209 protein-coding genes, 2 tRNA genes and 1 pseudogene (2 of these 212 running past the window's edge) are annotated in these 229399 nt (G+C 72.9%); 71 read left to right on the plus strand and 141 right to left on the minus strand.

Annotation, left to right across the window (positions count from 1 at the left end; all coding sequences use genetic code 11):
• A protein-coding gene (gene mgtA / locus ABUL08_RS19040; RefSeq protein ID WP_350931270.1) for a magnesium-translocating P-type ATPase crosses the window boundary here: on the plus strand, positions 1–1190 show its 3' end. 1414 nt of this gene lie to the left of the window's left edge; only the last 1190 of its 2604 coding nucleotides appear in the window; its start codon lies beyond the left edge, outside the window; the stop codon is at positions 1188–1190.
• Here the strand turns inward: mgtA and ABUL08_RS19045 are convergent, their stop codons facing one another.
• The 4 genes from ABUL08_RS19045 to mfd all read right to left on the minus strand — a co-directional run bounded on the left by ABUL08_RS19045 (position 1191) and on the right by mfd (position 8366).
• Positions 1191–2810 carry a DUF885 domain-containing protein gene (locus ABUL08_RS19045; protein ID WP_350931271.1) on the minus strand — a complete coding sequence of 540 codons (1620 nt, stop codon included), beginning with the start codon at positions 2808–2810 and terminating at the stop codon, positions 1191–1193. It lies immediately after the preceding gene.
• A 116-nt stretch (positions 2811–2926) separates the two neighbouring features.
• Positions 2927–3907: a nucleoside triphosphate pyrophosphohydrolase gene (locus ABUL08_RS19050; RefSeq protein ID WP_350931272.1), complete on the minus strand. Its 981-nt coding sequence runs from the start codon at positions 3905–3907 to the stop codon at positions 2927–2929.
• Between the two features lie 2 nt (positions 3908–3909).
• Positions 3910–4683 carry a hypothetical protein gene (locus ABUL08_RS19055; RefSeq protein ID WP_350931273.1) on the minus strand — a complete coding sequence of 258 codons (774 nt, stop codon included), beginning with the start codon at positions 4681–4683 and terminating at the stop codon, positions 3910–3912.
• 53 nt (positions 4684–4736) lie between these two features.
• Positions 4737–8366 (minus strand): transcription-repair coupling factor, encoded by a 3630-nt coding sequence (gene mfd, locus ABUL08_RS19060; protein ID WP_350931274.1) that lies wholly within the window; start codon positions 8364–8366, stop codon positions 4737–4739.
• Between the two features lie 138 nt (positions 8367–8504).
• Here mfd and ABUL08_RS19065 point away from each other — a divergent pair, with 138 nt between their 5' ends.
• The gene (locus ABUL08_RS19065) at positions 8505–9413 is read left to right on the plus strand and encodes a helix-turn-helix domain-containing protein (protein WP_350931275.1); all 909 of its coding nucleotides are present in this window, start codon (positions 8505–8507) and stop codon (positions 9411–9413) included.
• Positions 9414–9692: 279 nt separating this feature from the next.
• Positions 9693–10607, plus strand: a complete 915-nt coding sequence (locus tag ABUL08_RS19070) for a cyclase family protein (protein ID WP_350931276.1) — start codon at positions 9693–9695, stop codon at positions 10605–10607.
• A gap of 292 nt (positions 10608–10899) precedes the next feature.
• Here the strand turns inward: ABUL08_RS19070 and ABUL08_RS19075 are convergent.
• Positions 10900–11939, minus strand: a pseudogene (locus ABUL08_RS19075) (S66 family peptidase).
• 84 nt (positions 11940–12023) lie between these two features.
• On the opposite strand from ABUL08_RS19075, the gene ABUL08_RS19080 reads away from it, so the two are divergent.
• Together ABUL08_RS19080 and ppc are read left to right on the plus strand one after the other, a co-directional pair.
• A complete protein-coding gene (locus tag ABUL08_RS19080; protein ID WP_350931277.1) occupies positions 12024–13079 on the plus strand; it encodes a hypothetical protein in 1056 nt (351 codons plus the stop codon).
• A 115-nt stretch (positions 13080–13194) separates the two neighbouring features.
• Complete coding sequence (ppc, locus tag ABUL08_RS19085; protein WP_350931278.1) at positions 13195–15981, plus strand: phosphoenolpyruvate carboxylase; 2787 nt, start codon at positions 13195–13197, stop codon at positions 15979–15981.
• A gap of 65 nt (positions 15982–16046) precedes the next feature.
• Here the strand turns inward: ppc and ABUL08_RS19090 are convergent, their stop codons facing one another.
• Entirely contained in the window at positions 16047–16916 is an 870-nt protein-coding gene (locus ABUL08_RS19090; protein WP_350931280.1) for a hypothetical protein, read from the minus strand.
• Between the two features lie 55 nt (positions 16917–16971).
• On the opposite strand from ABUL08_RS19090, the gene rmuC reads away from it, so the two are divergent.
• Complete coding sequence (gene rmuC / locus ABUL08_RS19095; RefSeq protein ID WP_350931281.1) at positions 16972–18162, plus strand: DNA recombination protein RmuC; 1191 nt, start codon at positions 16972–16974, stop codon at positions 18160–18162.
• A gap of 148 nt (positions 18163–18310) precedes the next feature.
• Complete coding sequence (locus ABUL08_RS19100; protein ID WP_350931282.1) at positions 18311–21613, plus strand: S8 family serine peptidase; 3303 nt, start codon at positions 18311–18313, stop codon at positions 21611–21613.
• A 195-nt stretch (positions 21614–21808) separates the two neighbouring features.
• On the opposite strand, the gene ABUL08_RS19105 is transcribed toward ABUL08_RS19100, so the two are convergent.
• Both ABUL08_RS19105 and ABUL08_RS19110 read right to left on the minus strand, forming a co-directional pair.
• Positions 21809–22255, minus strand: a complete 447-nt coding sequence (locus ABUL08_RS19105) for a hypothetical protein (protein ID WP_350931283.1) — start codon at positions 22253–22255, stop codon at positions 21809–21811.
• Between the two features lie 35 nt (positions 22256–22290).
• Entirely contained in the window at positions 22291–23280 is a 990-nt protein-coding gene (locus tag ABUL08_RS19110; protein WP_350931284.1) for a 4-hydroxy-3-methylbut-2-enyl diphosphate reductase, read from the minus strand.
• A gap of 144 nt (positions 23281–23424) precedes the next feature.
• Between ABUL08_RS19110 and xseA the strand changes: the two genes are divergently transcribed.
• Both xseA and ABUL08_RS19120 read left to right on the plus strand, forming a co-directional pair.
• A complete protein-coding gene (gene xseA, locus ABUL08_RS19115) occupies positions 23425–24648 on the plus strand; it encodes an exodeoxyribonuclease VII large subunit (protein ID WP_350931285.1) in 1224 nt (407 codons plus the stop codon).
• A 54-nt stretch (positions 24649–24702) separates the two neighbouring features.
• The gene (locus tag ABUL08_RS19120; protein WP_350938713.1) at positions 24703–24915 is read left to right on the plus strand and encodes an exodeoxyribonuclease VII small subunit; all 213 of its coding nucleotides are present in this window, start codon (positions 24703–24705) and stop codon (positions 24913–24915) included.
• Between the two features lie 67 nt (positions 24916–24982).
• Here the strand turns inward: ABUL08_RS19120 and ABUL08_RS19125 are convergent, their stop codons facing one another.
• Positions 24983–25840: a hypothetical protein gene (locus tag ABUL08_RS19125; protein WP_350931286.1), complete on the minus strand. Its 858-nt coding sequence runs from the start codon at positions 25838–25840 to the stop codon at positions 24983–24985.
• Positions 25841–26022: 182 nt separating this feature from the next.
• The gene (locus tag ABUL08_RS19130; protein WP_350931287.1) at positions 26023–26778 is read right to left on the minus strand and encodes a DUF4245 domain-containing protein; all 756 of its coding nucleotides are present in this window, start codon (positions 26776–26778) and stop codon (positions 26023–26025) included.
• A 313-nt stretch (positions 26779–27091) separates the two neighbouring features.
• Between ABUL08_RS19130 and glpX the strand changes: the two genes are divergently transcribed.
• The gene (gene glpX / locus ABUL08_RS19135; RefSeq protein ID WP_350931289.1) at positions 27092–28123 is read left to right on the plus strand and encodes a class II fructose-bisphosphatase; all 1032 of its coding nucleotides are present in this window, start codon (positions 27092–27094) and stop codon (positions 28121–28123) included.
• Positions 28120–29085: a DMT family transporter gene (locus ABUL08_RS19140; RefSeq protein WP_350931290.1), complete on the plus strand. Its 966-nt coding sequence runs from the start codon at positions 28120–28122 to the stop codon at positions 29083–29085. Before glpX ends, ABUL08_RS19140 begins: the two co-directional genes overlap by 4 nt.
• A gap of 11 nt (positions 29086–29096) precedes the next feature.
• Here the strand turns inward: ABUL08_RS19140 and ABUL08_RS19145 are convergent, their stop codons facing one another.
• Positions 29097–30032 carry an NAD-dependent epimerase/dehydratase family protein gene (locus tag ABUL08_RS19145; RefSeq protein ID WP_350931291.1) on the minus strand — a complete coding sequence of 312 codons (936 nt, stop codon included), beginning with the start codon at positions 30030–30032 and terminating at the stop codon, positions 29097–29099.
• 144 nt (positions 30033–30176) lie between these two features.
• Between ABUL08_RS19145 and ABUL08_RS19150 the strand changes: the two genes are divergently transcribed.
• Positions 30177–30872, plus strand: a complete 696-nt coding sequence (locus ABUL08_RS19150) for a TetR/AcrR family transcriptional regulator (protein WP_350931292.1) — start codon at positions 30177–30179, stop codon at positions 30870–30872.
• A 33-nt stretch (positions 30873–30905) separates the two neighbouring features.
• Here the strand turns inward: ABUL08_RS19150 and ABUL08_RS19155 are convergent, their stop codons facing one another.
• The 6 genes from ABUL08_RS19155 to ABUL08_RS19180 form a co-directional block, all read right to left on the minus strand.
• On the minus strand, positions 30906–31874 hold the full coding sequence (locus ABUL08_RS19155) for an NAD(P)/FAD-dependent oxidoreductase (RefSeq protein WP_350931293.1): 969 nt from the start codon (positions 31872–31874) through the stop codon (positions 30906–30908).
• A 116-nt stretch (positions 31875–31990) separates the two neighbouring features.
• Positions 31991–32647 carry a rhomboid family intramembrane serine protease gene (locus ABUL08_RS19160; RefSeq protein WP_350931294.1) on the minus strand — a complete coding sequence of 219 codons (657 nt, stop codon included), beginning with the start codon at positions 32645–32647 and terminating at the stop codon, positions 31991–31993.
• A 116-nt stretch (positions 32648–32763) separates the two neighbouring features.
• On the minus strand, positions 32764–33459 hold the full coding sequence (locus ABUL08_RS19165; RefSeq protein ID WP_350931296.1) for an aggregation-promoting factor C-terminal-like domain-containing protein: 696 nt from the start codon (positions 33457–33459) through the stop codon (positions 32764–32766).
• 287 nt (positions 33460–33746) lie between these two features.
• A complete protein-coding gene (locus ABUL08_RS19170) occupies positions 33747–35162 on the minus strand; it encodes a PhoH family protein (RefSeq protein ID WP_350931297.1) in 1416 nt (471 codons plus the stop codon).
• A gap of 342 nt (positions 35163–35504) precedes the next feature.
• On the minus strand, positions 35505–35933 hold the full coding sequence (locus tag ABUL08_RS19175) for a hypothetical protein (RefSeq protein ID WP_350931298.1): 429 nt from the start codon (positions 35931–35933) through the stop codon (positions 35505–35507).
• Between the two features lie 37 nt (positions 35934–35970).
• A complete protein-coding gene (locus ABUL08_RS19180; protein ID WP_350931299.1) occupies positions 35971–36315 on the minus strand; it encodes a hypothetical protein in 345 nt (114 codons plus the stop codon).
• 264 nt (positions 36316–36579) lie between these two features.
• On the opposite strand from ABUL08_RS19180, the gene ABUL08_RS19185 reads away from it, so the two are divergent.
• The 3 genes from ABUL08_RS19185 (at position 36580) to otsB (ending at position 38444) form a co-directional block, all read left to right on the plus strand.
• Complete coding sequence (locus ABUL08_RS19185; protein WP_350931300.1) at positions 36580–37020, plus strand: helix-turn-helix domain-containing protein; 441 nt, start codon at positions 36580–36582, stop codon at positions 37018–37020.
• A 176-nt stretch (positions 37021–37196) separates the two neighbouring features.
• Positions 37197–37550, plus strand: coding sequence for a hypothetical protein (locus ABUL08_RS19190; protein ID WP_350931301.1), 354 nt, complete (start codon positions 37197–37199; stop codon positions 37548–37550).
• 69 nt (positions 37551–37619) lie between these two features.
• Positions 37620–38444, plus strand: a complete 825-nt coding sequence (otsB, locus tag ABUL08_RS19195; RefSeq protein ID WP_350931303.1) for a trehalose-phosphatase — start codon at positions 37620–37622, stop codon at positions 38442–38444.
• A gap of 12 nt (positions 38445–38456) precedes the next feature.
• On the opposite strand, the gene ABUL08_RS19200 is transcribed toward otsB, so the two are convergent.
• The 4 genes from ABUL08_RS19200 to ABUL08_RS19215 form a co-directional block, all read right to left on the minus strand.
• On the minus strand, positions 38457–39227 hold the full coding sequence (locus ABUL08_RS19200) for an isoprenyl transferase (RefSeq protein ID WP_350931304.1): 771 nt from the start codon (positions 39225–39227) through the stop codon (positions 38457–38459).
• 31 nt (positions 39228–39258) lie between these two features.
• On the minus strand, positions 39259–40434 hold the full coding sequence (locus ABUL08_RS19205) for a geranylgeranyl reductase family protein (protein WP_350931305.1): 1176 nt from the start codon (positions 40432–40434) through the stop codon (positions 39259–39261).
• A 517-nt stretch (positions 40435–40951) separates the two neighbouring features.
• Positions 40952–41803, minus strand: coding sequence for a hypothetical protein (locus ABUL08_RS19210; protein WP_350931306.1), 852 nt, complete (start codon positions 41801–41803; stop codon positions 40952–40954).
• A gap of 37 nt (positions 41804–41840) precedes the next feature.
• Positions 41841–43685: a phosphoenolpyruvate carboxykinase (GTP) gene (locus ABUL08_RS19215; RefSeq protein ID WP_350931307.1), complete on the minus strand. Its 1845-nt coding sequence runs from the start codon at positions 43683–43685 to the stop codon at positions 41841–41843.
• A gap of 494 nt (positions 43686–44179) precedes the next feature.
• Between ABUL08_RS19215 and ABUL08_RS19225 the strand changes: the two genes are divergently transcribed.
• The gene (locus ABUL08_RS19225) at positions 44180–44716 is read left to right on the plus strand and encodes a GtrA family protein (RefSeq protein ID WP_350938714.1); all 537 of its coding nucleotides are present in this window, start codon (positions 44180–44182) and stop codon (positions 44714–44716) included.
• A 63-nt stretch (positions 44717–44779) separates the two neighbouring features.
• A complete protein-coding gene (locus ABUL08_RS19230) occupies positions 44780–45502 on the plus strand; it encodes a GtrA family protein (RefSeq protein WP_350938716.1) in 723 nt (240 codons plus the stop codon).
• Between the two features lie 34 nt (positions 45503–45536).
• Here ABUL08_RS19230 and ABUL08_RS19235 read toward each other — a convergent pair whose 3' ends face one another.
• Positions 45537–46109 carry a PH domain-containing protein gene (locus ABUL08_RS19235; protein WP_350931308.1) on the minus strand — a complete coding sequence of 191 codons (573 nt, stop codon included), beginning with the start codon at positions 46107–46109 and terminating at the stop codon, positions 45537–45539.
• Positions 46110–46197: 88 nt separating this feature from the next.
• On the minus strand, positions 46198–47073 hold the full coding sequence (locus ABUL08_RS19240; protein WP_350931309.1) for a biotin--[acetyl-CoA-carboxylase] ligase: 876 nt from the start codon (positions 47071–47073) through the stop codon (positions 46198–46200).
• 105 nt (positions 47074–47178) lie between these two features.
• Here ABUL08_RS19240 and ABUL08_RS19245 point away from each other — a divergent pair, with 105 nt between their 5' ends.
• Complete coding sequence (locus tag ABUL08_RS19245; protein WP_350931310.1) at positions 47179–48762, plus strand: acyl-CoA carboxylase subunit beta; 1584 nt, start codon at positions 47179–47181, stop codon at positions 48760–48762.
• Positions 48763–48814: 52 nt separating this feature from the next.
• Here the strand turns inward: ABUL08_RS19245 and ABUL08_RS19250 are convergent, their stop codons facing one another.
• The 4 genes from ABUL08_RS19250 to ABUL08_RS19265 form a co-directional block, all read right to left on the minus strand.
• On the minus strand, positions 48815–49732 hold the full coding sequence (locus ABUL08_RS19250; protein WP_350931311.1) for a hypothetical protein: 918 nt from the start codon (positions 49730–49732) through the stop codon (positions 48815–48817).
• Complete coding sequence (locus ABUL08_RS19255) at positions 49725–50225, minus strand: SigE family RNA polymerase sigma factor (RefSeq protein ID WP_350931312.1); 501 nt, start codon at positions 50223–50225, stop codon at positions 49725–49727. The genes ABUL08_RS19250 and ABUL08_RS19255 overlap by 8 nt, the downstream gene beginning before the upstream one ends.
• Positions 50226–50287: 62 nt before the next feature.
• Complete coding sequence (locus ABUL08_RS19260) at positions 50288–51271, minus strand: ketopantoate reductase family protein (protein WP_350931314.1); 984 nt, start codon at positions 51269–51271, stop codon at positions 50288–50290.
• Positions 51272–51332: 61 nt separating this feature from the next.
• Positions 51333–52076, minus strand: a complete 744-nt coding sequence (locus ABUL08_RS19265; RefSeq protein WP_350931315.1) for a M50 family metallopeptidase — start codon at positions 52074–52076, stop codon at positions 51333–51335.
• A 388-nt stretch (positions 52077–52464) separates the two neighbouring features.
• Here ABUL08_RS19265 and ABUL08_RS19270 point away from each other — a divergent pair, with 388 nt between their 5' ends.
• Positions 52465–53217, plus strand: coding sequence for a GH25 family lysozyme (locus tag ABUL08_RS19270; RefSeq protein ID WP_350931316.1), 753 nt, complete (start codon positions 52465–52467; stop codon positions 53215–53217).
• Positions 53218–53310: 93 nt separating this feature from the next.
• Here the strand turns inward: ABUL08_RS19270 and ABUL08_RS19275 are convergent, their stop codons facing one another.
• Entirely contained in the window at positions 53311–53541 is a 231-nt protein-coding gene (locus ABUL08_RS19275) for a hypothetical protein (RefSeq protein WP_350931317.1), read from the minus strand.
• An 88-nt stretch (positions 53542–53629) separates the two neighbouring features.
• The gene (locus ABUL08_RS19280) at positions 53630–55624 is read right to left on the minus strand and encodes a serine/threonine-protein kinase (RefSeq protein WP_350931318.1); all 1995 of its coding nucleotides are present in this window, start codon (positions 55622–55624) and stop codon (positions 53630–53632) included.
• 91 nt (positions 55625–55715) lie between these two features.
• Here ABUL08_RS19280 and ABUL08_RS19285 point away from each other — a divergent pair, with 91 nt between their 5' ends.
• From ABUL08_RS19285 to ABUL08_RS19305, 5 genes are all read left to right on the plus strand, one after another.
• Positions 55716–55928, plus strand: a complete 213-nt coding sequence (locus tag ABUL08_RS19285; protein ID WP_350931319.1) for an acyl-CoA carboxylase subunit epsilon — start codon at positions 55716–55718, stop codon at positions 55926–55928.
• Positions 55929–56029: 101 nt separating this feature from the next.
• On the plus strand, positions 56030–56479 hold the full coding sequence (locus tag ABUL08_RS19290) for a hypothetical protein (RefSeq protein ID WP_350931320.1): 450 nt from the start codon (positions 56030–56032) through the stop codon (positions 56477–56479).
• Between the two features lie 1501 nt (positions 56480–57980).
• The gene (locus ABUL08_RS19295; RefSeq protein ID WP_350938718.1) at positions 57981–59042 is read left to right on the plus strand and encodes a S8 family serine peptidase; all 1062 of its coding nucleotides are present in this window, start codon (positions 57981–57983) and stop codon (positions 59040–59042) included.
• 10 nt (positions 59043–59052) lie between these two features.
• On the plus strand, positions 59053–59709 hold the full coding sequence (locus ABUL08_RS19300; RefSeq protein ID WP_350931321.1) for a Maf family protein: 657 nt from the start codon (positions 59053–59055) through the stop codon (positions 59707–59709).
• Between the two features lie 9 nt (positions 59710–59718).
• A complete protein-coding gene (locus ABUL08_RS19305; protein ID WP_350931323.1) occupies positions 59719–60372 on the plus strand; it encodes an O-methyltransferase in 654 nt (217 codons plus the stop codon).
• 70 nt (positions 60373–60442) lie between these two features.
• Here the strand turns inward: ABUL08_RS19305 and ABUL08_RS19310 are convergent, their stop codons facing one another.
• The 4 genes from ABUL08_RS19310 to ABUL08_RS19325 form a co-directional block, all read right to left on the minus strand.
• Entirely contained in the window at positions 60443–61723 is a 1281-nt protein-coding gene (locus ABUL08_RS19310; protein WP_350931324.1) for an MFS transporter, read from the minus strand.
• A 70-nt stretch (positions 61724–61793) separates the two neighbouring features.
• The gene (locus ABUL08_RS19315) at positions 61794–62549 is read right to left on the minus strand and encodes an ABC transporter permease (protein ID WP_350931325.1); all 756 of its coding nucleotides are present in this window, start codon (positions 62547–62549) and stop codon (positions 61794–61796) included.
• 17 nt (positions 62550–62566) lie between these two features.
• Positions 62567–63526: an ATP-binding cassette domain-containing protein gene (locus ABUL08_RS19320; RefSeq protein ID WP_350931326.1), complete on the minus strand. Its 960-nt coding sequence runs from the start codon at positions 63524–63526 to the stop codon at positions 62567–62569.
• Positions 63527–63646: 120 nt separating this feature from the next.
• Positions 63647–64273 carry a PadR family transcriptional regulator gene (locus ABUL08_RS19325; RefSeq protein ID WP_350931327.1) on the minus strand — a complete coding sequence of 209 codons (627 nt, stop codon included), beginning with the start codon at positions 64271–64273 and terminating at the stop codon, positions 63647–63649.
• Positions 64274–64404: 131 nt separating this feature from the next.
• On the opposite strand from ABUL08_RS19325, the gene ABUL08_RS19330 reads away from it, so the two are divergent.
• Both ABUL08_RS19330 and ABUL08_RS19335 read left to right on the plus strand, forming a co-directional pair.
• Positions 64405–66156 carry an acetyl/propionyl/methylcrotonyl-CoA carboxylase subunit alpha gene (locus ABUL08_RS19330; RefSeq protein WP_350931328.1) on the plus strand — a complete coding sequence of 584 codons (1752 nt, stop codon included), beginning with the start codon at positions 64405–64407 and terminating at the stop codon, positions 66154–66156.
• A 552-nt stretch (positions 66157–66708) separates the two neighbouring features.
• Positions 66709–68148, plus strand: a complete 1440-nt coding sequence (locus ABUL08_RS19335; protein WP_350931329.1) for a GuaB1 family IMP dehydrogenase-related protein — start codon at positions 66709–66711, stop codon at positions 68146–68148.
• Positions 68149–68189: 41 nt separating this feature from the next.
• Here ABUL08_RS19335 and ABUL08_RS19340 read toward each other — a convergent pair whose 3' ends face one another.
• The gene (locus tag ABUL08_RS19340; protein WP_350931330.1) at positions 68190–68738 is read right to left on the minus strand and encodes a TetR/AcrR family transcriptional regulator; all 549 of its coding nucleotides are present in this window, start codon (positions 68736–68738) and stop codon (positions 68190–68192) included.
• 87 nt (positions 68739–68825) lie between these two features.
• Between ABUL08_RS19340 and ABUL08_RS19345 the strand changes: the two genes are divergently transcribed.
• Positions 68826–69269 carry a DoxX family protein gene (locus ABUL08_RS19345; RefSeq protein WP_350931332.1) on the plus strand — a complete coding sequence of 148 codons (444 nt, stop codon included), beginning with the start codon at positions 68826–68828 and terminating at the stop codon, positions 69267–69269.
• Between the two features lie 45 nt (positions 69270–69314).
• Here ABUL08_RS19345 and ABUL08_RS19350 read toward each other — a convergent pair whose 3' ends face one another.
• Positions 69315–70934, minus strand: coding sequence for an MFS transporter (locus ABUL08_RS19350; RefSeq protein ID WP_350931333.1), 1620 nt, complete (start codon positions 70932–70934; stop codon positions 69315–69317).
• A gap of 58 nt (positions 70935–70992) precedes the next feature.
• Between ABUL08_RS19350 and ABUL08_RS19355 the strand changes: the two genes are divergently transcribed.
• From ABUL08_RS19355 to ABUL08_RS19370, 4 genes are all read left to right on the plus strand, one after another.
• The gene (locus tag ABUL08_RS19355) at positions 70993–71520 is read left to right on the plus strand and encodes a MarR family winged helix-turn-helix transcriptional regulator (RefSeq protein ID WP_350931334.1); all 528 of its coding nucleotides are present in this window, start codon (positions 70993–70995) and stop codon (positions 71518–71520) included.
• Positions 71521–71589: 69 nt separating this feature from the next.
• On the plus strand, positions 71590–72117 hold the full coding sequence (locus ABUL08_RS19360; RefSeq protein WP_350938719.1) for a MarR family winged helix-turn-helix transcriptional regulator: 528 nt from the start codon (positions 71590–71592) through the stop codon (positions 72115–72117).
• Positions 72111–73844, plus strand: a complete 1734-nt coding sequence (locus ABUL08_RS19365; RefSeq protein ID WP_350931335.1) for an ABC transporter ATP-binding protein — start codon at positions 72111–72113, stop codon at positions 73842–73844. The genes ABUL08_RS19360 and ABUL08_RS19365 overlap by 7 nt, the downstream gene beginning before the upstream one ends.
• Before the next feature lie 119 nt (positions 73845–73963).
• On the plus strand, positions 73964–75892 hold the full coding sequence (locus ABUL08_RS19370) for an ABC transporter ATP-binding protein (RefSeq protein ID WP_350938721.1): 1929 nt from the start codon (positions 73964–73966) through the stop codon (positions 75890–75892).
• On the opposite strand, the gene thrS is transcribed toward ABUL08_RS19370, so the two are convergent.
• The gene (gene thrS, locus ABUL08_RS19375) at positions 75847–77127 is read right to left on the minus strand and encodes a threonine--tRNA ligase (RefSeq protein WP_350938723.1); all 1281 of its coding nucleotides are present in this window, start codon (positions 77125–77127) and stop codon (positions 75847–75849) included. The two genes, ABUL08_RS19370 and thrS, sit on opposite strands and share 46 nt — an antisense overlap.
• Before the next feature lie 517 nt (positions 77128–77644).
• Here thrS and ABUL08_RS19380 point away from each other — a divergent pair.
• The gene (locus ABUL08_RS19380) at positions 77645–78253 is read left to right on the plus strand and encodes a DedA family protein (RefSeq protein WP_350931336.1); all 609 of its coding nucleotides are present in this window, start codon (positions 77645–77647) and stop codon (positions 78251–78253) included.
• A gap of 20 nt (positions 78254–78273) precedes the next feature.
• On the opposite strand, the gene ABUL08_RS19385 is transcribed toward ABUL08_RS19380, so the two are convergent.
• A complete protein-coding gene (locus tag ABUL08_RS19385; RefSeq protein ID WP_350931337.1) occupies positions 78274–79677 on the minus strand; it encodes an NAD(P)H-quinone dehydrogenase in 1404 nt (467 codons plus the stop codon).
• Between the two features lie 106 nt (positions 79678–79783).
• Here ABUL08_RS19385 and ABUL08_RS19390 point away from each other — a divergent pair, with 106 nt between their 5' ends.
• A complete protein-coding gene (locus ABUL08_RS19390) occupies positions 79784–80239 on the plus strand; it encodes a gamma-glutamylcyclotransferase (RefSeq protein ID WP_242796743.1) in 456 nt (151 codons plus the stop codon).
• 69 nt (positions 80240–80308) lie between these two features.
• Here the strand turns inward: ABUL08_RS19390 and ABUL08_RS19395 are convergent, their stop codons facing one another.
• The 4 genes from ABUL08_RS19395 to ABUL08_RS19410 form a co-directional block, all read right to left on the minus strand.
• Positions 80309–81274 (minus strand): GNAT family N-acetyltransferase, encoded by a 966-nt coding sequence (locus tag ABUL08_RS19395; RefSeq protein WP_350931338.1) that lies wholly within the window; start codon positions 81272–81274, stop codon positions 80309–80311.
• A gap of 492 nt (positions 81275–81766) precedes the next feature.
• The gene (locus ABUL08_RS19400; protein ID WP_350931339.1) at positions 81767–82519 is read right to left on the minus strand and encodes an SCO6745 family protein; all 753 of its coding nucleotides are present in this window, start codon (positions 82517–82519) and stop codon (positions 81767–81769) included.
• Positions 82520–82581: 62 nt separating this feature from the next.
• On the minus strand, positions 82582–83520 hold the full coding sequence (locus tag ABUL08_RS19405) for a hypothetical protein (protein ID WP_350931340.1): 939 nt from the start codon (positions 83518–83520) through the stop codon (positions 82582–82584).
• A gap of 5 nt (positions 83521–83525) precedes the next feature.
• The gene (locus ABUL08_RS19410; protein ID WP_350931342.1) at positions 83526–84158 is read right to left on the minus strand and encodes an MBL fold metallo-hydrolase; all 633 of its coding nucleotides are present in this window, start codon (positions 84156–84158) and stop codon (positions 83526–83528) included.
• A 118-nt stretch (positions 84159–84276) separates the two neighbouring features.
• On the opposite strand from ABUL08_RS19410, the gene ABUL08_RS19415 reads away from it, so the two are divergent.
• Positions 84277–85257 (plus strand): DUF4349 domain-containing protein, encoded by a 981-nt coding sequence (locus ABUL08_RS19415; protein WP_350931343.1) that lies wholly within the window; start codon positions 84277–84279, stop codon positions 85255–85257.
• Here ABUL08_RS19415 and ABUL08_RS19420 read toward each other — a convergent pair.
• Complete coding sequence (locus ABUL08_RS19420; RefSeq protein ID WP_350931344.1) at positions 85214–86473, minus strand: amidohydrolase; 1260 nt, start codon at positions 86471–86473, stop codon at positions 85214–85216. The two genes, ABUL08_RS19415 and ABUL08_RS19420, sit on opposite strands and share 44 nt — an antisense overlap.
• A gap of 678 nt (positions 86474–87151) precedes the next feature.
• Positions 87152–88735 carry an acyl-CoA mutase large subunit family protein gene (locus ABUL08_RS19425; protein WP_350931345.1) on the minus strand — a complete coding sequence of 528 codons (1584 nt, stop codon included), beginning with the start codon at positions 88733–88735 and terminating at the stop codon, positions 87152–87154.
• Positions 88736–88938: 203 nt separating this feature from the next.
• On the opposite strand from ABUL08_RS19425, the gene ABUL08_RS19430 reads away from it, so the two are divergent.
• Positions 88939–91023: a serine/threonine-protein kinase gene (locus tag ABUL08_RS19430; RefSeq protein ID WP_350931346.1), complete on the plus strand. Its 2085-nt coding sequence runs from the start codon at positions 88939–88941 to the stop codon at positions 91021–91023.
• Positions 91024–91072: 49 nt separating this feature from the next.
• Positions 91073–92740 carry a phospho-sugar mutase gene (locus ABUL08_RS19435; RefSeq protein ID WP_350931347.1) on the plus strand — a complete coding sequence of 556 codons (1668 nt, stop codon included), beginning with the start codon at positions 91073–91075 and terminating at the stop codon, positions 92738–92740.
• Between the two features lie 90 nt (positions 92741–92830).
• On the opposite strand, the gene ABUL08_RS19440 is transcribed toward ABUL08_RS19435, so the two are convergent.
• The gene (locus tag ABUL08_RS19440; protein ID WP_350931348.1) at positions 92831–93508 is read right to left on the minus strand and encodes a GOLPH3/VPS74 family protein; all 678 of its coding nucleotides are present in this window, start codon (positions 93506–93508) and stop codon (positions 92831–92833) included.
• A gap of 172 nt (positions 93509–93680) precedes the next feature.
• The gene (gene upp, locus ABUL08_RS19445; RefSeq protein ID WP_350931349.1) at positions 93681–94313 is read right to left on the minus strand and encodes a uracil phosphoribosyltransferase; all 633 of its coding nucleotides are present in this window, start codon (positions 94311–94313) and stop codon (positions 93681–93683) included.
• Between the two features lie 122 nt (positions 94314–94435).
• Between upp and deoC the strand changes: the two genes are divergently transcribed.
• The 10 genes from deoC to ABUL08_RS19495 all read left to right on the plus strand — a co-directional run bounded on the left by deoC (position 94436) and on the right by ABUL08_RS19495 (position 108160).
• A complete protein-coding gene (gene deoC, locus ABUL08_RS19450) occupies positions 94436–95395 on the plus strand; it encodes a deoxyribose-phosphate aldolase (protein ID WP_350931350.1) in 960 nt (319 codons plus the stop codon).
• A gap of 5 nt (positions 95396–95400) precedes the next feature.
• A complete protein-coding gene (locus ABUL08_RS19455) occupies positions 95401–96831 on the plus strand; it encodes an aldehyde dehydrogenase family protein (protein WP_350938725.1) in 1431 nt (476 codons plus the stop codon).
• A complete protein-coding gene (locus ABUL08_RS19460; protein WP_350931351.1) occupies positions 96824–97648 on the plus strand; it encodes an aldehyde dehydrogenase family protein in 825 nt (274 codons plus the stop codon). The genes ABUL08_RS19455 and ABUL08_RS19460 overlap by 8 nt, the downstream gene beginning before the upstream one ends.
• Positions 97649–97808: 160 nt before the next feature.
• Positions 97809–98264, plus strand: a complete 456-nt coding sequence (locus ABUL08_RS19465) for a BlaI/MecI/CopY family transcriptional regulator (protein WP_350931352.1) — start codon at positions 97809–97811, stop codon at positions 98262–98264.
• A gap of 10 nt (positions 98265–98274) precedes the next feature.
• On the plus strand, positions 98275–99180 hold the full coding sequence (locus ABUL08_RS19470) for a M56 family metallopeptidase (RefSeq protein ID WP_350931353.1): 906 nt from the start codon (positions 98275–98277) through the stop codon (positions 99178–99180).
• 159 nt (positions 99181–99339) lie between these two features.
• A complete protein-coding gene (gene cydD, locus ABUL08_RS19475; RefSeq protein ID WP_350931354.1) occupies positions 99340–101025 on the plus strand; it encodes a thiol reductant ABC exporter subunit CydD in 1686 nt (561 codons plus the stop codon).
• Between the two features lie 125 nt (positions 101026–101150).
• Entirely contained in the window at positions 101151–102941 is a 1791-nt protein-coding gene (gene cydC / locus ABUL08_RS19480) for a thiol reductant ABC exporter subunit CydC (protein WP_350938727.1), read from the plus strand.
• Positions 102942–103137: 196 nt separating this feature from the next.
• Complete coding sequence (locus tag ABUL08_RS19485) at positions 103138–104148, plus strand: DNA primase (protein WP_350931355.1); 1011 nt, start codon at positions 103138–103140, stop codon at positions 104146–104148.
• A gap of 41 nt (positions 104149–104189) precedes the next feature.
• Positions 104190–106802: a transposase gene (locus tag ABUL08_RS19490; protein ID WP_350931356.1), complete on the plus strand. Its 2613-nt coding sequence runs from the start codon at positions 104190–104192 to the stop codon at positions 106800–106802.
• A gap of 134 nt (positions 106803–106936) precedes the next feature.
• The gene (locus ABUL08_RS19495) at positions 106937–108160 is read left to right on the plus strand and encodes an ABC transporter substrate-binding protein (protein ID WP_350931357.1); all 1224 of its coding nucleotides are present in this window, start codon (positions 106937–106939) and stop codon (positions 108158–108160) included.
• A 114-nt stretch (positions 108161–108274) separates the two neighbouring features.
• Here the strand turns inward: ABUL08_RS19495 and ABUL08_RS19500 are convergent, their stop codons facing one another.
• The 4 genes from ABUL08_RS19500 to ABUL08_RS19515 form a co-directional block, all read right to left on the minus strand.
• The gene (locus ABUL08_RS19500; protein WP_091260490.1) at positions 108275–108868 is read right to left on the minus strand and encodes a GTP-binding protein; all 594 of its coding nucleotides are present in this window, start codon (positions 108866–108868) and stop codon (positions 108275–108277) included.
• Position 108869: 1 nt separating this feature from the next.
• Entirely contained in the window at positions 108870–109247 is a 378-nt protein-coding gene (locus ABUL08_RS19505; protein WP_109948040.1) for a DUF742 domain-containing protein, read from the minus strand.
• Between the two features lie 100 nt (positions 109248–109347).
• Entirely contained in the window at positions 109348–109752 is a 405-nt protein-coding gene (locus ABUL08_RS19510) for a roadblock/LC7 domain-containing protein (RefSeq protein WP_013283992.1), read from the minus strand.
• Positions 109749–113417, minus strand: a complete 3669-nt coding sequence (locus ABUL08_RS19515; protein ID WP_350931358.1) for a sensor histidine kinase — start codon at positions 113415–113417, stop codon at positions 109749–109751. Before ABUL08_RS19515 ends, ABUL08_RS19510 begins: the two co-directional genes overlap by 4 nt.
• Positions 113418–113919: 502 nt before the next feature.
• Between ABUL08_RS19515 and ABUL08_RS19520 the strand changes: the two genes are divergently transcribed.
• A complete protein-coding gene (locus ABUL08_RS19520) occupies positions 113920–114216 on the plus strand; it encodes a hypothetical protein (protein WP_350931359.1) in 297 nt (98 codons plus the stop codon).
• On the opposite strand, the gene ABUL08_RS19525 is transcribed toward ABUL08_RS19520, so the two are convergent.
• Positions 114217–115290 (minus strand): adenosine deaminase, encoded by a 1074-nt coding sequence (locus tag ABUL08_RS19525; protein ID WP_350931360.1) that lies wholly within the window; start codon positions 115288–115290, stop codon positions 114217–114219.
• Between the two features lie 96 nt (positions 115291–115386).
• On the opposite strand from ABUL08_RS19525, the gene ABUL08_RS30700 reads away from it, so the two are divergent.
• On the plus strand, positions 115387–116433 hold the full coding sequence (locus ABUL08_RS30700) for a putative RNA methyltransferase (protein WP_377522548.1): 1047 nt from the start codon (positions 115387–115389) through the stop codon (positions 116431–116433).
• 6 nt (positions 116434–116439) lie between these two features.
• Here ABUL08_RS30700 and ABUL08_RS19540 read toward each other — a convergent pair whose 3' ends face one another.
• The 12 genes from ABUL08_RS19540 to ABUL08_RS19595 form a co-directional block, all read right to left on the minus strand.
• The gene (locus ABUL08_RS19540; RefSeq protein ID WP_350931361.1) at positions 116440–117120 is read right to left on the minus strand and encodes a DUF4272 domain-containing protein; all 681 of its coding nucleotides are present in this window, start codon (positions 117118–117120) and stop codon (positions 116440–116442) included.
• A 110-nt stretch (positions 117121–117230) separates the two neighbouring features.
• Entirely contained in the window at positions 117231–118511 is a 1281-nt protein-coding gene (locus ABUL08_RS19545; protein WP_350931363.1) for a thymidine phosphorylase, read from the minus strand.
• A gap of 144 nt (positions 118512–118655) precedes the next feature.
• Positions 118656–119360, minus strand: coding sequence for a cytidine deaminase (locus ABUL08_RS19550; protein WP_350931364.1), 705 nt, complete (start codon positions 119358–119360; stop codon positions 118656–118658).
• 14 nt (positions 119361–119374) lie between these two features.
• Entirely contained in the window at positions 119375–120655 is a 1281-nt protein-coding gene (locus ABUL08_RS19555; protein ID WP_350931365.1) for an ABC transporter permease, read from the minus strand.
• A 4-nt stretch (positions 120656–120659) separates the two neighbouring features.
• A complete protein-coding gene (locus ABUL08_RS19560) occupies positions 120660–121991 on the minus strand; it encodes an ABC transporter permease (RefSeq protein WP_350931366.1) in 1332 nt (443 codons plus the stop codon).
• Positions 121988–123559, minus strand: a complete 1572-nt coding sequence (locus ABUL08_RS19565; RefSeq protein WP_350938729.1) for an ABC transporter ATP-binding protein — start codon at positions 123557–123559, stop codon at positions 121988–121990. Before ABUL08_RS19565 ends, ABUL08_RS19560 begins: the two co-directional genes overlap by 4 nt.
• 204 nt (positions 123560–123763) lie before the next feature.
• On the minus strand, positions 123764–124834 hold the full coding sequence (locus ABUL08_RS19570) for a BMP family lipoprotein (protein ID WP_350938731.1): 1071 nt from the start codon (positions 124832–124834) through the stop codon (positions 123764–123766).
• Positions 124835–125111: 277 nt separating this feature from the next.
• Positions 125112–125453 carry a hypothetical protein gene (locus tag ABUL08_RS19575; RefSeq protein WP_350931367.1) on the minus strand — a complete coding sequence of 114 codons (342 nt, stop codon included), beginning with the start codon at positions 125451–125453 and terminating at the stop codon, positions 125112–125114.
• 148 nt (positions 125454–125601) lie between these two features.
• Entirely contained in the window at positions 125602–127413 is a 1812-nt protein-coding gene (locus ABUL08_RS19580) for a glycoside hydrolase family 13 protein (RefSeq protein WP_350931368.1), read from the minus strand.
• A 190-nt stretch (positions 127414–127603) separates the two neighbouring features.
• The gene (locus ABUL08_RS19585) at positions 127604–128503 is read right to left on the minus strand and encodes a sugar ABC transporter permease (protein WP_350931370.1); all 900 of its coding nucleotides are present in this window, start codon (positions 128501–128503) and stop codon (positions 127604–127606) included.
• On the minus strand, positions 128500–130140 hold the full coding sequence (locus ABUL08_RS19590; protein WP_350931371.1) for an ABC transporter permease subunit: 1641 nt from the start codon (positions 130138–130140) through the stop codon (positions 128500–128502). The genes ABUL08_RS19585 and ABUL08_RS19590 overlap by 4 nt, the downstream gene beginning before the upstream one ends.
• The gene (locus tag ABUL08_RS19595; RefSeq protein ID WP_350931372.1) at positions 130140–131396 is read right to left on the minus strand and encodes a sugar ABC transporter substrate-binding protein; all 1257 of its coding nucleotides are present in this window, start codon (positions 131394–131396) and stop codon (positions 130140–130142) included. Before ABUL08_RS19595 ends, ABUL08_RS19590 begins: the two co-directional genes overlap by 1 nt.
• A gap of 198 nt (positions 131397–131594) precedes the next feature.
• Between ABUL08_RS19595 and ABUL08_RS19600 the strand changes: the two genes are divergently transcribed.
• Both ABUL08_RS19600 and ABUL08_RS19605 read left to right on the plus strand, forming a co-directional pair.
• Complete coding sequence (locus ABUL08_RS19600; protein WP_350931373.1) at positions 131595–132686, plus strand: LacI family DNA-binding transcriptional regulator; 1092 nt, start codon at positions 131595–131597, stop codon at positions 132684–132686.
• Positions 132687–132896: 210 nt separating this feature from the next.
• Positions 132897–134534, plus strand: coding sequence for a glycoside hydrolase family 13 protein (locus ABUL08_RS19605; protein WP_350931374.1), 1638 nt, complete (start codon positions 132897–132899; stop codon positions 134532–134534).
• Positions 134535–134681: 147 nt separating this feature from the next.
• On the opposite strand, the gene ABUL08_RS19610 is transcribed toward ABUL08_RS19605, so the two are convergent.
• The 6 genes from ABUL08_RS19610 to ABUL08_RS19635 all read right to left on the minus strand — a co-directional run bounded on the left by ABUL08_RS19610 (position 134682) and on the right by ABUL08_RS19635 (position 139345).
• The gene (locus ABUL08_RS19610; protein ID WP_350931375.1) at positions 134682–135125 is read right to left on the minus strand and encodes a hypothetical protein; all 444 of its coding nucleotides are present in this window, start codon (positions 135123–135125) and stop codon (positions 134682–134684) included.
• 155 nt (positions 135126–135280) lie between these two features.
• Positions 135281–135649, minus strand: a complete 369-nt coding sequence (locus ABUL08_RS19615) for a GntR family transcriptional regulator (RefSeq protein WP_350931376.1) — start codon at positions 135647–135649, stop codon at positions 135281–135283.
• A 1-nt stretch (position 135650) separates the two neighbouring features.
• Complete coding sequence (locus ABUL08_RS19620) at positions 135651–136595, minus strand: YihY/virulence factor BrkB family protein (RefSeq protein WP_350931377.1); 945 nt, start codon at positions 136593–136595, stop codon at positions 135651–135653.
• Between the two features lie 57 nt (positions 136596–136652).
• Complete coding sequence (locus ABUL08_RS19625) at positions 136653–137237, minus strand: 2'-5' RNA ligase family protein (RefSeq protein WP_350931378.1); 585 nt, start codon at positions 137235–137237, stop codon at positions 136653–136655.
• 23 nt (positions 137238–137260) lie between these two features.
• Positions 137261–138286, minus strand: a complete 1026-nt coding sequence (gene trpS, locus ABUL08_RS19630) for a tryptophan--tRNA ligase (RefSeq protein WP_350931379.1) — start codon at positions 138284–138286, stop codon at positions 137261–137263.
• 33 nt (positions 138287–138319) lie between these two features.
• The gene (locus ABUL08_RS19635; RefSeq protein ID WP_350931380.1) at positions 138320–139345 is read right to left on the minus strand and encodes a hemolysin family protein; all 1026 of its coding nucleotides are present in this window, start codon (positions 139343–139345) and stop codon (positions 138320–138322) included.
• Positions 139346–139512: 167 nt separating this feature from the next.
• Between ABUL08_RS19635 and galE the strand changes: the two genes are divergently transcribed.
• On the plus strand, positions 139513–140496 hold the full coding sequence (galE, locus tag ABUL08_RS19640) for a UDP-glucose 4-epimerase GalE (RefSeq protein ID WP_350931381.1): 984 nt from the start codon (positions 139513–139515) through the stop codon (positions 140494–140496).
• Complete coding sequence (galK, locus tag ABUL08_RS19645; RefSeq protein WP_350931382.1) at positions 140493–141671, plus strand: galactokinase; 1179 nt, start codon at positions 140493–140495, stop codon at positions 141669–141671. Before galE ends, galK begins: the two co-directional genes overlap by 4 nt.
• 99 nt (positions 141672–141770) lie before the next feature.
• Here the strand turns inward: galK and cysN are convergent, their stop codons facing one another.
• The 9 genes from cysN to ABUL08_RS19690 all read right to left on the minus strand — a co-directional run bounded on the left by cysN (position 141771) and on the right by ABUL08_RS19690 (position 150264).
• Positions 141771–143081, minus strand: a complete 1311-nt coding sequence (cysN, locus tag ABUL08_RS19650; protein ID WP_350931383.1) for a sulfate adenylyltransferase subunit CysN — start codon at positions 143079–143081, stop codon at positions 141771–141773.
• Entirely contained in the window at positions 143081–143992 is a 912-nt protein-coding gene (cysD, locus tag ABUL08_RS19655; RefSeq protein WP_242796660.1) for a sulfate adenylyltransferase subunit CysD, read from the minus strand. The genes cysN and cysD overlap by 1 nt, the downstream gene beginning before the upstream one ends.
• Positions 143993–144071: 79 nt before the next feature.
• On the minus strand, positions 144072–144905 hold the full coding sequence (locus ABUL08_RS19660; RefSeq protein ID WP_350931384.1) for an inositol monophosphatase family protein: 834 nt from the start codon (positions 144903–144905) through the stop codon (positions 144072–144074).
• 93 nt (positions 144906–144998) lie between these two features.
• Positions 144999–145589, minus strand: a complete 591-nt coding sequence (gene pth, locus ABUL08_RS19665) for an aminoacyl-tRNA hydrolase (RefSeq protein WP_350931385.1) — start codon at positions 145587–145589, stop codon at positions 144999–145001.
• 101 nt (positions 145590–145690) lie between these two features.
• Entirely contained in the window at positions 145691–146398 is a 708-nt protein-coding gene (locus ABUL08_RS19670; protein ID WP_350931387.1) for a 50S ribosomal protein L25/general stress protein Ctc, read from the minus strand.
• A gap of 275 nt (positions 146399–146673) precedes the next feature.
• Positions 146674–147654: a ribose-phosphate diphosphokinase gene (locus ABUL08_RS19675; protein WP_350931388.1), complete on the minus strand. Its 981-nt coding sequence runs from the start codon at positions 147652–147654 to the stop codon at positions 146674–146676.
• Between the two features lie 53 nt (positions 147655–147707).
• The gene (gene glmU / locus ABUL08_RS19680; RefSeq protein ID WP_350931389.1) at positions 147708–149243 is read right to left on the minus strand and encodes a bifunctional UDP-N-acetylglucosamine diphosphorylase/glucosamine-1-phosphate N-acetyltransferase GlmU; all 1536 of its coding nucleotides are present in this window, start codon (positions 149241–149243) and stop codon (positions 147708–147710) included.
• 102 nt (positions 149244–149345) lie between these two features.
• A tRNA-Gln gene (locus tag ABUL08_RS19685) sits at positions 149346–149417 on the minus strand.
• A gap of 46 nt (positions 149418–149463) precedes the next feature.
• On the minus strand, positions 149464–150264 hold the full coding sequence (locus ABUL08_RS19690; protein ID WP_350931390.1) for a helix-turn-helix domain-containing protein: 801 nt from the start codon (positions 150262–150264) through the stop codon (positions 149464–149466).
• Positions 150265–150563: 299 nt separating this feature from the next.
• Here ABUL08_RS19690 and ABUL08_RS19695 point away from each other — a divergent pair, with 299 nt between their 5' ends.
• Complete coding sequence (locus ABUL08_RS19695) at positions 150564–151247, plus strand: TetR/AcrR family transcriptional regulator (RefSeq protein WP_350931391.1); 684 nt, start codon at positions 150564–150566, stop codon at positions 151245–151247.
• Between the two features lie 6 nt (positions 151248–151253).
• On the opposite strand, the gene ABUL08_RS19700 is transcribed toward ABUL08_RS19695, so the two are convergent.
• The 6 genes from ABUL08_RS19700 to ABUL08_RS19725 form a co-directional block, all read right to left on the minus strand.
• Complete coding sequence (locus ABUL08_RS19700) at positions 151254–151730, minus strand: DUF4383 domain-containing protein (RefSeq protein WP_350931392.1); 477 nt, start codon at positions 151728–151730, stop codon at positions 151254–151256.
• 114 nt (positions 151731–151844) lie between these two features.
• Positions 151845–152300, minus strand: a complete 456-nt coding sequence (locus ABUL08_RS19705) for a DUF4383 domain-containing protein (RefSeq protein ID WP_350931393.1) — start codon at positions 152298–152300, stop codon at positions 151845–151847.
• Between the two features lie 92 nt (positions 152301–152392).
• Positions 152393–154195 (minus strand): ABC-F family ATP-binding cassette domain-containing protein, encoded by a 1803-nt coding sequence (locus ABUL08_RS19710; protein ID WP_350938733.1) that lies wholly within the window; start codon positions 154193–154195, stop codon positions 152393–152395.
• A 225-nt stretch (positions 154196–154420) separates the two neighbouring features.
• Complete coding sequence (locus tag ABUL08_RS19715) at positions 154421–155377, minus strand: 4-(cytidine 5'-diphospho)-2-C-methyl-D-erythritol kinase (RefSeq protein ID WP_350931394.1); 957 nt, start codon at positions 155375–155377, stop codon at positions 154421–154423.
• Between the two features lie 84 nt (positions 155378–155461).
• Complete coding sequence (gene rsmA / locus ABUL08_RS19720) at positions 155462–156331, minus strand: 16S rRNA (adenine(1518)-N(6)/adenine(1519)-N(6))-dimethyltransferase RsmA (RefSeq protein WP_350931395.1); 870 nt, start codon at positions 156329–156331, stop codon at positions 155462–155464.
• Positions 156332–156344: 13 nt separating this feature from the next.
• Entirely contained in the window at positions 156345–157307 is a 963-nt protein-coding gene (locus tag ABUL08_RS19725; RefSeq protein ID WP_350931396.1) for a TatD family hydrolase, read from the minus strand.
• 82 nt (positions 157308–157389) lie between these two features.
• Between ABUL08_RS19725 and ABUL08_RS19730 the strand changes: the two genes are divergently transcribed.
• Both ABUL08_RS19730 and ABUL08_RS19735 read left to right on the plus strand, forming a co-directional pair.
• Positions 157390–158640, plus strand: a complete 1251-nt coding sequence (locus ABUL08_RS19730; RefSeq protein ID WP_350931397.1) for a hypothetical protein — start codon at positions 157390–157392, stop codon at positions 158638–158640.
• 57 nt (positions 158641–158697) lie between these two features.
• Complete coding sequence (locus ABUL08_RS19735) at positions 158698–159549, plus strand: alpha/beta fold hydrolase (RefSeq protein WP_350931398.1); 852 nt, start codon at positions 158698–158700, stop codon at positions 159547–159549.
• A gap of 55 nt (positions 159550–159604) precedes the next feature.
• Here ABUL08_RS19735 and metG read toward each other — a convergent pair whose 3' ends face one another.
• Positions 159605–161407 (minus strand): methionine--tRNA ligase, encoded by a 1803-nt coding sequence (metG, locus tag ABUL08_RS19740; RefSeq protein WP_350931399.1) that lies wholly within the window; start codon positions 161405–161407, stop codon positions 159605–159607.
• Positions 161408–161546: 139 nt separating this feature from the next.
• Between metG and ABUL08_RS19745 the strand changes: the two genes are divergently transcribed.
• Positions 161547–162413 (plus strand): hypothetical protein, encoded by an 867-nt coding sequence (locus ABUL08_RS19745; protein WP_350931400.1) that lies wholly within the window; start codon positions 161547–161549, stop codon positions 162411–162413.
• Positions 162414–162422: 9 nt separating this feature from the next.
• On the opposite strand, the gene rsmI is transcribed toward ABUL08_RS19745, so the two are convergent.
• A complete protein-coding gene (gene rsmI, locus ABUL08_RS19750) occupies positions 162423–163262 on the minus strand; it encodes a 16S rRNA (cytidine(1402)-2'-O)-methyltransferase (RefSeq protein WP_377522550.1) in 840 nt (279 codons plus the stop codon).
• Positions 163263–163354: 92 nt separating this feature from the next.
• Between rsmI and ABUL08_RS19755 the strand changes: the two genes are divergently transcribed.
• The 3 genes from ABUL08_RS19755 (at position 163355) to ABUL08_RS19765 (ending at position 167351) form a co-directional block, all read left to right on the plus strand.
• Complete coding sequence (locus tag ABUL08_RS19755; protein ID WP_377522357.1) at positions 163355–165043, plus strand: dolichyl-phosphate-mannose--protein mannosyltransferase; 1689 nt, start codon at positions 163355–163357, stop codon at positions 165041–165043.
• A 263-nt stretch (positions 165044–165306) separates the two neighbouring features.
• Positions 165307–166590, plus strand: coding sequence for a VWA domain-containing protein (locus ABUL08_RS19760; RefSeq protein ID WP_350931403.1), 1284 nt, complete (start codon positions 165307–165309; stop codon positions 166588–166590).
• 2 nt (positions 166591–166592) lie between these two features.
• Positions 166593–167351: a peptidase gene (locus tag ABUL08_RS19765; protein ID WP_350931404.1), complete on the plus strand. Its 759-nt coding sequence runs from the start codon at positions 166593–166595 to the stop codon at positions 167349–167351.
• 41 nt (positions 167352–167392) lie between these two features.
• On the opposite strand, the gene ABUL08_RS19770 is transcribed toward ABUL08_RS19765, so the two are convergent.
• Entirely contained in the window at positions 167393–167662 is a 270-nt protein-coding gene (locus tag ABUL08_RS19770; RefSeq protein WP_350931405.1) for a hypothetical protein, read from the minus strand.
• Between the two features lie 208 nt (positions 167663–167870).
• Here ABUL08_RS19770 and ABUL08_RS19775 point away from each other — a divergent pair, with 208 nt between their 5' ends.
• Both ABUL08_RS19775 and ABUL08_RS19780 read left to right on the plus strand, forming a co-directional pair.
• Positions 167871–168527: a 4'-phosphopantetheinyl transferase family protein gene (locus tag ABUL08_RS19775; protein ID WP_350931407.1), complete on the plus strand. Its 657-nt coding sequence runs from the start codon at positions 167871–167873 to the stop codon at positions 168525–168527.
• Positions 168528–168690: 163 nt separating this feature from the next.
• A complete protein-coding gene (locus ABUL08_RS19780; RefSeq protein ID WP_350938734.1) occupies positions 168691–169620 on the plus strand; it encodes a DUF4352 domain-containing protein in 930 nt (309 codons plus the stop codon).
• Positions 169621–169733: 113 nt separating this feature from the next.
• On the opposite strand, the gene ABUL08_RS19785 is transcribed toward ABUL08_RS19780, so the two are convergent.
• The 4 genes from ABUL08_RS19785 to ABUL08_RS19800 form a co-directional block, all read right to left on the minus strand.
• Positions 169734–170951, minus strand: a complete 1218-nt coding sequence (locus ABUL08_RS19785; protein ID WP_350931408.1) for an RNA polymerase sigma factor — start codon at positions 170949–170951, stop codon at positions 169734–169736.
• A 3-nt stretch (positions 170952–170954) separates the two neighbouring features.
• Positions 170955–171308 (minus strand): YciI family protein, encoded by a 354-nt coding sequence (locus tag ABUL08_RS19790; RefSeq protein ID WP_350931409.1) that lies wholly within the window; start codon positions 171306–171308, stop codon positions 170955–170957.
• Positions 171309–171313: 5 nt separating this feature from the next.
• Entirely contained in the window at positions 171314–171925 is a 612-nt protein-coding gene (locus ABUL08_RS19795; protein WP_350931410.1) for a dihydrofolate reductase family protein, read from the minus strand.
• 105 nt (positions 171926–172030) lie between these two features.
• Complete coding sequence (locus ABUL08_RS19800; RefSeq protein ID WP_350931411.1) at positions 172031–172867, minus strand: DinB family protein; 837 nt, start codon at positions 172865–172867, stop codon at positions 172031–172033.
• Positions 172868–173090: 223 nt separating this feature from the next.
• On the opposite strand from ABUL08_RS19800, the gene ABUL08_RS19805 reads away from it, so the two are divergent.
• Positions 173091–173573 (plus strand): hypothetical protein, encoded by a 483-nt coding sequence (locus ABUL08_RS19805; RefSeq protein ID WP_350931412.1) that lies wholly within the window; start codon positions 173091–173093, stop codon positions 173571–173573.
• Positions 173574–173676: 103 nt separating this feature from the next.
• Here ABUL08_RS19805 and ABUL08_RS19810 read toward each other — a convergent pair whose 3' ends face one another.
• The 26 genes from ABUL08_RS19810 to ABUL08_RS19935 all read right to left on the minus strand — a co-directional run bounded on the left by ABUL08_RS19810 (position 173677) and on the right by ABUL08_RS19935 (position 198873).
• On the minus strand, positions 173677–174924 hold the full coding sequence (locus ABUL08_RS19810) for a cytochrome P450 family protein (protein ID WP_350931413.1): 1248 nt from the start codon (positions 174922–174924) through the stop codon (positions 173677–173679).
• On the minus strand, positions 174924–176267 hold the full coding sequence (locus ABUL08_RS19815; protein ID WP_350931415.1) for an acetyl-CoA carboxylase biotin carboxylase subunit: 1344 nt from the start codon (positions 176265–176267) through the stop codon (positions 174924–174926). The genes ABUL08_RS19810 and ABUL08_RS19815 overlap by 1 nt, the downstream gene beginning before the upstream one ends.
• Positions 176268–176269: 2 nt before the next feature.
• Positions 176270–176734, minus strand: a complete 465-nt coding sequence (locus tag ABUL08_RS19820) for an acetyl-CoA carboxylase biotin carboxyl carrier protein (RefSeq protein WP_377522359.1) — start codon at positions 176732–176734, stop codon at positions 176270–176272.
• Entirely contained in the window at positions 176731–178398 is a 1668-nt protein-coding gene (locus tag ABUL08_RS19825) for an acetyl-CoA carboxylase carboxyltransferase subunit alpha/beta (protein WP_350931416.1), read from the minus strand. The genes ABUL08_RS19820 and ABUL08_RS19825 overlap by 4 nt, the downstream gene beginning before the upstream one ends.
• Positions 178395–178727 carry an antibiotic biosynthesis monooxygenase family protein gene (locus ABUL08_RS19830; protein WP_350931417.1) on the minus strand — a complete coding sequence of 111 codons (333 nt, stop codon included), beginning with the start codon at positions 178725–178727 and terminating at the stop codon, positions 178395–178397. The genes ABUL08_RS19825 and ABUL08_RS19830 overlap by 4 nt, the downstream gene beginning before the upstream one ends.
• Positions 178724–179050, minus strand: a complete 327-nt coding sequence (locus ABUL08_RS19835; protein WP_350931418.1) for an antibiotic biosynthesis monooxygenase family protein — start codon at positions 179048–179050, stop codon at positions 178724–178726. Before ABUL08_RS19835 ends, ABUL08_RS19830 begins: the two co-directional genes overlap by 4 nt.
• 1 nt (position 179051) lies before the next feature.
• Positions 179052–179801, minus strand: coding sequence for an SDR family NAD(P)-dependent oxidoreductase (locus ABUL08_RS19840; RefSeq protein ID WP_350931419.1), 750 nt, complete (start codon positions 179799–179801; stop codon positions 179052–179054).
• Positions 179802–179816: 15 nt separating this feature from the next.
• A complete protein-coding gene (locus tag ABUL08_RS19845; RefSeq protein ID WP_350931420.1) occupies positions 179817–180572 on the minus strand; it encodes an SDR family NAD(P)-dependent oxidoreductase in 756 nt (251 codons plus the stop codon).
• Positions 180569–181033 carry an SRPBCC family protein gene (locus ABUL08_RS19850; RefSeq protein ID WP_377522361.1) on the minus strand — a complete coding sequence of 155 codons (465 nt, stop codon included), beginning with the start codon at positions 181031–181033 and terminating at the stop codon, positions 180569–180571. Before ABUL08_RS19850 ends, ABUL08_RS19845 begins: the two co-directional genes overlap by 4 nt.
• Complete coding sequence (locus ABUL08_RS19855) at positions 181030–181293, minus strand: acyl carrier protein (protein ID WP_350931421.1); 264 nt, start codon at positions 181291–181293, stop codon at positions 181030–181032. Before ABUL08_RS19855 ends, ABUL08_RS19850 begins: the two co-directional genes overlap by 4 nt.
• A 24-nt stretch (positions 181294–181317) precedes the next feature.
• A complete protein-coding gene (locus tag ABUL08_RS19860) occupies positions 181318–182529 on the minus strand; it encodes a ketosynthase chain-length factor (RefSeq protein ID WP_350931422.1) in 1212 nt (403 codons plus the stop codon).
• A gap of 81 nt (positions 182530–182610) precedes the next feature.
• On the minus strand, positions 182611–183864 hold the full coding sequence (locus tag ABUL08_RS19865; RefSeq protein WP_350931423.1) for a beta-ketoacyl-[acyl-carrier-protein] synthase family protein: 1254 nt from the start codon (positions 183862–183864) through the stop codon (positions 182611–182613).
• Positions 183861–184274: a cupin domain-containing protein gene (locus ABUL08_RS19870; protein ID WP_350931424.1), complete on the minus strand. Its 414-nt coding sequence runs from the start codon at positions 184272–184274 to the stop codon at positions 183861–183863. Before ABUL08_RS19870 ends, ABUL08_RS19865 begins: the two co-directional genes overlap by 4 nt.
• Positions 184274–184636, minus strand: a complete 363-nt coding sequence (locus tag ABUL08_RS19875) for a TcmI family type II polyketide cyclase (RefSeq protein WP_350931426.1) — start codon at positions 184634–184636, stop codon at positions 184274–184276. The genes ABUL08_RS19870 and ABUL08_RS19875 overlap by 1 nt, the downstream gene beginning before the upstream one ends.
• Positions 184637–184782: 146 nt before the next feature.
• Positions 184783–186813: an AfsR/SARP family transcriptional regulator gene (locus tag ABUL08_RS19880; RefSeq protein WP_350931427.1), complete on the minus strand. Its 2031-nt coding sequence runs from the start codon at positions 186811–186813 to the stop codon at positions 184783–184785.
• A 527-nt stretch (positions 186814–187340) separates the two neighbouring features.
• On the minus strand, positions 187341–189185 hold the full coding sequence (asnB, locus tag ABUL08_RS19885) for an asparagine synthase (glutamine-hydrolyzing) (protein ID WP_350931428.1): 1845 nt from the start codon (positions 189183–189185) through the stop codon (positions 187341–187343).
• Positions 189182–189667 (minus strand): hypothetical protein, encoded by a 486-nt coding sequence (locus ABUL08_RS19890; RefSeq protein WP_350931429.1) that lies wholly within the window; start codon positions 189665–189667, stop codon positions 189182–189184. The genes asnB and ABUL08_RS19890 overlap by 4 nt, the downstream gene beginning before the upstream one ends.
• Complete coding sequence (locus tag ABUL08_RS19895) at positions 189664–190128, minus strand: DUF1772 domain-containing protein (protein WP_350931430.1); 465 nt, start codon at positions 190126–190128, stop codon at positions 189664–189666. Before ABUL08_RS19895 ends, ABUL08_RS19890 begins: the two co-directional genes overlap by 4 nt.
• Positions 190129–190282: 154 nt before the next feature.
• Positions 190283–191851, minus strand: a complete 1569-nt coding sequence (locus ABUL08_RS19900; RefSeq protein ID WP_350931431.1) for an FAD-dependent oxidoreductase — start codon at positions 191849–191851, stop codon at positions 190283–190285.
• A complete protein-coding gene (locus ABUL08_RS19905) occupies positions 191848–192858 on the minus strand; it encodes a methyltransferase (RefSeq protein WP_350931432.1) in 1011 nt (336 codons plus the stop codon). The genes ABUL08_RS19900 and ABUL08_RS19905 overlap by 4 nt, the downstream gene beginning before the upstream one ends.
• Before the next feature lie 186 nt (positions 192859–193044).
• Positions 193045–193818, minus strand: a complete 774-nt coding sequence (locus ABUL08_RS19910; protein WP_350931434.1) for an SDR family NAD(P)-dependent oxidoreductase — start codon at positions 193816–193818, stop codon at positions 193045–193047.
• 13 nt (positions 193819–193831) lie between these two features.
• Positions 193832–195397 (minus strand): FAD-dependent monooxygenase, encoded by a 1566-nt coding sequence (locus tag ABUL08_RS19915; protein ID WP_350931435.1) that lies wholly within the window; start codon positions 195395–195397, stop codon positions 193832–193834.
• Positions 195394–196836 carry a peptide MFS transporter gene (locus ABUL08_RS19920; protein ID WP_350931436.1) on the minus strand — a complete coding sequence of 481 codons (1443 nt, stop codon included), beginning with the start codon at positions 196834–196836 and terminating at the stop codon, positions 195394–195396. Before ABUL08_RS19920 ends, ABUL08_RS19915 begins: the two co-directional genes overlap by 4 nt.
• Positions 196833–197033, minus strand: coding sequence for a hypothetical protein (locus tag ABUL08_RS19925; protein ID WP_350931437.1), 201 nt, complete (start codon positions 197031–197033; stop codon positions 196833–196835). The genes ABUL08_RS19920 and ABUL08_RS19925 overlap by 4 nt, the downstream gene beginning before the upstream one ends.
• A complete protein-coding gene (locus ABUL08_RS19930; RefSeq protein ID WP_350931438.1) occupies positions 197030–198436 on the minus strand; it encodes an FAD-binding oxidoreductase in 1407 nt (468 codons plus the stop codon). Before ABUL08_RS19930 ends, ABUL08_RS19925 begins: the two co-directional genes overlap by 4 nt.
• Positions 198437–198456: 20 nt before the next feature.
• The gene (locus tag ABUL08_RS19935) at positions 198457–198873 is read right to left on the minus strand and encodes a hypothetical protein (RefSeq protein WP_350931439.1); all 417 of its coding nucleotides are present in this window, start codon (positions 198871–198873) and stop codon (positions 198457–198459) included.
• Between the two features lie 167 nt (positions 198874–199040).
• Between ABUL08_RS19935 and ABUL08_RS19940 the strand changes: the two genes are divergently transcribed.
• Positions 199041–199526: a MarR family winged helix-turn-helix transcriptional regulator gene (locus ABUL08_RS19940; protein WP_350931441.1), complete on the plus strand. Its 486-nt coding sequence runs from the start codon at positions 199041–199043 to the stop codon at positions 199524–199526.
• Positions 199527–199541: 15 nt separating this feature from the next.
• Here ABUL08_RS19940 and ABUL08_RS19945 read toward each other — a convergent pair whose 3' ends face one another.
• Entirely contained in the window at positions 199542–200357 is an 816-nt protein-coding gene (locus tag ABUL08_RS19945; RefSeq protein WP_350931442.1) for an SAM-dependent methyltransferase, read from the minus strand.
• Positions 200358–200490: 133 nt separating this feature from the next.
• Between ABUL08_RS19945 and ABUL08_RS19950 the strand changes: the two genes are divergently transcribed.
• The gene (locus tag ABUL08_RS19950; protein WP_350931443.1) at positions 200491–202083 is read left to right on the plus strand and encodes an FAD-dependent monooxygenase; all 1593 of its coding nucleotides are present in this window, start codon (positions 200491–200493) and stop codon (positions 202081–202083) included.
• Between the two features lie 45 nt (positions 202084–202128).
• On the opposite strand, the gene ABUL08_RS19955 is transcribed toward ABUL08_RS19950, so the two are convergent.
• From ABUL08_RS19955 to ABUL08_RS19970, 4 genes are all read right to left on the minus strand, one after another.
• On the minus strand, positions 202129–203733 hold the full coding sequence (locus tag ABUL08_RS19955; RefSeq protein ID WP_350931444.1) for an MDR family MFS transporter: 1605 nt from the start codon (positions 203731–203733) through the stop codon (positions 202129–202131).
• A 54-nt stretch (positions 203734–203787) separates the two neighbouring features.
• Complete coding sequence (locus tag ABUL08_RS19960; RefSeq protein ID WP_350931445.1) at positions 203788–204768, minus strand: quinone oxidoreductase family protein; 981 nt, start codon at positions 204766–204768, stop codon at positions 203788–203790.
• A 111-nt stretch (positions 204769–204879) separates the two neighbouring features.
• Positions 204880–206082 carry a cytochrome P450 family protein gene (locus ABUL08_RS19965; protein WP_350931447.1) on the minus strand — a complete coding sequence of 401 codons (1203 nt, stop codon included), beginning with the start codon at positions 206080–206082 and terminating at the stop codon, positions 204880–204882.
• Between the two features lie 72 nt (positions 206083–206154).
• Positions 206155–207669 (minus strand): FAD-dependent monooxygenase, encoded by a 1515-nt coding sequence (locus tag ABUL08_RS19970; RefSeq protein ID WP_350931449.1) that lies wholly within the window; start codon positions 207667–207669, stop codon positions 206155–206157.
• Between the two features lie 94 nt (positions 207670–207763).
• Here ABUL08_RS19970 and ABUL08_RS19975 point away from each other — a divergent pair, with 94 nt between their 5' ends.
• Positions 207764–208333 carry a MarR family winged helix-turn-helix transcriptional regulator gene (locus ABUL08_RS19975; RefSeq protein WP_350931450.1) on the plus strand — a complete coding sequence of 190 codons (570 nt, stop codon included), beginning with the start codon at positions 207764–207766 and terminating at the stop codon, positions 208331–208333.
• Here ABUL08_RS19975 and ABUL08_RS19980 read toward each other — a convergent pair.
• The 9 genes from ABUL08_RS19980 to ABUL08_RS20020 form a co-directional block, all read right to left on the minus strand.
• Positions 208297–209250, minus strand: coding sequence for an ester cyclase family protein (locus ABUL08_RS19980; RefSeq protein WP_350931451.1), 954 nt, complete (start codon positions 209248–209250; stop codon positions 208297–208299). The two genes, ABUL08_RS19975 and ABUL08_RS19980, sit on opposite strands and share 37 nt — an antisense overlap.
• A 33-nt stretch (positions 209251–209283) precedes the next feature.
• Entirely contained in the window at positions 209284–210243 is a 960-nt protein-coding gene (locus ABUL08_RS19985) for a GNAT family N-acetyltransferase (protein WP_350931452.1), read from the minus strand.
• Between the two features lie 80 nt (positions 210244–210323).
• Positions 210324–211199: an ester cyclase family protein gene (locus ABUL08_RS19990; RefSeq protein ID WP_350931453.1), complete on the minus strand. Its 876-nt coding sequence runs from the start codon at positions 211197–211199 to the stop codon at positions 210324–210326.
• A gap of 130 nt (positions 211200–211329) precedes the next feature.
• Positions 211330–211406 (minus strand) — tRNA-Ala (locus tag ABUL08_RS19995).
• A 188-nt stretch (positions 211407–211594) separates the two neighbouring features.
• Positions 211595–212380 (minus strand): divisome protein SepX/GlpR, encoded by a 786-nt coding sequence (gene sepX, locus ABUL08_RS20000; protein WP_350931454.1) that lies wholly within the window; start codon positions 212378–212380, stop codon positions 211595–211597.
• A gap of 178 nt (positions 212381–212558) precedes the next feature.
• Positions 212559–213203 (minus strand): GNAT family N-acetyltransferase, encoded by a 645-nt coding sequence (locus ABUL08_RS20005; RefSeq protein WP_350931455.1) that lies wholly within the window; start codon positions 213201–213203, stop codon positions 212559–212561.
• The gene (locus ABUL08_RS20010) at positions 213200–214513 is read right to left on the minus strand and encodes a molybdopterin molybdotransferase MoeA (RefSeq protein ID WP_350931457.1); all 1314 of its coding nucleotides are present in this window, start codon (positions 214511–214513) and stop codon (positions 213200–213202) included. The genes ABUL08_RS20005 and ABUL08_RS20010 overlap by 4 nt, the downstream gene beginning before the upstream one ends.
• Positions 214510–215463, minus strand: coding sequence for a UTP--glucose-1-phosphate uridylyltransferase (locus ABUL08_RS20015; RefSeq protein WP_350931458.1), 954 nt, complete (start codon positions 215461–215463; stop codon positions 214510–214512). The genes ABUL08_RS20010 and ABUL08_RS20015 overlap by 4 nt, the downstream gene beginning before the upstream one ends.
• A gap of 9 nt (positions 215464–215472) precedes the next feature.
• The gene (locus ABUL08_RS20020) at positions 215473–217677 is read right to left on the minus strand and encodes a sensor domain-containing diguanylate cyclase (RefSeq protein WP_350931459.1); all 2205 of its coding nucleotides are present in this window, start codon (positions 217675–217677) and stop codon (positions 215473–215475) included.
• 84 nt (positions 217678–217761) lie between these two features.
• On the opposite strand from ABUL08_RS20020, the gene ABUL08_RS20025 reads away from it, so the two are divergent.
• The 3 genes from ABUL08_RS20025 (at position 217762) to ABUL08_RS20035 (ending at position 219517) form a co-directional block, all read left to right on the plus strand.
• Positions 217762–218427: a 5-formyltetrahydrofolate cyclo-ligase gene (locus tag ABUL08_RS20025; protein WP_350931461.1), complete on the plus strand. Its 666-nt coding sequence runs from the start codon at positions 217762–217764 to the stop codon at positions 218425–218427.
• Between the two features lie 40 nt (positions 218428–218467).
• Complete coding sequence (locus tag ABUL08_RS20030) at positions 218468–218839, plus strand: FmdB family zinc ribbon protein (protein ID WP_350931462.1); 372 nt, start codon at positions 218468–218470, stop codon at positions 218837–218839.
• Between the two features lie 150 nt (positions 218840–218989).
• Positions 218990–219517, plus strand: coding sequence for a flagellar biosynthesis protein FlgA (locus ABUL08_RS20035; protein ID WP_350931463.1), 528 nt, complete (start codon positions 218990–218992; stop codon positions 219515–219517).
• Positions 219518–219563: 46 nt separating this feature from the next.
• Here ABUL08_RS20035 and ABUL08_RS20040 read toward each other — a convergent pair whose 3' ends face one another.
• Positions 219564–219731, minus strand: coding sequence for a hypothetical protein (locus ABUL08_RS20040; protein WP_350938936.1), 168 nt, complete (start codon positions 219729–219731; stop codon positions 219564–219566).
• 79 nt (positions 219732–219810) lie between these two features.
• On the opposite strand from ABUL08_RS20040, the gene ABUL08_RS20045 reads away from it, so the two are divergent.
• Positions 219811–220158 (plus strand): hypothetical protein, encoded by a 348-nt coding sequence (locus ABUL08_RS20045; RefSeq protein ID WP_350931464.1) that lies wholly within the window; start codon positions 219811–219813, stop codon positions 220156–220158.
• Between the two features lie 19 nt (positions 220159–220177).
• Here ABUL08_RS20045 and ABUL08_RS20050 read toward each other — a convergent pair whose 3' ends face one another.
• Complete coding sequence (locus ABUL08_RS20050) at positions 220178–220660, minus strand: DUF2231 domain-containing protein (protein WP_350931465.1); 483 nt, start codon at positions 220658–220660, stop codon at positions 220178–220180.
• A 194-nt stretch (positions 220661–220854) separates the two neighbouring features.
• On the opposite strand from ABUL08_RS20050, the gene ABUL08_RS20055 reads away from it, so the two are divergent.
• Complete coding sequence (locus ABUL08_RS20055; protein ID WP_350931466.1) at positions 220855–221283, plus strand: Fur family transcriptional regulator; 429 nt, start codon at positions 220855–220857, stop codon at positions 221281–221283.
• Between the two features lie 57 nt (positions 221284–221340).
• Positions 221341–222198: an oxygenase MpaB family protein gene (locus ABUL08_RS20060; RefSeq protein ID WP_350931467.1), complete on the plus strand. Its 858-nt coding sequence runs from the start codon at positions 221341–221343 to the stop codon at positions 222196–222198.
• A 12-nt stretch (positions 222199–222210) separates the two neighbouring features.
• Here the strand turns inward: ABUL08_RS20060 and ABUL08_RS20065 are convergent, their stop codons facing one another.
• From ABUL08_RS20065 to ABUL08_RS20105, 9 genes are all read right to left on the minus strand, one after another.
• Positions 222211–223140: a RecB family exonuclease gene (locus tag ABUL08_RS20065; protein WP_377522370.1), complete on the minus strand. Its 930-nt coding sequence runs from the start codon at positions 223138–223140 to the stop codon at positions 222211–222213.
• A gap of 53 nt (positions 223141–223193) precedes the next feature.
• A complete protein-coding gene (locus ABUL08_RS20070) occupies positions 223194–223808 on the minus strand; it encodes a MarC family protein (RefSeq protein WP_350931468.1) in 615 nt (204 codons plus the stop codon).
• A gap of 31 nt (positions 223809–223839) precedes the next feature.
• Positions 223840–224703 (minus strand): PHP domain-containing protein, encoded by an 864-nt coding sequence (locus ABUL08_RS20075; protein ID WP_350931469.1) that lies wholly within the window; start codon positions 224701–224703, stop codon positions 223840–223842.
• A gap of 65 nt (positions 224704–224768) precedes the next feature.
• Entirely contained in the window at positions 224769–225980 is a 1212-nt protein-coding gene (locus ABUL08_RS20080; RefSeq protein ID WP_350931470.1) for a TolB-like translocation protein, read from the minus strand.
• 44 nt (positions 225981–226024) lie between these two features.
• The gene (locus tag ABUL08_RS20085) at positions 226025–226795 is read right to left on the minus strand and encodes a SigE family RNA polymerase sigma factor (RefSeq protein WP_350931472.1); all 771 of its coding nucleotides are present in this window, start codon (positions 226793–226795) and stop codon (positions 226025–226027) included.
• 103 nt (positions 226796–226898) lie between these two features.
• Entirely contained in the window at positions 226899–227768 is an 870-nt protein-coding gene (locus ABUL08_RS20090; RefSeq protein ID WP_350931473.1) for a PH domain-containing protein, read from the minus strand.
• A 6-nt stretch (positions 227769–227774) separates the two neighbouring features.
• On the minus strand, positions 227775–227933 hold the full coding sequence (locus ABUL08_RS20095) for a hypothetical protein (RefSeq protein WP_007455302.1): 159 nt from the start codon (positions 227931–227933) through the stop codon (positions 227775–227777).
• 118 nt (positions 227934–228051) lie between these two features.
• A complete protein-coding gene (locus tag ABUL08_RS20100) occupies positions 228052–228738 on the minus strand; it encodes a DUF6758 family protein (protein ID WP_350931474.1) in 687 nt (228 codons plus the stop codon).
• A 137-nt stretch (positions 228739–228875) separates the two neighbouring features.
• Positions 228876–229399 carry the 3' portion of a TrmH family RNA methyltransferase gene (locus ABUL08_RS20105; protein WP_350931475.1) on the minus strand. Its footprint extends 100 nt past the window's final position, so 524 of the gene's 624 nt are visible here — the last part of the coding sequence; the start codon falls outside the window, past its right edge; it ends in the stop codon at positions 228876–228878.

Here is a 229399-nt window from a genome sequence, read left to right on the forward strand (position 1 = left end):
CGACCACGCTGGAGCCGGACGACGAACGGGACCTCTCCTTCGGCGGCCTGCTGGTCTTCCTCGACCCACCGAAGGCGGACGCCCGGGCGGCCCTCGACCGGCTCGCCGGCCTCGGCGTCACGGTCAAGGTGATCACCGGCGACCATCCGGCGGTGGCGGTCCGGGTCTGCCAACAGCTCGGCCTTCCGGTGAGCGGGGTGCTGACCGGCGCGGACCTGGCCGGGCTGGACGACGCCGGACTGGCCGCCGCGATCGGCCGGACCAGCGTCTTCGCCCGGGTCTCGCCCGAGGACAAGGCCCGGCTGGTACGCGCCCAGCGCGCCGCCGGGCGGGACGTGGCGTTCCTCGGCGACGGGGTGAACGACGCCCTCGCCCTGCACGCCGCCGACATCGGCATCTCGGTGGACACCGGCACCGACGTGGCCCGGGACGCGGCCGACGTGCTGCTGCTGGAGAAGGACCTCGACGTGCTCGCCGACGGGGTCACCGAGGGACGGCGGATCTTCGCCAACACCATCAAGTACGTGCTGATGGGCACGTCCAGCAACTTCGGCAACATGTTCAGCGCCGCCGGGGCGTCGGCGTTCCTGCCGTTCCTGCCGATGCTGCCGTCGCAGATCCTGCTCAACAACCTGATCTACGACCTCAGTCAGGTCGCCATCCCCACCGACCGGGTCGACGCCGACCAGCTCGCCCGGCCGGCGCACTGGGACCTGCGGGAGATCCGCCGGTTCATGCTGACCTTCGGGCCGCTCTCCTCGCTCTTCGACTTCCTCACCTTCGCGCTGCTGCTCAGCGTGCTGCACGCCGGCCCGGTGGAGTTCCGCACCGGCTGGTTCGTCGAGTCGCTGGCCACCCAGACCCTGGTGGTCTTCGCCATCCGCACCCACACCAGCCCGTTCTGGCGCAGCCGGCCCAGCCGTCCGCTGCTCGTCGCGGCGTTCGCCGCGGTGGCGGTGGCCTGGCTGATCCCCTACCTGCCGGTGGCCGGGCCGCTCGGGTTCCACCCGCTGCCGGTGGGTTTCCTGGCCGTGCTGGTCGGGCTGGTGCTGGCGTACCTGGCGCTGGTGGAGGTCACCAAGCGGGCCCTGTTCGCCTCGTCGGACCTGCTGCGCCCCAGCCGCCGCCCACCGGAGGCGGTGCACCGCCGCCGTACGCACCGGCGGGCCGCCCGCTTCAGCACCCGCTGATCAGACCCCCAGCAGGGTGCGCAGGTGGCGGGGCGGGGGGCAGTCGTGGGCGAGCATCGCGTCGTGCCAGTCGCGTAGCGACACCTCGGCGGGTCGGGCCGCGGCGATGTCGGCCATCTCGCTGTAGCCGACGAAGTAGGTGGAGAGCTGCGTGGAGGTGAGCAGCGCACGCCGCCACTTGCCGGCCGCCTCGCCCTCTTCCTGGAAGCCGCGCTCGGTCATCAGCGCCATCGCCTCGGCCTCGGACATGTCCTCGCAGTGCACGAGCTGGTCGAGCAGCGCGTTGATGGTCATCCGGAGCTGCATCTTGAGCTGCTGCAACCGCACCGGCAGGCCGCCGAAGCCGAGCCCCGCCATCAGCTCCTCGGTGTAGACCGCCCAGCCCTCGATGAACACCCCGGACTCGGTGAGCGCGCGGACCCGGGTGGGGCCCTCGTAGCGGCGGGCGTGGGCGAGCTGGAGGAAGTGACCGGGCATCGCCTCGTGCACGGTCAGGTTGCGGACCATGTGGTCGTTGTACTCGCGGTAGAACGACTCGACCCGCTGCGCGGGCCACTCCGTCGGGGTGGGCGCGATGCAGTAGAACGTGGGCAGGTTCGCCGTCTCCAGCGGGCCGGGCGAGTCGCAGTAGGCGACCGCGACGCCCCGGGCGAACTCCGGCATCTCCTGGATCACGCACGGGTCCTCGACCAGGCTGATCAGGTCGTGCGCCCGGACGAAGTCGCTGGCCTCGTCGAGGGTGACCGAGGCGAGGTCCACGATGGAGTGGTTGTCGGGGTGTTCGGCGGCGAGCATGTCCAGCGCCCGGCGTACCGTCTCGTCGTCGGCCGGGCCGCCGACCAGCTCGACGGCCGCGGCGCGGATCTCGTCGGTGACCCGCTCCAGGTTGGCCCAGGCGCGGCGCTGCACCTCGGCGGCGCCCAGCTCGGTGTCGAGGGTGTGCCAGAGACGCGCCTCCCAGCGCCGCCGGCCCAGCCGGGGGTCGCGCCCCGGCCCGGCGTCGGCCGCCAGCCCCGACCCCAGCCAGGCGACGAACTCCTCCAGCGCGGCGATCGCCGCGACCGCCGCCGGTTCCACCCGGTCGTGCAGCGCGGGCGCCTCGGCCAGCAGCCGGGGCACCTCGTCGCGGATCAGCGCCGCCGCGCCGGTGAACTGCCCGACCGCCGTCTCGGCGTGGATCCGCGGCATGTCGCGCAGCGTCGCGCGCGCGGTCGCCAGCGCATCCGGTACGGCCGACAGCCGCCCGGCGAGGTGGGTGAGCCGCTCCGCGACCGGGGCGTACGGGCGGGCGAGCAGGGCGTGCAGCAGCGGGCCGGGGTTGTGCCGCAGCGGGTCCCACTCGTGCGAGCGGATCTCCGTCGACTCGAACAGCCCCCGGTCCACCAGGGAGCTGAGCAGCGCGTGGTCGACGCGTTCCGCCACGTCGAGCGAGTCCGGGTCGATCTCGGAGAGCGCGTCCGCCGCGTCCCGCAGCATCGCCTGGTCGGCAGCGACCGCGTCGGCGGAGAGATCCGGCAGCCGATCGTCGTACCGGTGGTCACCGACCGAGGTGGCCAGTCCCGGCCGACTCTCCAACACCGCCTCGACGATCCGCTCCGCAAGCGGCACGAACTCTTCCATCCCCCGACCCTACCGACCCCCCACCCCTCCCACCCGCCCGCAACCACCCCGGCTTCGGACCGTTGATCATGAAGTTTGCGTCGGGATCGAGCGGTTTCCCGACGCAAACTTCATGATCAACTCGACGGGGGGTGTTCGGCGGCGCGGAGGGCGGCGGCGTGGGCGAGGGTGGTGCGGCGGAGGGCGGCCTCGGGGTCGAGGCCGGCCTCGCGGGCCGCGGCGACGGTGGCCAGGAGGGTGGCGCCGAGGTGGGCCTCCGGGTCGGCCTCAGGATCGGCGGGCGGCGGCGGGACCGCCAGGCCGATCCGGCCGGACCGGTCGAGGATCTTGGCGGCGAGGGCGAGGGCGGGCTGGCTCAGGGCGATGCCGTCCAGCACCGAGTCGCGGGCCTTCTCGGCGCGCTTGATCCGCTCCCAGTTCGCCTCGATCTCCTCCAGCGAACCGGTCGCCGCGCCTGCGAAGACGTGCGGATTGCGGCGGACCATCTTGTCGACCAGCCCACCGGCCACGTCGTCGACGCTCCACCGCTCACCGTCGGGCAGGTTCTCCGCCAGCCGGGCGTGCAGCAGCACCTGGAGCAGCACGTCACCCAGCTCCTCGCGGAGCGCGTCGGTGTCGTCGGCGCTGATCGCGTCGTACGCCTCGTAGCACTCCTCCAGCAGGAAGCCGGCGAGGCTGCGGTGGGTCTGCGCCAGCTTCCACGGGTCGCCACCGGGGGACGCCAGCCGGTCCATCACCTCGACCGCGTCGAGGAGCCGGGCGCCGGGCGGGTCCCACGAGCCGTACATCAGCTCCAGCTCCGCCAGGCCCGGCTCGCGGGCCAGGCGCAGCCCCAGCTCGCGGGCGAGCGCCTGGTCACCGGCCGGGCCGGCCAGCCAGACCGCCGTGCCGTGCGCGGCCACCGCGTCCAGCAGCGCCTGGGTGGCGCCGCCGTCGAGCACCTCGACCTCGGCGCCCGCCACGCGGACCGCCCGGGTCAGCTCGCTCTCCGCACCGGCGTACACCGGGGCGGAGCGGAGCACGTCCCAGGCGGCGGCGGTCAGCAGACCGGCCGGCAGCCGGGGCGAGGTGACCAGCAGGACGATCCGTGCGGTCATGCTCAGGAGGCGTCCGGTGCGGTCGCCGGGGTGGCCGCCGGCTCCGGGGTGGAGACGTCGGTGACCTGGTCACCGCCCTCGACGTACGGCAGGTCGTACTGGCGGAAGCCGTTCTGGGTCTGCAGCAGCGCCGGGACGGCGAGGGTGTAGCGCGGGTTGACGCTCACGTCGAGCTTCTGCACCTCGTCCTGGAGCGCCACGCTCACCGCCGACACCTGACGGGTGAAGGTCGCCTGCTCGAACTGCTTGCGCTGCTCGTCCACCGACCAGCCGGCCGGGGCGATCTGCGCCTTCACCAGCGCCTGGTAGAGGCTCTCCCGGGAGGCGTCGGTCAGCTCGGCCGGCGGCAGGCCGGCCTCCAGCGCCAGATAGAGGTCGTACCACTCGGCGGCCAGCTTCGCGTACTCGGTGTTCGGCACGCCCAGCTCCTTGCCGAGCTGCTCGGCGGTGAGCTGGTCCTTGACCTGGACCTTCTTCTCCTCGGCGACCCGCTTGCCCAGGTCGATGCCGACGAGCAGGTTGAGGATGTCCTGCCGGTCTACGTTGATCTTGAGCTGCTCCGGCGACGGGGTCGCCCCGGTCTGCGTGGCGGCGGCCTTGACCGACTTCTCGTACGTCGTCTGGGCCTCGGCCTGGATGGCGTTCACCCGGTCGATCGAGTACGTCGTGTCCCCGACGTAGGCGGCCACGTCCGGCGAGGTACGGCCGCAGGCGGCGAGCGAGAGCACAGCGAGGGCCGCGACGCTGGCGGCGGCGATGAGACGGCGAGCACGCATGACGGTCACTCTCTCACGCCCGGTACGCGGCTGTGACGCCGCCCACCCGCCCCTCACCGCGCCCCCGCCAGGGCCGGTTCGCCGAGAACATCCTTGAGGAGCTGGGCGCACCATTCCAGCAACGCCTGGTCGCGCAGCGGCTCGCCGCCGATCCGTCGGGTGCTCGGCCGGGGCACGCTGACCTGGTCGGTGGCCTGCTTGTAGACCGAGTCCGGGTGGTAACGCTTGAGCCGCAGCTGCTTCGAGTCGGGCAGCGGCAGCGGCCCGAACCGCAGGTGCTTGCCCTGCATCGACACGTCGGTGAGGCCGTACCGGCGGGCCAGCAGCCGGAACCGGGCCACCGCGACCAGGTTCTGCACCGGGGCGGGCGGCTCGCCGTACCGGTCGGTCATCTCGGCGACCACCTCACGCAACCGCTCCTCGTCGCGGGCCTCGGCGAGCTTGCGGTACATCTCCAGGCGCAGCCGCTCCACGGCGACGTAGTCGTGCGGCAGGTGCGCGTCGATCGGCAGGTCGATCTTGACGTCGACCTCCTCCTCGGTGCTCTCCCCCTTGAACGCCGACACCGCCTCGCCGACCATCCGGACGTACAGGTCGAAGCCGACGCCCTCGATGTGGCCGGACTGCTCGCCGCCGAGCAGGTTGCCGGCGCCCCGGATCTCCAGGTCCTTCATCGCCACGTACATGCCGGCGCCCAGCTCGGTGTGCTGGGCGATGGTGGCCAGCCGCTCGTGCGCGTGCTCGGTCAGCGGCTTCTCCGGCGGATAGAGGAAGTACGCGTACGCCCGCTCCCGGCCCCGGCCGACCCGGCCGCGGATCTGGTGCAGCTGGGCCAGGCCGAGCAGGTCGGCCCGCTCCACGATGAGGGTGTTGGCGTTGGGGATGTCGATGCCGGACTCCACGATCGTGGTGCAGACCAGGACGTCGAACTCCTTCTCCCAGAAGCCGACCATGACCTTCTCCAGGGCGTCCTCGCCCATCTGCCCGTGTGCCACCGCGACCCGCGCCTCGGGCACCAGCTCGCGGATCCGGCGGGCCGCCTTGTCGATCGACTCGACCCGGTTGTGCAGGTAGAAGACCTGGCCGTCGCGGAGCAGCTCGCGGTGGATGGAGGCGGCCACCTGCCGGTCGTCGTACGCCCCGACGAAGGTCAGCACCGGGTGCCGCTCCTCCGGCGGGGTGGCGATGGTGGACATCTCCCGGATGCCGGTGATCGCCATCTCCAGCGTCCGCGGGATCGGGGTGGCCGACATGCTCAGCACGTCGACCGAGGCGCGCATGGTCTTCAGGTGCTCCTTGTGCTCGACGCCGAAGCGCTGCTCCTCGTCGACGATCACCATGCCCAGCGCCTTGAACCGGGTGGCCGCCTGGAGCAGCCGGTGGGTGCCGATCACGATGTCGGCCGTGCCGTCGGCGGCCATCGCCAGGGTCTGCTCGGCCTCCTTCGGCGTCTGGAAGCGGCTGAGCTGCCGGATCGTCACCGGGAACTGGCTCATCCGCTCGGCGAAGGTGTTGTAGTGCTGCTGCACCAGCAGGGTGGTCGGCACCAGCACGGCGACCTGCTTGCCGTCCTGCACCGCCTTGAACGCGGCCCGGACGGCGATCTCGGTCTTGCCGTACCCGACGTCGCCGCAGATCAGGCGGTCCATCGGGACGGTCTGCTCCATGTCCCGCTTGACCTCCTCGATGGCGGCCAACTGGTCGGGCGTCTCCTGCCAGGGGAAGGCGTCCTCCAGCTCCCGCTGCCACGGGGTGTCCGGGCCGAACGAGTGCCCCTTGGACGCCTTCCGGGCGGCGTAGAGCTGGATCAGCTGGGCGGCGATCTCCTTGACCGCCTTGCGGGCCCGGGCCTTGGACTTCTGCCAGTCGGAGCCACCCATCTTGTGCAGGGTGGGCTGCTCGCCGCCGACGTACCGGGAGAGCTGGTCGAGCTGGTCGGTGGGGACGAAGAGCCGGTCGCCGGGCTGGCCGCGCTTGCTGGCGGCGTACTCGATGACCAGGTATTCGCGGCTCGCGCCGTTGACGGTGCGCTGGACCAGCTCGACGTACCGGCCGATGCCGTGCTGCTCGTGCACCACGAAGTCGCCGGCCTTCAGCTCCAGCGGGTCGATGGTGTTGCGCCGCCGGCTGGGCATCTTGCGCACGTCCCGCATGGAGGTGCCCCGACCGCCGCTGACGTCGTTGCCGGTGAGCAGCACGAACTTCGACGCCTCGTCGACGAAGCCGGCGGTGAGGCAGCCGCAGGAGACCAGCACCTCGCCAGGGGCGGGCGCGGCCGGCACCTGGTCGGTGAGCCGGGCGCCGAGGCCGGCGTCGCGGAGCACCTCGACGGCCCGCTGGGCGGGACCGTGCCCCTCGAAGACCAGCGCGATCGACCAGCCCTCCCCGGCCCAGCGGGTCAGGTCGTCGACCACCCGCGCGGTCTCGCCGTGATAGAGCGGGGCGGGCTGGGCGGCCAGGCTCACCGCGATCGCGTCGTCGGGGGTGACGTCGACCTCGGTCGGCGCGTCCTCCCACGGCTGCCGCGCCGGGGCGGCCTCCGCCTCCACCAGCCCGAACGGGGCCAGCGTCCACCACGGCTGGCGCAGGGCGCGGGCGGTGGCGCGTACCTCGGCCAGGGTCTTGAAGGCGGCGGCGCCGAGGTCGACCGGGGCCTGGCCGCCGACGGCGGCCGCGGCCCAGCTCGCCTGGAGGAACTCCTCGGAGGTACGGACCAGGTCGTGCGCCCGGGTGCGGATCCGCTCCGGGTCGCAGAGCAGGACGTGGGTGCCGGCCGGCATGCAGTCCAGCAGCAGCTCCAGGCTCTCGTCGCCGAGCAGCGCCGGGACCAGCGACTCCATCCCCTCCACCGGGATGCCCTCGGCCAGCTTGTCGAGGATCTCGGCCAGCTCCGGGTGCTCCTGCGCCAGCGCGGCGGCCCGCTTCCGCACGGCCGGCGTGAGCAGCAGCTCCCGGCAGGGCGGCGCCCACAGCATCGGTACGCCTTCGATGGTGCGCTGGTCGGCGACGGCGAAGGTGCGGATCTCCTCCACCTCGTCGCCCCAGAACTCGACCCGGGACGGGTGCTCGTCGGTGGGCGGGAAGACGTCGAGGATGCCGCCCCGGACGGCGAACTCGCCGCGCTTGGTGACCAGGTCCACCCGCGCGTACGCCATGTCGGTGAGCTGGCGGGCGACCTCCTCCAGGTCCGCCTCGTCACCCGCCGCGAGCTGCACCGGCTCCAGGTCGCCAAGCCCCTTGAGCTGCGGTTGCAGCAGCGACCGGACGGGCGCCACGACCACCCGCAGCGGCCCGGTACGGCCGTGCGCGTCGGCGGACTCCGGATGCGCCAGCCGGCGCAGCACCGCCAGCCGCCGGCCGACGGTGTCGGAGCGGGGCGAGAGCCGCTCGTGCGGCAGCGTCTCCCAGGACGGGAAGACCGCCACCTGCTCCGGGGGCAGCAGGCTGCCCAGCGCGGCGGCCAGGTCGTCGGCCTCCCGGCTGGTGGCGGTGACGGCGAGCACCGGCCGCCCGGCGCCGCCACCCGACTCGTCGACCGCGACGGCCGCGACCGCGAACGGGCGCAGCGCCGCCGGGGCGGTCAGGTCGAGGCCGTCGACCTGGGCGGCACCGGAGCGCGCCAGGTCACGGGCCCGGGCCAGACCGGGATCGACCAGGGCGGCGGTGAACAGTCCGGTGAGCATGCGTGATCACTTCCCGCTGGTGGCACACGACGATCACCCCTCGCCCGATCTGGACGGGGGGTCTGCGGATTCGACACTATCTCTTCGGGGGGACGATCGGCCGCCACGCCGGTCGGAGGGACACCTGGGGGGAAGCGAATGCCTGAGGGAAGCGGGAGCGATCCGCGCCGCAAGACCACGCCGGCCCGGTGGCGGGTGCTCGGCGCACCGGACGGGATGCTGGTCTATCAGGTCCGGTGCATCGTCGAGAACCACGGCTGGTCGGAGACCGTGGACGACGGCCGGTACAAGATCGTCCTGGGCCGCTCCGGCGCGTACCACCACCGGCTCAACGGCCGGACGACGGTCATCGACCCCACCTCGGTGCTGATCACCCGGCCCGGTGACGAGCAGGCGGCGGCGCACCCGTACGGCTGCGGCGACTCGTACACCTGCCTGGAGATCGACCGGGACGTGCTGGCCCAGCGGCCGGACGCGGCCGGCTGGCTGGACCGGTCGGGCTGGGACGGCCACTCGGACGCCTCCCTGGACCTGGCGCACCGAATGCTGGTGGCGGAGTGCCGGCGCGGGCTGGACCGGTTCGAGATGGCCGAGCGGCTGCACCGCTTCCTGGGCCGGCTGCTGACGCACAGCGCACTGGCCGCGGACGGCCCCGACGCCGAGATCGAGCGGGCGGTACGGCGGCGCCCGGCGACGATGGCCGCGCACCGGCGCCTCGCCGACCGGGCCCGTGAGGTGCTGGCGACCTCGGACTTCACCCTCGGCCTCGCCGAGGTCGCCCGGGAGGTGGGCGCCTCGCCGCACCACCTCAGCCGGGTCTTCCAGCGGGTCACCGGCAGCAGCCTCACCGCCTACCGGAACCGGCTGCGGGTGCGGGCGGTGCTGGACACCCTCGCCGAGCCGGACGGACCGCCGCTGGGCCGGCTGGCCAGCGACTACGGCTTCACCGATCAGGCGCACCTGACCCGGGTGGTCCGGGACCAGGTCGGTCATCCGCCGGCCCGGCTGCGCAAGCTGCTCGTGCCGACCCAGCCGGCCGGAGACTGACCGCGGATCCGCGCACATTTTTACAAGAGCGCGAGCCGACCCGAAGGCGAGAATTGATCGCGTCAGCCCGGAACGGGCCGCCGGAGAGGCGGCCGGACGGGGGGTACGCGGGCCTGTTCGGGGAGGTCCGACACCCCCCTGCCGGGCCCCCCGGGTCGCCCACCTCGTGGCAACCCTGGAGGTGCCGTGCAGCCCCCCTGCACGGCACCTTCGCCATTTCCGCCCGCCGGCCGCCGGGCTGATCTTGACGGGGTACGGCGGGCGTGGTGCGGTGGAGCCATGACGGGGCAGCAGTACCGGGCGCAGTTCGACGCCGAGATCAGCTTCGCCAACGGCGGCGGCCTGCGGACCGAGGGATTCCGACTGGACATCCCCGGGTCGGACATCACCGACGACGAGTTGGCCGCGCTCCTGGTCCGGCACCTGGGGCTGCTGATGGTGGCCGAGGTGCGGGTCAGCGGAAAGACGATCATCGAGGAGCCGCACAAGGGCGGGCGGGGCGTGACCGCCGCCGCTCCCGGCCCACGGCGGCTGGTCGAGCTGAGCCACGTGGTCAGCGACGGGATGGTCACCCTGCCCGGCTGGCCGGCGCCCCGGATCACCGACTGGCTGACCCGGGAGGCGTCCCGGGCGAACTACGCCCCGGGCGTCGAGTTCCACGTCGCCCGGATCGACATGATCGCCAACACCGGCACCTACCTGGACACCCCCGCCCACCGCTGGGCCGACGGGGCCGACCTCGCCGGGATGCCGGTGGACCGCCTCGCCGACCTGCCCGGAGTGCTGGTCCGGGTGCCGGCCGGCACCCGCGCGGTGGACCCGCTGCTGCTGGCCCCGTACGAGGTGGCCGGGCGGGCGGTGCTGCTGCACACCGGCTGGGACGCCCACTTCGGCACCGACCGGTACGCGGCCCCCGACGCGCCCTACCTGACCGGGGAGGGCGCCCGGTGGCTGGTCGAGGCGGGCGCCGCCCTGGTCGGCATCGACTCGATCAACATCGACGACATGAGCCCGGCCGCCGCCGGTGAACGGCCGGCGCACAGCGCGCTGCTGGCGGCGGGCGTCCCGATCGTGGAGCACCTGACCGGCCTGGACGCGCTGCCCCCGACCGGCTTCCGGTTCACCGCCGCCCCGCCCCGGGTGGCGGGCATGGGCACCTTCCCGGTCCGCGCCTTCGCCACGATCGGCACCTGAGGGGTCGCCGCCGACCGGGGTGGTCACGCTCCGCACCGATGGCCCCGAGGGTCGTCGCAACCCTCGACGCCCTTTGCTCTGCCGCAGCCCACGCAACAGCAACGGTCAGTCACGGTCTCGGCGCGGCCGGTCCGGCCCGCCGCTGGCTAGACCGCAGCTCAACGGGGTGTTGCGTGGAGTGCAGCAGAGCAAAGGCGACGGCACCCTTCGAGCGACACCGGTAGAAGGTCACGATGCGTCACTCATCTCACGCGGTGACCGAGAGCGACGTGTTCGTGCGGAAGCGCAGGGGTCAGTAGCGGACGGCGATCCGGCGCTCGACCGCGTCGACCCGGACCTCGCCGCCGTACGGGACGATCAGCTGCGGGTCGGTGTGGCCCAGGTCGACGTCGAAGACCACCACCGGGTCGTCGGCGTACTCCGCCAGCGCCCGGGTGACCGCCGCCCGCTGGTCGTCGGCCCACGTCCGCCGCTCGGGCACCGTGTGCGGCCGGTCGAAGTCCCACGCCTTGGCCCGGCCGACCAGCACCGCCGGGAAGCCGGCGAGCAGGCCCCGCTCACCCATGTTCCGCAGGATCCGGTACACCTCCCGGGCGGAGGGCAGCTCGTTGGAGGTCTCGAAGACCAGCACCGAGCCGGCCAGCTCGGCCGCCGTCGGCACCCGGTCGGTGGCCATCAGCCAGTGCAGGATCTCCAGGCAGCCGCCCCAGGTCCGGCCCTGCACCACCCTCGACGGCCCCTGCCAGCGCCAGCCCTCGCCGGGGAGCATCTCCGGCTCGTCCGCCAGGGTCTCCGGCCGGTCCCACGGATTCGGTCGGTCGCCCCACTCGGGGGCGGGGGTCAGCTCGTACCAGCCGGTGCTGAAGAGGGCGGCGCGCAGCGAGTCGAAGGTCAGCGGGTGCGGCCTCCCCGGCCGGCCGAGGTGCACCAGCACCGACCCGCCGTGGTAGGCGACCTGACCCAGCCGGTACAGGTGGTTGAGGACGTTGGTGTTGTCCGAGTAGCCGAAGTAGGGCTTCGGGTTGGCGCGCAGCACCGCGTCGTCCAGGTGCGGGGTGACGGTGATCAGGTCGTCCCCGCCCACGGTGGCGAGCACGGCGGTGATCGTCGGGTCGGCGAAGGCGGCGGTGAGGTCGCGGGCCCGGTCCCGGGGGTCGGCGCCATCACCCGGGTGGTCGGGTACTCCACCGGCTCGAGGCCGAACGCCTCGCGCAGCCGGCGCAGTCCCAGCTCGTGCACGTGGGGGAAGAGGCCGGGCAGCCCGCGCGAGGGCGACACGACGGCGACCCGGTCACCGGGGCGGGGCTTCGGCGGATAGCGCGGCAGGTCCATGTCCGGACGCTATCGGGGCGGGCCAGCGAATTCCGCCCGGCGAAACCGCAGAGTCCGGGCATACCCGCACAATAGGCTGGGCCCGTGGACGAGGAGGAGCAGGAGCTTTCCGTACGCGACTGGCTGCCGCGCACCGCGGCGCTGCTGGTCGGCACGCTGGCCCTGGCCACCGCGTTCATCGCGGCCTACGTGGGGGCGCTGCACCAGCCCACGCCGCGTGACGTGCCGGTCGGGGTGGTCCTCGGCGACCAGCGCGCCCAGGCGGTGATGGCCGCCGTGCGCGGCCAGACCGACAAGATCAAACCTGTCGGGTACGACAACCCCGGCGCCGCCGCCGACGGCCTCACCGCCCGTGAGGTGTACGGGGTGCTCACCAGCGGGCCCGACAACGGGTTGCGCCTCACCACCGCCAGCGCCTCCGCCCCCGCCGCCGCCGAACTGGTGACCCAGGTGCTCACCCAGGCGGCCCGCCAGGCCAACCTGCCGCTCCAGGTCACCGACGAGGTGCCGGTGGAGCGGAGCGACCCGCGCGGCCTCGTCCCGTTCTATCTGGCCGTCGGCCTGGTGCTCGGCGGCTATCTCGCCTCCACCGCCCTGGGCCTGAAGACCGGCACCAGCCCGGTCAGCCTGCCCCGGGCCGGGCTGCGGGTGGCCGCGCTCGCCGTCTACTCGGTGGTGCTCGGCATCATCGGCGCGACCATCGTCGGCCCGATCCTCGACGTCTGGCACCACGACGTACCCGCCGTCGCGGCGGTCGGCGCGCTGGCGGTCTTCGCCGCCGCGATGGTCGCCGCCGCCGTACAGGCCTGGCTCGGGCTGCTCGGCACCGGCCTGGTGATCCTGCTGCTGGTGGTGCTCGGCAACCCCGGCTCCGGCGGGATCTACGCCCCGGAGTTCCTGCCGACGTGGATGCGCGGCATGCACCGGTGGAACGTCCCCGGACTGGCCACCGACCTGATCAAGTCGGCGGTCTACTTCGACCGCAGGTCGATGGGCTGGACCCTGTCCGGGCTGGTCATCTGGACGCTGCTCGGCGCGCTCGGCCTGCTCACCGCCACGATCTTCCACGCTCGTCGGCGCGCTGTCCGCGCCGCCCGGACCAGCACCGGAGCGCCGCCACCGATGGCTGAGCCGTCCTGATCCGTCCCAGAGTGCAGATCATCACGGAATCCGGCTGCTCCCATCCGCCCCGGCGCGGATACGATCCAGGGAGTCGGACAGCGCTGTCCTTCGTACTCACGTAAGGAGCGCACCCGTGACCGACCAGCACGACCACGACGGCCCGGACGCCGCGCTGCGGGCCGACATCCGCCGCCTCGGAACGCTTCTCGGGCAGACCCTCGCCCGCCAGGAGGGCCGCCCGCTGCTCGACCTGGTCGAGGAGATCCGCGCCGAGGTCCGCTCCGACGCCCCCGCCGCCGCCCAGCGGCTCGGCGGCCTCGACGTCAGCACCGGCACCAAGCTGGCCCGGGCCTTCTCCACCTACTTCCACCTCGCCAACATCACCGAGCAGGTGCACCGGGCCCGGGACCTGCGCCGCCGCCGGGCCACCCACGGCGGCTGGCTGGACCAGGCCGCCAAGATGATCGCCGAGCGCGGGGTGCCGGCCGAGGAGATCGCCGCCGCCGCCCGCCGCCTGGCGGTACGCCCGGTCTTCACCGCGCACCCGACCGAGGCGGCCCGCCGCTCGATCCTGTCCAAGCTGCGCGCGATCGCCGACGAGCTGGACACCGAGACGGCCAACGCGATCCTCTACGGCGCCAGCGACGAGGGCCCGGCCAACCGGCGGCTGGCCGAGCTGCTGGACCTGATGTGGCAGACCGACGAGCTGCGGCTGGACCGGCCGGACCCGACGGACGAGGCCCGCAACGCCATCTACTACCTGCGCGACCTGTACGCCGAGGCCGCCCCGCAGGTCCTCGACGACCTCGCCGACACGCTGCGCACCCTCGGCGTGGAGACCTCACCGACCGCCCGCCCGCTGACCTTCGGCACCTGGATCGGCGGCGACCGGGACGGCAATCCCTTCGTCACCCCGGCGGTCACCCGCGAGGTGCTGCGCATCCAGCACGAGCACGGCATCGCGGCCACCGAGAAGGCGATGGACCAGCTCATCAACGAGGTATCGGTGTCCCGCCGGCTGCGCGCGGTGTCGCTGGACCTCTCCGCCAGCCTCGCCGCCGACCTCGACGCACTGCCCGAGGTGGCGCCCCGGTTCCGCCGGGTCAACGCCGAGGAGCCGTACCGGCTCAAGGCGCGCTGCGTGAAGGCGAAGCTGGCCAACACCCGCGAGCGGCTGCGCACCGGCACCGCGCACGCCCCCGGGCGGGACTACCGGGGCTCGGCCGAGCTGATCGCCGACCTGGAGCTGCTGCGTGCCTCCCTCGCCCGCAACTCCGGGCAGCTCACCGCCGTCGGCCGGCTCGCCTCCACCATCCGTACGGTCTCCGCGTTCGGCCTGCACCTGGCGACGATGGACGTCCGGGAGCACGCCGAGAAGCACCACGAGGTGCTCGCCCAGCTCTACGAGGCGGTCGGCGAGGTGCCGGACTACCCGTCGCTGACCCGGCTGGAGCGGACCAAGCTCCTCGCCGACGAGCTGACCGGCCGCCGGCCGCTCTCCACCCTGGACACCCCGCTGACCGAGTCGGCGCGCAAGACGTTCGACGTCTTCGCCACCATCCGCGAGGCGCAGGACCGGTTCGGCGCCGAGGTGATCGAGTCGTACATCATCTCGATGACCCTGGGCGTCGACGACGTGCTCGCCGCGGTGCTGCTGGCCCGCGAGGCCGGCCTGCTGGACGTGCACTCCGGTCGGGCCCGGATCGGCATCGTGCCGCTGCTGGAGACCCCGGCCGAGCTGAACGCCGGCGGTGAGCTGCTCGACGAGCTGCTCTCCCTGCCGGCCTACCGGGCGCTCGTCGCGGCCCGGGGCGACGTGCAGGAGGTGATGCTGGGCTACTCCGACTCCAACAAGGAGGCGGGCATCACCACCAGCCAGTGGTCCATCCACCGGGCCCAGCGCGCGCTGCGCGACGTGGCCGCCCGGCACGGCGTACACCTGCGGCTCTTCCACGGTCGGGGCGGCACGGTCGGTCGGGGTGGCGGCCCCACCCACGACGCGATCCTGGCCCAGCCGTACGGCACGCTGGACGGCGCGATCAAGGTGACCGAGCAGGGCGAGGTCATCTCCGACAAGTACACGCTGCCCGCGCTGGCCCGGGAGAACCTGGAGCTGACGGTGGCCGCGGTGCTCCAGGCGACGCTGCTGCACACCGCCCCCCGGCAGCCGGCCGAGCAGCTGGAACGCTGGGACGCGGCGATGGACGTGGTCTCCGACTCGGCCTTCCGGTGCTACCGGTCGCTGGTCGAGGACCCGGACCTGCCGGCGTACTTCTGGGCGTCCACCCCGACCGAGCTGCTCGGCGCGCTGAACATCGGCTCCCGGCCGGCGAAGCGGCCGAACACCGGGGCCGGCCTGAGCGGCCTGCGGGCCATCCCGTGGGTGTTCGGCTGGACGCAGACCCGGCAGATCGTGCCGGGCTGGTTCGGGGTCGGCTCCGGGTTGGCCGCCGCGCGGGCGGCCGGGCTGGAGGACGTGCTCGCCGAGATGAACCGGAACTGGCACTTCTTCCGCACGTTCCTGTCGAACGTCGAGATGATGCTGACCAAGACCGACCTCAGCATCGCCCGCCGGTACGTGGAGACGCTGGTCCCGAAGAAGCTGCACCCGATCTTCGACAAGATCGAGCAGGAGTACGAGCTGACCAAGCAGGAGGTGCTGGCGATCACCGGTTCGCCGGCCCTGCTGGAGAACTCGCCGGTGCTCCAGCGCACCCTGGCCGTCCGGGACACCTACCTGGAGCCGCTGCACCACCTCCAGGTGGCGCTGCTGCGGCAGTACCGGGACTCGGGCGCCGCCGGCCGGGCCGTCGCCACGGCACCGGGCGGCCGCCGGGCCCCGAGCGACGGCACCGCCCTGGAGCGGGCACTGCTGACCACGGTCAACGGCATCGCCGCCGGCATGCGCAACACCGGCTGACCCACGCGAAAGGGCCCCCTGCCCGGCAGGGGGCCCTTTTCACGCCCGTACGCGCGGGCGGCGCGTCACCAGTCGCCGCCGCCGAAGTCCCCACCGCCGAAGTCCCCGCCACCGAAGTCGCCACCGCCGAAACCGCCGAAGTCGCCCCCGCCGCTGGCGTAGTCGCCGCCGCCGGAGAAGTCGCCGGCGTAGTCGCCGCCGCCCTGGTCGCCGGCGAACTGGTCCCCGCCACCCTGGTCGCCGTAGTCGCCGCCGCCGTCGTTGTTGTCGCCGTAGTCGGCGCCGTCCTGGAAGCCCTCCTGGTAGCCCTCGTCGTAGCCGTAGCCCGGGTCGGCGAAGGCCGGCGAGAAGAGCGCGTCGGCGATCAGCATGCCGCCGAGCACGCCCGCGCCGGTGCCCAGCGCCGTCTTCCACCACGGCGTCGAGTACCAGCCGGCCGGCACCGACCGACCCTGGTAGCGCCCGCCCGGGTAGTAGTAGGGCGTCCCCTGGCCCGGCTGCGGGCCGGCCCGGAAGGTCTGCCCCTGCACGTTGACCTCACGCTCCCGGGTGAGCTGGCCCGAACCCCGGGCGGCGGCCAGCGGCGGCAGCTCGGGACCGGGGTCGATACCCATCGCGGTCCGGGCCGCCCGGATGTACGCCAGCCCCTCCAGCGCCGTCTCCCGGGCCAGCGCGAGCTGGTGCGGGGTCCGCGCCTGCTCCAGCTGGGAGCCGGCCGCGTTGTACCGCTCACCCGCGTCGGCCAGCGCCTGGCGTACCGCCGGGGCGTCGCCGTGCAGGTTCATCAACTGCCCGCCCAGCCGCTCGTACCACCGCTGCGCCTCGGCGCGCGCGTCGGCCAGCTCGGTCGCCCGCCGGGACCTGCTCCCCCACCGCCAGAACACGAACGCACCTCCGAGCATCAGCACCAGGATCACCCACAGGGCACCTTCCATGACCTCGAACGTACCCAGCGGGCGCTCGTCGTACCCGTTTGGCAAGCTCTCTGCCATGAGCTTCTCGACGCTGGCCGTGGTGGTGCTCTGCCTCGCCGCGGGCGGCGCGGTCGGCTGGCTGGCCGCCCGGTCCCGCGCGGCGGCCGACATCGCCCGGCTGGAGGCGACCCTGGAGGCCACCCGGGCGGGCGAGGGGCGGCTGGAGCAGTCGATGCGGGCGCTGAGCTACGAGGCGACCGCGCAGTCGCAGGAGGCGGTCGCCCGGGCGGTGGCGCCGCTGCACGACACGCTGCGCCGCTACGAGGCGCGGGTGGCCGAGCTGGAGCACGACCGGGTCGACGCGTACGCCGAGCTGCGCGAGCAGGTGCGGGCGATGGGCGCGGTCTCCGGCGAGCTGCGCACCGAGACCAAGCAGCTGGTGGCCGCGCTGCGCGCGCCGCAGGTGCGCGGCCGGTGGGGTGAGCACCAGCTCCGCCGGATCGTCGAGGCCGCCGGCATGCTGGAGCACTGCGACTTCAGCGAGCAGGTCACCGCCGCGACCGACCACCAGGGGGTACGCCCCGACCTGGTGGTCCGGCTGCACGGCGGCCGGACGGTGGTGGTCGACGCCAAGGCGCCCTTCGACGCCTACCTGACGGCGATGGAGGCGCGCGACGAGCGGGGCCGCGACACCCACCTGGACGCGCACGCCCGGCACCTGCGGGCGCATGTGGACGCCCTGGCCGCCAAGTCCTACTGGGCGGCGTTCGACTCGACACCCGAGTTCGTGGTGCTCTTCGTGCCGGCCGACCCGTTCCTCGACGTGGCGTTGCAGCGCGACCCGACGCTGCTGGAGCACGCGTTCGCCCGCAACGTGGTGCTGGCGACGCCGGCCACGCTGGTGGCGCTGCTGCGCACGGTGGCCTACTCGTGGCGGCAGGAGGTGCTGGCCCGCAACGCGGTGGCGGTCCACTCCCTGGCCCGCGAGCTGTACGGCCGACTCTCCACGTTGGGCGAACACGTCGGCAAGCTCGGCTCGTCGCTCGGCGGTGCGGTCACGGCGTACAACCGGGCGGTCGGGTCGCTGGAGGCGCGGGTGCTGGTGAGCGCCCGCAAGCTGGCCGAGCTGGGCGTCTCCGACCAGGAGCTGGTCACCCCGGCGCAGGTCGAGCTGGCACCCCGCCAGCCGCAGGCCCCGGAGCTGCTGGAAGGCGGCCTGAGCAGCCCGTCCACATCGGCCGAACGGCCAGCGAACATCGACGTTTAACACGACCGACGTGACGATGAAGGCCGATCGGTGTCACGGACCGGTCACAACCTACTCCGGAGTAGTGACACCAGTTCGGACACCACGACAGGATCACGCTCACGCGTGCCCTGTTTCTGAAGGGCCCTGTTCTCTGGAGGAAGAGAACGTGAGTCAACCCCGCAACCGGAGCCGGCGTACCTCTGCCGCGCTCTTCGCCTCGGTCCTGGCGGCCGGCGCCATGACCGTCGGGGGAGGCGCCGCCACCGCGAGCGCAGCCCCCGCCACCACCCCCGACGCCTCACAGCCGACCGCCGTCGAGGCGCTGGGCGCGCACGACGCCAAGCTCCTCGACGAGGCGGAGGCCAAGCACGCCCCGACCGTCACGCTGATCATCGCCGCCCGGAAGGGTTCGGCCAAGAAGGTCGCGGACGGGCTCAAGGGCCTCGGCGCCTCGGTCAGCCAGCGCTACGACCAGGTCGGCTACCTGCTGGCCAAGGTCCCCACGGCCAAGGTCCTCAAGGCCGCCATGCTGCCCGGCGTCTCGGCGGTCGACCTCGACGAGACGATCAAGCTCCCCGACCCGGCCCCGGAGGCCGCGCCGGCCGGCGCGAAGACCGCCGAGCAGGGCGAGACCCTGGCCGGTCCGGGTACGGACACCGGTGCGGTCAACCCGTACATGCCGACCAACGAGACGGGCGCGGAGTCCTTCAAGGCCGCCCACCCGGAGTGGGACGGCCGCGGCGTCACCATCGGCATCATGGACTCGGGCATCGACCTGGACCAGCCGGCGCTGCAGACCACCACCACCGGTGAGCGCAAGATCGTCGACTGGGTCACCGCCACCGACCCGCTCGAGGACGCCACCTGGCGCGCGATGATCACCCAGGTCACCGGCCCGTCCTTCACGGTCGGTACGACCACCTGGACCGCGCCGGCCGGCACCTACCGGTTCAACACCTTCCGCGAGTCGATCACCGCCGGCAGCGACCCGGCCGGTGACGTCAACCGCGACGGCGACACCACTGACTCCTGGGGCATCCTCTACGACCCGGTGACGCACGACATCAGGGTCGACGTGAACCAGAACCGCGACTTCACCGACGACGCGGTGATGCGGCCGTACAAGGAGAAGTTCCAGGTCGGCCACTTCGGCACGGACAACCCCGACACGGCGGTGCGCGAGCAGATGCCGTTCGTCGTGGAATACCGCGAGAAGGTCGACACCACCCCGGTCGGCGGCCCCGGCCTGGTCGACTACGTGAACATCGGCATCATCGAGGCGACCCACGGCACGCACGTCGCCGGCATCACCGCCGCCAACGGCATGCTCGGCAACAGCGCCTTCAACGGCGCGGCCCCCGGCGCCAAGCTGGTCTCCGCCCGGGCCTGCTCCTGGGGTGGCGGCTGCACCGCCGCGGCGCTCACCACCGGCATGGTCGACCTGGTGGTCAACCGCAAGGTCGACGTGGTCAACATGTCGATCGGTGGCCTCCCGGCGCTGAACGACGGTGCGAACGCCCGCGCCAACCTCTACAACACGCTGATCAACACGTACGGCGTGCAGATGTTCATCTCCGCCGGCAACTCCGGCCCGGGCCTGAACACCGTCGGCGACCCCTCCGTCGCCACCGACGTGGTCAGCGTCGCCGCGAGCGTCAGCAAGGACACCTGGCTGGCCAACTACGGCTCGGTGGTCCGCAAGGACAACGCCCTGTTCAACTTCTCCTCGCGCGGCCCGCGTGAGGACGGCGGCTTCAAGCCGAGCATCACCGCCCCCGGCTCGGCGATCTCCACCGCGCCGACCTGGCAGCCGGGCGGCCCGGTCGCCGAGGCCGGCTACCCGCTGCCTCCGGGCTACCAGATGCTGAACGGCACCTCGATGGCCTCCCCGCAGGCCACCGGTGCCGCCGCGCTGCTGCTCTCGGCCGGCAAGGCCAAGGGCCAGGCCGTCACCCCGGCCGCGCTGCGCCGGGCCATCTACACCGCCGCGAAGCCGATCGCGGGCGTTCCGACGTATGCCCAGGGCTACGGCATGTTCGACGTGAACGGCGCGTGGAACCTGCTGGACGCGGGCGTGCAGACCCGGACCTACACCTCCGAGGCGCCGGTCTGCACCGAGCTGTCGCAGAACCTGACGAAGTACAACCCGGCCTCGGGTGCCTTCGAGCCGAACCCGAACGTGGGCACCGGCATCTACAACCGCTGCGCCGCCGACCGGGGTGGACAGAAGGTCAAGGAGAGCCGCTACTACGAGGTCAAGCTGACCCGTACCAGCGGCCCGAACAAGGGCATCGCGCACAACGTGGCCTTCCGGGGCAACGACGGCACCTACAGCGCCCCGGCCGTCGTCTGGCTGCCGCTGAACAAGACCGTCACCGTCAAGGTCAAGGCCAAGCCGCTGACCACCGGCGCGCACGGCGCGATCATGACCGTCGACGACCCGGCCACCTCGACGGTCGACTTCGAGGTCGCCACCGTCGTGGTCGCCTCCAACCCGGTCACCGCCCCGGACTTCGCCTTCTCCGCCGAGGGCTCGGTCGACCGGAACAGCTTCACCTCGTACTTCGTCACCGTGCCGCAGGGCGCGGGCGCGCTCCAGGTGAACCTGTCGGGGATCGCCACCGGTTCGCAGACCCGGTTCATCGCCTTCAACCCGTACGGCGTCCCGGTGGAGAGCACCGCGAGCACCGGCTGCTACACCAACTTCTCCGACGCCGCCGTCTGCAAGCCGCAGGAGCGGGACTACCAGAACCCGATCCCGGGTGTCTGGGAGATCGAGGTCGAGTCCCGCCGGACCTCGCCGACGCTGGACAACCCGTTCCAGCTCCAGGCGCGGGTGCAGGGCGTCACGGTCGAGCCGGCCGTGGTCGAGCTGCCGTCGGTGACCGCCGGTACGCCCAGCGAGGTGAGCTGGGGCCTGACCAACACCTTCGGCCCGGTCCAGGTGACCGGCGTCGGCGGCCCGCTGGCCAGCGTGCGCACCGAGCGGCCGACCATCGCCGAGGGCGCGAGCCAGGAATACCTGGTGGACGTTCCGGCGGGGGCGACCTCGTTCACCGCGCGGATCGGTAACACCGCCGACCTGGGCGCCGACCTGGACCTGTTCGTCTTCCTCGGCACCACCGAGGTCGGGCGTTCGGCCGACGGCGACTCGGAGGAGGCGGTCACCCTGAAGAACCCGGCCGCCGGCACCTACCGGGTGCGGATCGACGGCTACGCCGTCAACGGTCCGGGCACCAGCACCGCGTACGACTACCGGGACTCGTTCTCGGCGGCGGCGCTGGGCTCGCTCTCCGCGCCGGCCACCCCGCTGGCCCTGGCCAACGGTGCCACCGCCACCCTCACCGGTACGGTGACCGCCCTGTCGGCGCCGGCCGCCGGCCGGGAGCTCTACGGCGACCTGGCCGTCACCACCGTCGAGGGCGCGGTCGTCGGCCGCGGCTCCGTCGCGATCGGCGCGGTCAACTGAGCTGACCCACCACCACCCGGAGCCCCGCCCCCACCCAGTGGGGGCGGGGCTCCCCCTTTCCCACCCTCTCTCCCCCTGACCCCGCCCCACTCGCCCACCTCGCCTGGTTGATCATGAAGTTCTGGTCGCGACACGCCTACCTGCGTGACGCAAACCTCATGATCAACCGACTGGAGGGGCGGGGTGGGAGGGGGGTCAGGCGGGGTGGGCGGATTCGACGACGAAGGGGGTGCCCTGCTGGCAGGTGGTCATCATGTCCGGCTGGGGACGGCCGGTGACGGTGACCTTGGCGCCGGGCTTGAGCAGGTCGCGGGGGCCGCCGATCAGCAGGTTGCCGTCGAGCAGCAGGCAGTTGGGCTCGACGCCGCCCTGGACGGTGCCGGTGAGCGTGGTGCCACCGGGGCCGGGCGGCTTCGAGGGACCGCCCTTCGACGGCACGATCGGCGCCGAGGGGGCCGGCGCACCCGGGGCGCTCGGGGTGCCGGGTGCGCTCGGGCTGGCGCTGGGCTCGGGGCTGGCGGAGCTGGTCACCGGGGCGGCTCCCGTCGTACCGGGGCTGGCGGGGCCGTCACCCTGGCCGCCGCAGGCGCTCAGCGCCGCGCACACGACCAGGGCGGCGAGCGCCGTCCGAGGAGTCTTCATGACGGGTTGGACGTACCCGATCGGGGTGCGGTTCCTCAGCCGCGCGCGGACGCGGCGGCCTTCATGTCCCGCTTGAGTTCCTGCGGCAGCGAGAAGGTGAGCCGCTCGTTGGCGGTGGTGATCTCCTCGACGCCGGTGAAGCCCCGCTCGGCGAGGTGGGCGAGCACGTCCTGGACCAGCTCGTCGGGGACGCTGGCGCCGGAGGTGACGCCCACCGTGTCAGCGCCGGTCAGCCACTCGTCCTGGATCTCGTGGGCGAAGTCGACCAGGTGCCCGGCGCGGGCCCCCGCGTCGAGGGCCACCTCGACCAGCCGGACCGAGTTGGAGGAGTTCCGGGAGCCGACGACGATCACCACGTCGCACTCCGGGGCGATCTCCTTGACCACGTGCTGCCGGTTGGAGGTGGCATAGCAGATGTCATCGCTGGGCGGCGACTGGAGCAGCGGCAGCCGCGTCTTGAGCCGGGCCACCGTCTCCAGCGTCTCGTCGACCGACAGGGTGGTCTGGGAGAGCCAGACGACCTTGTTCGGGTCGCGCACGGTGACCTTGTCGACGCCGTCGGGCCCGTCGACCAGCTGGATGTGCGCGGGGGCCTCACCGGCGGTGCCGATGACCTCCTCGTGCCCCTCGTGGCCGATCAGCAGGATGTCGTAGTCCTCGGCGGCGAACCGCTTGGCCTCCTGGTGCACCTTGGTGACCAGCGGACAGGTGGCGTCGATCGCCCGGAGCGAGCGCTCCCTGGCCTGCTCGTAGACCTCGGGGGCGACGCCGTGCGCGGAGAAGATGACGGTGGCGCCCTCGGGCACCTCCTCGTTCTCCTCCACGAAGATCGCGCCCTTGGCCTCCAGGGTCTGCACGACGTGCTTGTTGTGCACGATCTGCTTGCGGACGTAGATCGGGGCACCGTAGAGCTTCAACGCCTCCTCGACGGTCTGCACCGCCCGGTCCACGCCCGCGCAGTAGCCGCGGGGCTTGGCCAGGAGCACGCGCTTGCCGGTCCGGGGAGTCGCCTGAGCCTCAGTCACGCACCCCATCCTACGTCCCCCCTCTTCCCCCACTCCCGAGCGCCGACCTCGGTGATCATGGGGTCGGCGGCGGTTCCCGAGATCGACACCGCCGCCGACCTCATGGTCACGGGGGTCGCCGGGGGTGGGCCGTAGGGTGGGCGGGTGAGTGAGGCGGGGCAGGGCGGGCGGAGCACGTCGGAAGAGCCGTGGCCGGTGCGGGTGGTCAGCCAGAAGGTGGGGGCCTGGATCGCGCGGCTGGGCTGGGTGTGGGTCGACGGGCAGGTGGCGCAGATCAGCCGGCGGCCCGGTGCCAGCACCGTCTTCCTCACCCTGCGCGACCCGTCGGCCGACCTGAGCCTCACCGTCACCACCAACCGGGACGTGCTCGACGCCGGCGCGCCGGAGCTGCGCGAGGGTGCCCGCGTGGTGCTGCACGCCAAGCCCGAGTTCTATGCGGCCCGGGGCACGCTGAGCCTGCGCGCCGACGAGATCCGCCAGGTCGGCCTCGGTGAGCTGCTCGCCCGGTTGGAGAAGCTCAAGAAGCTGCTCGCCGCCGAGGGACTCTTCGACCGGTCCCGCAAGCGTCGCCCACCCTTCCTGCCGGGCCGGGTCGGGCTGATCACCGGCCGCGCCTCGGCCGCCGAGCGGGACGTGCTGACCAACGCCCGGCGACGCTGGCCGGCGGTGGAGTTCCGGACGGTCAACGTCGCGGTGCAGGGGCCGAGCGCCGTACCGCAGATCGTCGACGCGCTGAAGGTGCTCGACGCGGACCCGACCATCGACGTGATCGTCCTGGCCCGGGGCGGCGGGAGCATCGAGGACCTGCTGCCCTTCTCCGACGAGGCGCTCTGCCGGACGGTCTTCGCCTGTCGTACGCCGGTGGTCAGCGCGATCGGTCACGAGACGGACGCGCCGCTGGTCGACTACGTCGCCGACGTACGCGCCTCCACCCCGACCGACGCGGCGAAGCGGATCGTCCCCGACCTCACCGAGGAGGTCCGCCTGATCGGTCAGGCCCGGTCCCGGCTGGAGCGGGCCGTCCGCAACCTGGTCGACCGGGAGTCGCACCGTCTCGACCTGCTCCGCTCCCGGCCGGTGCTGGCCCGCCCGCAGGTGATGGTCGACCAGCGGGCCGCGGAGGTGACCGCGCTGCGCGACCGGGCCGGCCGCTGCCTCGACCACCGGCTCGGCGCCGCGGCCGACGACCTGCGGCACACGCTGGCCCGGCTGCGGGCCCTCTCCCCCGCCGCCACCCTCGACCGGGGCTACGCGATCGTCCAGCGCGCCGACGGTCACGTGGTCCGCGCGGCGTCCGAGGTCACCGGCGGCGACCCGCTGCGGGTACGCCTCGCCGAGGGTGAGCTCTCCGCCACCGTCGACGGCTGACCGGCCGGTGAGGGCGGGCGGGCGACGTCGCAGGAGTGTGGTGGGATGGCAGCGATGACTGACGAGAAGAAGGACGAACGGCTCAGCTACGAGCAGGCCCGCGCCGAGCTGGCCTCGGTGGTGGAGCGGCTGGAGGCCGGCGGCACGTCGCTGGAGGAGTCGCTGGCGCTCTGGGAGCGCGGCGAGCAGCTGGCGGCGATCTGCCAGCGTTGGCTCGACGGCGCCCGGGCCCGGATCGACGCCGCCCGCCAGCGCGCCGAGGAGTGACCGCCGCGGGCAGCGGCGGGAACGCGGGCGGGGCGGCCGGAGCCGCCCCGCGTCTGCGCGTACCGCCTCAGTTGAACAGGTTGTAGAGCTCCGGCGGCGCCTCGACGACCTGGTCGGCCGGGGGCTTCTGGGCCGCGGTGGCGGCGCCGTAGTCGGAGTACGTCATCTTGATCTCCTGGGCCGCGTTCTGGCCGGCGGCCGGGACCTGGAGCACCAGCTCGCTCAGCCGGCCCTGCGGGTCCACCTTGGCGGTGAACGGGACCGTCTGGGCCTGCGCCCCGAGGGCGGTGATCAGGGTGGGGTCGACGGAGCCGGCCTGGGCCGCCTTCGACACGTCGACGGTGCCGGCGTACGTGCCGTCGCCGGTCTTCCGGACCTCGGTGATGCCCTGGGTGATGACCGCGCTGCCGGACGGGTCGAAGGTGTCGAAGTCGAAGCCGAGCGCCCGGTTGCCCTTGATCCGGGTCTGGTCGAGGTGCTGGTACTTGCCGGTGTTGATCTTCTGAATCGCCGGCACGCTGCTGGCCGTCTTGCCGCCCACCTCCAGCTTCACCCAGCTGTCCGGCTTGAAGTGGATCACGTCCAGCTTCAGCATCAGGTCCGAGGACTGGTCGCCGATGGTCATCTTCATCTCGGCGCTCTGACTGGGCTCGTGCACCTGCCCCTCGGCGCTGGACCCCACGCCGGACATGGTGAACCGGAAGTTGCCGTTCTTGATCTCGTTCGTCGAGTCGAGCAGGGCCTGCTTGGCGGCGGGGTCACCGGCGCCGGGGGTCGCGCCGCTCGGGGCGATGCTGCCGGAGACGGCCGGGGACGCGGAGGTCGTCCCCGCCGCGCCGGTGCCGGTGCCGGTGCTGTTGCAGGCGGCCAGACCGGGAGTGAGCAACGCTGCGGCGAAGGCCGCCGCGCTGAAGCGTCGAATCATCACGTGAACCTCTCCAGGTGGTCGTCCGGCCCACGGAAGGCGCCGGAGGCGTCGCGCCGCAGCCCTGACGCCGGCTCCGGCGCACGACCCGCCCGATCGAGGTGTCCGGCGGACGAGGTCGTACGCCTTCTGTTCCCTGAAGCGGTCTTCGGCAATCCCTGTCCGGTCCGGTGTCCGACCGCTCAGCGCAGTGAGCCGGCGAGCCGACGCAGCTCGGCCTCCCCCGCGTCGCCGATCACGATCACCGTGCGGTTCGGTTCGAGGAGCACGAGGGCCTGCTCGTTGCCGCGGGCGGTGTACCGCTGCCAGCTCCCCCCGGGCAGGGCGGCCGGGCCCTGCGGCTGCCCGCCGCTCAGCTCGGTCTTCAGCAGCCGGTCGGCGGGCACGTTGCTCTGCACGAGCTGGGCACCGCGCCCCTCGGGCGTCACGTAGCCGATCCGCAGCGTCGCGCCGCCGTCGGCGGTCTGGTAGCGGGCGCTGACGGTGCGCCAGTCGGAGCCGAGGCCGTCGGGCTGGCTGACCGGGAAGGCGTTGGCCGACCGGGCCTCGGCGACCGCCGGCGCCGGGTCGACGGTGGTGGGTTCGTCACCGCCGAGGAAGCCCCGGTAGAAGGCGAGCAGCAGCGCGATCGGGACCAGCAGGACCAGCAGCGACAGCGCCATGTCCTTGGGTGACCGCTCGGCGCGCCCCTTCTCCCGCCGGGCGGGCGGCGCGGGCTGGTCGCCGGAGACGGCCGGGTGGGTGCTGGCCCCACCCCGGGCCGGGCCGTCGACGGGTTCGACGAGCGCCGGGTCCCCGGCGTCGGCGAGGCGCGCGGGGGTCGGCTCGACCAGGGCCGGTTCGCCGGGGTCCGGCCCGGCGGTCGGCGGGACCGGCGGCTGGCCGTCCGGCGGGGTCGCGTCCGCGGGTACGCGGTCGGCTGGCTGTGCGGGTTCCACCCGCCCATTCTCGCAGCCGCCGGATCGGTGTCCCCCGGCCACCGTCGCCGAGCCGCCCGCCACGGCGAACGGCCGGCCCGGCGCAGCGCCGCGACCACGGCGAGCGAACTTTCTCACAGCCCGTCCGCGCCGCGCCCCGGCCGGCTGCCGATCGGCCAGGTCAGGTGCCGTTGTGCCGGTTGAGCGGAAGCGGGTCCGGCGCGACCCGCCCCGGCGTTACGTTGGCCACCGTGTGAGGATCAGCGACAAACCGGCAGCGGCGACGGCCGCATCCTGCCGGTCCACCCCGCAACGTCGCGAGGAGGAAGCCGTCATGACGAACACCAGGACGCGGATCCCCCAGGATCTCGACCGCAACCTTGCCCTCGATCTGGTCCGGGTCACCGAGGCCGCGGCGATGGCCGCCGGCCGGTGGGTCGGCCGGGGCGACAAGGAGGGCGGCGACGGGGCAGCCGTCGACGCCATGCGCAAGCTGATCAACTCGATCCCGATGCGGGGCGTCGTGGTGATCGGCGAGGGCGAGAAGGACAACGCCCCGATGCTCTTCAACGGGGAGGAGGTCGGTGACGGCACCGGTCCCGAGGTGGACGTGGCGGTGGACCCGGTCGACGGCACGACCCTGATGAGCAAGGGCATGCCGAACGCCCTCGCGGTGCTCGCGGTCTCCGAGCGGGGCGCGATGTTCGACCCGAGCGCGGTCTTCTACATGGAGAAGCTCGCCGTCGGCCCGATGTACGCCGACGTGGTCGACATCAACGCGGGCGTGACCGAGAACATCCGGCGGATCGCCAAGGTGAAGGGGACCGACGTCTCGGAGGTCACCGTCTGCGTGCTGGACCGGTCCCGCCACGACGACCTGGTCAAGGAGGTCCGGCGTACGGGGGCGGGCATCCGGTTCATCTCCGACGGCGACATCGCCGGCTCGATCGCCGCCGCCCGGGGTGAGTCCGACGTCGACGTGCTGATGGGCATCGGCGGCACGCCCGAGGGGATCATCTCCGCGTGCGCGCTCAAGTGCATGGGCGGGGCGATGCAGGCCAAGCTTTGGCCGCGGGACGCGCAGGAGCGGGAGAAGGCGCTCGCCGCCGGGCACGACCTGGACCGGGTGCTGCTCACCGACGACCTGGTCACCGGGGACAACTGCTTCTTCGTGGCGACCGGGGTGACCTCCGGCGACCTGCTGCGCGGGGTGCGGTACCGGGCCGGTGGGGCGTACACCCAGTCGATCGTGATGCGCTCCAAGAGCGGCACGATCCGGGTGATCGACTCGTACCACCGGTTGGAGAAGCTGGCGCTCTATTCGGCGGTCGACTTCGACGGCCGTCCCCTGGCCGAGCAGGAGTGACCGCGACCGGGACGACGGCTCCCCCCACGCTGTCGACCTCGCGGCGGATCGCCGGCGTCGGGCTGGCCACCGCCTCCGGGGTCGCGGTGGCCGTGCAGTCCCGGATCAACGGCGAACTGGGCGTACGACTGGCCGACGGGATCGCCGCCGCGGTGGTCTCGTTCGGGCTGGGCCTGCTGGTGCTACTGGTGCTGGTGCCCGCCACCCCGGGTGGCCGGCGGGGGCTGGCCACGCTGCGGACCGCCCTGCGCGCGGGGTCGCTGCGCCCGTGGCAGTGCCTGGGCGGGGTGTGCGGCGCCTTCCTGGTGGCCACCCAGGGGCTGACCATCGGCACGCTGGGCGTGGCCGTCTTCACGGTGGCGGTGGTGGCCGGGCAGTCCGGCAGCAGCCTGCTCGTCGACCGGGCCGGCGTGGGCCCGCTGGGTCGGCAGCCGGTCACCCCGGCCCGGCTGACCGGCGCGGTGCTGACCGTGCTGGCGGTGCTGCTGGCGGTCGGTGACCGGCTCGGTGACCCGGGTGCCCTGGCGCTGGCCGTGCTGCCGTTGCTGGCGGGGGTGGGCATCGCCTGGCAGCAGGCGGTGAACGGGCGGGTCCGGGGGGCCGCCGGTAGCGCGCTCACCGCCACGCTGGTCAACTTCGCCGTCGGCACCCTGGCGCTGCTGGTCACCTTCGCGGTCGATTTGGCGGTGCGTGGCCGCCCGGCCGGCGCGTTCCCGTCCGAACCGTGGCTCTATCTGGGCGGTCCCATCGGCATCGCCTTCATCGCGCTGGCCGCCGCCATCGTCCGTTTCACCGGGGTGTTGCTGCTCGGCCTGGCCACCATCGCCGGTCAGGTCGTCGGTGCCGTGCTGCTGGATCTGGTGCTGCCGACGGCGGCCTCCCACCCCGGTCCGGCGACCCTGGCCGGGGCGGCGCTGACCATGGTCGCGGTGCTCGTCGCCGCCCTCGGCTCCCGTCGGTAGCAGCGGCCCGGTCAGCGTCCGGCCGCGACCGGCGTCCGCAGGCCGGCGATCACCTCGGTCAGGGCGTCGTCGAGCGGGGTGGGCGCGACGCCGAAGGTGGCGGTGAAGGCGGTCGAGTCCAGCAGGAAGGGCCGGTCGAACTGGTAGGCGGTCTCCCGCAGTTCGCGCGCCATCGGGTTGACCAGCCCGGCGAGCCAGACCGCGGCGTAGGGCAGCCGGCTCAGCTTCGGCGCGGGCGCGCCGGCCAGGGCCGCCGTCCGCGCCGCCAGCTCCCGCACGGAGACGGCCGGCGCGCTGGGCACGTGCCAGGCCCGTCCCCAGGCCCGCTCGTCCGTGGCGGCCGTGACGAGGGTACGGGCGACGTCCGGCACGTACGTGAAGCTGTGCGGCGCGGCCAGGTCGACCGGTACGACCGCCCGCCGCCCGGCGAGCACCCGGGGGATGATCATGCTGGTCAGCGAGTTGGCCCCGGTGCCGAGGTAGTCGGAGCCGCGCACCTCGGTGACCCGGGCCCGACCGGCCCGGTGGGCGGCCAGCGCGTCGGTCCACATCCGGTTGCGCACCTGCCCCTTGGTGCCGGTGGAGGCGAGCGGGGTGGCCTCGGTCATCGGGCCGTCGACCGGGCCGTACCCGTAGAGGTTGCCGACGGTGGCGAGCACGGCGCCGGTCCGCTCGGCGGCGGTGAGCAGCGCGGCGGCGAGCGGCGGCCAGTCGGTCGGCCAGCGGTGGTACGCCGGGTTCGCGCAGTTGTACAGCGCCGCCGCGCCCTCGGTCAGCGTGGCGAGCCGGTCGGCGTCCGCGGCGTCGGCGGCGACCCGCTCGACGCCGGGGTGGGCGAGGCCGGTGCCGCGCCGGGTGACCACCCGGACCCGGTCGCCCCGGTCGGCGAGCAGGCGGGCGGTGGCGGTGCCGACGGGGCCGGCGCCGACGATCACGTGCAGCGACATCAGGGGTCACCTTTCGAAGCAGGGATCCGATCGGAGAGCACTGCTCTCTCGACGGCGACACCAGCATGGCGTGCCGACAGCCCTCCCGTCAAGAGCACTGCTCTCGGTTTTGATGGCTGCTCTCATCCGTGGCAGAGTGGGGGCATGGTCGCCCACACGATCCGCGCCCGCGTCCGCGCCGGAATGATGGACGAGATCAAGGCCGTCGCCCGCCGCCACCTGGCCACCGACGGCGCCAACCTCTCCCTGCGGGCGGTCGCCCGGGACATGGGCATGGTCTCCTCGGCCATCTACCGCTACTTCCCCAGCCGGGATGACCTGCTCACCGCGCTGATCCTCGAGGCGTACGCGGCGTTGGGTGACGCGGTGGAGACGGCCGACACCGGTGTCGACCGCGCCGACCTGCGCGGACGCTGGCACGCGGTGTGCGGCGCGGCCCGGCGCTGGGCGCTCGACCACCCGGCGGAGTACGCCCTGATCTACGGCAGCCCGGTCCCCGGCTACGCCGCCCCCGACGACACCGTCGCGCCGGCCCAACGCCCCCCGGAGGTGCTGATCGGCATCCTCCGCGACGGCCTCGCCACCGGCCGGCTCACCCCGCCCGACGAGGAACTGCCCGAGCCGGTCCGCGCCGACCTGGCCGAGATCGCCGACGGCCTCTTCCCCGGCCTGGCCGAGTCGCTGCTGGCCCGGGGCATGGCCGGCTGGACCCAGCTCTTCGGGCTGATCAGCTTCGAGCTGTTCGGCCGGCTGAACCGGGCCGTCCCGCACCGCGACGAGTACTTCGACCACCAGACCGGCCTGATGGCCGACCTGATCGGCCTCCCCCGGGACGCCTGAGCGGCCTTCCGGGACGCCTGACCCCGGCCGCCGTCAGGTGCCGTCGGAGGAGTGCCCGGGGAAGAGGTGCGCGGCCGGGTCGATCGCCACCGCCGCGTTGTTCACCGCCGTCGCGGCCTCGCCGAAGCCGGTGGCGATCAGCCGCACCTTGCCCGGATATTCGGTGATGTCACCGGCGGCGAAGACCCGGGGCAGGTTGGTGGCCATCGCGCTGTCCACCACGATGTGCCGGCGGTCCAGCCGCAGCCCCCACTCGGCGAGCGGGCCCAGGTCGGCGGTGAAGCCGAGCGCGGCCACCACGGTGTCCACCGGCAGCTCCTCCGGCGCCGCGCCGCGTGCGGTGATCTCCGCACCGGTCACCCGCTCCTCGCCGAAGAGCCGGGTGACCTCGGCGTTCACGATCACGCGGATCGGCAGGCCCAGTGCCCGGGCGACGGTCGCGGCGTGGGCGCGGAACTTCTCCCGGCGGTGGACCAGGGTCACCGACCGCGCGAGGGGCTGGAGCGTCACCGCCCAGTCGAAGGCCGAGTCGCCCCCACCGACGATGAGCACGTCCCGGCCGGCCAGCTCGGTCGGCTGCGGCACGAAATAGACGATCCCCGACCCGACGAAGCTCTCCGCCACCGGCAACGGCCGGGGGGTGAAGCTGCCCAGCCCGCCCGTGACGATCACCGCCCCGCAGCGCAGCTGCTCGCCGCCGGCGAGACCGAGCACCGGCCGCCCGTCGGGGTGGGAGAGCTTCTCGGCCCGGACGCCGAGCAGATAGTCCGGGCGGAAGGGCGCGGCCTGCGCGACCAGGTTCGCCACCAGGTCCCGCCCCTTGATCGCGGGAAAGCCGGCGACGTCGAGGATCAGCTTCTCCGGATAGAGCGCGGTCACCTGGCCACCCGGCTCCGGCAGCGCGTCGACGACCGCGACGGAGAGCCCCCGGAACCCGGCGTAGTACGCGGCGAAGAGCCCGGTCGGGCCGGCCCCGATCACGGCGACATCGACCTCGCGCATCGGCGTACCGTCACTTTCGCCTCACGGATCAACGCGTGCTGCTGCCGACGGTAGGTGGACGGGCACCCCCGGGCAAGCACGTCCCAGGACCGTGTCCCGGCGGTGGCGTCGGCCGGTCAGGGGAGGGTGAGCGGTGGCTCCGAGGGCAGCGGCGGGTGCAGCTCGGCGCGACGGCGACGGAACAGGACCGCCGCGACGATCCCGCCGAGCAGCCCGAACAGGTGCCCCTGCCAGGAGATCCGCTCGTCGGTCGGGAGGATGCCGAGCAGCTGCCACCCGTAGAGCAGGCCGACCAGCAGGACCACCGCGAAGTTCCACCAGCTCCGCTCGACGATGCCGCGGGTGAGCAGGATGCCGAGATAGCCGAAGATGACCCCGCTGGCACCCACCACGACCGAGTTCGGCGAGCCGGTGAACCAGACCCCGAGCCCGCTGACCAGGATGATCACCAGGGTCGACCAGAGGAACCGGCGGGTGCCGGCGGCGAGCACGAAGGTGCCGAGCAGGATCAGCGGCACGCTGTTGCTGTAGAGGTGGTTGAAGTTGGCGTGCAGGAACGGCGAGAAGAAGACGCCGTCCAGCCCCTGGATGCGGTGCGGGATGATCCCGGCGGCGACGTCCAGATTGGCGTGCAGCCCGACGTCGAGCGCCTCGATGAGGAAGAGCACCGGCACCACCGCGCACATGGCGACGAAGGCCCGGCCGAGCGAGGCGTAGAACGCCTCGGTGCCGAACCGGTGGGGATCGCCGCCCGCGGGGCCTCGCCAGCTCACGCACCAAGAGCTACCAGCAATCGCCCCGGACCGCCACCGGAGGGGCCCGCCACGCCGGAACACGACGACGGCGGGGTGTGCGAGTCACCGCACGCCCCGCCGTCGTCGACGTCGGATCAGTACCAGCCGCTGCTCTCCGAGTGCGCCCAGGCGCCGCACGGGTCGTCGTACCGGCCCTCGATGTAGCCGAGGCCCCACTTGATCTGGGTGGCCGGGTTGGTCTTCCAGTCGTCGGCGACCGAGCCCATCTTGCTGCCGGGGAGCGCCTGCGGAATCCCGTACGCGCCGGAGCCGGCGTTGTACGCCTTGTGGTTCCAGCCGCTCTCCCGGGTCCAGAGCTTGTCCAGGCACGGGAACTGGTCGATGCCGAAGCCCTCCTGGAGCATCAACGCGCAGCCGATCGCCCGGTTGCCGCTGTACTCCGAGCAGGAGGCCGGGATCGGGCCGGCGTACGGCTTGGCGGTCGCCTCGGCCTTGGCCTTCGCCTCCGCCGCGGTCCGCTCCTTCTTCCGCGACGCCGCCGCGGCCTCGGCCTCCCGGGCCCGCTCGGCCGCCTCCTGCGCCGCCGCGGCGGCCCGCAGCCGGGCCTGGTACTCGGCGGCCCGCTGCTTGGCGGAGGCGATCCGGTGGTCGGCCTGCCGGTCGCGCTGGTACGCGTACTCCGCCTGGTCGACCTCGAGGCCGACCTGCGCGGTCAGGCCCTGTTGCTGGGTCTGTCGGTCTTCGCCCAGATAGAAGCCACCGGCGACGCCCACGGAGAGCAGTGCGACAGCAGCCGTACGGGCGCCGAACCGGCTCCACAGCCGACTCACGAAGTGGTCCCTTCGTCGGGGGCAATGACACGGCGACGGCCGGCCCTCGATGGCCTGCTGCCCCGCCGTGAGCGCCCCGACCTCGCGGGTCGCAGCCGACGCCTCCGATGTCCGTCGGGCTCCGTCACGGGCGTGACGAATGATGCTCGACGATCTTTCCGGGGCGTGGGCGCTCGTTGGACACCATCGCGCACAGTGAGACGGTTGGGAAACCAAGGAGGACAAATGTGATCTGCGCCACTTTCAGAAGGTGCAGAAAATGGCGCAGATCGGACGGCCGACACGGCTCAGAGCGGAACATCCTCCAACAGATCCGTGACCATCGCGGCGATCGGAGAACGCTCCGAACGGCTGAGGGTGACGTGCGCGAAGAGCGGATGCCCCTTCAGCGCCTCGATGACCGCGGTCACCCCGTCGTGCCGTCCCACCCGCAGGTTGTCCCGCTGGGCGACGTCGTGGGTGAGCACCACCCGCGACCCCTGGCCGATCCGGGACAGCACGGTCAGCAGCACGCCGCGCTCCAGGGACTGGGCCTCGTCGACGATCACGAAGGCGTCGTGCAGGCTCCGGCCACGGATGTGGGTCAGCGGCAGCACCTCGAGGATCCCCCGCGAGGTGACCTCCTCCAGCACGTTCTCGTGCACCACCGCGCCGAGCGTGTCGAAGACCGCCTGGGCCCAGGGCGACATCTTCTCCGACTCCGAGCCGGGCAGGTAGCCCAGCTCCTGGCCGCCGACGGCGTAGAGCGGACGGAACACGATCACCTTCTTGTGCCGGCGCCGCTCCATCACCGCCTCCAACCCCGCGCAGAGCGCGAGGGCGGACTTGCCGGTGCCGGCCCGGCCACCGAGCGAGACGATGCCGATCGACTCGTCCAGCAGCAGGTCGAGGGCCACCCGCTGCTCCGCCGAGCGGCCGTGCACGCCGAACGCCTCCCGGTCGCCACGGACCAGCCGGACGGTCTTGTCGGGCAGCACCCGGCCGAGCGCCGAGCCCCGGCCGGAGTGCAGCACCAGCCCGGTGTGGCAGGGCAGCCCGGCCGCCTCGTCCAGGTCGAGCGTCTCGCCCGCATAGAGCTGCCCGATCTGCTCCTCGGTCAGCTCCAGCTCCGCCATGCCCGTCCAGGTCGGGTCGCTGGCCTGGCCGTGCCGGTACTCGTCGGCCCGCAGCCCCACCGAGGCGGCCTTCACCCGCAGCGGCATGTCCTTGCTGACCAGGGTGACGTCACGCCCCTCGGCGGCCAGGTTGAGCGCCACCGAGAGGATCCGGGCGTCGTTCGACTCGTTCCGGAAGCCGGGCGGCAGCACCCCGTCGTCGGTGTGGTTGAGCTCGACCCGGAGCGTCCCGCCCTGGTCGTTCGCGGGCACCGGCCGGTCGAGCCGGCCGTGCGCGACGCGCAACTCGTCCAGCATGCGCAGCGACTGCCGGGCGAACCAGCCCAGCTCGGGGTGGTGGCGCTTCCCCTCCAGCTCGGAGATCACCACCAGCGGCAGCACCACCTCGTGCTCGGCGAAGCGGTGGAACGCCGCAGGATCGGAGAGAAGGACCGAGGTGTCCAGGACGAAGGCCTGGCCGGCTGGTCGGGGCTCCTCTGCGCCGGCCGGCGGCGCGGCCGGCGCACGGCGGCTCCGGGTGGCCCGGCGGGTCGTGGCAGTCGCGGCCGGGGTCTGGTCGGCACCGGCGGGGGTACGGCGAGTCGTCACAGGCCTGCTCCGCGGATGGGCACCCGGCCACCCGTGTTCCGCCTCGTCCGGTGCCCGGTGGACACGGGGTCGGATGCGGGCCCCGTGCGCGAGGTCGCAGGTCCGGGCTGGCCGGCTGGCCCGGGAGAACCCCGTGCCATGACTAGACGCTAGCCGCGCGGACGCGCCTCGGCTAGTGGTCGCCGCCGGATCCCCTCCCATCGGGGGCGGGCCGGCACGCGGCGGAACCGGCCGGGATGCATGCCCCCTGCGCGCATCCCGGCCGGCGGGGCCAGGTCACCGGTCTGACCTGGCCCGACGGTGCGTGTCCGCCGCGGACGACGCACCGTGTCGAGGCGGATCTCAGCCCTGCCGGCGGAGCAGCATCCCGGTGGAATGCGGCCCGGTGGCCGTACCGGCCGCGGCGAAGGAGGATCCGGTGTAGGTGGTGCCCTGTCGGGTGGCGACCGTGCCGAACGAAGCGCCCGCGCCACCGCTGGCCAGCACGCCGGCGGTGGCCCGACCGACGAGCGGCACGGCCCCCGACGTCGTCGCCCCGCTGACCGGCGTGGCGGCCGGAGGGACGGAGACCGGGCGGCTCAGGGCGGAGGCGATGGCCGCCTGGGCGTCCCGGCGTCGCCGGTGCCAGGCGCCCCGGTCCCCGTCGAAGTAGCCCTGGCGGTAGCCGAAGCGGTAGCCGATCCGATAGCTGAGCTGGCCGTGCAACCGGCCCGCCGCATAGCTGGTGGAGCCGAGCACGAGGACGAGGACGACGGCGAGGAACGGGCTCATCCGGCGGCTCCCGTCGGCGTACCGGTGCGGGGCCGGGTCATCGCTCCTCCGGCTCGGTCGAGCTGGGGTCGGCGAGCAGCAGCCGTTCCAGGTCGGCGGTGCTGACCTCCTCGACCAGTTCCACGCTGATCCGGCAGCCGTCCAAAATGACCTCGGCCACCGAGGACCGGCGGATCTCGCCGCCGGCGTCGTAGACCCGGACGCTCAGCTCGGGGCAGCCGAGGTGGGTACGCCAGCCGTCCCACTCGTCCCGGTCCCCGACGCTCAGGGACAGGTAGCGGCAGCCCCGGGCGAGATAGAGGCGCCACGGGGCGCTCAGCCCGGCGGCCACCCCCTCCGCGATCAGACCGAAGGCCTGGGCGCGGGTCGCGAGCTCGGTCACGAGACCCCCTCGGCACCCGCGGAGTGACGCATGTGAGCACTAGTCGTCTCATGCACGTGACACACCGTAAGTTGTCTCATGCGCGTGACAGTATCAGCTTTTCGTCCGTACACCGCCGTACCGGCGGTCATCTATTCTGCCCGGGTGACACCCCTCAAGAGCACCACTGAATCGTTGAACACAAATCCGAACCAGCCGTCACGTTCGCGTGACAGCAGCGTGCCGGGCGTCCCCGGCGCGGCCGACTGGTCGTACCGTCACGGGGTGACCGAGACGACCAACGCCCGGAAGATCGCCTTCGCCACCTTCGTCCGCCGGGCCCTCGACGACGCCCGCGCCATGCGGGCCTGGAGCGGCACCGAGGTCTCCCGGCGCACCGGCGTCTCCCGCCAGACCATCAACCGGTGGGTCCGGGGCGACTGGGCCAGCGACCCGGAGGTCGAGCGGGTGGTCGCCTTCTGCGAAGGGCTCGGGCTCAACCCGACCACCGCCTTCGCCGCCCTCGGCTGGGACCGGGCCGCCCCGCAGCCCGCCAACCCGACCCCGCCGCCGATGGACCCCGACGTCGAGGCCCTGCTGCGCCGCCTGGTCGACCCGAACGTGTCGGACGCGGAGAAGTTCCACATCCGGGAGACGATCCGCTACCTCGCCTACCGCCCCACGATGCCGGTTGACGTGGGAAAACGAGACAGACAGGCCGGCTGACCCCAGACCCGGCGGTTTGCTCAGATGGCGAAAGAACGGTCGGCCGGACCCGATCGTTTCCCCACCGGGCGGAAACGAGCACGCTAGCGTCCACTCGTACTGCTTGGGCTCGTCATCGGCGGGGGGACGGGACAAGGCCGAACCCAGCCCTGCGGGACAGAAGGAGGGGTCTGTCCATGACCCTGAAATGGTTGGCAGTCGTGGTCGCGGTGGTCTCGGTGACATCGTGCGTGACCGGCAACGTGGTGGTCGGCGTCATCAACGGCGGTCAGCTTCCCCTGGTCGTCAATCTCTTCACGCTCACCACCGCCGGCACCGCGGTCGTCCTGGCCGTCGTCGCCGAGTTGCACGACCGGCTCAACGACCGGGTCAGCGCGCTCACCGAGTTCCTGGTGGCGCGGCTCAACGAGATCGAGGCGCACACCGGCGACCGGAACACCGGGTTCGTGGAGGGCTACCTGCTCAGCCACGGCCAGGAGGCGGAGGTCGTGCCGTTCGGACGGCGCGGACGGGGAGCCGCCGAACGCTGACCTTCCCGCTTGCCGAACGTCACATCACGGCCACGAATGAGCGCCCCCGCGCGGGGTACGCTGTCGCGCGTGCCGCCGTTGAATCTGGGCAACCAGCAGCCGAAGACCCCGTTGGACGCCGCACACGCGTGGCGCCGGACCGCCGAGCGGGCGGGCGACACCGTGCTCTTCTTCGACTTCGACGGGACACTGGCGCCGGTCGACGACGACCCGACCGCGGTCCAGCCCGCGCCGAAGGTGCTCGCCGCCCTGACCGCGCTCGCCCCGGTCGTACGCCGGATCGCCATCGTCTCCGCGCGCCCGGTGGAGTTCCTCCGCGACCACCTCGGTGGCCTCGCCGGTGTCGACCTCTACGGGCTCTACGGCCTGGAGCACAGTCACTCCGGCGGCGAGACGGTCACCGAGCCGGCCGCCCTGCCGTGGGTGCCGACCATGGCCGAGCTGGCCGACCAGGCCCGGGCCGAGCTGCCGCCGGGCGCCCTGGTCGAGTTCAAGCGGCTCTCCGTCGCCCTGCACTGGCGCACCGCGCCCCAGCTCGGCGAGATCGTGCAGGAGTGGGGCCGGGTCCGGGCCGAGCAGCTCGGGCTGCGCTGCCAGGCCGGCCGGATGGTGCTGGAGCTGAAGCCCCCGGTCGACCGGGACAAGGGCCTGGTCATCGGCGAGATCGTCCGGGACGCCGGGGGTGCCTGGTATTTCGGCGACGACGTCTCCGACATCAAGGCCTTCGCCGCGCTGCGCGCCCGCGCCGCCGCCGATCCGGACTTCGTCGGCGTCTGCGTGGCGGTGGCGAACCCGGAGACGGGTCACGAGGTGGCCGACGCCGCCGACCTCACCCTCGACTCCCCCGCCGCCCTCGGCGACTTCCTCACCGAGGCCCTCCCCCACCTCACCTGAGGTGGGGCCGGGTCAGCTGCCGAAGCGGCGCTGGCGAGTGGCGTAGGAGCGCAGGGCGCGGAGGAAGTCGACGCGGCGGAAGTCCGGCCAGTTGAGTTCGCAGAAATAGAACTCGGAGTGCGCGCTCTGCCAGAGCATGAAGCCGGACAGCCGCTGCTCGCCGCTGGTCCGGATGATCAGATCCGGGTCCGGCAGGCCCTTGGTGTAGAGGTGCTCGGAGATGTGGTCGACGTCGATCGAGTTGGCCAGCTCCTCGACGGTGCCGCCGTTCGCCGCGTGCTCCAGCAGCAGTGAGCGGACGGCGTCGGCGATCTCGCGCCGGCCGCCGTACCCGACCGCGATGTTGACCTGGGCGCCGCCGCTGCGGTCGCGGGTGCGCTCCTCGGCGGCCTTGAGCGCGGCGGCGTGCTGCGCGGGCAACACGTCCAGCGCGCCCACCATCCGCAGCCGCCAGGGGTTGCCCTCCTCGGCCAGCTCGGTGGTGAGGTCCTCGATGATCTGGAGCAGCGGGTCCAGCTCGGCCGCCGGCCGGGACAGGTTGTCGGTGGAGAGCAGCCAGAGCGTCACGTGGCCCACGCCGGCGGCGTCGCACCAGCGCAGCAGCTCCTTGATCCGCTCGGCGCCCATCCGGTGGCCGTCGTTCGGGTCGACGAAGCCCATCTCCCGGGCCCACCTGCGGTTGCCGTCGCACATCACACCGACGTGCCGGGGCACCGGCTTACCCGCGAGCCTGGCCGTCAGCCGGCGCTCGTAGACGGAGTAGAGGAGGTTCCGCAGAGTCATCACCTTGCAGGGTAGCGACCCGGATGGAAGATCAGTGCCGCGGTGGGTGATCCCCGGCCGGGAGACCGATGCCGATCATGGCAAGGGTACGCGCGTCGAGCCGTCCGTCGCCCAACCCCAGCTCCACGACCGTCCGGTAGACCCGGTCGTCCCGCCGGGCAGCCCGGACGGCCGCGTCGACCACCCGTCGGTGCCGGGCCAGCCAGGCGGCGACCGAGCTGTGCCGCAGGTGCGTGCCGAGCCGTCGGCGCAGCGCGTCGGCGTACCGGTGGGCGGCCCGCTCGGGGGACGTCGCCGCCGCCGCGCCCGCGAGGGCCCCGGAGCGCAGCGCGTAGAAGATCCCCTCCCCGGTGAACGGGTTGATCAACGAGAGCGCGTCGCCGGCCAGCAGCACCCGGTCCCGCCCCGGCGCCGGCCGGTGGGTGGAGAGCGGCAGGTGGTGGGCGCGCAGCCCGGTCACCGTGGCGGGGTCGGTGACCGGCAGCAGCGCGGCGAGCCGGTCCAGCAGGTGCGCCCGGGTCAGCGGCTCACCGCGCAGCACCTCCCCGTACCCGACGTTCGCCCGACCGTCGCCGATCGGGAAGGACCAGGCGTACGCCGGCCAGCGGGCCGCCGAGGTGACGATGAGCTGCTCCGGCGGGCCGGGCAGGGCGGGCGCGTAGCCCCGGATGGCCAGCGCCAGGTGGCGGTCCGGGTTCACCGGGTGGCCGAGCGCCCGGCGGAGCACCGAACCGGCCCCGTCCGCCCCGACCACCGCCCGCCCGGACAGCTTCCCGTCCAGCACCACCCGGTCGGCGCGCAGCTCCACCCGGCGTACGGTGTGCCGGCGCAGCTCCGCCCCGGCCGCGACCGCCGCCGCCACGAGCCGGGCGTCGAACACCTCCCGGGGCACCGTGTACGCGGGCCGGGGCAGCGCCCGGGCCACCGCCCCGCCGCCGGGGGCGACCAGCCGCAGGGCGGGCAGCGGCGCGTACCCGTCGACCGCCCCGGTGACCCCCAGTTCGGCGAGGACGTCCAACGCGTGCGCGGCGATCCCGTCCCCGCACGCCTTGTCCCGGGGGAAGTCGGACCGGTCCAGCAGCAGCACCCGCGCCCCCGCCCGGGTGGCGCCCAACGCGGCAGCCGCCCCCGCGGGCCCCGCCCCCACCACCACCACATCGAACTCGTCCCCCACCCCGCCTCCTCCTCTACCTCTCCGCACCCCCATCCTCATCGCCCCCGCCCACCACAGGAAGCGCCCACGCCACACCCACCGCGACCGGCCCAAGGACGCGCCGCCACAGGGCCCCCAGCCGCCCAACCCGCGCCCGCTCCACCGTGCTGGCCGTCAGCGTCCAGCCCGGTTGCCCGGCACCTCTACATCCCTTTCCGCGATATGCCTCAGAGGCATGAATATGACTCTCAGGCATATCGCGACAAGGGCACCAGTCTCCGGGCCCCACCCGCCCCCACCCGCTCCGCCCCGACCCCGGTCCGACCCCGGTCCGACCTGACCAGGTCGATCAAGAAGTTTGCGTCAGAGACTCGGGCCAGGGTGACCGAAACCTCTTGATCAACCAGCCGAGCGCGGGCCGAGGTGAGCGCGGGCCGTTGAGCGGGCGCGGGGTGTGGAGCGGGCGCGGGGCCGTGGAGCGGGCGCGGGGCCGTGGAGCGGGCGCGGGGCGGGGCGGCGCGGGGGGCGGGTAGGCAGGTGGCCGGGCGGAAGGGGGCAGGAGCAAGAGGGGTCAGGTGGGGTCGGGGCGGGTGGCGCGGTGGAGGGCGTAGAGGGCGAGGAGGGCGGCGGTGAGGAGGGGGCCGCCGTCGCGGATCAGGCCGTCGAGGCCGAGGAGCCACCAGCAGAGCGGGAGGTCGACGGCGAGCACGCCGAGGGTGATCATCACCAGCAGTCGGCGGGCCCAGGGGCGGCCACGCATCAGAAAGGCGGTGCAGAAGAGGACCAGGTAGCTGACCGCGATGCCGGCGACGAACCAGAAGAGCACTGCCGGCACCGCGCTGAGCTGCCCGTCCAGGATGGAACCGCCGGCGATCAGGGCGGGCACCAGCATCAGCGGGCTGTAGGTGAACGCGGCGACCCGGCTGGTCAGCAGCCAGCCGGTGACCGGCGGACGCTTCGGCGCGACCTCCCGCCAGGAGATCGTTCCGCCCTCGACGACCAGTGACTTGCGGTGCCGGACCAGATGCCCGCCGACCGCCTCGGAGCGGTAGAGCAGCGTGACCACGGCGACGCAGAGCGCGGTGAGCAGCCCGAACCCGAGCAGGCCGGGCAGCGCCGGCACCCCTTCCCGGGGCACGACCAGCCGACCGACCGCGAAGACGGTGGTCACCGCGAGGATCAGCCCGAACGGCTTCGCCACGGTACGACCGCGGTTCACGTGCCCGATCAGCACCAGGAAGCCCAGCGACCGGAGCATCGCCCAGCCGGTGCGTACGGCGAGACCGAACTCCTGCTCCGGGGCGTACCAGTAGTTGAGCAGCTCGACCACGACGGTGGCCGCCGCCGTGACGGCGAGCAGCGTGGTCAGGGCCCGGACGGCGGACGGCCGCCGGACCTCGGTGGTCTCGGCGGCCGTCCTCATGGCATGCGATGTTGCCCGGTACGGGCGACGCTCACACCTACCGCTGCGGCTGCTCCGCGTCGAGCCGGGCGCGCAGCGCGTCCAGCTCGGCCCAGAGGACGCCGGGGAGCTTGTCCCCGAACTTCTCGAACCACTCGGTGACCAGCGGGAGCTCCTTGCGCCACTCCTCCGGGTCGACCTTGAGCGCGATCCGCACGTCCTCCGGGGTCATGTCCAGGCCCTCGACGTCCAGCGCGTCCTGGGCGGGGACCATGCCGATCGGGGTCTCCACCGCGTCGGCGGTGCCCTCGATCCGCTCGATGACCCACTTCAGCACCCGCGAGTTCTCGCCGAAGCCCGGCCAGAGGAAGCTGCCCTCGGCGTCCTTGCGGAACCAGTTCACGTAGTAGATCTTGGGCAGCTTGGCCGCGTCGCCGTCGGCGCCCTTGCCCATCTCGATCCAGTGCCGGAAGTAGTCACCGGCGTTGTAGCCGATGAACGGCAGCATGGCCATCGGGTCGCGGCGGACCACGCCGACGGCGCCGGAGGCGGCGGCGGTGGTCTCCGAGGAGAGGGTCGCGCCCATGTAGACGCCGTGCACCCAGTCCCGGGCCTCGGTGACCAGCGGGATGGTGTCCCGACGACGACCGCCGAAGAGGATGGCGTCGATCGGCACGCCGTTCGGGTCGTAGTAGTCCTCGGCGAGGATCGGGCACTGGGTGATCGGGGTGCAGAACCGGCTGTTCGCGTGCGAGGAGAGCTGGTCGCTCTCCGGCGTCCAGTCGTTGCCCTTCCAGTCGATCAGGTGCGCCGGCGGCTCACCCATGCCCTCCCACCAGATGTCGCCGTCGTCGGTGAGCGCGACGTTGGTGAAGATGGAGTTGCCGCGGTCGAGCGTCCGCATGGCGTTGGCGTTGGTCTTCCAGTCGGTGCCCGGCGCGACGCCGAAGAGGCCGTACTCCGGGTTGACCGCGTAGAGGCGACCGTCCTGGCCGAAGCGCATCCAGGCGATGTCGTCGCCGATGGTCTCGACCTTCCAGCCCGGGATGGTCGGCTCCAGCATGGCGAGGTTGGTCTTGCCGCAGGCCGACGGGAAGGCGCCGGCGACGTGGTAGACCTTGCCCTCCGGCGAGGTGATCTTGAGGATCAGCATGTGCTCGGCGAGCCAGCCCTCGTCGCGCCCCATCACGCTGGCGATCCGCAGCGAGTAGCACTTCTTGCCGAGCAGCGAGTTGCCGCCGTAGCCGGAGCCGTACGACCAGATCTCCCGGCTCTCCGGGAAGTGCGAGATGTACTTCGTCTCGTTGCACGGCCACGCCACGTCCTGCTGGCCGGGCGCCAGCGGGGCGCCGATGGAGTGCAGCGCGTGCACGAAGTCCGCGTCGTCGCCCATGGCCTCCAGGACCTTGGCGCCCATCCGCGTCATGATCCGCATCGAGGCGACCACGTACGGGCTGTCGGTGATCTCGACGCCGAACATGGGGCTCTCGGCCTCGACCGGGCCCATGCAGAACGGGATGACGTACATGGTGCGTCCGCGCATCGAACCGCGGTACAGCTCCGTCATCGTCCGCTTCATCTCGGCCGGCGCCATCCAGTTGTTGGTGGGGCCGGCGTCCGCCTCGTCGACGGAGCAGATGAAGGTGCGCTCCTCGACCCGGGCGACGTCCGTCGGGTCGGTCCGCGCGTAGAAGGAGTTCGGCTTCTTCTCGGGATTCAGCCGGATCAGGGTGCCGTTGTCGACTAGCTCGTCGGTGAGGCGGCGCCACTCCTCATCGGACCCGTCCACCCAGACCACCCGCTCGGGGGTGGTCAGTTCGGCGACCTCACGGACCCAGGCGAGCAGCTTGGGGTGGGACGTCGGGGCCTGATCGATACCCCGAACAGTAGCCGGAGCAACCATGTCACATCTCCTTGTGGTCGACGCTGACCGATCTATGGGATGCACGAGTTCTGGCGAGCGAGGCGTCGCCTTCGTGGAAACCTGGGATTGGGCTCAGCGTAAACCGGGCTGCCTCGCGAGTCAGTGGGACTGGTTGTGAAGAACTGCACAAGGTACGGCCACGCTGCGGCATCGCGAGCTAATACCCGCTTTCGCGCGCAGTTTCACGCAAATCCTGCGGTGAACCTTCGCCGGCCACCGCCCCGACGGGCCACCCCGCAGTACGCGATGAGTGGAAGTACGCGCCGGGACCGGGCGAGACGATTCGGCGATCCGATCCGCAATTCCGCCGTATCCGGTTACGCTGCGTTCATCGGGCGCACCGGGCCCGCCGTGGCGCGCCGTCACGGCCCGGCGACCCTGCGGCACCCGGGCGTCGACCCGGCGTCGGCGGGTCGTCGTTGCTACCCGTCGCGCGCGCGGATACCCGGTAGGCTCGGCGGGTGGCCGCGACGATGACCGGTGACCCACCGGGCACTCCACAGACCCGGCCGGGTCTGGTCCGCTCCCTGGTGGAGCGTTTCGGCCATCTGGTGCGGGAACTCAGCAAGTTCGCCACGGTGGGCGGGCTCGCCTTCCTCGTCGACTTCGCGCTCTTCAACTACCTCGCCAGCGGGCGGGGCATGCCGCCGGTCGCCGCGAAGACCATCTCCACGGTGATCGCCGCGACCCTGGCGTTCCTGGGCAACCGGTTCTGGACCTGGCGGCACCGCCAGCGCTCCCACCCCGCCCGTGAGTACGCACTGTTCTTCTTCTTCAACGGCGTCGGCCTCGGCATCGCGGTGGGCTGCCTCGCAGTCAGCCGCTACGGGCTGGGGGCCGTCTGGCCGTCGGTCTTCCAGACGCCGCTGGCCGACAACATCGCCAGTTTCATCGTCGGCACCGGCCTGGGGACGCTGTTCCGATTCTGGTCGTACCGACGGTTCGTCTTCGTGGAAGCGGGAACTCCCGCCGTTCCGGCACCGGGCCACGACCCCGGGTCCGGGGCGTGACCCACCGCCCACCCCGTCCAGCCGGGCCGAGCCGGCCCTGCCCACTGCCCTAAGGTGTTCCGCATGCGTCTTGTCCGTCTGCTACCCGAGCGCTGGCAGAAGTTCATCCACGAGGCGCTCAAATTCGGCATCGTCGGGGGCATCAACACCGCGATCAATTACGCGGTGTTCAATGCGCTGGCACTGACGGTTTTCGAGGACGGTCAGCTCAAGGCGACCGTGATCGCGACCATTGTGGCCACGATCACGTCGTATCTGATGAATCGGCACTGGACGTACCGGGATCGCCCGAAATCCGCCATGCGGCGAGAGTACGTCCTTTTCTTTGTCTTCAACGCCACCGGTCTGGTCATCGAACTCGGTGTCCTCGCCGCGGCGAAGTACGGCCTCGGCGTCAACAGCCTGCTCGCGCTGAACGTGGCGAAGACCGGCGGCGTGCTGCTGGCGACGATGTTCCGCTTCTGGTCCTACCGGACCTTCGTCTTCCAGCCGGTGCCCCAGCACGCGGCCGAGACGTGGCACACCATCCCGCGCGACGAGTGGGACACCATGGCCGAGATGGACCCGGTCGCCGAACTGGCCGAGTCCGTCAGCGAGCTGGAGGAGACCGAGCCGCGCCCCGGCGACCAGCCCGAACGCGGCAGGGCCGAGGCGTCGTACGGCACCCCGGCCCAGGCCCGGCCCGCTGCGGCGGACGCCGCGCTCGGCCGTACCCTCGATGCCGATCTGGACGCGGAGCTGGCCGCCGAGTTCCACGCCGGCACCCGGCGCTCCCCGCGCCGCTGACCCACCGCGTTCCGGTGGGGCAGCGGCGGACGGGTCAGGCCGACGGGTCGCGCAGCGGCTTGCCGTCCTGCATGTCCGCCATGATCTCGCGCATCTCGCCGTCACCGAGGCTGTGCTTGTCGTGCTGCGCCTCGACCAGCTCGTAGAGCGTGGTCTGCACCCGGTCGACCCGGGGCACGTCGCGCAGCACCGACTGGCCGCGCTCGCCCGCCGACTCGATGGTCAGGGTGCCGCAGCCGAGCAGCCGCTCCAGGAACTTCTGGTGCATCGAGTGGTCGTTGATCCGGGTCAGCGGCAGGTCCCGCCGGTTACGGGAGAAGATGCCCTCCTGGAGCAGCACCCGCTCGTTGGTGAAGAGGTAGTGCGTGGTGCGCCAGACCAGGAACGGCCGCAGACCCAGCCAGACCACCAGCACCAGACCGACCACGGCGATCGCGTAGAGCGCGATCGTGCCGCCGTCGCCCTCGGGCAGCAGGACCCAACCGGCCACCACCGCCGCGACGGTGAGCACCAGCGCCAGGATCGGCGCGATCAGGGCCTTCCAGTGCGGGTGCAGGTGCAGCACGACGTGCTCGTCCTCGGTGAGCACGTCTTCGGGAAACGCCACAGGAACCTCCTCGCAGAACGGACGCGCTGACCGTAACCGGTCTGCGCTCCCCCGGGGATCGGCCGCGCGGCGGGAAACCCGGTCGCGTTCAGCGCAGGTGCAGGACGTCGCCGGCGGCCAGCGAGAGGCGGCCGGTGGGGGTGTCGACCTGGAGCTGGCCGTCGGGGTCCACGCCGGTGGCGGTGCCCCGGACGTCCCGACCGTCGGGCAGCAGCACCCGGACCTGGCGGCCGACGGTGCCGCAGCCGGCCAGGTAGGCGTCGCGCAGGCCGCTGGCCACCGCGTCGCCGCCGGCCGCGCGCCAGCGGTCGTACCAGTCGGCGAGGGAGCGGAGCAGGGCGCGCAGCAGCGGATCCCGGTCGGTCGCCACCGCGCCGGCCAGTTGCAGCGAGGTGGCCGGCAGGCCGGTCGGATTCTCCGGCAGCTCGTCGGCGCGGAGCGTGACGTTGAGACCGATGCCGACCACGATCGCCGGCGGCTGGCCGGGGTGCTCGCCGGGCACCGCCTCGGCGAGCACCCCGGCGACCTTCGCGCCGTCGATCAGCAGGTCGTTGGGCCACTTGAGGGCGGCGTCCAGCTCGGCCAGCCGGGCCACCGCCTCGACCAGCGCCACCCCGGCCAGCAGCGGCAGCCAGCCGTACCCGGCCGGCGGGACCGGCGACCAGTCGCGCTCCGGGACGGCCTCGCCGGGGCGCAGCAGCACGCTCGCCGCGATGCCGGCGCGCGGCGGCGACTGCCAGACCCGGCCGCGCCGGCCCCGGCCGGCGGTCTGCCGCTCGGCGACCACGACGAGCCCTTCCGGCTCGCCGTCCCGGGCGGCGGCGACCACGTCCGCGTTGGTGGAGCCGGTCTCCGCGCGCAGCTCCAACCGGCGCCACGGGCCGTGCGGGGCGAGCAACGCACGCCGCAGCCGGACCGCCGACAGCGGCGGTCGATCCAGATCGGTGTACGGCGAGCCGGGCATCCCGCCAGCCTACGGCCCCGGCCACCGGCGCGACCGCACCCCGGCGCACCGTACTGAGGCGCACTGCACAGCGGCACCCGCCTGAACCATCGTTATATTCCCTGGGTGACTACCGAGACCGGGATCAACATCCACAGCACCGCGGGCAAGCTGGCGGACCTGGACCGTCGGGTCGACGAGGCGGTGCACGCCGGGTCGGCGCGCGCGGTCGAGAAGCAGCACGCGCGGGGCAAGAAGACCGCGCGGGAACGCATCGAGATGCTGCTCGACGAGGGTTCCTTCGTCGAGCTGGACGAACTGGCCCGGCACCGGTCGACGGCCTTCGGGCTGGAGCGCAACCGCCCGTACGGCGACGGCGTGGTGACCGGCTACGGCACCGTGGACGGTCGGCAGGTCTGCGTCTTCGCGCAGGACTTCACGGTCTTCGGCGGCTCCCTCGGCGAGGTCTTCGGCGAGAAGATCGTCAAGGTGATGGACCTGGCCATGAAGATCGGCTGCCCGGTGATCGGCATCAACGACTCCGGTGGCGCCCGGATCCAGGAGGGCGTCGCCTCGCTGGGCCTCTACGGCGAGATCTTCTTCCGCAACGTCCGGGCCAGCGGTGTCATCCCGCAGATCTCGCTGATCATGGGTCCGTGCGCGGGCGGGGCGGTCTACTCCCCGGCGGTCACCGACTTCACCGTGATGGTCGACCAGACCTCGCACATGTTCATCACCGGCCCCGACGTGATCAAGACGGTCACCGGTGAGGACGTCGGGATGGAGGAGCTGGGCGGCGCGCGCACCCACAACGCGCGCAGCGGCAACGCGCACTACCTCGGCAGCGACGAGGAGGACGCCGTCGAGTACGTCAAGGCGCTGCTGTCGTACCTGCCGTCGAACAACCTGGACGAGCCGGTCGTCTACTCCGCTGATGTGGATCTTGAGATCAGCGACGAGGACCGGGAGCTGGACACGCTGATCCCGGACTCGGCGAACCAGCCGTACGACATCCACCGGGTCATCGAGCACGTCGTCGACGACGGCGAGTTCCTGGAGGTCCAGCCCCTCTATGCGCAGAACATCGTGATCGGCTTCGGCCGGGTCGAGGGCCGCCCGGTCGGCGTGGTGGCCAACCAGCCGATGCACTTCGCCGGCACGCTGGACATCGCCGCCTCGGAGAAGGCCGCCCGCTTCGTGCGTACCTGCGACGCGTTCAACATCCCGGTGCTGACCTTCGTGGACGTCCCCGGCTTCCTCCCCGGCACCGGGCAGGAGTGGGACGGCATCATCCGCCGTGGCGCGAAGCTCATCTACGCGTACGCCGAGGCGACCGTCCCGAAGGTCACCGTGATCACCCGCAAGGCCTACGGCGGCGCGTACGACGTGATGGGCTCCAAGCACCTCGGCGCGGACCTCAACTTCGCCTGGCCGACCGCGCAGATCGCGGTGATGGGCGCGCAGGGCGCGGTGAACATCCTCTACCGCTCGGAGCTGGCGAACGCCGACGACCCGGCCGCCGTCCGGGCCGAGAAGATCGCCGAGTACGAGGACACCCTCGCCAACCCGTACATCGCGGCGGAGCGGGGCTACGTCGACTCGGTGATCCCGCCGCACGAGACGCGTACCCAGGTCGTGCGGGCGCTGCGGGTGCTGCGCACCAAGCGCGAGACCCTGCCCCCGAAGAAGCACGGCAACATCCCGCTGTAGCGGGTTGTCGCCGAGGGCCCCCGCCGGACGTCCGGCGGGGGCCCTCGGCGGGTCAGCAGCCGGGGTTGGCGGCCGGGCAGAGGCTGGCGGCGGCCCGTCGGCCGATCGCCTCCAGGTCGGGATAGCCGAGCCCCGGGCCGGTGCCGTCGACCCGGTCGGCGATCATCCCCGGCCCCGGCACGAGCACGGTCACCAGGTCGCCGACCCGGATCACCAGCGTCACGTCGACGGACGCGGCCGGGCCGGCCGGCCCGTCGCCGGCCAGGTCGGCTGGCTCGCCCACCGCGTGCCGCAGCAGCACCGACTGGTCACCGGCGAAGTCGGTCATCGCCGTCTCCCAGCGGTCCACCAGCTGTCCGGACCCGGCGCGGCCGGTCAGCGAGCGGGCCGCGGTGGTCCGCCACTCCGGGCAGGCCTGCACCATCCGGTCGATGTCCCCGAAGAGCCCGAGACCCCACGGCGGGTCGACCCGGTAGACGTCCTGGCTGAGCGCCGGGACACCGCCCGGCGATCGCAGCACCGTGCGGGAACGGGAGTAGCGGGAGACCGTCGGCTTCAGGTAGATCTGCCGCTCGCGGGCGCAGGTCTCCAGCCGGGCGTCGACGCGTACCGGCTCACCGAGGCCGCTGTCGCCGAGGCGTCCGGCTGTCTTGACGGGCAGGTCGCCCGCTTCCAGCAGCGCCGAGTCGGGGATCTCGGCCCGACCCGACGGCGTCGGCGTCGGCGTGGCCGGAGCGGCCACGGTGCCCGTCGGGCCGCCGGCCGCGACCGGGCCGACCGGACCACCGGCGCGGTCGGCCGCGACCGCGGTGGCGGCCGACGCGACGAGCAGCACGGCGACCGCCGCCACCAGCGTCGTGCGTCGGGTACGCCGGCGGGCCCGGGCCCGCAGCTCGGCCGGCTCCGCCCAGCGGACGCTCCGCAGCTCCTGCTGCACCAGTCCGACGAAGGTGAGGTCGTCGTCACGCATCGGTGGCCTCCTCCAGGTCCACGACGGTGAGCAGCCCGGCGAGCGCGGTCCGCCCCCGGGACAGTCGTGCCTTGACGGTGCCGACCGGGGCCGCGGTCTCCCGGGCCACCTCGGCGACCGGCATGCCGACCAGGTAGTGGAGCGCGAGGGCGATCCGCTGCTCCTCCGGCAGTTGACGCAGCGCCGCCACCACCTCGACGGTGTCGGTGCCCGGGCCCGGGATGCTCTCCTGCGCCCCGTGCCGCAGATAGGCCCGGGCCCGGCTGCGCAGGCTGCGCCAGCGGCTCACCGCGATCCGGCTGGCCACCACCCGCACCCATGCCTCCGGGTCGTCGTAGTCGCGCACCGTCGACCAGCGTTGCCACGCCCGGATGTACGCCTCCTGCACCGCGTCCTGGGCCTCGGCCCGGTTGCCGGTCAGGACGTAGACGAAGCCGAGCAGCCGTTGTCGGCTCCCCCGGTAGAACTCGTCGAACCCGTCGACGTCCGGCACCTGCTACCTCCCCCGTGGCGGTCGCAGGGGACACGCCTGGCGTGGCGCCGCCGGTTGCCGGTTCAGCCGATCATTTTCTCCAGCTCCGCGACCGGGAAGCCGCCCGCCGGGATCCGCTCCCGCACCGCCCGCCGGACGGCGCCCTGCACCGCGGCGTTCACCGGCGTCGGTACGCCGTGCAGCCGGCCGAGCAGCACGATCTCCCCGTTGAGGTGGTCGGCCTCGGCGGAGCCGGCGCCCCGGGCCAGGCTCTGCCAGGTGGAGCCGCCGGCCCGCTCCTCACCGTCGACCGGTCGGTGCCGCACCCGGTCGCCGCGTGCGGCCGCCTCCTCCTCGGGCGAGGTGTGGGCGATTCCGGCGGCGGCGAGCGCCGCGACACCCTCGGCCCGGACCCGCTCGGCGAGGCCGTCGGGGATGTCCCGCCCGAGCAGCGCCTGGAGGCCGTTGCCGAGGTTGCTCAGCAGCTTGCCGTACTTCCATCGCAGCACGTCGTCGTGGACCGGCGCGACGAACCCGGCCGAGGTCAGGTCGGCGGCGACCGCCCGGGCGGTGTCGTCCGATCCGGACGGGTAGCGGCCGAGGTGCAGCATCCCCGAGTGCGGGTGGCCGTTGGCGACCACCACGCCGGGCTCCAGGTGGGTGGCGGGCAGCCAGACGCAGACCGGGTGCACCCGGGCGAAGAACCGCAGCGCCGTCCGCTCGTTGGCCACCCCGTTCTGCGCGGTGAACAGCGGCAGCCGCTCGCCGGCCGTGCCGCCGCCCGCCACCGGGGCGTCCACCCAGGCGGCCAGCGCGGCGGCGGTGTCCTGGGACTTGACGGTGAGTACCAGCGCGGTGTCGGCCGCCAGCGGCCGGTCGTCGGGCCCGGCCGTGGCGGGCAGCCGGAGGGTCGCCGTTCCGTCGGGCGTACGCAGGGTCAGTCCCCGGTCCCGCAGGGCATTCAGGTGTGCGCCCCGGGCGACCAGGGTCACCTCGTGGCCGGCCTGCGCGAGCCGTCCGCCGATGGTGCCGCCGACCGCGCCCGCGCCGATGATGACGTATCGCATCCTGCCGATTCTCCTCCCGCACCGCTGCCTGTCCACGGTCCGGTGGCCCGAGCGGGTGGCGTCAGAGCGTGAGGCCGGCGTCGGTGAGGAGCTGGCCGGCGAGCAGCAGCCCGCCGACGCCCAGTGCGGCGAGGCTGACCAGGGCGAAGACGGTCACCCAGAACAGCGCCGGGAACGGGGTGAGCCGGGCGAGCTGGTCCGCGTCGGACTCCGGCATCCGACCCCGGCTGCGCTGCCGTTGCAGCTCCACCACCGGGCGTACGCCGCCGAGGAGCAGGAACCAGACCGAGGTCCAGGCGAACGCGGCCTGCACCTGCGGCGACGCGTACCAGGAGACGGCCAGCACGACGCCGCCGGTGACCAGCAGCGACAGCACCCCGAACACGTTGCGGATCATGACCAGCATGGCCAGCAGCAGCGCCACGGCCACCCAGAGCAGCAGGGTGATCCGGTTGCCGGCGAGCAGCCAGGCACCGGCGAGGCCGACCAGCGACGGGGCGACGTACCCGGCCAGCAGGGTGAGGATCATCCCCGGTCCGGTGGGACGGCCGGCGGAGAGCGTGAGCCCGGAGGTGTCCGAGTGCAGCCGGATACCGCGCAGTTTCCGGCCGGTCAGCAGGGCCGTCAGGGCGTGCCCGCCCTCGTGCGCGATGGTGACGGCGTTCCGGGCGATCCGCCACGGTGTCCGGATCGCCACGACCAGCAACGCCACGACAGCGGTGAGCAGCACCAGCAGCGGCGGCGGGTCGGGCTGCGCGCTGAGCAGCGTGTCCCAGATGGTGGTGAGGCCGTCGATCAGGGGCATGGGCGGGGAGCCTACCGCCACCACCTGTGTCGTGCCGTCGGTGCCGACTCGTATCGGGTGAGACCCAGCAGGTGACGGCGGCAGCGGGAGGTGAGGGCCGATGAGTGCCGAGCCACTGGAATCACACGTCGGCCTCTGGACCGAGGCCGGCCGTACCGGTCGGACGGGGCGCACTACGTCGAGGATCGGGTGGCGAAGGCCGGCGAGACGTTGACGATCATCGAGCCGTTCCGCTGGGTGCTCGACCCCACTACGCTCCGCTGACCAACACCGATCAGCCAGCACGCCGTCGACCGACGTCTATGAAGAATTCTTTAGTTTCCCTTGCGCTGGTGGGCATTTACCTCCAAAGATTGTCGTCAATCGATTGGCGTCCCTGGAGGCATCAATGACCCGTACCCGATTCTCGCTGCGCCGGCTGCTGGCCGCCGGCCTCACCGTCGCCGCCACCGCCGCGGCGGCCCTGGTCGCCACCGCCGGACCGGCGGCCGCGGCCACCACGCCCGGCATCGACGTCTCGCGCTACCAGGGCACCATCAACTGGACCAGCGTGCACAACGCCGGCATCCAGTTCGCCTTCATCAAGGCCACCGAGGGCACCAGCTACAAGGACTCGAACTTCAACACGAACTACACCAACTCGTACTACGCGGGCGTCATCCGCGGGGCGTACCACTTCGCCCGGCCGAACCTCTCCGGCGGCGCGACGCAGGCCGACTACCTGGCCAGCAACGGCGGCGCCTGGTCGGCCGACAGCCGTACGCTCCCCGCCGCGCTGGACATCGAGGCCAACCCCTACAGCGGTGGCTACTGCTACGGCAAGACCACCTCGGGCATGCGCACCTGGATCAGCGACTTCCTGAGCCGCTACAAGTCCCGCACCGGCCGGTACGCGGTCATCTACACCACCACCAGCTGGTGGAACCAGTGCACGGGCAGCTGGACGGCGCCGTGGGCCAACCACCCGCTCTGGCTGGCCCGCTGGTCGAGCACCCCGGGCAGCCTGCCGGCCGGCGCGCCGGTCTGGAGCTTCTGGCAGTACACCTCCAGCGGCAGCGTCTCCGGGATCAGCGGCAACGTGGACCGCAACTACTGGAACGGTGACCGGACCCGCCTGGTGGCGCTGGCCAACAACACCTGATCGTCCGCAGACAGGTCGGCGGCAGCGGGATCGACTGTCACCCCTCGGGGTGCCCAGTTGGTCCGGCTGCCGCCACCGTCGTACGTACCCGGGTCAGGCCCTCCGCCTCGCGGCGACCGGTACGGGCAGCGCGCCCCGCCCGGCCACGGTGGCCCGGCGGCTCAGCCGCCAACCCTCCACCGCCGCGACGGTGAGGGCCACGACACCGATCACCGCGGCCGGCGCGGAGACGCCCGCACTCACCAGCAGCAGGACGATGTCCCCCAGCGCGACCAGCATCCACAGCGCCAGCCGGGGCGTGGTGTCCTTGCGTCGGTAACCCATGTCGCACCTCCTTCCGTCGTCGCGGATCAAGTACCCCGTTCGACGGAAAGCCATGCGAGCAAGTTTCGCAGTGGCGGGATTCCCCGGATCAGTTCACCCGGTCCGGCTTGAAGCCCTTGGTGATGGCCTCCCAGTTGGGCAGGTTGGCGGCCCACTGCGCGTCGGCCACCTCCCACCGCAGCGCGTAGCCCCGGTTGCTGGCGGTGGCCACCCCGCGATTCCGCACGTGTGTCTTGACCCCGTTCGAGGTCTGGTACCAGTCCCAGTCCGCGCAGGTGCGGTAGTAGTCGCAGGGCTTGATCCCGATGAGCTGGTAGTTGTTCACGTAGTCACGGCGGTTGGGCTCCTGCTCCCGCCAGTCCGCGTAGGCGTCCTTCTTCGGGCTGTCGGTCCACTGCATGTAGAGCCGTCGCCCGCCGGCAGGGTCCGTGAAGGTCACCGAGTTCCTGCCGTTGCTGCTGCGCCAGCCGTCCGGCAGCGGGACCTGGAAGCCGTTCGGACCCTTGTAGTAGCGCCAACCGGTGGGCAGCGTGAAGCCAGCGGCCGACGGCGTCGCCGAGGGGCTCGCCGACGGGGTCGGGCTGGCGGCGGCGTTGGTGGGCGGCGGTGCCGCGGGCTGCGAGGTGGGCCCGGCGGCCGACGACTGAGTCGGGGCGGCGGTGGTGGCGCCACCGGCCTGCTGGCCGCCGTCGCCCTTCGAGTCGCCGCCACCCCGGTTCAACAACGGCACGATCACCACGACGCCGAGCAGCAGCAGCGCGACCAGCACGCCGATCAGCACGTTGCGTCGCTTGTGGTCCGGCTTCGTGCCGGGCACCACGACCGCCCGGCCCGTCGACTGCGCCGGGCTGACCGGGGCCGGCATGACCGACGTCGGATTCGTCGGCCGGGCCGGCGGCGGCGCGTCGACCGAGGTGTCGTCGGCGGCGACCGGCGAGCCGTCGAGTCGGGTGTCGTCGAGGGCGGCCTCCGGCACGTCGACCGTGGCCGACGTGGGAAGTCCGAGCTTGGCGGTGGGGCCCGCGTCCGCGCCGGCCGGCACCTTGGCGGTGGCGTCGTCGGCGGCCATGGCACCGGCCGCGGCGGCACCGGCGACAGCGGCGGAGGCACTCACCTCGGGCTGGCGCGGCGCCGGGGCGACGGACTGCTGGTCAGAGCGGTCGTCGGCCGGCCGCGGCGCCGGCACCAGCGGCGGGCGCGGCTCGCGCGGACCGTTCGGCCCCGGCCGGCGTACGCCGTCCAGCAGCGAGATGCTCTTGGCCCGCTTGCCGCCGGCCTTACGCAGCAGGCGTTCCGCCACGTCGGCGGTGATCCGCTCGGCCGGGTCCTTGCGGAGCAGGCCGTTGAGGACCGGCTTGAGCGGCCCGGCGTTCTTCGGCGGCGGCATCGGCTCGGTGGCCAGCGCCGCCAGGGTGGCGATCGCCGACGGCCGGGCGTACGGCGACTTGCCCTCCACCGCCGCGTAGAGGGTCGCGCCGAGCGACCAGAGGTCGGCCTCCGGCCCGGCCGTGCCGTCCTTGGCCCGCTCGGGGGCGATGTACGCCGGGGAGCCCAGCACCATGCCGGTCCGGGTCACGTTCGGGTCGCCGGGAATGGTCGCCAGACCGAAATCGGTCAGCACCACCCGACCGTCGTCGCCGAGCAGCACGTTGCCCGGCTTGACGTCACGGTGCATCACGCCGGCCTTGTGGGCGGCCTTCAGCGCACCCAGCACACCGAGCCCGATCTCCACCGCCTTGGCGGGCGACACCGGCCCGTCCTCGGCGAGGGTGTCCTGCAACGACTTTGACGGGACGTACTCCATGACGATCCACGGGTCGCCGTCGGTACGCAGCACGTCGAAGATGCGGACCACGTTGATGTTGTTCAGCCGGGCGATGGCCCGCGCCTCGCGCAGCGAGCGTTCCCGCATCTCGCGGCGCTCCTCCGGGGTGAGGCTGGGCGGCGGGACGAGCTCCTTGATGGCGACGTCCCGGTGCAGCACCTCGTCGCGCGCCTTCCACACCCGGCCCATGCCGCCCTGGCCGAGCGGCGAAATGAGCCGGTATCGGTCAGCGACGAGTTGGGGAAGCGCGTTCGACATCGGCAAGACGGTACCCGGCGGGCACGACCCTCACACCGTCGGCACGCCACTGTGCGGGAAAGGTCAAGTTCTGGACGCGTACCCTGTCGTCATGTCTGCCGAAGAGCCGCTGTTCCGGGTCGTGCGCGGCGTGCCCACCGCCGAGGAACTGGCCGCCCTGGTGGGCGCCATCATGGTCCGGACCCGACCCGCCGCCGCGCCCGCGCCGACCCCCCGGTCGCACTGGACACGCAGCGCCCGACCCGCCGCCGCGACGCTCGCCGCCGGTCACGGCGCGTGGCGCGCCTCGGGCCTGCCCCGCTGACCCCGTCCCACCGGTACGCCTGATCCTTGGGGCTGCCGGTATCGGCGCGCAGCCATTAACCTCACTCAGGGAAACGGCTCCGTGACGGGTAGGGAGGATCGATGATCCCCGAGGAGGACCGCCCAGCTTCCTGGCTGCGCGACTACGCCGGCATCGAGGCCGACATCCGCCAGATGCGCGAGTTCGCCGACCGGCTCCAGGCCGAGGTCGAACGGAACTACACGCCGCACCTGTCCTACATCGCGGACGACATGAAGGCCCCGGTCCCCAACCCCGCCGACGCGTTCGTGGAGCTGGTCCAGTTCCTCCACGCGCACAACGAGACCCAGCAGGCCACCGTCAACATGGTGTGGGACGTCGCCCGGGCCACCGGCTTCCTGGCCGGCGCGGCCGGGAAGATCGCCAGCAGCCACGCCCACACCGACGCGTTCGTCTCCGCCCGCGTCACCGACGTCGAGAACGCCCTCGCCCAGGCCCACGGCACCTCCCGGCCCCTGCCCGCGCTCCCCGATCCGACAGCACCCGAGGAGGCCCGGGTGATCCTGCCGTGATCAAACGCGACGGCGGCCGCACCTCCGGCCTCACCGACTGGCAGCTCATGGACGTGCTCAGCATGTGGGCCTGCCTCCAGGACCAGGAGACCACCGGCCACTGGAAGCAGGTCGCCGGCTGGCGCAAGGTCTGCGACCTCGCCCAGACCCACCTCGGCCGCCTCCGCGAATACCGTCGCGGGCTCGCCGAGGCGTGGCCCCCGGAGACGAACGCCGCCGCGCGGACGTACATCGCCGAGTTGGACCAGCTCGTCGACAAGGTGCAACGCACCCACGACGCCGCCGCTGCGAACCACGACGCGCTGTCGGCCGCCGCCCGCGCCCTCGGCAGCGCCCGCGCCAGCCTGGAGCCGATCTACCAGGAGTACGCCACCAAGCTCCAGCAGAAGCAGGCGTACGAGGCTACGGTCGCCGATCCGAAGGCGCTGGCGGGCAGCCGGCTGCCGGACAAGCCGGTGACGACGGCGGACCTGGAGCGGCTCAACGTGCAGGCGCGGAGCGTGATGACCGGCCTCAGCGGAGAACTCCAACAAGCCCAAGCAATGCTCCAGAAGCCGCCTCCGGCAGGGAGGCTAGGACCGAGGGTTGATGAAAAGTCGGTCGACCCCTACAAAAACACTGGCGGCTCGGCACCGATTATCCCGCCAGTAGTTGCAGTGCCAATCAGCTCCTCGCCCGCAACACCGAACCGTCCCACAACGGCAGATAAAGCCCGCCTCCCCAGCATCACTGGCCCGAGCGTCGGGCCGGTTCTAGGAAGCGGTCCGGTCCTCGGCGGAGCAGGCACGGGAATAGCTCATCCACCAGCCTCCCCCGGCCTGTCCAGCCCATCCCCCACTCCCGCTTCACCAGGGAATTCGATGGGGCTCACGCCGGGCCTGCCAGTGGCTCCTAGCGCTGGCAGAGGAAGCCCATTGGATGGATTTCGCCGGAGCGGATCGGGTCCGACAGGCCGCTCAATCTCTAGCCCAGAGGGCCCACACCATACGCCTCCTCGATCAATGGCTCCGGGCGGCATAATCGGCAGTTCCCCTGGCGCGGGAATCGGGCAGGGATTTAATTCACCGCGTCGAGTTAACCCTATCGGAGGAGTGATTGGCGGCGGAGGCGCGGGAACCGCACCTACAGGCTCCGCCGGGTCCCGTCCTGGAAGCGGTCGCATGCCACAGTTCGGCACCCAGGGTACCGCCCCGCTTGGAGGCGCACCGGGCATGCATGGGCCATCCGGGATGAGTGGTGCGCGTGGCCGGCTTGGGCAGACCGAGGAGAAGGATGGCCAGCAGCGACGCTGGGACCCTGACAATCCTTGGGAAGTCGACTCCGGGGTAGACCCCATCGTTCGCCCTCCTGAGGACGAAGGGCCCATAAACCCCGGTCCTGCCATCGGCTTTGATCGGTGAAGTGGTCGGGCTTGTGGCTCCGCTTCGTCATCTACGCCACGTCAACTGCCCTAGCGTCCAGCCTTAACATATCGCCTGTGACCGCCCCCGCGTTTGCGGCCATGCTGAACAATCCCTCCAACCGGATCCGAGCCGATCAGTGGCACCTTCAGTATTTGAAGACGAGCGAAGCGCAGGCCATTAGTCAAGGCGAGGGAGTCACGGTCGCAGTGCCAGACACTGGAGTTGCTCCACATCCGGACCTGCAGCGTAACCTACTTGCGGGTGTGGACATCATTCCGGGAGGGAGCGGCGACGGCCGGCAAGATAACAACAGCCACGGCACTGGGATGGCCGGGCTTATTGCCGCTCACGGCCAAGGCAACGGCAGAGGAGCACTCGGCATTGCCCCTAAAGCGAAGATTTTACCCCTGTTCGACACTCCTGCGGATGGACTTGGAGACCCAGACGACCTCGCGAAAAGCATAGAAATTGCAATATCCCGTAGGGTTGAAGTAATTAGCATCTCAGCGGCTAGTTCACCCACTCCCCGCCTTCAACACGCAATACGTGAGGCCATCGGCGCCAATATTGTTGTTGTGGCAGCGGTCGGGAATGCGCCCCGCGAGACTGAAGCCGCTTACCCTGCCTCCGAGAAGGGGGTGATTGCAGTTGGTGGCATTGATCGCTCGGGCAAGCGGGCGAGAGCTTCCGTCACCGACCCACAGGTCGACGTAGTGGCGCCGGCCGTAGACATTTACAGCACGGGCCTCAGGGGAAGCTACCGCAGGAGCACGGGCACCTCGGATGCCACCGCCATCGTTGCTGGGGCGGCTGCGCTGATCCGGTCGAAGTATCCCGACCTGCCTGCTCAGGAGGTGGCGCACCGCTTGACCGCCACCGCCATCGACAAGGGCCCACCCGGCCGGGACGACGAGTACGGCTACGGCGTCATCGACCTTGTCGCTGCGCTGACGGCAGACGTACCCCCGCTGGGTTTTGAGTCGTCGGCGGTGACCGCGCCGGCCACCCCGACCGTCGCGGAGCCGGCGTCGGACGGCGACGACGACGGCGCGACGGCGCGTGGGCTGGCGACGTTGGGGGTGCTGGTGGCGGCCGGGGGCGGCTACCTGCTGTGGCGTCGTCGTCGTGCCGGCGACCCGCCGCCGCGGATCAGCCGGTAGCGTCGGCGGGGTGTCGAATCCGGTACCGCTGCGCCTCGTGCTCGCCTCCCAGAGTCCCGCCCGCCGCAAGCTGCTCCACGCTGCGGGGATCGAACCCGACGTGCTGGTCAGCGGGGTGGACGAGTCGCAGGTGGTCAGCGACCGGGCCGAGGAGCTGTGCCTGGAGCTGGCGCGGTTGAAGGCGCAGGCGGTGGCCGGTCGGCTGCGGGCCACGCCGGACGAGCGGACGCTGGTGCTGGGCTGCGATTCAGTGCTCGGGTTCGACGGCGAGATCTTCGGCAAGCCGACCGATGCGGCGGACGCCACCCGGCGGTGGGAGCGGATGCGGGGGCGCAGCGGGGTGCTGCACACCGGGCACTGCCTGATCGACGTGACGCACGAGGCGCGGGCGGAGGCGGTCGCGTCGACGACCGTGCACTTCGCGGACGTCAGTGACGAGGAGATCGCCGCGTACGTGGCGACGGGTGAGCCGTTGGCGGTGGCCGGGGCGTTCACCATCGACGGGCTGGGTGGGGCGTTCCTGACCGGCATCGAGGGCGACCCGGGGACGGTGGTCGGGTTGAGCCTGCCGCTGCTGCGGTCGCTGCTCACCGAGTTGGAGCTGAGCGTCACCGATCTGTGGACGAAGGTCGCGCCGGGGGGCCAGGAGGTGGAGCATCTCGGTTAGCGTCCGGTCATGAGTTCGAAGCCGCTGCCCCTGACGCCGGAACTGCACGCCTATCTCGTCGCGCACGGGTCCGCTCCCGACGAGGTCGTCCGTGAGCTGGAGGAGGAGACCCGGGCGGTGCTGCCGGATCGGGCGGTCATGCAGGTCGCCCCGGAGCAGGCCGCGTTCCTGACGTTCCTCACCCGGCTGCTCGACGTGCGGCAGGCGGTGGAGGTGGGCACCTTCACCGGCCTGTCGTCGCTGGCGATCGCCCGGGGTCTGGCCGACGGCGGCCGGTTGACCTGCTTCGACATCTCCGAGGAGTACACGGACATCGCCCGTCGGTACTGGGCCCGGGCCGGCGTCGCGGACCGGATCGAGCTGCGGATCGGGCCGGCCGCGGAGACGCTGCGGGCGCTGCCCCGGGAGCGCTACCTGGACCTCGCGTTCATCGACGCGGACAAGGTCGGCTACCCGGTCTACTGGGACGAGCTGGTGCCGCGGATGCGGCCGGGCGGCCTGGTCGCGGTGGACAACACGCTGCGCGCCGGTCGCGTCCTCGCGCCGGAGAACGCCGACGATCGGGCGGTCGCCGCGTTCAACGACCAGATCATGGCCGACGTCCGGGTCGACGTGGTGATGCTCCCCCTCGCCGACGGGGTCACCCTCGCGCGGGTCCGCTAGGCCCGACTCGACGGCGCCGACGTGGCGGTGTCCAGAGCCCGGCACCGCGACGTCGGCGCCGTGGAGTCGATCAGAAGGCGGTGACCGGCTCGGGGTCGCGGGTCGGCTCGGCGGCGCGTAGCGCGCGGCCGAGCCGCACGGCGAGCAGCACCGCCGCCGCGATGAAGCCGGGCAGCAGCAGGAAGGCCAGGTGCGGCCCCACCCCGTCGGCCACCCACCCCAGCACCACCGGCGCGATCCCGAAACCCACCCCCATCGAGTACGACGACCAGCCGGCCGCCTTGTCGGCGGCCGGTCCGGCGACGGCCAACGCGATGGAGATCACCAGGGGGTAGTGCAGCGCGTTGCCCAGGCCGAGCACGACCAGCCCGGCGACGGCGAGCCAACCGGTCGACGCGACCCAGAAGAGCGTGAACCCGGCCAGTGACACGGTCAGCGCTCCCAGCAGCAGCGGCACCGGCGGCCAGCGCAGCGCGAACCGGCCACCGACGAGGCGGCCGACGAACATGCCGCAGACGATCGCGGCCACCGCGGCGGACGCCCCGCCGGCGCTGAGCCCGGCGTGGGTGCGCAGCACGTCGGCGGTCCAGAGCGACAGGCACACCTCGATCGAGCCGGTCACCGCCATCAGCACCCAGGCGATCCAGTACGAGCGGGGCAGCCGGTCGGACCGGTCGACGGGAGCGGGAGCGGGGCGGACGGCGACACGGGTCGGCTGGACGGCGGGTTCCGCCGCGGCGGCGGTCACCCCGACGGGGTCGGCGGGAGCCGCGACAGCGGGGGCGGTGGCCGGCAGGCGTACCCGGAAGGTCAGGGCGGCGAGGGCGACCAGCGTGATCAGCCCGACCTCGACGGCCATCACCGGCCGCCAGCCGAGGCCCGCGTCCACGGATCCACCGATCACCAGCGGGGCGAGGATGCCCATGCCGGCGCAGGCGGCGTTGGCCTCGGTGACCGCGGCGGGCGCCGCCGGACCGTGCCGGTCGGTGAGCACCACGGACACCCCGCTGATCACCATCATGCCGAAGGTGGCGATGACGGCGACCGCGGTGATGGTGGCGGGCAGCGGACGCAGCAGCCCCAGCGCGGCGGCACCGACGGCCACCCCGGCGAGGCCGAGCCAGGTGGCGGGGCCGCGACCGAAGCGGCGGGCGGTCGGCGCGAAGAGCGCGCCGCCGAGCATCGCGCCGACCGCGATGCCGGTGCTGTGCAGGCCGGCGACGGCGGCGCTGGTGCCCTGTTCGTCGCGGAGCAGGGGTACGACGGGACCGAAGCCGTAGAGGAAGAAGCCCCAGAGCCCCAGCTGGGCGTAGGTCAGCCAGGTGAGCTTGTCACGGGTGAGGCGGGGCACCGGCCTTACGCTACAAGCGTCCGACCGGTGCCCCGCCCCCGATGAGAGGCAGCTCTCCCGCCCCTCCCGCTCACCGGACGCTGCGGGCGAACTGGCGGGCGGCCCAGACGACGGCGGCGACGGCGAGGACGGCGATGATGGTCAGGCCCTGCCAGACCTTGTCGTTGCTCAGGTCGCCGGCGAAGAGCGCGCGGGTGCCGTCGACCGCCCAGGAGAACGGGTTCCACTTCGCGACGCCCTGGAGCCAGCCGGGCGCGAAGGTCAGCGGCAGCAGGATGCCGGAGAGCAGCAGCACCGGCTGGGCGACGGTGTTCATCAGCGGGGCGAGCGCGTCCTCGCTCTTCACCTTGAGCGCGACACCGTACGAGACCGCCGAGGTCATCAGCGCGATCAACGCCAGCATCAGGTACGCCAGCAGCAGGTGGCCGAGGGTGACGCGCAGGTCGAACAGGAGCGCCAGCAGGGTGATGATGACCGCCTGCACGATCAGCGAGACGACGTCCCGCAGGGCGCGGCCGAGCAGCAGGGCGAGCCGGCTGACCGGGGTGACCCGGGAGCGTTCGATGACTCCGGCGCGCAGCTCGGCGATGAGGCCGAAGCCCTGGAAGAGGCCGCCGAAGATGGCGAGCAGCACCAGCAGGCCCGGTACGAAGATCTTGTAGGCCGCCGCCTGGCTGGGCGCGTTCAGGGCGGGCTTGAGCAGGGGGGCGAAGAGCAGCAGGTACATCACCGGCTGGAAGACGCCGACGAAGACCCAGACCGGGTTGCGCAGCAGCAGCAGGATCTGGCGCTGAAAGACCAGCCAGGTGTCACGGAGGAGTTTCATGATGGGGTCTCCGGTTCTCAGGACTCGCGCAGCGAGCGGCCGGTCTTGGTGAGGAAGACGTCGTCGAGGCTGGGTCGGTGCAGCTCGATGGAGCGCAGGTCCAGCCCGGCGTGGTCGAGGCGGCGCAGCACCTGCGGGATGGCGGTGGCGCCCTCGTCGACATAGAGGCGCAGACCGCCCTCGTCGGCGGTCTCCAGCTTGGTGACGTACTCCTCGGTGTCGAGCAGTTCCGCCGCGCGGGGGGTGGTGGCCCGGTCGAGGCCGACGAGCACCACCTCGCCGGAGATCTCGCGCTTCAGCTCGGTCGGGGTGCCCTCGGCGACGATCTCGCCGTTGTCCATGATCGCGATGCGGTCGCAGAGCGCGTCCGCCTCGTCCAGGTAGTGCGTGGTGATGAAGACGGTCATCCCGTCGGCGCGCAGCCGGCGGATCTCGTCCCACATGTGCGCGCGGCTCTGCGGGTCGAGGCCGGTGGTGGGCTCGTCCAGGAAGACGATCCGCGGGGCGTGGATGATGCCGAGGGCGATCTCGACGCGGCGGCGCTGGCCGCCGGAGTAGGTCTTGCACTTGCGGTCGGCGTACTCGGTGAGCTGGAAGGCGGCCAGGGCGGTGGTGGCCCGGCGTTCCGCGTCGGCCTTGCCGATGCCGTACATCCGGGCCTGGAGGACCAGCTCCTCGCGGGCGGTGGACTCGTCCCAGGTGCTGCCGCCCTGGGCGACGTAGCCGATCCGGCGGCGCACCTCGGCGGGGTCCTTGCGCAGGTCGGCGCCGGCGATGGTGGCCTCACCGCCGTCGGGCTCGATGAGGGTGGCGAGCATCCGCAGGGTGGTGGTCTTGCCGGCGCCGTTGGGGCCGAGGAAGCCGAAGATCTCCCCCTCGGCGACGTCGAGGTCGACGCCGCGGACCGCGTCGACGGTCTTCGTCTCGCGACCCGCCCGGGAGCGGAAGGACTTCCGCAACCCCCTGGTCTCGATCATGTCTGCTCCTGGTCGTCCGGGCCGGAGGGGACCGGCCGCCGATCGTCCGCGACGGAGACACACGACTCCCTCACGTTCGGGTCGAGGCTAACGCGATATAGCTCTTGTGGTCAACGTTGATTATTTCGCGTCAGCCGTCCGGCCCGGCTCCCCGTCGGACCAGCCGGGCCACCCCTCGCCCCGCGCCGGCCCCGCCGGCAGGTACGACACGCCGGAGTCGATCCGGTCGGCGACCCGTTCGCACCATGCCATCTCGGCCTCCGCCCGGGCGGACCACAGCTCGAACATCCACCCGACGTGCACCGGCTTGCTGGTGCGGATCCAGTCGGACTCCAGCGAGGCGCGCATCGACTCGATCCCGGCGCGCAGCAGGTTGGCCCGGTTCCGCAGGGCGGCCGCCGCCTCGTCACGGGGCAGCGCGGGCAGGAACGAGAACGCGGCGGTGAACGGGTCGGGCCGCTCCTGGACCTGCCACCACTGCGCCCGCAGCAGGCCCTCGAACTCGTCCTCGCCCTTCGGCGTCACCTCGTACGTGGTCCGCGCCGGCCGGGCGCCCACCTGCTCGGTGGAGACCGCCCGCAGCAGTCCCTCCTCGGTGAGCTTGCGCAGCGCGTGGTAGATCGAGCCGGGCTGCACGTTGGCCCACCGGTCGGCACCCCAACTGAGCAGTTCGCGCCGCACGTCGTAGCCGTGCACCGGCTGCATCCACTTCACCAGGCCGAGAATCATCATCCGGGTAGCCGACATCGGACAAGCGTAATAGACAAGTTTGACTAGGGGTTGGGCCGACAGTGCGGCATCCCACACTGAGCGATCGTTAGGGCGACGAGGACGGCCGATACACTCCCGGCAACGACCTCCCGGGAGGAGCCACCAAGGTGCGCAAGGTACTCATCGCCAACCGCGGCGAGATCGCCGTCCGCGTCATCCGCGCCTGCCGCGACGCCGGTCTGGGCAGCGTCGCCGTCTATGCGGACTCGGACCGGGACGCCCTGCACGCCACCCTGGCAGACGAGGCGTACGCCCTCGGCGGCGACACCGCGGCCGAGAGCTACCTGCGGATCGACAAGCTGATCGACGTGGCCCGCAAGGCCGACGCCGACGCCGTCCACCCCGGCTACGGCTTCCTCTCCGAGAACGCCGACTTCGCCCAGGCCGTCATCGACGCCGGGCTCACCTGGATCGGCCCGACCCCGCAGGCGATCCGCGACCTCGGCGACAAGGTGACCGCCCGGCACATCGCCCAGCGCGCCGGCGCGCCCCTGGTGCCCGGCACCCCCGACCCGGTCAACAACGCCGACGAGGTGATGGCCTTCGCCGTCGACCACGGCCTGCCGGTCGCCATCAAGGCAGCCTTCGGTGGCGGCGGTCGCGGCCTCAAGGTGGCCCGCACCATGGAGGAGATCCCCCAGCTGTTCGAGTCGGCCACCCGCGAGGCGGTCGCCGCGTTCGGCCGGGGCGAGTGCTTCGTCGAGCGCTACCTCGACAAGCCCCGCCACGTCGAGGCGCAGGTGCTGGCCGACCAGCACGGCAACGTGATCGTGGTGGGCACCCGGGACTGCTCGCTCCAGCGGCGGCACCAGAAGCTGGTCGAGGAGGCCCCCGCGCCGTTCCTCACCGACGCCCAGCGGGCGCAGATCCACGACAGCGCGAAGGCGATCTGCCGGGAGGCCGGCTACCACGGCGCCGGCACGGTCGAATACCTGGTCGGGGTCGACGGGACCATCTCCTTCCTGGAGGTGAACACCCGCCTGCAGGTGGAGCACCCGGTCACCGAGGAGACCGCCGGCATCGACCTGGTCCGCGAGCAGTTCCGCATCGCCGACGGCGAGAAGCTGCGCCTCACCGAGGACCCGACCCCGCGCGGGCACGCCATCGAGTTCCGGATCAACGGCGAGGACCCGGGCCGCAGCTTCCTGCCCGCCCCGGGCACCGTCACCGCGCTGCGGCTGCCCAGCGGCCCGGGCGTCCGGGTCGACACCGGCATCTCGGCCGGCGACGTGATCGGCGGCAACTTCGACTCGCTGCTGGCCAAGGTGATCATCGTCGGCGAGACGCGTACCGAGGCCATCGAGCGGGCCCGCCGGGCGCTGGACGAGATGGTCGTCGACGGGATGGCCACCGCGCTGCCGTTCCACCGGCTGGTCGTCCGCGACGAGGCGTTCACCGCCGAGCCGTTCACCGTGCACACCCGGTGGATCGAGACCGAGTTCGACAACACCGTGCCGCCCTTCACCGCCGCCGCCGGGCCCGCCGAGGCGCCGGCCGAGCGCGAGACCGTCGTGGTCGAGGTGAGCGGCAAGCGGCTGGAGGTCGTCCTCCCCGCCGGCCTCGGCGGGGGTACGGCAGCCGCCGCGCCCGCCGCGAAGAAGCCGGCCCGCCGGGGTGGCGGGGCCAAGGCCGGCGCCACGGTCAGCGGCGACGCGCTCGCCTCCCCCATGCAGGGCACCATCGTCAAGATCGCCGTCGCGGACGGTGACACCGTCGCCGAGGGCGACCTGGTCGTCGTCCTCGAGGCGATGAAGATGGAGCAGCCGCTGCACGCCCACAAGGCCGGCACGATCAGCGGCCTCTCCGCCGAGGTCGGCGCGGTGATCACCGCCGGCGCCGCGATCTGCACCATCGCCTGATCCTGCGCTTCGTACCCGCCGGGCTCGGTCCACACCGGCCCGGCGGGGCCCGGGCCTGGCCCGGCGTACCAGTCTGAGCCGGCGTGCCCGACCTGGCCCGGCATGCCGGTGTGGGCTGGCGTGCCCGTCCTGGTCCGGCGTGCCGGTGTGGGCTGGCGTGCCCGGTCTGGCCCTCCGCCCTGGCTGCGGCGGCACCCCCGACCGCCGCCCTCCGCCCGCCGTGTCGTGGCGAACCGGCACCTGCCTGTTGAGCGATATGCCTCAGCGGCATAAATATGACTGAGCGGCATATCGCGGAAATCCCAGTCGTCCCCTCCAGCCGTCGGGCAGGTCGAGACCGGCCTGTCACGCCGGGCAGTCGGGCCAGGCCGGGCAGTCGGGCCAAGCCGGGCATTCGGGCCAGGCCGGGCAGTCCAGGGAACGGCGCAGGTCGAGCCGATCGACCCCGGACCGGCACCCGGGCGGCCGGCAGGCGCGGTTCCGGGACGGGCGGGCGGGTGGTTTCGGCCACCGGCGGCGGCGGTACCGGGCGGCACCGGGGATGATGGCCGGGTGCGGTTCCTTCATGGCGCGGTCCCCGCGCACGACCTGACCTACAACGACGTCTTCATGGCGCCGGCCCGCTCCGAGGTGGGCTCGCGGCTCGACGTCGACCTCGCCACCAACGACGGCACCGGCACCACCATCCCGCTGGTGGTGGCGAACATGACGGCGGTCGCCGGCCGACGGATGGCCGAGACGGTGGCCCGGCGCGGCGCGATCGCGGTCATCCCGCAGGACATCCCGATCGAGGTGGTGGCCAACGTCGTCGCCTGGGTCAAGCAGCGGCACCTGGTGCACGACACCGCCATCACGCTGGGCCCGACCGACACCGTCGGCGACGCGATCCACCTGCTGCCGAAGCGGTCGCACGGCGCGGTGATCGTGGTCGACGAACAGAGCCGCCCGCTGGGTGTGGTCACCGAGGCGGACACCGTGGGCGTGGACCGCTTCGCGCAGCTGCGGCACGTGATGTCGACGGAGCTGCACACCGTGCCGGCTGACGCGGATCCGCGTACCGGCTTCGACCGGCTCTCGGCCGGGCGACGGCGGCTCGCCCCGGTGGTGGACGGCGAGGGACGGCTGGTCGGGGTGCTGACCCGGCAGGGCGCGCTGCGCGCCACCCTCTACACGCCGGCAGTGGACGACCGGAACCGGCTGCGCGTCGCCGCCGCCGTGGGCATCAACGGCGACGTCACCGGCAAGACCGCCGCGCTGCTGGAGGCCGGGGTGGACACCCTGGTGGTGGACACCGCGCACGGCCACCAGGAGCGGATGATCTCCGCGCTGCGGGCGGTCCGCAAGCTCGACCCGGCGGTGCCGGTGGCGGCCGGCAACGTGGTCACCGCCGACGGCGTACGCGACCTGGTCGAGGCGGGTGCCGACATCGTGAAGGTGGGCGTCGGCCCGGGTGCGATGTGCACCACCCGGATGATGACCGGCGTCGGCCGGCCGCAGTTCTCCGCGGTGCTCGACTGCGCGGCGGCGGCCCGGCAGCTGGGCCGGCACGTCTGGGCCGACGGCGGCGTACGCCACCCGCGGGACGTGGCGCTGGCGCTGGCCGCGGGCGCGTCGAACGTGATGATCGGCTCCTGGTTCGCCGGCACCTACGAGTCCCCCGGTGACCTCTACACCGACGCGGACGGCCGGCGGTACAAGGAGAGCTTCGGGATGGCGTCGGCCCGGGCGGTCAGCGCGCGGACGGCCGAGGACAGCGCCTTCGACCGGGCCCGGAAGGCGATCTTCGAGGAGGGCATCTCCACCGCGCGGATGTACCTCGACCCGGCCCGCCCGGGGGTGGAGGACCTGATCGACGAGATCATCTCCGGGGTGCGCAGCTCCTTCACGTACGCCGGTGCCCGCAGCCTGGACGAGTTCCACGAGCAGGCGCTGGTCGGCGTGCAGAGCGCCGCCGGTTACACCGAGGGCATGCCGCTGCCGACGAGCTGGTGACCCCGGACGGGGCCCCCGCTTCACGGCGAGGGCCCCGACGGTCAGGGGAACAACCGGCCGACGACCGTACGGGCGGCCGTCTCCGGATCGGGGCCGACCCGGTCCGGCAGGGCGCCGGCGAGCCAGAGCGTGGCGAAGCCGTGCACGATCGACCAGGCCGCGAGCGCGTCGACGTCGGGGCCCCGACCGGTGTGCCGGGCCACCCCGAGGCGCAGCAGCTCCCCGGCCCGCTCGCGGGCCGCCGTCAGCCCCGGATCGTCCGCCCGGTGCAGGTCGGGGCGGAACATCACCTCGAAGTGCGCCCGGTGTCGGACGGCGAAGCACACGTACGCGACCCCGCTCTCCCGGAAGTCGTCGCCGGCCCGCCGCAGCGCCTCGGCCAGCAGCTCGAAGCCCTGCGTGGCGAGGGCGGTGAGCAGCCCCGCCTTGTCCCCGAAGTGGTGCGCGGGGGCCGCGTGCGAGACGCCGGCGCGACGGGCCAGGTCGCGCAGGCTCAGCGCGGCCGGCCCGGACTCGGCCATCGCCTCCGCCGCCGCCGCGAGCAGGGCGCGACGTAGGTCTCCGTGGTGGTACGACTGCGACGAGGTCATGCCCGCAACTCTAACTTGTCATTGACAAGATGACGCCCACCGGGGCAATCTTGTCGGCGACAAGATTGCCCTTCGGAGGGATGACGCATGGCACCCCTGATCGCCCTTCTCGCCGGCACCGCCCTGGCCCGGATCGCCGGCCTGCTCGGCGTCGACGCCCTCGACGGATGGCACCCCGCCCTGCGGATCGGCCTGGCGTCGATGTTCGTGCTGACCGGCCTGGCCCACTTCCGGTCCCGGCGCCGGGACCTGATCGCCATGGTCCCGCCCGCCCTGCCCCGGCCGGACCTGCTGGTCACCCTCACCGGCGTGCTGGAACTCGGCGGTGCGCTCGCCCTGCTGGCGCCGGCCACGGCACGGTGGGCGGCAGCCGGCCTGGCGCTGCTCATGCTGGCGATGTTCCCGGCCAACGTCTCGGCCGCACGACGCCGGCTGACCCTCGCCGGCCGGCCGGTGACCCCGTTGGGCGTCCGGACGGTGCTCCAGATCGTCTTCGTGGCCGCCGCGGTCGCGGTCGCTCTCGGCGGCTGATCCACGGGGAGAGCCCCGGCCACTCCGGCCGGGGCTCTCCTCCTGTCAGACCTGGGCCGGTTCGGCGTCGGCCGGTGGCGCGACGGTGGCTTCGGGGCGTACCCGGGGCAGGCGCAGGCAGGCGATCAGGCCGAGCAGCAGGAACCCGGCGGCGGAGAAGGCCGCGTACCGGGTGGCGTCGGAGAAGGCGACCTTCGCCGCGTCGGCGATCGGCGCGGTACGCGGGTCCGCGGCCAGTCCGGTGATCGCCGCGCCGGCGCTCTCCTTCACCGCGGTCACCAACTGCTCGCGCTGGGCGGGAGCCACCCCGGGCTGGTCGGCGAGGCGGTCGGTGAGGATGCCGCCGAGGCTGGCGAAGAGCACGGTGCCGAGCACCGCGATGCCGAGCGCGGAGCCGACCTGACGGGCGGTGCTCTGCAGGCCGGAGCCCTGGCCGCTGCGCTGCACCGGCACCTCGGAGAGGGAGACGCCGGTGAGCTGCGCGGTGGCCAGGCCGACGCCCACGCCGTACGCGAAGAGGAAGCCCACCGGGGCCCACCAGGCGGTGTCGGGCGCGACGACGAAGCCGAGGCCGGCCACGCCGACCAGCTCGGCGGCGACGCCGAGCTGGACCACCCGGGCCGGTCCCCAGCGCTGGGTGAGCGGCGCGCCGAGCCCGCTGGCCAGGAAGCTACCGACGGCCAGCGGCAGCAGCGCCAGGCCGGTACGGAAGGCGCTGTAGCCGAGCACGTTCTGGAACCACAGCGGCAGGGCGAAGAGCAGGCCGAACTCGCCGAGGCTGACGATCGCGGCGGCCAGGATGCCGTTGCGGAAGGAGCCGATGCCGAAGAGCGACACGTCGAGCAGGGCGGGGCGGCCGGCCCGGTTGCGACGCAGCTGCTGGGCGAGGAAGACGCCGAGGGCGGCGAGGCCGAGCAGACCGGCGACCGGCACCGGGGAGATCGCGGCGGTCCAGTCGATCCCGAAGAGGCTGAACGGCTTCTCCCGCTGCCACCAGCCGTAGGTGCGCCCCTCGATGAGGGCGAAGACGACGCCGGTCATGCCGACCACGGAGAGCAGCGCGCCGAGCAGGTCGACCCCGCGTTCGGCCCGGTCGTCCCGGGACTCGGCGACCAGCAGGAGGGTGGCGGCGACGACGGCGATCCCGACCGGGATGTTGATGCCGAACGCCCAGCGCCACGAGTACGTGGTGGTGAGCCAGCCGCCGAGCAGCGGGCCGAGGGCGGCGGCCCCGCCGATGGTGGAGCCCCAGATGGCGAAGGCGATGCCCTTCTCCCGGCCGGTGAAGTTGGCGTTGAGCAGGGAGAGCGAGGTGGGCAGCATCATCGCGCCGCCGATGCCCTGGAGCACCCGGGAGGCGATCAGCGTCTCGCCGGAGCCGGCGAGCGCCGCCAGCACGCTGGCCAGCACGAAGACGGTCACCCCGGCGACGAACATCCGCCGGCGTCCGGACCGGTCGGCGAAGCGCCCGGCGACCAGCAGCAACGCCGCGAAGACCAGGGTGTACGCCTCCTGCACCCACTGCGCGTCGGTGGAGGTGATCTTCAGGTCGCGGATGATCTGCGGTACGGCGACGTTCACGATCGTGGCGTCCACGATGATCATCGCCACGCCGAGGCTGATGGCGAGCAGCCCCCACCAGCGTCCGCGTCCGTCGCTGCGCATCACGGCCTCCTCATCGTTAGCTAGATTTTCTAGCTACCCGGCCTGCTAGCTTTTACCCATGGAGGGGGTTTCGTCAACCGCAGGATCGGCACCGGCCGGTGGACCACCGACGACCAGCGAAGCGGCCCGGGCGCTGCGCGAAGTGCTCCGCGTCGCCGGGGACACCCGGTCGGCACTGGCCCGGCGGCTCGGCATCGGCGCGACCGACGCCGCCGCCATCGACCACCTCATCTCCAGCGCCGAGCCGCTCGGGCCGGTGGAGCTGGGCAACCGGCTCGGGATCCGCTCCGCCTCGGCCACCACGCTGGTCGACCGCCTGGTGCAGGCCGGCCACGTCGAGCGGGCACCGCACCCGAGCGACCGACGTCGCCTCTCGCTCCAGGTCACCGAGCACGCCTTCACCGAGGTGCTGGCGGCGCTGCGGCCGATGCTGGCCGGGGTCGAACAGGCGGTCGCCCGGCTCACCCCCGAGCAGGCGGAGGCGACCACGGCGTTCCTGCGGGAGGTCGCCGACGTGATGCGCGACTACGTCGCCACCGCCCCGGACGACGCCGCCACCCCGCGCCGCCCGGCACCCCGCGACTGACCCGGGCCACCCCTCCGGGAAATTAGTTTGGGGCCTTACGGTCCGGGAGCTAATCTGACGGGCGTGAAGATGGAACCACTCGTCCGCTTCCCCGACATCCTGCATCAGGCGCCGATCGGACGACTCCTCTCGATCGCCGGCCACGTGGTCGAGCAGGGCTGGGGGCGCTACCTGGCCGAGCACCACGGGCTCACCCCGGCCGGCATGCGGGTGCTGCTGATCCTCGGCCGGGTCGGCGACAGCACCCACCGGGAGATGGCCGAACGCTGCTTCGTCCGTCCCGCCACCCTCACCGGGATCGTCGACACCCTGGAACGTGACGGCTTCGTCGAGCGCCGCCGGGACAGCGCCGACCGGCGCACCGTGCAGCTCACCCTCACCGACAAGGGGCGCGAGCACACCCGCACCCTCATCGACCTGATCCACAGCGACCGCCCGCTCACCTCCGTCGACGCCGACCCGGCGAAGAAGGAGGTGATCCGGGAGTTCCTGATCGAACTGATCACGACCATGTCCGACGGGGACCTCGTCAGGTTGAACAGGGACAGCGACCGGGATTCCACCACCGACTCCACACCGGGGGGCTGTCCATGCTGATCCGCCTGCTCCGCGCCCGGCTACGCCCGTACCGGCGGGCGCTGGCGGGGGTGATGTTGCTCCAGTTCGTCGGCACGATCGCCTCGCTCTACCTGCCGACCCTCAACGCCGACATCATCGACCGGGGCATCGCCCGCGGCGACACCGACTACATCGTGCGTACGGGCGGGTGGATGCTGCTGGTCAGCCTGCTCCAGATCGCCTGCTCCGTGGCCGCGGTCTACCTCGGCGCGAAGACCGCCATGGGCTTCGGGCGGGACGTCCGCGCCGCCGTCTTCGGGCACGTCAACCGGTTCTCCGCCCGCGAGGTCAACCGCTTCGGCGCGCCCTCGCTGATCACCCGGAACACCAACGACGTCCAGCAGGTGCAGATGCTGGTCCTGCTGACCTGCACCATGCTGGTCGCCGCGCCGATCATGAGCGTCGGCGGGGTGGTGATGGCACTCCGCACCGACCTCGGGCTCTCCCGGCTGATGCTGGTCAGCGTGCCGGTCCTGGCGATCGCGCTGGGCCTGGTGATCCGGCGGATGATGCCGGGCTTCCGGCTCATGCAGACCCGGATCGACACCGTCAACCGGGTGCTGCGCGAGCAGATCAGCGGCATCCGGGTGGTCCGCGCCTTCGTCCGCGAGCCGTACGAGACGCGACGCTTCGGTGCCGCGAACGCCGACCTGACCGCGACCGCCCTGCGGATCGGTCGCCTCCAGGCGCTGATCTTCCCGATCGTGATGCTGGTGCTCAACGCCTCCAGCGTCGCGGTGCTCTGGTTCGGGGCGGCCCGGGTGGACGCCGGTCAGATCCAGGTCGGCGCGCTCACCGCGTTCCTGCAGTATCTGATGCAGATCCTGATGGCGGTCATGATGGCCACCTTCATGCTGATGATGGTGCCCCGCGCGGCGGTCTGCGCCGAACGCATCGTCGAGGTGCTGGAGACCGAGTCGTCGGTGGTGCCGGCGGCCGAGCCGATGATGGTGGTGACCCGGCGCGCCGAGCTGGAGCTGCGCCGCGTCACCTTCCAGTACCCGGGGGCGAGCGCGCCGGTGCTGCACGACATCTCGTTCCGGACCGGTCCCGGCCGCACCACCGCGATCATCGGCTCCACCGGTGCGGGAAAGACCACCCTGCTCACGCTGATCCCCCGACTGGTCGACCCGACCGCCGGCGCGGTGCTGGTCGACGGGGTGGACGTCCGGCTGCTGGAACCGGACGAGGTGTGGCGCCGGATCGGGTTGGTGCCGCAACGGCCGTACCTGTTCAGCGGCACGGTCGCCAGCAACCTCCGGTACGGCGACCCGGACGCGACCGACGAGCAGCTCTGGCGGGCGTTGGAGATCGCCCAGGCGCGGGACTTCGTGAGCCAGTTGCCCGGCGGGCTGGCGGCCCCGATCGCGCAGGGCGGCACGAACGTCTCCGGCGGCCAGCGGCAGCGGCTCGCCATCGCCCGGGCGCTGGTCCGGCAGCCGGAGATCTATCTCTTCGACGACTCGTTCTCGGCGCTCGACCTGAGCACCGACGCCCGGCTGCGCGCGGCGTTGCGGCCGGTCACCGCGGACGCGGCGGTGGTGATCGTGGCCCAACGGGTCTCCACGATCGTGGACGCCGACCAGATCATCGTGCTGGAGGACGGAAGCGTGGTCGGCATCGGTCGACACGCCGAGCTGCTGGAGAGCTGCCCGACGTACGCCGAGATCGTGGCGTCCCAGCAGACGGCGGAGGTGCCGGCATGAGCGGCGCGACGGGACGGCCCGGGCCGTGGGACGGCGTACCGGGGCAGAAGCAGGGCGCGGAGGCGGCGACGCCGAAGCGGCTGCCGCCGGCCGGGCGGCGGACCGGTGGGCCGCCGTGGATGGGTGCCGCGATGCCCGCCGAGAAGTCGATGAACTTCGGGCCGTCGGCCCGCCGGCTGCTCGGCCGGCTGCGGCCGCACCGGTTCCAGCTCGCCGCCGTGGTCGCGCTGGCGGTGCTGAGCGTCGGGCTCAGCGTCGCCGGGCCGAAGCTCCTCGGTAAGGCCACCGACCTGATCTTCAGTGGGGTGATCGGCCGGCAACTGCCCGCCGGGACGACCACGGAGCAGGCCGCGGCGGCGGCCCGGGCGGCCGGCAACGACAACTTCGCCGACCTGCTGACCCGGATGGACGTGGTGCCCGGCGCCGGGATCGACTTCGCCGCGCTCGGCCGGGTGCTGGCCCTGGCCCTCGCGCTCTACGCGGCGGCCAGCCTGCTGATGTTCTGGCAGGGCTGGCTGCTCAACGGGGTGGTGCAGCGGACCGTGCTGCGGCTGCGCGCAGAGGTGCAGGAGAAGCTCAACCGGCTGCCGCTGCCCTACTTCGACCGCCAGCCGCGCGGCGAACTGCTCAGCCGGGTCACCAACGACATCGACAACATCTCGCAGACCCTCTCGCAGACCCTCAGCCAGCTGCTCACCTCGCTGCTGACCCTGGTCGGCGTACTGGCGATGATGTTCTGGATCTCGCCGCTGCTGGCCCTGGTCGCGCTGGTCGCGGTGCCGCTGTCGATGCTCGTCACCCAGCTCATCGCCAAGCGGTCGCAGCGCCGGTTCATCGCCCAGTGGCGGCACACCGGCGAGCTGAACGGCCAGATCGAGGAGGCCTACACCGGCCACGAACTCGTCAAGGTCTTCGGTCGGCAGCGCGAGGTGGAGGCCGCCTTCGCGGCCAAGAACGAGGAATTGTTCCAGGCCAGCTTCAGCGCCCAGTTCATCTCCGGGATGATCATGCCGACGATGATGTTCATCGGGAACCTGAGCTATGTCGCGATCGCCGTCGTCGGCGGTCTGCGGGTGGCCTCCGGATCGATGACCCTCGGCGACGTGCAGGCCTTCATCCAGTATTCCCGGCAGTTCACCCAGCCGCTCACCCAGGTCGCCTCGATGGCGAACCTGCTCCAGTCGGGGGTGGCCTCCGCCGAGCGGGTCTTCGCGGTGCTCGACGCCGACGAGCAGGCCCCCGACCGGGCGGCACCGGCCCGGGTCACCGGCCGGGTGGAGTTCGACCACGTCCACTTCCGGTACGACCCGGACACCCCGCTGATCGAGGACCTGTCGCTGGTGGCCGAGCCCGGGCACACCGTCGCCATCGTCGGTCCGACCGGCGCCGGCAAGACCACCCTGGTCAACCTGGTCATGCGCTTCTATGAGCTGGACGCCGGCCGGATCACCCTGGACGGGGTGGACATCACCTCGATGCCCCGGGACGAGCTGCGCAGCCGGATCGGCATGGTGCTCCAGGACACCTGGCTCTTCCACGGCACCATCCGGGACAACATCGCCTACGGGCGACCGGACGCCGGTGAGGAGGAGATCCTCGCCGCCGCCCGGGCCACCTACGTGGACCGCTTCGTGCGCAGCCTCCCCGACGGGTACGACACCGTCATCGACGAGGAGGGCAGCAACGTCAGCGCCGGCGAGAAGCAGCTCATCACGATCGCCCGGGCCTTCCTGGCGGAGCCGTCACTGCTCATCCTCGACGAGGCGACCAGCTCGGTGGACACCCGGACGGAGGTGCTGCTGCAACGGGCGATGGCGGCGCTGCGCTCCGACCGGACCAGTTTCGTCATCGCGCACCGGCTCTCCACCATCCGCGACGCCGACCTGATCCTGATGATGGAGCACGGCCGGATCGTCGAACAGGGCACGCACGAGGAACTGCTCGCCGCCGCCGGAGCCTACGCTCGCCTCTACCGGTCGCAGTTCACCGCCGCCGACACCGATCAGACGGCCGACCCGCTGCCCCGGCAGACGACGGTGGGGAGCTGAGCATGGTCGGTCGGCAGCAGGTCGGGCGAGCGGGCGGCGACGACCGCGCCGATCAACCCGAGGGCGGCCGCGACCGGCATCGGGTCCAGCCCGCGACCGTCGCGCAACCGCAGCGAGACCGACCCGTCGGCCGCCTCCCGGGCACCCACCACCCCGGCGTACGGGGTCCGGCGGCGGGCCGCGTCGCGGATCCGGGCGCCCAGCGAGCCGGCGAGGTCGACCTCGACCCGCAGCCCGGCCGCCTCGGCCCGGCGGGCCAGCTCGTACGCGGCGTCGGCCTGCCCGTCGTCGACCGGGAGGAGCACCAGCTGCACCGGGGCGTACCAGGCCGGGAAGGCACCGGCGTGCACCTCGATCAGGTACGCGAAGAGCCGCTCCATGCTGCCGACCAGGCTCCGGTGCACCATCACCGGTCGACGCCGCGCCCCGGACGGGTCGGTGTACGACAGGTCGAACCGCTCCGGCTTGTCGAAGTCGAGCTGGACGGTGGAGAGGGTCGACTCGCGGCCGGCGGCGTCCACGATCTGGACGTCGATCTTCGGCCCGTAGAAGGCCGCCTCGCCGGGGGCCTCGGTGTAGTCCATCCCGTCGAGCGCGGCGCGGAGCAGCTCCTCGGCCCGCGCCCACTGGGCGTCGTCGCCGACGTACTTCTCCCCCGGCCCGCGCAGCGACAGCCGGAACCCCGCCGGTCGTACGCCGAGCGCGGCGTGCGCCTCGCGGATCAGCCGCAGGATCTCGCGGACCTCGTCGCCGACCTGCTCCAGGGCACAGAAGTTGTGCGCGTCGTTGAGCGAGATGGCACGCACCCGGGACAGCCCGCCGAGGACGCCGGAGCGCTCCGCCCGGTACATGCCGCCCAGCTCGGCGACGCGCAGCGGCAGCTCCCGGTAGGAGCGGCCCCGCGCGGCGAAGACCAGCGCGTGGTGCGGGCAGAGCGCCGGCCGGAGCAGGAACTCGTCGTCGGCGCTCAGCCGCATCGGCGGGAACATGTCGTCGGCGAAGTAGCCGAGGTGGCCGGAGCGCTCGAACAGCTCCCGTCTGCCCAGCGGCGGGGAGTAGACGTGCCGGTAGCCGTTGCGCCGCTCCAGCTCCCGGACGTACTCCTCGACGGCGTGCCGGGCGGCGGCGCCGGCGGGCAGCCAGATCGGCAGCCCGGCGCCCGCGAGCGGGTCGGAGGCGAACAGCTCCAGGTCCCGGCCGAGCCTGCGGTGGTCGATCATGTCGCTCTCCTTGATCGGGTACGACCCGGAGGCGAGCTGGCCCGGAACACCACGAGGCCCCGGAGCGGTTCGCCCCGGGGCCTCGTCGACGGTTACGTCAGTGCGGCGCGCCGGGGATTCCCGGCGTCGTGGTCACCATCGCGCTGCACATACGACGACGGTACGGCCGCGCCCACGGTGCGCGCATCCCGGTTTCGTCGGGGCGCCGCCGAGGTGGGTGAGCGGAGAGAGGGGGCGGGTCGCCGGCACGGGACCTGCCGGCGACCCGCGGCGGCCCGGTCGTCAGGAACGGGGGACCCGACGTCCGAGGGGCCGCGCGCCGACAACGGTACGCCGACCGATGCCGTTCCGCCGTCCGCAACCGTGCCCGGCGGCACACCGAAATTCCGTCACATTCGGTGCCGTCGTGTCGTTGTGCCTCCAGGGCCTCGCCGTGTGCGCGGTCACGACGGGGCGGGCCCGCCGGTGGTGACGCCGGACACGGGTCCAGGCTCAGTGCAGGTAAGCGGGGGAATTCGTCGAGGTGGCGGTCGTGGCCCAGTTTCTCACTGACATCGTGTCCCCGACGTGGGCGTACCTGGCGCTGCTCGGGCTGCTGGTCGCGGACGCCTTCGTACCGGTCATCCCCACCCAGGCGGTCATGATCACCAGCGGCGCGCTCACCGTCTACGGCGTGCTCAGCCTGCCGCTGACCATCGCCGTCGGGGCGGCCGGCGTCTTCGCCGGGGACCTGGCCTGCTATCTGCTCGGCCGGGGAGCCCCCGACCGTCGGGCACCCCGGCACGCCGTGGCCGGGCGGGCCCGCCGGGTCGCCGGGCGGGTCACCCGAGGGCTGCGCGAGCCCGGGCCACTGGTGATCCTGCTCTGCCGCTTCGTGCCCGGCGGCCGGATGGCGGCCTGCTTCTCGGCCGGCCGCAGCCGCTACCCGTACCGCCTCTTCCTGCTCTACGAGGGCGCGGCGGCGACCGGCTGGGCAGCGTACGGGACCCTGGTCGGGCACCTGGGCGGGACGGCGCTGACCGAGTCGGCGTGGCGGCTGGCGGTGATCGGTGGAGCCGCGGCGGCCGGGTTCGCGGGCGCCGGGTGGGCGATGACCGCCCTCGCCGCCCGCAACACCCGCCCCGAGGTCCCCGTCGACTGACCCCGGTCGGCCCGGTCAGCTCACTCCAGTTCGTGGAGCATGAGCTGGCGGGCGGCCTCGGTGATGGAGCCGGAGAGCGACGGATAGATCGTGATGGTCTGCGCCAGCTCGTTGACGGTGAGGTTGTTCTCCACCGCCATCGTGATCGGCAGGATCAGCTCGCTGGCCTTGGGGGCGACCACCACACCACCGACGACCTGACCGCTGGCCGGGCGGCAGAAGAGCTTGACGAAGCCGTCGGCCAGGTCGTCCATCTTCGCCCGGGCGTTGCCCGACAGCGGCAGCATCACCTGGCGGGCCGGGACCTTGCCGGCGTCGACCTCGTCCTGGGAGACGCCGACGGTGGCCAGCTCCGGGTCGGTGAAGACGTTCGCCGCGACGGTACGCAGCCGCAGCGGTCGGACCGCCTCGCCGAGCGCGTGCCACATCGCGATCCGGCCCTGCATGGCGGCGACGCTGGCCAGCGGCAGCACCCCGGTGCAGTCACCGGCGGCGTAGATCCCGGGGACGTTGGTCCGGGACACCCGGTCGACGGTGACGTAGCCGCCCCGGGCCAGCTCGACGCCGTACTCGGCGAGGCCCAGGTTGGCGGTGTTGGGGATCGAGCCGACCGCGATCAGCGCGTGCGAGCCGACCACCACCCGGCCGTCGGCGAGCACCACCTCGACCCCGTCCCCGATCCGGCGGACGGCGTCGGCGCGGGAGTTGTTGAGGATGTTCATGCCCCGGTTGCGGAAGACCCGCTCGATGGCCATCGCCGCGTCGGCGTCCTCGTGCGGCATCACCCGGTCGCGGCTGGAGACGAGGGTGACCGGGACGCCCATCGCCAGGTAGGCGCTGGCGAACTCGGCGCCGGTCACGCCGGAACCGACCACGATCAGGTGCTCGGGAAGCTCCGGCAGGTCGTACACCTGGCGCCAGGTGAGGATGCGCTCGCCGTCGGGGAGCGCGGTGGGGAGCTGGCGGGGCGTCGCGCCGGTGGCGACCAGGACGGTCGAGGCGGCGATCGAGTACTCCTCGCCGCCGTCGACCGGGGTGACGAGCACGCTGTGGGTGTGACCGAGGGCGTCCTCGCCGAGGCGGGCGGTGCCGGCGACGAACTCCACGCCGGCCTTGACCAGCTTGCCGTGGATGTCGGCGGACTGGGCCAGCGCGAGTCGCTTCACCCGTTCGTGCACGGTCCGGGCGTCGACGGTGACCGCCTCCAGCCCGTCGGAGTGCACCCCGAACTCCTCGGTGTCCCGATAGCCGGTGACCACCTGGGAGCTGGCGATGAACGTCTTGGACGGAACGCAGTCGGAGAGCACGCAGGCGCCGCCGGCCCCCTCGGCCTCCACCACGGTGACATCGGCGTCGAGCTGGGCGGCGACCAGCGCCGCCTCGTACCCGGCCGGTCCGCCGCCGATGATCACGATCTGGCTCACAGCGCTCGCCCCTCGTCAGTGCTCACAGTGACTTTCTTCTCCCGAACGCGTTCGACACGCACCGTCGTATTCTCCCCCACCCGTCCGCCGGGCTATCGTCATCGCCGTGCGTCATTACGCCGCCTACGGCTCAAACCTCGACCCCGCCCGGATGCGCGCCTACTGCCCGCACTCGCCGATGGTGGGCACCGGCTGGCTGGAGGGCTGGCGACTCACCTTCGCGGGTGAGGACGTCATCGGCTGGGAGGGCTCGGTCAGCACCGTGGTCGAGTCCCCGGGCGACCGGGTCTTCGTGGCGCTCTACGACATCCACCCGTACGACGCCGCGCAGCTCGACGAGATCGAGGGCGTCACCGCCGGGACCTACCGCAAGATCACCGTACGCGTCTCGACCCTCGACGGGGACGTGACCGCCTGGGTCTACGTCTTCGACGGGTACGAGGGCGGACTGCCGACGTCCTGGTATCTGTCGGAGATCGCGAACGCGGCGGAGAAGGCGGGCGCGCCGGACGACTACGTCACCGAGCTGCGGTCCCGCCCCACCGGCACCGCGTCGGCGTAGCGCGTATCGCACCCTGCCAGTCTGCTCCCGTCGCCGCCCGGGCCGGGCGGCGACCCCGGAGCGGGTCGCCTAGCGCACACCGGCCGCGGGGACGATCCGCTCGTACATGTCGGTCCAGCGCACCTCGCGCAGCCCGACGGAGCGGTAGAGGGTGACCGGGGCGGTCGGGTTGGCCAGGTCGACACCCAGCCCGGCGGCGCTCCGGCCCTTGCCGGCATAGACCGCAAAGGCGCGGCGGAGCAGGGCCGCCCCGACTCCGCGCCGCCGGTGCTCCGGCAGCACCGAGAGCGTCTTCACCCATCCGGTGTTCTGGTCCAGCGCCTGGTCGGAGGATTGGAGCGCGCCCGCCGGCACCCCGTCGACCTCGGCGACGAACCACTCGTCCCAGGTCGTGCCGGACTGCCCGAGCCGCTGCCGCCACAGGTCGAAGCCGAGCGGCTCGTAGTCCGGGGTGTCCCGGAACGCCGCGTCGTAGATCCGGTGGAAGGCCCGCAGGTCCGCCTCGTCGCCGGGGCGCAGCGCCCGGACGGTCAGCCCGGGCGGGAGCGGCGGTTCGGCCGGCAGGTCGGCCAGCGGGCGGGTCATCCGTACGTAGCGCTTGAGCCGGGTGAAGCCCGCCTCGGTCAGTTCCGCCGCCCAGCGGGTCTCCGGGGCGAAGACGCCGGTGCGCACGGTGAGCGCCGGCAGACCGCGTTCGGCCGCCCGTTCGGCGACCCGGTCGAGCTGCCGGGCGAGCAGCGGGGCCCGCAGCGCCGCTCCGCGCTCCGGGTCGACGTAGATCTCCACCCACTCACGGCCGACCCCGGTCGGATTGTCCAGGAGCGCCCAGCCCACGACTGCCCCGTCCGGGTCGGTGACCAGCCACGAGTCGCGCGCCGGGTCGAAGAACGGAGCGGTCAGCGCGGCCGTCACGTCCTCCGCGTCGAAGTCCGGGTATCCGACCGCGAAGGTGTCGGCCGCGTGCACCACCGTCAGGATCGCCGGTACGTCGTCCAGGGTGGGGCGGCGGGCGGTCCAGCCGGCGGGAAGCGTCACGCCGCAGATCCTGACAGGCACCCCGCCGCTCACGCCGCCGATTTATCGCCCGGAGCGCATTCGGCCGCCACCGCCCCCTCCCGCCTGCCGCCGCCTGGACCGCATCCACCAACTCTCGTCACGGAGCGTCACATCGGCCCACGTGTCACCGAGGGTGAGGACCACCTGGGACGCGTGACGCACCAGACGCCGCCTTTGCTCTGCCGCCACCCACGCAACACCCAGCCGAGCTGCTATTTCTCATCGATCTTCGGGCGACAACGCTGCCGCAGCGCACACGCAGAGCAACTGTTGCGTATGAGGCTGCAGAGCAAAGGCGACGAGCAGCACTCCGGCGACACCTCACATCGTGACCACGCGTAAGTAGCGATGACCATCCGGAGTTGGCCGGCCGCGCGTCGGGTCGCCTTCCACCCGGGAGCAACGCCCGAGCGACGACCGGGCGAAGTCCGGCGACGCTCGTTCCATCCGCGCGGGCAAAGGGGCGGTAGGTCAGGTCGGTGGGCCGGGGCGGCGCAGGTGCAGCCGGGTGGCGGTGAGCAGGTCGACCAGCTCCGCACCCTCACCGGGGGCGAGCGTGCGGAACGCGGCCGAGGCGAGCCGGTCGGTCACCGCCTCCGCCCAGAGCCGACGCCGCACCAGCGGACCGACCGGGGGGTACGGGGGCGGCCAGCCGCAGGCCGCCGCACCCGTCTCGCCCTCCGGCCCGGCCAGCACCGCCTCCAGCGGAGTCATCCCACCGGCCCGTACGGCCAGCAGGTGCGCCCCGGCGAAGTGCTCGCGGAGCAGGTGCAGCCCGACGGCGGCCCGGGCACCGGGCGTGTCCAGCGGCACCGGCATGGCCCGCCAGGCGGCGAAGAGCGGCATCCCGCTGGCGTCGGCCGCCTCCACCGCCCGCCCCAGCAGCCCGACCAGTCGCGGCAACCCGGGCGCGTCGGCCAGGTGCTGGGCACCCCAGCGGCAGCACTCGGCCAGGTTCGCCGCGGCCACCTCCAGCGGCCGGAGCGTACGCGCGGCGGCGTCCCAGCCGTCGGCGACGGCCTCCGGGGCGATGAAGCCGAGCGCCGCCGCCGCCGTCTCGGCCCGGACGTCACCGAGTGCGCCGGCGCGGCCGGTGATGTAGAAGGCCCAGCCGGAGATGCCGAGCAGCCGGGCCCGGCGCAGCGTGGCCGGGCAGCGGCTGAACGCCTCTCCCAGCTCCAGCACCAGGGGCTTGCCGGCGGCGGCGACCTGCTCCGGGGTCATGGGCCGGACACCGCGGCCAGGGGTCCGGACGACGTCCGTCCAACGTGGTCAACCATCGTCGATCAGTCTGCCCGCTCACCGCCCCCGGCGGCAGCCCCCTCTTCGGCCTCCAGCGCCTCCACCGCGCCCTCCACCTCGCCGGTACGCCGCCGGGCCACGCTCACCGACCGCTCGGCGGCCCGCCGGGCCAGCCGGGCCCGGCTGAGTTCCTGCTCGGCGACGGCCCGGCGGCGTTCCAGCTCGGCGAGTTCCGTCTCGATCCGGTCCAGGGCCGTCGCGCCGTCCTCCGCGGAGCGGACCGCCGCCGCCAACTCGGCCTCGGCCCGCTCCTGGTCACCCCGGGCCTTTGCCAGCTCCCGGTCCAGCGCCCGACGCCGCTTGGCCCGTTCGGCACGGGCGGCCCGCTCGGCCGCCCGCTCGTCACGCGCCCGCCGGGTCTCGGCCCGGTCCGCCCCCCGGTCCGGCGTGGGCGGCTCCTCCGTGTCGCCGGTGACCAGCCGCAGCTGGGGTCGGGGCACCTCCCCGAACCCGGCGTAGTGGGTGGCCCGCAGCAGTCGGCCCGCGCGGACCTGCTCGGCGACCTCGGCGTCGGAGAGCGCCGCGTTGAGGGTGGCCTCCACCTCGGCCAGCGGAAGCTTCCCGGTGGGCGGGGCGTCGGGCTCGGCGGCGGCCAGCCTGCGTACCTCGGCCACCAGCGCGCCCACCACGGCCCGGCGCTGCGCGGAGAGCTCGCGCAGCTTGGCGCCGCGCAGTTCGCGCTGGGCGGCCCGCAGCGACTCGGCGAGCTGCACCAGGTCGGCGACCAGGTCCGGCCGGCGGATGGCCAGCAGGTTGACCAGCCAGGCCGCCACGGTGGGGCGGCGCAGCCGGGCGAGCTGCCGGGCGGTGGCCGGGTCGCCGGCCCGGCGGGCCTCGGCGACCGCGGCGTCCCGGGCGGCGACGAACCGGTCCGGCGGCGTGGCGTAGAGCTGCCGGACCTGCTCGGGGGACGGGTCGGGCATCCGGGTCAGGCGTCGATGCGGGTGCCGGGCTCCAGGCGCCGGTACTCGGTGCCGGAGAGCGCGGTGTACTGCCGGTCGAGCACCCCGAGGCCGTTGGTGTTGAGCAGCGCGTCGTGCAGGGCGAAGGCGCGACGCGGGGCCGCCGCCCGGATGAAGTCGACCACCTCGGAGAACTTCGACCAGGGTGCGTGGATCGGCGCGAAGAGCGTGTCGACCTGCACGTCGTCGGGCACGACCAGCGAGTCCCCCGGGTGGTAGACCGTCTCGTTGAGCAGGTAGCCGACGTTGTCGACCACCGGGATGTCGGGGTGGATGACGGCGTGCCGACCGCCGTAGGTGCGCACCGGCACGCCGGCCGCGGTGAACGACTCCCCCGGCCCGACGACCGTCAACGTCTCGACGGCGTCACCCAGCAGCGCGGTCAGCGAGGCGGGACCGTGCACGGTGACCGGTCGCCGGGCCACCGCCCGCGTCAGCGCCTCGACGTCGACGTGGTCCGGGTGCTCGTGCGTGATCAGCACCGCGTCCGCCCCGTCCAGCGCCGTCGCCGGATCGCTGAAGACGCCGGGATCGACGACGAGCACTCCCCCGTCGTGCTCCACCCGGAGGCAGGAGTGGGCGTACTTGGTGACCTGCATCGTGACTCCTCGATTATCGAATCGTGACGTCCTCAGCGCAGTCTGCCGGAACCGACGCGGTGTCGCGTCGCGTCCGACGTATCGGCCCCGGCTCGGGGCGAAGAGGATCGGAGCGGGGATGAGCGTACGACGTGGACGCCGGCGGACCATGGCGTGGACGGCGGTGGGACTGTCGGCGGTGCTGGTCGCGGGCGGCTGTGGTGCGGACGGCGGGGAGCGGGACAGCTCCGCTCCGGCGGCGAAGGCACCGGTCGTGAGCGACGCCGACCGTGCCGGTGGACAGGATGCTGCGGGTGCCCCGGCGCAGGGCGGGGCGGGCGCGCCGGACCTGCGGGTCGACCAGCGGGCGATCATCTACACCGGAACGATGCGGGTGCAGGTCGAGGACGTGGAGGCCGCCGCCCGCGCGGCGATCGTCACGGTCACCGTGGCCGGCGGCTTCGTCGGCGGGGACCAGCGGCGCAGCGACGAGAGCAGTTCCCGGGCGGAGCTGCAGCTGCGGGTGCCGGCGGCGAAGTTCACCACGGTGGTCGACGATCTCGCCAGGCTGGGCCGGCAGCAGCAGCGGGAGGTGCACACCGAGGACGTCACCGAGGAGACCGTCGACCTGGACGCCCGGATCATCAGCCAGCGCGCGCGGGTGGAGAGCGCCCGCAAGCTGCTGGCCCGGGCCGGCTCGACGAGTGAATTGGTCTCGCTGGAGAACGAGCTGGGCCGGCGGGAGGCCGACCTGGCGTCGCTGGAGGCGAAGAAGCGCCGGCTGGCCGACCTGACCGCGCTCTCCACCATCACGGTGACCTTCGTCGGGAAGGACGCCCCGGCCGAGGACACGCCGGACGAGACCGGCTTCCTGGTGGGGCTGCGCGGCGGCTGGAAGGCGTTCGTGGCATCGCTGACGGTGGCGCTCACCGTCCTCGGCGCACTGCTGCCCTGGCTGGTGCTGCTGGGGCTGCCGCTGACGGCGTTGATCGTCGTGCTGCGCCGACGCGGCGCGCGGCGTCGGCCCACCCCGCCGGCCGGGCCGCAGCCGACCGGACCGGCGGGTGGTCCGCTGCCTAGCGCGCCGCCGCCAGTGCCCGCAACGCGGTCTGCACCATGAGGCGTACGCCCGCGGGAATGGCGCGCTCGTCCACGTCGAACGAGGCCCGGTGCAGGTCGACGTTGGGTCCGGCCCGGCCGACGCCGAGCCGGGCGAGCGCGCCGGGCACGTGCTCCAGGTACCAGGAGAAGTCCTCGCCGCCCATGCTCTGCGGAGTCTCCGCGATGCCCTCCGGGCCGAGCGCGGCGGCGGTGGCGGCGGTGAGCACGCCGATCGCCCGGGCGTCGTTGCTGACCGGCGGCCGGCCGCGCAGGTATTCCAGGTCGACCGTCGCACCGGTGGGCGCGATGACGTCCCGGACCACCTGAGCGACGATCTTGGGCGCCTGCTCCCAGGTGTCGCGGTCCATCACCCGCAGGGTGCCGGCGGCGCACGCCTCGGAGGGGATGACGTTGTAGCGGGTGCCGGCCGAGGCGTGGCCGAACACCAGCAGCAGTCCGCTGTTGGCCGGCACCCGGCGGCTGACCAGGGTCGGCACCTCGGTGACCAGCCGGCCCAGCGCGTCGACCAGGTCCACGGTGAGGTGCGGGCGGGCGGTGTGTCCACCCGGGCCGGTGAGCCGGACGGTGACGTTGTCGGCCGCCGCGGTGATCGGGCCGACCCGCAGGCCGACCTTGCCCACCGGCAGGTTGGGGTCGCAGTGCACGGCGAAGATCTGCACCACGTCGTCGAGGCCGCCGGCCTCGATGACCTCCAGCGAACCGCAGGGCAGGATCTCCTCGGCCGGCTGGAAGATGAGCCGGACCCGGCCGTCGAGCCGGCCCAGGTCGGCGAGCTGGGCCAGCAGCATGCCGACCCCGAGCATCACCGTGGTGTGCACGTCGTGGCCGCAGGCGTGGCAGACGCCCTCCACCGTGGACCGGTACGGCACGTCCTTCGGGTCGGTCAGCGGAAGCGCGTCGATGTCGGCCCGCAGGGCGATGACCGGGCCGTCCGGGCGCCCGTCGATGTCGCAGATGACCCCGTTGCCCTTGGGCAGCATCCGGGGGTTGAGCCCGGCCAGGGAGAGTTCCCGGGCGATCAGCGCGGCCGTCTCGAACTCCTCGCCGGAGAGTTCCGGGTGGGAGTGGATGTGACGGCGGGTGGCGATCAGGCCCGGTACCCGGAGGGCGAGCAGATGGTCGAGCTCGAACGGCAGCGGCTGGGACCCGGATGGCGCCTCCGGCCAGGACGACGCCAATTGGCCGCCCACGGGCAGCGTCAACGCACTCGTCACGTCGTTTTCTCGATCACTAGAGATGGATGGATCATCGGGCAGAACAGCAGACAGCCTAGACCTCCGACGGTGACGCTGCGCAACGTCTTTCGCGTAGCGATCGGACCGCACAGCGTCACGAATGCCCTCGTGAATGCCCTGGTGGGACGGCTCGAATATCTGCGGGACAGCAGGTAGATCGCGGTCGAACGCCGTCATCTGCCCCACACCTCCTACAACGCGTAACCGATTCAACGGCTACCGGATAATCCCTCGACTTCGGGACGTCGTTCCGAATTGTCGCATTAGTCGCTGCAATTAACTGCCGGTCCGACAATTGCCCGACAACGCACGGCAGCCGGACGACTCCCGACGGTGACATGACAGCCCGGCACGCGACCGCACACACTGTCCGTCCCGTTCACCCGAACGGGTTACCCGCATTCCCGAATGGCACACGCACCGCGCGACAGGACCGCGCCGCCCGGAGGCCGGCGGGCCGGCCGGGCGACGTCGCCCGGGGGGCCGCACCGGGCCGGCTCCGCGGAAGCCGGCGTGCGGGGAGAACTCGACTGTAACGCCGCCGAACGGCCCCTGGCGAGAGGAAATCCGCAGGTCAGCAACGCAGAAGGCGGCTCCGGGCCGGGTCCCGTGGGCACCGACGGAGCCGCCTTCGACCGCGTCGTCGCGGGGCCGACCTCAGAACCGGTCGGTGGGACGGTAGATCCCCCACACCTCGCGCAACGTCCCGCAGACCTCGCCGACCGTGGCCCGGGCCCGCAGCGCCTCCTTCATCGGAGGGAGCACGTTCGCCGACCCGGAGGCGGCCTCCCGCAGCTCGGCGAGACCCCGCTCGACGGCGCCGTTGTCCCGCTCCGCGCGCAGCTTGGCCAGCCGCTCCGCCTGGGCCGCCTCGATCGTCGGGTCGACCCGCAGCGGCTCGTACGGCTCCTCCTCGTCGACCGCGAACCGGTTCAGGCCCACCACCACCCGCTCGGCGGCGTCGATCTCCTGGGCGATCCGGTACGCGGACTGCTCGATCTCCCGCTTCTGGAAGCCGGCCTCGATGGCGTCCACCGCCGACCCGTGGTCGAAGACCCGGTGCATCAGCTCGTCGGTCGCCGCCTCGATCTCGGCCGTCATCGCCTCCACCACGTACGACCCGGCGAACGGGTCCACGGTGGCGGTCAGGTCCGTCTCGTACGCCAGCACCTGCTGGGTCCGCAGCGCCAGCCGGGCGGCCTTCTCGGTGGGCAGCGCGATGGCCTCGTCGAAGCTGTTGGTGTGCAGCGACTGGGTGCCGCCGAGCACCGCGCCGAGCCCCTGGATCGCCACCCGGACCAGGTTGACCTCCGGCTGCTGGGCGGTGAGCTGCACGCCCGCGGTCTGGGTGTGGAACCGCAGCATCATCGACTTGGGATCCTTGGCGCCGAACTCGTCGCGCATCAGCCGGGCCCAGATCCGGCGCGCGGCGCGGAACTTGGCGACCTCCTCCAGCAGGGTGGTCCGGGCGACGAAGAAGAACGACAGCCGGGGCGCGAAGTCGTCCACGGCCAGCCCGGCCGCCAGCGCGGCCCGGACGTACTCCACGCCGTTGGCCAGGGTGAACGCGATCTCCTGCGCGGGCGTCGCGCCGGCCTCCGCCATGTGGTAGCCGGAGATGGAGATGGTGTTCCACTTCGGCACCTCCCTGCGGCAGTACGCGAAGGTGTCCGCGACCAGCCGCAGCGAGGGCTTGGGCGGGAAGATGTACGTCCCCCGGGCGATGTACTCCTTGAGGATGTCGTTCTGGATGGTGCCGTTGAGCGCGCTCCCGGCGACGCCGTTCTCCTCGGCGACGAGCTGGTAGAGCAGGAGCAGCACCGAGCCGGGCGCGTTGATGGTCATCGAGGTGGAGACCTTGTCCAGCGGGATGCCGTCGAAGAGCAGCCGCATGTCCTCGATGGAGTCGATGGCGACACCGACCTTGCCGACCTCGCCGTGCGCGATCGGGTCGTCGGAGTCGTACCCCATCTGGGTGGGCAGGTCGAAGGCCACGGAGAGGCCCATGGTGCCGGCCCGCAACAACTGGTGGTAGCGCGCGTTGGACTCGGTGGCGGTGCCGAAGCCGGCGTACTGCCGCATGGTCCAGGGGCGGGAGGTGTACATGGTGGGGTAGACCCCACGGGTGTACGGGAACTCGCCCGGAGCGCCCAGCCGGTGGTCCAGCTCCTCCGGGAGGTCGTCCGCCGTGTAGACGGCCTTGATCGGGAAACCGGACTCGCTTGACCGCCGTTCGCTCATCACCGGATGGTAGGACGGGAGTCGACATCGATGGGTGAGGGATACCGCACACCTGTCGACCAGGTCGACCGGAGGTGAACAGCTCGCCACATACCGTTCGGTAGCCAAACGTCGGCCGCGTCGGGTTTCGCATCGGCCGTCGGAACCAGCAAGATAGGGGGGTTGTGTCCCAGCCCCCCTCGATATCCCCCGGTGGCTTTTCTGTGACTCAGATCCCGACGTGGAGCGGCGGACCAGTCAACACTCCCTCCAACGGTCGCGCGGCGCCCGGCACCACCATCGGTGGTCGCTACTCGCTGCGGTCGCCGGTGGGCAACGGAGGCATGGGCACGGTCTGGCGTGCCACAGACACGCTGCTGCGCCGCGACGTGGCGGTCAAGGAGGTCGTCCTCCCGCCGGGGCTCGCCCCCAGCGACCGCGACGCGATGTACGAGCGCACCCTCCGCGAGGCCCGCGCCGCCGCCGCGATCCAGCACCCGGCCGTGGTCCAGGTGTACGACGTGGTCACCGAGGGTGGCCGGCCGTGGATCGTGATGGAGCTGCTGGACGCCCGCAGCCTCGCCGACATGGTGATCGAGGACGGCCCGGTCGTGCCCCGCGCGGTCGCCAAGATCGGCATCGCGCTGCTCGGCGCGCTGGAGGTGGCGCACGCGATCGGCGTACTGCACCGCGACGTCAAGCCCGCCAACGTGCTGATCTGCACCGACGGCCGCTGCGTGCTCACCGACTTCGGGGTCGCCCGGATGCCGACCGACGTGCAGCTCACCACCCCGGGCATGGTGCTCGGCTCGCCGCACTTCATCTCGCCGGAACGGGCGATGGGGCAGGAGTTCGGCCCGCCCAGCGACCTCTTCTCGCTCGGCGTGACGCTCTACACGGCGGTGGAGGGGCGGCCCCCGTTCGACAAGGGCGACCCGATCGAGACCATGCACGCGGTGGTCGAGGACCCGCCGGCCACCCCACAGCGCAGCGGCCCGCTGACCGGTGTGCTGATGGGCCTGCTGGAGAAGGACCCGGCCCGTCGGCTCGACGTGCACGACGCCCGCCGGATGCTGCGCGAGCTGCTCGCCGGCCCGCTGACCAGCACCGCCACCGCGGTCAACTCGGTCACCGACCCGTACGCCGTGGTGCCGGTGCAGCGGCCCGCCGCGCCCCCGCCGCCCGCCGCGAAGCCGGAGCCGAAGCCCTCGGGGCAGATCGGCGGCCGGGCGATGATCGGCCCGGGCGAGTCGCTGACCGACCGGCTGGCCGCGTTGCGCCGTGGCGAACGCCCGACCGCGGCGAAGGCCGGCAGCGCCGCCGCCCTCGACGACACCAGCGCCGACGCGCTGGCCGGCCCGCTGCACACGCCGACCGGCGCGATGTCGGCCGGCGGGGTCTACGGCGGCGCGCCGGAGGCGACCCAGCGGATCGGCGGCCAGGCCGACGCGACCCAGCGGATCGGCGGCGGCCAGGCCGACGCCACCCAGCGGATCGGCGGCGGGCACCCGGACGCCACCCAGCAGGTCCCGTTCCGGGCGCCGGAGGCGACGCAGCGGATCGGCGGCGGCTATGCCGGCAACCAGTGGTCGGTGCCGGGCACCGGCCAGTCCTGGACGTCGCCGGCCACGGCCCCCACCGCCACCGGTGGCGGCGCGGTCGGCAGGGCCAAGGGGGTCGCCGGCCAGCTCGTCGGCACCGTCAAGGGCTGGCCCCGCAAGCTCCAGCTCGCGGTGGCCGGCGGCGTGGCGGTGCTGCTGCTGATCGGCGCGGTCGTCCTCTTCGGCGGTGACGACGAGCCGACCCGGCCGATCGTCACGGCGCCGCCGACCGCGACCGCCCCGGCCGGTCCCGGCGTGGAGATGCAGGAGCACACGGCGAAGGGCATCACGGTCCAGGTGCCGAAGGGCTGGGACCGGCAGACCGGCGGCCTCTACGTCGACTTCGTCGACCCGGCGGACAGCGGCCGTAAGGTGCGCATCATCGCGGAGAAGTGGGGCGGCACCTCGGTCAGCTGGGCCGAGTTCGCCTCGCGGAACCTCAAGGCGAAGAGCGGCACGAGCAAGACCTGTCCGGAGCCGTACCGGGAGGTGTCGGTGACCGAGCAGAAGCTGGCGGGCGAGCCGGCGGCCGAGCTGGAATACACCTGCGGCGAGGGCGACGCCATGCGGCACGGGGTGTGGCGGGGCGTGGTGAAGGACGGCAAGGTCTACTCGTTCTACCTCTCCTCGACCGACGCCAAGTTCGCCGAGAGCCGGCCGATCTTCGACGCGATGGCCGGCTCGTTCCAGCTCACCGGGGCCAACTGAGTCGAGGCCGACGGTCGGTGGTGATCCGTCGCCGTGCTATCAAGAGGCAATGGCGGCGGAAACCACTGACCTTGACGACGTTCGCGAGCAGGCCCGACGGTGGCTCGACGACGACCCTGACCCGACGACCCGGGACGAGCTGCGTGAGGTGCTCGACCGGCTCCCGGCCAGCGCGCCGGAGCTGGCCGACCGGTTCGCCGGGCCGCTGACCTTCGGCACCGCCGGGCTGCGCGGGCCGCTGCGGGCCGGCCCCAACGGGATGAACCTCGCGGTGGTCACCCAGGCCGCCGCCGGGCTGGTCGGGTGGCTCGCCGCCCAGGGCGGCACCGGTCCGCTGGTCATCGGGTACGACGCCCGGCACGGCTCGCGGGCCTTCGCCGAGCGCACCGCCCAGGTGGCCACCGGTGCGGGCCGGCCGGCGCTGCTGCTGCCCCGCCCGCTGCCCACCCCGGTGCTGGCGTACGCGGTGCGGCACCTCGACGCGGTGGCCGGCGTGATGGTCACGGCCAGCCACAACCCGCCGCAGGACAACGGCTACAAGGTCTATCTGGGCGCCCGGCTCGGTGGTGAGCTGGGGGCCGGCGCGCAGATCGTGCCGCCCGCCGACGCCGGCATCGAGGCGGCCATCCGGTCGGTCGGCGTGCTCGCCGAGGTGCCGCTCGGCCCGGCCGGCGAGGTGCTCGGCGACGACCTGGTCGCGTCGTACGTGGAGCGGGCCGCCGCCGTGATCGAGCCGAACGGGCCCCGGGACCTGCGGGTGGCGTACACACCGCTGCACGGGGTGGGGGCGGCGGTGCTGACCGCCGCGTTCGCCCGGGCCGGGTTCCCGGTGCCGGGGGTGGTGCCAGAGCAGGCCGAGCCGGACCCGGAGTTCCCGACCGTCAGCTTCCCCAACCCGGAGGAGCCGGGCGCGGTGGACCGGCTGGTGGCGCTCGCCGAGGGGACCGGGGCGGACCTGGCGCTCGCCAACGACCCGGACGCCGACCGGTGCGCGGTGGCCGTCCGCGGCGGGGGCACGGGCTGGCGGATGCTGCGCGGTGACGAGGTGGGCGCGCTGCTCGCCGACCACCTGATGCGGCGCGGGGTGCGGGGCCTCTACGCCACCACCATCGTGTCGTCGTCGCTGCTTCGGGCCATGTGCGCCGCCCGGGGCCTGCCGTACGACGAGACGCTGACCGGGTTCAAGTGGATCGTCCGGGCCGGGGGCGGGGCGCAGCCGCTGGTCTTCGGCTACGAGGAGGCGCTGGGCTACTGCGTGGCCCCGGAGCACGTCCGCGACAAGGACGGCATCACCGCCGCGCTGACCGTCGCCGAGCTGGCCGCCGGGCTGAAGGCGCAGGGCCGTACGCTCACCGACCGGCTGGACGAGCTGGCCGCCGAGTTCGGCGTGCACCACACCGACCAGCTCTCCGTACGCGTCGACGACCTGCGGGAGATCGCGCAGATGATGGCCCGGCTCCGCGCCGCCGTCCCGGGCAGCCTGCTCGGGCAGCCGGTCACCGAGGCGACCGACCTGCTCCCCGAGTCGGACGTGGTGATCCTGCGCACCGCCGCCGCCCGGGTGGTGATCCGCCCGTCCGGCACCGAGCCGAAGCTCAAGGCGTACCTGGAGGTCGTGGAGCCGGTCACGGACGGCGACGTCCCCACGGCCCGTACCCGCGCCCAGTCAGCGATCACGGCGCTCCGCACCGAGATCGCCCAGACCCTCGGCCTCTGACGCCGGTGATCATGAAGTTGGCGGCGCGGAGAGCGATCTCCGACGCCGCCATCTTCATGATCGACACGGTCGGGGCGGGGTGGGGTGGGGTCAGGGGCGCTTGCCGAGGGCCTGGTCCACGGCCTGGCCGAGGGCGGCGACCACCAGGCCGACGGAGGGGCGGACGACCGAGTCGTCGAGGCTGACGTTGCCGGAGAAGCCGGCGCCGCTGGCGATCTCCTCCAGCCGGCGGCGGGCGTCGTCCGCCGCCGCGCCGCTCAGGCCGAGCGCCGGTTCCATCCGCAGCACGGCCACCAGGGTCGCGAGCGCGGCGGTCCGCTCGTCGGGGAGCTGGCCACTGGTCAGCGCGGCGGCGAGCCGGTCCCGGGTGTCCTTCTCCACCGTGGCGTCCACCACCGGATAGCGGTGCACGGTGATGAAGCCCAGCTCGGTCTCCTCGACGTCGCGCACCACGCCCCGGGCCACCAGGTCGCCGAGGATCCGGTCGCGCAGGCCGTGCCGGAGCCGCTGCACCCACGACGACGGGGTGTGCGGGGTGTCCGCGGCGACGCGCGCCAGCACCTCGTCGATGATCGGCTCACCGACCGGAGCCGGATCGGTCACCGCCAGGTTTCCCTCGGCGTACGCGATCCGCCCGGCCAGCGCCAACTCGATCAACACCGCCGCGGCCATGCCGAGGTCGAGGCTGATCCGCGGCATGGTCGCCTTGCCGGTTTCGTCGTCATACGCGAGGAGCAGCAGCTCTTCGGCGAGCGCAACACCAGTCATGGCCCGAGAGGCTATCCCCTCCCGCCCACCCCGCGCACGGACACACCCACCCACCACCCCTCCCGCCGTCCCACCGCGCTGATTCACGGAAAGAGGGCCCATCCGAGGCGGAATGGGCCCTCTTTCCGTGAATTCGGCCGCCCCCGTCGCAGGGGGGTGCGGTGGGGTGGGGTCAGAAGCGGGGCATGCCGCCGAATTGGCGGTCGCCGGCGTCGCCGAGGCCGGGGACGATGAACATCTGGTCGTTGAGGCCCTCGTCGATCGAGGCGGTGACCAGGCGCAGCGGGAGACCCGACTGCTTCAGGCGCTCGATGCCGACGGGGGCGGCCAGCACGCAGAGGACGGTGATGTCGGTGCAGCCGCGGTCGGCGAGCAGCCGGCAGCAGTGCTCCAGGGAGCCGCCGGTGGCCAGCATCGGGTCGAGGACCAGCACCGGCAGGCCGGACAGGTCACGCGGCAGCGACTCCATGTAGGCGCGCGGCTCGTACGTCTCCTCGTCGCGGGCCAGGCCGACGAAGCCCATCGAAGACTCGGGCAGCAGCCCGAGCGCGGCGTCGGCCATGCCGAGACCGGCCCGCAGCACCGGGACCAGCAGCGGCGGGTTGGCCAGCCGGGTGCCCTCGGTGCCGGTGACCGGGGTCTGCACCGGGTACTTCTCGACGGGGAAGGTGCGCGCGGCCTCGTACACCAGCATGGTGGTGAGTTCGTGCAGCGCGGCCCGGAACGTCGACGAGTCGGTCCGGGCGTCCCGCATGGCGGTCAGCCGCGACTGGGCGAGCGGGTGGTCAATGACGTGTACGTCCACGATCGCTCAACCTACCCGGCCGGTCGCGGGCGCACGCCGGGTGCGGCCGGACCAGCGACGCCGCTCACCCGGCCGGTCCGTGACCAAGATCACTCGGCGCGCCGGTGCGTAGTATTCGGGGCATGACGGCGACAGCGACGTCGGCCCGGTCGGACCTCTCCGAGCTGGGACGATCCGAGACCGCTCTGCGGACCTTCCTGCACGGCCTGCCCGGCGTGGACCAGGTCGGCGCGGAGCAGCGGGCGGCACAGCTCGGCACCCGCTCCATCAAGACCACCGCCAAGGCCCAGGCGATCGACCTGGCGATCCGGATGGTCGACCTGACCACCCTCGAAGGTGCGGACACCCCCGGCAAGGTGCGGGCGCTCGCCGCGAAGGCGCTGCGCCCCGACCCGGCCGACCCGTCCTGCCCGCACGTCGGCGCGGTCTGCGTCTATCCGGCGATGGTCCCGTACGTGGCCGAGGTGCTGCGCGGGTCCGCCGTGCACCTGGCCAGCGTGGCGACCTCCTTCCCGTCCGGCCAGGCCCCGCTGGAGATCAAGCTGGCCGACGTCCGGGCAGCCGTCGAGGCCGGCGCCGACGAGATCGACATGGTGATCAACCGGGGCGCGTTCCTGGCCGGGCGCTACCAGGAGGTCTACGACGAGATCGTGGCCACCAAGGATGCCTGCGGGGACGCCCACCTGAAGGTGATCCTGGAGACCGGCGAGCTGGCCACCTACGACAACGTGCGGCGGGCCTCCTGGCTGGCCATGCTGGCCGGCGGCGACTTCATCAAGACCTCCACCGGCAAGGTGCCGGTCGCGGCCACCCTGCCGGTGACCCTGGTGATGCTGGAGGCGGTCCGCGACTTCCGCGCCGCCACCGGTCGGCAGGTCGGCGTGAAGCCGGCCGGCGGGATCAAGACCACCAAGGACGCGATCAAGTACCTGGTCATGGTCAACGAGACCGTCGGCCCGGACTGGCTGGACCCGGACTGGTTCCGGTTCGGCGCGTCCAGCCTGCTGAACGACCTGCTCATGCAGCGCACCAAGCTGACGACCGGCGTCTACTCCGGTCCCGACTACTTCACCCTGGACTGAGCGTGATGTTCGAATACGCACCCGCCCCCGAGTCCCGCTCGGTGGTGGACCTGAAAGCCTCGTACGGGCTCTTCATCGACGGTGAGTTCGTCGACCCGACCGGCGGCGCCAGCTTCAAGTCGATCAACCCGGCCTCCGAGGAGGTCCTCGCCGAGGTCGCCGAGGCCGGCACCGAGGACACCGACCGCGCGGTGCGGGCCGCCCGGACGGCGTACGAGAAGGTCTGGGGTCCGATGCCGGGCCGCGACCGGGCCAAGTACCTGTTCCGGATCGCCCGGATCATCCAGGAGCGCTCCCGCGAGCTGGCCGTGCTGGAGTCGCTGGACAACGGCAAGCCGATCAAGGAGTCCCGCGACGTCGACCTCCCCCTGGTCGCCGCGCACTTCTTCTACTACGCCGGCTGGGCCGACAAGCTGGAGCACGCCGGCTTCGGCGCGAACCCGCGCCCGCTCGGTGTCGCCGCGCAGGTCATCCCGTGGAACTTCCCGCTGCTCATGCTGGCCTGGAAGATCGCCCCGGCGCTCGCCGCCGGCAACACGGTGGTGCTCAAGCCGGCCGAGACCACCCCGCTGACCGCGCTGCTCTTCGCCGAGATCTGCCAGCAGGCCGACCTGCCGGCCGGCGTGGTCAACATCGTCACCGGCGCCGGTGACACCGGCCGCGCGCTGGTCGAGCACGCGGGCGTCGACAAGGTGGCCTTCACCGGCTCCACCGAGGTCGGCCGGGCCATCGCCCGGTCCGTCGCCGGCACGCGCAAGAAGCTCACCCTGGAGCTGGGCGGCAAGGCCGCCAACATCGTCTTCGACGACGCCCCGGTCGACCAGGCCGTCGAGGGGATCGTCAACGGCATCTTCTTCAACCAGGGGCACGTCTGCTGCGCCGGCTCCCGGCTGCTGATCCAGGAGAACGTCGCCGAGCAGGTGCTGGAGTCGCTGAAGCGGCGGATGGCCCAGCTGCGGGTCGGTGACCCGCTGGACAAGAACACCGACATCGGCGCGATCAACTCGGCCGCCCAGCTCGACCGGATCCGGGAACTCTCCGACGCCGGCTCCGCCGAGGGCGCCGAGCGCTGGTCGCCCGCCTGCGAGCTGCCCGAGCGGGGCTTCTGGTTCGCGCCGACGATCTTCACCGGGGTCACCCAGGCGCACCGGATCGCCCGCGAGGAGATCTTCGGGCCGGTGCTGTCGGTGCTCACGTTCCGCACGCCCGCCGAGGCCGTCGAGAAGGCCAACAACACGCCGTACGGGCTGTCGGCCGGGATCTGGACCGACAAGGGTTCCCGGATCCTCTGGATGGCCGACCGGCTCCGCGCCGGCGTGGTCTGGGCCAACACGTTCAACAAGTTCGACCCCACCTCGCCGTTCGGCGGCTACAAGGAGTCGGGCTACGGTCGCGAGGGCGGCCGGCACGGGCTGGAGGGCTACCTCAATGTCTGAGCGGGTCGCGGTACGCAAGACGTACAAGCTCTTCATCGGGGGCAAGTTCCCCCGCAGTGAGTCGGGACGGTCGTATCTCGTGCAGGACTCCAACGTGTCGCTGGCATCGCGTAAGGACGCGCGGGACGCCGTCGTCGCCGCCCGGGCCGCCGTGAAGGGCTGGGCCGGGGCGACCGCGTACAACCGGGGTCAGATCCTCTACCGGGTCGCCGAGATGCTGGAGGGCCGCCGCGAGCAGTTCGTCGCGCTCGGCGTGCCGGCCGACGAGGTCGACGCCGCGATCGACCGCTGGGTCTGGTACGCCGGCTGGGCCGACAAGCTCGCCCAGGTGTACGGCGGCGCGAACCCGGTCGCCGGGCCGTACTTCAACCTCTCCGCACCCGAGCCGACCGGGGTGGTGGCCGTGGTGGCCCCCGAGGCCCCGGCGCTGCTCGGCCTGGTCAGTGTGATCGCCCCGGCGATCGTCACCGGCAACACGGTGGTGGTGGCGGCCTCCCCGGCGGCGCCGCTGGCGGCGGTGACCCTGGCCGAGGTGCTGGCCACCTCCGACCTGCCCGGCGGCGTGGTGAACATCCTCACCGGCCGGATCGGCGAGACGGTGCCCACGCTGGCCGCGCACATGGACGTCAACGCCCTCGACCTGACCGGGGTGACCGACGCCGAGCTGGCCGCCGACCTGGAGGTGAAGGCCGCGGAGAACCTCAAGCGGGTCCTCCGCCCGGCCCCCGCCGACCACGACTGGACCACCGACCCCGGCATCACCCGGATGACCACCCTCCTGGAGACGAAGACCGTCTGGCACCCCAAGGGGGTGTGAGCGGGTCCCCGCTCAAGATCTGCACTGATTCACGGAAAGAGTGGCTTCCGCGTCGGCGGAGGCCACTCTTTCCGTGTTCGAGGCCCCTCACGCCGGAGGCGGCGGTGGCGGTGGGGCCAGGCAGGGTCGGGCGGTCTACTACGGGGGGTAGGATTGGGGGGTGACGCGGCTGGGGGATCTTGAGCGGGCGGTGATGGACGTGCTGTGGGACGTGGTCCCGGGCACGTCGGACGGGGTCACCGTGCGGGAGGTCGCGGACGCGCTGGACGGGCGCGAGCTGGCGTACACGACGGTGATGACCGTGCTCGACCGGCTCGCCGGCAAGGGCATGGTGCAGCGCGAACGGGAGGGGCGGGCCTGGCGTTACCGGCCGGCCGCCAGCCGGGAGGCGCACATCGCCCAGCTCATGCTCGACGCCCTCGACCTCGGCGGCAGCCGGGACGCCGCGCTGGTGCGCTTCGCCCGCTCGGTCACCGGCACCGAGGCCGAGGTGCTCCGCGCCGCCCTGGGTAACGAGGCCGGGCTGACCGGGCCGGCCGACCCCGGGCTGACCGATCGGGTCGGGGATCCCCGGGCCGGGCGGGCGCGGCGCGTCGACGAGGCGACGGACCGGTAGGGCGGCGACCGTGGCGTACTCCCTGCACTTCGCCGCGTCGATGCTGGCCTGCTATCTCACCGCGCAGGTCCTGTCCCACTCCACCTGGCCGTGGGCCGCTCCCCGGGTGGCCATCGTCTGCTGGCAGGCGGTCGGGCTGGCGCTCGGCCTCTCCGCGATGGGCGTGCCGATGGCGCTCGGCCTGGCCGCGTACGACCGGCCGACCGGCGGCGCGCTGCTGGCGCTCGCCACCGACCTGCTGCACGGCACCCTCCCGGCCGGGCTGAGCGCCGTGCACCTGGGGCTGGTCGGGGTCGGCTTCGGCATCGGCGCGGTGCTGGTCACCACCACCGTGCGCAGCGTGCACGCGAGCATCCGCGCCCAGCGGCGGCACCGTGACCTGCTCACCCTGGTCGCCCGCCGGGACCCCACCGTGCCCGGCGCGCTGGTGCTGGACCACCCGAGTGCGGCGGCGTACTGCCTGCCGGGGAGGAAGCCGCGGGTGGTGGTCAGCGCCGGGACGCTGAGCCTGCTCGACCGGGCCGAGCTGGCGGCGGTGCTCACCCACGAGCGGGCCCACGCGCAGGAGCGGCACGACCTGGTGCTGCTGCCGTTCACCGCGCTCTGCCGGGCGCTGCCGTGGTTCGGCTGGGTCCGGGACGCGTACGAGCGGGTCGCGCTGCTGGTCGAGATGCGCGCCGACGACAAGGCCCGTGAGCTGCACGCGGAGGCGCCGCTGGCCGGTGCGCTGCGCCGCTTCGCCGCCTGCGGGAACCGGGTCACCCCGGCCGGGGCGCTCGGCCTGGGCGACCGTGACCTCGACGTACGGGTGCGGCGGCTGATGGTGGCGGACCGGCCGCCCCGGCTGATCGGCGCGACCGCGCTGGCGGTGGCGGCCACCCTGGTCGCCCTGCCCATCTCGATCTTCCTGAGCTGACCCCTTGGACCCTTTCCTCCCCGTTCGGGGTGCGACGATCCCCACCCGGTGGCTGCGAGGCCGGCTCACGCTGCCGCTCCTGGCGGCCCTACTAGGCTTTCAGGCGATGTGCTGGTGGGTGTTGCGGGGACGGACCGACGGTAGGGCACCGGTGTACCGGTGAGCCGCCGCCCGTTCGACCCGCGTCTGCTGCGCCGGGTCCCCGCGGCCCGGCGCGACCTCGCCGTGCTCGCGATCCTCGGCGGGCTCACCGCGCTGCTGGTGGTCGCCCAGGCCACCGCACTGGCGACGGTGCTGGCGAACGCGGTCGACGGCCGGCTGCACCGGTCGGCGCTGGCCGGCTTCGTCGCGGCGGTGGGCGCCCGCGCGCTGGTCGGCTGGGCGCAGGGCACCGTCGCGGCCCGGGCGGCGGCGACGGTGAAGGCGGCGCTGCGGGCGGACCTGCTCGGCGCGGTCGGTCGGCACGGTCCCGGCTGGGTCGCCGGCCAGCGGGCCGGACAGCTCGCCACCCTGGCCGGGCGCGGCCTGGACGCGCTGGACGCCTACTTCACCGGCTATCTCCCCCAGCTCGTGCTGAGCGTGACCGTGCCGCTCGCCGTGCTCGCCCGGATCGTCCTCGCGGACTGGAGTTCGGCGTTGATCATCGCGCTGACCATTCCGCTCATCCCGGTCTTCGGGGCACTGCTCGGCTGGCAGGCACAGGCCGCCACGGAACGGCAGTGGCGGCGGCTCGCCCTGCTCGGCGGGCACTTCCTGGACATGGTCGCCGGGCTGCCCACCCTGCGCGCGTTCGGCCGGCACCGGGCGCAGACCGAGGTGGTCCGCCGGATGGCCGACGGGCACCGCCAGGCCACCATGCGGACGCTGCGGATCGCCTTCCTCTCCGCCCTGGTGCTGGAGCTGATCGCCACCCTCTCGGTGGCGCTGGTCGCCGTGCCGGTCGGCATCCGGCTGCTCGGCGGCGGGATCACCCTCTCCACCGCGCTGCTGGTGCTGCTGCTCACCCCGGAGGCGTACCTGCCGCTGCGGGCCGCCGGCAGCCGGTTCCACGCCAGCATGGAGGGGCTGACCGCGCTCGACGAGGCGCTCACCGTCTCCGCCGTCCCGGCCGCCGCCGAGGGCCGGGCCGCCGGCCGCACCGGGCCCGCGCCCGACGGTCGCGGCGAGATCCGCTTCGAGTCGGTGACCGTCGAGTACGAGCGGACCACCGCGCTGCGGGACGTCACGCTGACCATCCGGCCCGGCGAGCGGATCGCCGTGATCGGGCCCAGCGGCGCCGGCAAGAGCACCCTGCTCGGCCTGCTGCTCGGCTTCGTCACCCCGACCGCCGGCCGGGTCACCGTGGACGGCGTCGACCTCGCCGACGTCGACCTCGACGAGTGGCGCCGGCAGGTCGCCTGGGTGCCGCAGCGGGCGCACCTCTTCGCCGCCACGCTGGCCGACAACATCCGCCTCGGCGCGCCGGACACCTCCGACACCGCGCTGACCGGCGCGGTCACCGACGCCGCGCTGGACGAGGTCGTCGCCGCCCTGCCCGACGGGCTCGGCACCGTGCTCGGCGAACGTGGGCACGGCCTCTCCAGCGGGCAGCGGCAACGGGTGGCGCTGGCCCGCGCGTTCCTCCGGGACGCCCCGGTGGTGCTGCTCGACGAGCCGACCGCGCGGCTGGACAGCGCCAGCGAGGCCGTCGTACTGGCCGCCACCCGGCGGCTCGTGGCGGGGCGTACCGCGCTGCTGGTCGCGCACCGGCCGGCGCTGCTGGAGGACGCCGACCGGATCCTCCGCGTGGCCGACGGTCGGGTCACCGAGCTGACCCCGGTACCGGCCGGGGAGGCGACCCGGTGAACACCGTGCCCGAACACCCCGACCAGCCCGTACGGGCCGTGCCGGGTGGGGTCGCGCCCGACGGCGTGACGCCGGCCGCCCGGGACCGGGGCGCGCCGACGCCGGCCGAGACCGTCCCACCGGAGCTGGTCACCCCCGCAACGACCGGGCCGGAACGGAACGGCGGCCGGGCGGAGCGGACGGTGCTGCGGCTGGCCCGGCCCTACCTGGGGCGGCTGGTCGGGGCGGGGCTGCTCGCCGCCGCCACCGAGTTCGCCGGGCTCGCCCTGATGGCCACCGCCACCTGGCTGCTGATGAGCGCCGCCGGCCGCCCCCCGCTGGACCGGCTGACCGTGGCGATCGTCGCGGTACGGGCGCTGGCCATCAGCCGGGGCGTGTTCCGCTACACCGAACGGCTCGCCGGCCACGACGCCGTCCTACGCATGATCACCGACGTCCGGGCCCGGGTCTTCGCCACCCTGGCCGGCCGTCGGGACACCGGTCAGCGTTCCGGCGACGCGCTGAGCCGCCTCGTCTCCGACGTGGAGGCCGTTCAGGACCTGCTGCTGCGGGTGCTCGTGCCCGGGGCGGCCGCCGCGCTGGTCAGCCTGCTCGCCGTCGGCGTCGCCGCACTGATCTCACCGCCGGCGGCCGGGGTGCTGGCGGTCGGACTGCTGGTCGCCGGGGTGGCGCTGCCCGCCCTGGCCACCGGGCTCACCCGCCGGGCCGCCGACGAGGTGGCCCCGCTGCGCGGGGCGCTCGCCGTGGACGCCGTCGACCTCACCCACGGCGCCGCCGACCTGGCCGCCTTCGGCGCCACCGGCACGGCGCTGGCGACCGCCGAGGGACGGGCCCGACGGCTGGCGCGGCTGGAGCGCCGGCTCGCCGCCGCCGGCTTCGCGGTCGACGCGACCGGGGTGCTCGTCTCCGGGCTCACCGCCGCCGCCGTGGTGCTCGTCGCGCTCCGCGCCGGGGTCGGCGGGGTGCTGGTCGGCGTGCTGGCCGTCGGCACCCTCGCCGCCGCCGAGGCGGCCCTCGCGCTGGTCGGGGCGGCCCGCCAGCACACCCAGCTCCGGGCCGGCCTGGGCCGGGTCGCCGACCTGCTCACCGGGCCCGCCCCGGTCCCCGGTGCCGACATCCCGAGGGCGGCGGCGCCCAGCGGGGCGGTCGGCGGCGGGCACCACGTGCGGTTCGACGAGGTGAGCGTCCGGTACCGGGCCGGGGCCGCGCCGGCCCTGGACCGGGTGAGCCTCGACCTGCCCGCCGGGCGGCGGATCGCCGTGGTCGGGCCCAGCGGGGCCGGCAAGAGCACCCTGGCCGGTGTGCTGACCGGCGCGGTCCGGCCCGACGCCGGGCGGATCACCCTGGACGGGGTCGAACTCTCCGCGTACCCCGCCGAGGAGCTGCCCCGGGCGATCGGCGGCCTCTTCGCCGAGGCGTACGTCTTCCACGCCTCGGTGCGGGAGAACCTGCTGCTCGGCCGCCCCGAGGCGGACGAGGAGGCGCTGGCCGACGCCGCCCGGGCGGCCGGTCTGCTGGACTGGGTACGCGCCCAGCCGGCCGGTTGGGACACCGTGGTCGGCGAGGAGGGCGCCCAGCTCTCCGGCGGCCAGCGGCAGCGCCTCGCCCTGGCCCGGGCGCTGCTCGCCGCGCCGGGGCTGCTGGTGCTGGACGAGCCCACCGAGGGCCTCGACCCGGCCGCCGCCGACGCGGTGCTCGCCTCGACCCTGGCCGCCAACCCGGCCGGGCACTCGGTGCTGCTGATCAGTCACCGGCTCAGCGGCCTCGCCGGGCTGGACGAGATCGTCGTGCTGGACGCCGGCCGGGTGGTGCAGCGGGGCCGGCACGACGACCTGGTGGCGCAGCCCGGCTGGTACCGGGACCAGTGGCGGCTCCAGGCGGCGGCGGAACGCGGCTATCTGGCCCTGCACCCCTGACCGAGGCGCGGCGCTGACGCCACGGGCACGGCACGACGGGTGCCGGCCCATGATCGTTTGCAGCTTCCGGTGTGATTCGTCGGCGTGTCGTGGCCGGGAGGTGCAGACGATCTTCGGGCCGGTACGTCCCGGCGTTTCCGACTGTTGGCGCGCCACCGGGGTGCGGTCCCGGGGGCGCCGGGGCGACCACTAGGGTATGTGCCCAGAGTCACTCGGCGGCGGAGCTGTCGCCGGGTGGGCAATCCGACAGCACACGGAGGTCAGCGTGGCCCGCCAGTCGCCCCACCGGCCCGACGCCGACGAGCCCGAGCTCGACGACACCACCGCGTCGGCCACAGAAGACGAGGTCGACGTCGACCGCCCGGCCGCCGACCGCGCGCTCTGGGACGAGCTGCGGATCGACCCGGTGGAGATCGCCCTGCCCGCCGGCAGCGGCTTCACCCTGCGGGCGTACCGGCCGGCGCGGGAGCTGACCCCGACCGACGTCGCCGAGCGCGACGAGGACGACCCGTTCCTGGCCCGTCGCCAGGTCGTCGAGGCCGAGGACGACGAGGAGGTGGTGATCCTCGACGAGGAGTTCGCCGCCCTCTCCGCCGAGGAGGACGAGCAGCCCGAGGGCCGCCGCCGCAAGGCCGACGCCGACGAGGACGAGGACGCCTCCGACGACGAGACCGCGGACGACGAGGACGACGAGGACGAGGTCGACGACGAGGCGGGCGACGAGGAGGTGCCGGTCTTCCTCAGCCACCGCGGCAAGCTGCTGCTGTTCAAGACGCCCGAGTCGTTGGTCAGTTTCATCCGATCCGGTGCGCCCAACGACCTCTCCCAACTGGACAGCTGGCATGAACTGTCCGAACGGGTGGAACCGGCCGACATCGCGCCGCTCGACGAGGACACCTACGAGCTCGACCTGGTGGTGGAGAACCTCCGCGGCGGGCACGACACGTGGGATCCCGCGCTCCTGATCGAGGCCGGCGAGGTCGCCCGTGACCTGGCGTACGCGCTGCGCCTACCCGCCGTGCTCGACATGCTCTCCGCCGGTTCCAGCCTGGACGACCTGGACGAGGCGCTGCGGGCGACTGTCAACGGCGGAATCGGTGGATTCATGGGCCGCCGACGGCTCAAGAAAATCGGGGCACAAACCGCAAGTTTGGGTTGGCGCACCATTGTCGGCAAGATCTCTGCCGTCGTGGACTGGCGCGACTGACCCACAGCGGGGAGCATCAGTCTCTGGCAGAAGATAGCCCTGTGTCCCGGGAGGAGGACGACGCCGTGGCGCTCGTGCGCGTGTACTGCGGTCTGGCCTCGGCGGATCCGGCCGACCGACCGGCCTCGGCCGGATCGACGCTGACGTCCGCTGTGGTCGACGACGCAGGCCGTCTGCTGCATGTCTGCGAGATCGGCGACGACCCGGCTGGCTATGCCCAGTTGGTCGCGCTGCTCGTGGAGCGGTCGGGCGGGCCGAGCGGAGCGGCGATCGCGGCCGACAGCGACGACCACACGGTCACCTCGCTGCTCAGCGCCGCGGGTCGTCCACTGGCGATCGCCGACGACGACTCGGTCGACGACTTCGCCGAGCGCTTCGCGGACGACGACTCGCTGGAGGAGATGCAGTCCCCGGAGGCCGAGCGCCGCGCGGTCGGCCTGGCCCGGGCACTCCAGGCCGGCGCGCTCTCCGCCGTCACCCTTCCCGCCCCCCGCGACCTCGCCGGCTACAAGCAGGTCCTGTCCGCGCACGCCGCGCTCGCCAGCGGCCGGCACTCGGCCGCCGTGGCGCTGCGCGAGGTGCTGCGCGAGCTCTACCCGGCCGCCCTCCGGGCCTACCCGGACCCGGCCGAGCCGGTCTCCCTCGCCGTCCTCGACGCACTGCCCGAGCCCGGCATGCTCGCCGGCACGGCCGCCCGGGGTCGGGAGGTCCCGGTCGCGGTGGACGCCGTCGCGGCGCACCTCGTCGCCGACGGGGTGGCCGACGAGGCCGCGATCGACGAGGCGGTCACCGCACTGCGGGTCGCCATCTCCGAGACGCCCCGACGGGCCGCCGTCAGCCGCGCGCTCACCTCGGCGGTGGCCGAGACCGTCCGGCAGGCCGTCGCCGCGGTACGCGCCTGCGACGCCGGCTGCGACGCACTGGTCGGCGCGCTCACCGCCCGGCTCACCACCCCGGCTCCGGCTGCCGCTCCGGCACCCGGCCGGCGGGCCGCCGCCCGACGCGGCGAGCAGGTGACCGACCTCTCCGCCGCCCTGAACAACACCGGCACCGGCCTGCGGGCGGTCCGGTCGGGCGAGCCCGAGCCGGTGGGGCGGCGCAGCCGCCCCGAGCCGGTCTCCGGCGGGTCCCTGCCGACCACTCCCCGGCCGCTCGGCCCGCCGCCGGTCGCCCCGGCCCCGGTCACGCCGCCGCCCGTGGCGCCGGCCCCGGTCACCCCGGCCGCCGCCAGCGGTACGCCGATCTCCGCACCGCCCTCGCGGCCCGAGCCGGGACGGCCGCTGCCGCACCGGCTGGACGCCCCGACCAACCGGCCGGTCTCCGCACCGCCCCCGCCGCCGCCCGGGATCACCCCGATCGCGCCGATGCAGCGGGGCAACGTCCCACCGGCCGAGGCGGGCGAGCCGTTCCGGCCGACCCTGACCACCGCCGCGATCAACAGCGCGCGGGCCGAACGGCAGCGGACGATCATCCCGCCGCGGCCGAAGACCAACCCGGACCAGGCGCCGCCGACCGGTGGCTTCAGCGCCACCGACCTCAGCGTGCCGGTGCCGACGCCGCGTCCCGGCCAGGAGCCACCGGCCGCGCCGCCCGGCTCGCGGGCCAACTGGCCCCTGGTCAACACGAACGACGAGCTGGCGGACGCACCGGCTGACCCACCGTCCTTCGGGTACGGCGACCGCGCCGGGCGCAAGGTGGACTCCCCCACCGATCCGGGCAAGGGTCGGGTCACCCCGCCCTGGCTCGCCGACGATCTGCCCCAGGAGCCGCCGATGTTGCGGCTCGTCGAGCCGCCGCCGCTGGCCGACCGCGCCCTGCGTGACGGGCTGAACCCGCCGACCGACCCGGGGCTGGAGACTCCCCCGCTGCGACTGGTGGACCACGAGGCGGCCCGCGCCGACCGTCCGGCTTCCCGCACCGACCTGCCCAGCCGTGGCGAGCTGCCCAGCCGGACCGACCTACCCAACCGCAGTGAGCTGTCCAGCCGCAGTGAGCTGCCCGGCCGTGCGGACCTGTCAGGCCGTGGCGACCTGTCGGGCCGTGGTGACCTGTCGGGCCGTGGGGAACTGTCGGGCCGTGGTGAACTGCCCGGCCGCGGTGAGCTGTCGGCCCGTGGAGACCTGTCCGGCCGCCCCGAGTTCCCGGGTCGGAGCGAGCTGCGCGGCCCGGCGGAACGGCGGCCCGCGCCGAAGGAGCACCGGCCCCCGCCGGTCTCCGACGAGGGCGACGGCGACCTGCTCATCTTCGCCGCGGCCAAGTCCGCCTGGTTCGTCGGGCACGACGCCGAGGAGTCCGAGCTGGACTGGTCCACCACGGCCGACACCGGTTGGCAGGCCGCCGAGCAGGCGGCCCGGCCGGCGGTGGGCGAGGAGACCACGGCGGGCCTGCCCAAGCGGGTTCCCCAGGCCAACCTGGTGCCCGGCTCCCCGCTGCGCGAGGAGCGTCCACTGCGGATCGTCCGGAACGCGGCCAGCTTGGCCGAGAACACCACCGGCTACTTCCGCGGCTGGCGCCGTGGGCAGGAGATCGGCGGGTTCGCGGTGGGCGGCCGACCGGGCCGGGAAGCCGCCGGCGGCTGGGACTTCAGCCGCGACACCGGCGACCGGGACGACGACCGGGAATACGAGTACCGCTCCGCCGGCTACCGGTCCTGATCGGTCAGACACCGCCTTCCACCTGCGTGTTCCTACCCACACCCGGATAATTTGACGCCGAGTCGCGGGGGCCGGGAGCATACCCGGCGGAACAGCCGGCGGGCACGTCGCCGGGGTGGGAAGGCGACTGGACAATGGCGACACCGGCAACCGGCTCCTCGACGCTGACCCGACGGGGCGTCCTCACCGCGGCGGCGGGCAGCCTGCTGCTCAGCGCCTGCGCTCCGGCCGGCAGCTCGGCCGAGGGCGGCGGCAGCCCCACCGCAGCGAGCGGGCAGGAGCTGGTGATCGGGGTCAGCCTGGAGCTGACCGGTCACGGCGCCGCCCTGGGCGTGCTCCAGGAGCGCGCCCTGGCGATCACCGTGGAGTCGCTCAACGCCAACGGGTTCCCGGTCGGCAACCTGCGCCGCACCGTACGGCTGGACGTGCGGGACAACCGCAGCGACCCACGGCTCGCGGCCCGCCAGGCGACCGAGCTGACCCGCCAGGCGAAGGTGCACGCCCTGCTCGGCGGCACCCTGGCCGAGACCTCGACGGCGATCATCGCGGTGGCCCAGCGCCTCCAGGTCCCCTTCCTGTCGCTCGCCTCCGCCGACAACATCGTGCTGCCGCTCACGGAGCGGACCTACATCTACAAGCTCACCCCGGACGCCGCCGACGTGGCCCGCCGGCTGGCCCAGCTGATCGGATCGCAGCAGGTCCGTCGGGTGGCCCTGCTCGCCGCTGACGGGTTGCACGGCGACGCCGGGGTCCAGGCGATGACCGGCGCGCTCCGGGCCGCCGACGTGAAGCTGGGGCGGACCGTACGCCTGCCGCGTACCGGGGCGGACTTCACGGACGCCGTCCAGCGGGCCGTGGCCGACGAGCCGGACGGCGTGGTGGTCTGGGGCACCGCCCCGGACAGCGGCAGCGCCGCGCGGAAGCTGCGCCGGGCCGGCCACCGCGGCCCGATCTTCTTCGACGCGGGGGCGGTCGCCGAGGAGACCCTCGCCGGCAGCAACGCCGCCGCCGTGGAGGGCGCGTACGCCGTCCACCCGACCTGTCTCAGCGGCTACGCCCTCACCAACGCCAGCACCGCCGCGCTGGCCCGACGGGACTTCATCTACCGGTACCTGCAGCGGCACGGCAGCTTCGGCGGGTTCGCCCCGTACGCCTCGGACGGGGTGCAGCTGCTCGTCACGGCGGCGCGGCTGGCCAGCAGCGTCGACCGGGGTCGACTGCGGGCGTACCTGCAGACGCAGGTGACCGAGGGCATCGCCGGCGGGTACGCGTTCGCCCCCATCCGGCACGGCGGCATGGATCCCGACTCGCTCGGCGTGTACGTGGTCGACCAGGGCTCCTGGGTCCCGTACGCCTGATCCGGCCCCGCCCGGGCCCCACGCCGGACGGCCCGGCGTGGGGTTCGTGGTGTCGTGGACAGCAGGAAGCGCCCGGCGACGGCCGAAGCGGTCACCGGGCGCTCAGCACGCCGGTCAGGCGGGCGCGACCGCCCGCGAGCGACGCATGGTCAGCACGTACTCGACCAGCGAGATCAGCACGTGCTTGGTCGACTCCCGGTTCCGGGCGTCGCACGCCACCACCGGCACGTCGCTGGAGATGGCCAGCGCGTCCCGGACGTCCTGCGGGTCGTGGTACTGCATCCCGTCGAAGCAGTTGATGGCCACCAGGTACGGCAGCCGCCGGTGCTCGAAGAAGTCGATGGCGGCGAAGCAGTCGGCCAGTCGACGGGTGTCGACCAGCACCACGGCGCCGATCGCGCCACGGACCAGTTCGTCCCACATGAACCAGAACCGCGTCTGACCCGGCGTACCGAACAGGTACAGGATCAGGTCCCGGTCGATCGAGATACGACCGAAGTCCATCGCCACCGTGGTGGTCGTCTTGCCCGGCACCTGCCGGGTGTCGTCGACGCCCACGCCGGCGGAGGTCATGATCGCCTCGGTGGTCAGCGGCGTGATCTCCGAGACCGAGCCGACCAACGTCGTCTTGCCGACGCCGAATCCACCGGCGATAACGATCTTCGCCGACGTCACGCGCCCGCTCGGGGCCGGCGGCCGGTGCGACATGTCAGAGCCTGCGAAGTCCACTCAGCACCCTCTCCAGCAGTTCAGTGCCCACCGCGTCGTCGGAGTCGTCCAAAATGGTCGGCTCGTGGACCGCGACCAGGCCGTCCGTCGCCATGTCGGCGATGAGCACCCGGGCCACGCCGAGCGGAAGTTGCATCCGCGCCGCGATCTCCGCGAGCGATTGCACGCGTCCGTCACACAGCGCGGCGATGTACTGGTGCTCCCGGCCGCCGCCGCCAGATCCACTGGCAGCGGCCCGACCGCGCACCGTCGTCTCGACGAGCGCCTCCAGCGCGATGTCGAGCCGGGGACGGGTACGACCTCGGGTGACGGCGTATGGACGGACCAACGCCCCGGTCGGTTCGTCACGATCGGCCATGTCGCCGCTCACCTCCTTCGTACCCGGCACCGGCTCGCGTCGGTGGAACCCGTCGTTGTCGTGTTTGTTGCTGCCCCTGACCCACCGGTCGGCGCGTGGATCAGCCCATCATCCCGACAGCCGTACGCGGCTGCGGGGTCAGCGCGTCACCCACCCGGTCGACGAGCAGGGCCATCTCGTAGCCGACCTGCCCGACGTCGCAGCTACGCGCCGCGAGCACCGCGAAGGACGAGCCGTCCGAGATGGACATCAGGAACAGGAAGCCGTTGTCCATCTCGACGACGGTCTGCAGCACCGCCCCGCCCTCGAAGCAGCGCGCCGCGCCCTGGGTCAGGCTGACCAGGCCGGAGGCGATGGCGGCCAGCTGGTCGGCCCGGTCCCGCGGAAGGTCCCGGGACGACGCGAGGAGCAGGCCGTCCGCCGAGACGGCGACCGCGTGCGCGACACCGGGCACCCGGTCGGCGAAGTTGGCGAGCAGCCAACCGAGATCCTGCGTAGTTGTCATCCTTGTTGCTCCTTCTGCCCGCTCCCGGCCACCGGGCCTGAGCCAGACTGCGAGGACTGCTGCCCACCCGGAGTCGCCTCCGGGCCGGTCGAGTTGCTGTCGGTGGGGGTGGTACGCCCGCGCTGCACACCCCGATGGTAGGCGGAGAGCAGGCCCCGGACCCCTTCCGGCGTCCGCTTCTGCACCGAGGTGCTCGGCTTCTCCACGCCGCCGGGGACGAGCTGCGCCATCGGGGTCCGCTTGGGCAGGCCCTTCGGCGTGGTCGCCTCGACCGGCACCTCGGTGGCCGCCGAGGCGGCCTTCCAGCCGTCGTCGGCCGCCGTCTGCCAGCCCCCGACCGGCGGCTGGGGCCGCCGGTTGGGCAGGGCCTCGGCGAACCCGGGGCGGCTGCCCCCGTTCGTCGTCGGGCCGTTGTCGCGCGGTGCGCCGCCGGCCGTCGGGGTCTGTGCCATCGGCGTGTTACCTGTCGTCCCGGATGGTGGCTGCTGGACGGCCCGGCCGGTGGCGTCGACCCTGGCGAACTGCTGCGTCGCGGCCGCACCACCGGGCTGGGGGGCGGCCGGCTGCGCGGCGGCGGGCTGCGGAGCGGTGGTCTGCCCGGCGGCGGCTGCCTCCTCCGGCCCCGGCCGACGGGTACGGAACCAGGCCGACTCGAGCTCCCGGAAGATCGGCAGCTCCATCGTCTCGTCCGCGTACCGCTGCCGGTTGGGGGCCTGCTGCGGCGTGCTCGGCGGCCGGTTCGCGACCGGCGGCCGGTTGGCGGCCTGCTGCGGGGCGGGCTGCGGAGCGGCCTGCTGCGGCGTGACAGCCGGGCTGTCGGTGCCGCGCGGGACCCGGGGCAGCTCGGTGGTCATGTCCAGGGCGGCGGAGAGCCGCTCGGGCACCGGCGGGGTCGCCGGGTCCGGGGCGGCGACCGGCGGCCAGGCCGGCGGCGCCGCGGCGCTCGACGCGGGTGCCGGCGGTGCCGGACGCGGCGGGAGCTGACCGAAGGAGGGCGGCGCGGAGACCGGCTGGCCCGGGGCGGGCGCGGCGGAGACCGGCTGCCCGGCGGGCGCGGCCGACACGGGGTGACCGGAGACCGGCGCGGCCGAGACCGGCTGCCCCGAGACCGGCTGCCCGGACACCGGGTGCCCGGAGACCGGCGCGGCGGAGACCGGGACACCGGAGACCGGCGGCAGCGGCGGCGCGGAGACCGGCGGGACCGTCGGCGGGTAGGGCCGCGCCTCCGGGCTGCTGGGCAGCTGCCGCGGGATCACCGGCTGCTGACCGGTGGTCGCCGGGTCGTCGCCGGGGTTGCGCCGCTGCGGCAGCGGGTCGATCGACTGGCCGTTGGTGGGCCGCGGCGTGAACGGGTCGGCGCCGTTGAGGGCGCTGGCACCGGTCAGGTCCGACCAGGCCGGCATCGAGCGCGAGCCGCCGGAGGCCGGCGTACCGGAGCCGTTGCGCGGGGCCGGGTCGAACGGGCGACCGCCGAGGGTGACCTGGTTGCCGGACTCACCCGGACGCGGCGCCGGCGGGGTGCCCGGGCCGTGACCGAGGGCCGCCAGGGCGCCGAAGGCGGGCGTCGGAGCGCCCGGCTGCGCGCCGCCGAAGGCGGGTGCCGCGCCGCCGAAGGTCGGCGCCGGGCCGCTGGCCGCGGGGAGCGCCGGGGCGCCCTGCCCCCGACCGGCGAGGGCGCGGGGCACCAGGACCGAGGTGGGCAGCGTGACGTCGGCGACGGTGCCCCGGTCGACACCCGGGCGCAGCTCGACCTTCACGCCGTGCCGGGAGGCCAGCCGGGCGACCACGACGAGGCCCATCATCCGGGAGACCGCCACGTCCACCTGCGGCGGCGTGGCGAGCCGCTCGTTGAGGTCGTGAAGCTGGTCGGGGCTGATGCCGATGCCGCGGTCCTCGACATAGAGCGAGGCACGGTCGCCGACCCGGCGGGCCTCGACCATGACGGCCGAGTCCGGCGGGGAGAAGGCGGTGGCGTTGTCGAAGAGCTCGGCGACCAGGTGCACCAGGTCGTTGACCGCGTGCGCGGAGACCTCGATGTCCCGGTCGATGACGCCGAACTCGATCCGCGTGTAGTGCTCGACCTCGGACTGGGCGGCCCGGAGCACGTCGATCAGGGCGGCCGGCTCCCGCTGCACGCGGGTGGAGTCGGCGCCCGCGAGGACGAGCAGGTTCTCGTCGTTACGGCGCATCCGGGTGGCCAGGTGGTCGAGCTGGAAGAGCTCGGCCAGCCGGTCCGGGTCCTCCTCGCCGCGCTCCAGCCGGTCCAGGTGACCGATCAGGCGGTCGACCAGGATCTGCGAACGACGGGCCAGGTTGACGAACATGGTCGCGACGGAGGCCCGCAGGGCGGCCTGCTCGGCGGCGGTCCGGACGGCCTCCAGGTGGACGGCGTTGAACGCCTCGGTCACCTGGCCGAACTCGTCCTTGCTCCGTACCGGCAGCGGCTCGGCGATCTGGTTGGCGAGCTGGACCGGGGAGAGCTGCCCCGTCACCTGTGGGTCGCGCAGCCGGGCGACGGCCTGCGGGAGGCCGTACTGGGCCACGGAGAGGGCGCCCTGACGCAGGTCGCGCAACGACCGCGCCATCGAGCGGGCGACCAGGTACGCGAAGAGGATGGCCAGCAGCAGCATGCTGAGCAGCAGGCCGGTCTCCAGGAACACCTGGCGCTGCACGTCCGAGCGGAGCTGGTCGGCCTGCCGCACCACGTTGGCGTCGAGCTGCGCCTCGACCGTACGGACCAGCTTGGCGTTGGCCACCATGGCGGCGTCCCACTGGTCGGCACCGAACTTCAGCCCACTCAGGTCACCGTTGATGCTCTGGCTGATCTTGTCGCTGTAGAGCTGCGACTCACGCAGGTCGGAGCCGGCGACCGTCTGCTGGTAGAACTCCTGGTCGCTCTGGGTGGCGACGGCCTGGAAGCTCTGTTTGGCCTGGGCCTGGCCGGTGCCGGTGGCGATGAAGGCGTCCCGCAGGACCGGGGTGAGCTCCTTCGTGCCGAGGGCGCGGTGGCCGACCACCCGCCGCTGGGAGAGGTATTCCTTCTCCCGGGCGACGGCGGCGACGGCGCGCATGTGGTCGCTCAGGTCGTTGTCGCCGGCGAGCTGGGTGGCCGAGTCGCGGACCGAGATCAGCTCCTCGATCAGGCCCTCGTAGGCCCCGATCGCGTCGGTCTGCTTGAACTTGCCGTTGAAGACCTGGCTGCGGGTGCCGGGCAGGTTGGTCAGGTCACTGTCGATCTGGTTGAGCAGTGCCTCGAAGTTCCGCGGCAGGCCGTCGATCTCCACGCGCTGCTGGAGGTAGGGCCGGGTGCTCTGGTCGACCCGCGAGCCGGCCCGGTTGTAGGCCTCCTGGTACTGGGCCTTGGCCTGCACGTTCCTCGGGTCGTTGGCACCGAGGAAGAGGACCGCCGCGGTCCGCTCGTCCTGGAGGGTGTCGACCAGGTCACCGGAGTAGCCGATGAGGTTGGCCAGATCCCCGGTCCGGTTGGCACTGTTGAGTGTCTCCAGGTGGTCGACCAGACCAGTGGTGCCGACCACGACCGTGGCGATGGTCGGCACGATCATGATCAGACCGAGCTTGGACCAGATCGGCATGTCGCGGAGTCGGCCGGCGGGCCGACTCAGTCGCGACAGGAAGGAGCCCGCCGTCTTTGGCCGTTTGCTCACGTCACCGCCCTCGCATCACAGCGTCCGCACGTTGCCCTGGGCAACGCCGAGCGACCGACCCCGGCGGGTCGGACCTCCGAGATTCCATCACGCCGCCCCGCAAAGAGAAAGCCCAGGTTGTCCCTCGCCGGAGGTGTGATGAGATGTTGATGCAATTTGATCGCAATCCGTCTGGCCGGAGTCACTGAAGGTAATGGAACACCCGCACCGCGTCGTCCTGCTCGCCGGTCCCTCCGGCTCCGGAAAGTCGTACGTAGCACAACGAACCGGACTTCCTGTCCTCTGCTTGGACGACTTCTACAAGGACGGCGATGACCCTACGTTGCCGCGTAGGAACGGACAGGTGGACTGGGAATCGCCACTGTCGTGGGACTCGGACGCGGCGGTGGAAACAATTGCCCGACTGGCCCGCCACGGCAAGGCCGATGTGCCGGTTTATGCGATCGGCGCGGACCGACGGGTGGCCACCCGGCCATTCGACGTGGCCGGATCGCCACTTTTCGTGGCCGAAGGGATTTTCGCGGCCGACATCGTCGAAGAGTGCCGTCGACGGGGCCTGCTCGCCGGGGCGTACGCGCTGCGCCGCCCGCGCGGGGCGACCTTCCTCCGCCGGCTCGCCCGCGACCTCGCGGAGCAGCGCAAGGCTCCCCGGGTGCTGCTGACCCGGGGCGTGGCGCTGCTGCGTGCGGAGCCCGCCGTGCTGCGCCGGCAGACCGGGCTGGGCGCGGAGGCGGCCCGGGCCCGGGAGGTGCTGCACCGGGTGGCCGCGCTGCTGGCCGGCCACCCGCCACGGCACTGATCAGCCGATCAGCTTCGCGTACGCCGGCTTGATCACTTCGTCGATGATCTTCAGCCGCTCGTCGAACGGGATGAAGGCGCTCTTCATCGCGTTGATGGTGAACCACTGGAGTTCCTTCCAGCCATAGCCGAAGGCCTCCACCAGCAGCGCCATCTCGCGCGACATCGAGGTGCCGCTCATCAGCCGGTTGTCGGTGTTCACCGTCGCCCGGAAACGCAGGTCACGCAGCAGGCCGATGGGGTGTTCCGCGATCGAGGCGGCGGCCCCGGTCTGCACGTTCGACGACGGGCAGAGCTCCAGCGGGATGCGCTTGTCCCGCACGTACGCGGCCAGCCGGCCGAGCACCGGCTCCGGGCCGGGGGTGATGTCGTCGACGATCCGGACGCCGTGACCGAGCCGGTCCGCGCCGCACCACTGGATCGCCTGCCAGATCGACGGCAGCCCGAACGCCTCACCGGCGTGGATGGTGAAGTGGAAGTTCTCCCGCTGGAGGTATTCGAAGGCGTCCAGGTGCCGGGTGGGCGGGAAGCCCGCCTCCGCGCCGGCGATGTCGAAGCCGACCACCCCGGCGTCCCGGTGCCGCACCGCCAGCTCGGCGATCTCCTGCGAGCGGGCGGCGTGCCGCATCGCGGTGAGCAGGGTGCCGACCCGGATCCGGTGGCCCGCCGCCGCGGCCTCCGCGCTGCCCTCGACGAAGCCGGCGACGACCGCCTCGACCACCTCGTCCAGGGTCAGGTTCTGTTCGAGGTGCTGCTCCGGGGCGAACCGGACCTCGGCGTAGACGACCCCGTCGGCGGCCAGGTCCAGCGCGCACTCCCGGGCCACCCGGCGCAGCGCGGACGCGGTCTGCATGACCGCCACCGTGTGCGCGAAGGTCTCCAGGTAGCGCTCCAGCGAACCCGAGCTGGCCGCGTCGACGAACCAGCGGCCCAGGGCCGCCGGATCGGTGGCGGGCAGCTCGTGGCCGATCTCCGCGGCCAGCTCGACGATCGTCGCGGGCCGCAGCCCTCCGTCGAGGTGATCGTGCAGTAGCGCCTTCGGGACCTTGACGATGTCCTCGTACGAGATTGCCATGCTCAGACCCTAGTCACCGCCCGGCCCGCCCCGGCAGCCGACCGCCCCGGGCCGGACCGGGAGAATGGGCGGATGAGCAGGCGCGAGACCGGTGAGCTGGACCCCCGGGTGGTGCACCGGCTGCGCTGCCCGGTCTGTGCCGAGCCGTTGACCGAGACCACCGCGGGCACCGCGCGGGCGCTGCGCTGCCCGCGCCGGCACAGCTTCGACGTCGCCCGCCAGGGGTACGTGAACCTGCTCGCCGGCCGCGCCCCGCACAGCGGGGACAGCGCCGAGATGGTCGCCGCCCGCGCCGACTTCCTCGCCGCCGGCCACTACGACGCGATCGCCGCGGCTCTCGCCGCCACCGCACGGCAGATCCGGTACGCCGCGCCGCCGCCCGACCGTCACGCTGCCCCGCACACCCTTTGCTCTGCAGCCACCCACGCAGCAGCACCCGACGGCGAGACATGCTGCGCCGATGGCTGCAGAGCAAAGGCGGCGAACCAGCGGGTCGGACCCCAGGCACCCTCGACACCGGGCGCACCCTCGACACCGGGCGCCACCGAACAACTGAGGGACGGCGACGCGTACCCGCTGGTGGTGGATGCCGGCGCCGGGACCGGGTGGTACCTCGCGGCGGTGCTGGCGGCGCTGCCGGACGCCGTGGGTCTCGCCCTGGACGTCTCCAAGCCGGCGCTGCGCCGCGCGGCCCGCGCCCACCCCCGGGCCGCCGCGGCGCTCGCCGACACCTGGCAGCGGCTGCCGCTGGCCGACGCCTCGGCCGCCCTGCTGCTCAACGTCTTCGCCCCGCGCAACGGCGCCGAGTTCCACCGGGTGCTCGACCCGGCCGGCGCGCTGCTGGTGGTCACCCCCGCCGAGGACCACCTCGCCGAGCTGGTCGACGCGCTCGACCTGCTGCGGGTCGACCCGGCCAAGGCCGACCGGGTGGCGGGGAGCCTCGCCGGGCACTTCACCGAGGAGTCGGTCACCGTGCACCGGACCCGGCTCGCGCTCAGCCGGCCGGCGGTGGCGACCCTGGTCGGCATGGGGCCGAGCGCCTGGCACACCGACCCGGACCGGCTCGCCGCCCGGATCGCCGCGCTGCCCGAACCGGTCGGGGTGACCCTCGCCGTGCGGCTCGGCGTGCACCGGCCGCGCTGACCGGACTCAGGTGGAGAGGTCGACCTCTTCCCACCCCGGCGGCTCGTCGTGGTACGGCCCGCGCAGCACCACCGCCCACTCCAGCGCCCACCGGCGCTGACCGATGGCGTTCGCGTCGACCAGCCCGGGCGGTCGCCGCCCCGCCTTCTCCGTCTCCAGGTAGGCCCAGTCCAGGCAGTAGTGCAGGTCCAGCAGGGCCGCCGCGTCCGCCGGGTGCTGCGGGGCGGCCAGGATCCGGGACCGCCACTGCGCGAAGGTCTCCCCTGCCGGGATGTGCGGCATCCGCTCCACCAGCCGCTCGTCCACCGGCACCGTCGGGTCCAGCTCCTTGGTGAGCCCGAGCACCCAGGAGAGCGAGAAGAGCGCGTCGTGGTGCAGCACGAACGACCGGTGGTCGCCCTTGCCGCCCATCACGAACTGCCACTCCGGCGGCGTCACCATGTCGACCAGGTGCGACCCGAGCAGCCAGGTCATGGCCGCCTGCGGGGGCATCCCGAAGCAGCGCGCCAGGATCAGGTGCAGGACGGCGATCCGGGCCTCGATCTCCACGATCGGACGCAGCTCGATCTCGTCGCCCGGCTCCCACACCAGCGGGAACTGCGGCGGCGGCAGCGGCAGCCCCAACCGGTCCAACTCGTCGAGGCTCGCCTCGCGGACTGCCCGAGGATCGGGGGCGGATACACGCACGGCTCAGGTCCCTGTCTGCTCGCATCGGCTCATCGCCGGTCGGTCCCCCTGGCCAGGGAGGATAGCGGTTACGGGTGGCTGGCACCACGGCACCGCGAGACCGGAATCGATCAGCCGATCCGCTCGATGACCAACGGGGTCGCCGCAGGGGCGTCCGGCGCGATCCGGACCGCCCGCTCCGCCTCGGCGAGCGCCGCCGGGATCCGGGCCGCGTGCTCGGCCCGCAGCTCGTACAGGGTCTCGCCGACCCGGACCCGGTCGCCGGGGCGCTTGTGCAGCACGATCCCCGCCGGGATGCTCACCGGGTCCTCCTTGCGCGCCCGGCCCGCGCCGAGCCGCCAGGCGGCCACCCCGATCGCGTACGCGTCGACCTCGGCGACGAAGCCGTCCTCGGTCGCGCACACCACCTCGACCTCGTTGGCCGTCGGCATCGGGGCGTCCGGGTCACCGCCCTGCGCGCGGATCATCCGCCGCCAGGCGTCCATCGCCCGGCCGTCGCGCAGCGCGGCCGCCGGGTCCGCGTCCGGCAGCCCGGCCGCGTCGAGCATCTCCCGGGCCAGCGCCACGGTCAGCTCCACCACGTCGGCGGGGCCGCCACCGGCCAGCACCTCGACCGACTCGGTCACCTCGACGGCGTTGCCGATCGCCAGGCCGAGCGGGGTCGACATGTCGGTCAGCAGGGCGACCGTCCGCACGCCGTGCGCACCACCCAGCTCGACCATGGTCCGGGCCAGCTCGCGGGCGTCGTCGACGGACTTCATGAACGCGCCGGAGCCGACCTTCACGTCGAGCACCAGCGCACCCGTGCCCTCGGCGATCTTCTTGCTCATGATCGAGCTGGCGATCAGCGGGATCGCCTCGACGGTGCCGGTGACGTCGCGCAGCGCGTACAGCTTGCGGTCGGCCGGGGCCAGTCCCTCGCCGGCCGCGCAGATCACCGCGCCCACGTCCCGGAGCTGAGCGATGAACTCGTCGTTGCTCAGCGCCGCCCGCCAGCCGGGGATCGACTCCAGCTTGTCCAGCGTGCCGCCGGTGTGACCGAGTCCGCGCCCACTCAGCTGCGGCACCGCGCCGCCGCACGCGGCGACCAGCGGGGTGAGCGGCAGGGTGATCTTGTCACCGACCCCGCCGGTGGAGTGCTTGTCCACGGTGGGCCGGGCCACGGACGACAGGTCCAGTCGCTCCCCGCTGGCGATCATCGCGGCGGTCCACCGGGCGATCTCCGGGCCGGTCATGCCGCGCAGCAGGATCGCCATGGCCAGCGCCGACATCTGCTCGTCGGCCACCAGCCCCTTCGTGTACGCGTCGACCACCCAGTCGATCTGGCCGTCGGAGAGCACCCCGCCGTCCCGCTTCGCCCGAATGACATCAACCGCCGTGAAAGCACTCACCTTTGAGTTCCCATCCATAATCGCGTCGATCGCCGGCATGCCTCACCGCGACCGTGCCCACCGAGGGATCGGGCCGACCGTCCCCGGCGGAGGGATCAAGCCTGACCGCCCGGAGCCGGGGACGGTCGGCCCGATCCCCCAAGCTCAACCACCCCAACGAGCAGGGATCTCCAGCGGCGGCTCACCCTCACCGGCCCAGAAGATCGTGCCCGACGCGTCGACCACCACCACCCGGGGCGTACGGGCCAGTCCCCAGGTGATCGCCGCGGCCGGGTCGCCCCAGGTGGGGCCCTCCTCCAGGACACCGGTCTCGGCGTCCTCGGTGTCCCCGGCCGACCGCTCCCAGTACGCCGTCCAGACCTGCTGCCCGGCGGCCAGGTCGGGGTGGACGAAGACGCTGCCCCGGCCACGCCAGGCGGCCAGCCGGTCCGGCACCACCGGCACCGGGGTCTCGCCGACCACCGCCTCCAGGTCGGCGACGTCGAACGCGTGCGGCAGCAGCTCCGCCATCCGCAGCGGTCCGCCCTTCGCCTCGACCAGGCACTCCGGGCCGCCGTTCTCCCAGAGCAGCTGCCGGCAGCGACCGCACGGCATGAGCGGCTCACCGGTGGCGTCGACGCAGGACATGGCGACCAGCCGACCGCCCCCGGTGGCGTGCAGCGAGGAGACCACCCCGCACTCGGCGCAGAGGGTGACGCCGTAGCCGGCGTTCTCCACGTTGCAGCCGACCACGATCCGGCCGTCGTCGACCAGGGCGGCCGCCCCGACGGGGAACTTCGAGTACGGCACGTACGCGTGCCGCATCACCTCGGTGGCGGCGGCCCGCAGCCGCTCCCAGTCGATCTCCATGTCGCTCACCCCCGTCAGCCCTTGATGTACGGCTTGCCGTCCGCGGCCGGCGCCCGGACCCGGCCGACCAGACCGGCCACCGCCAGGATCGTCGCCAGGTAGGGCAGCATCGCCAGGAACTGGCTGGGGATGCCGCTGCCGATCGCGCCGAGGTACGTGGCGAGCTGGTCGGCGAAGCCGAAGAAGAGCGCCGCGAGCAGGGCGCCCGTCGGGCTCCACCGGCCGAAGATCAGCGCGGCCAGGGCGATGAAGCCCTTACCGCCGATCATGTTCTTGGTGAACGAGTAGAGCGCCAGGGTGTACGACGCGCCGCCGATGCCGGCGACCACGCCCGCCATCAGCACGTTCCGGTAGCGCAGCCGGAGCACCTTGACGCCGAGCGTGTCGGCGGCGGTCGGGTGCTCGCCGACCGAGCGGGTCCGCAGGCCCCACCGGGTGCGGAACAGCGCGATGTGGATGACCAGCACCAGCAGCAGGCCGAGATAGAGGAAGATGTTGCCCCGGAACAGCGCCGGCCCGATCAGCGGGATGTCCTTCAGCAGCGGGATCTCCCAGTTGGAGAAGCGCGGTGCGCTGTTGTACTTCGTCGCGTCGGTCTGCATCAACCGCTCGTAGAGGAAGCCGGTGACACCGACCGCCAGCAGGTTCAGCACGATGCCCATGACCACCTGGTCGACCAGGTAGCGGATGGCGAAGACGGCCAGCAGCAGCGAGATGAACGCGCCGCCGATCGCCGCGGCGACCAGGCCGACCCAGACGTTGCCGGAGAGGCTGCCGAAGAGCGCGCCGCTGAAGGCGCCCATCAGCAGCTGTCCCTCGATGGCCACGTTCACCACGCCGGAGCGTTCGCAGAGCACGCCGGCCAGCGCACCGAAGATCAACGGCAGGGCCAGGACGAAGGTGCCCCGGATGATGTTGACCAGGGGCATGAAGTTACGCCCGGCGGGGGCGGCGGAGACCTGCCAGCACAGGAAGCTCAGCACGAAGGCGACCAGCCCGACGCCGAGCAGCACGGTGAACCAGCGCTTCGGCACCCCGGCGAGCAGGGCCGCACCGGCGACGGCGGCGATGATGCCGAAGCCGATCGCGCCGATCGTGCCGTTGATCTCCAGTGCCGCGCCGCCCTCGGTCTCGCTGAGGGTGAAGCGGGCCGCCTGGCCGGTGGCGAGCGCCCCGAAGAGCACGGCGGCGAGCACGCCCAGCGCCAGCAGGACCGCCCCGACCTTGCGGGTACGCGTCCAGAAGCCCTCGTCGACCGTCGCGACGGCGACGTCGGGGACAGCGGTGGTGGACATCGCCTTACCAGCCCTTCGCCAGGCTCGTCTGCAACCGGGCGGCGCGGGCGGCCCGGAGCTGGAAGATCGCCTTCACCAGGGCCGGTGCGGCGATGAAGATGACGATCAGCGCCTGGAGCACGGTGACCAGCTCCAGCGAGATCCCCGAGTACGACTGCATCCGGTTGCCGCCGGCCTGGAGCGCGCCGAAGAGCAGCGCCGCGAGCAGCACGCCCCACGGCTTCACCCGGCCGAGCAGCGCCACCAGGATGCCGTCGAAGCCGATCTGCGCGACGACCTGCGGGGTCAGCGCGTCGGCGGTCGAGCCGAGCACCATGTTCGAGCCGCCGAGGCCGGCCAGCAGGCCCGCGATCACCATGATCAGGACGTACGTCCGGGTGACGCTGATGCCCGCGGTCCGCGCGGCGTCCGGGTTGGCGCCGACCGCCCGCAGCTCGAAGCCGAGCGTGGAACGGTTGAGCAGCCAGGCGACGAACCAGGTGGCCAGCACCGCGAGCAGGATGCCGGCGTGTACCCGCAGGTCGGACCCGAGGATCCGGGGCAGCTGGGCGGAGGACTCGACCGGCTTGCTGATCGCGTCGGCGCGGTTCGGGTTCTGCACCCCGTTCTGGACGATGATCCAGGACAGGAAGTAGACCGCCACGTAGTTGAGCATGATCGTGTTGATCACCTCGTGGGCACCGGTGCGCGCCTTGAGGATGCCCGGGATGAAGCCCCAGATCGCACCGCCGACCGCGCCGGCGAGCAGCGCGACGAGCAGGTGCAGCCCCGGGGGCAGCGGGAACGCGAAGCCGGCGACCGCGGCCAGGATGACGCCGATGGTGGCCTGACCCTGGGCGCCGATGTTGAACAGGCCGCCGCGGAAGGCCAGCGCCACCGACAGACCGGTGAAGACCAGCGGCGCGGCGTAGGTGAGGGTCTCCGAGATCGGGCTCAGCGCCGCGCTGAACCCGGACGCCTCCGGGTCGAAGATGGCGCCCTTGAAGAGGTTCGCGTACGCCTCGCTGACCACCGTCCAGCTGGAGTTCAGCGCGTCCGCCGGGCGGGCGGTGATGTAGCTGTAGGTGGCCAGCACCTCCGGGTCCGACACGATGATCAGCACCGCGCCGATCACCATCGCCAGCACCAGCGCGAGCAGCGTGACGGTGACCGTGTTGGCGGCCCAGAGGTTGTCCACGAAGAGCCGGCCCAGCGAGGGGCGGGGCTGCTCGTCGGGGCGCTTCGGGGCGGTCATCGTCGCGGCGCGGTCGGTGCCGCCACCCGCGCTCTCCGCCACCTGCGCCTCGGTCGCCGGCTCCTTGTCCGGCGAGCCGGACACCGGGTTGGGGTTGCTCATGCCTGGTCCTCTTCGACAGGGGCCTCGGGGGCGACCGCGTCCGGCGTACCGGCGGGGGCGGTGTCCGGGGTGATGCCGGCCATCAGCAGGCCGATCTCCTCGCGCGCGGTGTCCGGGCCGACGATGCCGATGATCCGGCCGCGGTACATCACCGCGATCCGGTCGGCGAGGCCGATCACCTCGTCCAGCTCGCTGGAGACGACCATGACGGCGGTGCCGACGTCCCGCTCGCGGATGACCCGACTGTGGATGAACTCGATCGAGCCCACGTCCACGCCCCGGGTCGGCTGGGCGGCGATGAAGAGCTTCAGCGGCCGGGACAGCTCCCGGGCGACGATCACCTTCTGCTGGTTACCGCCGGAGAGGGTGCCCACCGACGCGTCGGCCGAGGAGGTACGGATGTCGAACTGCTCGATCCGCTCCCCCGCCGACTTCTCGATCGCGTCCGGCTTCAGCGAGATGCCCTTGCCGAAGGGCGGCTGGTCGTAGATGTCCAGCACCAGGTTCTCCGCGACGGAGAACTCCTTGACCAGCCCGTCGACGCTGCGGTCCTCGGGGACGTAGCCGACCCCGGCGCGGAGCACCTTCTTGGTCGGCCAGCCGTGCACGGGCTGCCCGTCGAGGGTGATCGTGCCGGCGAGCGCGGGCCGCAGGCCCATGATCGCCTCGATCAGCTCGGTCTGGCCGTTGCCCTGCACGCCCGCGACGCCGAGCACCTCACCGGCGTGCACCGTCAGGTCGACGCCGTCGACCGCCCGGATCCGCCGGTCGTCGTCGACCACCAGGCCGGCGACCTCCAGGATCGGCTTGCCGGGGGTGGCCGGCTGCTTGTCCACGGTGAGCCGGACGTTGCGCCCCACCATCAGGGCGGCCAGCTCGTCGCGGCTCGCCTCGGGGGAGGCGGTGCCGACGGTCTTCCCGCGCCGGATCACGGTGATCCGGTCGGCGATCGCCTTGACCTCGCCGAGCTTGTGGGTGATGAAGACGATCGACTTGCCGGCGGCCTTGAGCGACCGCATGACCGCCAGCAGTTCCTCGGTCTCCTGCGGGGTGAGCACGGCGGTCGGCTCGTCGAGGATCAGCAGGTCGACGTCGCGGGTGAGCGCCTTGACGATCTCCACCCGCTGCTGGATGCCGACCGGCAGGTCCTCGACCACGGCGTCCGGGTCGACCCGCAGGTTGTACCGCTCGGAGACCTCGGCGACCTCGCGCCGGGCCCGCCGCCGGTCCAGGAAGCCGGCGATGCCGCCCCGGACCTGCTCGGCGCCGAGCATGATGTTCTCGGCCACGGTGAAGACCGGCACCAGCATGAAGTGCTGGTGCACCATGCCGATCCCGGCCGTGATCGCGTCGGACGGGCCCTTCAGCTTCAGCGGCTGGCCGTCCACCAGGATCTCGCCCTCGTCGGGCTGGTAGAGCCCGTAGAGGACGTTCATCAGGGTGGACTTGCCGGCACCGTTCTCGCCGAGCAGGGCGTGAATCTCTCCAGGCTCCACCGTCAGGTCGATGTGGTCGTTGGCGACCAGATCACCGAACCGCTTGGTGATGCCGCGCAGTTCGAGTCTCAGCGCAACCTCCTGGAGTGCGAGCGAGGGTGTGCAGCGTAGCCGCTGCCTGGCCGGCCTCCCGGGGCGGGCCGGCCGAGGGGTGGAGCGGATCGGCCGCCCCGGCGGTCGCGGGTCTCCCCACGTACGCCGGAGCGGCCGATCGTCATGCCTGGTGCCCGCCGGCCCCCGCTGCCGATGTTTCCACCGCGAGGGCCGGACGGAGGGTCACTTGGACGGCTGGGCCTTCGAGGTGACCGTGATGGTGCCGGCGGAGATGTCCGCCTTCAGCTTCTCGACCTCGGCCTTGAGGTCCGCGGGGACCTTGCTGTCGAAGTCGTGGTACGGGGCGATCGAGACACCGTTGTTCGCCAGGGTGCCGACGAAGCCGGGCTTCGCCTGGAGCTTCTCGCCACCGGCGGCCTTGAGCACGGCCTCCTTGACGGCGTCCTGGATGTTCTTGACGACCGTGGTCAGCAGCGCCGGGCAGTTCGGGGTGCTCTTGCAGCCGTCGGTGTCGACCCAGACCACCGAGTACTTGCCACCCGAGGCCTGCGCGGCGGCGGTGGTGCCGAGCCCGGCGCCACCGGCGACCGGCATGATGATGTCCGCGCCCTGGGCGACCAGGGTGTCGGAGACCTTCTTGCCCTCGTCCTGCTTGGCGAAGTCGTTGGTGAAGGAACCCTTCTGGGTCGCCTTGTCCCAACCGAGCACCTGGACGTTCTTGCTCTTGGCCTTGTTGTAGTACGCCACGCCGTCGGCGAAGCCGTCCATGAAGATGGTCACCGGCGGGATCGGCAGACCGCCGTAGGTGCCCACCTTGCCGGTCTTGCTCATCCCGGCGGCCAGGTAGCCGGCCTGGAAGGCGGCCTGCGCGGTGTCGAACTGCATCGGGTAGATGTTGTCCACACCCGGGTTGGCGTCGACGATGCCGAACTGCTGGTCCGGCTTCGCGGCGGCGGCCTTCTTGGTGGCGTCCTGCATCAGGCCACCGACGGCCAGGATGAAGTCGCACTTCTGGTTGACGAACCCGGTCAGGTTGACCTCGTAGTCCGCCTCGGCCTTCGACGCGACGTACTTGATGTCGATGTTGTCGTTCTGCTTCTTCGCCTCCTGGAGACCAGCCCAGGCGGAGGTGTTGAACGACTTGTCGTCGATGCCGCCGACGTCGGTCACCATGCAGGCGCTGTACTTCTTGCCGCCGTTGCCACCGGCGTTCTTGTCGTCCTTGGGGGCCTCACCACACGCGGCGGCGCCCAGCACGAGCCCACCCGCCACGAAGGCGGAGGCGATCCGCATCCCACGCACAGAGCGCAAGACGTCTCCTTCCCATTGCACACCGCGTTCACCGCGGTGGCAGCCCTTGAGCCGGCCTGCCCTGCGCCGCCGGCGTCCCACGTTACGGACGGGAGCGTACGCCCGCGCCCACCCACCGGCCGCCAATCGTGCACGACTGTTGAGTGCCTGTTACCCCTACGTAACCCTTGGGTGGGGCAGATCACTTTTCGTGTCGCACTCGTTGCGCCGAGGGTGTCGCGAACGTCCGTTTCCCGCCGCCTTTCCCCTGGTCGGAAGGCTAGCGCCAGAAGACCGCCACGGCCGCGTTGACCAGGGTCAACCCGATGATGGCGAGGAAGTGGCCGCGGGCGACGGACTCCCGCTTACGCGAGAAGAAGACCATGACAAAGATGAGCAGGGCGAGCACCAACTTGGTAACAAGTTTGGCGGGCGCCGGCTCGTCGCCGTCCCGCAGCGGCGCGGCGAGGCCCAGGCCGGTCAGCAGACCGATCACCGAGCCCCAGAGCATGGCCGCGTTGATCCGCAGCCGACCGCTGACGTACTGGGCGATCGAGCCGCCGAGCAGCAGCGCGAACCCGATCAGATGGACATAGAGAAGTACCAGCCGGAGAGCTTCCACGCCGGCCATCCTCCCCCATCAACGACGGGGTGTAGTAGCCGGCCCGCGGAGTGAGCCCATACCGTGACCGGCGGCGAACCCGGAACTGGTGGCCTCCCTAGCGACAGGAGGCCACCGGCTCACGGTTCGCGCGCGATCTGGCGGGCGGTCAGCCCAGGCGCCAGACCTGGAAGGTGGGGCCGTCGGCGGGCAGCGCGACCGTGCCGTCGGCGTCGGGACGCAGGGCGGGCGCGCCGCCGTACACGTTCTCCCCCGCCGGGAGGCCGGCCAGCCGGACCGGGCTGCCGGCCGCCCGGCGGGCCAGCACCAGCACCGTGCCGGTCGGCGCCTCACGCAGGAAGACCAGGGTGTCCGCGTCGGCGTGCACCCAGCGCAGGCCACCGTGCCGCAGCGGCGGCTCGCCGCGCCGCAGCGCCAGCAGCGACCGGTACGCGTCGAACGTGCGCCGGTCCCAGCTCTCCGGCCGGTGCCACGGCATCGGGGTACGCGAGCCCTCCCCGTTGGTGCCGGTCAGCCCCAGCTCGTCACCGGCGAAGACGACCGGGGTGCCCGGCATGGTGGCGAGCAGTCCGGCGGCCACCTCCTGCCGGGCGGCGTCGCCGACCACGGTCCGGATCCGGGCCGAGTCGTGCGAGCCGAGCAGCTGCCACGAGTGCACGTACGACCGCCAGGAGATCAGCGAACGGTAGGTGTTCATGGTGGCCAGCACCGCACCGGCGTCCCGCCGCCGGACCCCGCCCGGGGTGCCGAGGAAGTTCGGCACCGGGTCGTCGCCGTGCCGCAGCCAGGACCAGACCGGGTCGGTGAAGCCGACGTAGTTCATGGTGCCGTGCCAGCCGTCCCGGTCCAGGTCACCGGTGTGGTCGTGGCCGTGCTCGGCGAGCAGCAGCCCGTCGGCCCGGGTCTCGGCGACCACCTCGCGCAGCAGCCGCGCCACCTCGTGGGTGTACGCGTCCGCGCCCCGCCGGCCGGTCATGTTGGCCACGTCCACCCGCCAGCCGTCCAGCCCGTACGGGGGGCGCAGCCAGCGGCGCAGCAGCGAGTCCTCGGCGGTGGCGAAGCGCCGGCGCAGCTCGGCGCTGCCCCAGTTCAGCTTCGGCAGCGACTTGACACCGTTCCACGATTCGTAGTCCCCGCCGGCCAGGTCGAAGTAGTACAGCTCCCGCTCGGGGGCGTGCACGTCGGAGACCGCGGTGGTGAACCACTCGTGCGCGTCGCCGGTGTGGTTGCTGGTGATGTCGCCGAGCAGCCGCCAGCCCCGGGCCCGGACCGCGTCGGCGAGCCGGGCGAGGGCGGCGTCCCCGCCGAGCAGCGGGTCGACGGTGTCGAAGCTGGCCGCGTCGTACCGGTGGTTGGAGCGGGCCGGGAAGATCGGGGTGAGATAGACGGTGTTCACGCCGAGCCGGTCCAGGTGGTCCAGCTTCGCCGTGATGCCGTCCAGGTCACCGCCGTAGAACTGGTACGGGGTCTCCGGGCCACGCCCGATGACGGGGGTGTCCCAGTCGCAGGGGATGGCCCAGTCCGGCGCGGTCCGGCCGTCGGCGGCCGCGGAGCGGGCGAACCGGTCCGGGAAGATCTGGTAGATCACCGCGTCCCGGGCCCAGGCCGGCGGCGGGGCGTGGCTGACCAGCTTGAAGTCGCCGTTGTCGGGCACGTCGTGGTCGACCAGGCCGGCGGCGTTGAGCCAGCGGTAGCCCTTCGCGCCGCTGAGCATGAAGCGGTAGTTGCTGACCGGGTTGCGGACCTCGACGTCGGCCCGCCACCACACGTCGCCGCCCTCGGTGCGGTCGACGGTGGCCTCGGCGAAGTGCGGCTCGCCGTCGCCGGTGGTCCGGACGTGCACCTGGCGGACGTCGGCGCCGGCCGGCACCCGGACGAAGACCGGGACGGTCAGGCCGAGCCGGGGTTCCTGCTCGGGGACGTAGGTGGCGGATCCGTCGTGGTGCGGCTGGAGGGACATGGCGATGCCTTTCGCGTCGGTCGGACGGGGAGAGGAAGGGGACCGACCGTCGCGACCGGTCTCCCGGCCGCGACGGCCCAACCCGAAACTGCTCCGGTGTACGTCGTCCGACGCCCTTGCCGCAGCGTGCTCTTCCGGCGGAGTGGCACCACTCACCTCGCGTTGCGCGGGCGGTGGCCACCCCTCCGATTCATCCCTTCACTGCTCCGGCGGTGAGGCCGGAGACGATGTAGCGCTGGAGGATCTGGAACACCAGCACCGTGGGGATGGCGGTGAGCAGGGTGCCCGCCGCGAACATCCCGAAGTTGTTGTTGCGTTCGCCGGCCACCAGGCCGAACATGCCGACCGCGAGGGTCTTCGAGTTCGGTTCGGTCAGGAAGACGTTGGCGATGATGAACTCGTTGATCGAGCCGATGAAGGCGAGCAGCCCGGTCACCGCCAGGATCGGCGCCACCAGCGGCAGCATGATCCGGAAGAAGACCTGGACGTGCGAGGCCCCGTCCATCGTCGCCGACTCGTCCAGCTCCTTCGGCAGGGTGTCGAAGAAGCCCTTCATCAGCCAGGTGTTCGCGCCCAGCGCGCCACCCATGTAGAGCAGGAAGAGGCCCCACGGGGTGTTGAAGCCGATCGCCGGGTACAGGTCGGTGATCGTCGTGAAGATCAGGAAGATCGCCACGATGGCCAGGAACTGCGGGAACATCTGGATCAGCAGCAGCGTGAGCAGCCCGACCCGGCGGCCGGCGAAGCGCATCCGGGAGAACGCGTACGCCGCGAGCGAGGACAGGAAGATCGACGCGAAGCTGGCCACCCCCGCCAGGAGCAGCGAGTTGAGGAACCAGTGACCGAAGGCCGTCTTGTGGAAGAGGTTCGTGAAGTTCTCCACCGACGCCCCGGTCGGCAGCAGCTCCGTCGAGGAGAGCGTGCCGAGCGGGTTGAGCGCCGCGGAGATCACGAACAGGATCGGGAAGATGCTGAACGCCACCGCCACGATCCCGACGAGGTGCCGCCAGCCCACCTGGGCGAACCAGCGGTTCTTCGACTTCCCGGTCGCGTTGCGGTTGGCGGTCGGGGCGTCCGCGTAGGTGGTCACGAGTAGACCTCCTCCTGCTTGCGGGTCCGGGCGAAGCTGACCGCCGACACCGTGGCCACGATCGCGAAGATGAAGATCGAGACGGCGGCCGCCAACCCGAACTCGGCGCCCTGGGCGCCGAAGGCGAGCCGGTAGGTGTAGGTGATCAGCAGGTCGGTGGCGCCGTTGGCCGGGTTGTCCGGCGCGAACGGGCCACCCTCGGTGGTCAGCAGGATCGCGTTGACGTTGTTGAAGTTGTACGCGAACGACGCGATCAGCAGCGGCGAGAGCGCGACCAGCAGCAGCGGCAGGGTGACCGCCCGGAACGACTGCCACGGCGTCGCGCCGTCGACCGACGTGGCCTCGGTCAGCTCCCGCGGGATGGCCTGGAGCGCACCGGTGGCCACCAGGAACATGTACGGGTAGCCCAGCCAGAGCTGCACCAGCAGCACCGCGATCCGGGCCGACCAGCTGCCGCCGAACCAGTCGACACCGACCCCGAAGAGGTTGTTGATCAGGCCGAAGTCGGTGTTGAACATGTCCCGCCAGACCAGCAGCATCGCGAACGACGGCATGGCGTACGGCAGGATCAGCAGCACCCGGTAGAAGTTGGTGCCCTTCATCCGGGGCGAGTGCAGGGCGAGCGCGATGGCCATGCCGAGCAGGAAGGTGAAGCCGGTGGAGCCCAGCGCGAAGGCGAAGTTCCAGGCCAGCGTGCCGAAGAACGGCCCGGAGATGCCGGGGTCGGTGAGCACCCGGCTGAAGTTCTTCAGCCCGACGTTGACCTTCCAGCCCTGGGTCAGCCGTTCGCCGTCGGCGGCGACGAAGGAGCCGGCACCCTCGTCGGCGGTCCAGGTCTTGCCGCTCTCGCTGTCCTTGATGCAGTCGCACCCGGCGTCGTACGCCCGGATGGCCTTGCCCTCGTAGGCGCGGGACAGGCCGGAGGAGCGCAGCGCACCACCGGCGGTGGGGACCACCAGGTCGGTGATCTCCTTGCTGCGGGCGCTGGCCTGGCCGAAGTTGAGCACGGTGTAGCCGTCGGCGGCGGTGACCTTGCCGGTCGGGGTGACCGTGACCTGGCCGGGGTCGAGCTTGCGCAGCCCACCGGCGTCACCGGCGGAGACCTCGCGGGTCTTCGGGTCGGTGACCAGGAAGACCAGCGGGCCGGTGGCCGGGTCGCCCTTGGTGGCGATGGAGAGCGCGTACTCGGCGGAGCCGGGGACCTGCTTCACCGAGGAGCTCTGGATGGCGACGATCGCGTCGTCCTTGGTGCCGCGGTGGCCGTCGCCGAAGTTCGTGAAGGCGGTGCTGGCGGTGTAGAGCACCGGGAAGATCTGGAAGGCGATCAGGAAGAGCGTGCCGGGGACCAGGTACTTCGCCGGGATGTGCCGCCGGGTGAGGTAGAGGTAGAACAGGACGGCGGTGGTGGCCACCAGGATGGCCAGGCCGGTCCACATCTTGGCCTCGATGAGCGGGAAGGCCGCCCAGAGCGCGATCCCGGCCACCAGGCCGAGCAGGACCACCTTGACGATGAGGCCGGTCACGGTGATCGGCGCGTGGTTCCGCGCGGTACGGGACTTGCGCGGGAGCCCGGAGCGAACGGGCCCCCGGCCCGGGGTCTGCGTGGCAGACCCCGGGCCGGACAGCGACGTGCTCATTACTTGATCTGACCCTGGATGGTCTTGCCAGCGGCCGTGATCGTCTTGGCCGGGTCGGCGCCACCGATGATGGCGGCCTCCGCCTTGCCGAACGGGTCCCAGATCGCGGCCATGGCCGGGATCGCCGGGAGCACCTGGCCGTTCTTACCGGCCTCCGAGAACTTCGCCAGGTCCGGGTCCTCGCCCTTGACCTGGTCGAACGCGGCGGTCAGCGCCGGCGGGCGCGGCTCGGCCTTGTAGAGCGCGACGGCCAGCTCGGGCTTGGTCACGTAGTTGCTGACGAACTCCTGGGCCAGGGCCTTGTTCTTGCCCTTGGCGGCGACGTAGAACGCCTGGACGCCCACGAACGGCTGGGCCTCCTTGCCGCCGGCGAAGCCGGGGACCGGGGAGATGTCGTACTTGATGCCGGCCTTCTTGGCGTCGGCGATCGCCCACGGGCCGGAGACCAGGTAGGCGCACTTCTTGCCGGTGAAGGTGGCGATCGAGTTGTCGCCGGTGATGGAGCGCTTCAGCGCACCGTCGCCCTTCTCACCGAGCTTGGCGATCTTCTGGAAGGCCGCGATCGACTCCGGCTTGCCCACGCCCAGGTCCTTCGGGTCGTAGTCGCCGTTGGCGCCGGTGCCGAAGAGGTAGCCGCCACCCGAGGTGTACAGCGGGTAGATGTGGTACGCGTCGCCGTTCTGGCCGGACTGGAGGCAGAGGATCTCGCTGGCCTTCTTCTGGGCCTTGAGCTGCTTGCCGGTGGCGACCAGTTCCTCGATCGTCTTCGGGGCGTTGGGGGCCAGCTCGGTGTTGCGGATCAGCGCGATGTTCTCGGTCGCGTAGGGCACGCCGTAGAGCTGACCGTTGAAGGTCACCGCCTTGATGGCGGTCTCGTTGAACGCGCTCTTCTGCTCGGCGGCGAGCTGGACCGGGTCGATGGCGCCGTTCTGGACCAGGTTGCCGATCCAGTCGTGCGCGCCGACCACGACGTCCGGGCCGCTGCCCTGCTGCGAGGCGGTCACGAAGTTGGTCTGCAGGTCCTTGGAGACGGCCTGCACCTCGACGGTGACCCCGTTCTCCTTGCCGAACTGCTCGGCGAACGGCTTGAGGGCGGCGGTCCGCTTGTCGTCGGCCCAGATGACCAGCTTGCCGCTCGCGGCCGCCGGCTTGGCGGACTCCTTGGCGGCCGGCTTGTCGCTGTCGCTACCGCCGCAGCCGGAGGCGGCGAGCGCCAGGCCGAGGACGGCGACCACACCCGCGGTACGGATGCGCATCGGTACTCCTGTCGTCATGGCGGCCCGCCGGGGGAAGGGCGGCCCGCCAGTGGAAACCTCTGAAAGTTCTTGCTGACCGGCGCCGGGGTGCTGCGCCGCTGCTCTCGCATGTTGCGGGGACGTTAGCAAGAGGTTGCAGAGAATGGAAGGGCTTGCAGAAGTGTACGCAAGAACTTGCCCTTGAGCTAAAGTGCCGCCATGCGCGCTCGACTGTCCGACATCGCCCAACAGGCCGAAGTCAGCGAGGCCACGGTGTCGCGGGTGCTCAACGACCGCCCCGGAGTGGCCCCCGAGACCCGGCAAGCCGTCCTGACCGCCCTCGATGTGCTCGGCTACGAGCGCCCCGCCCGGCTGCGCAAGCGCAGCGCGGGTCTGGTCGGCCTGGTGGTGCCGGAACTCGACAACCCGATCTTCCCGGCGTTCGCCCAGGTCATCGAGTCGACCCTGGCGCAGAGCGGCTTCACGCCGGTGCTGTGCACCCAGACCCCCGGCGGGGTCACCGAGGACGAGTACGTCGAGATGCTGCTGGACCGGCAGGTCTCCGGCATCGTCTTCGTCTCCGGGCTGCACGCCGACACCGCGGCCAACCACGACCGCTACCGGGCGCTGATCGCCCGCCCGCTGCCCGTGGTCATGATCAACGGGTACGCCCCCGGCATCCCCGCCCCCTTCGTCTCCTGCGACGACCGGGAGGCCACCGAGCTGGCCGTCGCCCACCTGGTCGCGCTCGGGCACCGGCGGATCGGCCTGATCACCGGCCCGGACCGGTTCGTGCCGGTGCAGCGCCGGGTGGCGGGCTTCCGGGCCGCCGTACCGCGGCTGGCCGGCGTGCCGGAGAGCGAGCTGGACGACCTGGCCGAGCTCTCCCTCTTCGGCGTCGAGGGCGGCGAGGCCGCCGCCGGCCGGCTGATCGAGCGCGGCGTGACCGGCATCGTCTGCGGCTCCGACCTGATGGCCCTCGGCGCGATCCGGGCGGCCCGGCAGCGCGGGCTCGCCGTACCGGCGGACATCTCCGTGGTCGGTTACGACGACTCCCCGCTGATGGCCTTCACCGACCCGCCGCTGACCACCATGCGCCAGCCGGTCACGGCGATGGCGGTGGCCGCCGTCCGGGCGCTGGTCGACGAGATCAACGGGCACGCCGCCCCGCACTCGGAGTACCTGTTCCGTCCGGAGCTGGTGGTGCGCGGCTCGACCGCCGTCATCCGGCAGCCGGACGCCCCGGCGGCGCCCGCCACCGGCCCGGCCCGGCAGCGCCCGGCCACTCCCACCCTCGCCGTACCGGCCTGAGTCGTCCCCGCCCGCAGCGCGCGTCCTGACCAGTGGGACAGCGCGGCGGGTGACGACGCGCTGGCCGGCGGGTGATTGCCGTCATTTCTTGCGCAAGGAATGCTTGACTCTTGCAGCGCTCGGGCGGCATCCTGCTCTGACACCCGCGCCCACCACCCACCCCCGCGCGGCGTGCCGCCGTCCCGCGCCAGAGAACGGGGTTCGACACCGATGACCTCCGCCACCACCCCCGCCCCGCTGACCTCCGACGACGACTGGTGGCGCTCCGCGGTCGTCTACCAGGTCTATGTCCGCAGCTTCGCCGACGCCAACGGCGACGGTGTCGGTGACATCCCGGGCATCCGGGAGCGGCTGCCGTACCTGCGGGAACTCGGGGTGGACGCGCTCTGGTTGACCCCCTTCTACACCTCGCCGCAGGTCGACGCCGGCTACGACGTCTCCGACTACCGCGACGTCGACCCGCTCTTCGGCACGCTCACCGACTTCGACGCGATGATCACCGACGCGCACGCCCTGGGCCTGCGGATCATCGTCGACCTGGTGCCCAACCACACCTCCAGCGCGCACCCCTGGTTCACCGCCGCCCTCGCCGCCGCGCCCGGCTCCCCGGAACGCGAGCGCTACCTCTTCGCCGACGGCAAGGGCGAGCAGGGCGAGCTGCCCCCGAACGACTGGGAGAGCATCTTCGGCGGCCCCGCCTGGACCCGGGTGCCGGACGGCCAGTGGTACCTGCACCTGTTCGACCCGGCCCAGCCGGACCTGAACTGGCGGCACCCCGAGGTCCGCGCCGAGTTCGAGGACGTGCTGCGCTTCTGGCTCGACCGGGGCGTGGACGGATTCCGGATCGACGTGGCCCACGGCATGATCAAGGCCGAGGGGCTGCCGGACGTCGGCTTCAACTCGATGACCACCGGCCAGCGCCAGTCCGAGCTGCTGGGCAAGGGCCGGCTGCCGTACTTCGACCAGGACGAGGTGCACGACATCTACCGCGCCTGGCGGCCCATCCTGGACAGCTACCCGGGTGGCCGGATGGCGGTCGCCGAGGCGTGGGCGGAGACCCCGCAGCGACTCGCCCGCTACATCGGCCCGGACGAGCTGCACCAGGCGTTCAGCTTCGACTTCCTCGACGCCACCTGGTCGGCCGACTCGTTCCGCAAGGTGATCGACACCGCGCTGGCCGAGTCGACCATCGTCGGCGCCCCGACCACCTGGGTGCTCTCCAACCACGACCGGCAGCGTCACGTCACCCGCTACGGCGACGGCGAGGTCGGCCTGCGCCGGGCCCGGGCCGCCGCCCTGCTGATGCTCTCCCTGCCCGGCTGCGCCTACGTCTACCAGGGCGAGGAGCTGGGCCTGCCCGAGGTGCTGGACATCCCCGACGAGCTGCGCCAGGACCCGGCCTTCCTGCGGACCGGCGAGAGCCGGGACGGCTGCCGGGTGCCGATCCCGTGGAGCGGTGAGCTGGCCCCGTACGGCTTCGGTCCGGCCGGCAGCGAGCTGAGCTGGCTGCCTGCCCCCGCGACCTGGCGGGCCCTCTCGGTGGCCGCCCAGACCGGCGTGCCCGGCTCGACGCTGGAGCTCTACCGGGCGGCCCTGCGGATCCGGCACGAGCACCCCGCGCTGGCCGGCACCGCCGGTGGCGTGGTCTGGCTGGAGACCGAGCCCGGCGTGCTGGCCTTCAGCCGCGCGGCCGGCCCGGCCGTGCTGACCTGCGTGGTCAACCTCAGCGGCGCGGAGGTGACGATCGACGGCTACGGCCAGCCGGTCGTGGCCAGCGCCGACCTCACCGAGCGGGGCGACGGACACGTCCTGCCGGTGGACGCAGCTGCGTGGTTCGAACGGCGCTGAGCCGGGTAACCCGCCATTGACCTGGTCGTCCGTTGTGCCCCGCGCCGACGGGCGACTGGGCTACCGACCCCTTGTGGTGGGGGGTGAGGTGGCGCCGGCGCCTCGGGGAGTCCGCTTCCCGGGGCGCCGGCGTCCATCTGGGGCCGGTCAGTCGCCCCGGCTGGTCAGCAGCTTGGCGATCCGGGTGAAGCCGGCCCGCAGCTCCGTCTCGCTCGGCGCGGTCAACGGCTCGGGGGCCGGCTCCCGCTCGGCGGCCAGCTCCAGCTCCTCGTCGATCACGTCCTCGAAGTCGCCGTAGAGGTCCGCCTCGTCGGTCCGGGCGGCCTCGTCCTCGGCGGCGATCTGCGCGGCGGCGATCTCGCCCCGGATCTCCTCGGCCGACAGCGCCGGCAGCAGCGGCTCGACCACCGCCATCAACTGCTCCTCGGCCACCACCGCCTCGGCCAGGGCGAGCGCGTGCGGTCGCTCGTACGGCCCGCAGACCACCGGTTCCCACTCGTCGGCGTCACCGAGCGGCCCGAAGGTGATGATCCACGGCAGGCCGAGCATCGGCGAGTCGTCCGGCAGGTCCAGCGTCACGAGTGCCCCCATCGGCCCATCATCGCCGCCCCCGGCGTTGACGTGGGGCGCACCCGCCAAGATCCGCACCAGTTCAGGGAAAGAGTGGCCTCGGCACGCCGGAAAGCCCCTCTTTCCGGGAAAGTGCGCGGCCGCGGAGGGGGCGCGGCCCGAGGTGGGGCGGGGTGTCAGGCGGGGTGGGTGGCGTCGAGGGCGGCGCGGACGAGGGCCAGCGCGCGGTCCCGGGGTACCCCCAGCCGGACCGCCTCGGCGGCGTACTCCGCCGCCGCCCGCTGCAACCGGTCCGTCGCGTCGTCGCGGCCGGGAGCCACCACGGTCCCGTGCCGGCCCCGGGTCTCCACCAGCCCGGCCGTTTCCAGCTCCCGGTACGCGCGGGCCACCGTGTTCACCGCCAGCCCGAGGTCGCCGGCGAGCTGCCGGACGGCGGGCAGCCGGGTGCCGACCGGCAGCCGACCGTCCCCGATCATGCCGGCGAGCTGCCCCCGCACCTGCTCGTACGGCGGCACCGGGGAGGACTGGTCGATCCGGATCCGCACCTCAGCCCGCCCCTCCCGGCGCACCCGGATCGGTCTCCGGGTCGATCTCGTCGGCCTCCACGTCCACCTCCGCCGCCGCGCCCCCCTCGGCCAGGTCCACCACCCGACCGGCCCGGCTGGTGGCCGCCAGGGCGGCGCCGAAGAGCACCAGCTGGTTGAGCAGATAGAGATAGAGCAGCAGCCCCACCGCGGTCGCCACCACGGTGTACGCGGGGTTCCGCTCGGTGCGTACCACGTAGTAGCGGCCGACCGTGTTCAACAGGGTGATCCCGACGGCGACCAGCAGCACCACCGGCCGCAGCCGTCGGCGGCTCATCCGCAGCCGGGGCACCGCCACCAGCAGCGCGGTCGCCAGCACCGCGTTGACCAGGACACTGAGCACCGCGCTGATCGTGGTCAGCCCGACCGATCCGGTGCTCTTCAGCAGGTAGCGCAGCACCGACTCCAGCGCGTCGACGGCCGCCACCGAGATGCCGAGCATCACGAAGACCGCCACCAGCACGCCCAGGTCGACCAGGCGGCGGATGATCAGGTTGCCGGGCTGCTGGTTGAGCCCGTACATCAGGCGCTGCGAGGAGCGGATCGCCTCCACCCAGCCGATCCCGGTGAAGACCAGGATGACCAGGCCGATCACCCCGACGGTGTTGCTGCTCTGGGCGATCTGCTGCGGGTCGAGGAACGGCAGGTTCTCCTCGAGGAAGTTGGCGGCGGCGGCGCTGACCTCGTCGTTGTCCTGCAGGATCGCCCCGAAGATCCAGTACGCGACCAGGGCGAGCGCGAAGACCGCGAAGAAGCCGTAGTAGGCGATGGCCGCGGCGAGCCGGCCGGCCAGCACGTCGGTGTAGAGCGTGCCGGCCCGCCACACGTGGTCGAAGGCCGCCGAGCGGTCCCGTACCGCGTCGATCCGACGCCCCAGCCCGGCCTCGATCCGGCCGATCACGTTCACCACGTCATCCTCGCCGATCCGTCGGCGGCGCGCGGGCAGCCCGGCCGGGTGCTCAGCTCAGCCGCCGAGGCGGAAGTCGCGGCGCGGCTGCCACCGGGCCTGCCCGCTGTGCGAGAAGAGGGTGAACGCCTCGACCTCGAAGAGCGCCGAGAAGTCGGCCAGGTCCTCGTACGCCCGGTCCAGCGCCTCCGGCGCGACGTCCTGGGCCACCGTCACGTGCGGGTGGTAGGGGAAGCGGGTCTCCCGGTGCAGTTCGGGCGCGGCCCGGATCGCGCCGGCCAGCAGCTCGCACTCGCTGATCCCGGCCGCGACGGTCACGAAGACCACCTGGGTCACCGGCCGGAAGGTGCCGGTGCCCCGCAGGTGCAGGGTGAACGGCAGGTGCGTGGCGGCCACCGCGGCGAGGTGCGTCTCGACGGCCGGCAGCGCCGCCACCGGGATCTCGGTGGGCCCGAGCAGGGTGACGTGGGCCGGGACCACCTGCGGGTCGCCGGCCTCGACCCGGCGGCGGGTGAGGATGCCGCCCCACGGCTCGGGGATGTCCACCGCGATCCCGATCTGGATGGTGTCGCCGGCCGCCGGCTCCCCGTCCCTGTGATCCACGCTCCGCGCCACCCCTCCGGCCACCGACTGCGTCCCCACCCGTACCCGTCGCGCCCGGTCCGCTACTCGGCGCGGACCGGCGGGAAGAACCCGACCCGCTCGTACGCCGTCCGGAGCGTCTCCGCCGCGACCGCGCGAGCCTTCTCCGCACCGTGCGCGAGCAGCTTGTCCAGCTGGGCCGGGTCGTCCAGATAGCCGCGGGTGCGTTCCTGGATCGGGGTGACGAAGTCCCGCACCACCTCGGCGAGGTCCTTCTTCAGGTCGCCGTAGCCCTTGCCCGCGTAGGCGGCCACCAGGTCGTCGATGCTCCGCCCGGAGAGCGCGGAATAGATGGTGAGCAGGTTGGAGACGCCCGGCTTGCCCTCGGCGTCGAAGAGGATGTCGCGGCCGGTGTCGGTGACCGCCGAGCGGATCTTCTTGGCCGAGCGGGCCGGGTCCTCCAGCAGGTCGATGATGCCGGCCGGCGAGGAGGACGACTTCGACATCTTGGCCGTCGGGTCCTGCAGATCGGTGATCTTCGCGGTGTCCTTGACGATGTGCGGCGACGGGACCGTGAAGGTGGGCCCGAAGAGCGAGTTGAACCGCTGCGCCAGGTCGCGGGAGAGCTCCAGGTGCTGCCGCTGGTCCTCACCGACCGGGACCGCGTGCGCCTGGTAGAGCAGGATGTCCGCGGCCTGCAGGATCGGGTACGTGAAGAGGCCGACGCTGGCCCGCTCGCTGCCCTGCTTCTGCGACTTGTCCTTGAACTGGGTCATCCGGCTGGCCTCGCCGAAGCCGGTGATGCAACCGAGCACCCAGGCCAGCTGCGGGTGCTCCGGCACCTGCGACTGGACGAAGAGCGTGCTGCGCTCCGGGTCGAGGCCGACCGCGAAGAGCTGGGCCGCGGCGACCCGGGTCCGCTGCCTGAGCACCTTCGGGTCGTGTCCCGCGGTGATCGCGTGCAGGTCCACCACGCAGTAGAACGCGTCGTGGGTGTCCTGCAGGGCCACCCAGTGTCGTACCGCGCCGAGGTAGTTGCCGAGGTGGAACGAGTCGGCCGTCGGCTGGATGCCGGAGAAGACGCGGGGGCGGGCGGGTACGTCGGACATGCCGGCAATTCTGTCAGCAAGGCACGGCGTACGTCATGACGGGCCGGCGCGTCGGGTCTCCGCCGGCACCGCCGGGGCGGTGACCTCGCGCCGCTGTTCCGGCAGGCGTGCCGCGGAGACCGCGAGCCGGGACACCCGCCGGCCGTCCAGCGCCAGCACCCGCAGCAGCCAGCCGCCGGGCGGGTCCGCCGGGTCGGGTCCGCGCGCGTCTTCCGGGCCGGGGGTCACCGGCACCTCGTCACCGGCGACGGGGAGCCGGCCCAGGGCGGCCATCACGAACCCGCCGACCGTCTCGTACGGTCCGGCGGGCAGCGGTACGCCGGTGCGTTCGGCGAAGTCGGCGAGGTTGAGCCGGCCGTCGACGACGGCGGGCAGGCCGGTGTGGGCCGGCTCGGCCGTCGGGTCGTACTCGTCGTGGATCTCCCCGACCAGTTCCTCGATCAGGTCCTCGCAGGTGACGATGCCGGCGGTGCCGCCGTACTCGTCGACCACCACGGCGAGGTGGTGCCCCTCGCGGCGCATCTCGGTGAGCGCGGCGAGCACCCGCTTGCTGCCCGGCAGCTGCTTGACCTCGCGGGTCAGCTCCCCGACGGTGGTGCACGGGTCGCGGTCGGGACGCAGCAGCATGTCCCGCAGGTGGACGAAGCCGACCACGTCGTCGTGGGTGCCGTCGACCACCGGGTAGCGGGTGTGCGTCTCGGCCCGGACGAGGCGTTCCGCCTCGGCGATGGTGAGCCGGGCGGAGAGGAAGACGACCTCGGTGCGCGGCATCATCACCTCGCGGACCAGGCTCGCGCCGGCCACCAGCACCTCGTCGATGATCCGCCGCTCGTCCGGGTCGAGGACGGTGTTCGCGGCGACCAGGTCCCGCAGCTCGGCCTCACTGATCTGCTCCCGGCCGGCGGTGGGGCTGGCCCCGAGCAGGTCGGTGACGAGTCTGGTGGCCCCGTCCGCCGCGCGGACCACGAGCCGGGCGACGGTCCGGGCGACCGGGCCGGGTTCGCGTCGCGGCCGTCCCGGCGGTCGTCGTCGCGGTCCGGAAGCGCCTGCTTCCCGCATGACAAGGATGGTAGACAGCCTCGGCCCCACCACCCCGCCGATGTTCAGATCTGTTCAATCGTGGCGGATCGTGGTGGAATACCAGCGGAGAGCGTGCGCACCGGTCCCCGCCGTAGGGTGATCACGAGCGGCTGCGACGGGACGCGGCCAGGCAGGAGGAACCCGACGTGAAACTGCTCGTCACCGGCGGCGCCGGCTACATCGGCAGCGTGGTGACCCGGATGCTGCTCGACAACGGCCACGACGTGACGGTCCTGGACGACCTGCGGACCGGGCACCGCGAGGCCCTCGCCCCCGAGGCGACCCACGTCGACCTGCCGATCCACGAGGCCGCCCGGGTGCTCACCCCGGACGCCGGCTTCGAGGGCGTGCTGCACTTCGCCGCGCTGATCGCCGCCGGCGAGTCGATGGTCAAGCCGGAGCTGTACTGGCACACCAACACCATCGGCTCGCTCGCCCTGATCGACGCGGTCCGCGCCGCCCGGGTGCCCCGGTTGGTCTTCTCCTCCACCGCCGCCGTCTACGGCAACCCCGTCGAGCTGCCCATCCCGGAGACCGCCGTCAAGGCCCCCACCAGCACCTACGGGGCCACCAAGCTGGCCGTCGACATGGCGCTCACCTCCGAGGCGATCGCCCACGACCTGGCCGCCGTCTCGCTGCGCTACTTCAACGTCGCCGGGGCGTACCAGCACGGCGGCCACGCCATCGGCGAGCGGCACGACCCGGAGACGCACCTGATCCCGATCGCCCTCCAGGTGGCAGCCGGCAAGCGGGAGAAGCTCCAGCTCTTCGGCGACGACTACCCCACCGTCGACGGCACCTGCGTCCGCGACTACATCCACGTCGAGGACCTGGCGAGGGCCCACCTGCTGGCGCTGACCGCCGCGGTGCCCGGTCGACACCGGATCTACAACCTCGGCAACGGCAACGGCTTCACCAACCGTCAGGTGGTCGAGGCGGTCCGCGAGGTCACCGGCCACCCGGTGCCGGTCGAGGTGGCCCCCCGCCGCGAGGGCGACCCGGCCGAACTGGTCGCCTCCTCCGCACTGGCCCGCGAGGAGCTGGGCTGGGTGCCGGCGAAGCCGACCCTCCAGGACATGATCGGCGACGCCTGGGCGTTCTACCGCGCGCACGTGCTGGAGCAGCGGTGACCGAGCCCGGCACGCCGCTGGAGGCCGTCGCGGCCCGCGCCACCGCCGGCTTCCGGCAGCGGTACGGGGCGGAGCCGGCGGGCCGCTGGGCGGCTCCCGGCCGGGCCAACCTGATCGGCGAGCACACCGACTACAACGACGGTTTCGTGCTCCCCTTCGCGCTCCCACTCGGCACGGTGGTGGCCGCCGCGCCGCAGGACGGCGAGCGGTGGACCGTCTGGTCGGAGCTCTCCGAGGAGCCGATCGAGTTCGGCGCCGCCGAGGCCGACGAGCCGGGCCGGGTCACCGGCTGGGTGGCGTACGTGGCCGGGGTGGTCTGGGCGCTGCGCGCCGCCGGGCACGCCGTGCCGGGCGCCCGGCTCGCCATCGCCTCCGACGTGCCGGTCGGCTCGGGGCTCTCCTCCTCGGCGGCCATCGAGGCGGCGGTGCTCGCCGCGCTGGTCGACCTGGGCGGCCTGGACCTGCCCACCGACCGGTGGCCCCGGCTCGCCCAGCGCGCCGAGAACGACTACGTCGGCGCGCCCACCGGGATCATGGACCAGTCGGCGGTGATCCGTTGCCGGGACGGGCACGCACTCTTCCTGGACTGCCGCAGCGAGGAGGTCGACCACATCCCGTTCGACCTGGCCGCCGCCGGGCTGGCCGTGCTGGTGATCGACAGCCGCGCACCGCACCGGCACGCCGACGGCGAGTACGCCTCCCGCCGGAAGTCCTGCGAGCGGGCCGCCGAGCAGCTCGGGGTGCCCGCCCTGCGGGACGTCCCCACCGACGGCCTGGACGCCGCGCTGGCCCGGCTCGACGACGACGAGACCCGCCGCCGGGTCCGGCACGTGGTCACCGAGGACCAGCGGGTGCTCGACACCGTCGCGCTGCTGCGCGCCGGCCGGGTACGCGACATCGGGCCACTGCTGACCGCCTCGCACGCCTCCATGCGGGACGACTTCGAGATCACCGTGCCCGAGATCGACACCGCCGTCGAGGCGGCCCTGACCGCCGGGGCGTACGGGGCCCGGATGACCGGGGGCGGCTTCGGCGGCTGCGTCCTCGCCCTGGTCGACGCGTCCACCGCCGACGCCGTGGCGCAGGCCGTCACCGCCGCGTACGCCGCCCGCAACTTCACCACCCCCCGCACCACCACGGTCACCCCCGCCCCCGGCGCCCACCGCCTCGACTGAGCGACCTCCGGCACCCCTGTTACACGGAAAGAGTGGCCATCCGAGCCGGGATGGCCACTCTTTCCGTGAATTCGCGTGCTGCGGTGGAGAAGGATGCGGTCAGTCGGCTTCGACGATCATGCCGGCGGCCACCGTGCGGTTGGTGGTCTCGTCGATGATGACGAAACCGCCGGTGGTGCGGTTGCGGCGGTACTCGTCCGCGAGCAGGGGCACCGTGGTGCGCAGGCGGACGCGGCCGATCTCGTTGAGCTTCAGCTCGGCCGCCGACTCGTCCCGGTGCAGCGAGTTGACGTCCAGCCGGTAGTGCAGGCCGCGCACGATCGCCCGCGCCGACCGGGTGGTGTGCTTGATCGCGTACCGGCCGCCGACCTGGAGCGGACGGGTCTCGTCCATCCAGCAGACCATCGCCTCGATGTCCTGCGCCACCGACGGGGCGTTGTTCGGCCGGCAGATCATGTCGCCGCGCGAGATGTCGATCTCGTCGGTCAGCCGGACCGTCACCGACATCGGCGGGAACGCCTCGTCGACCGGGCCGTCGGCGGTCTCCACCGAGGCGATCCGGCTGGTGAAGCCGGACGGCAGCACCATCACCTCGTCCCCGGCCTTCAGCACGCCGGAGGCCACCTGACCGGCGTAACCCCGGTAGTCGGTGACGGTGGTGGACTGCGGCCGGATCACGTACTGCACCGGGAAGCGGACGTCGACCAGGTTGCGGTCGGACGCGATGTGCACCCGCTCCAGGTGGTGCAGCAGCGACGGGCCCTCGTACCAGGGCATGTTCTCCGAACGGGTGACGATGTTGTCGCCCTGCAGCGCGGAGATCGGCACCACGGTCAGGTCCGGCACGTCGAGCTTGGCGGCGAACGCCGTGAACTCGTCCGCGATCCGCTCGAACACCTCCTGCGACCAGTCGACCAGGTCCATCTTGTTGACGCAGAGGACCAGGTGCGGCACCCGCAGCAGCGAGCAGAGGAACGCGTGCCGGCGGGACTGCTCCACCAGGCCCTTGCGGGCGTCCACCAGGATCAGCGCCAGGTCGGCGGTCGACGCGCCGGTGACCATGTTCCGGGTGTACTGGGTGTGCCCGGGGGTGTCGGCGATGATGAACTTCCGCCGCGGCGTGGCGAAGTAGCGGTACGCCACGTCGATGGTGATGCCCTGCTCCCGCTCGGCGCGCAGGCCGTCGGTGAGCAGCGCCAGGTTGGTGTACTCGTCGCCCCGGGCCGCGCTGACCGCCTCGACGGCGGCGAGCTGGTCGGTGAAGAGCGACTTGGTGTCGTACAGCAGCCGGCCGATCAGGGTCGACTTGCCGTCGTCCACGCTTCCCGCGGTGGCGAACCGCAGCAGGTCCATCGGCCGCCCCTCGGGCAGCCCGGAGTCGGCGGCCGGCGCCTCGATGTCGACACTCATCAGAAGTAGCCCTCCCGCTTGCGGTCCTCCATGGCGGCCTCGCTGACCCGGTCGTCACCGCGGGTCGCGCCGCGCTCGGTGATCCGCGTCGCGGCCACCTCCTCGATCACCTTCTCCACCGTGTCGGCGTCCGAGCGGACCGCCGCGGTGCAGGAGGCGTCACCCACGGTGCGGTACCGCACCTGGGCCTTGAACCGCTCCTCGCCCGCCCGGGGGCGGAAGAACTCGTTCACCGCGTAGAACATGCCGTCCCGCTCGATCACCTCACGCTCGTGCGCGTAGTAGATCGAGGGCAGCGGGATGCGCTCCCGCGCGATGTAGTGCCAGACGTCCAGCTCGGTCCAGTTGGAGAGCGGGAAGACCCGGATCGACTCGCCCGGGTGGTGCCGCCCGTTGTAGAGCGACCACAGCTCCGGGCGCTGGTTCTTCGGGTCCCACTGGCCGAACTCGTCGCGGAAGCTGAACACCCGCTCCTTGGCCCGGGCCTTCTCCTCGTCGCGGCGGGCGCCACCGAAGAGCGCGTCGAAGCGGTGCTTCTCCACCGCCTCGAGCAGCACCGGCGTCTGGATCCGGTTCCGGGTGCCGTCGGCGGCCTCGCGGACCATCCCCTTCGCCAACGCCTCCGGCACGCTCGCCACGATCAGCTGGAGCCCCAGCTCGGCCACCCGCTGGTCCCGGTACTCCAGGACCTCGGGGAAGTTGTGGCCGGTGTCCACGTGCATCACCGGGAAGGGGATGTTGGCCGGCGCGAAGGCCTTCTGCGCCAGGCGCAACATCACGATCGAGTCCTTGCCGCCGGAGAAGAGCAGCACGGGCCGCTCCATCTCGGCGACCACCTCGCGCATCACGAAGATGCTCTCCGCCTCGAGCGCGTCGAGGTGGGACACCTGGTATGCGGCGGACGCGGTCATGACACGGGCTCGATTCGCTCGGATCCGCTCATGGGATTCCAGACCTTTCCGGTCGGACTCGTGAAGAAGACTGCTCAGGTTACCCGTTGTGCCGCTGCAACGCTGCAAGCAACCGACTGGCGAGATCCTTGCGGCAGACCAGCAGATCCGGCAGTCGAGGGTCGGCCTCGTTGTATTTCAGCGCAGAACCGTCGATCCGGGAAGCGTGCAGTCCGGTGGCCGTCGCCACAGCGACCGGAGCGGCGGAATCCCACTCGTACTGACCGCCGGCGTGGATGTACGCGTCGACCTCACCGGTGACCACAGCGGCGATCTTCGCGCCCGCCGAGCCCATCGGCACCAGATGAGCGCCGACATCCTGCGCCAGATCGGTCAGGAAAACCGGCGGACGGCTACGACTGGCCGCCAACCGGATGGTTCGCGTACCGGCCGACGTGGCCGCCTCCACCGTCATCGGCGGGTACGCCGGTGGGTAGTCGGTGCCCAGCACCCGGTGCTGCGCCGGCAGCCCCACCGCGCCCGCGGTCAGACCGTGCGGCGTCGGCGCGGTACGCGACCAGAGCGCCACGTGCACCGCCCAGTCCGAGCGCCCCTCCTCGGCGAACTCCCGGGTGCCGTCCAACGGGTCGATGATCCACACCCGGTCGGCGCCCAGCCGCGGCACCGCCTCGGCCGTCACCTCCGCCGTCCAGGCCAGCCGGGAGCCCTCGTCCTCCTCGGAGAGCACCGCGTCCGCCGGCCGCCACTTCGCCAGCTCCGTACGGATCAGGTCGTGCGAGACCTTGTCACCGGCCGACCTCAGCGCCCCCGGGTCGGCGAAGCCCATCTCCGCACGCAGGCTCATCAGCGCCTGACCGGCCCGCGCCGCCAGCCAGCGGGCGAACGCGCCGTCGATCATCGGAGGACTGCCCATGTTCTTCCGCTCCCGTCGCTCGCCGTCGCCGGCCCGGTCAGAGAGGCGCAGACTACCGGCCGGGAAGCCCGGTTTCCGGACGCCCCGCCCGGCTCACCCGCCGTGGTAGAGGTTCTGGGTCGGCTCCACCCCACGGGTGACCACCGACTCGACCACGTCCGCCGCGCGGTCGACCAGGAAGTCCAACTCCTTGCGTTCCGCGGCGGAGAAGTCCGACAGCACGTAGTCCGCCGGGTCCTGCCGCCCCGGCGGCCGGCCGATGCCGAACCGCACCCGGACGTAGTCCTTCGTGCCCAACGACTTCGACATCGACCGCAGGCCGTTGTGTCCGCCCTCGCCGCCGTCGCGCTTGCAGCGCACCTGCCCGTACGGGATGTCCAGCTCGTCGTGGACCGCGATCACCCGCTCCGGCGGGATCTTGTGGAACTGCGCCAGTCCGGCGACCGGCCCACCGGAGAGGTTCATGTACGTCAGCGGCTTCACCAGCACCAGCTTCGGGCCACCGAAGCCGAGCCGCCCCTCGGCGACCTCCGCCACGGCCCGCTTGTGCCGGCCGAACCTGCCGCCCACCCGATCGGCGAGCAGCTCCGCCACCATGAAACCGACGTTGTGCCGGTTACCGGCGTACTCCCGACCCGGGTTGCCCAGGCCGACCACCAGCCACGGCCCCGCCTCGTCCGTCACGCCTCGCCCCTCCCGCGCCGCCGCCACCCGGCGGCCGTCCCGATACGCCGACAGGCGCCCCCGGAAACCGGGAGCGCCTGTCGCACAGCTTGCGGAGGCGATCAGGCCTCGGTCTTGGCCTCGGCGCTCTCCTCGCCACCGGCGGTGGCGGGCTCGCCGGCCTCGGCACCCTCGGCGCCCTCGGCGGTCTCCTCGCCGACACCGGCCTCGGCCTCCTCGTCGGCCGTCTCGACCTCGGGGAGGGTGGCCTCGAGCTGCTCGGCGGTCGGCGCGGCGGTGACCGACGCGACCGCGAGCTCCGGGTCGGCGGCCAGCTCGACGCCGGACGGCAGCTCCACGTCGGCGGCGGTGACCTGGGTGCCGGCCTCCATGCCCTCGATCGACGCCTCCAGGTGGTCCGGCACCTTGGTGGCGTCGGCGGTCACCGAGAGGGTGTCGTGGTCGTGCACGATCAGGGTGTCCTTGGCGGCGTCACCGGTCAGCTGCACCGGCACCTCGACCGTGACCTTCTCGCCACGGCGGACCAGCAGCAGGTCGACGTGCTCGAAGCTGTCCTTGATCGGGTCACGCTGGATCGCCTTCGGCAGCGCCAGCACCTGGGTGCCGTCGCTCACCTCGATCGCGAAGAGCTGGTTGGCGCCACCCTTACGGATGGCGGCGGCGAACTCCCGCGCCGGGAGCGCGATGTGCTTCGGCTTCTCGCCGTGGCCGTACAGCACGGCGGGCACCTTGCCGGCCCGGCGGGTACGACGGGCACCACCCTTGCCGAACTCGGTACGGGGCTCGGCGCTGATCTTTACCTCGGACACGGGGAAACTCCTGATGCTTTTCGCTGCGGCGGCTTGTCGACTGGCGGTGCTGGGGCGAGGGGCTCGCTGGGGCTCAAGCGTCATGAACGACTGCCCGGAGCACCGCGTCGATCACGGTGCCCCGTGCGGTGCTTTTCAGCGGCCCGCCGGGCACCCTCGCCGTGGCAACCGCACCAGTCTACCCGAGGGAATTCCGAGCTTTCCGGCAGTCCCCTTATCACCGTCCCCGCCGGCCCGCAGGCCGACGGGGACGGTGCCGCGCACGGCGCGGAAGGTCAGCTCAGGCCACCGAAGAGCGTGGTCACCGACCCGTCGTCGAAGACCTCGCGGATGGCCCGGGCGAGCAGCGGCGCGATCGACAGCACGGTGAGCTTGTCGAGCTGCTTCTCGGGCGGCAGCGGCAGCGTGTTGGTCACCACGACCTCGCTGATCGGGCTGTTCTTCAACCGCTCGGTCGCCGGGTCCGACAGCAGCGCGTGGGTCGACGCCACCACGATCTCCGCCGCGCCCGACTCCTTGAGGATGTCGGCGGCCTTGGTGATCGTGCCACCGGTGTCGATCATGTCGTCGACGATCAGGCAGACCCGACCCTCGACCTCACCCACCACGCGGTTCGCCACCACCTGGTTCGGCTTCATCGGGTCCCGGGTCTTGTGGATGAACGCCAGCGGGCAGCCACCCATCCGGTCCGTCCACCGCTCCGCCACCCGCACTCGGCCCGAGTCCGGCGCGACCACGGTCATCGGCCGGCCCGCGTACCGGCGCTCCACGTACTCGGCCAGCACGTCCATCGCGAAGAGGTGGTCCACCGGGCCGTCGAAGAAGCCCTGGATCTGCGCGGTGTGCAGGTCCACCGTGAGGATCCGGTTCGCGCCCGCGGTCTTCAGCAGGTCGGCCACCAGCCGGGCCGAGATCGGCTCCCGGCCGCGGTGCTTCTTGTCCTGCCGGGCGTACGGGTAGAACGGCAGCACCACGGTGATCCGCTTGGCGGAACCCCGCTTCAGCGCGTCGATCATGATCAGGGTCTCCATGACCCAGGTGTTGACCCCGTGCGTCACGGACTGCACCACGAAGGCGTCCGAACCACGCACCGAATCCTTGAACCGTACGAAGATCTCGCCGTTGGCGAACTCGTACGCGTCGGCCGGCGTCGGTGCCACGCCGAGCACCTCACCGATCTCCTTGGCCAGCTCCGGAAAGCCACGTCCGGAGAAGAGCATCAGGCTCTTGCGGTTTTCGGCGACGATGCTGCCCATGGGCCCGTCTGCTCCCGTTGGTCGGTGGTTCCCGGCGGCGGTGGAGCCGGGGACTATTCGGTTGCAGTATCCCCCGCGCCCGACGGTCCACCCACGCTCCGGCCACCCTCGTGGATTCGCTCACCTTCCCTTGCGGCGGCGGCCCCGCCCGACGCATCCTCCGCCGCCTGCCGGGCCCGCTCGGCGGCGGCCGCGGAAACCGTCCCCGGACGCTTACGCGCCACCCAGCCGTCGATGTTGCGCTGCGGCGCCCGGGTCACCCCCAGCGCGCCCGGCGGCACGTCCTGCGCGATCGCGCTGCCCGCCGCGACGTAGGCACCGTCGCCCACCTCGACCGGTGCGATGAGGCTGGTGTCGCAGCCGACGAACGCCCCCTCACCGACCACGGTGCGGTGCTTGTTCACCCCGTCGTAGTTCACGAAGATCGTCGCCGCGCCGATGTTCGCCTTCGCCCCGATCGTCGCGTCACCCACGTACGTCAGGTGCGGCACCTTCGCGCCCGCACCCAGCTCCGAGTTCTTCACCTCGACGAACGTGCCGACCTTCGACTTCTCGGCCAGCCGCGCCGCCGGCCGCAGGTACGCGTACGGGCCGACGCTGGCGCCCGCGCCCACCTCGGCGCTCACCGCGTGGCTGCGCAGCACCGTCGCGCCCGCGCCCACCGTCGTGTCGATCAACGTCACGTCCGGCCCGACCACCGCGCCGGCCCCGACCACGCTCGCACCCCGCAGCTGGGTGTTCTGGTCGACCACCGCATCCCGCTCGACGGTCACCGTCACGTCGATCCAGGTGGTGTGCGGGTCGAGGATGCTCACCCCGCTGCGCATCCAACCGGCGTTGACCCGGTCGCGCAGCAGCCCGCGCAGCGCCGCCAGCTCGACCCGGTCGTTGCAGCCCAGCGTCTCGACGTGGTCCGCGGCGACGTGCACGGCCACCGGCTCGCCGGCGTCGCGGAGCAGGCCGAAGACGTCGGTGAGGTATTCCTCGCCCTGGTCGTTGTCGGTGGAGAGCTTGCCCAGCCCGTCGCGCAGCCGCGCCACGTCGAACGCGTAGATGCCCGCGTTGATCTCCCGCAGCGCCCGCTGCTCCGGCGTCGCGTCCCGCTCCTCGACGATCTGCGCCAGCCGACCGTCGGCGTCCCGCACGATCCGGCCCAGGCCGGTCGGGTCCGGCACCTCGGCGGCCAGCACGGTGGCCGCAGCGCCCGCGCCCTCGTGCGCCTCGACCAGCGCGGCGACGGTCTCCGCACGCAGCAGCGGCACATCCCCGTTGATCACGACGACGGTGCCGGTGGCGTCCGGCACGGCCTCCAACGCGATCCGGACCGCGTGCCCGGTGCCGAGCTGCTGGGCCTGGAGCACCGGCGTCGCCTCCGGGGCGACCTCGGCCAGGTGGGCCCGGACCTGGTCGGCACCGTGCCCGACGACGACCACGGTGCGGTCCGCACGCAGCGGCGCGGCGGCGGCCAGCACGTGACCGACGAGGGTACGACCGAGCAGCGGGTGCAGCACCTTGGGCAGGGCCGACTTCATCCGCTTGCCCTCACCGGCGGCGAGCACGACAACGGTGCGGAGGTGGGGCTGGGGCACGACGTGGCTCCCGTCGGTACGGCGACAGTCTCGCGGCCATGCTAACCAGCTCAACAGGCAGGCCGCTGAATACCCCGACATGGACGCCCGCACCGGAAACTGCTCGGCCGCCAGGGTTCGAACCTGAAACACGGGTACCAAAGACCCGGGTGTTGCCAATTACACCACGGCCGACTGCAACGCCCGCCAGCTTAGCGCCTGTCGAAGCCTGCCACGAGATTCACTCCGGGACGCCCGTCGCCTTGCTCAGGCCGTCCATCACCCCCTCGATCCACAGATACAGCGCTCGGGCCCTGGGAACCCGTACCACCAGGCATCCCCGGTAGTCGTCCCCGGTGTTGAGTCGCGTCGTCCGCGGATTGTGTCGCTTGAGCGTCGGGCTCTGCAGGGTCTCCACGCCGATCCCCAACTGCTCCGCCCACCATCGCCCGGCCGCCTCGGCGTCGGCGTTCTCGTGGATGCTCACCCGGTACCGGAGCTCCTGCCGGGAACGCCCGTTCGCCTCGACGAACCGGACGAACAGCTCCACCAACCGGATGTCGCTGTTGGTGAAGACGAGGTCGTACCGCCGGTTCTCCGGCTTGCTCTTGGTGCCCTCGCACCAGTAGAGCGCCGCACCGATCAGGAGGATCTCGCGCGGGCCGGCGCAGCCAGCCCAGACGGCGGCTCGCCGACGCGCCTCCGACTCCGCCGACAGACGCTGTTCCCGCCGTTCGTCGACCTTGATCCTGCGCAGCGCGGCCGCCTCGGCCCGGCGTTTCCGCACCCGTTCCGATGCCGGATCGAGCGGCAGGTGCTTCACCCACTGGTAGGCCGTCGATCTGCTCACGCCCAGCCGCTCCGCGATGTCGGTGACCGACCAACCTTCGGCGCGGAGTGCCACCGCCTCGGCACGTGACCCGTCCTTGGCGTTGGGGCGACGGGTCCACTCCGGCGCCGGAACCCCTTTCAGCAGACCCTGGAGGCGATTTCGCCCGAGGCCGGTCCGAGCCTGGATGTCGCGGACGGAGAGCTGCTCCACGACGCGCAGGCGGCGCACCTCGGCGGCGAGGGGATCGGTCATGCCCGCACATTAGGACACGTGTACGACAACCGGCCGGCCCGAGCCGGAGGGGTTCGCGGCCGGACCGGTGAGGCCGGTCGTCCGGCGGTAAAGCGGTCGGTGGGTGCGGCGGCGGCCTGGCAGGATGGCCGGGTGATCCAGCTTCAGCGGCGCCGGCCGGCCGGTCGCCCGGGGCGTGGCCCCGCCGCCGGCAGGGCCGCGACGTGAGCACCCCCATTCCACGGCAGGGCGTCACCGCGCGCCGGCGAGGTGACGAGATGACCGAGGTTCCCCGCAACGACGCCAGCGCCCGCAGGCGGGCGGTCCCGGCGGCGAAGCCCTCCTCCCGGGTACGCATGTCCGCGGCGCAGCGACGTGAGCAGCTCATCTCGATCGCCCGGCAGATCTTCGCCGAACGTGGCTTCGACGCCACCTCGATAGAGGAGGTGGCGTCGCGGGCGAAGGTCTCCAAGCCGGTGGTCTACGAGCACTTCGGCGGCAAGGAGGGCCTGTACGCGGTGGTGGTGGACCGGGAGGTCCGTTCGCTGCTGGACCGGATCACCACCGCGTTGACCGCCGGGCATCCCCGGGAGCTGCTGGAGCAGGCGGCGATGACCCTGCTGACGTACATCGAGGAGGAGACCAGCGGGTTCCGGGTGCTGGTCCGGGAGTCGCCGCTGATGTCGGCGACGGGGAACTTCAGCAGCGTGATGAACGACGTCGCGCACCAGGTCGAACACATCCTGGGTGCGGAGTTCTCCAGCCGGGGCTACGACCCGAAGCTGGCGGAGCTCTATTCGCAGGCGCTGGTGGGCATGGTGGCGTTGACCGGCCGCTGGTGGCTGGAGGTACGCAAGCCGCGCAAGGAGACGGTCGCCGCGCACCTGGTGAACCTGGCCTGGAACGGGTTGTCGCACCTGGAGGCCAAGCCGGGGCTGATCACCGGCCGCAAGTCGGGCTGACCGGGCTCAGTGGCTGGGCACCCCGGAGACAGGGTGCTCGCGCCGGCGGCGTTCCTCGGCGGCGTGCTCGTCGGTGCCGACCTTGTCGTACAGGCCGGTGGCCAGCAGGATCAGCCCGAACGCCAGGGAGACGAGCACGGTCGACATGGAGAAGTTGAGGAAGTTCGCCGGGGTCTGCAGGACGGCCATCATCAGGATCCCGGTGACCAGGAAGACCACTCCGGCGGTCAGGTTCATGTAGTGGCCGAGGTTGCCGCGCCGGGACGCGCCGACCATCAGCACGATGCCGAAGACCACGGACACCAGCGAGAAGGCCAGGTTGGTGCGGAGCCCGAGGGCCCAGTTGCTCCCCCGGTCGAAGAGCCCGTCGCCCCAGGTCTCGAAGACCCCGTAGACCCCGAAGATCAGGATGTAGAGGCCGACGAGCCCGGCGAGGACCCGGTAGAGCGGCCGCGCGGGGTGGTTCACCGGAAAGTGCGGCATGAGTTCCTCCAGCCGAGTGACCGATTTCGCCACATTGTCACTTGGCTGCGCGGACCCTGTCCCGGAAAACGCCGAAGGCCCGGCACCAGGCCGGGCCCCTGCGACGGAACGGAGTCAGAGCACCAGGCGGGCCTTCTGCCAGGCCTCCTTCTCCTCCTCGCTGCCGACCTTGCCGTACATGCCGACCATCAGCAGGACGAGGGCGAGCACCAGCACCACGATCACGGTGATGATGGAGAAGTTGAAGATGTTGGCGTCGGTGCGGATGAAGGCCAGCTCGGCGAGGCCGAGGACGATCAGCGCGTACGCCAGCCACTGGTTGATGGCCACGTCGAGGTTACGGCCGATGACGGTGCCGGCGAGGATCGCCGCCCCGAGCACGATGGTCAGGAGCGAGAATCCGAGGTTGGTGCCCTGGCCGAGGACCTTGGTGCCGTCCTGGGCGAGCACGTCGTCGCCGGCGCTGGCGATGATGCCGAGCACGCCGAAGACCACGAAGTACAGACCAACGAGCCCGCCGATCGCCCGGTAGATCGGCCGCGCGGGGTGGTTGACGGGGGTGTGGGCCATGTCTGTGTCTCCAAGACCGTTCGGGTGAGGGGTCGACAGCGATTGTCCCGCACGCCGGGCTGTGACGCCGCACACCCCCCACCCGTGGCGGGTCAGTCGCCCGGCAGTTCCTCCGCGAGGGCCAGCCAGGTCTCCTCGGTCCGCTCCCGTTCGGCGCGCAGCTCCTTGAGCTGGGTGTCCAGCTCGGCGACCTTGGCGTAGTCGGTGGCGTGCGTGGCGAGTTGGTCGAGGAGGGTGACCTCCTTCTGCTCCAGCTTGCCGATCTGCCGTTCCAGCTTGCCGAGTTCCTTGCGGGCGACGCGGACCTCGGCGGCGGACATGCCACTGGTGGCCCCGGCCGTCGGGGCCGGCGTGGTGAGGGCGGGGGCGGCACCGGATCGGGCGGCCGAGGCGCGGGCCAGGTACTCGTCGACACCACCGGGCAGGTGCACGAGCCGGCCGTCACCGAACATCCCGTACGCGACCTCGGTGACCCGCTCGATCAGGTACCGGTCGTGGCTGGCCACGATGATCGTGCCCGGCCAGGAGTCGAGCAGGTCCTCCAGCGCGGCGAGGGTGTCGGTGTCCAGGTCGTTGGTGGGCTCGTCGAAGAGCAGCACGTTGGGTTCCCCGGCGAGCAGCCGGAGCATCTGCAACCGGCGGCGTTCCCCACCGGAGAGGTCGCTGACGGGCGTCCAGAGCCGCCGGTCGTCGAAGCCGAACACCTCGGCGAGCTGGGCGGCGGAGATCTCCCGGTCGCCGAGCTGCACCCGGCGGGCGACCTCCTCGACGGCCTCCAGGACCCGCAGGTGCCCGGGGAGTTCGGCCAGCTCCTGGGAGAGGAACGCCGGTTTCACGGTCGAGCCGGTGACGAACCGGCCGCCGTCGGGGCGGGTCACTCCGGCGAGCATCCGCAGCAGGGTGGTCTTGCCGGCGCCGTTGCGGCCGAGGATGGCGATCCGGTCGCCGGGGCCGACCTGCCAGGTGGTGTCGTGCAGGATCTCCTTCGGCCCGGCGTGCAGCCGGACGTGCTCCAGGTCGTACACCTGCTTGCCGAGCCGGGCGGTGGCCATCCGCTGCAGGGACATGGTGTCGCGCGGCGGCGGCACGTCGTCGATGAGCGCGTTGGCCGCGTCGATCCGGAACTTCGGCTTGGAGGTGCGGGCGGGCGGGCCGCGGCGCAGCCAGGCGATCTCCTTGCGGAGCAGGTTCTGCCGGCGGGCCTCGGTGGCGGCGGCGACCCGTTCGCGCTCGACGCGGGCGAGGGTCCAGGCGGCGAAGCCGCCCTCGTACGCCCGGACGGTCTGGTCGGCGACCTCCCAGGTGGTGGTGCAGACCGCGTCGAGGAACCACCGGTCGTGGGTGACCACGACGAGCGCGCCCTTGCGGGTGACCAGGTACCTCGCGAGCCAGTCGACGCCGCCGACGTCGAGGTGGTTGGTGGGCTCGTCGAGGATGAGCAGGTCGGATTCGCGGACCAGCAGGGCGGCCAGCGCCACCCGCCGGCGCTCGCCGCCGGACATCGGGCCGACCGGCTGGTCGAGGCCGAGGTGGGGCATGCCCAGCCCGTCGAGGATGGCCCGGACGCCCGCGTCGCCGGCCCACTCGTGCTCGGCGCCCATGCTCTCGCCGAGCCAGGCGGTGCCGAGCACCACGTCCCGGACGGTGGCCTCGGGGGTCAGGGTGAGGCTCTGCGGCAGCCAGAGGACGCGCAGGTCGCGGCGGTGGGTGACCCGGCCGTCGTCGGGCCCCTCCTGCTTGGTGAGCAGCCGCAGCAGGGTGGACTTGCCGGCGCCGTTGAGGCCGACCACGCCGATCCGGTCGGCGTCGTCGAGGCCGAGCGAGACGTCGGTGAGCAGCGGCCCGGCGGCGCCGTACCCCTTGGACACCCGGTCCAGGTTGACGATGTTGGCCACGACCTCACCCACCTCCATGATCAAGGCGTCCCGCGGGTGCCGGCCGGCACGTGGGACGCCTGCCCCAAGGGTACGCGGAGCCCTCGCCCCCTCCCCGCCGCGCTTCCCGACCCCCGCTTGATCGACTCCACATCGCCGACATGGGCTGGTCCCGGCGACCCGAACCCCGCCACGTCGGCGACACGGGGTCGAGCCGGCCGGCTCGCGCCGGGCGGCGGCCGTGGGTCAGATGATGCGGGCGCCGGCCACCGGGCCGTGGGCCACGCGGGCCTCGCGGCAGACGTCGGCGGATTCCAGGTCGGCGGCGATGCGGGTGGCGTGCGACTCGTCGGTGGCGAGGAAGACGCAGGTCGGGCCGGAGCCGGAGACCAGACCGGCGAGCGCGCCGGCCGCCTCGCCGGCCTTCAGGGTCGCCGCCAGCGACGGGCGCATGGCCAGCGCGGCGGCCTGGAGGTCGTTGCCGAGCGCGGCGGCGAGCACCTGCGGGTCGCGTTGGCGCAGCGCGGCGAGCAGCGCGTCGGTGCTGCCCAGCGGCTCACCGGCGGTGCCGGCGTCGCGCAGCCGGTCGAGTTCGCGGTAGGCGGCGGGGGTGGAGAGACCGCCGTCGGCGACCGCCACCACCCAGTGCCAGGAGGTCGGGCGGGCCAGCACCGGGCTGACCGCCTCGCCCCGGCCGGTGCCCAGCGCGGTGCCGCCGTGGATCAGGAACGGCACGTCGGAGCCGAGGTCGGCGGCGATGCCGGCCAGCTCGTCGCGGGACAGCCCGGTGCCCCAGAGGGCGTCGCAGGCGACCAGGGCGGCGGCCGCGTCGGCGCTGCCCCCGGCCAGCCCACCGGCGAGCGGGATCTGCTTGCGCAGGTGGAGCCGGGCGTGCGGCAGGACGCCCGCGTACCCGGCGAGGGCGTGGGCGGCCCGGATCACCAGGTTGGTGTCGTCCAGGGCCAGCTCGCCGGCACCCTCCCCCTCCATGGTCAGGGTGAGGGTGTCGCCCCGCCGCGCGGTCAGCTCGTCGTGGATCGAGATCGCGTGGTAGACGGTGTTCAGCTCGTGGTAGCCGTCACGGCGCAGCGGGCCCACCCCGAGGTGCAGGTTGACCTTGGCGGGCACCCGTACCCGGACCGGCCCGCTGGCACCTCGCCGCCGCTGCTCGTCCTCGTCGTCCGGTCGCCAGGCCTCGGTCACGGGGCGAGGTCCCGCCGGCGCAGGCGGATGTCGAACGGCTTCTCCACGGTCAGCTCCTCGGCGGCGTCGGACAACGGCGCCAGCCTACTGGGCGGTCGGCGCGGCGGTCGGGGCCGACGCGGCGATGGCGGCGAACTGCTCGACGGTGAGCGACTCGCCGCGGGCGCCGGGGTCGACACCGGCGGCGGTGAGCGCGGCGGCGGCCCGGTCGGCGCCACCGGCCCAGCCGGCCAGCGCCGCGCGCAGGGTCTTGCGACGCTGCGCGAAGGCCGCGTCCACCACCGCGAAGACCCGCTCCCGGGGTACGTCGGCGACGGGCGGCTCGCGGCGGGTGAAGGCGACCAGGCCGGAGTCGACGTTCGGCACGGGCCAGAACACGTTCGGCGGGACCTTGCCGGCGGCCCGGGCGCGGGCGTACCAGGCGAGCTTCACCGACGGGATGCCGTACACCTTGGAGCCGGGACCGGCGACGAGCCGGTCGGCGACCTCCTTCTGCACCATCACCAGGCCGTGCCGCAGGGTGGGCAGCTCGGCGAGCAGGTGCAGCACCACCGGCACGGCGACGTTGTAGGGCAGGTTGGCCACCAGCGCGGTCGGCGCGGGGTCGGCCAGGTCGGCGGCGGTGACCCGCAGCGCGTCGGCCCGGTGCACCCGGAGCCGGGCGGCGTCCGGGCCGGCGAAGCGGGCGGCGGTCTCCGGCAGCGCGCCGGCCAGCGTCGGGTCGATCTCCACGGCGTGCACGTGCGCGGCGACCGGCAGCAGGCCCAGGGTGAGCGAGCCGAGGCCGGGGCCGACCTCCAGCGCCACGTCGTCCGGCGTCAGGCCGGCGGCGGTGACGATCCGGCGGACCGTGTTCGGGTCGTGCACGAAGTTCTGGCCGAGCTTCTTGGTCGGCGCGACGCCGAGGCGCGCGGCGAGTTCCCGGATCTCCGCCGGGCCGAGGAGACCGGTCACGCCGGGCATCCTTTCACCACGGCCCGAAGACGCGGTCGCCGGTGGCGGAGATCGCGGCGCAGAGCTCGTCCAGGTCGGTGCCGGTGGTCGCGGCGAGCGCCCGGACCGTCAGCGGGATCAGGTACGACGCGTTCGGCCGTCCCCGGTGCGGCATCGGGGTCAGGTACGGCGCGTCGGTCTCCACCAGCAGCTGGTCGATCGGAGTGAGCGCGGCGGCCTCGCGCAGCGCGGCGGCGCTGCCGAAGGTGACCGTGCCGGCGAAGCTGAGCAGGTAGCCCCGGCGGACGCACTCGGCGGCGAAGTCGGCGTCGCCGGAGAAACAGTGCAGCACCACCGTCTCCGGGGCGCCCTCGTCGTCGAGCACGCGCAGCACGTCGGCGTGCGCGTCCCGGTCGTGGATGACCAGCGCCTTGCCGTACCGCTTGGCGATGGCGATGTGCGCCCGGAAGCTCTCCTCCTGCGCGGCCCGCCCCTCGTCCCCGGTACGGAAGAAGTCCATCCCGGTCTCGCCGACGCCCCGGACCCGGTCCCGGGCGGCGAGCGCCTCGATCTCGCGCAGTGCCTCGTCCAGGTCGGCCAGCCGGGGCGCCTCGTTGGGGTGCAGCGCCACGGTGGCCAGCACCGCCGGGTGGCGCTCGGCCACGTCGGCGCCCCAACGGGACGAGGCGACGTCCACGCCGACCTGGACCAGCCGGTCCACCCCGACCGCGACGGCCACCTCGATCGCCACGGCGATCGGGTCGTCGGCCGCCCCACCGCTCGAGCCGCCGTTCGCTCCCGACTGCGGGGCTCGCGACCCCGGCTCACTCCTCGCGCTTCGCGGGGGCACGCCCGCCTCGCTGACGGTGATGTCCAGGTGGGTGTGGCTGTCCAGGACGGGACGGGGCAGCGCCTCGGGTGCGGGCGGGAACTCCCCGGCCCGGCGGGCGGCCCGTTGCTTGCGGGATTCGTTCTGCTCGGTCATCGCGGCCAGCATCACACACCCCCGGCGGCCGACGTTCCCGGACCGCCATCGACTGTTCACACGAGGAACATCTGTGCCGCTTAGCGTGCCGAGCGTGACCGTCGCCCCCCGCACCAGCGGTGCCGCCCCCGAGCGGACCGGGCTGCACGTGACGTACGACGGCCGCGTCCACCCGGCGGAGGAGATCGCCCGGGGCGCGGCGTACGAGCTGTTCAGCGCCGAGGAGGCGCCCGGCTTCGAGTTCGTGCCCCGCCCCGGCGTGGCGTACCCGTGGCGACGGTTCGTGCACGTCACCGAGGTGAGCGCGGTGCACGGGGCGGTGGAGCCGACCGAGGAGTCCGACGCGCCGCTGCTGATGCCGGTGCACCGGGAGCGCGGCTGGGCGCAGCTGCACCAGCTCAGCCAGTCGCCCGCCGCGGCCGGGGACCCGGTGCTCGCGGCGGTCCGCGCCTCGGCGGTGGTCCGGCCGGGCACCCGGATGGTCAAGGTGCTCTCCGCCCGGCAGCTCGCCGGTCACGTACGCGGCTGGTTGCCGCACGGCTTCTGCTACCGCGAGCACGACGTGGCGCACCTGCGTACGCCGGCCGCCCTGTCGGTGCTGCGGGGCGACTCCGAGGGCGGCCGGGACGGCACCGACGTGGCGTACGCGCTGCGCTGGCGGGCCGCCGACCCGGCGGATTACGACGTGCCGGTCGGTGCCGCGCACCGGGGGTTGACCGCGTTGGCGCCCCGGGACCGGCTCGGGCCGCCGGTGCTGGGCACCGGGTTCGTGCCGAGCAACGCCCAGCTCGTCCCCGAGTTCGTCACCCGGGACTTCGCCGACCTGCCGATGCCGGCGAACGCCACCCTGCTCGCCTATCCGGCGCAGGGGGTGGAGGTGGTGCTCTACAGCTATCAGGCGGAGCAGCGCGGCTGGCTGCGGATGGTGGGCCCGCAGTGGCGGCACCTGCTGGCCGCGGTGCCGGGCGTCTCCCCCGACCAGGAGTACGTCCCGACCGGCGACGCGCCCCGCTCCACCCAGCTCGTCGGCGGCTACGCGGGCGGCGAGTACGAGGCGGTGGCCGACCTGCCGGGCGGGTTCCGGGTGCTGGCGATGACCCGGGCGGCCCGCTACCCGGTGGAGTCGGCCGCCCGCCGGCTGCGCCGGGCCGACTGGCGGGGCGTGCCCTGTCTGGTGCTGCGGGAGGAGTCGGGCTGGCTGCGGCTGCGGCTGTGCCGGCCGGACCCGGACGCGGTGGCGGTCACCGGGGCACAGTGCCACGAGCGGGGCGTCTACGAGACCTGGGCGCCGGGTGCCGAGGTGACCGACGACCGGATCGTGGACCTGCCGTACGGGCTGGCATAACGGCAGGCGCGACGGGAATGCGCGGGCGTCCGAGACGTACGCACCGGGGAGACGCCCATGCCGTTCATCACCGTGGGGACGGAGAACTCCGCCCCCATCGACCTGTACTACGAGGACCACGGTTCCGGTCAACCGATCGTGCTGATCCACGGGTTCCCGTTCAACGGCGCGACCTGGGAGAAGGTCAGCGGGCCGCTGCAGGCCGCCGGCTACCGGGTGATCACGTACGACCGGCGTGGCTTCGGGGCCTCCGCCCAACCGGCGATGGGGTACGACTACGACACCTTCGCCGCCGACCTCGACGTGCTGATGACCGAGCTGGACCTGCGCAACGCGATCCTGGTCGGGCACTCGATGGGCACCGGTGAGGTGACCCGCTACCTCGGCGCGTACGGCTCGGACCGGGTGGACCGGGCGGTGCTGATGGCCCCGTTGGCGCCGTTCCTGCTGAAGACGCCGGACAATCCGGAAGGTGTCGAGAAGAGCCTCTTCGACGGGTTCCAGCAGGCCATCGTCGCCGACCGGTTCGCCTACCTGACCCAGTTCTGCGACGCGTTCTTCAACTACAGCGAGAACAAGGGCAGGTGGGTGAGCGAGGAGGCGTACCGGGCGCACTGGAACATCGGCGCGCAGGCGTCGGCGAAGGGCACCCACGACTCGGTGGACGCCTGGCAGACCGACTTCCGGGGCGACCTGCCGAACATCACCATCCCGGTGCTGATCATCCAGGGCGACAAGGACAACGTGCTGCCCTACCCGAAGACCGGTCAGCGCCTGCAGAACATGCTCTCCGACGCCCGGCTGGTCACCCTCCAGGGCGCGCCGCACGGCACCCCGTGGACGCACCCGACCGAGGTGAACCGGGCGATCATGGAGTTCATCGGCGCGCCGAAGATGGCCCGGGCCTGATCCGCCGACGACCGCGGCCCCGGGGGATCCCCCGGGGCCGCGTCGACGTGCCGGCTCAGCCGGCCAGCCGGGCCAGTTCCTCGTCGACGATGGACGGGTCGAGCTTGCGGAACACCGGCTTCGGCGCCGCGAGCGGCCGACCCACCTCCAGGGGTACGGACTCCCAACGCGCGCCGACCGTGTAGTCCCCGGTCAGCACCGGGTACGCCGGCCCGCCGTCGAGGTCCTCGACCTCCTCGATCACCGGCATGGGGGCGTGCACCCCGGTGCCGCCGAGCAGCTCGTGGATCTGCTGCGCGGAGTGCGGCAAAAACGGCGTGAGCAGCGTGTTGGCGTCGCTGACCACCTGGAGGGCGACGTGCAGGATGGTGCCCATCCGTGGCTTGTCGTCCTCGCCCTTGAGCTTCCAGGGCGCCTGGTCCGAGAGGTACCTGTTGGCCTCGGCGACGACCCGCATCGCCTCGCCGATGGCCTGCTTCTGCCGGTGCTTGGCGATCAGGTCACCCACGGTGGTGAAGCCGGCGCGGGCCACCGCGAGCAGCGCCTCGTCGGCCTCGGTGAGCCCGGCCGGGTCGACCGGCGGGATCGCGCCGAAGTTCTTCGCCGCCATGGAGACGGAACGGTTGACCAGGTTGCCCCAGCCGGCGACCAGCTCGTCGTTGTTGCGGCGGAGGAACTCGGCCCAGGTGAAGTCGGTGTCGTTGCTCTCCGGGCCGGCGACGGCGATGAAGTAGCGCAGCGCGTCGGCGTCGTAGCGTTCCAGGAAGTCCCGGACGTAGATGACGACCTTGCGGGACGAGGAGAACTTCCGCCCCTCCATGGTCAGGTATTCGCTGGAGACCACCTCGGTGGGCAGGTTGAGCCGGCCCAGTTCGCCGGGCTGACCGTCCCGCGCGCCCTCGCCGGAGTAGCCGCCGAGCAGCGCCGGCCAGATCACCGAGTGGAAGACGATGTTGTCCTTGCCCATGAAGTAGTAGCTGGGCGAGTCCTTCCCCTCGCCGTCGGTCGACCACCACTTGCGCCACGCCTCGGGGTCGCCGGTGCGGCGGGCCCACTCGATGGACGCGGAGAGATAGCCGATGACGGCGTCGAACCAGACGTAGATCCGCTTGTCGTTCCGGTCCTGCCAGCCCTCCAGGGGGATCGGCACGCCCCACTCCAGGTCGCGGGTGATGGCCCGGGGCTGGAGGTCGTCGAGGAGGTTGCGCGAGAACCGCAGCACGTTGGGGCGCCAGCCCTCCCGGGTGTCCAGCCACTGCCGCAGCGCGTCGGCCAGGGCGGGCAGGTCCAGGAAGAAGTGCTCGGTCTCGACGAACTCCGGCGTCTCGCCGTTGATCTTGGACTTGGGGTTGATCAGGTCGATCGGGTCGAGCTGGTTGCCGCAGTTGTCGCACTGGTCGCCGCGGGCGCTGTCGTAGCCGCAGATCGGGCAGGTGCCCTCGATGTAGCGGTCGGGCAGGGTCCGGCCGGTGGACGGGGAGATCGCCCCGGTGGTGACCTTGGGGACGATGTAGCCGTTGCGGTGCAGCCCGGTGAACAGCTCCTGCACCACCGCGTAGTGGTTGCGGGTGGTGGTGCGGGTGAACAGGTCGTACGACAGGCCCAGCGCCCGCAGGTCCTCGGCGATCACCCGGTTGTACCGGTCGGCCAGTTCGCGCGGGGTGACCCCCTCGGCGTCGGCCTGCACCTGGATCGGGGTGCCGTGCTCGTCGGTGCCGGAGACCATGAGCACGTCGTGACCGGCCATCCGCATGTACCGGGCGAAGACGTCGGAGGGAACGCCGAATCCGGAAACGTGGCCGATGTGGCGCGGGCCGTTGGCGTAGGGCCAGGCGACCGCGGCGAGAACGTGACTCATGACCAGCAAGCCTAGTGACCGCTGCACGGCGGGCGCGAACCAACAGGCCGTCCGGGGCGCTCGATCCGCCGACGACTCGCCCGATTTGTCGCCGACACGCGGCGTGAGCTGCGCGGGGACGTACCCGTGCCGGTGTGGAATGAACGCCGTGACCAGCAGACCAGCGGCCCCGGAGCAGGACGGCCCGGCGGACGGAGACCACCGCCGGCTCCCGACGGCGACCGCCCGGGGCGGGCCGGTCGCGCCGCATCCCCGGCCCGAACGCACCCCCGCCCCGCCGGTCGAGGTCGAGCCGACCACCGGTGCGCCGGTGGACGCCGTCCCCCGGCGGGTGCCCGTCCGGCAGCCGCGCTGGCACCGCCGGTGGCCCGCCCCCGGTGAGCCGGACGAGCCGGCCCTCTGGGCACCGATCGAGGAGGTGCACTGGGACGGCACCCCGCTGCGGGCGGAGCCGCGTCGGCCGGGCCGGTTCGCCGGTCGGATCCGCCGGGCGCGGGTCCGGCGTCCGCGCCACCCACCGGACCCGGTCCACGGCCTCGCCGCGCTGCTCGCGTTGAGCCTGCTGGCCGCCTTCTTCGCCTGGGTCAGCGCGGGCCCGCTCTGGCTGGCGGTGGGCCACGCCACGCCGGGAACCGTGGTGGTCAGCGGCTGCACCGGCGCGGGACTGACCCAGCGCTGCCGGGGCATCTTCCTCGCCGACGACGAGCGCTTCGTCGCCCACGGGGTACGGGTCAGCGGGGTGCCGGCGGAGAGCACCGCGGCCGGCTCGGCGCTGCCGGCGCAGATGACCGGCCCCGCGGGGGGCACCGCGTACGCCGACGCCGGGGTGGGTCGGCACCTGCGCTGGCTGCTCGGCCTGCTGCTGGTGCTGGCCTGCGCGCTCGGGATCGCCCGGTGGACCGGCGCGACCCGGCTGCCCGACCCGCGACACCGCCGCTGGGCGGTGGGAATCGCGCTGGCCGGCCCGGCACTGATCACCGTCGGCTTCCTCCTCGCCGCCTGGTGACCCGCCCGCTCAGCTGTGCACGACGGTGTAGACGTCGCGGCGGCGCAGGCCGTACCCGGTGGCGACCTCGGTGATCGCGTCCCGGCGCGACATGCCGGTGGCCTCCCGCTCGGCGACCGCGGCGCGCAGCGTGTCGTCGTCGGGCCGGACCGCCTCCGCCGGCGGCGCCCCGGCCACCACCAGGGTGATCTCGCCCCGGGGCTCGCCCTCGGCGGCCCACTCGGCCAGCTCGCCGAGGGGCCGGCGGACGACCTCCTCGTAGGTCTTGGTCAGCTCACGGCAGAGCGCGGCGGGCCGGTCGGGGCCGAAGGCGGCGGCCAGGTCGGCCAGCGCGGCGGTGATCCGGTGCGGCGCCTCGAAGAGCACCAGGGTGCGCTCCTCGGCGGCGAGCGCCCGTAGCCGGGACCGGCGGGCGCCCGGGGTGCGGGGCAGGAAACCCTCGAAGCAGAACCGGTCGCAGGGCAGCCCGGAGAGCGCCAGGGCGGTGGTCACCGCGCTCGGCCCGGGTGCGGCGGTGACCGGCACGCCGGCGTCGAGCGCGGCCCGGACCAGCCGGTAGCCGGGGTCCGAGACGCTGGGCATGCCACCGTCGGTGACCAGCGCCATCGTGTATCCGGCGGTGAGCGCCTCGACCAGTTCCGGGGTGCGCCGCTCCTCGTTCCCCTCGAAGTAGGAGATGATCCGGCCGGGGACGGTGACGTCCAGGTCACGGGCGAGCCGGGTGAGCCGGCGGGTGTCCTCGGCGGCGACCACGTCGGCGGTGCCGAGCACCTCCCGGAAGCGGGCCGAGGCGTCTGCGGGGTTGCCCAGCGGCGCGCCGAGCAGAATCAGGCGCCCGACCTCGGACATTTCACCCACGAATGCTGCTCCTTCATCGACGGCGGTACCAATCTCGGAGACGACGGGCGCCACCGGGCACCTTCGCAGCCTACGATCGCCGGGTGACGAGTGCGTCGACAGCGCAGAGCGCGGGCCCGGCCGAGTCGGCCCGGACGACCGACGGTGGCGCCACCGCCGACCAGGCCACCCCGACCGGCGGGGGCGGGGTGCCGGCCGTCGTCCGGCGCCGGCTGGCAGGCGTCGACGCGCGGCTCGACGGACACGCCTGGCTGGCCACCACGGTCGTGGTGGCGATCGCGGCGATCCTCCGGTTCGTCGGGCTCAGCGGCCCCAACGGCAAGATCTTCGACGAGATCTACTACGCCCGCGACGCGTACGGGCTGATCGACCGGGGCGTCGAGTGGAACTACAAGGACAACGGCCCGTCGTACGTGGTGCACCCGCCGCTGGGCAAGTGGCTGATCGGGCTCGGTGAGTGGGCCTTCGGCTATCAGGACGCCGAGACGAAGATCTCCGTACCGGGGCACCTGATGACCACCGCCCCCGAGTTCGGCTGGCGCTTCGCGGCGGCGGTCGCCGGCACCCTCTCGGTGCTGCTGCTGGTCCGGATCGGCCGGCGGATGTTCCGCTCCACCACGCTCGGCTGCGCGGCCGGCCTGCTGCTCGCCCTGGACGGCTTCCAGCTGGTGCTCTCCCGCACCGCGCTGCTCGACATCTTCCTGCTGCTCTTCGTGCTCGCCGCGTTCGGCGCGCTGGTGCTGGACCGGGACGCCCGGCGACGCCGCTGGGCGCGGGCGCTGGACGCCGGGCTCGACGTCTCCCGCCCCGGCCGGGCCGGCCGGCCGCCGTCGACCTGGCGGGACTGGCCCTGGTGGCGGCTGCTCGCCGGGGTGCTGCTCGGCTGCGCCTGCGCGGTGAAGTGGAGCGGGCTCTACTTCGTGCCGGCCTTCGGCCTGCTGGTGATCTTCTGGGAGGTGGGTGTCCGCCGCTCCGCGGGCGTACGCCGCCCGTGGCGGGACACCCTCCTGGACGAGCTGCCCTGGCTGCTGCTGGCCGGCGTGCTGATGGTCGGCACGTACGTGGCGACCTGGTCCGGCTGGCTGCTCAGCGACGACGGCTACTACCGGCTGGCCAGCCGCTACCCGCAGGCCCCGCTCAGTGACACCCCGGTGTTCGGCGCGCTGATCAACCTGTGGGAATACCACAAGGCCGCGTACGGCTTCCACACCCAGCTCGACGACCCGCACAAGTACCAGTCCTGGCCCTGGCAGTGGCTGCTGCTCGGCCGGCCGGTCGCCTTCTACTGGTCCGGCGAGGGCTCGTGCGGCGCGCCGACCTGCGCCTCGGAGATCCTGCTGCTCGGCACGCCGCTGCTCTGGTGGTCGTTCCTGCCCGCGCTGGGCGCGCTGGCCTGGCTGGGTGCGGCCCGACGGGACTGGCGGGCCGGGGCGATCCTGCTGAGCGTCGCCGCCGGGCTGCTGCCGTGGTTCTGGTTCGCCCTGGACGGGCGGACGATGTTCTCCTTCTACGCCGCGCCGGCCGTGCCGTTCCTGGTGCTGGCGGTGGTCTACGTGCTCGGCGCGATCATCTCGCCCGCCGGGGCGCCGGCCGCGAAGGCGGCGTCGGAGGAGGACGTCTCCGACCGACGGATGGTGGGCGGGATCATCGCCGGGGCGTACGTGCTGCTGGTGGCGCTCTGCTTCGGCTACTTCTACCCGATCTTCGTGGGGAAGCTGCTGCCGTACGCCGAGTGGTCCGCCCGGATGTGGCTGGACGGTCGCTGGATCTGACCCGGGGCGGGACACCGGGGAAATAGGAGCGCGCCCCGATCGCCTGCCACGGGGGAAGCGGGCGATTGGGGCGCGCAAGAAGAGCTTAACCACACTGAACCAGTGACACAACGGGTGAGGTTGCGTCAGATTTCCGACCGTTGCGCCACCCGCCAAATGGTTTACATCCGACAGCTAACGGTCGGTCACACCCCCGGGACAGGACGGTTCTTCCACCGCCCACCCGGATGATCATCCAAAGTGGATCTCACTACACTCGCCCGGTGATCAACAAGAGACGATCGACGGCCGTCCTGCTGGGGCTGCTGACGGCGACCGCGCTGATCGGCCCCCTGCCCGCCGCCGCCGACGACGACACCCCCGAGACACCCACCGAGCCGCCCAAGGTCGAGCTGGTACTCGACGTCAGCGGCTCGATGCGGGCCCGGGACATCGACGGGCGCAGCCGGATCGCGGTCGCCCAGCAGGCGTTCAACGAGGTGGTCGACGCGCTGCCCGACGAGACCCAGCTCGGCATCCGGGTGCTCGGCGCGACCTACCGCGGCAAGGACAAGAAGCAGGGCTGCCTCGACACCCAGCAGATCGTGCCGGTCGGCCCGGTGGACCGCACCCAGGCCAAGGCGGCCGTGGCGACGCTGCGCCCGACCGGCTTCACTCCGGTCGGACTGGCGCTGCGCTCCGCCGCGCAGGACCTCGGCACCGGCACCACCGCCCGCCGGATCGTGCTGATCACCGACGGCGAGGACACCTGCGCCCCGCCCGACCCGTGCGAGGTCGCCCGGGAACTCGCCGCCCAGGGCACCCGCCTCGTCGTCGACACCCTCGGCCTGGCCCCCGACGAGAAGGTCCGCCGGCAGCTGCTCTGCATCGCCGGCGCGACCGGCGGCACCTACACGGCCGCGCAGAGCGCCGACGAACTCACCGGGCGGATCAAGCAGCTGGTGGACCGGGCCCGGGACACCTACACCGCCACCCCCACCACCGTCGGCGGATCGACGCAGTGCGGGAACGCGCCGCTGCTCGGGCCCGGCGTCTACACCGACCGGGAGGCGTTCGCCGAGCACCGCTGGTACCGGGTGCCCGTCCGGGCCGGGCAGGAGCTGCGCGCCTCGGTCAGCGTCGGGCTGGACCGGCCGGTCAACCCCGACTACGGGGTGCTGCTGCGGGCCGTCGCGCCGGACGGCCGGGAACTCGTCCGCGGCGTCGACGCCGGCAGCGGTCGTACCGACGTGGTCTCCGCGGGGCTGCGCTGGTCGGCGGCGGAGGAGGCGGCCACCCCGACCCCGGAGCCGACCGGTACGCAGGCCGCACAGACCGTCTGCCTGGTGGTCAGCAACGCCTTCGCGCCCCGCCCCGGCACCGGCACCACCCCCGGCATGCCGGTCGAGCTGACCGTCGACGTGGTCGCCTCGTCCCCCGCCCCGGACGGGCCGGACCTTGGCCGCGGCTGGGCGCTGCTGCTCCTGCTCACCCTGGCCGGTCTGCTCACCGGGCTGGTCGCCGGGCTGCTCACCCGCTGGTGGGTCGCCACCTGGAGGGAGAACTGAGGATGCGTACCCTGCTCTGGTCCGCCGCGGCGCTGGCCGCCGGCGGGCTGACCCTCGCCCCGGCGCCCACCCCTTCACCGGGTGCCGCCACCGTCACCAAGGCGGGCACCTCGTTCCTGACCGCCACCGCGATCACCGCCGGGCAGCCGGTCCGGGTCGGTGCCTCGACCGGTGACCACCTCTACTGGTCGTTCCCGGCCGAGGCCGGCCAGACCCACCAGATCGCCGCCACGGTGACCTTCCCCAAGGCCCGCGGCGGCCCCTCGACCTGGACGGTCGAGGTCTTCGACGGGCTGCGCCGCCGGCAGGCCTGCACGGCCGGCGCGCAGACCCCGACCGTGGACGCTGCGGCCACCAGCGTCACCCTCGGCTGCACGCTGCGCCGGGTGCGACCCTGGGCCGAGCCGTGGTCCGGTGACCCGCTGCCCGGCACCTACTACGTCCGCCTCTCGGTGGTGGACGTGCCGGAGCCGGACCTGGGCCAGCCGGTCGACGTGGACCTGCTGGTCGCCGCCGACGGCGAGGGCGGCGCCTCCGGTGACGACGGCGAGCTGGCGGCGCCCCTGGTGCCGAACAACCGGGCCGGGACCGTGCTCGACGCGGAACCGACCGCCGGGCCGGTCGAGGAGGAGCAGAGCAGCCTCACCGGCTGGCTGCCCCAGCCCGGCTCGCGCTGGATCTGGACCACCGCCGGCGGGATCCTCGCCGCGGTGGCCGGCGTCGTCGGTTTCGCCCTCACCCGGCGCCCCCGCCGACCCTGACCGCGACCGGTGGCCGTCCCCGGCGGGGCGGCCACCGGTGGTCAGAACTGGCGCGGACTGCGCGGCAGCCAGCCGATGAACCGGTCCTGGAGGGCCGACACCGGGGCGGTACGCAGGTCCTGGCTGGCGGACGCGAGGCAGGAGCCGAGATAGACGCTCAGCGAGGCGAGGTCCACCTGGTACTCGACCAGCAGCCGGGCCCGCTTGGCGGAACAGGGCCAGGCGTCACCACAGGTGCCGCAGCTCCACTCCGGAGTGACCGGAGCGTGTTCGTCGGCCGCCGGCCCCGTCGCTCCGCCCGCAGCTGTCATCGCCCGTCCTCCTCACCGGCGACCGGCCACGCGACGCCGTCGACTGTGGATTTCCCATCGGTGACGCCCCAACAGCGTCCCGGGACGCTCCGGCGTTACCCGGTTGCGGTACGTTCACCCACCATGCCCCGGGTGGCCGGCGCCTGCAACGCTCGTACCCGGAGAGTCGGCGCCGACCCGGCGGTGCCCGTACCGGAAGGAGACGGCGATGCGTGACCTGCTGCCGGCGGCGGTGACGGTGGCCGTGGCCGGGCCCGACGACTGGCACGGCGAACTGCTCCCGGCGGAGCTGGCCTGCCTCAGCGAGCGGGCGGTGGAGAGCCGGCGGCGTGACTTCACCGCCGGGCGCGTCTGCGCCCGGCGGGCCCTGGTCGGGCTCGGCCTGCCGGCCGACGCGGTCCCGTCCGCGCCCGACCGCTCCCCGGTCTGGCCGACCGACGTGGTCGGCACCATCACCCACACCCACGGCTACTGCGCCGCGGCCGTCGCCCGCCGCGCCGAGATCCGCTCGGTCGGCATGGACGCCGAGCGGCACAAGGAACTCGACCCGGGGGTACGCCGACTGATCTGCCTGCCCGAGGAGGAGGCCGGCTTCCGCCGGCTGCCCGGCGGCGTCTCCTGGCCGGCCGTGGTGTTCAGCGCCAAGGAGACGGTCTACAAGATCTGGCACCCGATCGTCGGGACCTGGCTCGACTTCCACGACGCCCACGTCGAACTCGACCCGGATGCCGGGACGTTCACCGCCCGGATCTCGCCGGCCCGGGTCGACGCCGCCCCGGTCGCCGACCCGCCGCCGCTGGTCACCGGCCGGTTCGTGGTCGACGCCGGCCTGGTCCGCACCGCCGCCGTGCTGCTGCCGCGCTGACGCGTCGCGGGCCGGCTTGCCACCGCCCGGTACGGTCTGTGCGACTGAAGACCTTTCGAAGGTGCCAAGGAGTACGGTGAGCCACCCTCAGCCTCCGTTCGGACCGCACGACCCGAACCAGCCGCCCCAGGAACCGCCGACGCAGCCGTTCCCGACCGCCCCGATGCCGCCCGTGTCCGGGGCGCCCCAGCCTCCGGCCGGCAGCTACCCGCCGCCCGGTGGGGCCTACCCGCCGCCGCAGCCCCCGGTCTCGGGCTCGCCGTACGCCCCGCAGCCGCCGGTCTCGGGCTCGCCGTACGCCCCGCAGCCTCCCGTCTCGGGCTCGCCGTACGCCCCGCAGCCCCCGGTCTCCGGCTCGCCGTACCCGCCGCCGCCCGGCGGTGCCTACCCGCCGCCGCCCGGTACGCCGTACCAGCCGGTCGCGGGGCAGCCGTTCGGGCCGCCGCCCGGTGCGCCCAACTCGAAGAAGAAGACCTGGCTGATCATCGGCCTCGTGGCGGCCGTGCTCCTGCTGCTCTGCTGCGGTGGCGGGATCTTCACGCTCTACAAGGGAGCGCAGAAGGCCGAGGACGTCGCCAAGAGCCTGCCCAGCACCGCGCCGATCGACCCGGTACCCACCGACCCGGCGCCCACCGACCCGGCATCGACCGACCCGGCGTCGACGTCCACCCCGGACGCGGGCGTCACCGACGGCAACACGACCAACATGAAGCCCGGCGACACCCTCATCATCAACGACGACGAGGGCACCATCCGGATCACCGTGGGGAACTTCCGCACCAGCACCACCGCGTGCAAGAAGTACTTCCCCGCCCCGGACGAGGGCATGTACCTGATCGCCGACGTGACCGCCGAGGTCACCAAGGGCACCGGGTCGATCAACCCGTTCTACTTCAAGTGGATCGCCAGCGACGGCACCGAGGCCAACGGGATCGGCGGGGCCTTCTCCGGCTGCGGCAAGCTCCTCCCCTCCGGCAACGACCTGCCGACCGGCAGCAAGCGCGCCGGCCAGCTCGTCTTCGACGTCAAGGACAACAACGGCACCCTGGAGTACGAGCACAAGCTCAAGACCGCGGGTTCCTGGAAGCCCTGACCACGGTCACACCCGATCGACGGGGGCCGGTCCCGACGGGGACCGGCCCCCGTCGGCGTATCGACGTGCCGGCCGGGACACTGTCGACCGAAACGGCGTCGCGTGGCGACCCGTCAGTCGGCCGGGGCGGCGCGGCGGCGGATGAGGTGCTCGCGTTCCACGTCACTCGTGGTGAGCCCGAGGGCCATGTCGTACGCGGCGACCGCCTCGGTGGTGCGTCCCGCCCGGGCCAGCAGCTCCGCCCGCACCACGTGGAACGGCTGGTACGCCGGCAGGTCCAGCCGGTCGAGGAGGTCGAGCGCGGCCTGCGGGCCGGAGAGTTCGGCGACGGCGACCGCCCGGTTCAGGGCGACTACGGGGGTGGGTTGCAGCGTGAGCAGGTGGTCGTAGAGGGCCAGGATCTGCCCCCAGTCGGTCTGGTCGGCGGTGGCGGCGTCGCTGTGCACCGCGTTGATCGCCGCCTGGATCTGGTAGGGCCCGGGGGCGCCCCGGCGCAGGCAGGCGCGGACCAGCGCGCGCCCCTCCGCGAGCAGCGCCGGGTCCCAGCGGCTGCGGTCCTGGTCGGGCAGGAGCACCAGCGTGCCGTCGGCGGCGGTCCGGGCCGGCTGCCGGGCCTGGAGCAGGAGCAGCAGCGCGAGCAGTCCCCGGGGTTCCGGCTCGTCGGGCATGAGTTCGACGAGGAGCCGGGCCAGCCGGATCGCCTCGCCGCAGAGGCCGGCGTCGACGAGGGTGCCGCCCTCGGCGATCCAGCCGGCGTTGAAGACGAGATAGACGACGGCCATCACCGGTCGGAGCCGGTCCGGCAGTTCGGCGTCGGTGGGCACCCGGTAAGGGATCCGGGCGTCGCGGATCTTGCGCTTGGCCCGGACCAGCCGCTGCGCCAGGGTGGCCTCGGGCACCAGGAAGGCCCGGGCGATGGTGGGGGTGTCCAGGCCACCGAGCAGCCGCAGGGTGAGCGCCACCTGGGCCGGTTGGGCGAGCGCCGGGTGGCAGCAGGTGAACATCAGTCGGAGGCGGTCGTCCGGCACGGCGGTGTCCTCCTCCGGCTGGTCGGTGAGGCGTTCCGCCAGGCGTACGGCGGTCACCTGCCGCTCCTCGCGCATGGCGTCGCGGCGCAGCCGGTCGATGGCGCGGCGGCGGGCGGTGGTGACGAGCCAGCCACCCGGGTTGGGGGGCAGCCCGTCGCGGGGCCACCGGTCGGCGGCCACCAGGAAGGCGTCCTGGACCGCCTCCTCGGCGCGGTCGATGTCGCCGAGGAGGCGGACCAGGGTGGCCACCACCCGCCCGTGTTCCGCGCGGAAGACGGCGGTGATGGTGTCGCCGACGGTCACCGGTCAGGTGTCGGACTGGAAGGGGCGTACCTCGACCGGGTTCTCGCAGGCGATGCTGGCCTGGCGGGACCATTCCAGGGCCTCGTCGAGGTCGGCGGCCTCGATGATCCAGAAGCCGCCGAGGTGCTCGCGGCTCTCCGCGAAGGGCCCGTCGGTGGTCATCACCTGGCCGTCCGACACCCGCACCACGGTGGCGGTGTCGGGCGGGCAGAGCCCACCGCCGAACAGCCAGGCGCCCTTCTCCTGGAGCTGCGTGTTGAACGCGTCCACCTGGGCGTAGGCGCGCTGCATGTCCTCCGCCGACGGCACGGGTGCGCCCTCGACGCCGTGCACGGACAGCATGTACTTGGTGGTCATCGTCCTCAGCCCTCCACCGAACCGAACACCGGAGCGCCGGTGTTCTCGTAGGTCGTCATGGTCACGCCGGTGCCGGAGGTCCGGCTGTCGGTCAGTCGCAGCCCGGTGGGCGGCACGCCGTCGGCGAAGAGTCGCTCGCCGCGCCCCAGGACCACCGGGAAGATCAACAAATGGTACGTGTCGATCAGACCCTCCCGCATCAGCGAGCGGGCGAGCCGTCCGCTGCCGTGCACCTGGAGTTCCCGGCCCGGCTGCTCCTTCAACGCGGTGACCGCCTTCGCCAGGTCGTCGTCCAGGCGTTCCGCGCCCGACCAGGTGAGCGCGTCGGTGCGGGTGGTGGCGACGTACTTGGGCAGGCGGTTGAGCTTCGTGCCGATCGGGTCCGCCTCGTCGGTGACGTTCGGCCACCAGGCGGCGAAGATGTCGTACGTGCGGCGGCCGAGCAGGAACGCGTCGGCCCGCTCGAAGATCCCGGTCATGTGCTCGCCGACCGACTCGTCGAAGTGCGGCGGCACCCAGCCGCCCAGGTCGAACCCGGCGCTGCGGTCCTCGTCGGGCGCGCCCGGTCCCTGCACGACGCCGTCCAGGGTCAGGAACGTGGTGAGCGTGAGTCGCACGGTGATGCCTCCTTCGGTCGCCGGCCTCGCGCCGGCCTTCACCATCTCCACGGCTGGCGCGACAGTGGAATCGACACGTCGACATCCGACTTCATGTGACCTGGATCACACCTTTTCCCGAGGATGCGCTTCGAGCAGCGCCAGGTCGCGCTCCGCGTACCGCCGGTGCGCGCAGTGCTCCACCAGGATCACCCGCAGGCACTCACCCACCGACTCCGACTCCTCGCCCCACACCGGCGTCGGCACCGCCGTACGCGGCTCCGCCAGCTCGGCGTCGGTCACGGTCGCCACCAGCCGGCGTACCCGCGCCCGGCGGTCCGCGTGCAGCGCCAGCGCCTCCGCGTACGACGGCCGGGCGTCCGGATCGACGCCCAGCTCCGGCAGGGCGGCCGGCGGATAGTCGGTGGGCGGCAGGCTGACCCGTGGGTACGGCCCGACCTCGCCGAGGATCATCCGACCGAGCCAGACGTCCACGGCGAAGACGAGGTGGCGCAGCGTCTCCACGAAGGACCACTCGCCGTCCACCCGCTCATGGCGTACGGCCTCCGGCAGCCGCTCGGCCCGCGCGACGGTCTCCGACCAGAGCCGTTCGACGGTGTCCCACATCGCGCGGACGTCGTCGGCCGTCCGCACCGCCCGCAACTGGACCCGCTCCGGGTGCCGCCGGTCCAGCTCGGTCGCCACGAAGTCGGTGACGTCCACGTCGTCGACCACCACCCGGCTGCCACCGTCGTCGTGGGCGGAGACCCGCAGGTCGGCGACGAGTGACGCGACGATCCGGACCCCGCTCAGGTCGCTGTCGCGGAAGGTCGCACCGGTCAGGTCGACGTTACGGAAACTCGCCCCGCGCAGGTCGACGGTGTGGAAGCTGGCCCCGGCCAGGTCGGCGGTGCGGAAGGCCGCCCCGCGGAACGCGCCGGTGTTGCTGTACTCCTCCGCCATCGCGCCATCATCCCGGACCGGTCCGACACCGGCCGCCCCGCCCACCGCACCGGCCCGCCCGGTTCGGCGGCCTCCACCTCGGCCACCCCGATCACGGACAGCTTGACGGACGTCCTCGGCGGCGTCGGCACCTTCACCGGCGCCCAGCTCGGACGATGTAACAAGTAACGGGTACACCGCGCCAGCAGCGAAGTGAGATAACACCTAGCTGAAGGGCACGACTGTGTCTGATTTTTCCGCGATCACGCGCCAGCGGGCAGCGCTGACGACCATCGCCGACGCGATCGTGGCGGCATCGGTCGGCCGCGACCTCCAGGTGATCATGGACTGCCCGAACACGCACCTCGCTCTCGTCGATCGCCTGGCGCAGGCGTTGCACGCCCGGGGCCGGGCCTGCCACTGCCTGCCGACTCAGTCTCCGCAGGAGGACGCGGGTGACCTGGCGGCGACGCGGCAGGAGCACGACTCGACGGTCGTCGTGATCACGAGCGGGTCGGTCACGGAGTCGCACCACCCTGTGCAGCGCGTCAGCATCAGCGTGACCGCCGCTGCCACCGGGACACCCGACGACACGGTCGACCAGGAAGGACGCGACAATCGTGCCGGGGAGAGCGCACAACCGGACATCGTCCTCGACTACCGCGATCCCGACGGGCCCCGCATCCGCCACCTGGCCCCGCGTCTGACGGCAGACGACCGGCCCTGACCCCTCGGCGCACCTTGCCACCCGGTGTGAGCTGGGGTGACACCACCGAACCGGACACGGGCGACCCGGTCCGAGGTCCACGACGCCCCGTGGACACCTGCGCCTAGCGGAGCCGCACCGGCAGCTCCCGCAGACCGCGCATCATCAGGCTGAGCCGCCACGGCAGCTCCTCGGCCGGGACTGCCAGGCGCAGCCGGGGGAACCGGTCGAAAAGCGCGTGCAGCGCCACCTCGGCCTCCAGGCGGGCGAGCGGCGCGCCCAGGCAATGGTGGATACCGTGCCCGAAGGCAAGACCTCCGGCCCGGTCCCGGGTGATGTCCAGGACATCCGGCTCCTCGTACCGGTCCGGGTCCCGGCCGGCCGCGCCGAGGCAGATCGTCACGAACTCGCCCGCCGGGATCGTCGTTCCCCCCACGATGATCGCCTCGGTGGTGAACCGCCAGGTGGCGTTGCTGACCGGGCCGTCGTACCGGAGGAACTCCTCGATCGCGGCCGGCCAGCGGTCGGGATCCGCCTCAAGCAGCGCACGCTGGCCAGGATGGGTCAGCAGTGCCAGCGTCCCGTTGCCGATCAGGTTGACCGTGGTCTCGTGCCCGGCCACCAGCAGCAGGAACGCCATCGCGATCAGCTCGTCGCCGGTGAGCCGGTCACCCTCGTCGGAGACCCGGACCAGGTCGGCGAACAGGTCCCGGTCGCCCCCGGCCCGCTTGCCGCCGATCAGCGCGCGCAGGTAGTCCACCATCGCCTCGCTGGCGTCCAGCACCTCGTCGCCGCCGGCCCCCGAAACCAGCAGATTCGACCAGGTGCGGAACCTCGCCTGGTCGCCGGCCGGGACGCCGAGCAGCCAGCAGATCACCGTGAACGGCAGCGGGAACGCGAGCGCGGCCATCAGGTCGACCGGTTCATCAGACGTTGCGGCCTCGTCGAGCAGCCGGGTCACCAGCTGCTCGATGCGCGGTCGCAGCGCGGCGATCGCCCGGGCCGTGAACACCCGCCCGACCAGGCGTCGCAGCCGGGTGTGATCCGGTGGGTCGCTGTCCAGCATGTGCCGGCCCAGCTCGGCGGGGAACTGCCGCCGGGTGCCCGTCTCCTGCAGGAACGCGGCGCGTTTCACGGGGTCGGCGAAGGCATCCGCCAGGAAGCGATGCCCGACCGTCATGTCCTTGCTCAGCCGCGGATCGACGAGCAGCTCGCGGGCGTCGGCGTAGCGGACCACGAGCCAGGTCCGCAGCCCGTTGGGGGTCTCGATCGGGTGCACCGCCGCCCGCTTGCGCAGCTCGGCCAGCACCGGGTACGGGTCCCGGACGAACGCGTCATCGAACAGTGGCCGGGTGGGTGTCGGGGTGGGCATCATTTCTCCATCCGGGACAGCAGGTCGGTTCCGTGGATGCCGGCGATGAAGTCCGGCTCGTCGAGCACCCTGCCGAGCGCCGGGATGGTGGTGCGCATCCCACGGCCGGCCACCCGGAACTCGGCCAGCGCACGGCGCATCCGCGCGATGGCGTGCGGCCGGTCCGGTGCCCAGACCACCACCTTGGCCAGCAGGGAGTCATAGTCGGAGGTCACCCGCCAGCCGGCGTAGCCATGCGTGTCCACCCTGGTGAACGGGCCGCCCGGCGGGACGAACTCGTCGAGCGTCCCGGGGGCCGGCGCGAAGTCGCGCGCCGGGTCCTCGGCGTTGACCCGGCATTCCAGGGCGACGCCGCGGGGCAGTACGTCGTGCTGGCCGGTCTCCAGCGGCAGGCCGGCGGCGATCCGGATCTGCTCGCGGACCAGATCGAGTCCGGTCACCATCTCGGTGACCGGGTGCTCGACCTGGATCCGGCAGTTGATCTCCATGAAGTGGAAACCGTCGTCGGCCACCAGGAACTCGAAGGTGCCGGCGCCCACGTACCCGGCCGCCCGGGCACCGGCGACCGCGGCGGCCGCCATCTCGGCGCGCAGCGACTCGGGCAGGTTCGGGGCGGGCGCTTCCTCCACCAGCTTCTGGTGCCGGCGCTGCACCGAGCAGTCCCGCTCGCCCAGGTGCAGCACCGTGCCGTGCCGGTCGGCGAGCACCTGCACCTCGACGTGCCGGGCCTGCTCGCAGAACCGTTCCAGATAGACCCGGCCGTCACCGAAGACCGCCTGCGCCGACGCCCGGGTGGCCCGGTAGGCGCGGGCGAGGTCGCGGGCGGAGTGGACGACGCTCATCCCGCGCCCGCCGCCGCCGGCGGCCGCCTTGATGATCACCGGGTAGCCGATCCGGTCGACCACCTCGGACGCCTCGGCCAGCGAGTTGACCGTGCCGGCGCTGCCGGGCAGCACCGGCAGACCGTACGACGCCATCTCGCGCCGGGCCGCCGCCTTGTCCCCGAGGCGGCCCATCACCTCCGGCGGCGGTCCGACGAAGACCAGGTCATTGGCGGCGCACACCTCGGCGAAGTCGGCATCCTCGGACAGGAAGCCGTATCCGGGGTGCACCGCCTGGGCGCCGCACACCCGGGCCGCCTCGATGACCGCCGGAATCGAGAGGTAGCTGCGCTTCGGCGTGGGCGGCCCGATCTGGATCGCCCCATCGGCGGCGCGCACCGCCGCCGAGTCGCGGTCCGCGGTCGAGTGTGCGACGACGGTACGGATGCCCATCTCGCGGCAGGTGCGCACCACCCGCAGCGCGATCTCGCCGCGGTTGGCGACCAGGACGGTGTGGAACATGCTCAGGTCCCCTCCCCGGCCGGCTCCAGCAGGACGAGCGGCTGCTCGTACTCCACCGAGGTGCCGTCCCCGGCGACGATCCGGGCCACCCGTCCGGCTCGCTCGGCCAGCACCGGGTTCATCAGCTTCATCGCCTCGACGATGCCGACCTGCTGCCCCGGCTCGACGAGGTCGCCGACGGCCACGAACGGCGCCGCTCCGGGCTGCGGTGCCCGGTAGAACGTGCCGACCAGCGGCGCCACCACCGCCGCCCCGGGCGTCTCGGGCGTCTCAGGCACGTCGCCGGCGACCGGGGCCAGGGCGGCAGCCGGTCGGACGGCCGGCACGGCCCACTCCACCTCGAGGCGGACCGGCCCGGCGGCCATCGTGACCCGGCTGGCCGGGGCGCCGCCCGCGGCGAGCAGCCCGCCCAGGTGCCGGCACATCTCCTGCAGGATCGCCGAGGACTCCGGCGGAACTCCGGTCATCGCTGCCTCCCGATCCGCCGGAACCGTGCCGCCCGGTCCCGCAGCCGGATCCGGGGATCCGCCTGGAGCTGCCCGGCGAGCACGCCGATCACCGCGTCCATCAGCATCTCCGAGGCGGCCTGCGGATCCCGGTGGGCGCCGCCCTCCGGCTCGGGCACGACGCCGTCGACGATCCCGGCCCGCAGCAGCGCGGCCGGGTGGACACCGAGCGCCTCGGCGGCCTGCGGGGCGGCGGCCGCGTCGCGCCACAGGATCGCCGCGCACCCCTCCGGGCTGATCACCGAGTACGTGCCGTTGGCGCTGATCAACACCTCGTCGGCGACCGCCAGTGCGAGGGCGCCGCCGCTGCCGCCCTCACCGGTCACCACCGTCACCACCGGGACGTCCAGGCCGCTCATCAGCCGCAGGTTGTCGGCGATGGCTGCGGCTTGTCCGGTCTCCTCCGCGTGCGCCCCGGGGTGGGCCCCGGGCGTGTCGATGAGGGTGAGCACCGGCAGGCCGAGCTTGCCGGCGAGTCGGAAGAGCCGGGCGGCCTTGCGGAAGCCGGCCGGCGACGCCATCCCGAAGTTGTGCGCCACCAGCTCCTGAGTGGTGTGGCCCTTGTGGTGCCCGGCCAGGGCGACCGGCAGACCGTCGAGCAGACCGATTCCGGTGAGCACCGCCGGGCAGTCGGTACCGGCCCGGTCGCCGCGCAGCTCCACGAAGCCGTCCAGCAGGTGCGCCACGTGGTCGGCGACGGTCGGTCGGCCGGTCTCCCGGGCCAGTTGGACGCCCTGCCACGCGGCTTGCCCCGGCAGCCGCCGCGGGTCGCGTTCCACGGTGTCGCGCCGGCCGGCGGTCCAGCCGTCCGGGGTACCGCCGGTGACCGCGAGCAGCCGGGTCAGGTAGGAGCGCAGATTCGCCCGCGGCTGCACGTCGTCGACCATGCCGTGGGCCAGCAGGTGCTCGGCGGTCTGGAAGTCCGCCGGCAGCTGTTCCCGGATGGTCTGCTCGATGACCCGGCGGCCGGCGAACCCCATCCGCGCGCCCGGCTCGGCCACCACGACGTCGCCGAGCGAGGCGAACGAGGCCGCCACCCCGCCGTACGTCGGGTCGGTGACCACCGTGACGGTGAGGATCCCGGCACGGTCCAGTGCGCCGTACGCGGTGCTGGTGGTGGCCATCTGCATCAGGGCGAACGCACCCTCCTGCATGCGCGCCCCGCCGGACGCGGTGACCACGATCAGCGGCCGCCGCTCGGCCAGCGCGATCTCGGCGGCCACCACGATCGCCTCGCCCTCGGCCACTCCGAGGCTCCCGCCGAGGAACCGGAAGTCCATCACTGCGAGCACCACCGGATACCCGCCGATGGTGCCGCGGCTGGCCTGCACACCGCGGCTCATCCCGGTGGCCGTGCGGGCCTGCCGCGCCCGCTCCCGATAGGGCTTCCGGTCGGCGAAGCCCAGCGGGTCGTCGGCCGTCTCGGGGACCGGCACCGGCGAGGCGGTGTCCTCGTCGAGGAGCTGGCTTGTCCGCTCGGCCGCGGTGAGCGGACTGTGCCAGCCGCAGCCGGGACACACCCCGAGATCGCGGATGAACCGCTTCCGGTAGGTCAGTTCGCCGCACCCGCCGCACCGGAGCCAGTCGTCGAGCGTGGTCGGCGGCCGTTGCAGAGCCGTGGTCACGAGCGGTCACCTCCCGGGAAGGGGTCGCCGTAGCGGGCGGCCACCCGGAACACCTCGAACGGCCGGGTCCGGCTGTGGTCCCGGAACGGCCGCAGCGGGGCGGTCTGCTCCTGATGTCCCGGGCTGCTCTCCCAGGTGGCGAAGTCGTCCCAGCCGCTCCACCGGCTGACCACGGCGAAACTACGTCGGTCCGCGACGCCCTGTTGCAGCTCGTTGCCGAGCAGGCCCGGCGTGCCCGCCATCCGGCGGCTGGACTCCTGGTAGGCCACCAGCACCTGGTCGTAGTCGTCCGCCTGGTGGTAGACCATCACCTGCACCTGGTCGCTCATCGGGACGCTCCGGTCCCGGCCGGCAGGTGGGCGACCACGTGCATGGTGGTCATCGAGCCGCCGCTGCGATAGGGATGCAGCTTGGTGCGGTGCTCGAGGTGCCGGTCGCTGGTCTCGAACTCGCGGAACAGCGGCTCGTTCACCCAGTCGCTGACGATGTAGTAGATGCCCTCCTCGTCCAAGCTGCGCGACAGCCACTGGCCGAGGTTGGCCGGGTGAGTGGTCACCGAGTCGCCGACCTCCCGCCAGACCCGCTCGAACTCGGTCTCCAGACCGGACTTTATCTGCATCCGGAGCATCACCCGGAAGCGCTCGCCGGCCATCTCAGATCCCTCCGTCGACGTTCAGGGTCTCCCCGGTGATGTACGAGCTGAGATCACTGAGCAGGAACAGCGCCACCGCGGCGACCTCCGGGACGGTGCCCAGCCGGGCCAGCGCGGTCTTGCCCGAGTACATGTCGCGCAGCCCTTGGGCGCGCTCCGGCGGCATCGCGTCCATCGCCTCGGTCTCGATCACGCCCGGGGCGAGCACGTTGATCCGCAGGCCGCGGGCACCGTACTCCTTGGCCAGCGAGCGGCTGAGCCCGATCATCGCGGACTTCGCGGCGGTGTAGTGGGCGCGCAGCGGGATACCGGCGGCCGCCCCCCGGGAGCCGATGTTCACGATCGAGCCGCGCTCACCGAGCAGCGGCAGGCACTGCTGCACGACTCGGAACGCCGCGGTGAGGTTGGTGTCGAGCACCCGGTGCCACTCCTCGACGGCCAGGTCGGCGTACGGGATGTGGCTGATCACCCCGGCGTTGTTGACCACCCCGTCGAGCCGACCGAAACGCTCCCGGGCCTCGTCGGCGAGCCGGTCGACCTCGGTGACCTCGGCCAGGTCGGCCCGGACCACGTGGTGGTCGCCACCAGTCTCCTTGAGCGCGGCGACCAGGCTGTCCACCGCAGGCCCGTCACTCCGGTGGCAGGTGAGCACGTCGGCGCCGGCCTCGGCGGCGGCCAGGACGATGCCCCGGCCGATCCCCCGGGTGCCGCCGGTGACCAGTATCTTGCGGCCCTGCAGACCAAAGTCCATGCTGTTCTCCCTCTGTTAGACGCAACCGTCGACGTGGATGTTCTGACCGGTGACATAAGCGGAAGCGGGGCTGGCCAGAAAGACCGCCACCGCAGCCACCTCGGCGACGGAGCCGAGCCGGCCCAGGGCGTTGAACCGGGCGAAGATCGCCCGCTGCCGGGCGGCCTCCTCGGGGCCGAGCGCGTCCAGTGCCTCGGTGTCGATCCGGCCGGGTGAGATGACGTTGACCCGGATCGCCTCGCGCCCGAGTTCGCGGGCCAGCGAGCGGGTGTAGCCGACGATCGCCGCCTTGGCGGCGGTGTAGTGCACACCGCCCGCCATCCCGACGAAGGTGACCGTCGAGCCGAAGTTGATGATCGAGGAGCCAGGCGGCATCAGACGCAGCGCGCCCTGGCTCAGCTGGTGCGTCGCGGTCAGGTTGCCGGCAATGGTGCCCGCCCACTCGTCTGATTCCAGGTCGGCGTACGGCCGGGGGCGGAAGGCGCCGGCGTTGTTCACCAGCACCTCCAGCCCGCCGAGCGTGGACGCGCACTCGTCGAGCAGGCGCCGCGCCTCCGCTGGCTGGCTGACGTCGGCGCGCACCACGTGGTGCCTGCCTGGCAGCTCGGCCAGCTCGGCGCGCAGCGAGACGGCGCTGTCGTCGTCGGCGCGATGACAGGTGACCACGTCGGCGCCGGCCCGGGCCATCGCCAGCACGATGCCCCGACCGATGCCCTTGGTGCCGCCGCTGACCAGTGCTCGCCGCCCGGCGAGCGCGCCCGCTGCGGTCACCGGGCTGCTCCGGCCCGGGCGGCGGCCTCCACCTTGTCCTTGATGAGGCGCATCTGCACGACCGTGTTGCGGTTGAGCCGCTCGGTCATCGCGGCGTCGTCGATCGGCGCGTCCGGTTTCATATGGAAGTCCTGCACCCAACGCATGCGCACGCCGGCATCGGTCTGCTGATACGTCCAGTTGATATGCATGAACTCGAAGACGCCGGTCTCGATCCGGTGCGCGTGGACCTCCAGGGTCCGGCGGTCCGCCGTCCGCTCCGACACCCAGCTCCACGACCGGCCCTGCTCGTCCGGGTGCAGGGTGAGCCGGAACCGGACCGTGGGGCCGTTCCGGGTGAGGATCTCCGCGGACGCGTACTCACTGAACAGGTGCGGCCAGTTCGCCACGTCGTTGGTCATCTCCCAGACCAGGTCGAGCGGGGCATCGATCACGATCGCGTTGTCGGTGTGCCCGTTCATGCCGCGGTCACCTCGGTGAGGCGGCAGTTGATGTAGTCGATGGTGGCGCGGGGGGTGGTCATCTCGATCACGCAGTCGTCCGGCATCCGTACGCCGTACTCGCGCTGCACCACCGCGGCGAGCTCCAGCATGGCGAGGGAGTCGTAGCCGAGCTCGGTCAGCGGCGCGTCCAGGTTCTCCGGCCCGAATGCCGGGTTGCCACCCAGTCCCTCGCTGGTGGTGAAGAGGTGACGTAGGTCGTCCAGGGTGAAGGTCGTCATCCGAATCTCTCCTTTCGGTGGTGGTCAGACGGTCAGGACCAGTGCTGCGGTGAAACCGCCGTAGCCGCGGGCGAGCACCAGCGCGCTGCGCGGCTCGCTGCGGCGGGTCTCGCAGACCAGGTCGAGGGCGGGGCCGACGGCTGGTCGGGTGACCGGCCCGGTCGGTGGGATCACGCCGGCGCGCAAGGCGAGCAGGGCGGTGGCGACGTCGAGCGCGGCGCCGGCGGCGTACATCCGGCCGGTCAGCGCCTTCGGCGCGGTCACCGGCACGCCGCCGGGTGTGAAGATCTCGGCCAGCGCCTCGGCCTCGAGCTGGTCGGCCGACGGGATCCCGGCGGCGTCGGCGAAGACCATGTCGACCGCGCCAGGCTCGAGCTGCGCCTCGGTGAGTGCGGCGCGGATGGTGCGGGCCAGCACGGGTGGACGCGGCGAGCCGGGCGGCGGGTCGAAGCCGGCGGCGTACCCGGCGATCCGGCCGTAGACGGCGGCGCCGCGCTCGACGGCCGCCGCCGCATCCTCGATGACCAGCATCGCGGCACCTTCGCCGGGCACGTGTCCGGACGCGTCGGCGTCGAACGGCAGGTACGCCCGGGCAGGGTCGGGTTCCGCCGACAGCCCGCCGTTGCTCAGCTGCGCGACCAAGCCGTACGGGCAGAGCGAGGCGTCGGCTCCGCCACTGAGCACCAGCTGGGACCCGCTGGCGAGCAGCCGCCGGGACTGGCCCAGCACGTCGAGCCCGCCGGCCTGCTCGGTGCAGATCACTCCGCAGGGCCCGCGCATCCCGTGCCGGATCGACACCTGGCCGGTGGTGGCGGCGTAGAACCAGGCGATCGACTGGTAGGCACCGACCCAGTGCGGTCCCTTGGTGTAGAGGCGTTCCATCTCGTGCTGGCCGAACTCGGTGCCGCCGGACGAGGCCGCGGTGACCACGGCCATCTCGTACTCGGGCAGCTCTGCCGGGTTGACGCCGGCGTCGGTCAGGGCGTCCGCGGCGGCGACCAGCCCGAAGTGGGTACCGCGGTCGGTCTGCGGCACCAACCGGGCGGGAACCTGCTCGGCTGCCCGGAAGCCGGGCACCTGACCGGCCACCCGGACGGGGTAGCCGCCGGCGTCGAAGCGGGTGATCCGGCCGATCCCGCTCTTGCCCGCCAGCACGGATGCCCAGTGTTCCTCGGTGGTGACCCCGGTTGGCGCGACGACGCCGATCCCGGTCACCACGGCGCTGGATGACTTCACGGATGTCCCCCGATTCCTGCGGAACGGTCTCGTTGCACCATGCCGCTCACTTCTGGATTCGCTCTCGAGAGCCACTCGACGTCACCACCGGCTCAGCACCATGGCGCTCTGGAATCCGCCGAACCCGCTGCCGACGCTGAGCACCACGTCCATCCGGTGGGCACGCGCGTCGCCGGGCACGTAGTCGAGATCGCACTCCGGGTCGGCGACCGTGAGGTTGGCCGTCGGCGGCACCACCTGGTGGTGCAGGGCCAGCGCCGACGCGGCGACCTCCAGCGAGCCGATCGCACCCAGTGAGTGCCCGATCATCGATTTGATCGAGCTGACCGGCACGTCGTAGGCATGCGCCCCGAGGGTCCGTTTGAACGCCGCGGTCTCGTGGCGGTCGTTCTGCTTGGTGCCGGAACCGTGCGCGTTGACGTAGTCCACCGCGGACGGGTCAAGCCGGGCCCGGTCCAGTGCCACCCGGATGGCCTCGGCCATCTCCCGGCCGTCCGGCTTGAGCCCGGTCATGTGGTGCGCGTTGCTGCGGCTCGCGAACCCGGACACCTCGGCGTAGACCCGGGCCCCGCGCCGCCGGGCCGCCTCGGCCTCCTCTATCACCATGATCGCCGAGCCCTCGCCGAGGACGAATCCGTTGCGGCGCCCGTCGAACGGCCGGGAGGCGTGCTCCGGGTCGTCGTTGTCCGGCGAGGTGGCCCGGATCGCGTCGAAGCAGGCCGAGGTGATCGGCGCCAGCGGCGCGTCGGTGGCGCCGGCCACCGCCAGGTCGGCACCGCCCTCCTCGATCACCTGCACGGCGTGCCCGACCGCGTCCAGCCCGGACGTGCAGCCGGTGGAGATCAGCGCCACCGGCCCCTCCGCGCCGGCCTGCCAGGCCACCTCGACGGCCAGCGTGCTGGGCACCATGTAGCCGTACAGGTGCGGGACGCCGTACCGGTGGTCGACCAGCCACTGCCGACCGGCGTCGGAGAGCACCGCGTACTCCTGCTCGAGCCCCATCGTGCAGCCGACCGCACTGCCCACGCTGACCGTGATCCGGGCCGGGTCGTGGTCGGCCAGGTCGATGCCGCTGTCGGCGATCGCCTCCCGGGCCGAAACCACGGCGAACTGGGCGGCCCGGTCCATCCGGCGGATCTCCTGCGGGCTCAGGCCGGCGGCGACCGGGTCGAAGTCGCACTCGGCGGCGATCCGGGAGCGGAAGTTCGACGCGTCGAACAGCGAGATGGTCCGGGTGGCGGTGCGGCCGGCGGTCAGCAGGTCCCACATCGGTTCCCGGCCGATGCCGCCGGGCGCGACCGCGCCGATTCCGGTGATCACCGCGCGGCGGGTCACGATCCGCCCCCGACGTCCGGGTTGGCGCCCGGTCCGGTCTCCTCCAGATCGACGTGACCCAGCTCCGGACGTGGGGCCAGCGGGGACAGGTGGAAGACCGCGCGGGCCTCCTCCGATCCCACGTTCACCAGGCGGTGCCGTACGCCGATCGGCACCAGCAGGGAGTCACCGGGCTGCAGGCGCACCGGGACGCCGTCCACCGACATCTCCAGCGAGCCTGCGATGACGTGCAGGAACTCCTCAGAGTGCGGATGCAGGTGCTCAGCGACCCGGTCGCCGGGCGCCAGGGTGAGCACCCCGCCGAAGCCGGACGTGCAGCCGACCGTCTTCGGGCTGAGCGTGACCCGGATGTCGCCGCCGCGCCGGGTGTTCGCCGCCACCTCGGCGACCGCCACCTTCTGGGCCCCCATCAGGCGCTCCCCCGCTCGGCGTCGGCAGCGAAGACCGGGCCGTCCTCGGGCGTCCAGACGTAGAACGGTTCGGCCATCGCATCCTTGGGCTCACGCCAGTTCGGGTCGTAGGGGGAGATGAAGTCGCCGAGCCGGGTATTGATCTGGCCGTACAGCGGGTGGCTGCGCGCCCGGTAGAGGTTCGGCGTGATGTCCTCCGGCGCCTCCACCAGGTGGAAGTAGAGGTCGTGAAAGCGGAACAGAGTCCGGCGGGTGACCCCGATCATCCGCGGCAGGTCGGTCCGGTCCGAGTCGGCGAAGACGCCGGCCACGGCCCCCGCATCGCCGGGCTTCATCCTGGCCACGATCAGACTTCGGTGCACATTCCCTCCAGGGGTTCTCGGGTCCTGTCCTCACCCTGGTGGACCGCTCTGGAAAGGTGATGGAACCTGTCTGGAGGCCGCGTCGAGGCATGAGAACGGCGATGCGCCCTGCCCGTCAGGGCAGGGCGCATCGCCGTCGGGGGAGGTCAGGCCGGGTGAACCGCGCTCAGCGAGAACGGGGACCAGTGGAACTGGGGGGCGCTGGGCAGCGGCACGGCTGCGGAGTACAGGCCGGACTCCTCGGCCCGGATGATCGAGCGGAGCGCGAGCGCGATGAGCCGGGGCAACCGGTAGCGGTACTGGGGCAGCGAGGTGAGCGGGCGGTGGCTGGGCTGGTTGGCGGCGGGCATCTCCACCGCCAGGTTCATGTCGACCAGGTGTTCCAGAATGATCTCGGCGGCCTCCGGTGTCTCGCCGATCTCGTCGGCCACCCCCCGCGGTGTCCGGCCGGCCGGCAGGGCGGTGGCCATCATTTGCAGCACCCGGCGGTGCGCGTCGGGCAGATTGCGGTAGCTCAGGGCGATGCTGCCGACCAGGTTGACCGGGCCGGCCGCGAGATCCAGGAACATCGACTCGTCGACCCGCAGGCGGTCGCGCAGCCGCCCGGCGCTCCAGCCGGGACGGGTCGACAGTCGGCTGGCGACACCGCGGACCACCAGCGGCAGCAGTTCGCACATGGTGAGCAACTCCTCGACCACCTCGCCCTCGTCCTCGATCCGCCAGGAGCCGGCGATCCCGGCGAACAGGCGCAGCCCCTCGTCCATGGTCGGGGTCGGCAGGGTGACACGGTACGCCCCGGGCAGACCCTCGTGGCGGTACCGGTTGGTGCAGACGACCGCGCACCCCGAGGAGCCCGGCAGCAACGGTTTGAGCAGCTCGGCGCTGAGCACGTCGTCGATGACCAGCAGCACCCGACGGTCGCCGGTCCAACTGCGCAGCGTCCGGCTCAGGTCGGCGACGCTCTCCGGCAGCGTCTCCCGGGGCAGTCCGCACGAGCGCAGCGTGGCGGTCAGCACGTCGGCCATCCGTACGTCGCCCGAGGTGAGCCCGGAGGCGTCGACGAAGAGCTGACCGTCCGGGAAGTGCTCGCGTACGCGATGGGCCGCCCGCACCGCGAACGTGGTCTTGCCGATCCCGAACGGCCCGTGCACCTCGACGATCCGGGCCCCGTAGTCGCTCGGCCGGCTGGCCGTGAGCACCCGCTCCACCTGCGACAGCTCCTGCTCACGCCCGACGAAGTCAGGGATACCGGCCGGCAGCTGTGCCGGCGCGGTCATCGACCGGGTCGTCGCAGCGACCGGGGCCGGGCGCGGCCGGACGACCGCAGGCGCATGTTCGGTGCCGGTCCCGTGCGGCAAAGCGTAAAGTTTCGGGTCGTCGGTGAGGATGCCCTGGTGCAGCCGGTGCAGCGCGGCGGACGGCTCCACCCCCAGCTCCTCGACCAGCCGGCCTCGCAGCTTGCGGAAGACGTCCAGCCCCTCGGCCCGGCGGCCGCTGCGGTGTAACGCGAGCATCAGCTGCCGGGCGAAGCCTTCGTGGGTCGGGAACGTCGCGACCACGCCAGCCAGCTCATCCACGATCGCGTGGTGCCGGCCCATCTGCAACAGGGCGCCGAACCGTCGCTCCATCGTGGTCTTGCGGCGCTCCTCCAGCTCGGTCACCCAGACCGAGAGCTGCCGGCCGACCGTGATGTCGACCAGCGCCGGGCCGCGCCAGAGCGCCAGTCCCGCGCCCAGGGTCTCCACCGCCTCCTCGAGCCGGCCGCTGTCGAGCTGGGCCCGGCCCCGGCTGACCGCCCGGTCAAATTCGTGCACGTCGACCCATGCACTGTCGCCGAGCCGCAGCTCGTAACCACCGACCCGAGTCAGCAGGACCGGGGCGGCCGAGGCGTCGGCCGCGTCGAGATGCGCCGGCCGGCTCTGTTCCTCGGCGAGCCCGAGCCGGCGACGGAGTTGATAGATGTAGGTCTGCATGGTGGTCTGCGCGCTGGCGGGCGGGCTGTTCTCCCAGAGCTCCTCGGCGAGCTGCTCGACGCTGACCATCAAGTTTGCGTTCAGCACCAGGGCGGCCAGCACCCGGCGCAGCTTCGGCGCCGACGGTGTCAGGTCTCGTTTCCGCCACACCCGCAGCGAACCCAATAACTCTATCTTGATCACTTCGCCCCCGTCCTGGCCCACGCCTTGACTCATTGGCGTCCTTCACAGAGGTTTCCCGTCAGGCCGTCACTCACACTAGCCAGGCGACATTGGGCTAACAAGGGCTCGAAGATTGCTCGAGGGCTGCTGAAAGGACTGGTTAAATGCATTGCGACCTTGTAAGGGGCAACGAAACCGCAGGTCACGCTCGATGCACCAAGAGGGGAGCGACCTTCGACACACCGCCCTGTGTCACATCGCGTTACTCTGCAATTCAATTCAGCCGGCCTTTACCGAGGCGCCCAGAAATGGGATCTCGACCATTTTCCGCGAACAACTTCCCCTTGAATGAGAGCGATTTCGAAACGCTCGGCGCTTTCAGCGAGCTGTCAGCAACAGCCGCCAGCAGGGCGAAGCGCGGCGGCCGGGGGGCCGACCAGGGGGCGGCGCGGCGATGTCCGCCCCCTGGGACAACGGAGAAGCCGGATCAAGTTGCAACCGTCATATGCGTGATTACATTAATATTAATTGCCGCAGCCCGCCCTGGCTGGTTACTTTCCGTGAGATGATCACACCCTCAATACGACCGCGTAGTCGGTGAGCCAGGCGTCCAGTTGCAGGACCATCTCCATGCTGGCCCGCTCCACCCAGGCGAACGCGCCTTTCGGCGCCTCGGCCGCGGCCAGCGCAGCAGTGGTCGCCGCCGGGTCGAGCAACGGGGCGACCGCCGCCCCGGGATCACTGGCCACCTCGGCGAACCGGCGCCGCACCGCATCGCCGTAGGCGGCCTCCTGGATGGTCGGGTAGGCGCTCTTACGGCGCTGCAGCACCGGCGCCGGCAGCAGGTCACCGACCGCCTCGCGGAGCAAGCCCTTCTCCCGCCCGCCGGCCCGCTTCAGCTCGGCCGGCACGTTGTAGACGTACTCGATCAGCCGGTGATCGCAGAACGGCGGCCGCAACTGGACGCCCGCGGCCATGCTCAACCGATCCGCCCGGTCCAGGTGCGTCGGCGCCCATCGGGTGAGCGCCAGGTAGGTCACCTCCCGCGCTCGGCGCTCCTGGGCCGTCGCACCCGGCAGGTGTGACACCTCGGTCAGCGCGTCCCGGTAGTGGCTGTCGGCGTACCCGAGGAAGTCGAGCCCTTTACGCAGGGACCGGTCGATCAGGGAACAGCCCAGGCCGCCGGCGGCCGCGTCGTGGCCGCGCTCGAACGAGACCCACGGGAAAGTCGTCGAGTTGCTGTGCTGCGGGTCGTACGCCCAGAAGTAGCCGTCGAAGACCTCGTCGGCGGTCTCCCCGGAGAGCACCGCGCGGCGGCCCTGCTCCCCCAGCCGTCGGAAGAACAGCAGCAGCGAGGCGTCCATGTCGCCGAGCGGCGACGGTGCGTCCTGCGCGGCCATCGCGGCGCGGTGCAGCCCGGGATCGGTCAGCTCTGCCAGGTCCACCAGGATCTCGGTGTGCCGGGTGCCGACGTGCTCGGCCACCATCGCGGCGAACGGCGCGTCCGGGGTGGCCCGCATCGTCGGATGCGGCCGGAAGTTCTCCGTGTAGCCGGCGAAGTTCACCGAGTACGACCGCAGGCCGGCGTCGTCGCGCGCGGCCAGGGCGGTCAGCGCGCTGGAGTCGATGCCACCGGAGAGCATCGCGTCCACCGGCACGTCGCCGCGCCGGTGACTGGACACCGCCTCGGTGAGCAACCGCCGGACGGCGGCCACGGTGGCCGGCAGGTCGTCCTGGTGCGGCACCGCTTCCAGGGTCCAGTACCGCTGCTGGATCAGGCCACTGCCGCCGAACCGCACGCAGTGCCCCGGGCGTACCTCGAAAATGTCCTTGAAGACGGTGGTCCCGGGAAGCTTGCCGTGGGCGAACAGCTCACGCAGCCCGTCGGCATCCACCACCGGGTCCACGGCGGGATGCGCGAGCAGCGCCTTGGGCTCGGAGCCGGCGATCAGGCCGGTGCCGCGTTGGGCGTAGCAGAGCGGCTTGACGCCGAGCCGGTCGCGGACCAGCAGCAGCTCCTCGCGGCGCGGGTCCCAGACGACGATCGCGAACATGCCCTCCAGCCGGGACGCGAACTCCGCACCCCACTCCACATAGGCCGCCAGGGCCACCTCCGCGTCACCGCCGCTGGGGCACCAGCGCCCGCGTCCGCGCAGCTCACGCCGTAGGTCCTCATGGTTGTAGATCATTCCGTCGAGCATCAGGACAGCCCGGTCCGGCGCGACCGCCGGCTGCGCAGTGACGGCCGGCGCGACCGCGGCGAGCCGCTGGACGGCGAACGCGACGTGCGGCGCCGACCACTCCCCCTCGCCGTCCGGGCCCCGGTGGCGCAGCCGTCGGGCCATCTGCCGCACCATCGCCGGGTTCACCACGTCCTCCCGGCCGAAGTCCACCCACGCTGCCAGTCCGCTCATACCGATTCCTCCTCCAGCCGCACCTCGACCAGCGACAGGCCGCAGCGGCGCACCGCGTCGCGGACCTCCTCGTCTGTCGGAGCGCGATCCACATTGATGGTGATGCCGAGCCGGCGTTCCGCGCCGGCCCGGCCGTACTCGTTGATCAGGTGCGTGTAGCCGGCCACCGTGCGGTCGAACGAGTCGACCAGCCGCAGCTCGACCGGCCGCCGGCGGCCCCGCCAGGTCATCGCAGCGTGCGCCCCGCCGGCGAAGTTGTGCCGCCATCGGCTGCCGGTGGCGATGAAGAGGCCGTCGCCGAGCCGGTGCAGGCCGGCGATCACCTCAAGGTCACGGCCGGTACGCCGACCGCGGAAGTGCAGCAGCACCAACCGCTCCCCCATCGGCCCGGGTGCCGGCCCGGCCAGCCGTTCCCGCAGCTGAGCGTCCTGCCCCTCCGGTACCGGGGCCGGGATCGGGCGCACGATCGCCGGGGCGGTCACGCCTGCACCACCACGGCGGCGGCCGCCAGCAGGCAGGCGGTCACCGCGAACCCGGTACGCAACAGGTTCCAGCCGCGCCACCGTCGCCGCGGGTCCGGCCAGGATTCGTCGACCTCGGCCGGATCGGTGCGCTTGACCCGGCTGTTGATCGGCACGTTCCCCAGCTGGGACACAAGGGCGACGCCGACCAGAGCAATCGCGACGCCGGTCAGCAGCGCGGTGCGGGCGCCGTGCGGGCTACGGACCGCCAGACTCACCGCGGACCCGAACGAGGCCAGGTTGATCAGCGGCATCACCCGGTCGTAGCGGCGGCCGAGCAACTGATGGGTGGCCACGTACCGGTCGGGGGTCATCGCCTCGAGCGCCGGGACAACGCTCAGCGCCACCGCGAAGAGCACCCCGGCCAGCAATCCGGAGCCGGTCAGCACGATCATCGTGAGAGTCCGGTCCACCAAGCTCATGCGCGCCTCCTCGATCAGGCCCGACCCGGGCGGCCGGACGCTGCACCTCACCCTGGCAAGCGGCACTCGGGCTCGGCTGGAGCGCGACTGGAAAGGATCAATGGCCTCTCCCGGATCGGACGGACCCGGGAGAAGCCATTGCCGGTGCCACGGTTCAGACGGCCAGGACCGTTCGCAGCGCCTCGATCAGGGCGGCACCGGGGTCGGCCGGCCGCCGGGCGGTACGCCAGGCCACGAAGCCGTCCGGACGGATCAGTGCCGCGCCACCGGGCTGCAGGCCGTACCGCTCCGCGAAACCGGGAACCTCGGGCTCGATGGCGTGGGTGTCGACCTGGACGCCGAACTTGGCCCCCGCGCTGGTCGCGGCCGCCGCCCAGTCCGGCTCGCCGCCGTTGGCCAGCACCACGAAGTTCCGGCCGAACAGGTCGATCGTGGAGAAATCGCCGAGGATGACGTGCGGCGCCCTGGCACCGGGACGTCCGCCGGGCGTGAACGGGTCCTCCAGTGTGTCGTCGGTGCCCTGCTCGGGCAGGAACGCGCCGCACGGATACCGGTAGCCGAACGTCATGGTCTCTTCGCTGACCATCCCGCCGGCCACGTCCTCGAACCGCTTGCCCTCCCGGATCGCGAACCGCAGCATGGCCTGTTCGACCGTGCGTTCGGCGACCGGCCGACGCTCCTGGTCGTAGCTGTCGAGCAGGGCCGGGCCGGCCAGGCCCCGGTGCACCAGGGCGAGCTTCCAGGCGAGGTTGTACGCGTCCTGAATCCCGGTGCTGGCGCCGAACGCGCCGGTCGGTGGCATGACGTGCGCCGCGTCCCCGGCAACCAGCACCCGGCCGTCGCGCATCCGGTCGGCCACCCGGGCCGAGATGTCCCAGCCCGGTCGGCTACCGCCGACGATCGTCACGGGCAGGTCCGACACCCCGACCGCGGCCCGGACGATCGCCGTGCACCGCTGGTCGTCGAAGTCCTCGGCGCGCTGCCCGCGGTCCGGGAAGTACGACACGTTCATCACCCAGCGCCGGTCGTTGTCCAGCGGGATGATCGTGCCGCGCACTTCGTCGTTGTTGACGTACGCCGCGATGATCCGGCGCCCGCGCAACGCCTCGGTGAGGTCGGCGTCGAAGAAGAAGCTGACCAGCTCGGTGATCACACCGGGCCCGTGGTGCCCGATACCGAGCAGGGCCCGCACCGGGCTGCGGCTGCCGTCGGCGGCGACCAGATGATCGGCGGTGACGTCGTACTCGGAGCCGGACGACCGCTCGCGCAGCGTCGCCCGGACGCCGTCGCCGTCCTGGCTCAGCGCCACCAGCTCGGTGCCGAACCGCAGGTCGACGCCGACCTCCTCGGCGCGGCGGCGCAGGATCGGCTCCAGCTGGTTCTGATCGATCAGGGTCCAGCTGGCCGGGCTGATCCGGTCGATCGCCTCCGGCGTGGCGCTCGGCATCCGCATCCGCTCGTGGCCGGCCAGGGTTTCCACGTGCACCAGGTCGGTGTTGCCGGAGATCGGTGAGCGGCCGGCCCGGACCGCCTCGGCCATCCCGACCGCGCCGAACACCTCCATGGTGCGCGGGTTGATGGCCCGCGCCTTGGGGTGCTCGGAGGTGCCCGGGTGCCGCTCCACCAGGGTGGCGGAGGCGCCGTGCCAGGCGAGGAACACCGCGGTGGACAGGCCGGTCAGGCCGCCGCCGACGATCAGCACCGGATGGTGGCGGTCGGTCATTGCGCTCCTCCGGGTCGGCTGCCGATGACAAGGGTGTGGGTGCCGAGCAGCGGCCGGTCGCCACCGTCGGTGAAACCGGCTGCGGCCACCCACGCTCGGCAGTCGGCCACCCGGTACTCGCCGCCGTCCCGGCTGACCAGTCGCATGTGCAGGCTGCTGAGCAGCCGGTCGGCGTTGCTCCGGGCGTCGTCGATCATGCGGTCGTAGATCAGCACCGAGCCGCCGGGACGGACCGCCTGGTACACCCGGCGCAGCAGGCGCCGGGACTGGTCGGCGTCGAAGCCGTGCAGAATGTGGCCGAGAACGATCACGTCCGCCTGCGGGATCGGGTCGGTGAAGAAGTCACCGCCCACGAACCGGACGCGGCCGGTCCGGCCCAGCCGGCTGATGTGCTCGTCGAAGATCGGCCCGGTGCGGGGCAGGTCGTAACAGGTCGCGTCCAGGTGCGGGTGCCGGTCCACCAGCACCGCCGCCAGGTTGCCCCGAGCGCCGCCCAGGTCGACGAAGGACCGGTAGCCGCTCCAGTCGACCGCCTCGGCCAACTCGGCGCCCATCCGGTCGCTGAACGCGTCCAGTCCCTTGAGGAAGCGTTTCATCTTCTCCGGGTCGGCGTGCCTGTCGCCCACGAAGCCGCCCTTGTCCGGGTCGAGGTGCTGCGGCTCCCCGGTGCGCAGCGCCTCGGTGAGCCGACCCCAGGTGCCGTACAGCGTCTCGTTGGTCAGATCGACGAACCCGCCCAGGTAGGTGTCCCGGCCCTGCACCAGATAGGCGTCGGAGAGCGGGCTGTTGCGGTACCGGCCGTCCTCGCGGATCAGCAGCCCCAGCCCGGCCAGCGCGTCGAGGAAGTCGGCGGCCAGCCGCGGATGCAGCCCCGCCGCCCCTGCCAGCTCCGCGGCGTCCTTCGGGCCGGCCGCCAGCGCCGTGAAGACGTCCAGTTGCACCGCGCTCTGCAGGACCTTTGCGCCGCAGTCGGCGATGGTGAGTCGGATGAGCGGACCAGGGTCCACTCCGACAGTGGATGTGGTCGCGTCGGTTGTGGTCACGCCATCTCCTCCGGTGGTGCGGGTGCTCGGTCCGGCACACCGTCGCGTACGCGCGTCGAGGGCCGCTCGAACGCCGCTGGACGGAGGCCGGAACGCACGACGGCCGGCGACCCCGTTCCGGGTCACCGGCCGTCGCAGCGGAACGCCGGCTCAGCTACCGCCGGTGACCCGCAGCGTCTCCCCGGTGATGTTGCCGTTGGCGGCCGAGCCGAGGAAAACCACGGCCGTGGCCACATCCTCTGGGGTGGACATGCGCCCGGTGGGCAGCGTGGCGGCCTTCGCCTCGCGGGCCGGCGCCGGCATGTGGGCCAGCACATTGGCGGTCAGCGTCTGGCCGGGCACCACGGTGTTGACCAGGATGTCGCGCTCGCCCAGCTCCCAGGCCAGGCTGCGGGCCAGGCCGTAGAGGGCCGACTTGCCGGCGCCGTACGAGCCGGCACCGGGCAGGCCGGTGTCGGCCAGTCCGGCGCCGAGGAAGACGATCCGGCCCCACGGCCGCCCGCGCATCGCCGGCAGCGCCGCCTGCACCAGGTGGTACGGGCCGGCCACGGTCGTCTGCAGCACGTCCTGCCACTGCTTAGCCGGCACGTCCTCGAACGCCGGGCGCGGCGCGCCGGGCCGCGGGATGGCGTCGCCCCAGCTGATGGCGTTGGCGACCAGCACGTCCAGGCCGCCCCAGCGCTCGGCGACCTGCTCGACCGTGTCCTGGGCGGTGCGCTCGTCGCGCAGGTCGTACCGGCAGACGAGGCCCTCGCCGCCGGCCGCCCGGACTGCCTCCGCCGTCTGCTCCGCGCCGTCCCGGTCGCGGTGGTAGGTGATGCCGACCCGGGCCCCTTCGGTCGCATAGGCCAACGCGGTCGCCCGCCCGATGCCGGAGCTGGAGCCGGAGACGAGCACGACCTTGCCGGTGAGGTCGGTGTACATGATTACTCCTCCATCACGCCGTGGTGGGAAACAGAACGTCGCGGACCGCGCTCACCAGCGCCCCCGCCGGGTCGCCCGGATCGGCCGGCGACCGCCAGGCCACGAAGCCGTCCGGGCGGACCAGCACCGCCGCCCCCGGCGCCAGCCGGTACGCCCGGTGGAACTCGTCGTCCGGGTCGATCGTCCAGGCGTTGATCACCACGCCGGTCTCCGCCGCGGCGGCCCGGGCCGCCGCCGTCCACCGGTCCTCCGGACCGGCGGCCAGCACGGTGAACCCGGACCCGAACAGGTCCAGGGTCGAGGTGTCGGCGCCGTCGCGGTTCAGCCACACGTGCGGCGCCCGGGTGCCCGGCTCGGCGGTCCGCTCGGCCGGGTCGACCGCGAACGGCAGGTCGACAGCCGCCGTCGGGTAGCGGTAACCCATGGTCACCACCTGCGCGTCGAGTGCTGCGGCCCGCTGCTCGTCGGTGGCCTGCCCGGAACGGATGGCGAACTGCAGGGCGCCCTGCGACGCGGCGAACGCGCCGACCGGACGCCGCTCGCTGTCGTAGCTGTCCAGCAGGTCCGGTCCGGCCTGCCCGGCCAGCACGGCCGCCAGCTTCCAGGCCAGGTTGTGCGCGTCGGCGATGCCGGTGTTGGCGCCGTACCCACCGGTCGGCGGGATTACGTGAGCGGCGTCGCCGGCCAGCAGAACCCGGCCGTCGCGGTACCGGGTGGCCGTCGACTCGGCCATGTCCCACGGGAACCGGGACCGGATCCGCACCTCGATGTCCGGCACCCCGATGGCGGCCCGGACCAGCTCGCCGCACCGCTGGTCGGTGAAGTCGTCCAGGGTCTCGCCGTGCTCCGGGTCGTAACCGACGATCAGCGTGCCTTCGCGCAACGTGTCGTCGTGCACCATGATGCCGCGCACCTGCTCGTTCGCCACGTGCACGACGCTGAAGCGCCGCCCGTCCAGCACCGGCGCCAGGTCCGCCCGGAAGGCGATGCTGACGTGCCGCGACAACACCCCCCTGCCGGTACGGGGAATGCCCAGCGCCTCCCGCACCAGGCTGCGCGGCCCGTCCGCCCCGATCAGGTAGTCCGCCCGTATCCGCGAGGTCCGCCCGGTCTGCTCGTCGAACAGCTCCGCGTCCACCCCGGACGGATCCTGACTGAACGACGTGAGGGTGGTGGCGAACCGCAGGTCGGCACCGAGCTGCTCGGCCTTCGCTCGCAGCAGCGGCTCGAGGCGGTCCTGGGTGAGCAGCAGCAGTCGACAGGGCGTGACCGCCCCGAGGTCGTCCTCGTCCATCTCGGTCCGGCTGAACAGCATCCGCCCCGCCAGCGACTCGAAGCCGGCCCGGGTGCGGTGCGACGCGAAGCCGGCGGCGGCCTTGAGCGCCGGCTCCTCCAGGCCGGCCTGACGCAGCAGCTCCATGGTGCGCGGGTAGTAGCCGACCGCCCGGGGATGCACCGACGTGCTCGGATGCCGCTCGACCAGCAGGCACGACACACCCTGCCGCGCCAGGAAGAGCGCGCTCGACAGACCCACGAGACTGCCACCGGCGATCAGCACCGGGGTGTATGGCTCCCTCATCCGTTCCTCACCTTCTCTGGGATATCCGTCACTCGGGCTCGCTGATCCGGGCCGCCGCCGAACCCGCCCCGGCGATCCAGAGCCGGTCCGGCCACCAGCAGGGCGACACCGATCAGCACCACGGCCAGGCCGCAGCAGGCGAAGTAGGTTTCCGGCCGCACCACACTGGCGAGCTGGTAGACACGGTTGCCGGCCAGCGCGCCGAGCGCCGCGAACAGCCCGTACAGGCCGAGGTAACGGGCGGTCAGGCCGGCTGGTGCGAGCCGGGCGGTCAGGGCCAGCCCGAGCGGCCCGACGATCAGCTCGCCAGCCGCCTGCAGCAGATAGACGCCGCCCAGCCACCAGGCGGACACCGGGCCGGCGGCGGCCTGCCGCTGGGCGATGGCGAGCAGGACGAAGCTGGCGCCTGCGGCGGCGAGCGCGGCCGCGAACGACAGGGCCGGATGCCGCGGGATGTCCCGGCGCCGGCGCACCTCGGCGTAGACCGGCGCCAGCACCAGCACCAGCGCCGGGTGCAGGGCCTGCAGCCAGGCGGCCGGCACGGTGACACCGGCGACGGTTCGGCCGGTGTGGTCGCGGGCGAACAGCGCCAGCGCCGACGAGCCCTGGGCGAAGATCAACCAGTACGCCGATCCGGCCCCGAGCAGCCACGCCAGCGCGCTCAGACGGTGCCGCGCGACCGGGTCGGCGGCCAGCGCCCGGCGCAGCAGCCGCAGGTCGACGAAGGGCGCGGCGATCGTGACCAGGCCCAGCCCGAGCAGCACCGGGGTGATCGACAGCCGGTGGCCGGCGGCAAGCCCGAGCGACAGCGCCGCCAGCGCGGCAGCGGCGCCGGCCGCGTACCACGCCAGCCGGCGCGCCGCCGCCGGTGGCAGCGGGCGCAGCGGGCCGCGCGCCGGAACCGCGCCGGTGGCGAAGACGCCCAGACCGATCGCCATCACCACGGCCGGCGCGGCGAGCGCGACCGTCCAGCCCACCCGGTCCGCGACCAGCCCGGCGACCAGGGGCCCGGCAATCGCGCTGAACTGGACGCTGACGTAGAACACCGAGTAGAGCGACGCGGTGTGGTCCCGACCCGACGGCAGCTCGGCGACCAGCGCGGCGGTGGCCGGCTTGACCAGTCCGGTGCCGATCGCCAGGCACAGCAGCCCCGCATAGAGCACGGGCACCGCCAGCAGCAGGTGGCCGCAAGCGATCAGCACGCCCCCGGTCAGCGCGGTGGCGCGGGGGCCGAGCAGCCGGTCGGCGACCCAGCCGCCCGCTGCACCGCTGAGGAACGACAGCGCGACGTACGCGCCGAACACCTGCGCCGCCTGCGCGCCGGGCAGGCCCGGTCCCTCCGCGGCGACCAGGTACAGCACCAGGGTGGCGGCGAGACCGAAGAAGCTGAACCGTTCGCACATGTCGAGTACGAACAGCGGACCGAGCCGCCCGGTCACGCCGGCTCCCGGTCCGTCCCGGCGTGGTTCAGCAGCGGCAGCAGCTTCTGGACCTCGCCGAGCTGGCTCCAGAGCAGCCGTTCCGCGCGCAGGCCGGACGGCGGGGGCGGGACCATGTCGAAGTACGCCGCGCCGACCGCGATCATGCCCTCCCAGAGCAGCGCGGCACCGGTGTGGCACCACCACGGCCACCTCACGGCGCGATGCTCTGCTCGTGTCGGAAGAAGTTGCCCGGGTCGACCGCGCGCTTGACCGCTCGCAGCCGGGGCAGGTTGGTGCCGAAGAATCGGGCCGGCCAGTCCGGCTCGGGGCGGGTGCTCGGAAAGTTCACGTACGACCCACAGGCCACCGGCTCCAGGGTGGCGGCCGTGCGATCGGTCCACGCCCAGGCGGCCGGCATCGCCTCGGGGCTGGGGTTGCGCAGCGCGTACTGGTAACCGACCAGGAACCGGGCGGTGCGGTGGACGTACCCGGTGGCGGCCGGGTCGATGTCGTTGGCGCGCCCACCGACCGCGATGAGCAGCAGATAGCGCTCCTGGTCCAGGGACGGATCCCAGGCCTCGACCGCGGCCGACGCCTCGGCGGCGGTCATCGCCCGATCGGTGAGCCGGTAGCTGCGCAGGGTGAGCGGATGCCGGTGGCCGCGGGCAACCGGGCTGGTGCCGGTGCGATGGCACTCGGCCGGTGACAGCTCCCCGCACAGACTGCGGTGCATCGCCTCGGAGTACGGCTCAGGTCCGGTCACCCGAGCCTCGGCCGGTGCACCGGCGGCCCGCTCGGCGAGCTGGGCCAGTTCCCGGCCCAGCCGGTCGGCGCCGTCCAGCGACACTCCCCAGATCCGTATCGAGGCGGGCTTGTCCGGACCGAACGACGGCAGCACGACCAGCGAGGAGCCGAGCGTGTCCGGGGCCTCCACGCACCAGTCCTGCCAGGCGGCGAGCAGCTCCGGGGCCCGCGCCAGCGGCCAGACGGTCTCGTAGCGCACCAGTGCGGGGGCGGCGATCGGGCGTACTTCGTAGTCGACCACCACGCCGAAGGTGCCGCCACCGCCGCCGCGCAGCGCCCAGAACAGGTCCGGCTCCTCGTCCTCGCTGCAGCTTACGAGCCGGCCGTCGGCGAGCACGACCTTGGCGGAGACGAGCCGGTCGCTGCCCACCCCGAACCGGCGGGTCTGCCAGCCCAGGCCACCGCCGGCCAGGAAGCCGCCGGCCGCGACGGTCGGGAAGGTGCCGGTGACGATCTGCCGGCCGAGCGGTCCGAGCCGGTCGAGCGCGTCGACCGAGCGCAGCCCTGGTCCCAGGTGCACGGTGGCACCGGTGAGCCGGACGTGGTCGAGCCGGGACACGTCGATGATCAGTGCCTCGCCGGTGGACCAGCCGTTGTGGCTGTGCCCGCCGCTGCGCAGGCGCACCGGGACATCGTGCTCGGCGGCGAACCGGACCGCGCGCTGGACGTCGGCGACCGTGGCGCAGTAGACCACCGCCAGCGGCTCGATCGCGTCGAACTCAACTTGCTGCAGCTCGCGGGCCTGCGGGTAGCGCTCGTCGCCGGGGAGGACCAGGTCACCGGAGAGTCCGTCGGTGAGCGCAGCCCAAGCCACCGCGGATGCCACGGGAGGTGTCACTGACCGACGCCGAACTTGGTGGCGGTGACGGCCGACCCGCTGTGGCTGCGCAGCGGCTTGCCGGCGGCGTCGTGGAAGGTCGCGCCACCGTCGCCGGTCCAGCTGGCGTCGCCGGTCAGCCTGCCGTTCACGGTGATGTGCGCGGTGCCCTTGAATCCGCCGTTCTCGTCGGCGGCCAGGATGTGGGCGTTGTAGACGAAGGTGTCGGCGCCGGTCGCGACCCAGTTGCCGAGGCCGATGTTCTTGGCGTTGAGCTGGGTGAGAATGACACCGCCGTCGGCGGTGAAGGCGGACAGGCCGACGACCGGCGAGCCCTCGTTGTCCAGCACGGTGGTCCAGGTGCCGACCAGCCGGCCGGCCACCGCCGCGCAGTGCTCGTCAGTGAGAGTGGTGGTGACGGCGGCGTCGCTCAAGGCGCTCTCCTCTGCTCCAGCGGCGCGGGCCGATCCCGCACCGGCCATCACTCTCGGATCCGGGCCTCAAGCGTCGGTCGAGTGACGCTGTAGCCACCGCGCGGTAGCATCTCGCCGGGGTGAGGTCACCTGCATGACGTCACTCATGAAGCTCAGGAGCGGGAGAAATGGACGCCACCACCGGTACGACGCGAGCAGAAGAGCTGATGGACGCGGTCGGCCCGGCCTTCTCCCGGCTGGGCAGATCCGTGGCGCTCAATGCGCAGAAGCCGATCTCGCGCCGGGACATCACCCGGACCCGGGTGCTGCAGACCGCGTACGACGCCGCCGAGCGGGCCGACCATGACATCACCGTGGGTGACATCGCCGAGCGGCTCGCGGTCGATCCGTCGGCCGCGAGCCGCATGGTGTCCGACGCCATCTCGGCCGGGTATCTGCGTCGGGTCGCCTCCCAGCGCGACGGACGGCGCACCGTGGTGCAGCTGACCGAGGCGGGCAGCGCGATGCTCGCCGACTTCCGTCAGCATCAGCGGGCGGCGTACGAGCACATCACCCGGGACTGGCCGGAGCAGGAGCGTCTGGAGTTCGCCCGCCTGCTGATCAAGTACGTGGACGCGCTCGCCTCGCTGCCCGAACGGACCGCCGACGAGTGACCGCCGGGCGCAAGGTCAGGCCGGCCTGACCTTGCGGGCGACGCCGGCCAACATCGGGGCGTCCGCGCCCAGGTTGTCCGGGTCACCGCCGGGCTCCGGGCGCCACAGCGGCACCGGCACCACACCGGGCGCGAGCAACTCCAGCCCCTGGAACAGCTCGGTCACCTCGGACCGGTCCCGCCAGATCACCTCGTTGACCGCGCCCTGGTAACGAGCCGCGAACCCGGGCGTGGCCTGCGGGACGGTTTCCGCCCCGGCGTGCGTGACGACCAGAAAGCTCCCCTCGGCCAGCGGCTCGACGTACCGGTCGACCAGCGCGACCGGGTCCGCGTCCGGCGGCACGAAGTGGATGATCGCGGCCAGGATCACCGCGATCGGCTGGTCGAAGTCGAGCAGTGCCCGGGTCTCCGGAGCCTCCAGGATGTCCACCCACTTGAACAGGTCGCCCTGGATGGCCACGGCGCGCGGCTCGTCGGCGAGGATCGCCCTTGCGTGCGCGACCGCGACCGGGTCGATGTCGACGTACACGATCCGGCTGTCCGGGTTGCCGGCCAGCGCGATCTCGTGCACGTTGCCCTCGGTCGGGATCCCGGAGCCGACGTCGAGGAACTGGCGGATGCCGAGCGCGGACAACTCCCGCACCGCCCGGCGCAGGAACGCCCGGTTTGCCCGGAATGTCTGGGGCAGCAGTGGGTTCGCCTGCTCCACAGTGCGGCCGACCTCCCGATCGACCGGGAAGTTGTGCGAGCCACCGATCCAGTAGTCGTAGACCCGCGCGATGCTCGGTTTGTCGATGTCGATCTCCGGGGGGGCCCAGCTGGGACGGGTCACGGCATTCCTCATCTCTGTGTCGACGGTACGACCGCCACGCTGCCGGGTCGACCTGGAATGTCGCTCGATCCTCGACGGAACCTCCAGCCGGACACGGTTTCCTGAGCGGAATTCCCCAGCAGAAGGAGCATCCGTGACTGGTGACGAGACACCCGTCCTCATCGTCGGCGGCAGCCTGGCCGGCCTGGCGTCCGCCCTGTTCCTGGCCGAACAGGGCATCCGGCCGCTGCTCGTCGAACGCCACCCGCAGATCTCGGCGCATCCACGCGCGCAGGCCGCCAGCCCGCGCACGATGGAGCTGCTGGACGCCATCGGTCTGGGAGACGAGGTACGCGCGGCCGAGACCCCCAACGCCCAGTACGGCGACATCCTGCAGGTGGAGTCGCTGGCCGGCGAGGAACTCGGCCGGTTCGACGGCCCGTTCCGGCACGACACCCACGGGGTGAGCAGCACCGGTTGGACACTGATCGGCCAGGACCGGCTGGAGCCGATCCTGCGCGCCCGCGCTGAGCAACTCGGCGCCGACATACGTTTCGGCACCGAACTCGTCCGCTACGTCCAGGACGCCGACGGGGTGAACGCGGTCATCCGTGGCGTCCACGGCGTGGAGCGGACCGTCCGGGCGCAGTACCTGATCGCCGCCGATGGGCATCGCAGCCAGATCCGCGGCGAGTTGGGGATCGCCACCACCGGCCGCGGGACGTTCGGCCGCCAGATGATCATCCTGTTCCGGGCCGATCTGGAGTCGCTGGTGGCCGGCCGCAAGTTCTTCCTGTGCTTCGTCAGCAACCCCGAGGTGCACGGCGTGCTGGGCCAACTCGGCGCGGCCGGCACGCAGCTGTGGTGCCTGGCACCGAGCCTTCGCCCGGAGGACGGGCACCAGGAGTACTCCACCGAGCGGTGCGTCGCGCTGGTCCGGGCCGCGGTCGGGGTACCGGACCTGCCGCTGACCGTCACCGACGCCTCCAGCTGGGAGATCGCCGCCCGGGTCGCCGAGCGGTTCCGGGACGGCCGGGTGTTCCTGGTCGGCGACTCCGCGCACGTGATGCCGCCGACCGGCGGGTTCGGTGGCAACATGGGCCTGCAGGACGCGCACAACCTGGCCTGGAAGCTGGCACTGGTGCTGCGGGGCACGGCCGGCCCGGGCCTGCTCGACAGCTACGAGTCGGAACGGCTGCCGGTGGCCGAGTTCACCGTCGAGCAGGGCGTCATCCGCTACCTGCAGCGCAGCGGTCTGGACCCGGAGGTGGCGTCACGCCATCAACCAGAGGCGACGGTCCTGTTCGGCCACCGTTACCGGTCGGTCGCGGTGCTCACCGAGGACGACGATCCGGCCGTGGTCGAGGACCCGCGGCAGGCGTCCGGTCGGCCCGGCACCCGGGCCCCCTATCTGCTGCTGCGCCACGGCGACCGTGACATCTCCCTGGCCGACCTGGTCCGACGAGACTTTGCGCTGGTGGCGGCGGCGGGCGGCCGGGCCTGGCTGGACGCCGGCGCCACGGTCGCGGCGGGCGGCATCCCGCTGGGCCGCTACCTGGTCGGCGCGGATCCCACAGCCGACCTGGTCGACGCCGCCGGGCAGTTCCCGGCCCGGTACGGCATCGGCGACGCCGGGGCGGTGCTGGTACGGCCGGACGGCTTCGTGGCCTGGCGATCCGCCGATCTCCCCGCCGAGCCGGCGGAGTCGCTGCGCCGGGTGTTCGCCCGGCTGCTCGCGACAGCGTGAAACGCCGGTGGTCCTCCCCGGGGAGGACCACCGGCAGGCCGGCGGCTACTCGCCCTTGGCGTCGTCACCGTGGTGGTGCTGACGCAGCCGCACGTCCTTGAGCAGCAGTGCGAGGACCAGACCGACCGCCAGCATCGGCAGGGCGGCCAGGAAGACCGGGGTCAACGCGTCGGCGTACGCCTGGGCGATCCCGTGCCGAACCTCTGGGGGCAGGTGCCGGAGCACCTCCTGCGATGAGGTGGCGTCCAGCGACAGGCTGCCGCGCGCGTTCGCGGGGACGTGCTCGGCCAGCGACGACGCCAGCCGGCCATAGAAGATGGCGGCGAACACCGAGATCCCGACCGAGGTGCCGACCGACCGGAAGAACGGCACGGTTGCCGATACGGCGCCCATGTCCTGCCGGGTGGCCGCGTTCTGCGCCGCCATCGCCAGCACCTGGATGTTGAGACCGGCCGCGATGCCGAACAGGGTCATGTAGCCGATCGCGACGGCGCGCGGGGTGTCCGCGTCCATGCTCGCCAACTGCAGTGCGGCCACCAGGCCGAGCGCCATGCTGGCCACCGGGTACCACTTGTAGCGGCCGCTGCGGGCGATGTGCTTGGTGCTGAGCATCGACGAGGCGATCAGGCCGAGCATCATCGGCAGCAGGACCAGCCCGGACTCGGTCGGCGTGGCACCGGTGACCACCTGGACGAACAGGGCCAGGAAGTTGACCGCGCCGAGGAAGACCGCGCCGGCGAGCGCGCCGATCAGCACCGCGAGGGTCAACGTCGAGCTGCGGAACAGACGCAGCGGGATGACCGGCTCGCCCACCCGGCGTTCCACGACGATGAACAGCACGGCGCACACCAGCGTCGCGGCGCCGAGACCGAGTATCGGCCCGGACGTCCAGTCGTAGCGGACCCCGCCCCAGCTGGTGACCAGGGTGAGGCAGATGATGGTGCCGGCCAGCAGCGCGATTCCGGCGTAGTCGATGTGTGGCCGTCGCGGATGGCGCGGCAGGTGCAGGAAGAGTCCGACGGCGAGCAGCGCCAGCAGCGCGAGCGGCACGTTGATGAAGAAGACCGAGCGCCAGCTGAGCCAGTCGGTGAGGACGCCGCCGACCGCCGGGCCAGCCAGCGCGCTCACCGCGAACACCATCGAGAAGTAGCCGTAGTAGCGAGCGCCCTCCCGGGGCGGGAACATCTCACCGATGATGGCGAGCACCGACACCAGCAGGCCGCCGGCGCCGATGCCCTGGACCGCCCGGAACGCAATGAGTTGCCCGATATTCTGGGCGAACCCGGACGCGGCCGATCCGGCCAGGAAGAAGACGATGGCGGTGAGGAAGACGTTCTTACGTCCGAACAGGTCACCGAGCTTGCCGTAGACCGGAGTGCTGACACTGCTGGCGATGATGTAGGCGGTCGTCACCCAGGCGAACTCGGAGAGCCCACCTAGGTCGCTCACGATTCGGGGTAGGGCGGTCGCGACGATCTGGGCATCGAGCATGCCGAGGAAGACGGCAAGCAGGAGCGCGGCCATGACCAGGCCCTGCCGTGGTCGAGGTGATCGTGGCACCGCCGGCGTGCCCGGTGTCTGGGCAGCGGTGGAGGTCACAACAGTTTCCTTTGGACAGGTGAGGGCGGGGTGCGAGACGGGGGGGCTCACACCCCGCCGGGACGCGGCGGCCGGTTCTGAAGTCGGCCACCGCGCGTCTGGGGATTACGGGACGAGGACGACCTTGCCGAGCTGGGCCCGCGCCTCCATCAGCTCGTGCGCCTTGGCGGCCTCGTCGAGTGGCAGCGTGGTGTGCACGACCGGCTTGAGTTTGCCGGTAGCGAGCATGTCGACCAGGGCATCCACACCCGCCTGGATCACATCCGGCTGCGTGAACATGATCGCGTAGAGGCTGAAGCCGATCACAGACTTCATGTCGATCAGGTCGACGACGCTGACCGGCGGGATGTCGAACCCACCGGCCGAGCCGTAGAAGACCAGCCGGCCGAACTGGGCGATCAGGCCGATGCTGTCACGCAGGATGTCGCCGCCGACGGTCTCCAGGATCACGTCGGCGCCCTTGCCGTCGGTGGCGGCCAGCACCTCGTCGACCCAGCCGGCCCTGGTGTAGTCGATCGCGACGTCGGCGCCGAGCGAGCGGGCAAACTCGAGTTTGGCCGGGCTGCTCGCGGTGGCGATCACTTTGCCGGCGCCGAGCGCCTTGGCGATCTGCACGGCCAGGTGGCCGACACCGCCGGCGGCGGCGTCGATCAGGATGGTCTCGCCGGGCTTCAGCCGGCCCGCCGCGGTGATCGCGTGGTAGGCGGTCTGCGCCGGGCTGACCAGCGCGGTGGCCTGCCCGGCGTCGACGCCCTCCGGGATGGTCAGCAGCGAGCCGGCGTCCGCGGTGACGTAGTCGGCGTAGGCGCCGTGCCACACGCCGGCGACCACGCGGTCGCCGGCCTGCACACCGGTGACCGACTCGCCGACGGCCTCGACGGTGCCGGCCACGTCACCGCCGGGCGCGCCGGGCAGCTCGGCCGGGCCGCCGATCGGAAGCCCCTGCCGGCGCTGCACCTCGGCGAAGTTGACGCCGATGGCCTCGACCCGGATGAGGACCTCTCGCGGACCGGGAGTCGGCTTGGCCGTCTCCTCCACGCGCAGTACGGAGGGGTCGCCATGGTCGTGGTGCCGAACGATTCGCATCAGATTTGCTCCAGATGGGAGTGAGATCGAGTCCAGCGCACACTCGTGGACCCCGCCGGGGAGACCCGGTTCCAGATATATGCATGGTATCACGCAACTGCGTGAATACAACTATCCTGCTGCGCCGTCCCAGCGAACGGGGATCTCGGCGTATCCGGTGAGCAGCCGATTCGGCAGCCACAGCAAGTCGGTGGCGGGGACGGCGAGCTGCAGGCCGGGCAGCCGGCGCAGCAGCGTGCCGACGGCGATCTGCAGCTCCAGCCGACCCAGCGACGCGCCGAGGCAGTAGTGCATCCCCTGCCCGAGGGTCAGGTGCGCCAGATTCCTCCGCCGGATGTCGAGCATCTCCGGATCGGTGAACTCGCGCTCGTCCCGGTTGGCCGCACCGATCGCGGCGAGCACCCCGCCGTTGGCGGGGATCACCGTGTCCCCGATCCGCACCTCCTCCAGGGTCACCCGGTAAGCCGCCCCATCACCCGGCCCCTGGAAGCGCATCAGCTCCTCCATCGCCGGGCCGAGCAGGCTCTCGTCGCTGCGCAGCGCGGCCAGCTGCGCCGGGTGTTCCAGCAGCATGACGACGCAGCTGCCGATCTGGTGGATGGTCGTCTCGTAGCCGGCGATGAGCAGCAGCGTCGCCATCGAGACCAGTTCCGACTCGCTGAGCCGGTCCCCGCCGTCGTGGACCTGCACCAGCGCGCTGAGCATGTCGTCGCCCGGGTTCGCCCGCTTCGCCTTGGTCAGGTCGGTGAGGTATCCGCGCAGTGACATGTAGGCCGCGACGATCGTGTCGACCGGCACATCGGCGAGCGCCACCAGCGTGTCGGCCCAGCCGACAAAGGCGTCCCGGTCGGACATCGGCACGCCGAGCAGCTCGCAGATCACCGTGATGGGCAACGGGTGGGCCAGTGCGGCGTTCAGGTCGGTCGGCCCGCCGCCCGCGATCATCCGGTCGATCAGCTCGTCGGCCAGCTGCTGGATCCGGGGACGCATCGCCTCGACGCGCCGCGGGGTGAACGCAGCGGAGACCAGCTTGCGCAGCCGGGTGTGTTCCGGCGCGTCGGTGTGGTGCATGCTGTCGTCCGGCGGGAAGTTCGACGGCTGCGGCACGCCCGGCCGGTGCAGGTCGCTGCTGAACCGCGGATCGGTCAGCACCATCCGCACGTCCTCGTACCGCCCCACCAGGTAGGCCGGTGCGCCGCTGGACATCCGGACCTGTACCACCCGGGCTTCCCGGAGCCGTTGATAGTCGGCCGGCGGCTCGATCGGAGAGTGCCGGGTGAACGGGAACGCCACCTCGGCCACGTCGTCTGTCATTCGATTCCCTTTCCACAGCGCGGAAACGAGGTGGTGCCCCGGCCGCCGCACTCGGCGCGGCCGGGGCGGTGCTCAGCTCTTGCCGAACCAGGTGCGCAGTGCCGCGGCGAGGCCTTCGCGGACCCGCTCCGGCTCGGCGTCGCGGTCGGTCGCCCAGGCGACGTAACCGTCCGGGCGGACCAGGACCGCGGCCAGCGCCGACTCCTCCTTGCCCGTCGCGACGACAAAGGTGACCCGGGTGGCGTCGGCGACGGCCGCCGACCAGTCCCGGTAGGCCGTCGCCGTCTCGGCGCTGCCGGCCAGGTCGAGCAGCACGGCCTTGCCGCCGCGCAGCAGCTCGGCCAGGCGGGTGTCGTTGTCGCCGACCCGCACCGGCAGGTCCGGCGCGAACTTGCCGACCAGTGGGTGCACGTCCTCACCGGCCGACAGGTCGTAGTGGACGTTGACCCCGGAGAGCATCTCGGCGATGTGCCGGTTGGCCGCGTCGACGCGCATCAGCGACTCGAGCAGCTCCCGCAGCGGGGTCACGTCCGGGTCCGGGTTCATCAGGGCGATCTGGGCCCGGGTGTTCTCCAGCACCCGGCGCGCCGGCGGCTGCCGCTCGGCGTCGTAGGTGTCGAGCAGCCCGGGCGGCGCCCAGCCGTGGATCTGCGCGGCCAGCTTCCAGCCCAGGTTCAGCGCGTCCTGCAGACCGAGGTTGAGGCCTTGACCGCCGACCGGGAAATGGATGTGCGCGGCGTCGCCGGCCAGGAGGAGCCGCCCGGCACGGTACCGGTCGGCCTGGCGGGCTGAGTCGGTGAACCAGGACAACCACCGGGCGTCGTGCGCGCCGTAGTCGGTGCCCCAGATCTCGCGCATGCTCGCGGTCAGCTCGTCGAGGGTGAGGCTCTCCTCGGGATTCTTCTTGTCCGGGCCGAAGTCGAACGTGGCCACCCGGTGGTAACGGTCGTCCAGCGGCACGCAGAAGAGCAGGCCGCGTGCGGTGCGCTCCATGCCCATCGGCGCGTTCTCCCGGTCGGCGAGCACGACGTCGCCGAGGCGGGCGGTCACCCGGCCGCCGCTGCCGGGATACTCGATGCCGGCCGCCTTGCGGACCAGGCTCCGGGCGCCGTCGCAGCCGACCGCGTACTCGGCGCGCAGCTCGTACGACCCGTCCGGGCCGGTGACCCCGACAGTGACGCCGTCGGCGTCCTGTTCGATCGCGGTGACCGTGTGCCGGCGGCGGATGTCCGCGCCGGACTCGATCGCGTGCGCCTCGAGCAGTTCCTCGGTGCGGGCCTGCTCGCTGAGCAGCGCGTACCCGTGGCTGCTGTCGAGCAGGCTGAAGTCCACCCAGACGTCGAGCCCGGCGAAGTGGCCGTTGTTCCAGGATCGAGCGCCGTCCCGGAAGCGCTCCAACAGGCCACGCCGGTCCAGCGACTCCAGGGACCGGGCGTGCAGCCCGAACGCCTTGGAGTGTGGTGATCGCTCCGGCAGCTGCTCGAGCAGCACGACGCTGGTGCCGGCGAGCCGCAGCTCGGCGGCCAGCAGCATGCCGACCGGTCCGCCACCGACGATGACGACGTCCGTCCGGTTGTTCTGGGTCATGAGTTGCCCTCTCGGATTTGCTGTGTGCTGACATACAAGTACATGCGACCATACATATGTCTGCCGGACGGAGGCAATGTATACGATGGCGGTCATGAAGAGCACTGACGGCGAGGCCATGCTCGACGCGGTCGGCGCGGCGTTCTCCAGGCTGCGCCGCGGCGCGCTGCTCAGGGTGGAGAACCCGGTGCCGCGCAAGGAGATGACCAGGACCCTGGTGCTGAACATCCTGGAGGAGGGTCCGGAGACAGCGCGGCGCGAAGTCACCGTCGGGGTGGTGGCCGAGCGGCTTGGCGTCGATCCCTCGGTGGCCAGCCGGATGGTGTCCGACTGCATCGGCAGCGGATATCTGGCCCGGGCCGTGTCCCAGCGCGACGGCAGGCGGACAGTTCTGGAGCTCACCGAAGCCGGCCGCGCGGCGCTGGACCGGTTCCGCGCGCACCAGCGCCAGGCGTTCGAGTTCATCACCCGGGAATGGTCCCGGCCGGAGCGGGTGGAGTTCGCCCGACTGCTGATCAAGTACGTCGACGCGCTCACCGAGTTGCGCCAGGAGGACCCGGACAGCGGGGCGGCCGGGGACGGCGCCCGCCCGGATTCTTCCGGGCCGGACGCCGCCGTGGTCAGCCGTCAGAGCGGGATGCCCGCCGCCGCGAAGCTGGAGTAGTCGACCACCTCCCAGTGCTCGGCGACCTTGCCGTCGGCACCGAAGCGGTACTGGTCGGAGGTGTGCATGACGAGCATCTGGCCGGTCGGCGGGACGCCGTGGAAGTCGCCGGTGAAGTGCCCGCTCCAGGTGGCGGAGATGGCGACCCGGTCACCGTGGGCGAGCACGTGGTCGACGCGTACCGAGAGGTCGGGGAACGTGATGAAGTTGCTGGCGAAGAACTGACGGAACGCCTCCAGCCCGCCGTCCACCGCCGGTCGCTGGAAGTTGTGGTGCTGGTAGTCCTGCTCGTAGTAGCGGTCGGCGAGGTCCAGCCGGTGCTGGGTCATCACCACGTCCACGGCCTCGATGATCCGTGCGGCGTTCGCCTTCTCCGCGTCGGTGTGGTATCCGGTCAGCTCCGGGTTGCGCGGCTGGGTCTCCAGTTGCGGCGTCACCCCGAACGGCTTGAGCACCGAGTAGTCCACCGTGTCCCAGTGCTCGGCGACCTGCTGCCCGCGGAACCGGAACAACTCGCTGGTGACCAGGTTGAGCTCCCTGCCGCTGGCCGGCCGCCCGGCGAACGGCCCGGTCTGGTGGCCGTGCCAGCTCACGAACACCATCGCCCGGTCGTTGTCGACCTGCGACACCAGCGGGGTCGCGGTCAGGTCCGGAAAACCGGTGAACATGTCGTTCAGGAAGCTGCGCAGCCCGGTCAGCCCGGGCGCGATCCGGGTGTCGTGCTCGACGTAGTCCGGGGCGAAGTAACTCACCACCTGGTCCACCCGGTGCTCGTTGTAGACATCGGTGACCAGTGCGTGCAGGGCCCGTTCGGCCCCGGCGGCGGGTTGGGCGACCGCCGGGCTCGGGGCCGCGAGCGCGGCCGCCATCAGGATCAACGACCCTGCGGTACGGGCGATCCAGTTTCTCCTCGGCATGAACTGTCCCTCCGTGCTGATTGATGTGCCGGTTCACATGTCGAACCGGTAGGTCAGCCATCGTTTGTCGACGGTGAAGCCGACTCGACGGTTGAGCGCGATGACGGCGTCGTTCCGCTCGTCGTTCCAGGCCTGCAGAACGGTCAGGCGCGGATGGTCGGCGATGGTCCGGCCGATCAGCTCCGACTTGAGCAGCAGGCCGATCCCCCGGCGTCGGCACTCCGGCAGCACCATGGTCTCGCCGGTGTCGGCCATCGGACTGTCCCGGACGTACAGCGTGCTGTACCCGACCACCTCACCGTCCTCGGCCCGGACCGCCGCGACGGCCGACTGGCGGTTCCCGCTGCGCGCCGTCTCCGCCTCGCGCAGCCGGACCCCGTGAGCGTCGGCGCCGCGCGGCTCGGCCTGGCCGTTCACCGCGGCGTCCAGCCGGCTCCACGCCCGGGCGTACGACTCCACCAGGTCGTCGGGGCAGCGGTCGGTCCAGCCCACCAGGCGCAGCCCGGCCCGGCGTCCCACGTCGGCACGCGGGCGGCGACCGGCCCAGCGGCGCAGGTCCAGCCGGTGCCGCAGGTTCGCCGCCGTCCGGCGGCCACGCAGCGCGGCGGCGAATGCCGCCGTGGCCGCCGATTCCGGTGCGTCGAGCAGCAGCGTCCGGTGTGAGGTGCGACGCAGTTCCTCCCGCACGGCGGTCAGCAGAGCGCGTCCGGCGCCACGCCGACGGTCCGCCGGAAAGATCCACAGCGAGCCGTGCGCCCGGATCGGGTCGGTCCGCACGTCGGTGCCGAGCTTGGCGAACCCCAGTGGCCGATCGCCGTCGAAGACCGCCAGCACCAGCCGCTCGGTGCCCCACCGGCGTTGCAGCAGTCGGGCCAGCAGCGGGGCCGGCACCGGTGGGTCGGCGGGCGACTCCGCCGCCATCGTGGCGCGGAATCCGGGAAGCAGAAGGTCGACTGTCGCTTGGTCGTCGCCATCCAGACTGCGAATCTGCATGGCTGTCATTGAGGCACACGGAGTCGCCCGGAGCATCGATGCTTCAGCGGTCTTCGAGGCCGCCTCCAGCAGCCGACCGGTCACCGGGCGACCGGCTGCCGGATCGGCACGCCGACGTCCTCCAGGCCGCTGTAGTCGACCACCTCCCAGTGCTCCGCCACCTTGCCGTCGACCAGGCGGAACAGGTCGGAGGTGCGCAGGATCAGCTCGCGGCCGGTCGGCTTCCGGCCGCGGGATTCCCCGGTGAAGCGGCCGCGCCAGGTGGCGAAGACCATCACCCTGTCCCCGGCCACGACCAGGTGATCCACCCTCGCGCTCAGGTCCGGGTACGCCGCGAAGTTGCCGGCGAAGTAGGCGCGGAACGCCTCCACCCCGTTCGGCACGGCCGGCATCTGCCCGTTGTGGTGCACGTAGTCGCGTTCGTAGTAGAACTCGGCGCGATCCAGTCGATGCTCGGTCAGCACCTCCCGGTACGAGCCGAGTACCGCCCCGGCGTTGGCGAGCTCGGTCGCGGTGTACGCGCCGACGAGATCCGGACGGCGCAGCTCGGTCCGTTGCCGGGGCAGGAAGCCGAGCGGGCGGAGGATGGAATAGTCGACCACCGCCCAGTGCTCGGCGATCCGGCCGTCGACGACCTGGAACAGCTCGCTGGTGTGCAGCTCGAACTCGTGCTCGGCCACGGTGCCTGGTCGGAACGTGCCCCGCCAGACCAGGAAGATCATCATCCGGTCGCCGTCGGCGAGCGCGACCCCCGGCTCGACCCACAGGTCCGGGACATCGCCGAGAAGCTCCCTCCAGAACGCCTCGAGACCGGCCAGACCAGATCCGGGGGTCACCCGCGGGTCGTACTCGCGGTGCTCCGGGGCGTAGTGGGTCCGCAGACGGTCCGGCCGGTGGCCGTTGTGCACCTCGGCCAGCAGCCGGCGCACGATCAGCTCGCAGGAGGAGATAGACATGGCGAAGTCATCTCACCCGGCGCTGGAGAAGAGCTGAAACGACGGTGGAAGAGGGAGTTCCGGGGGCGATTCAGGACCCCACGAACGAAGTCAAGGCCCCGACCAGCAGTTTCACTGATCGGGGCCTTGTTGGTGGAGTTGAGGGGATTCGAACCCCTGACCCCCTCGATGCGAACGAGGTGCGCTACCGGACTGCGCCACAACCCCCCGCCGGCGAACCGGCTTCGGTCCCACCCGGCTTTCACCGGGCGGGCCGGCACCTAGGTTAACAGGTTGCCGCCCGCTCCCGCGAATCACCCTCTCCGCCTCTGTCCGCTTGATCGACTCCACCTCGCCGACCCGGCGGCCTGCCGGCCCCGTGGACACCACCATGCCGCCGGCACGCGTTCGCCGGGTCAGGCACCCCGGCCGGACTGGTAGGGCCGGCCCCGCAGGCCGCCCGTGCGTCGGTAGGAGACCGAGCCGCCGGACGCCGCCGTCGGCAGGTCCGCCGGCCGGTCCAGGCCCATCGCCGTACGCCGGACCGCCTCGCGCTGGGCGGCCAGCCGGCGCTGGGCCTCCCGGCGGGCCGCCGCGCGGCGGGCCTGCTCCCGGCGCACCTCCGCCTGCCGGGCGGCCAGCCAGGCCGCCTCGCGGGCCTCCGCGCGCCGCCGCCGGCGCTCCGCCAGCGCCCTCTTGCGCAGGTGTACGACGTACGCCACGAGCAGCGTCCCGGTGACCGAGAAGCTGATCCAGAACCCGGGGCTGACCAGCACCACGCCGATCAGCTCGACGAAGTTGAGCAGCAGCAGCGCGGCCAGGACCCGGCGCCGCCGGTAGATCGCCGGGGTGTGGTGACGGCGCTTCGGCGGGTGCCGTCGGCGGGACCGGCCCGGGGTGGGCGGCACGGCGCGCAGCCGGGTGGACCGGCGCGGGGCGGGCGGCGCGGAGACCGGCGCACCCAGACTCCCCGTGGCCGAATCTTCACTCAAGGTGACGACAAGGGCACGCGACGGGTTGACCGGCCGCCGTCCCGGCACAGTGCGACGGCGTCGCCGGCGCTGGAGCACCCGCGCCGTCGACTGCGCCCGCTCCGCCACCAGCCGCTCGGTGGCGTCGTACCGGCGGACCAGGGCCGGCGCGAGGGCGAGCAGACCGGCGGCGGCGAGGACGGCGAGGAGCACCGAGGTCGGCACCCTCACCCCTCCCGTCACCGAATTCGGGGCAACCGCCGGCCGGCCGCAACATATTCCGCGGTCCGTCGTTTACGGCGCAGATCATGCGGATGGGCAGCGCTTGCCACAGCTTGCAGTTACTTGAGGTTACGGGCCGCCGACCGAGTTGAATGTGCGCCGCGCCGAGGACGGAGGGTGGGACGCTTCACCCGACGCTGTCACGTACGCGGTGCCAGCGGGCCAGCAGACCGCCCTCGGCGGCGACCTCCTCGCTGGTCATCGCGTATCCGATGTGGTCCCGCCAGGCACCGTCGATGTGCATGTAGCGGACGTGGTACGCCTCCTCGCGGAAGCCCAGTTTCTCCACCACCCGCCGGGACGGCCGGTTCTCCGGCCGGATGTTCACCTCGACCCGGTGCAGTCCACCCGGGCCGAAGGCGTGGTCCACGGCGAGCGCCACCGCGGTGGGGATCACCCCCCGACCGGCCACCCGGGCGTCCACCCAGTACCCGACGTAGCCGGAGCAGAAGGCGCGCCGGACGATGCTGCCCACGTTGAGGTGCCCGACGAGGCGGTCCCGGCCGTCCTCCCGCAGGCAGACCGCGAACGGCATCCCGTCGCCGGTACGCGCGGAACGGCGCTGGTCGGCGTGGACGAAGCGGAACGCCGACGGCGAGTTCGACTCGTCCCAACTGCCGGGCAGGTGCGACTCCCACGGGGCCAGCCAGGCCCGGTTGGCCCGCCGGATCTCCGACCAGGCCGCCGCGTCCGACCGCCGGTACGGCCGCAGCACCACCGGACCGTCCACCAGGGTCGCCGGCCACCCCGGCGCCCGCCCGAACCAGCTCACCGGCGTCGGTCCAGCAACAACACGTCCACCGTCGACCCGGCGGCAGCCGTGGTGACCCGCTCGCCGAGCACCAGCAGGCCGTTCGCCTCGGCCAGACCGGAGAGCGTGAACGGGCCGCCGCTGAGCGGCTGGACGGTGTAGCCCCCGCCGCGCCGCTCGGCGACGTGCGCCGGACGGAACTCACGCAGCCCCACCGGGGACGAGAGCGTCTCCAACAGGTGCGCGCGGACACTCGGCCGGAACACCGGTTCCGCCCCGGCCAGCAGCTGAATGGCGGGGCGCGCCAGCACCTCGAAGCCGATCAGCGCCGCGCCGGGCTCACCGGGAAGACAGACCACCGGCACCTCCTCGGCGCCGACCGTACCGAACCCGAGGGCCGTTCCGGGATAGAGGGCGACCTCGGTGAAGGCCACCGGCCCGGCCCGGCCGCCCTCCCGGCGGGACAGGATCCGGCGGACCATGTCGCCGGGGCCGGTGCCGGTGCCGCCGGTGGTGATGATCAGATCCGCCCGCAGGGTCTGGTCCTCCAGCAGGCCACGCAGCCCCTCCGGGTCGTCGTCGCAGATGCCCACCCGGTACGCCAGCGCCCCCGCCTCGGCCGCGGCGGCGGTCAACGCGTGCGAGTTCGCGTCCACCACCTGACCGGGCTGGCTGGCCCGGCCCACGTCGACCAGCTCGTCACCGGTCGCCACGACGACCACCCGCGGGCTGGGGCGGACCACCACGTGCCCGATGCCGGTGGCGGCGAAGACCGCCACCAGCGCCGGGGAGACGTACGTGCCGGCGCGGGCGAGCAGGGTGCCGGCGGGCAGTTCCTCACCGGCGCGGCGGACGCCGTACCCCCGTTTGGGGGCGCGGAAGATCTCCACCGCGGCCATGCCCTGGTCGGTCCACTCCACCGGCACCACCACGTCGGCGGCGACGGGCAGCGGCGCGCCGGCGGCCACCGAGAAGCACGACCCGGGGGTGAGCCGGACCGGTCGCCAGCTCGCCGCACCCAGGTCGCCGACCACGTTCAGCCGGATGCTGTGCCCACCGGGCGCGCCGGAGGGGGCCGGGACGTATCCCGGGCCCCGGCTCCCCCCGGAGATGTCCTCCCAACGCGCGGCGTACCCGTCCACCGCCGCCTGGTCGAAGGCGGGGAACGAGTGCGGCGCGACCACGTCCTCGGCGAGGACGTTGCCGTACGCCTGGGTCAGGTCGAGGTCGAGTGGAGGCAGCGCGCGTAACCTGCGCAGCACGCTGCCCAGGTAGTCGGCGAGCGGCGTCAACCCGTTCGCGGCCGCCTCGGCGTCGGCCGTCGCGGTCATGTATTGGCACCGCCGGACGCGTCGGAGTTGACGAACTCGGCCAGCCACTTGCGGAACTCGGCGCCCAGGTCGTCCCGCTCGGCGGCGATCTGGACGACGGTCTGGAGATAGCCGAGCGGCTGGCCGGTGTCGTAGCGGGTGCCCCGGTAGACGATCGCGTGCACCGGCACCCCCTCGGTGCGCAGCAGTTCCATCGCGTCGGTCAGCTGGATCTCGCCGCCGCTGCCCGGCTTCGTCCGCCGGATCGCGTCGAAGATCCGGCCCGGCAGCACGTACCGGCCGAGGACGGCCAGGTTGCTGGGGGCGTCCTCCGGGTCGGGCTTCTCCACCATGCCGGTGACCTTGACGACCTCGGCGATGTCGCCGAACTCCGGCTCGGCCGGCTCGACCGAGGCGATGCCGTACCGGCTGGTCTCGGCCGCGTCGACCTCGAAGAAGGCCAGCACGACGCCGCCGGTCCGGGCCTGCAGCTCCAGCATGGCCGGCAGCAGCGGCTCGGACGGCTTGACGAACTCGTCGCCGAGCAGCACCGCGAAGGGCGCGTCGCCGACGTGCGCCTCGGCGTACCCGACGGCGTGGCCGAGGCCCAGCTGCTCGGGCTGCCGGCAGGTGTAGATGTCGGCCAGCTCCTCGGTGCGCTTGACGGCGGCCAGCAGCTCGGGCTTCTTCGCCAGCCGTTCCTCCAGGTCGGGCCGGCGGTCGAAGTGGTCCACCATGGCGGTCTTGCCGCGCCCGGTGATCAGCAGGACGTCGGTGATGCCGGCCTGGGTGGCCTCCTCGACGATGTACTGAAGCACCGGCCGGTCGACCACCGGCAGCAGCTCCTTGGGCACCGCCTTGGTGGCCGGCAGGAACCGGGTGGCCAGGCCGGCGGCCGGGATGACGGCCTTGACCGCGAGCGGACGACCGGTCGCGGCGGTCGTTGAGGGGTTCGCTGAGTGCTCCGACATGTCGCGAGACTATCGGCCACGGCTCTGCCGCGGCGGGTGAGGACCGGAAGACGCGCCGCCCGGGCCTGCGCCCGCGGCGTCCGTCGTGCCCGCCCGGGGCAGGCCGTCGGCGGGGCTGACCGCCGCCGCGACCACGGGAAGTTCCTGCGTCGGCGCGCGGTCCGGCACCTGCGCCAGCCGGCAGCAGTCCCGCCCGGCGGCCTTGGCCGCATAGAGGGCGTCGTCGGCCGCGTCGAGCACCTGCTGCCCGCTGGCGGCGTGATCGGGATAGACGGCGATGCCGATGGAGACGGTCACCGCCACCGGCACCGGCTCCCCGCCGTGCCCGTCGACCGGGACGGGGCTGTCCCGGACCACCGCCCCGAGCCGGTCGGCGACGATCGTCGCGCCCCGGGCGTCCGTCTCCGGCAGCAGCACCACGAACTCCTCGCCGCCGTGCCGGAAGGCCAGGTCGACCTCGCGGATCTCGCCGCGTACCCGGCGGGCGAACTCCACCAGCACGGCGTCCCCGGCGGCGTGGCCCCAGGTGTCGTTGACGTCCTTGAAGCGGTCCAGGTCCAGCGCCAGGACGCTGAGCATCCGACCGAACCGGTTCGCCCGCTCCACCTCCCGGCGGATCGACTCCCGCAGGTAGCGGTAGTTCCACAGCCCGGTGAGCGGGTCGGTCAGCGAGAGCCGCTGCGCCTCCTCGTGCACGCGGACGTTCTCCACCGCCACCGCGGCGTGCCCGGCGAAGGTCCGCAGGGTCACCAGGTCGTCGTCGTCGAACTCGTCGCCGCCGAGCCGGTCGTAGAGGACCAGCACGCCGAGCGCACCGCCGGCCGGGGCGCCGTCGCCGGCCGGCGGGTGCCCGGGCCGCTCCGGGCCGCCCCGCCCGCCCGGGTCCGCCGTCCCCGGCGTGGCGAAGGGCACCGCGATGTACGTCTCGCAGCTCGGCTCCCCGGTCGGTGTCGCGCCGGCGTCGCACCGGCCGCGCTGCGGCTCCCCGGTGGCGGCCACCGCGCCCACCACCCCGGCACCGACCGGCACCCGCAACGTGCCCGGGTCGTTCCGGTCCCCGGTGGGCCAGCGCCCCGCCAGGCCCTCGACGCACTGGCCGACCAGCAGCCCGTCCCCGTCGAGCAGCAGCACCGCACCGGCCCGGGCACCGGTCGCCGCGATCGCGCTGTCCAGGATCACCCGCAGGATGCGTTGCAGGTCGTGGGTGCTGGCCAGGGTGTCGCCGAGCACCGCCAGGTGGCCACGGAGCTGGTCCCGGCTGCTGGTCAGCGCCGTGACATAGCTGCCGGTCTCCCGGGTCATCCGGTTGAAGGCCAGCGCCAGCCGACCGATCTCGTCCCGGCTGCGCACCGGCACCCGGGCGGTCAGGTCACCGTGGGTCACCCGGTCCACCGCGCCGGCCAGCTCCACCAGGGGCCGGGTGGTGACCCGGGCCAGCCGCCCGGCCGCCAGCACCGCCAGCAGCGCGGCCAGCACCACCGCGCCGACCAGGGCGGCGTAGAGGGCGGGTGGCCGTTCCCCGGGCACCGAGAGCACCAGCGGCAGCGGCTGCCCCTCGACGGGGCCGACCCGGCGGACGTACCGACCGTCGTCGGTCTCGGTGACCCGGTCCCCGTCCGCGCGGCCGGCGGCGGCCAGCACCGCCTCGCGTACCTGTCGGTTCTCGGTGGTGTGGGCGACCCGGACGGGGCCGGCGGGGTCGTCCAGGAGGGTGACCGCCACCCCGGTCACCGCGGCGAGCCGGGCGACGAAGGCCGGGTCGACGGGTTGGGCGGCCGCCACCGTGCCCAGGTCGGCGCCGGTCGGGTCGCGGAGCTGGACGCGGGCGGCGAGCGCCCCGACCGGACCGGCGGCCGACGTGCCGGAGCAGTCCTGCCACGGCTCGGTCGGCCCGCCCGGGGTGGCGTAGCTGGTCCGGCCGGCGGTGTCGGTGATCCGGACGGCGGCGGCGAGGCCGCGGCCGACCACCTGGGCCGCCGCGCCGGGCCGGGCCGCCGGGTCGGCGACCAGCGCGACCGCGTCCGCCGCGGCGCGCAACTGCTGGCAGAGGGCGTCGACCGAGGTCCGCACCGCCGTCGCGGCCAGCCCCAGGCGTTCGGTGGACCGGCTCCGGTCGACGGCCGACATGGTCGACCCGACGAAGAACGCGCCGAGCAGGACGGGGCCGAGCACCACCGCGAGGAAGGCCGCCGTCAACCGCCCGCGTAGCGTCAAGCTTCCCCCCGGAAGTTCCGCGCCCGATCCTGCGATGCTGACACAGAGCGACGGAGAGGCAAGCGTTGCGTCAGGAGTGTTGCGATGCCGGAATTATCTGATGGAGCGGAAGTGACGCCTGAGGCGAAGCGGGACGCCCGGATCGCACTGCTCGCCGCCCGCCGGTCGCTGACCGCGCCGCGCCGCGCCGAGGCGGCGGCCCGCGTCCAGGCCGAGCTGATCTCCCTGGTACGCCGGCTGCGCCCGGCCCGGGTCACCGCGTACGTCCCGGTGGGCACCGAACCGGGCGGCCCGGACCTGCCCGAGGTGCTGCGGGCCGCGCTGGAGCCGACGGCCGAGCTGCTGCTGCCGGTGCTCCGCGACGACCTCGACCTGGACTGGGCGGAGTACGTCGACGGGGTGCCCCTGGCGGCGGCCGGCCGTGGACTGCGCGAGCCGACCGGCCCCCGGCTGGGCACCTCGGCGGTGGCCGACGCCGCCCTGGTGGTCGTACCGGCCCTGGCGGTGGACCGGGGCGGCCGGCGGCTGGGCCGCGGCGGCGGCTCGTACGACCGGGCGCTGGCCCGGGTGCCGGCGGTCACCTTGACGGTGGCCCTGCTGCACGACGGGGAGCTGGTGGAGCGCCTGCCGGCCGAGCCGCACGACCGCCCGGTCCGCGCCGCGATCACGCCCGCCGACGGGCTGCGTACCCTTGCCGGGGCACCCGGTGTGGGACGGCACGCTTCCGCTGGACGAACCCGGGTCCCATGACGCACCATTGGCACTCGAAGATGTCGAGTGCCAACCGGCCGTGCCAGATCCGGAGGAGAACGTGCCCACGTACCAGTACGCCTGCACCGCGTGTGGCCAGCAGCTCGAGGCGGTGCAGTCCTTCTCCGACGAGCCGCTGACCGAGTGCCCGGCGTGTGCGGGGCGGCTGCGCAAGGTCTTCAACTCGGTCGGCGTCGTCTTCAAGGGGTCCGGTTTCTACCGCACCGACTCCCGCTCGTCCGGCTCGGACGCCGGGAAGAACACGGCCGCCAAGCCGGCGAAGTCCGAGTCGTCGTCCGGCGACTCCGGCTCCTCGTCCGGCAGCACCTCGACGAGCGGCTCGTCCGCCTCGACCGGCGGCAGCTCGGCCAAGCCGGCGGCGGCCAGCACCTCCAGCTCCTCGTCCTCCTAGCAGATCACCGCGGGGCGCGGGAGTTTTCCACAGGCGGGCAGGTTTTCCACAGGCCTGTCGGTCGGGTAGGCACCGCGGGTTCCTCCCTTTCTAGCCTCGGCGTGGGCATCGTCCTGACGGCGACGCCCGGCCGAGGTCGGGGAGGCACGAGTGACGGCGAACGAGGGCTCACTGCGTCCGGTCCGCTGGCGCGGGCTGCCCCGGCGCGGAACCCTGCTGCGCGTGGCGCTGGTCGCGATGCTGCTCGGCCTGGCCGCGGCGATCCTCCAGAGCCCCGGCGACTGCCGGCCCGGCTCGGCTCCTGACGCCCCCGCGGTGTCGGCCGTCCCGGGCACCGCCCGGAACCGCGACGGCAACCGCGCTGACGGGGCCTCGGCCCGGCCGCCCGGGAATGGGGCGTTGCCGCTGCCCAGCGGGTCGGTGGGGGTCCCGGTGCGGCTGGCCGAGCCGGCCGCGCTCGCGGTGCTCCGCCCGGGCGCGCGGGTCGACCTGCTGGTCGTGCCCGGGGCGTCGGCCGAGGCGACGCTGCTCGCCTCCCGCGCGCTGGTGCTGGACGTGGTGGGCGGGAACGCCGTCGACGGCTCGTCGGCGCTCTATCTGGCGCTGCCTCCCGAGCAGGCGCAGCGGACGGTCGGAATGCCCGAGGGAAGCCGCTTCGCCGTGGTGGTCCGCGGCTGACCGCCGTAGCGGTGGCGCCGACGGCGGCAGCGCCGGAAGGGCCCGGTCAGTCCCAGTGCGGCGGGCGCTCGGCGAGCAGCCAGTCGTCGTTGCCGCCGGACCGCTCGCCCCAGCCACGGTCGGTGTCGTCGGCCGTCTGCTCGGGCAGCACCACGAAGTCCTCGCTGAGGTCGACCGCCCGGTCGTCGTCGCTGCGCGTGCTGGGATCGCTCACGAGCGGCAAGGATACGCGCGCCGCGCCGCCCACCGCATCGGCCGGCACGCCGACCGGCACGTTGGTAGCGTCGGTCGGCGTGACGACGCCCAGCGGTGCCAGCCCCGAGGACGCCTTCTGGCGACGCCCCGCCCCGGACCAGCCGCCGACGGAGCGACCGGACGACGCCCCCGGTGACGCGACCCGGGCGCCCGGCCCGGCCGGACCGGGATACGCCGGGCCGCCCCGGACCGTCCCGCCACCGCCCGGCTGGCGTCCACCGGTGCAACTGCGACTGCCGCCGCCCCGGCACCTGCCGCCGCAGGACATGGCGGCCGTCGACACCGCGGAGCAGCAGGCGCAACGGCTCACCTACGGCGTCGGCGCGGTGGCCGGGGTCGTGCTGGTGATCCTGATCTGCCTGCTCTGCTCACGGGTGATCTTCTGAGCGGCCGGGTCCGCCGCCGTCAGACGATGTTGCTCCAGACCATCTTGGCGCCGCTGTCGCCGGTCAGATAGACGTACACCAGCGCGAAGACCGCCAGCACGGCGACCACTGCGGTCAGCGCCCAGGGCAGCCAGGTGGGCAGCCGGCGGACCCGCTCGTGGCCGCTGGTCACCGCCAGCAGCACCAGGGACGCCACGGCGAGGCCGACCACCAGCCAGAGCAGGGTCTCGCCGTACTCGGAGTGCTCGTGGATCTTCTGCAGGCCCTCCGGCGGGTAGCCGCGCTTCTCGAGCGCCTCCTCCAGCGCCTCACCGGACTCCGTCGACACCCAGGCCACGATCGGCGTCAGCACCGAGAGGGCGGCCACCGCCCACCCGAACCGGGTGCGCCAGCGGGGCAGCACGCCGTACGCGACGGAGAGCAGCGCCAGCAGCGGCACCAGCACCACCGCCGCGTGGATGACGAGGATGTGCCCCGGCAGACCATTTACTTCCCTGAACACCGACACCTCCGGCGAGTGGACGGGTACCGCGGGCGATCAGCGTACGACGGAGATGACCGTCCTGCGCCCTTCGTCACATCGACACACGCACCGGCCGTCGTCCCGGTTCACCTGCTGGCGGCGGGCTGTGGTCCGGGCCACCCACGATCCCGGCCCGCCGACCGCCCCGACGGGTCCGTGCTGTCATTACCGTCATGTCCAGTGGTGCGGAGCTGCTCCGGTCGAGGGGCCTACGGGTCACCCGACCGCGCCTGGCGGTGCTGGACGTGCTCGCCGCCGGGGGCCACCTGGAGGTCGACGAGATCATCCGCCGGGTGCGGGAGCGGCTCGACTCGGTCTCCACCCAGGCGGTTTACGACGTCCTCGGCGCGCTCTCCCGGGCCGGCCTGTCCCGCCGGATCGAGCCGGCCGGCAGTCCCGCCCGGTACGAGGCCCGCACCGGCGACAACCACCACCACGTGGTCTGCCGGGGCTGCGGCGAGATCGCGGACGTCGACTGCGCCACCGGCAGCGCGCCCTGCCTGGATCCGAGCAGCGCGCAGGGCTTCGAGATCGACGAGGCGGAAGTGACCTTCTGGGGGCTCTGCCCCGCCTGCCGGGCCCGCCGCTGCGCCGACGACTGACCGCCGCCGGCGTCCCGCACCGGGGCGGACCGGCCCGGCGCGTGGCACTCTTGGCCGGTGGACTCCGATGACCTCGGCCTGTTCGGTCCGGGATCGGTCACGTGGAAGGTGCACGAGGAGCCGATCCTGATCGTTGCCGGCCTGCGCTCGCTCTACCTCCAGGCACTGCATCCCCGGGCGATGGCCGGGGTGGCGCAGAACAGCAGCTACCGCAGCGACGCCTGGGGCCGCCTGCTGCGGACCGCCACCTACGTGGCGACGACCATCTACGGCACCACCGCCGAGGCCGAGGCGGCCGGGCGTCGGCTGCGTACGCTGCACGCCCGGCTCCGGGCCACCGACCCGTTCACCGGCGAGGAGTTCCGGGTCGACGACCCGGAACTGCTGCGCTGGGTGCACGTCACCGAGGTGGAGTCGTTCGTCAGCACCGCCCGCCGGGCCGGCCTCGCGCTGACCGACGCCGAGGTCGACGGCTACTACACCGAGCAGCGCCGGGCGGCCGCCCTGGTCGGCCTCGACCCGGCGGACGTGCCGGGCACCGCCGCCGAGGTGGACGACTACTACCGGCGGGTCCGCGGTGACCTGCGGATGACGAAGGAGGCGGCGGAGACCGCTCTCTTCCTCACCGCGCCGCCGATCCCGTGGAAGCTGAGCCTGCCGGTCAAGCTGGGCCTGCACCTCGGGCCGCCCCGGTGGGCGTACCTCGGGATCGCCGGCACCGCGATCGCCCTGCTGCCGCCGTGGGCCCGCCGGTTGTACGGCGGCCTGGGCCTGCCCACCACGGAGCTCTCGGCGGACCTGAGCGTCCGGGCGCTGCGGCTCGCCCTGACGGCGCTGCCGCGCCGCTACCGGGAGGGGCCGTTGCAGCAGACCGCCAAGGAGCGTGCGGCACGGCACGCCGCCTCGGCCGCCTGACGGTCGGCCCGGTCAGTTCTCGCCGACGGTCGGCTCAGCGACGCGTTCCACCGCCGCCCAGGGCTCCTTGCCGGGTGCCTGTGCGCCGGTCGGGCAGGTGCGGCGGTAGTCGCACCAGCCGCAGCGGGGACCGGGGGTGGTCGGGAAGGCCTCGTCCGGGTCGGTGCCGTCGGCGACCGCCCGTTCGGCGGCCATGATGTCCCGGGCGGTCTCCTCGGCCCGGGTGAGCTGCCGGGCCAGCGACTCGACGGTGTGGTCGTGCCCGGCGACCGTGCCGGTGGGCAGGTGGTGCAGCTCGACCCGGCGGCAGGGCCGGCGGAACACCCGCTCGGCCGCGTACGCGTAGAGGGCCAGCGCCTGGGAGCCGCGCGCGTCGTCGGCGTCGAGCCCGGTGCGGCCGGTCTTGTAGTCGACGATGACCAGCTCGGGCCCGTCGGGGCCGGGTCGGGAGTCGATCCGGTCGGCGCGGCCGTTGAAGGCGAGCACCCCGGTCTTGACGGCGACCACCCGCTCCACCCCGACCGGCTCGTCCGCGGGATCCAGCCCGGCGACGTACGACTCCAGCCAGGCCAGCGCCCGACCGTAGGCCGCCCGCTCCTGCTCGTCGTCGCGGTAGCCCTCCCGCACCCAGGTGCCCTTGAGCAGCCGGGGCAGCACCTCGGGCCGGCGACGCTCGGGGTCGAGCGCATACCAGTTCTTCAGCGCGGTGTGCACGCTGGCGCCGAGCGAGTTGTGCGCCCACGGCGGGCCCTTGGGCGGCGCGGGCCGGTCGACGTAGGAGTAGCGGTAGCGGCGGGGGCAGTCCGCGTACGCCCCGAGCTTGCTGGGGGTGCAGACGAAGAGCCGCTCCGGCATGCCCTCGAAGCCGAGCTGCTCGGTCTGCTCGGCGCGGGGCCGGGGCGGCCGGCCGCCGGATCGTCCGGTGGAGGAGGCTCGTCGCACGCCTGAGATCCTGCCACCCCGGTACGACAGCCCGACGGCGGCGGGCCGGGCGGTCAGCCGACGGCGAGGTACTGGGTGACGAAGGCGGCGATCGCGTCCGCGATGAGCTGCACCGCGATGGCGGCCAGCAGCAGACCGGCGATCCGGGTCAGCACCTCGATGCCGCCCGGCCGGAGGATCTTGACGATGACGCCGGAGAAGCGCAGCACGACCCAGACCGCGACCATCACCGCGACGATCGCGGCGGCGATGGCGGTGTAGTCCCCGAGGCCGCCGGCCTGCTGGACGAAGAGCATGGTGGCGACGATCGCGCCCGGCCCGGCCAGCAGCGGGGTGCCCAGCGGCACCAGGGCGATGTTGGAGGTGACCTGCTGACCGGGGTCGTCGGCCTTGCCGGTCAGCAGTTCCAGGGCGACGAGGATCAGCAGCAGCCCGCCGGCGGCCTGCAACGCGGGCAGGTCGACGTGCAGGTAGGCGAGGATCGTCCGGCCGGCCACCGCGAAGATCACGATCACCCCGAGCGCCAGCGCCACCGCCTGCCACGCGGCGCGGTTCCGGTCGCGGGCCGGCAACGGTCCGGTGAGCGCGAGGAAGATCGGCATCATGCCCGGCGGGTCGACGATCACCAGCAGGGTCACGAAGACCTCGCCGAACAGCTTCAGATCCACGCGGCCACGGTAGCCGCGCCGCCGCGGCGGATCAGCCGGAAGCGACCGGGGTCACCCCGCCGGCAGCCGCGACGATCCGCTCGTACGCCTCGGGGTCGGTGGTGTGCGCGCCGAGTCGGACCGTCTTGTGCGTGCCGTGGAAGTCCGATGACCCGGTGACCAGCAGGTCGAGGTCGGCGGCGAGGGCGCGGACGTGGGCGCGCTCGGCCGGCGAGTGGTCCTCGTGGTCGGCCTCCAGCCCGGCGAGCCCGGCCGCGGCCAGCTCGACGATCAGCTCGTCCGGCACGATCCGCCCGCGCCGGCTGGCCCGTGGGTGGGCGAAGACCGGCACCCCGCCGGCCGCCCGGACCAGGGCGACCGCCCGGAACACGTCGATGTCGTCCTTGGGCAGGCGGTAGCGCTCCCCCAGCCACTGCGGCCCGAACGCCTCGGTGGTGGTGGCCACCAGCCCGGCCCGGATCAGCGCCTGGGCGATGTGCGGCCGACCGACCGTGCCGCCGGCCGCGCCGGCCAGGATCTCCGACCAGCTCACCGCGATCCCGTCGGCCTGGAGCAGGCGGACGATCTGCTCGCCGCGCACCTCCCGGGCGAGTCGGACCCGGGCCAGTTCGGCGGCCAGCTCCGGCTCGGCCGGGTCGAACAGGTACGCGAGCAGGTGCAGCGGGATCGCCGGTTCCACCCCGTACCAGCGGCAGGAGATCTCGGCGCCGCGGACCAGGCTGAGCCCGGGCGGGAGGGCGGCCACCGCGTCCGCCCAGCCGGCGGTGCTGTCATGGTCGGTGATCGCGACGACGTCCAGCCCCGCCCCGGCGGCGGCCCGGACCAGCTCGGCCGGGCTCAGCGTGCCGTCGCTGGCGGTGGAGTGGGCGTGCAGGTCGATCCGGGCGGCGCTCATCCGCCGACGCTAACCGGCCGGTCCGGGTCGCCGCCCGGCGGTCCCGGCGTGGGCCCGGCGGCGGGTCACGAGGTCACGTCGGTGACCAGGACCGGGCGCCGGCCGGGTGTGCCACCGGCCAGCGGCGCGGCGATCGCCGGATGCCCGGCCACCACCTGGTCGACCCGCACCCGGACCAGGCCGCCCTTGTCGTCGACATAGAGCGCCGCACCGCCCTTCGTCCAGGTCACGGCCCCGGTCACCGCCGGGCCGGCGGCGCGGGCCCGGGTGTCGGCACCGAGCTGGTTCAGGTCGACGAGCAGGGCGCCCTGTTTCCCGCTGCCGTTGGCCAGCAGCCACCGGCCGTCGGCGGAGACCCCGCCGTGCCCGTCGGTGGCGAGATCGGGGCCGCAACCGGTACGGACCGGGGCGAGCTGGCGGGTCGGGTCGAGCAGCGCCACACAGGGTCGTCGGGGGGTGCCGGCGGAGACCTGACCGACCACCCGCCCGTCGGGGAGCGTGCCGTAGGTGCTCAGCACGCCGCGCTCGGCGCGGGTGGGGAGCGGGCCGGCGGACGGGCGCCAGACGCTGTAGCCGGCCTGCCCGGCCCGCCGGACCAGGACGGCGTCGCCGGCGAAGCCGACCGGCACCGCGTCGGCGGCGGCCGGCGTCCGGACCAGGGCGATCAACTGCCCGCTGATCACCCCGGCGGTGGCGATCTCGCCGCCGTCGCGCCAGGCGACCTGTCGTCCGTCCGGGGACAGCGCGACGGCGTCCGCCGCGGCGAGGACCACCTGCGGGGCGCCGTCACCGGGCGGCACCCACCAGAGGGTACGACCGGCCGCGGTCGCGGCCGAGGTGACGAGCCAGCCGCCGTGGTCGCTGATCCGCAACGCCCGGTCCACCGGGTCCACCCCCGGCAGGGGCCGCTGTTCGCCGCCGGTCGTCTCCAGGGTGGCGTCGACGATCAGGTCGACCTCGACGCGCAGCGGCCCGCTCGCCGGGCGGCCCGACGGGGACGCGGTGGGCCTCGGGGACGCCGACCGCTCGGGCGGATCGCCGAGCACGACGGTGGGGACGCCCTGCCGGCCCGGACGGTCACCGAGCTGGGCCATGCCGGTGGTGACCGCGACGGTGGCGATCCCGGCCAGGGCCAGCCCGGCCAGGGCGCGTCGGCGGCCGGTCCGCCTGGCCCGCCGGAGCGCCACTCCGGCCGGGTCGACGGTGAGCGGGCGCGGCACGGCGACCCGGCTGGCGAAGGTCTCCCGCAACGCCCGCGCCAGCTCGTCATCGCTCACCGGGAATGGACGCTCCGGCCCGCCGCTCCGGTTGTCGTGGCCGCTCATCGGGTCTCCGCCGGCACACCGCTCGTCGGCCGGGCGGCACCCGGACGACCGGCCAGCGCGGCCGGACGCACCGCCGGGACGGCATCGGACGTCGGAGCGGTCGGAGCGACGCCGGGGCGGGCGGCTGCCGGGGTGGTCCTGGACCCGGCGGGCGCCGGGCCGGGCGTGGCCGGTGCCGGGGCGGCCGTGGGCGCGGTCGTCGCCCGAGGCGGCCGGGTCCGGGCCGGTGTACGTGCCGGGGTCGGCTCGGGCTCGGCCGGCAACCCGAGGGCGGCCTGGGAGCCCATCCGGCGGCGCAGCGTGCCCAGGGCGCGGAAGGTCTGGCTCTTCACGGTGCCCGGGGAGATGTCCAGCAGGGCCGCGGTCTGCGCCTCGGAGAGGTCCTCATAGAAGCGGAGCACCAGCACGGCCCGCTGCCGGGCGGGCAGCGCGCTCAGGTGCCGCCAGAGGGCGTCCCGGTCGAGCTGCTGCTCGATCTCGTCGACCCCGGCCCGCTCGGGCAGCACCTCGGTGGGGCGTTCACCGTGCCACCGTCGCCGCCACCAGCTCGTCGAGGTGTTGACCAGGACCCGCCGGGCGTACGGCTCGATGGCCTCGATCCCACCGAGCCGCTTCCAGGCCAGATACGTCTTGGTCAGCGCGGTCTGGAGCAGGTCCTCGGCGGTGGCCCAGTCGCCGGCGAGCAGGTAGGCGGTGCGCAGCAGGGCACCGGAGCGGGCCGCGACGAACTCGCGGAACTCCTCCTCCAGGGGGTCCCTGGTCGCCACCGCTCACCTCCGCGCCCCGTCCTCCATGGCAGGCTGCCACGGTGGGAGGGGTCGGGTCGACGGCGAATGGTGCGCTGTTCATCCGATGTTCGGACGAAAAGTTTCACGCCCCGTCGTCGGCCTTGGCCTCGTCCGCCTCCTTGCCCAACCGCGCCTCGACGGCCTGCGGCTCGTACATCTCCTCGACGACGCGCAGGTAGAGCTCGTTGGGGTTGGGCAGATTCTTGATCTCGCGGAGCGCCTGCTCCTGGCCGGCCGACTCCAGCACGAAGGTGCCGTAGTTGAGCGCCCGGCCGGTCGGGGTCTGCTCGTATTTCATGTCGGTGACGCGGACCAGCGGCATCATCGCCACCCGCCGGGTGATGATGCCGTTGACCACCATCACCCGCTTGTTGGTGAGGATGAAGCGGTCGTACCACCAGTCGGCGACCCGCCAGGCGACCCAGCCCATCACGGCGAACCAGAGCAGGACCGCGATGGTGGTCAGCGCGCCGACGTCCCGCCCGGCGAGGAAGCCGGAGAGGTAGCCGAGCACGAAGGTCGCCGCGATGCCGACGATGATCGGGGTGGTGAGGTGGATCCAGTGCCGTTTCCACTCGCCCCGGTAGCGCTCGGTGGGGAAGAGGTAGCGGGCCACCAGGGAACTCGGCTCGTCCTCCAGCGGCAGCACCCGTCGGGGTGCCATGCCCTGGGCGTCGACCCGCAGCCCGACCAGTTCGTCCTCGGAGATCGGCGGCTGCTGGTAGCCGCCCTCGGGGTCGCGGATCCAGGCCCGACCGGAGCGGCCCTCGCCGGCGTATCCCGGGCCGTCGCCGTAGCCGGCGTCGTCCGAAAGGGAGGGGCCGTCCCCCAGGCCCGGGCCGGCACCGTAGCCGGGGCCGTCGTCCGGCCCGATCCGGGGGATCGGCTCGGTGTCCCGGCGTTCCCAGTCGGGGTCGTCGGGATCGAAGGGTGGACCGGAGGGGCTGCCCATCAGCGGTTAGGCGACGAGGCTGGTGAAGAAGTCGCCGAAGCCCTGAGCGATGTCCATGATGCCGCCGCCGAGGGACTTGAACACGTCCGCGGCGGAGTTGGGCCGGTAGGCAACGAAGAAGATCAAGAACGCGATGCCGGCCCAGGTGAGGACCTTCTTGACCATAGCGGGCCATCCTCTCGCGCGGAGCCGGGTCCATTTACCGCAGCGGCACCCAGGGTATCAGCATGGTGTCGTACAGTGAATATCTGCGTCCGTTCCCCGACACCGCAGGTCAGACCGGTCAGGCCTGGCCCTGCAGATACGGGGACGGTGCGCCGTACACGAGTTCGGGCGGAGTCCACTCGGTGAGGTCGTGCAAGACGACGTCTTCCGCGAGGAGGTGACCCGCACTCGCCGGCCAGGCTATCGCATGGAGCCACATTCCCCGAGCCTCGCCGGCGTACGCGCTTCGATCTGTCGGAGAATTCACCAGCCACAGTGGAGTCGGATGACCACCCACACGGATCTTGGCGTGCGGTACGCGCTCGGCGTGACCAGGGCCGGGATCCGCCAGCGCCTCCTCGACCTCGGGCCCGGGGTCGGGTCCGGGCAGTCCCGCGAAGCGGGAACCGAGACCGACGCCCGGCTCCTCGGCGACGAACAGCAGATCCGCCGGTCCACCGTCGAGCGGGGCGGGACCGGCGCAGGCGACCGCGGTGGCGCGTACGCCGGTCCGCTCGTCGCCGGCCCAGGCCACCCCGGTCAGGGTCCAGCCCGGCGGCAGCGGCCAGGGGCACCAGAGGGGGATGCCGGGGCGGTCGGGGGGCTCGGCGGCGGCGGCGACCCGGTCCACCACGCTCGCCACGATGTCGCCGCCGATGTGCTCGGGCACGTGCAACGGGGACACCGGACCGCAGCGCAGGCAGCGGGACTCGGTGTGCATCAGGTCCGGCTCGCGTACCGGTCCCGCGCATCTGGGACAACTCACCAGGACACTCACCTTCCCACCGTCACCCCGCGTCGCCGGTCCGTCAAGCGGAGCGGGCCGGACCGGCGTGGGATTTCCGCCGGCCGGCGGAACTGACACCCGGGACGTGCGTCGGCCGGGCGACGCGCAGCGGTGGGTCAGTCCGGCGGTGGACCGGCGTGCGACCGGATCCAGGCGTGCATGGCGATGCCGCTGGCCACCCCGGCGTTGATCGACCGGGTGGAGCCGTACTGGGCGATGGAGATGAGCTGGTCGCAGGCCGCGCGGGCGGGGTCCGACAGGCCCGGACCCTCCTGACCGAACAGGAGCACGCAGCGGCGCGGCAGGGTGGTGCTCTCCAGCGGCTTCGAGCCGGGCAGGTTGTCGACACCGACCACCGGCAGGTGCCGCGCCGCCGCCCAGCCGACGAACTCCTCGATCGTCGGGTGGTGCCGGACGTGCTGGTAGCGGTCGGTCACCATGGCGCCCCGCCGGTTCCACCGCCGCCGACCGACGATGTGCACCTCGGCGGCGAGGAAGGCGTTGGCGTTGCGCACCACCGTGCCGATGTTGAAGTCGTGCTGCCAGTTCTCGATCGCCACGTGGAAGTCGTGCCGACGCCGGTCCAGGTCGGCCACCACGGCCTCCTGCCGCCAGTAGCGGTAACGGTCGACCACGTTGC

It is taken from the genome of Micromonospora sp. CCTCC AA 2012012, from assembly GCF_040499845.1.
Lineage (GTDB): Bacteria > Actinomycetota > Actinomycetes > Mycobacteriales > Micromonosporaceae > Micromonospora > Micromonospora mangrovi.

Bases quoted from the DNA above. Each gene is read 5' to 3' on its own strand.
- ABUL08_RS19215 (WP_350931307.1), bottom strand. From the start codon at position 43,685: ATGGTTGCTCCGGCTACTGTTCGGGGTATCGATCAGGCCCCGACGTCC.
- ABUL08_RS19965 (WP_350931447.1), bottom strand. From the start codon at position 206,082: ATGACAGACGACGTGGCCGAGGTGGCGTTCCCGTTCACCCGGCACTCT.
- ABUL08_RS19155 (WP_350931293.1), bottom strand. From the start codon at position 31,874: ATGCGCGAGGTCGATGTCGCCGTGATCGGGGCCGGCCCGACCGGGCTC.
- rmuC (WP_350931281.1), top strand. From the start codon at position 16,972: ATGAGCTTCTCGACGCTGGCCGTGGTGGTGCTCTGCCTCGCCGCGGGC.
- ABUL08_RS19560 (WP_350931366.1), bottom strand. From the start codon at position 121,991: ATGAGCAACCCCAACCCGGTGTCCGGCTCGCCGGACAAGGAGCCGGCG.
- ABUL08_RS19350 (WP_350931333.1), bottom strand. From the start codon at position 70,934: ATGCGCAGCGACGGACGCGGACGCTGGTGGGGGCTGCTCGCCATCAGC.
- asnB (WP_350931428.1), bottom strand. From the start codon at position 189,185: ATGAGCGGACTGGCAGCGTGGGTGGACTTCGGCCGGGAGGACGTGGTG.
- ABUL08_RS19815 (WP_350931415.1), bottom strand. From the start codon at position 176,267: ATGTTCCACACCGTCCTGGTCGCCAACCGCGGCGAGATCGCGCTGCGG.
- trpS (WP_350931379.1), bottom strand. From the start codon at position 138,286: ATGTCCGACGTACCCGCCCGCCCCCGCGTCTTCTCCGGCATCCAGCCG.
- ABUL08_RS19250 (WP_350931311.1), bottom strand. From the start codon at position 49,732: ATGCGTGACGACGACCTCACCTTCGTCGGACTGGTGCAGCAGGAGCTG.
- ABUL08_RS20010 (WP_350931457.1), bottom strand. From the start codon at position 214,513: ATGACCGCGACGGCCGACGCCGAGGCGGCCGCGAACGGGTTGACGCCG.
- ABUL08_RS19505 (WP_109948040.1), bottom strand. From the start codon at position 109,247: ATGGCCGATCGTGACGAACCGACCGGGGCGTTGGTCCGTCCATACGCC.
- ABUL08_RS19855 (WP_350931421.1), bottom strand. From the start codon at position 181,293: ATGACGACCTTCACCCTGGACGACCTACGTCACCTCTTCACCACCAGC.
- ABUL08_RS19190 (WP_350931301.1), top strand. From the start codon at position 37,197: ATGACCCTGAAATGGTTGGCAGTCGTGGTCGCGGTGGTCTCGGTGACA.
- ABUL08_RS20095 (WP_007455302.1), bottom strand. From the start codon at position 227,933: ATGGTCAAGAAGGTCCTCACCTGGGCCGGCATCGCGTTCTTGATCTTC.
- ABUL08_RS19065 (WP_350931275.1), top strand. From the start codon at position 8,505: ATGCCTGAGGGAAGCGGGAGCGATCCGCGCCGCAAGACCACGCCGGCC.
- ABUL08_RS19485 (WP_350931355.1), top strand. From the start codon at position 103,138: ATGTGCCCAGAGTCACTCGGCGGCGGAGCTGTCGCCGGGTGGGCAATC.
- ABUL08_RS19275 (WP_350931317.1), bottom strand. From the start codon at position 53,541: ATGGGTTACCGACGCAAGGACACCACGCCCCGGCTGGCGCTGTGGATG.
- ABUL08_RS19780 (WP_350938734.1), top strand. From the start codon at position 168,691: ATGCCGCCCGTGTCCGGGGCGCCCCAGCCTCCGGCCGGCAGCTACCCG.
- ABUL08_RS20055 (WP_350931466.1), top strand. From the start codon at position 220,855: ATGTCCAGTGGTGCGGAGCTGCTCCGGTCGAGGGGCCTACGGGTCACC.
- ABUL08_RS19410 (WP_350931342.1), bottom strand. From the start codon at position 84,158: ATGCAGGTCACCAAGTACGCCCACTCCTGCCTCCGGGTGGAGCACGAC.
- ABUL08_RS19090 (WP_350931280.1), bottom strand. From the start codon at position 16,916: ATGGAAGGTGCCCTGTGGGTGATCCTGGTGCTGATGCTCGGAGGTGCG.
- ABUL08_RS19055 (WP_350931273.1), bottom strand. From the start codon at position 4,683: ATGCGTGCTCGCCGTCTCATCGCCGCCGCCAGCGTCGCGGCCCTCGCT.
- ABUL08_RS19125 (WP_350931286.1), bottom strand. From the start codon at position 25,840: ATGATTCGACGCTTCAGCGCGGCGGCCTTCGCCGCAGCGTTGCTCACT.
- ABUL08_RS19790 (WP_350931409.1), bottom strand. From the start codon at position 171,308: ATGACCACCAAGTACATGCTGTCCGTGCACGGCGTCGAGGGCGCACCC.
- ABUL08_RS19570 (WP_350938731.1), bottom strand. From the start codon at position 124,834: ATGCGGATCGCCTCCGCCTTCGTGGCGGGTGGGCTCGTGCTGGGCGCC.
- ABUL08_RS19355 (WP_350931334.1), top strand. From the start codon at position 70,993: ATGGAGGGGGTTTCGTCAACCGCAGGATCGGCACCGGCCGGTGGACCA.
- ABUL08_RS19835 (WP_350931418.1), bottom strand. From the start codon at position 179,050: ATGGCCGGCGAGCGCTTCCGGGTGATGCTCCGGATGCAGATAAAGTCC.
- cysN (WP_350931383.1), bottom strand. From the start codon at position 143,081: ATGAGTGTCGACATCGAGGCGCCGGCCGCCGACTCCGGGCTGCCCGAG.
- ABUL08_RS19045 (WP_350931271.1), bottom strand. From the start codon at position 2,810: ATGGAAGAGTTCGTGCCGCTTGCGGAGCGGATCGTCGAGGCGGTGTTG.
- ABUL08_RS19210 (WP_350931306.1), bottom strand. From the start codon at position 41,803: ATGAGGACGGCCGCCGAGACCACCGAGGTCCGGCGGCCGTCCGCCGTC.
- ABUL08_RS19985 (WP_350931452.1), bottom strand. From the start codon at position 210,243: ATGCAGATTCGCAGTCTGGATGGCGACGACCAAGCGACAGTCGACCTT.
- ABUL08_RS19265 (WP_350931315.1), bottom strand. From the start codon at position 52,076: ATGCCCCTGATCGACGGCCTCACCACCATCTGGGACACGCTGCTCAGC.
- ABUL08_RS19345 (WP_350931332.1), top strand. From the start codon at position 68,826: ATGGCACCCCTGATCGCCCTTCTCGCCGGCACCGCCCTGGCCCGGATC.
- ABUL08_RS19230 (WP_350938716.1), top strand. From the start codon at position 44,780: ATGCGTCTTGTCCGTCTGCTACCCGAGCGCTGGCAGAAGTTCATCCAC.
- ABUL08_RS19940 (WP_350931441.1), top strand. From the start codon at position 199,041: ATGGACGCCACCACCGGTACGACGCGAGCAGAAGAGCTGATGGACGCG.
- ABUL08_RS19830 (WP_350931417.1), bottom strand. From the start codon at position 178,727: ATGAGCGACCAGGTGCAGGTGATGGTCTACCACCAGGCGGACGACTAC.
- ABUL08_RS19295 (WP_350938718.1), top strand. From the start codon at position 57,981: ATGCTGAACAATCCCTCCAACCGGATCCGAGCCGATCAGTGGCACCTT.
- ABUL08_RS19175 (WP_350931298.1), bottom strand. From the start codon at position 35,933: ATGAGCCCGTTCCTCGCCGTCGTCCTCGTCCTCGTGCTCGGCTCCACC.
- ABUL08_RS19735 (WP_350931398.1), top strand. From the start codon at position 158,698: ATGCCGTTCATCACCGTGGGGACGGAGAACTCCGCCCCCATCGACCTG.
- ABUL08_RS19435 (WP_350931347.1), top strand. From the start codon at position 91,073: ATGGCGGCGGAAACCACTGACCTTGACGACGTTCGCGAGCAGGCCCGA.
- ABUL08_RS19895 (WP_350931430.1), bottom strand. From the start codon at position 190,128: ATGAGCTTGGTGGACCGGACTCTCACGATGATCGTGCTGACCGGCTCC.
- ABUL08_RS19915 (WP_350931435.1), bottom strand. From the start codon at position 195,397: ATGAGGGAGCCATACACCCCGGTGCTGATCGCCGGTGGCAGTCTCGTG.
- deoC (WP_350931350.1), top strand. From the start codon at position 94,436: ATGACGGCGACAGCGACGTCGGCCCGGTCGGACCTCTCCGAGCTGGGA.
- ABUL08_RS19455 (WP_350938725.1), top strand. From the start codon at position 95,401: ATGTTCGAATACGCACCCGCCCCCGAGTCCCGCTCGGTGGTGGACCTG.
- ABUL08_RS19285 (WP_350931319.1), top strand. From the start codon at position 55,716: ATGTCTGCCGAAGAGCCGCTGTTCCGGGTCGTGCGCGGCGTGCCCACC.
- ABUL08_RS19360 (WP_350938719.1), top strand. From the start codon at position 71,590: ATGGAACCACTCGTCCGCTTCCCCGACATCCTGCATCAGGCGCCGATC.
- ABUL08_RS19725 (WP_350931396.1), bottom strand. From the start codon at position 157,307: ATGCTGGCCGCGATGACCGAGCAGAACGAATCCCGCAAGCAACGGGCC.
- ABUL08_RS19870 (WP_350931424.1), bottom strand. From the start codon at position 184,274: ATGGGGGCCCAGAAGGTGGCGGTCGCCGAGGTGGCGGCGAACACCCGG.
- ABUL08_RS20075 (WP_350931469.1), bottom strand. From the start codon at position 224,703: ATGAGCGCCGCCCGGATCGACCTGCACGCCCACTCCACCGCCAGCGAC.
- ABUL08_RS19695 (WP_350931391.1), top strand. From the start codon at position 150,564: ATGACCGAGGTTCCCCGCAACGACGCCAGCGCCCGCAGGCGGGCGGTC.
- ABUL08_RS19270 (WP_350931316.1), top strand. From the start codon at position 52,465: ATGACCCGTACCCGATTCTCGCTGCGCCGGCTGCTGGCCGCCGGCCTC.
- metG (WP_350931399.1), bottom strand. From the start codon at position 161,407: ATGAGTCACGTTCTCGCCGCGGTCGCCTGGCCCTACGCCAACGGCCCG.
- ABUL08_RS19765 (WP_350931404.1), top strand. From the start codon at position 166,593: ATGCGTACCCTGCTCTGGTCCGCCGCGGCGCTGGCCGCCGGCGGGCTG.
- ABUL08_RS19150 (WP_350931292.1), top strand. From the start codon at position 30,177: ATGGTCGCCCACACGATCCGCGCCCGCGTCCGCGCCGGAATGATGGAC.
- ABUL08_RS19365 (WP_350931335.1), top strand. From the start codon at position 72,111: ATGCTGATCCGCCTGCTCCGCGCCCGGCTACGCCCGTACCGGCGGGCG.
- ABUL08_RS19775 (WP_350931407.1), top strand. From the start codon at position 167,871: ATGCGTGACCTGCTGCCGGCGGCGGTGACGGTGGCCGTGGCCGGGCCC.
- ABUL08_RS19120 (WP_350938713.1), top strand. From the start codon at position 24,703: ATGACTGACGAGAAGAAGGACGAACGGCTCAGCTACGAGCAGGCCCGC.
- ABUL08_RS19850 (WP_377522361.1), bottom strand. From the start codon at position 181,033: ATGAACGGGCACACCGACAACGCGATCGTGATCGATGCCCCGCTCGAC.
- ABUL08_RS19635 (WP_350931380.1), bottom strand. From the start codon at position 139,345: ATGCGGGAAGCAGGCGCTTCCGGACCGCGACGACGACCGCCGGGACGG.
- ABUL08_RS19205 (WP_350931305.1), bottom strand. From the start codon at position 40,434: ATGGGGGTGCGGAGAGGTAGAGGAGGAGGCGGGGTGGGGGACGAGTTC.
- ABUL08_RS19050 (WP_350931272.1), bottom strand. From the start codon at position 3,907: ATGACCGCACGGATCGTCCTGCTGGTCACCTCGCCCCGGCTGCCGGCC.
- ABUL08_RS19840 (WP_350931419.1), bottom strand. From the start codon at position 179,801: ATGGACTTTGGTCTGCAGGGCCGCAAGATACTGGTCACCGGCGGCACC.
- ABUL08_RS19700 (WP_350931392.1), bottom strand. From the start codon at position 151,730: ATGCCGCACTTTCCGGTGAACCACCCCGCGCGGCCGCTCTACCGGGTC.
- ABUL08_RS19400 (WP_350931339.1), bottom strand. From the start codon at position 82,519: ATGACCCCGGAGCAGGTCGCCGCCGCCGGCAAGCCCCTGGTGCTGGAG.
- ABUL08_RS19770 (WP_350931405.1), bottom strand. From the start codon at position 167,662: ATGACAGCTGCGGGCGGAGCGACGGGGCCGGCGGCCGACGAACACGCT.
- ABUL08_RS19970 (WP_350931449.1), bottom strand. From the start codon at position 207,669: ATGACCCAGAACAACCGGACGGACGTCGTCATCGTCGGTGGCGGACCG.
- ABUL08_RS19290 (WP_350931320.1), top strand. From the start codon at position 56,030: ATGATCCCCGAGGAGGACCGCCCAGCTTCCTGGCTGCGCGACTACGCC.
- ABUL08_RS19440 (WP_350931348.1), bottom strand. From the start codon at position 93,508: ATGACTGGTGTTGCGCTCGCCGAAGAGCTGCTGCTCCTCGCGTATGAC.
- ABUL08_RS19105 (WP_350931283.1), bottom strand. From the start codon at position 22,255: ATGAAGACTCCTCGGACGGCGCTCGCCGCCCTGGTCGTGTGCGCGGCG.
- ABUL08_RS19990 (WP_350931453.1), bottom strand. From the start codon at position 211,199: ATGTCTATCTCCTCCTGCGAGCTGATCGTGCGCCGGCTGCTGGCCGAG.
- ABUL08_RS19910 (WP_350931434.1), bottom strand. From the start codon at position 193,818: ATGTACACCGACCTCACCGGCAAGGTCGTGCTCGTCTCCGGCTCCAGC.
- ABUL08_RS19305 (WP_350931323.1), top strand. From the start codon at position 59,719: ATGAGTTCGAAGCCGCTGCCCCTGACGCCGGAACTGCACGCCTATCTC.
- mfd (WP_350931274.1), bottom strand. From the start codon at position 8,366: ATGCTCACCGGACTGTTCACCGCCGCCCTGGTCGATCCCGGTCTGGCC.
- ABUL08_RS19900 (WP_350931431.1), bottom strand. From the start codon at position 191,851: ATGACCGACCGCCACCATCCGGTGCTGATCGTCGGCGGCGGCCTGACC.
- ABUL08_RS19980 (WP_350931451.1), bottom strand. From the start codon at position 209,250: ATGCCGAGGAGAAACTGGATCGCCCGTACCGCAGGGTCGTTGATCCTG.
- ABUL08_RS19610 (WP_350931375.1), bottom strand. From the start codon at position 135,125: ATGGGGGCACTCGTGACGCTGGACCTGCCGGACGACTCGCCGATGCTC.
- ABUL08_RS19820 (WP_377522359.1), bottom strand. From the start codon at position 176,734: ATGACCGGAGTTCCGCCGGAGTCCTCGGCGATCCTGCAGGAGATGTGC.
- ABUL08_RS19675 (WP_350931388.1), bottom strand. From the start codon at position 147,654: ATGGGCAGCATCGTCGCCGAAAACCGCAAGAGCCTGATGCTCTTCTCC.
- ABUL08_RS19070 (WP_350931276.1), top strand. From the start codon at position 9,693: ATGACGGGGCAGCAGTACCGGGCGCAGTTCGACGCCGAGATCAGCTTC.
- ABUL08_RS19975 (WP_350931450.1), top strand. From the start codon at position 207,764: ATGAAGAGCACTGACGGCGAGGCCATGCTCGACGCGGTCGGCGCGGCG.
- ABUL08_RS19660 (WP_350931384.1), bottom strand. From the start codon at position 144,905: ATGGGCAGTCCTCCGATGATCGACGGCGCGTTCGCCCGCTGGCTGGCG.
- ABUL08_RS19550 (WP_350931364.1), bottom strand. From the start codon at position 119,360: ATGGAGATCGACTGGGAGCGGCTGCGGGCCGCCGCCACCGAGGTGATG.
- ABUL08_RS19280 (WP_350931318.1), bottom strand. From the start codon at position 55,624: ATGTCGAACGCGCTTCCCCAACTCGTCGCTGACCGATACCGGCTCATT.
- ABUL08_RS19240 (WP_350931309.1), bottom strand. From the start codon at position 47,073: ATGCCCGGCTCGCCGTACACCGATCTGGATCGACCGCCGCTGTCGGCG.
- ABUL08_RS20025 (WP_350931461.1), top strand. From the start codon at position 217,762: ATGCCGGAATTATCTGATGGAGCGGAAGTGACGCCTGAGGCGAAGCGG.
- ABUL08_RS19580 (WP_350931368.1), bottom strand. From the start codon at position 127,413: ATGTCCCTCCAGCCGCACCACGACGGATCCGCCACCTACGTCCCCGAG.
- ABUL08_RS19495 (WP_350931357.1), top strand. From the start codon at position 106,937: ATGGCGACACCGGCAACCGGCTCCTCGACGCTGACCCGACGGGGCGTC.
- ABUL08_RS19510 (WP_013283992.1), bottom strand. From the start codon at position 109,752: ATGACAACTACGCAGGATCTCGGTTGGCTGCTCGCCAACTTCGCCGAC.
- ABUL08_RS19500 (WP_091260490.1), bottom strand. From the start codon at position 108,868: ATGTCGCACCGGCCGCCGGCCCCGAGCGGGCGCGTGACGTCGGCGAAG.
- ABUL08_RS19555 (WP_350931365.1), bottom strand. From the start codon at position 120,655: ATGTCCACCACCGCTGTCCCCGACGTCGCCGTCGCGACGGTCGACGAG.
- ABUL08_RS19260 (WP_350931314.1), bottom strand. From the start codon at position 51,271: ATGCGATACGTCATCATCGGCGCGGGCGCGGTCGGCGGCACCATCGGC.
- ABUL08_RS19315 (WP_350931325.1), bottom strand. From the start codon at position 62,549: ATGAAACTCCTCCGTGACACCTGGCTGGTCTTTCAGCGCCAGATCCTG.
- ABUL08_RS19745 (WP_350931400.1), top strand. From the start codon at position 161,547: ATGAACGCCGTGACCAGCAGACCAGCGGCCCCGGAGCAGGACGGCCCG.
- ABUL08_RS19325 (WP_350931327.1), bottom strand. From the start codon at position 64,273: ATGTCGGCTACCCGGATGATGATTCTCGGCCTGGTGAAGTGGATGCAG.
- ABUL08_RS20015 (WP_350931458.1), bottom strand. From the start codon at position 215,463: ATGTCGGAGCACTCAGCGAACCCCTCAACGACCGCCGCGACCGGTCGT.
- ABUL08_RS19320 (WP_350931326.1), bottom strand. From the start codon at position 63,526: ATGATCGAGACCAGGGGGTTGCGGAAGTCCTTCCGCTCCCGGGCGGGT.
- ABUL08_RS19370 (WP_350938721.1), top strand. From the start codon at position 73,964: ATGGGTGCCGCGATGCCCGCCGAGAAGTCGATGAACTTCGGGCCGTCG.
- ABUL08_RS19605 (WP_350931374.1), top strand. From the start codon at position 132,897: ATGACCTCCGCCACCACCCCCGCCCCGCTGACCTCCGACGACGACTGG.
- ABUL08_RS20090 (WP_350931473.1), bottom strand. From the start codon at position 227,768: ATGGGCAGCCCCTCCGGTCCACCCTTCGATCCCGACGACCCCGACTGG.
- ABUL08_RS19200 (WP_350931304.1), bottom strand. From the start codon at position 39,227: ATGACTCTGCGGAACCTCCTCTACTCCGTCTACGAGCGCCGGCTGACG.
- ABUL08_RS19960 (WP_350931445.1), bottom strand. From the start codon at position 204,768: ATGCGAATCGTTCGGCACCACGACCATGGCGACCCCTCCGTACTGCGC.
- ABUL08_RS19800 (WP_350931411.1), bottom strand. From the start codon at position 172,867: ATGGCGGAGGAGTACAGCAACACCGGCGCGTTCCGCGGGGCGGCCTTC.
- cysD (WP_242796660.1), bottom strand. From the start codon at position 143,992: ATGACCGCGTCCGCCGCATACCAGGTGTCCCACCTCGACGCGCTCGAG.
- glpX (WP_350931289.1), top strand. From the start codon at position 27,092: ATGACGAACACCAGGACGCGGATCCCCCAGGATCTCGACCGCAACCTT.
- ABUL08_RS19425 (WP_350931345.1), bottom strand. From the start codon at position 88,735: ATGAGCGAACGGCGGTCAAGCGAGTCCGGTTTCCCGATCAAGGCCGTC.
- ABUL08_RS19225 (WP_350938714.1), top strand. From the start codon at position 44,180: ATGACCGGTGACCCACCGGGCACTCCACAGACCCGGCCGGGTCTGGTC.
- ABUL08_RS19810 (WP_350931413.1), bottom strand. From the start codon at position 174,924: ATGCCCACCCCGACACCCACCCGGCCACTGTTCGATGACGCGTTCGTC.
- ABUL08_RS19525 (WP_350931360.1), bottom strand. From the start codon at position 115,290: ATGGCAATCTCGTACGAGGACATCGTCAAGGTCCCGAAGGCGCTACTG.
- rsmI (WP_377522550.1), bottom strand. From the start codon at position 163,262: ATGTCCGAGGTCGGGCGCCTGATTCTGCTCGGCGCGCCGCTGGGCAAC.
- ABUL08_RS19600 (WP_350931373.1), top strand. From the start codon at position 131,595: ATGCGCGCTCGACTGTCCGACATCGCCCAACAGGCCGAAGTCAGCGAG.
- ABUL08_RS19460 (WP_350931351.1), top strand. From the start codon at position 96,824: ATGTCTGAGCGGGTCGCGGTACGCAAGACGTACAAGCTCTTCATCGGG.
- ABUL08_RS19705 (WP_350931393.1), bottom strand. From the start codon at position 152,300: ATGGCCCACACCCCCGTCAACCACCCCGCGCGGCCGATCTACCGGGCG.
- ABUL08_RS19590 (WP_350931371.1), bottom strand. From the start codon at position 130,140: ATGAGCACGTCGCTGTCCGGCCCGGGGTCTGCCACGCAGACCCCGGGC.
- ABUL08_RS19405 (WP_350931340.1), bottom strand. From the start codon at position 83,520: ATGCCCGACCCGTCCCCCGAGCAGGTCCGGCAGCTCTACGCCACGCCG.
- ABUL08_RS19340 (WP_350931330.1), bottom strand. From the start codon at position 68,738: ATGACCTCGTCGCAGTCGTACCACCACGGAGACCTACGTCGCGCCCTG.
- ABUL08_RS19595 (WP_350931372.1), bottom strand. From the start codon at position 131,396: ATGCGCATCCGTACCGCGGGTGTGGTCGCCGTCCTCGGCCTGGCGCTC.
- ABUL08_RS19145 (WP_350931291.1), bottom strand. From the start codon at position 30,032: ATGTCGCTGCACGTGATCGTCGGCGCCGGCCCCGTCGGCACCGCCACC.
- ABUL08_RS19415 (WP_350931343.1), top strand. From the start codon at position 84,277: ATGAGCGTACGACGTGGACGCCGGCGGACCATGGCGTGGACGGCGGTG.